This window comes from Streptomyces sp. NPDC057854 (genome assembly GCF_042797055.1).
Classification (GTDB): Bacteria; Actinomycetota; Actinomycetes; order Streptomycetales; family Streptomycetaceae; genus Streptomyces.
On record NZ_JBHVMF010000012.1, the window covers coordinates 54,943 to 231,085 of the forward strand.

At 74.1% G+C, this 176,143-nt stretch carries 161 protein-coding genes, 7 tRNA genes and 1 riboswitch (1 of these 169 cut by a window edge); of the genes, 115 read left to right on the plus strand and 53 right to left on the minus strand.

The genetic code is table 11. The features are described from left to right. Positions 1–311 carry the 3' portion of a TrmH family RNA methyltransferase gene (locus tag ACFVQZ_RS18760; protein WP_383623990.1) on the plus strand. The gene continues 508 nt to the left of window position 1, outside the view, so the window shows 311 of its 819 coding nt (coding positions 509–819); its start codon lies beyond the left edge, outside the window; it ends in the stop codon at positions 309–311. 12 nt (positions 312–323) lie between these two features. Here the strand turns inward: ACFVQZ_RS18760 and ACFVQZ_RS18765 are convergent, their stop codons facing one another. Further along, positions 324–1,517: a serine/threonine-protein kinase gene (locus ACFVQZ_RS18765; protein ID WP_383623993.1), complete on the minus strand. Its 1,194-nt coding sequence runs from the start codon at positions 1,515–1,517 to the stop codon at positions 324–326. Between the two features lie 519 nt (positions 1,518–2,036). Here ACFVQZ_RS18765 and ACFVQZ_RS18770 point away from each other — a divergent pair. From ACFVQZ_RS18770 to ACFVQZ_RS18780, 3 genes are all read left to right on the plus strand, one after another. Beyond that, positions 2,037–2,204 (plus strand): hypothetical protein, encoded by a 168-nt coding sequence (locus tag ACFVQZ_RS18770; protein WP_030493545.1) that lies wholly within the window; start codon positions 2,037–2,039, stop codon positions 2,202–2,204. A gap of 182 nt (positions 2,205–2,386) precedes the next feature. Continuing rightward, positions 2,387–3,406 carry a phosphotransferase family protein gene (locus ACFVQZ_RS18775; protein WP_383623996.1) on the plus strand — a complete coding sequence of 340 codons (1,020 nt, stop codon included), beginning with the start codon at positions 2,387–2,389 and terminating at the stop codon, positions 3,404–3,406. A 7-nt stretch (positions 3,407–3,413) separates the two neighbouring features. After that, a complete protein-coding gene (locus ACFVQZ_RS18780; RefSeq protein ID WP_036414114.1) occupies positions 3,414–3,701 on the plus strand; it encodes a zf-TFIIB domain-containing protein in 288 nt (95 codons plus the stop codon). 128 nt (positions 3,702–3,829) lie between these two features. On the opposite strand, the gene ACFVQZ_RS18785 is transcribed toward ACFVQZ_RS18780, so the two are convergent. The 5 genes from ACFVQZ_RS18785 to ACFVQZ_RS18805 all read right to left on the minus strand — a co-directional run bounded on the left by ACFVQZ_RS18785 (position 3,830) and on the right by ACFVQZ_RS18805 (position 4,297). After that, positions 3,830–3,901 (minus strand) — tRNA-Val (locus tag ACFVQZ_RS18785). Between the two features lie 29 nt (positions 3,902–3,930). Beyond that, positions 3,931–4,005, minus strand: a tRNA-Val gene (locus ACFVQZ_RS18790). Positions 4,006–4,038: 33 nt separating this feature from the next. Then, positions 4,039–4,110: transfer RNA gene (locus ACFVQZ_RS18795), tRNA-Val, on the minus strand. A gap of 1 nt (position 4,111) precedes the next feature. Beyond that, a tRNA-Cys gene (locus ACFVQZ_RS18800) sits at positions 4,112–4,185 on the minus strand. A 39-nt stretch (positions 4,186–4,224) separates the two neighbouring features. Further along, positions 4,225–4,297: transfer RNA gene (locus tag ACFVQZ_RS18805), tRNA-Gly, on the minus strand. Between the two features lie 278 nt (positions 4,298–4,575). Here ACFVQZ_RS18805 and ACFVQZ_RS18810 point away from each other — a divergent pair. From ACFVQZ_RS18810 to ACFVQZ_RS18820, 3 genes are read left to right on the plus strand one after another with little or no spacing between them, the layout of a single operon-like run. Continuing rightward, the gene (locus ACFVQZ_RS18810) at positions 4,576–5,658 is read left to right on the plus strand and encodes a chorismate-binding protein (protein ID WP_383623999.1); all 1,083 of its coding nucleotides are present in this window, start codon (positions 4,576–4,578) and stop codon (positions 5,656–5,658) included. Continuing rightward, positions 5,655–6,485 (plus strand): aminotransferase class IV, encoded by an 831-nt coding sequence (locus ACFVQZ_RS18815; RefSeq protein WP_383624002.1) that lies wholly within the window; start codon positions 5,655–5,657, stop codon positions 6,483–6,485. The genes ACFVQZ_RS18810 and ACFVQZ_RS18815 overlap by 4 nt, the downstream gene beginning before the upstream one ends. 43 nt (positions 6,486–6,528) lie before the next feature. Continuing rightward, positions 6,529–7,368 carry a GNAT family N-acetyltransferase gene (locus ACFVQZ_RS18820; protein ID WP_383624005.1) on the plus strand — a complete coding sequence of 280 codons (840 nt, stop codon included), beginning with the start codon at positions 6,529–6,531 and terminating at the stop codon, positions 7,366–7,368. 19 nt (positions 7,369–7,387) lie between these two features. Here ACFVQZ_RS18820 and ACFVQZ_RS18825 read toward each other — a convergent pair whose 3' ends face one another. Then, positions 7,388–7,903, minus strand: coding sequence for a DsbA family protein (locus ACFVQZ_RS18825; protein WP_030493551.1), 516 nt, complete (start codon positions 7,901–7,903; stop codon positions 7,388–7,390). A 190-nt stretch (positions 7,904–8,093) separates the two neighbouring features. On the opposite strand from ACFVQZ_RS18825, the gene ACFVQZ_RS18830 reads away from it, so the two are divergent. Further along, complete coding sequence (locus tag ACFVQZ_RS18830) at positions 8,094–8,525, plus strand: hypothetical protein (RefSeq protein WP_383624008.1); 432 nt, start codon at positions 8,094–8,096, stop codon at positions 8,523–8,525. A gap of 132 nt (positions 8,526–8,657) precedes the next feature. Beyond that, entirely contained in the window at positions 8,658–8,840 is a 183-nt protein-coding gene (locus ACFVQZ_RS18835; RefSeq protein WP_030493553.1) for a hypothetical protein, read from the plus strand. Positions 8,841–8,865: 25 nt separating this feature from the next. Here ACFVQZ_RS18835 and ACFVQZ_RS18840 read toward each other — a convergent pair whose 3' ends face one another. Beyond that, a complete protein-coding gene (locus ACFVQZ_RS18840) occupies positions 8,866–9,423 on the minus strand; it encodes a CGNR zinc finger domain-containing protein (protein ID WP_030493554.1) in 558 nt (185 codons plus the stop codon). Positions 9,424–9,625: 202 nt separating this feature from the next. Beyond that, complete coding sequence (locus ACFVQZ_RS18845; protein WP_030493555.1) at positions 9,626–10,039, minus strand: SsgA family sporulation/cell division regulator; 414 nt, start codon at positions 10,037–10,039, stop codon at positions 9,626–9,628. Positions 10,040–10,228: 189 nt separating this feature from the next. Here ACFVQZ_RS18845 and ACFVQZ_RS18850 point away from each other — a divergent pair, with 189 nt between their 5' ends. Both ACFVQZ_RS18850 and ACFVQZ_RS18855 read left to right on the plus strand, forming a co-directional pair. Continuing rightward, the gene (locus ACFVQZ_RS18850; protein WP_030493556.1) at positions 10,229–10,651 is read left to right on the plus strand and encodes a TIGR02611 family protein; all 423 of its coding nucleotides are present in this window, start codon (positions 10,229–10,231) and stop codon (positions 10,649–10,651) included. A 52-nt stretch (positions 10,652–10,703) separates the two neighbouring features. After that, a tRNA-Val gene (locus tag ACFVQZ_RS18855) sits at positions 10,704–10,778 on the plus strand. Between the two features lie 56 nt (positions 10,779–10,834). On the opposite strand, the gene ACFVQZ_RS18860 is transcribed toward ACFVQZ_RS18855, so the two are convergent. Further along, positions 10,835–13,219: an SCO7613 C-terminal domain-containing membrane protein gene (locus ACFVQZ_RS18860; RefSeq protein WP_383624014.1), complete on the minus strand. Its 2,385-nt coding sequence runs from the start codon at positions 13,217–13,219 to the stop codon at positions 10,835–10,837. An 80-nt stretch (positions 13,220–13,299) separates the two neighbouring features. Between ACFVQZ_RS18860 and ACFVQZ_RS18865 the strand changes: the two genes are divergently transcribed. Beyond that, a complete protein-coding gene (locus ACFVQZ_RS18865) occupies positions 13,300–13,746 on the plus strand; it encodes an SRPBCC family protein (protein ID WP_030493558.1) in 447 nt (148 codons plus the stop codon). A gap of 45 nt (positions 13,747–13,791) precedes the next feature. Next, positions 13,792–13,863 (plus strand) — tRNA-Val (locus tag ACFVQZ_RS18870). 56 nt (positions 13,864–13,919) lie between these two features. Here the strand turns inward: ACFVQZ_RS18870 and ACFVQZ_RS18875 are convergent. Next, positions 13,920–14,648, minus strand: coding sequence for a 3'-5' exonuclease (locus ACFVQZ_RS18875; protein ID WP_383624019.1), 729 nt, complete (start codon positions 14,646–14,648; stop codon positions 13,920–13,922). 121 nt (positions 14,649–14,769) lie between these two features. On the opposite strand from ACFVQZ_RS18875, the gene ACFVQZ_RS18880 reads away from it, so the two are divergent. From ACFVQZ_RS18880 to thrS, 3 genes are all read left to right on the plus strand, one after another. Beyond that, positions 14,770–15,336 carry a DUF4365 domain-containing protein gene (locus ACFVQZ_RS18880; protein WP_030493560.1) on the plus strand — a complete coding sequence of 189 codons (567 nt, stop codon included), beginning with the start codon at positions 14,770–14,772 and terminating at the stop codon, positions 15,334–15,336. Continuing rightward, the gene (locus ACFVQZ_RS18885; RefSeq protein ID WP_030493561.1) at positions 15,336–16,637 is read left to right on the plus strand and encodes a hypothetical protein; all 1,302 of its coding nucleotides are present in this window, start codon (positions 15,336–15,338) and stop codon (positions 16,635–16,637) included. Before ACFVQZ_RS18880 ends, ACFVQZ_RS18885 begins: the two co-directional genes overlap by 1 nt. 111 nt (positions 16,638–16,748) lie before the next feature. Then, complete coding sequence (gene thrS, locus ACFVQZ_RS18890) at positions 16,749–18,725, plus strand: threonine--tRNA ligase (protein WP_030493562.1); 1,977 nt, start codon at positions 16,749–16,751, stop codon at positions 18,723–18,725. Between the two features lie 56 nt (positions 18,726–18,781). Here thrS and ACFVQZ_RS18895 read toward each other — a convergent pair whose 3' ends face one another. Continuing rightward, a complete protein-coding gene (locus ACFVQZ_RS18895; RefSeq protein WP_051787617.1) occupies positions 18,782–19,504 on the minus strand; it encodes a potassium channel family protein in 723 nt (240 codons plus the stop codon). A 65-nt stretch (positions 19,505–19,569) separates the two neighbouring features. On the opposite strand from ACFVQZ_RS18895, the gene ACFVQZ_RS18900 reads away from it, so the two are divergent. After that, on the plus strand, positions 19,570–20,133 hold the full coding sequence (locus ACFVQZ_RS18900) for an HIT domain-containing protein (RefSeq protein ID WP_030493564.1): 564 nt from the start codon (positions 19,570–19,572) through the stop codon (positions 20,131–20,133). Positions 20,134–20,206: 73 nt separating this feature from the next. On the opposite strand, the gene ACFVQZ_RS18905 is transcribed toward ACFVQZ_RS18900, so the two are convergent. Beyond that, positions 20,207–21,865 carry a hypothetical protein gene (locus tag ACFVQZ_RS18905; protein WP_030493565.1) on the minus strand — a complete coding sequence of 553 codons (1,659 nt, stop codon included), beginning with the start codon at positions 21,863–21,865 and terminating at the stop codon, positions 20,207–20,209. Between the two features lie 175 nt (positions 21,866–22,040). After that, positions 22,041–24,248 carry an elongation factor G-like protein EF-G2 gene (locus tag ACFVQZ_RS18910; protein ID WP_030493566.1) on the minus strand — a complete coding sequence of 736 codons (2,208 nt, stop codon included), beginning with the start codon at positions 24,246–24,248 and terminating at the stop codon, positions 22,041–22,043. Between the two features lie 268 nt (positions 24,249–24,516). Here ACFVQZ_RS18910 and pgsA point away from each other — a divergent pair, with 268 nt between their 5' ends. The 16 genes from pgsA to ACFVQZ_RS18990 all read left to right on the plus strand — a co-directional run bounded on the left by pgsA (position 24,517) and on the right by ACFVQZ_RS18990 (position 40,270). Beyond that, a complete protein-coding gene (pgsA, locus tag ACFVQZ_RS18915) occupies positions 24,517–25,182 on the plus strand; it encodes a phosphatidylinositol phosphate synthase (RefSeq protein ID WP_030493567.1) in 666 nt (221 codons plus the stop codon). Further along, complete coding sequence (locus ACFVQZ_RS18920; protein ID WP_030493568.1) at positions 25,179–26,084, plus strand: phosphatidylinositol mannoside acyltransferase; 906 nt, start codon at positions 25,179–25,181, stop codon at positions 26,082–26,084. The genes pgsA and ACFVQZ_RS18920 overlap by 4 nt, the downstream gene beginning before the upstream one ends. Continuing rightward, positions 26,081–27,235: a glycosyltransferase family 4 protein gene (locus ACFVQZ_RS18925; protein ID WP_030493569.1), complete on the plus strand. Its 1,155-nt coding sequence runs from the start codon at positions 26,081–26,083 to the stop codon at positions 27,233–27,235. The genes ACFVQZ_RS18920 and ACFVQZ_RS18925 overlap by 4 nt, the downstream gene beginning before the upstream one ends. Positions 27,236–27,330: 95 nt before the next feature. Beyond that, complete coding sequence (locus tag ACFVQZ_RS18930; protein WP_383624029.1) at positions 27,331–27,966, plus strand: MBL fold metallo-hydrolase; 636 nt, start codon at positions 27,331–27,333, stop codon at positions 27,964–27,966. 11 nt (positions 27,967–27,977) lie between these two features. Beyond that, positions 27,978–28,520: a hypothetical protein gene (locus tag ACFVQZ_RS18935; RefSeq protein WP_383624032.1), complete on the plus strand. Its 543-nt coding sequence runs from the start codon at positions 27,978–27,980 to the stop codon at positions 28,518–28,520. Positions 28,521–28,578: 58 nt separating this feature from the next. After that, on the plus strand, positions 28,579–29,565 hold the full coding sequence (gene pdxS / locus ACFVQZ_RS18940) for a pyridoxal 5'-phosphate synthase lyase subunit PdxS (RefSeq protein ID WP_383624034.1): 987 nt from the start codon (positions 28,579–28,581) through the stop codon (positions 29,563–29,565). A gap of 5 nt (positions 29,566–29,570) precedes the next feature. After that, positions 29,571–30,161, plus strand: coding sequence for a pyridoxal 5'-phosphate synthase glutaminase subunit PdxT (gene pdxT / locus ACFVQZ_RS18945; RefSeq protein WP_030493573.1), 591 nt, complete (start codon positions 29,571–29,573; stop codon positions 30,159–30,161). Between the two features lie 63 nt (positions 30,162–30,224). Then, positions 30,225–30,977, plus strand: coding sequence for a YebC/PmpR family DNA-binding transcriptional regulator (locus ACFVQZ_RS18950; RefSeq protein ID WP_030493574.1), 753 nt, complete (start codon positions 30,225–30,227; stop codon positions 30,975–30,977). A gap of 111 nt (positions 30,978–31,088) precedes the next feature. Further along, positions 31,089–31,619 carry a crossover junction endodeoxyribonuclease RuvC gene (gene ruvC / locus ACFVQZ_RS18955; RefSeq protein ID WP_030493575.1) on the plus strand — a complete coding sequence of 177 codons (531 nt, stop codon included), beginning with the start codon at positions 31,089–31,091 and terminating at the stop codon, positions 31,617–31,619. Continuing rightward, a complete protein-coding gene (gene ruvA / locus ACFVQZ_RS18960; RefSeq protein WP_030493576.1) occupies positions 31,616–32,245 on the plus strand; it encodes a Holliday junction branch migration protein RuvA in 630 nt (209 codons plus the stop codon). The genes ruvC and ruvA overlap by 4 nt, the downstream gene beginning before the upstream one ends. Positions 32,246–32,283: 38 nt before the next feature. Then, positions 32,284–33,363, plus strand: a complete 1,080-nt coding sequence (gene ruvB, locus ACFVQZ_RS18965) for a Holliday junction branch migration DNA helicase RuvB (protein ID WP_346169540.1) — start codon at positions 32,284–32,286, stop codon at positions 33,361–33,363. A gap of 202 nt (positions 33,364–33,565) precedes the next feature. After that, positions 33,566–34,003 (plus strand): preprotein translocase subunit YajC, encoded by a 438-nt coding sequence (gene yajC, locus ACFVQZ_RS18970; protein ID WP_030493578.1) that lies wholly within the window; start codon positions 33,566–33,568, stop codon positions 34,001–34,003. 153 nt (positions 34,004–34,156) lie between these two features. Beyond that, complete coding sequence (gene secD / locus ACFVQZ_RS18975) at positions 34,157–35,950, plus strand: protein translocase subunit SecD (RefSeq protein ID WP_030493579.1); 1,794 nt, start codon at positions 34,157–34,159, stop codon at positions 35,948–35,950. 1 nt (position 35,951) lies between these two features. Next, positions 35,952–37,025, plus strand: coding sequence for a protein translocase subunit SecF (gene secF / locus ACFVQZ_RS18980; RefSeq protein WP_030493580.1), 1,074 nt, complete (start codon positions 35,952–35,954; stop codon positions 37,023–37,025). Beyond that, positions 37,022–37,573 carry an adenine phosphoribosyltransferase gene (locus tag ACFVQZ_RS18985; protein WP_030493581.1) on the plus strand — a complete coding sequence of 184 codons (552 nt, stop codon included), beginning with the start codon at positions 37,022–37,024 and terminating at the stop codon, positions 37,571–37,573. Before secF ends, ACFVQZ_RS18985 begins: the two co-directional genes overlap by 4 nt. A 246-nt stretch (positions 37,574–37,819) precedes the next feature. Beyond that, positions 37,820–40,270 (plus strand): bifunctional (p)ppGpp synthetase/guanosine-3',5'-bis(diphosphate) 3'-pyrophosphohydrolase, encoded by a 2,451-nt coding sequence (locus ACFVQZ_RS18990; RefSeq protein WP_030493582.1) that lies wholly within the window; start codon positions 37,820–37,822, stop codon positions 40,268–40,270. 63 nt (positions 40,271–40,333) lie between these two features. Here ACFVQZ_RS18990 and ACFVQZ_RS18995 read toward each other — a convergent pair whose 3' ends face one another. Together ACFVQZ_RS18995 and ACFVQZ_RS19000 are read right to left on the minus strand one after the other, a co-directional pair. Further along, entirely contained in the window at positions 40,334–41,563 is a 1,230-nt protein-coding gene (locus ACFVQZ_RS18995) for a DUF349 domain-containing protein (RefSeq protein WP_030493583.1), read from the minus strand. A gap of 226 nt (positions 41,564–41,789) precedes the next feature. After that, the gene (locus ACFVQZ_RS19000; RefSeq protein ID WP_383624043.1) at positions 41,790–42,542 is read right to left on the minus strand and encodes a peptidylprolyl isomerase; all 753 of its coding nucleotides are present in this window, start codon (positions 42,540–42,542) and stop codon (positions 41,790–41,792) included. Between the two features lie 154 nt (positions 42,543–42,696). Between ACFVQZ_RS19000 and ACFVQZ_RS19005 the strand changes: the two genes are divergently transcribed. From ACFVQZ_RS19005 to rpsD, 5 genes are all read left to right on the plus strand, one after another. After that, the gene (locus ACFVQZ_RS19005) at positions 42,697–43,407 is read left to right on the plus strand and encodes an MBL fold metallo-hydrolase (protein ID WP_383624046.1); all 711 of its coding nucleotides are present in this window, start codon (positions 42,697–42,699) and stop codon (positions 43,405–43,407) included. 10 nt (positions 43,408–43,417) lie between these two features. Next, positions 43,418–44,680, plus strand: a complete 1,263-nt coding sequence (gene hisS / locus ACFVQZ_RS19010) for a histidine--tRNA ligase (protein ID WP_383624049.1) — start codon at positions 43,418–43,420, stop codon at positions 44,678–44,680. Positions 44,681–44,842: 162 nt separating this feature from the next. Further along, positions 44,843–45,448 (plus strand): vitamin K epoxide reductase family protein, encoded by a 606-nt coding sequence (locus tag ACFVQZ_RS19015; RefSeq protein ID WP_383624052.1) that lies wholly within the window; start codon positions 44,843–44,845, stop codon positions 45,446–45,448. A gap of 46 nt (positions 45,449–45,494) precedes the next feature. Then, positions 45,495–46,847 (plus strand): replication-associated recombination protein A, encoded by a 1,353-nt coding sequence (locus tag ACFVQZ_RS19020; RefSeq protein ID WP_383624253.1) that lies wholly within the window; start codon positions 45,495–45,497, stop codon positions 46,845–46,847. Positions 46,848–47,199: 352 nt separating this feature from the next. After that, entirely contained in the window at positions 47,200–47,814 is a 615-nt protein-coding gene (gene rpsD / locus ACFVQZ_RS19025; RefSeq protein WP_030493589.1) for a 30S ribosomal protein S4, read from the plus strand. Between the two features lie 30 nt (positions 47,815–47,844). On the opposite strand, the gene ACFVQZ_RS19030 is transcribed toward rpsD, so the two are convergent. After that, positions 47,845–50,001: an ATP-binding protein gene (locus ACFVQZ_RS19030; protein ID WP_383624056.1), complete on the minus strand. Its 2,157-nt coding sequence runs from the start codon at positions 49,999–50,001 to the stop codon at positions 47,845–47,847. 168 nt (positions 50,002–50,169) lie between these two features. Here ACFVQZ_RS19030 and ACFVQZ_RS19035 point away from each other — a divergent pair, with 168 nt between their 5' ends. The 14 genes from ACFVQZ_RS19035 (at position 50,170) to nusB (ending at position 63,644) form a co-directional block, all read left to right on the plus strand. Further along, on the plus strand, positions 50,170–50,601 hold the full coding sequence (locus ACFVQZ_RS19035) for a DUF948 domain-containing protein (RefSeq protein ID WP_030493591.1): 432 nt from the start codon (positions 50,170–50,172) through the stop codon (positions 50,599–50,601). Positions 50,602–50,607: 6 nt separating this feature from the next. Continuing rightward, positions 50,608–50,967 carry a DUF6167 family protein gene (locus tag ACFVQZ_RS19040; protein WP_030493592.1) on the plus strand — a complete coding sequence of 120 codons (360 nt, stop codon included), beginning with the start codon at positions 50,608–50,610 and terminating at the stop codon, positions 50,965–50,967. Continuing rightward, positions 50,967–53,636: an alanine--tRNA ligase gene (gene alaS / locus ACFVQZ_RS19045; RefSeq protein ID WP_383624060.1), complete on the plus strand. Its 2,670-nt coding sequence runs from the start codon at positions 50,967–50,969 to the stop codon at positions 53,634–53,636. Before ACFVQZ_RS19040 ends, alaS begins: the two co-directional genes overlap by 1 nt. A 2-nt stretch (positions 53,637–53,638) precedes the next feature. Then, positions 53,639–54,103: a Holliday junction resolvase RuvX gene (gene ruvX, locus ACFVQZ_RS19050; RefSeq protein WP_030493594.1), complete on the plus strand. Its 465-nt coding sequence runs from the start codon at positions 53,639–53,641 to the stop codon at positions 54,101–54,103. A 101-nt stretch (positions 54,104–54,204) separates the two neighbouring features. After that, the gene (gene mltG, locus ACFVQZ_RS19055) at positions 54,205–55,971 is read left to right on the plus strand and encodes an endolytic transglycosylase MltG (RefSeq protein ID WP_383624063.1); all 1,767 of its coding nucleotides are present in this window, start codon (positions 54,205–54,207) and stop codon (positions 55,969–55,971) included. Beyond that, the gene (locus ACFVQZ_RS19060) at positions 55,952–56,794 is read left to right on the plus strand and encodes a shikimate dehydrogenase (RefSeq protein ID WP_383624066.1); all 843 of its coding nucleotides are present in this window, start codon (positions 55,952–55,954) and stop codon (positions 56,792–56,794) included. Before mltG ends, ACFVQZ_RS19060 begins: the two co-directional genes overlap by 20 nt. 188 nt (positions 56,795–56,982) lie before the next feature. After that, positions 56,983–58,167 carry a chorismate synthase gene (gene aroC / locus ACFVQZ_RS19065; protein ID WP_383624069.1) on the plus strand — a complete coding sequence of 395 codons (1,185 nt, stop codon included), beginning with the start codon at positions 56,983–56,985 and terminating at the stop codon, positions 58,165–58,167. Next, positions 58,164–58,682, plus strand: a complete 519-nt coding sequence (locus ACFVQZ_RS19070) for a shikimate kinase (protein ID WP_383624072.1) — start codon at positions 58,164–58,166, stop codon at positions 58,680–58,682. The genes aroC and ACFVQZ_RS19070 overlap by 4 nt, the downstream gene beginning before the upstream one ends. Continuing rightward, positions 58,679–59,776, plus strand: a complete 1,098-nt coding sequence (gene aroB, locus ACFVQZ_RS19075; protein WP_030493599.1) for a 3-dehydroquinate synthase — start codon at positions 58,679–58,681, stop codon at positions 59,774–59,776. Before ACFVQZ_RS19070 ends, aroB begins: the two co-directional genes overlap by 4 nt. After that, the gene (locus tag ACFVQZ_RS19080; protein ID WP_030493600.1) at positions 59,773–60,225 is read left to right on the plus strand and encodes a type II 3-dehydroquinate dehydratase; all 453 of its coding nucleotides are present in this window, start codon (positions 59,773–59,775) and stop codon (positions 60,223–60,225) included. The genes aroB and ACFVQZ_RS19080 overlap by 4 nt, the downstream gene beginning before the upstream one ends. Before the next feature lie 289 nt (positions 60,226–60,514). Continuing rightward, positions 60,515–61,399, plus strand: coding sequence for an AAA family ATPase (locus tag ACFVQZ_RS19085; RefSeq protein WP_383624077.1), 885 nt, complete (start codon positions 60,515–60,517; stop codon positions 61,397–61,399). Positions 61,400–61,474: 75 nt separating this feature from the next. After that, positions 61,475–62,587 (plus strand): M24 family metallopeptidase, encoded by a 1,113-nt coding sequence (locus ACFVQZ_RS19090; RefSeq protein WP_030493602.1) that lies wholly within the window; start codon positions 61,475–61,477, stop codon positions 62,585–62,587. Between the two features lie 50 nt (positions 62,588–62,637). Next, positions 62,638–63,204, plus strand: a complete 567-nt coding sequence (efp, locus tag ACFVQZ_RS19095) for an elongation factor P (protein WP_030493603.1) — start codon at positions 62,638–62,640, stop codon at positions 63,202–63,204. Positions 63,205–63,206: 2 nt separating this feature from the next. Next, positions 63,207–63,644: a transcription antitermination factor NusB gene (gene nusB, locus ACFVQZ_RS19100; RefSeq protein ID WP_030493604.1), complete on the plus strand. Its 438-nt coding sequence runs from the start codon at positions 63,207–63,209 to the stop codon at positions 63,642–63,644. A gap of 172 nt (positions 63,645–63,816) precedes the next feature. On the opposite strand, the gene bldD is transcribed toward nusB, so the two are convergent. Continuing rightward, positions 63,817–64,317 carry a transcriptional regulator BldD gene (gene bldD / locus ACFVQZ_RS19105; protein ID WP_015032294.1) on the minus strand — a complete coding sequence of 167 codons (501 nt, stop codon included), beginning with the start codon at positions 64,315–64,317 and terminating at the stop codon, positions 63,817–63,819. 256 nt (positions 64,318–64,573) lie between these two features. Between bldD and pyrR the strand changes: the two genes are divergently transcribed. The 13 genes from pyrR (at position 64,574) to metK (ending at position 78,892) form a co-directional block, all read left to right on the plus strand. Then, a complete protein-coding gene (gene pyrR, locus ACFVQZ_RS19110) occupies positions 64,574–65,137 on the plus strand; it encodes a bifunctional pyr operon transcriptional regulator/uracil phosphoribosyltransferase PyrR (RefSeq protein WP_030493605.1) in 564 nt (187 codons plus the stop codon). An 87-nt stretch (positions 65,138–65,224) separates the two neighbouring features. Beyond that, on the plus strand, positions 65,225–66,211 hold the full coding sequence (locus tag ACFVQZ_RS19115; RefSeq protein ID WP_383624082.1) for an aspartate carbamoyltransferase catalytic subunit: 987 nt from the start codon (positions 65,225–65,227) through the stop codon (positions 66,209–66,211). Positions 66,212–66,213: 2 nt separating this feature from the next. After that, a complete protein-coding gene (locus tag ACFVQZ_RS19120; RefSeq protein WP_030493607.1) occupies positions 66,214–67,500 on the plus strand; it encodes a dihydroorotase in 1,287 nt (428 codons plus the stop codon). Next, entirely contained in the window at positions 67,497–68,069 is a 573-nt protein-coding gene (locus tag ACFVQZ_RS19125) for a hypothetical protein (protein ID WP_030493608.1), read from the plus strand. Before ACFVQZ_RS19120 ends, ACFVQZ_RS19125 begins: the two co-directional genes overlap by 4 nt. Continuing rightward, positions 68,066–69,205 (plus strand): glutamine-hydrolyzing carbamoyl-phosphate synthase small subunit, encoded by a 1,140-nt coding sequence (carA, locus tag ACFVQZ_RS19130; protein WP_030493609.1) that lies wholly within the window; start codon positions 68,066–68,068, stop codon positions 69,203–69,205. The genes ACFVQZ_RS19125 and carA overlap by 4 nt, the downstream gene beginning before the upstream one ends. Beyond that, positions 69,198–72,506 (plus strand): carbamoyl-phosphate synthase large subunit, encoded by a 3,309-nt coding sequence (carB, locus tag ACFVQZ_RS19135; RefSeq protein WP_030493610.1) that lies wholly within the window; start codon positions 69,198–69,200, stop codon positions 72,504–72,506. Before carA ends, carB begins: the two co-directional genes overlap by 8 nt. A 55-nt stretch (positions 72,507–72,561) precedes the next feature. Next, entirely contained in the window at positions 72,562–73,674 is a 1,113-nt protein-coding gene (locus ACFVQZ_RS19140; RefSeq protein ID WP_030493611.1) for a quinone-dependent dihydroorotate dehydrogenase, read from the plus strand. Next, on the plus strand, positions 73,671–74,507 hold the full coding sequence (gene pyrF, locus ACFVQZ_RS19145; RefSeq protein WP_030493612.1) for an orotidine-5'-phosphate decarboxylase: 837 nt from the start codon (positions 73,671–73,673) through the stop codon (positions 74,505–74,507). Before ACFVQZ_RS19140 ends, pyrF begins: the two co-directional genes overlap by 4 nt. Before the next feature lie 305 nt (positions 74,508–74,812). Further along, complete coding sequence (locus ACFVQZ_RS19150; RefSeq protein WP_030493613.1) at positions 74,813–75,136, plus strand: integration host factor; 324 nt, start codon at positions 74,813–74,815, stop codon at positions 75,134–75,136. Positions 75,137–75,209: 73 nt separating this feature from the next. Beyond that, a complete protein-coding gene (gene gmk / locus ACFVQZ_RS19155; RefSeq protein WP_383624089.1) occupies positions 75,210–75,773 on the plus strand; it encodes a guanylate kinase in 564 nt (187 codons plus the stop codon). 28 nt (positions 75,774–75,801) lie between these two features. Next, positions 75,802–76,074: a DNA-directed RNA polymerase subunit omega gene (gene rpoZ, locus ACFVQZ_RS19160; protein ID WP_030493615.1), complete on the plus strand. Its 273-nt coding sequence runs from the start codon at positions 75,802–75,804 to the stop codon at positions 76,072–76,074. 116 nt (positions 76,075–76,190) lie between these two features. Beyond that, a complete protein-coding gene (gene coaBC / locus ACFVQZ_RS19165; protein WP_030493616.1) occupies positions 76,191–77,420 on the plus strand; it encodes a bifunctional phosphopantothenoylcysteine decarboxylase/phosphopantothenate--cysteine ligase CoaBC in 1,230 nt (409 codons plus the stop codon). Between the two features lie 263 nt (positions 77,421–77,683). Beyond that, on the plus strand, positions 77,684–78,892 hold the full coding sequence (metK, locus tag ACFVQZ_RS19170) for a methionine adenosyltransferase (RefSeq protein WP_030493617.1): 1,209 nt from the start codon (positions 77,684–77,686) through the stop codon (positions 78,890–78,892). Between the two features lie 55 nt (positions 78,893–78,947). Here metK and ACFVQZ_RS19175 read toward each other — a convergent pair whose 3' ends face one another. The 4 genes from ACFVQZ_RS19175 to ACFVQZ_RS19190 form a co-directional block, all read right to left on the minus strand. Further along, positions 78,948–80,036 (minus strand): hypothetical protein, encoded by a 1,089-nt coding sequence (locus tag ACFVQZ_RS19175; protein ID WP_383624094.1) that lies wholly within the window; start codon positions 80,034–80,036, stop codon positions 78,948–78,950. Between the two features lie 92 nt (positions 80,037–80,128). Then, positions 80,129–82,063: a hypothetical protein gene (locus ACFVQZ_RS19180; RefSeq protein ID WP_383624097.1), complete on the minus strand. Its 1,935-nt coding sequence runs from the start codon at positions 82,061–82,063 to the stop codon at positions 80,129–80,131. Further along, positions 82,060–82,812 carry a toll/interleukin-1 receptor domain-containing protein gene (locus ACFVQZ_RS19185; RefSeq protein ID WP_030493620.1) on the minus strand — a complete coding sequence of 251 codons (753 nt, stop codon included), beginning with the start codon at positions 82,810–82,812 and terminating at the stop codon, positions 82,060–82,062. Before ACFVQZ_RS19185 ends, ACFVQZ_RS19180 begins: the two co-directional genes overlap by 4 nt. Continuing rightward, positions 82,805–84,085 (minus strand): helix-turn-helix domain-containing protein, encoded by a 1,281-nt coding sequence (locus ACFVQZ_RS19190; RefSeq protein ID WP_383624100.1) that lies wholly within the window; start codon positions 84,083–84,085, stop codon positions 82,805–82,807. The genes ACFVQZ_RS19185 and ACFVQZ_RS19190 overlap by 8 nt, the downstream gene beginning before the upstream one ends. Positions 84,086–84,269: 184 nt before the next feature. On the opposite strand from ACFVQZ_RS19190, the gene ACFVQZ_RS19195 reads away from it, so the two are divergent. Beyond that, complete coding sequence (locus ACFVQZ_RS19195) at positions 84,270–86,408, plus strand: primosomal protein N' (protein WP_030493622.1); 2,139 nt, start codon at positions 84,270–84,272, stop codon at positions 86,406–86,408. An 88-nt stretch (positions 86,409–86,496) separates the two neighbouring features. Here ACFVQZ_RS19195 and ACFVQZ_RS19200 read toward each other — a convergent pair whose 3' ends face one another. Further along, a complete protein-coding gene (locus ACFVQZ_RS19200; RefSeq protein ID WP_030493623.1) occupies positions 86,497–87,012 on the minus strand; it encodes a hypothetical protein in 516 nt (171 codons plus the stop codon). 324 nt (positions 87,013–87,336) lie between these two features. Between ACFVQZ_RS19200 and fmt the strand changes: the two genes are divergently transcribed. The 8 genes from fmt (at position 87,337) to ACFVQZ_RS19240 (ending at position 94,436) form a co-directional block, all read left to right on the plus strand. Then, complete coding sequence (gene fmt, locus ACFVQZ_RS19205) at positions 87,337–88,269, plus strand: methionyl-tRNA formyltransferase (protein ID WP_383624105.1); 933 nt, start codon at positions 87,337–87,339, stop codon at positions 88,267–88,269. Next, the gene (locus ACFVQZ_RS19210; protein ID WP_030493625.1) at positions 88,266–88,604 is read left to right on the plus strand and encodes a hypothetical protein; all 339 of its coding nucleotides are present in this window, start codon (positions 88,266–88,268) and stop codon (positions 88,602–88,604) included. Before fmt ends, ACFVQZ_RS19210 begins: the two co-directional genes overlap by 4 nt. A gap of 58 nt (positions 88,605–88,662) precedes the next feature. Continuing rightward, entirely contained in the window at positions 88,663–90,075 is a 1,413-nt protein-coding gene (locus tag ACFVQZ_RS19215; protein ID WP_383624108.1) for an RsmB/NOP family class I SAM-dependent RNA methyltransferase, read from the plus strand. Between the two features lie 96 nt (positions 90,076–90,171). After that, positions 90,172–90,855: a ribulose-phosphate 3-epimerase gene (rpe, locus tag ACFVQZ_RS19220; protein WP_383624111.1), complete on the plus strand. Its 684-nt coding sequence runs from the start codon at positions 90,172–90,174 to the stop codon at positions 90,853–90,855. Between the two features lie 121 nt (positions 90,856–90,976). Next, positions 90,977–92,032 carry a sugar-binding domain-containing protein gene (locus ACFVQZ_RS19225; protein ID WP_081958952.1) on the plus strand — a complete coding sequence of 352 codons (1,056 nt, stop codon included), beginning with the start codon at positions 90,977–90,979 and terminating at the stop codon, positions 92,030–92,032. 94 nt (positions 92,033–92,126) lie between these two features. Next, on the plus strand, positions 92,127–92,573 hold the full coding sequence (locus ACFVQZ_RS19230; RefSeq protein ID WP_383624115.1) for a ribonuclease domain-containing protein: 447 nt from the start codon (positions 92,127–92,129) through the stop codon (positions 92,571–92,573). Next, complete coding sequence (locus tag ACFVQZ_RS19235) at positions 92,560–92,928, plus strand: barstar family protein (RefSeq protein ID WP_051787619.1); 369 nt, start codon at positions 92,560–92,562, stop codon at positions 92,926–92,928. Before ACFVQZ_RS19230 ends, ACFVQZ_RS19235 begins: the two co-directional genes overlap by 14 nt. 65 nt (positions 92,929–92,993) lie before the next feature. Next, the gene (locus ACFVQZ_RS19240; RefSeq protein WP_030493631.1) at positions 92,994–94,436 is read left to right on the plus strand and encodes a GuaB1 family IMP dehydrogenase-related protein; all 1,443 of its coding nucleotides are present in this window, start codon (positions 92,994–92,996) and stop codon (positions 94,434–94,436) included. Positions 94,437–94,495: 59 nt separating this feature from the next. On the opposite strand, the gene ACFVQZ_RS19245 is transcribed toward ACFVQZ_RS19240, so the two are convergent. Next, positions 94,496–95,476: a GDSL-type esterase/lipase family protein gene (locus ACFVQZ_RS19245; protein ID WP_383624120.1), complete on the minus strand. Its 981-nt coding sequence runs from the start codon at positions 95,474–95,476 to the stop codon at positions 94,496–94,498. A 363-nt stretch (positions 95,477–95,839) separates the two neighbouring features. On the opposite strand from ACFVQZ_RS19245, the gene ACFVQZ_RS19250 reads away from it, so the two are divergent. Both ACFVQZ_RS19250 and ACFVQZ_RS19255 read left to right on the plus strand, forming a co-directional pair. After that, a complete protein-coding gene (locus tag ACFVQZ_RS19250) occupies positions 95,840–97,306 on the plus strand; it encodes an amino acid permease (protein ID WP_030493633.1) in 1,467 nt (488 codons plus the stop codon). A gap of 10 nt (positions 97,307–97,316) precedes the next feature. Continuing rightward, positions 97,317–97,772, plus strand: coding sequence for an Lrp/AsnC family transcriptional regulator (locus ACFVQZ_RS19255; RefSeq protein ID WP_030493634.1), 456 nt, complete (start codon positions 97,317–97,319; stop codon positions 97,770–97,772). Between the two features lie 4 nt (positions 97,773–97,776). Here the strand turns inward: ACFVQZ_RS19255 and ACFVQZ_RS19260 are convergent, their stop codons facing one another. After that, complete coding sequence (locus ACFVQZ_RS19260; RefSeq protein WP_383624124.1) at positions 97,777–98,331, minus strand: Repetin; 555 nt, start codon at positions 98,329–98,331, stop codon at positions 97,777–97,779. A gap of 285 nt (positions 98,332–98,616) precedes the next feature. Between ACFVQZ_RS19260 and ACFVQZ_RS19265 the strand changes: the two genes are divergently transcribed. Both ACFVQZ_RS19265 and ACFVQZ_RS19270 read left to right on the plus strand, forming a co-directional pair. Then, positions 98,617–99,423 carry a carbon-nitrogen hydrolase family protein gene (locus tag ACFVQZ_RS19265; RefSeq protein ID WP_030493636.1) on the plus strand — a complete coding sequence of 269 codons (807 nt, stop codon included), beginning with the start codon at positions 98,617–98,619 and terminating at the stop codon, positions 99,421–99,423. Positions 99,424–99,475: 52 nt separating this feature from the next. Continuing rightward, a complete protein-coding gene (locus tag ACFVQZ_RS19270) occupies positions 99,476–101,176 on the plus strand; it encodes a flavin monoamine oxidase family protein (protein ID WP_383624128.1) in 1,701 nt (566 codons plus the stop codon). A 12-nt stretch (positions 101,177–101,188) separates the two neighbouring features. Here the strand turns inward: ACFVQZ_RS19270 and ACFVQZ_RS19275 are convergent, their stop codons facing one another. The 3 genes from ACFVQZ_RS19275 to ACFVQZ_RS19285 form a co-directional block, all read right to left on the minus strand. After that, positions 101,189–101,896 (minus strand): DUF5995 family protein, encoded by a 708-nt coding sequence (locus ACFVQZ_RS19275; protein WP_030493638.1) that lies wholly within the window; start codon positions 101,894–101,896, stop codon positions 101,189–101,191. A 73-nt stretch (positions 101,897–101,969) separates the two neighbouring features. Further along, positions 101,970–103,385: a solute carrier family 23 protein gene (locus tag ACFVQZ_RS19280; protein ID WP_030493639.1), complete on the minus strand. Its 1,416-nt coding sequence runs from the start codon at positions 103,383–103,385 to the stop codon at positions 101,970–101,972. A gap of 128 nt (positions 103,386–103,513) precedes the next feature. Next, positions 103,514–104,734 (minus strand): MFS transporter, encoded by a 1,221-nt coding sequence (locus ACFVQZ_RS19285; protein WP_030493640.1) that lies wholly within the window; start codon positions 104,732–104,734, stop codon positions 103,514–103,516. Between the two features lie 108 nt (positions 104,735–104,842). Here ACFVQZ_RS19285 and ACFVQZ_RS19290 point away from each other — a divergent pair, with 108 nt between their 5' ends. Further along, on the plus strand, positions 104,843–105,967 hold the full coding sequence (locus ACFVQZ_RS19290) for an ROK family transcriptional regulator (protein WP_383624133.1): 1,125 nt from the start codon (positions 104,843–104,845) through the stop codon (positions 105,965–105,967). A gap of 126 nt (positions 105,968–106,093) precedes the next feature. Here ACFVQZ_RS19290 and ACFVQZ_RS19295 read toward each other — a convergent pair whose 3' ends face one another. Continuing rightward, on the minus strand, positions 106,094–108,415 hold the full coding sequence (locus tag ACFVQZ_RS19295; RefSeq protein WP_383624136.1) for a chitinase C-terminal domain-containing protein: 2,322 nt from the start codon (positions 108,413–108,415) through the stop codon (positions 106,094–106,096). Between the two features lie 245 nt (positions 108,416–108,660). Further along, positions 108,661–108,790: riboswitch (FMN riboswitch) on the plus strand. Between the two features lie 176 nt (positions 108,791–108,966). On the opposite strand from ACFVQZ_RS19295, the gene ribD reads away from it, so the two are divergent. From ribD to ACFVQZ_RS19345, 10 genes are all read left to right on the plus strand, one after another. Next, positions 108,967–110,046 (plus strand): bifunctional diaminohydroxyphosphoribosylaminopyrimidine deaminase/5-amino-6-(5-phosphoribosylamino)uracil reductase RibD, encoded by a 1,080-nt coding sequence (ribD, locus tag ACFVQZ_RS19300; protein WP_383624139.1) that lies wholly within the window; start codon positions 108,967–108,969, stop codon positions 110,044–110,046. A gap of 2 nt (positions 110,047–110,048) precedes the next feature. Continuing rightward, complete coding sequence (locus ACFVQZ_RS19305; protein ID WP_383624141.1) at positions 110,049–110,657, plus strand: riboflavin synthase; 609 nt, start codon at positions 110,049–110,051, stop codon at positions 110,655–110,657. A gap of 44 nt (positions 110,658–110,701) precedes the next feature. Further along, the gene (locus tag ACFVQZ_RS19310) at positions 110,702–111,289 is read left to right on the plus strand and encodes a nicotinamide mononucleotide transporter family protein (protein ID WP_051787633.1); all 588 of its coding nucleotides are present in this window, start codon (positions 110,702–110,704) and stop codon (positions 111,287–111,289) included. Beyond that, positions 111,286–112,557, plus strand: coding sequence for a bifunctional 3,4-dihydroxy-2-butanone-4-phosphate synthase/GTP cyclohydrolase II (locus ACFVQZ_RS19315; RefSeq protein WP_030493646.1), 1,272 nt, complete (start codon positions 111,286–111,288; stop codon positions 112,555–112,557). The genes ACFVQZ_RS19310 and ACFVQZ_RS19315 overlap by 4 nt, the downstream gene beginning before the upstream one ends. Before the next feature lie 31 nt (positions 112,558–112,588). Further along, positions 112,589–113,074: a 6,7-dimethyl-8-ribityllumazine synthase gene (gene ribH, locus ACFVQZ_RS19320; protein WP_030493647.1), complete on the plus strand. Its 486-nt coding sequence runs from the start codon at positions 112,589–112,591 to the stop codon at positions 113,072–113,074. Between the two features lie 35 nt (positions 113,075–113,109). Continuing rightward, a complete protein-coding gene (locus ACFVQZ_RS19325; RefSeq protein WP_030493648.1) occupies positions 113,110–113,391 on the plus strand; it encodes a phosphoribosyl-ATP diphosphatase in 282 nt (93 codons plus the stop codon). Positions 113,392–113,441: 50 nt separating this feature from the next. Continuing rightward, complete coding sequence (hisG, locus tag ACFVQZ_RS19330; RefSeq protein ID WP_030493649.1) at positions 113,442–114,290, plus strand: ATP phosphoribosyltransferase; 849 nt, start codon at positions 113,442–113,444, stop codon at positions 114,288–114,290. A 37-nt stretch (positions 114,291–114,327) separates the two neighbouring features. Further along, positions 114,328–114,780: a PH domain-containing protein gene (locus ACFVQZ_RS19335; protein WP_383624146.1), complete on the plus strand. Its 453-nt coding sequence runs from the start codon at positions 114,328–114,330 to the stop codon at positions 114,778–114,780. Between the two features lie 307 nt (positions 114,781–115,087). Then, positions 115,088–116,425, plus strand: a complete 1,338-nt coding sequence (locus ACFVQZ_RS19340) for a hemolysin family protein (protein WP_030493651.1) — start codon at positions 115,088–115,090, stop codon at positions 116,423–116,425. Further along, positions 116,422–117,486, plus strand: a complete 1,065-nt coding sequence (locus tag ACFVQZ_RS19345; RefSeq protein ID WP_383624149.1) for a hemolysin family protein — start codon at positions 116,422–116,424, stop codon at positions 117,484–117,486. Before ACFVQZ_RS19340 ends, ACFVQZ_RS19345 begins: the two co-directional genes overlap by 4 nt. Before the next feature lie 15 nt (positions 117,487–117,501). Here the strand turns inward: ACFVQZ_RS19345 and ACFVQZ_RS19350 are convergent, their stop codons facing one another. Together ACFVQZ_RS19350 and ACFVQZ_RS19355 are read right to left on the minus strand one after the other, a co-directional pair. After that, positions 117,502–119,445: an AAA family ATPase gene (locus ACFVQZ_RS19350; protein ID WP_383624151.1), complete on the minus strand. Its 1,944-nt coding sequence runs from the start codon at positions 119,443–119,445 to the stop codon at positions 117,502–117,504. Positions 119,446–119,754: 309 nt separating this feature from the next. Beyond that, entirely contained in the window at positions 119,755–120,384 is a 630-nt protein-coding gene (locus tag ACFVQZ_RS19355; protein ID WP_383624154.1) for a uridine kinase, read from the minus strand. 181 nt (positions 120,385–120,565) lie between these two features. On the opposite strand from ACFVQZ_RS19355, the gene ACFVQZ_RS19360 reads away from it, so the two are divergent. Both ACFVQZ_RS19360 and ACFVQZ_RS19365 read left to right on the plus strand, forming a co-directional pair. Continuing rightward, positions 120,566–121,933, plus strand: coding sequence for a peptidase C39 family protein (locus ACFVQZ_RS19360; RefSeq protein ID WP_383624156.1), 1,368 nt, complete (start codon positions 120,566–120,568; stop codon positions 121,931–121,933). A 75-nt stretch (positions 121,934–122,008) separates the two neighbouring features. Continuing rightward, positions 122,009–122,164 (plus strand): SCO1431 family membrane protein, encoded by a 156-nt coding sequence (locus ACFVQZ_RS19365; protein WP_107645403.1) that lies wholly within the window; start codon positions 122,009–122,011, stop codon positions 122,162–122,164. Between the two features lie 12 nt (positions 122,165–122,176). Here ACFVQZ_RS19365 and ACFVQZ_RS19370 read toward each other — a convergent pair whose 3' ends face one another. Both ACFVQZ_RS19370 and ACFVQZ_RS19375 read right to left on the minus strand, forming a co-directional pair. After that, positions 122,177–122,437: a hypothetical protein gene (locus tag ACFVQZ_RS19370; protein ID WP_383624159.1), complete on the minus strand. Its 261-nt coding sequence runs from the start codon at positions 122,435–122,437 to the stop codon at positions 122,177–122,179. A gap of 288 nt (positions 122,438–122,725) precedes the next feature. After that, entirely contained in the window at positions 122,726–123,094 is a 369-nt protein-coding gene (locus ACFVQZ_RS19375) for a hypothetical protein (RefSeq protein WP_383624162.1), read from the minus strand. 223 nt (positions 123,095–123,317) lie between these two features. On the opposite strand from ACFVQZ_RS19375, the gene ACFVQZ_RS19380 reads away from it, so the two are divergent. The 4 genes from ACFVQZ_RS19380 to fxsA all read left to right on the plus strand — a co-directional run bounded on the left by ACFVQZ_RS19380 (position 123,318) and on the right by fxsA (position 127,310). Next, complete coding sequence (locus tag ACFVQZ_RS19380) at positions 123,318–123,758, plus strand: Lrp/AsnC family transcriptional regulator (RefSeq protein WP_030493658.1); 441 nt, start codon at positions 123,318–123,320, stop codon at positions 123,756–123,758. Positions 123,759–123,767: 9 nt separating this feature from the next. Next, positions 123,768–125,393, plus strand: a complete 1,626-nt coding sequence (locus tag ACFVQZ_RS19385; RefSeq protein WP_383624166.1) for an amidohydrolase — start codon at positions 123,768–123,770, stop codon at positions 125,391–125,393. Between the two features lie 447 nt (positions 125,394–125,840). After that, positions 125,841–126,617: a polyprenol monophosphomannose synthase gene (locus ACFVQZ_RS19390; RefSeq protein WP_030493660.1), complete on the plus strand. Its 777-nt coding sequence runs from the start codon at positions 125,841–125,843 to the stop codon at positions 126,615–126,617. Positions 126,618–126,713: 96 nt separating this feature from the next. Next, a complete protein-coding gene (gene fxsA / locus ACFVQZ_RS19395) occupies positions 126,714–127,310 on the plus strand; it encodes an FxsA family membrane protein (protein WP_383624171.1) in 597 nt (198 codons plus the stop codon). 87 nt (positions 127,311–127,397) lie between these two features. Here the strand turns inward: fxsA and ACFVQZ_RS19400 are convergent, their stop codons facing one another. From ACFVQZ_RS19400 to ACFVQZ_RS19415, 4 genes are all read right to left on the minus strand, one after another. Next, positions 127,398–127,772: an RNA polymerase-binding protein RbpA gene (locus ACFVQZ_RS19400; protein WP_026278069.1), complete on the minus strand. Its 375-nt coding sequence runs from the start codon at positions 127,770–127,772 to the stop codon at positions 127,398–127,400. Between the two features lie 255 nt (positions 127,773–128,027). Beyond that, positions 128,028–129,398, minus strand: a complete 1,371-nt coding sequence (locus ACFVQZ_RS19405; protein WP_383624174.1) for an MFS transporter — start codon at positions 129,396–129,398, stop codon at positions 128,028–128,030. Between the two features lie 48 nt (positions 129,399–129,446). Continuing rightward, a complete protein-coding gene (locus ACFVQZ_RS19410; protein WP_383624177.1) occupies positions 129,447–130,211 on the minus strand; it encodes a glycerophosphodiester phosphodiesterase in 765 nt (254 codons plus the stop codon). Next, complete coding sequence (locus ACFVQZ_RS19415) at positions 130,208–130,876, minus strand: YitT family protein (RefSeq protein WP_383624180.1); 669 nt, start codon at positions 130,874–130,876, stop codon at positions 130,208–130,210. The genes ACFVQZ_RS19410 and ACFVQZ_RS19415 overlap by 4 nt, the downstream gene beginning before the upstream one ends. Positions 130,877–131,012: 136 nt before the next feature. On the opposite strand from ACFVQZ_RS19415, the gene ACFVQZ_RS19420 reads away from it, so the two are divergent. Beyond that, positions 131,013–132,512 carry a PLP-dependent aminotransferase family protein gene (locus tag ACFVQZ_RS19420; protein WP_383624182.1) on the plus strand — a complete coding sequence of 500 codons (1,500 nt, stop codon included), beginning with the start codon at positions 131,013–131,015 and terminating at the stop codon, positions 132,510–132,512. Between the two features lie 79 nt (positions 132,513–132,591). Here ACFVQZ_RS19420 and ACFVQZ_RS19425 read toward each other — a convergent pair whose 3' ends face one another. Further along, positions 132,592–134,193: a membrane protein gene (locus ACFVQZ_RS19425; protein ID WP_030493666.1), complete on the minus strand. Its 1,602-nt coding sequence runs from the start codon at positions 134,191–134,193 to the stop codon at positions 132,592–132,594. Between the two features lie 37 nt (positions 134,194–134,230). Then, a complete protein-coding gene (locus ACFVQZ_RS19430; protein WP_030493667.1) occupies positions 134,231–134,425 on the minus strand; it encodes a hypothetical protein in 195 nt (64 codons plus the stop codon). Positions 134,426–134,785: 360 nt separating this feature from the next. Between ACFVQZ_RS19430 and ACFVQZ_RS19435 the strand changes: the two genes are divergently transcribed. The 5 genes from ACFVQZ_RS19435 (at position 134,786) to ACFVQZ_RS19455 (ending at position 140,594) form a co-directional block, all read left to right on the plus strand. After that, a complete protein-coding gene (locus tag ACFVQZ_RS19435; RefSeq protein ID WP_030493668.1) occupies positions 134,786–135,178 on the plus strand; it encodes an ankyrin repeat domain-containing protein in 393 nt (130 codons plus the stop codon). Between the two features lie 276 nt (positions 135,179–135,454). Continuing rightward, positions 135,455–136,954 carry a HEAT repeat domain-containing protein gene (locus tag ACFVQZ_RS19440; RefSeq protein ID WP_383624187.1) on the plus strand — a complete coding sequence of 500 codons (1,500 nt, stop codon included), beginning with the start codon at positions 135,455–135,457 and terminating at the stop codon, positions 136,952–136,954. Positions 136,955–137,260: 306 nt separating this feature from the next. Continuing rightward, entirely contained in the window at positions 137,261–138,382 is a 1,122-nt protein-coding gene (locus tag ACFVQZ_RS19445; RefSeq protein ID WP_383624190.1) for a glycosyltransferase family 4 protein, read from the plus strand. After that, positions 138,379–139,617 (plus strand): glycosyltransferase, encoded by a 1,239-nt coding sequence (locus ACFVQZ_RS19450; RefSeq protein ID WP_383624193.1) that lies wholly within the window; start codon positions 138,379–138,381, stop codon positions 139,615–139,617. Before ACFVQZ_RS19445 ends, ACFVQZ_RS19450 begins: the two co-directional genes overlap by 4 nt. Further along, entirely contained in the window at positions 139,614–140,594 is a 981-nt protein-coding gene (locus tag ACFVQZ_RS19455) for an SGNH/GDSL hydrolase family protein (protein WP_383624198.1), read from the plus strand. Before ACFVQZ_RS19450 ends, ACFVQZ_RS19455 begins: the two co-directional genes overlap by 4 nt. A 45-nt stretch (positions 140,595–140,639) precedes the next feature. On the opposite strand, the gene ACFVQZ_RS19460 is transcribed toward ACFVQZ_RS19455, so the two are convergent. From ACFVQZ_RS19460 to ACFVQZ_RS19480, 5 genes are all read right to left on the minus strand, one after another. Beyond that, a complete protein-coding gene (locus ACFVQZ_RS19460; protein ID WP_383624201.1) occupies positions 140,640–141,503 on the minus strand; it encodes a biotin-dependent carboxyltransferase family protein in 864 nt (287 codons plus the stop codon). Then, positions 141,500–142,144: an allophanate hydrolase subunit 1 gene (locus tag ACFVQZ_RS19465; protein WP_030493674.1), complete on the minus strand. Its 645-nt coding sequence runs from the start codon at positions 142,142–142,144 to the stop codon at positions 141,500–141,502. Before ACFVQZ_RS19465 ends, ACFVQZ_RS19460 begins: the two co-directional genes overlap by 4 nt. Next, positions 142,141–142,905: a 5-oxoprolinase subunit PxpA gene (locus tag ACFVQZ_RS19470; RefSeq protein WP_030493675.1), complete on the minus strand. Its 765-nt coding sequence runs from the start codon at positions 142,903–142,905 to the stop codon at positions 142,141–142,143. The genes ACFVQZ_RS19465 and ACFVQZ_RS19470 overlap by 4 nt, the downstream gene beginning before the upstream one ends. Positions 142,906–142,970: 65 nt before the next feature. After that, the gene (locus ACFVQZ_RS19475; RefSeq protein WP_030493676.1) at positions 142,971–143,798 is read right to left on the minus strand and encodes a putative hydro-lyase; all 828 of its coding nucleotides are present in this window, start codon (positions 143,796–143,798) and stop codon (positions 142,971–142,973) included. Next, positions 143,795–145,075 (minus strand): MFS transporter, encoded by a 1,281-nt coding sequence (locus tag ACFVQZ_RS19480; RefSeq protein ID WP_383624206.1) that lies wholly within the window; start codon positions 145,073–145,075, stop codon positions 143,795–143,797. The genes ACFVQZ_RS19475 and ACFVQZ_RS19480 overlap by 4 nt, the downstream gene beginning before the upstream one ends. A gap of 187 nt (positions 145,076–145,262) precedes the next feature. Between ACFVQZ_RS19480 and ACFVQZ_RS19485 the strand changes: the two genes are divergently transcribed. The 5 genes from ACFVQZ_RS19485 (at position 145,263) to ACFVQZ_RS19505 (ending at position 153,859) form a co-directional block, all read left to right on the plus strand. After that, positions 145,263–145,976 carry a GntR family transcriptional regulator gene (locus ACFVQZ_RS19485; RefSeq protein WP_030493678.1) on the plus strand — a complete coding sequence of 238 codons (714 nt, stop codon included), beginning with the start codon at positions 145,263–145,265 and terminating at the stop codon, positions 145,974–145,976. A 127-nt stretch (positions 145,977–146,103) separates the two neighbouring features. After that, positions 146,104–147,633, plus strand: coding sequence for a hypothetical protein (locus ACFVQZ_RS19490; RefSeq protein WP_030493679.1), 1,530 nt, complete (start codon positions 146,104–146,106; stop codon positions 147,631–147,633). After that, on the plus strand, positions 147,630–148,181 hold the full coding sequence (locus ACFVQZ_RS19495) for a hypothetical protein (protein ID WP_383624209.1): 552 nt from the start codon (positions 147,630–147,632) through the stop codon (positions 148,179–148,181). Before ACFVQZ_RS19490 ends, ACFVQZ_RS19495 begins: the two co-directional genes overlap by 4 nt. Next, the gene (locus ACFVQZ_RS19500; protein ID WP_030493681.1) at positions 148,178–149,095 is read left to right on the plus strand and encodes a hypothetical protein; all 918 of its coding nucleotides are present in this window, start codon (positions 148,178–148,180) and stop codon (positions 149,093–149,095) included. The genes ACFVQZ_RS19495 and ACFVQZ_RS19500 overlap by 4 nt, the downstream gene beginning before the upstream one ends. Before the next feature lie 84 nt (positions 149,096–149,179). After that, positions 149,180–153,859 carry a hypothetical protein gene (locus ACFVQZ_RS19505; RefSeq protein WP_030493682.1) on the plus strand — a complete coding sequence of 1,560 codons (4,680 nt, stop codon included), beginning with the start codon at positions 149,180–149,182 and terminating at the stop codon, positions 153,857–153,859. Between the two features lie 136 nt (positions 153,860–153,995). Here ACFVQZ_RS19505 and ACFVQZ_RS19510 read toward each other — a convergent pair whose 3' ends face one another. Then, positions 153,996–154,340, minus strand: coding sequence for a hypothetical protein (locus ACFVQZ_RS19510; RefSeq protein WP_383624213.1), 345 nt, complete (start codon positions 154,338–154,340; stop codon positions 153,996–153,998). Between the two features lie 511 nt (positions 154,341–154,851). Between ACFVQZ_RS19510 and ACFVQZ_RS19515 the strand changes: the two genes are divergently transcribed. Genes ACFVQZ_RS19515 through ACFVQZ_RS19530 form a run of 4 tightly spaced genes read left to right on the plus strand, consistent with a single transcriptional unit; the run spans position 154,852 to position 159,148 of the window. Then, the gene (locus ACFVQZ_RS19515) at positions 154,852–157,698 is read left to right on the plus strand and encodes a nitrate- and nitrite sensing domain-containing protein (RefSeq protein WP_383624216.1); all 2,847 of its coding nucleotides are present in this window, start codon (positions 154,852–154,854) and stop codon (positions 157,696–157,698) included. Then, the gene (locus tag ACFVQZ_RS19520; protein ID WP_030493685.1) at positions 157,695–158,138 is read left to right on the plus strand and encodes a roadblock/LC7 domain-containing protein; all 444 of its coding nucleotides are present in this window, start codon (positions 157,695–157,697) and stop codon (positions 158,136–158,138) included. The genes ACFVQZ_RS19515 and ACFVQZ_RS19520 overlap by 4 nt, the downstream gene beginning before the upstream one ends. Before the next feature lie 10 nt (positions 158,139–158,148). Next, positions 158,149–158,562, plus strand: a complete 414-nt coding sequence (locus tag ACFVQZ_RS19525) for a DUF742 domain-containing protein (protein ID WP_030493686.1) — start codon at positions 158,149–158,151, stop codon at positions 158,560–158,562. After that, positions 158,543–159,148 (plus strand): ATP/GTP-binding protein, encoded by a 606-nt coding sequence (locus ACFVQZ_RS19530; RefSeq protein ID WP_030493687.1) that lies wholly within the window; start codon positions 158,543–158,545, stop codon positions 159,146–159,148. Before ACFVQZ_RS19525 ends, ACFVQZ_RS19530 begins: the two co-directional genes overlap by 20 nt. 89 nt (positions 159,149–159,237) lie before the next feature. Here the strand turns inward: ACFVQZ_RS19530 and ACFVQZ_RS19535 are convergent, their stop codons facing one another. Beyond that, on the minus strand, positions 159,238–160,062 hold the full coding sequence (locus ACFVQZ_RS19535; protein ID WP_383624221.1) for a M15 family metallopeptidase: 825 nt from the start codon (positions 160,060–160,062) through the stop codon (positions 159,238–159,240). Between the two features lie 59 nt (positions 160,063–160,121). Between ACFVQZ_RS19535 and ACFVQZ_RS19540 the strand changes: the two genes are divergently transcribed. Then, complete coding sequence (locus ACFVQZ_RS19540; protein WP_030493689.1) at positions 160,122–160,640, plus strand: NUDIX domain-containing protein; 519 nt, start codon at positions 160,122–160,124, stop codon at positions 160,638–160,640. 3 nt (positions 160,641–160,643) lie between these two features. On the opposite strand, the gene ACFVQZ_RS19545 is transcribed toward ACFVQZ_RS19540, so the two are convergent. Beyond that, positions 160,644–161,429, minus strand: a complete 786-nt coding sequence (locus tag ACFVQZ_RS19545; protein ID WP_383624224.1) for a DUF4253 domain-containing protein — start codon at positions 161,427–161,429, stop codon at positions 160,644–160,646. Between the two features lie 68 nt (positions 161,430–161,497). After that, positions 161,498–163,846 (minus strand): glycoside hydrolase family 31 protein, encoded by a 2,349-nt coding sequence (locus ACFVQZ_RS19550; protein WP_383624227.1) that lies wholly within the window; start codon positions 163,844–163,846, stop codon positions 161,498–161,500. A gap of 213 nt (positions 163,847–164,059) precedes the next feature. Here ACFVQZ_RS19550 and ACFVQZ_RS19555 point away from each other — a divergent pair, with 213 nt between their 5' ends. After that, positions 164,060–166,039 (plus strand): acetoacetate--CoA ligase, encoded by a 1,980-nt coding sequence (locus ACFVQZ_RS19555; RefSeq protein WP_383624230.1) that lies wholly within the window; start codon positions 164,060–164,062, stop codon positions 166,037–166,039. Between the two features lie 49 nt (positions 166,040–166,088). Here ACFVQZ_RS19555 and ACFVQZ_RS19560 read toward each other — a convergent pair whose 3' ends face one another. Together ACFVQZ_RS19560 and ACFVQZ_RS19565 are read right to left on the minus strand one after the other, a co-directional pair. Further along, complete coding sequence (locus tag ACFVQZ_RS19560; protein WP_383624232.1) at positions 166,089–167,126, minus strand: CU044_5270 family protein; 1,038 nt, start codon at positions 167,124–167,126, stop codon at positions 166,089–166,091. Beyond that, positions 167,123–167,917: an RNA polymerase sigma factor gene (locus ACFVQZ_RS19565; protein WP_321192580.1), complete on the minus strand. Its 795-nt coding sequence runs from the start codon at positions 167,915–167,917 to the stop codon at positions 167,123–167,125. The genes ACFVQZ_RS19560 and ACFVQZ_RS19565 overlap by 4 nt, the downstream gene beginning before the upstream one ends. A 134-nt stretch (positions 167,918–168,051) precedes the next feature. Here ACFVQZ_RS19565 and ACFVQZ_RS19570 point away from each other — a divergent pair, with 134 nt between their 5' ends. Next, entirely contained in the window at positions 168,052–169,641 is a 1,590-nt protein-coding gene (locus ACFVQZ_RS19570; protein WP_383624236.1) for a serine protease, read from the plus strand. A gap of 107 nt (positions 169,642–169,748) precedes the next feature. On the opposite strand, the gene ACFVQZ_RS19575 is transcribed toward ACFVQZ_RS19570, so the two are convergent. Continuing rightward, positions 169,749–171,068, minus strand: coding sequence for a GntR family transcriptional regulator (locus ACFVQZ_RS19575; protein ID WP_383624239.1), 1,320 nt, complete (start codon positions 171,066–171,068; stop codon positions 169,749–169,751). A 47-nt stretch (positions 171,069–171,115) separates the two neighbouring features. Between ACFVQZ_RS19575 and ACFVQZ_RS19580 the strand changes: the two genes are divergently transcribed. Both ACFVQZ_RS19580 and ACFVQZ_RS19585 read left to right on the plus strand, forming a co-directional pair. Beyond that, positions 171,116–172,396 carry an MFS transporter gene (locus tag ACFVQZ_RS19580; protein WP_321192581.1) on the plus strand — a complete coding sequence of 427 codons (1,281 nt, stop codon included), beginning with the start codon at positions 171,116–171,118 and terminating at the stop codon, positions 172,394–172,396. Between the two features lie 36 nt (positions 172,397–172,432). Next, entirely contained in the window at positions 172,433–173,335 is a 903-nt protein-coding gene (locus tag ACFVQZ_RS19585) for a hypothetical protein (RefSeq protein ID WP_030493698.1), read from the plus strand. Between the two features lie 76 nt (positions 173,336–173,411). On the opposite strand, the gene ptsP is transcribed toward ACFVQZ_RS19585, so the two are convergent. After that, entirely contained in the window at positions 173,412–175,082 is a 1,671-nt protein-coding gene (gene ptsP / locus ACFVQZ_RS19590; protein ID WP_030493699.1) for a phosphoenolpyruvate--protein phosphotransferase, read from the minus strand. A gap of 80 nt (positions 175,083–175,162) precedes the next feature. After that, a complete protein-coding gene (locus ACFVQZ_RS19595; RefSeq protein WP_030493700.1) occupies positions 175,163–175,612 on the minus strand; it encodes a PTS glucose transporter subunit IIA in 450 nt (149 codons plus the stop codon). Between the last annotated feature and the right edge of the window lie 531 nt (positions 175,613–176,143).

A 176,143-nucleotide genomic window follows, 5' to 3' on the forward strand; every position in this document is an offset into this window, starting at 1 on the left:
TCTTCTCCGTCCCGTACGCCCGCCTGGACACCTGGCCGCGCGGTCTGGAGGCGGTACGGGAGGCGGGCTTCCGGCTCCTCGCCCTGACCCCGGCCGAGAAGGCCACCGCCATGGACGAGGCCGCCCCGCACCGCCTGGACCGGGTCGCGCTGATGCTCGGCGCGGAGGGCGACGGCCTGTCGACGCAGGCGCTGCGCGCCGCCGACGAGTGGGTCCGCATCCCGATGGCCCACGGCGTCGACTCGCTCAACGTGGGCGCGGCGGCGGCCGTCGCCTTCTACGCGGTGACGGCGGGCCGCCCCGAGGCGTAGGCCGCCTCCGGATCAGCCCTGGAGGGCCTGGGCGGCGGCGATGCCCAGGGCCACCAGCAGCGTCACCACCACGAAGACGACGAGCCGCTGGCGCAGCAGCCGCGGATTGGCCGGGCGGCGGCCGGTGGACGTCGTCCGGTTCCCCGGGCGGGTCCCGGGCCGCGACTGCGGGCCCCGCGAGCCGCCGCCGGTACGGGACGGCGCCGACGGGCGCGAGGACGGCGACGGCCGCGACGACGGGCCGGTCCCGCGCCCCCGGGCCGCGGCGCGCTCCGGCTCCCGGCCCCGGGTGTCCCGCTCCGTGTAGCGCTCGGTCGGCCGCAGCGTGCCGCGCTCCTCCGCCCCCCGCTCGCGCGGGGCCGGCGGCCGGGCGGCGGGCAGTCCCTGGGCCTCGCGGGCCGCGATCTCCTTGAGCCGCATCGACAGCTGGAGGGTGCTCGGCCGGTCCTCGGGGTCCTTCGCCAGACAGGCCCGGATCAGCGGCGCGAGCGCGTCCGGCACGCCCTGGAGCTGGGCCTCCTCGTGCACCACGCGGTAGAGCATGACCTCGGAACTGCCGTGCCCGAAGGGGGAGTCGCCCATGGAGGCGTACGCCAGGGTGGCGCCGAGCGAGAACACGTCCGTCGCCGGGGTGACGGCGGCGCCCCGCACCTGCTCGGGCGCGAGGAAGCCGGGGGAGCCGACCGCGGTGCCGACGTGGGTGAGGGTGCTGGCCCCGGTGGCCCAGGCGATCCCGAAGTCGATGATCCTCGGGCCCTTGGGGGAGAGGAGGATGTTCGACGGCTTCAGGTCCCGGTGCACGACCCCCGCCTCGTGGACGGCGACCAGGCCCTCGGAGAGCGCGGCCCCGATCGACGCCACGTCGGCGGCCCGCAGCGGACCCTCCTCGGCGACCCGGTCGTGCAGCGACGGGCCGGGCACGTACTGGGTGGCGAACCAGGGCCGTTCGGCCTCCAGGTCGGCGGCGACCAGCCGGGCGGTGCAGCCGCCCCGGATCCGCCGGGCCGCCGACACCTCGCGGGCGAACCGCGACCGGAACTCCTGGTCCTCGGCCAGGTCCGGCCGGATCACCTTCAGGGCCACCCGCTGACCGCGCCGGTCGGAGCCGAGGTACACGACCCCCATGCCTCCGGCGCCCAGCCTGCGGTGGAGCCGGAACGCCCCGACGATCCGCGGGTCCTCGCGCCGGAGCCGCATCATCGCCATGTCCGTCCCCTCGTCCGTTCGACGTGGCACAGCTTACGTAGTGCCGCCCCCGCGCGCTCATAGGCCGCGCCCTCCCCCCGGCATCGATTGTCAGTACTGAGGGGGACGAACACCCCGCCCCGCACCGAACCGACCCGTCAACACCCCTTCCCGCACACCTCACTTGACCGGCCCGTCCGGCAACTCCCGCCGCCCCGCCCGGCCCAGGCGGGCGGACCCCGCCCCCGCGCCCCGGCCGACGTGACCCATGTCACCCCCCACCGGCGGGCGGCGGCGGGAGGCGCGCCCCGTCAGGGAAGACCCCGACCCGCGCGCCCCTGTCTCCACCCAGGGGAGTACTCCGGGAGGAGCGGCGTCATCCTCCCGTAGGCCCGAAAGCCGGTACGCGGGCATGACGCCCCGGGCCCTTCCGCTCCCTAATGTGGAGGTCATGCGGTGGGCGCGACTCTCGTCCCCCGAGGAACACGCGCCCACCGCACCGAATCCGCACAGGATCAGCGAGACCGACAGGAGAGGACCATGGCCTTCACGGCACACCGGTCGACCACCCGCCCCGCGGGACGCCGTCACCCCCTGGTCGCCACCGCCATGGTCCTCCCGTTCGCGGCCCTGCTCGTGGTCGTCTTCGGCGGCTGGGAAGCGGTGGTCACACAGGCGTCGTCCGTGGGCGTGATGCTGGGGCGCTGAGCGGCGCCCCGGACCCGGGAGAGCGGCCCGGGTCGGGGACATCGGCCGACAGCCCCGTGGGGACGGGGGTGCGGCGGACGACAGCGCAGGGGCCGGTCGGCCGGGGAGCCGACCGGCCCCTCCGCGTGCCCCCGCCCGCGGGCCCCTGCCGCCGCGGTCCGCGGCCCGCGTAGGCTCGCCGGATGGACGATCTCGCAGCGAACGCGGCCGGGAGCCGCGGGCCCGCGCACCCCGGCGTCCCGGCGGCGCTCGCCGCGATCGCCCGCGAGGCGGTGCACGGCACGGGCGCCTGCGGGTGCGACGCGGCGGCGGTACGGGTGCTGGCCGACCGGGAGGACGGGACCGTCGTCCGGCACGGCGGCCTGGTCGCCAAGGCGCACGCCCCCGGGACCGGTGACGCCCCGCACGCGGCCCGGCTCGCCCTCGCCGCCCACCCGGACCTCGCCGGCGTCCTCCTGCCGCCGGTCCCGGGCCCCCGCCCGGCACCCGTCGCCGGACGCCCGGTGACGCTCTGGCCGTACGGGCCGCCGGTCGACCCCGCCGACCCCGACGCCGCGCCCTGGGAGGAGGCGGCCCGGCTCCTCGCCCTGCTGCACCGCACCCCGCCGCCGACCGGCCCGGCGGGACCGCCGCCCGCGATGCGCGCGCCCGAGAAGGCGGCGCTGGCCGTCCGCCGGATGCTCGACGCGGCCCCGGACCATCCGGCCGTCCCGACGGTCCTCGCGGCCTGGCGGACCGTCACGGAGAGCGGGACCGGTGGCACGCGCGCGTACCTGTGCCACGGCGACTTCCATCTCGGCCAGCTCGTCCGGGACTTGCGCGGCGACTGGCGGCTGATCGACGTCGACGACGCCGGACTCGGCGACCCCGCCTGGGACCTGGCCCGCCCCGCCGCCTGGTTCGCCGCCGGGCTGCTGCCGGCGGAGGTGTGGAGCCGGTTCCTCGGCGCGTACGAGGCGGCGGGCGGCCCGGCCGCCGGACCGGACCCGTGGGCGCGCCTCGACGGGCCGGCCCGGGCCCTGACGGTGCAGACCGCGGCCCTGGCGGTGGCCAAGTCCACGGCGGAGCACCGGGAGATCGACGAGGTCGAGGGCGTGATGATCGACACCTGCGCCAGGATCGCGGGCACCCGAACCGTCCCCGCGCCCGCCGCGTCCCCATACAGTGAGGTCATCATCCGAACGGCAACGGCAGGGAGTTGAGCCGAGCATGCAGTGTCCCAAGTGTCACGCGGCGATGCACACGTACAACCGCAACGGCGTCCAGATCGAGCAGTGCAGCGGCTGCCGCGGGATCTTCCTGGACTACGGCGAGCTGGAGGCCCTGACCCGCCTGGAGGCCCAGTGGCAGGCCGCCCCGCCGGCCCCGCCCGCCCCGCCGGCCGCGTACCCGGCCCAGCCCGCCCCGGCCGCTCCCGCGTGGGGTGCCCCGCACGGCGGCCACCACGGCGGTCACTACCGCCAGCGCGGCTTCGGCCGGATGCTCTTCTCCTCCTGAGCCTCCTGCGCCCCGCCCCGGCCCCGGATCCGCCCCGCGCGGATCCGGGGCCGGGGGCGTGTCGGGGCCGGCGCGCACGACGACGAAGCCCCCGGCCGCTCAAGGCGGCCGGGGGCTTCGTCGTTCTGTGCGCGATACTGGGATTGAACCAGTGACCTCTTCCGTGTCAGGGAAGCGCTCTCCCGCTGAGCTAATCGCGCGGGACGCACCCCGAGGGGTGCGGGAGATGTGGTGCGCGATACTGGGATTGAACCAGTGACCTCTTCCGTGTCAGGGAAGCGCTCTCCCGCTGAGCTAATCGCGCGGGGATCCGAAGATCCAGGACCCGGGGGTCCAGTGGACGATACTGGGATTGAACCAGTGACCTCTTCCGTGTCAGGGAAGCGCTCTCCCGCTGAGCTAATCGTCCTTGGAGGTGGAGACGGGATTTGAACCCGTGTAGACGGCTTTGCAGGCCGTTGCCTCGCCTCTCGGCCACTCCACCAGGAGTGATAACGGGGGTTCGGGAAGATCCCCCACATCGAGCGGACGACGAGATTCGAACTCGCGACCCTCACCTTGGCAAGGTGATGCTCTACCAACTGAGCCACGTCCGCTTGTCGTTTCCGGTCCGCTTGCGCGTCCCGGCGACGTGTTGAACTCTAGCGGATTCCCGGGCCAGTACAAAAACGCGTTTCCGCAGCGTGCTGACCTGCGGGCCCTTCCCGGTGCCGGGTCGGGCCTCCCGGAGGGTTCCGGCGGTGTTCACCCGCCGTGTCCCCGAGGTCGCGCGCAGCCCCCGCCGGCCGCGCCCCGGAGGTCGCGTACGGGCACCGCCCCGTCCTCCGCCCCCGCGCGCCCCCTGCGCCCGCGCGGACCGACCTAGACTCGATGCGTGTACGACCTTGCTCCCCTGGCCCGCTTCGGCGGCCTCGTCGCGACCGACCTCCGGGACGTCACCCATGACCCGGAGGCCCTGGACTCCGCCGGTTTCTGGGCCGTCTGCGCCGACTTCGAGGGCCGGCTCACCTGCGCCCGCTTCGGAGACGTCCGCAGGGCGCCGGTGCCCGCCGCCGTCCCCGGCGCCTGGTCCGGGCCCCGGCCCGGTGACTGGACGTCCTCGCTCGACCGCGCCGCGTACACCGCGGGCGTACGGAAGGTGCGCGAGCACATCGCGCGCGGCGAGGTCTACCAGGCGAACCTCTGCCGGGTGATGAGCGCGCCGCTGCCCGACCCGGCCGCCGCCGACGTCGACGCCCTCACCGCGCTGCTCGCGGCCGGTAACCCCGCGCCGTATGCGGGAACGATTCGCCTGCCCGCGCACGGCGTCGAGATCGCCACCGCCTCGCCCGAGCTGTATCTGCGGCGCGAGGGCGGCCGGGTCTCGTCCGGCCCGATCAAGGGCACCGGGCGGACCGCCGCCGACCTGCTGCCCAAGGACCACGCCGAGAACGTGATGATCGTGGACCTGGTCCGCAACGACCTCGGGCGCGTCTGCGAGACCGGCTCCGTCGCCGTTCCCGCCCTCTGCGAGATCGAGGAGCACCCGGGCCTGGTCCACCTCGTCTCCACCGTCAGCGGGGTGCTGCGCGAGCACGCGGGCTGGCCCGAACTGCTCGCCGCCACCTTCCCGCCCGGTTCCGTCACCGGCGCCCCCAAGTCCAGCGCCCTGCGGATCATCGAGGCCCTGGAGACCGCGCCGCGCGGCCCGTACTGCGGGGGCGTCGGCTGGGTCGACGCCGACAGCGGCCACGGCGAGCTGGCCGTCGGCATCCGCACGTTCTGGATCGACCGCCCGCTCGGCGTCCTCCGGTTCGGCACCGGTGCCGGGATCACCTGGGGCTCCGACCCCGAGCGGGAGTGGGAGGAGACCGAGCTGAAGGCCGCCCGGCTGGTCGCGATAGCGTCGGGCGCCTACGAGTCGGGCGCCCCGGACACCGATGTCACCGAGGCGAGCGGAAAGGCCATCTCTCGATGAAACTGTGGGTCAACGGCGGTCTGTACGACGAGCACACCGCCCGGGTCTCCGTGCTGGACCACGGTCTTACCGTCGGCGACGGCGTCTTCGAGACCGTCAAGGCCGAACGCGGCGAGACGTTCGCCCTCACCCTCCACCTGGAACGGCTCACCCGCTCCGCCCGCGGCCTCGGCCTGCCCGACCCGGACCTCGACGAGGTCCGCCGGGCGTGCGCCGCCGTCCTGGAGGCCAACCCGATGGAGCTCGGCCGGCTCCGCATCACGTACACCGGCGGGCTCTCCCCGCTCGGCTCGGAGCGCGGCGAGGCCGGCCCGGGCCTGGTCGTCGCCGTCGGCGAGACCTCCCGCCGCGCCGACACCACCGCCGTGGTCACCGTCCCCTGGACCCGCAACGAGCGCGGCGCCGTCACGGGCCTGAAGACCACCTCGTACGCGGAGAACGTCGTCGCCCTCGCCCGGGCGAAGGAGGCCGGCGCCACCGAGGCGATCTTCGGCAACACCGTCGGCATGCTCTGCGAGGGCACCGGCTCCAACGTCTTCGTGGTCCTCGACGGCCGGATCCACACCCCGCCGGTCTCCTCCGGCTGCCTCGCCGGCATCACGCGCGCGCTGGCCGTCGAGTGGACCGGCGCCGTCGAGACCGATCTGCCGCTCGACGTGCTGGAGACCGCCGACGAGGTCTTCCTCACCTCCACCCTGCGGGACGTCCAGGCCGTGCACCGGGTGGACGGACGCGAACTCGCCGGCGCCCCGGGGCCCGTCACCGCCAAGGCGATGCGGGTCTTCGAGGAGCGGGCCGCCGCGGACCGGGACCCGCGCCTCGGCTGAAACCGGATGACGGCGGGCCCGCCGGGTGGGTAGAACTCCAGGGATGACCACCACCCTGCGGCCGGCCGAGCCGCTCCAGCACTCCGCCGACGGCGGCCGTTCGCGCACCTACGACATCTGCGTGAACAGCCGCCGGGTCGGTTCCGTCCGTATCGCCACCGACCCCCACTTCGGGGCCGCTTCGGGCCGGATCCAGGGGCTCCGGGTCGACGAACCGGACCGGGGCCGGGGCCGGGGCACGGTGGCGGCCCTCGCCGCCGAGGAGGTGCTGCGCGGCTGGGGCTGCAAGGACGTCGGCATAACGGTCCCCGCCGACGCGGGCGCCGCCCTCGCGCTGGCCCGCGCCCTCGGCTACACCGAGATCAGCCGGAACATGCTGAAGGAACTGGCCGGCCCGCCGCCCGCGCCGCCGGCCGGGACCGAGACCCGCCCGATGACGGAGGAGGAGTTCACCGGGTGGGAGGCCGCCGCCCGGGAGAGCTTCGCCCGCAGCTGGATCGACCGCGGCGTCCCCGAGGACCAGGCCCGCGCCAAGGCGGAGGCCAGCCACCGCGAGCTGCTGCCCCAGGGGCTCGCCACCCCCGGCACCGCGATCCAGCTCGTCCTCGTCGACGGGCGGCCCGTGGGACACGTGTGGACCGGCGCGCGGGAGCTGGAGCCGGGCGTGAACGCCGTGTACGTGTACCGGGTCGAGGTCGACGAGGAGCGGCGCGGCCAGGGGTACGGCCGGACCCTGATGCTCCTCGCCGAACGCGCGGCGCTGGAGGCCGGGGAGACCCTGCTGGGACTGCACGTCTTCGCGGGCAACACCCCGGCGATCCGCCTGTACGAGTCGCTCGGCTACCGCACGACGACCGTCAACAGCACCAAGCCGCTGCTCTGAGCCGCCGCGCGGGCGGCGGTCAGCCCGCCAGCAGCCGGTCGGCGATCTCCTCGATCCGGGCCCGCAGGCCCTCCTGGCTCTTGCCGCCGTCCAGGCGCTCGCCGCCGATCACATAGGTCGGGGTGCCGGTGACCTTGAGGGCCTGGCCCTCGGCCTGGTCGGCGTCGACGGTGAGCAGGTGCCGGCCGTCGATCAGGGCGGTGTCGAACTCCTCGGCGTCCAGGCCGAGTCCGGCGGCGACCTCCAGGAGCACCGGCTCGCCGCGGTCGGCGAGGTCGGCGGTCCTGGCCAGCAGCGCCTCCGCGTACGCCCAGCCCCGCCCCTGGTCGGCCGCCTCCTCGGCGGCCTGGGCGGCGGCGTAGGCGTGCTTGTTCTTGGCCAGCGGGAAGTGGCGCAGCTGGACGTCGAGCCGGTCGCCGTACTTCGCGCGCAGCGCGTGGACGTCGTCGAGGGCCTGGAAGCAGTCCGGGCACTGGAGGTCGAACCACGCCTCCAGGACGACCGGGGCGGGGGACGGGGTGGTGGAGTCAGTCATGCCCCGCAGTCTTCCAGCCGGGCCGCCCGGGCCCCAACCGGCACCGGCGCGGGCCGGACCGGGACCTGAGGAGGAGATCCCCCGGGGGACGACCCGGAGATCTCCCTGAGACCGGACCGCGGGCATGGCCCCGGGGGCGGGGCGCGGTGCAGGATGGAAGGGACGTATCACCCGGGACCTGGAGGACCGCATGCTCGCCGAGACCATCTGCTCCGCGGTGTCCGCGGCGGGCCTGGGGATCGCCGCGATCACGGCGTACCGGAAGAAGTACCTGTCGGCGGCGCGGATCGCCGGGTGGGCGCTGGTGCCGCTCGGCCTCGTGATGACCGGGGCCGTCGAGTGGGCCTTCGACACCGTCTTCAGCCCGGTCGCCTGGGCCGGCTTCGGCGTGCTCGGCGCGGCCTGGCTGCTCCTGATGACGGTGCGGGGTGTGGAGCGGCGCCGGGGCGGCCGGAAGGCGGCGGGCGGGGGAGCGGAGCCCGCGGCCGTGGCGCCCGGGGCCTCGGCTCCGGCCCGGGGCAGGGACGCCCTGACGGGGCCCGCGGCGGGCCCGGCGGCCGGCGGGACGGGCGGCGACGACTTCAGCGACATCGAGGCGATTCTGAAGAAGCACGGAATCTGACCGCTTCTGGCCGTTGCCTGCCGGGCTGCGACCGGCCGGTGCGCCGGAGATCCACGGGAAGGGATGAACCGCCCCCCGCCGGGGCGGTTTCGGGTCTTCCGGGGGTGCGGGGTGCGCGATCATCCCCCCGAGATGCTGGATACCTCGCGGGGAGCCGCCCCCGCCGCCGCCGAGTCCCGCCCCGCCGCCGACCCTCCGGCCGACGAGCCGAGGGGCTGCCTCTTCGCGCTGTCGCAGCCGCCGCTGATGATCTTCCTGACGGTGATCGGCGCCCTGCTCCTGATGGCGGCCCTGCACGACCTCTACGTGCTGTGAGGCCCGGCCGCCGTCCGCGCGGCGGTCAGCCGGCGGCCTCCTTGCGGCGGGCCCGGTAGGCGGCCACGTGGAGCCGGTTGCCGCAGGTGCGGCTGTCGCAGTAGCGGCGGGACCGGTTCCGGGAGAGGTCGACGAAGGCCCGGCCGCAGTCCGGCGCCTCGCACCGCCGCAGCCGCTCCCGCTCGCCCGCGACCACGATGAAGGCGAGCGCCATCCCGCAGTCGGCGGCCAGGTGGTCGGCGACCGAGGCGCCCGGCGCGAAGTAGTGCACGTGCCAGTCGTAGCCGTCGTGGTCGGTGAGCTGCGGGGTGGTGCCCGCCGCGGCCACCAGCTGGTTGATCAGCGGGGCCGCGATCTTCGCGTCGGGGGCGGAGAAGACGGCGGCGAAGCGGTCGCGGACGCCCCGGACGGCCCGCAGGTCCTCCGCGGTCAGCTCGCCCACGTCGCTGATCCGGTGCTCGCGCACGAAGGCGCCCAGCGCGTCCAGGTCCGTGAGCGTGTCCTCGCGGTCGCCCTGCGCGGCGGTGTTCATCAGGTCGACGACGGTGTCGAGGGCGATACGGGTGTCGTGGGGGATGAGCACGCTACGCTCCCTGGCCGGCCGCGGGCGGGCGCCCGCGGATGGGAGACGACTCTAGCGCGCCCCGGAAAAGCGGGGGAAAGCGCGGGAACGCGCGACGGCGCCCCTCACCGCGCCGGCTGCGCGGTGGGGGGCGCCGGAGGTCGTGCCGGGGCGGCGGCCGTCTCCCCGAGTCAAGACGGCGCCGGACGTCACAGGGCCTGGCTCAGCTGTCGGCCAGGATGTGGGACAGCTCGGTGTCGAGGTCGAAGTGCCGGTGCTCGGTGCCGGGTGGCACCGCGGCGTCGGTCCGCTTGAGGAACGATTCCAGGGCCCGCGCGGGGGCCTCCAGCAGGGCCTCGCCCTCGGGCGAGCTCAGTGCGATGCAGACGACGCCCTGGCCGTGGCTACGGGACGGCCAGACCCGGACGTCGCCGGTGCCGGTGGGCCGGTGCAGCCCCTCGGCGAGAAGGTCGCGGGCGAAGACCCACTCGACCGTCTCCTCGGCTCCGGTGTGGAAGGTGGCGTGCACGGCGTACGGATCCGCCGTGTCATACCGCAGGCCCGCGGGTACAGGCAGTGAGGACTCACTCGACACAACGAGGCGCAGGTGCAGCTCGCAGCTCACCACGGTGTTCATAAGCGCCAGGGCCTTTCGCTCAGTGTGCGCTCGGGGATTCGCACGTCGGCGAAATCGACATGCCACCTCCGGTGCCGTTGTAAACCCCTCTGTCGGTTTTGTGAGTGTTCAGGTAGCTCGGACGGCCGAATGTAACTTTGGGTAATACCGCCATACCAGTGGGGCTGGTGTGTCGGGTAAATTGGCCCCATGAATGCGGAGAGTGACGAGCGCGCGCCCCAGCCCCCGAGCGACGGCGAAGCCGAACTGGGATCCCGGGCACCGGAGTTCATCAAGGCCCGCAAGGGCCTCCATCTGAGCTGGCAGGTCGGCGTCTTCATCGTCGGACTCGCCGTGATCGTGGCCGGCATCCTCATGCTGGTCTTCCCCGGGCCGGGCTGGCTCGTCATCTTCGCCGGCATGGCGATCTGGGCGACCGAGTTCGTCTGGGCGCAGATCGTCCTCCGCTGGACGAAGCGCAAGGTCACCGAGGCCGCCCAGCGCGCCCTCGACCCCAAGGTCCGGCGCCGCAACATCATCCTCACCGTCATCGGTGTGGTGATCATCGCGGCGCTGCTCGGCTGGTACCTCTGGAAGTTCGGCCTCGTCATGCCGTGGAAGATCGACTCCTGACCCGGGGTGGTTCGAAGCCCCGCTGACATGCGGTAATGTTGGCGGTGCGCCGGGGCGATTAGCTCAGCGGGAGAGCACTTCGTTCACACCGAAGGGGTCACTGGTTCGATCCCAGTATCGCCCACCACCCGGACCGAGGGCCCGGAGACGATCACCGTCTCCGGGCCCTCGGCGCGTCCGCGCTCACCGCATCCGGGACAGCCGCTCCCGCAGCCGTCGCGCCTCCCGCAGCCGCCGCTCGTACGTGGCGCCCACCGCGAGCAGCAGCAGCCCCGCCGCCGCCGGCGGCAGCCAGCGCGGCAGCGCGCCGACCAGCTGCACCACGTACGGCGCCAGCTCGTGCACCGCCACCAGCGCGAGCGCCGCCCCGCCGAGCAGCAGCGGCGCCCGCAGCCGGAACCGCGCCCCCAGCAGCGTCACCGCCAGCGCCCCCGTCCCCAGCAGCAGCGGACGCGCCCAGGACGGGTCCGACCACACCGCCACCACGCCGGGCACCAGCGTCACCGCGAGCCCCGGGCCGTACGCCGCCCACGACGAGGCCGCCGGGTCCCGGCGCCGCCGCAGGAAGCCCACCACGAGCGCCGGCACCGTCACCGGCAGCGTGTACGCCTCCGGCACCGTCACGCCCCACACCGCCAGCCGCACCCAGGCCGCCGCCAGGAGCAGCGCCCCCGCCGCCCACGAGCCCGCGCGCCGCCGCTCCGGCCGCAGCGCCGTCGCCGCCGCCACCAGACCGGCCAGGGCCAGCGCCAGGGCCAGCACCGCCGGCCGCCCCACCGTCAGCGCCAGTGCCACCGCGCCCACCGCCGCGCCCGTCGCCTCGGCCGCCGCCGACCGGAACCGCACCGCCACCGCCGCCGTGGCCGCCGGCACCACCAGCAGCACCAGCCCGGCCGCCGCAGGACCGAGTCCCGCCGCCGCGGCCCCGGCCCCCGCCAGACCCGCCGCCGCGAGCACCACCGCGCACCCCGCCGACTCCCGCACCGCCCCGGCCCCCAGCACCGCCGCCGCCGCGAACAGTCCGAGCAGCGCCCCCAGCACCCCGAAGGTCGCCGCCCGCGCGTCCAGCGCCGACAGCACCGCCGACGCCGCCGAGGCCGCCCCGGCCGCCAGCCCCGTCCAGGCGAACAGCACACGCGGCACCACCGGAGCGGCCGGCCCGGCACCCCAGACACCCGCCGGGGGCTCCGGCACCGGCACCGCGACCGGCTCCGGGAGACCCCGGGCCGGCGCCCCGGGCCGCACCGCGAGCGCCAGCGCCCCGGCCACCGCGACCAGCCGGACCGCCAGCCCCGCCGCGTACGGCAGGTCCCCCAGCACCGGCAGCGCCGTCAGCAGCGCCCAGCCGAGCACCACCGCGCCCCACCGGCCCCACAGCCGCCCGGTCGCCGCCGCCGCGCCCGCGCCGAGCAGCAGCACCAGCGCCGCCGTCGCCGGATACCCGGCCGGCACCGGCTCCGGATGCGCCCCCGACCAGATGCCCGCGCTCCGGTCCGCCGGGCCCAGCAGCCCGCCCAGCACCGGCGGCAGCGCCCACACCACCCCCAGCGCCGCCACGCCGCCCCCGGCGAGCCCGAACCCCGCCCGCACCGGCTCCGGGACCCGCACCGCCGCGACCGGGCGCCACAGCGCCGCCAGCGCCAGACCGCAGACCACGTACACCGGCACCGTCCAGTCCACCGGCAGCGCCGCCCGGACCGGCCCGCCTGCCGCCGCCACCAGGGCCACCCCGGCCACCGCCGCCAGCGCCCCGGCCGCCGGACGCGCCACCCGCACCGCGTACAGGCACAGCGCCGCGCACGCCACCAGCAGCGGAGCGCCCGACCACGGGTCCGTCACCGACAGCCAGCCGCCCGCCAGCAGCGCCCAGGACACCAGGACGCCCGCCGCGATCCGCGCCGCGAGCCCCACCGGACGCCCCGCGAGCAGCACGTCCGCCGCCGCCGTCAGCACCGCCGCCCACGCCACCGCCGCCGGACCCCCGCCGGCCGCCACCGCCCCCAGCGGCAGCGGAAGCTGCGCCGCGGCCACCGCCGCCGGCACCGGCAGCCGCAGCCCCCGCAGCGCCCCGCCGTACCCCGCCCACGCGCCCGCGAGGACCGCCGAGGCCACCGCCGCGTACGCCGTCCCGTCCGCGCCCGGCAGCGCGACCCGGTGCAGCGCGTACGCGTCCAGGACCATCAGCAGCAGACCCAGCGCCCCCACCGCCTCCGCCGTCGACGCCAGCCCCCGGCGCAGCAGCACCACCGGCGCGGCCAGCGCCGCCGACGTCACCGCCAGCAGCACCGCAGACCGCCCCGCGATCCCCATCGAGCCCCAGCTCACCAGCGTGAACGCCAGTGCCGCCACCGCCAGCAGGATCCCGCCCAGCGTCAGCAGCGCGTTCTGCGCCCCGCGCGGCGAGGTCTCCGCCCGCGCGGGGCCCGAGGACGGCGGCGCCGCGGGGGAGTGCAGCACGCCCAGCAGCCAGGCCCGCCGCGCCAGCAGCACCGACCGGCGCGCGTCCAGCCGGGCCAGCTCGTCGTCGACGAGCCGCAGCTCCTCCGCCGGAGGCAACTTCGTGTTCATGCCCGGAGTGTCGCGCCGCCTCCCCGGCCCCGGAATGGGCGCTGCTACTCAGATCCGCCCCGAGTACCCACACTGGACCCATGGACTGGTCCCGGTACCGCTTCCGCAGCGTCTGGCGGCTCGCCGCCCCGCCCGACCGCGTCTACGCCGTCCTCGCCCGCGCCGAGGAGTACCCCCGCTGGTGGCCCCAGGTCCGCGCCGTCGCCCCCCGCGACGGCACCTCCGGCACCGCCCGCTTCCGCTCCCTGCTCCCGTACGACCTCCGCGTCACCGTCCGCGCCGCGCGCCGGGACCCCGCCGCCCGCGTCCTGGAGGTCCGGCTCGGCGGCGACCTGGAGGGCTGGGCCCGCTGGACCCTCACCCCCGACGGCACCGGCACCCGCGCCCTGTACGAACAGGAGGTCGAGGTCCGCGCCCGGCTGCTGCGCCTCCTCGCCGTCCCCGGCCGCCCGCTCTTCCGCGCCAACCACGCCCTGATGATGCGCGGCGGCAGACGCGGCCTCGCCGGCCTCCTGCGCTCCGAATGAATTTGGAACCCGGCGCGGGAGCCCTGTATGGTTCAACCCGTTCCCGGGCGATTAGCTCAGCGGGAGAGCACTTCGTTCACACCGAAGGGGTCACTGGTTCGATCCCAGTATCGCCCACCGGGAGAGGCCGGTCCGTCACCACGACGGACCGGCCTCAGCCGTTTCCGGGACCCTCACGCCGCCTTGCGCAGCTCCGGCCGCAGCGGCCACGCCGGATCGACCAGCTCCGGCGTCCCCTGCCGGGTGAACCACGCCTGCAGCCCCCGCGCCTGCGCCGCGTGCCACACCGCCTGGAGGGTGTGCAGCTCCGCCGGCGACAACCGCTCCAGCCGGGACGCGAACCGCCGCCCGACCGCGCGCACCACCTCCAGCGCCGCCGTGGCGTCCGCCGCCGCGTCGTGCGCCCCCGCCAGCTCCACCTCGTAGTGCGCGCACAGGTCCGTCAGCGTCCGGCGGCCCTTGCGGTACCGGTCCAGATGCTTGTCCAGCACCCGCGGATCCAGCACGCACAGCGAGGTGTGCTCCAGATAGCGGCCCAGCGACGACGCCCGATGGCGCCTCAACTCCCGGTCCAGGATGGTGAGATCGAACGGCGCGTTCATCACCACCAGCGGTCGGCCCGCCGCGTTCTGCTCCGCCAGGGCGCGCCCCAGCTCCTCCATCACCGGCGACGGCCACCGGCCGTTCCGCTGGAGGTGATCGTCCGTCAGCCCGTGCACCGCCGTGGCGTCTTCCGGCACCGGAACACCCGGATTGACCAGCCAGCGCGTCACCCGGGGCCGCGCCCCGGCCGCGTCCTGGACGACGAGCGCGGCGGACACGATCCGGTCCCGCTCGACGTCCACTCCGGTGGTCTCCGTGTCGAAGGCGGCCAGGGGCCCTTCGTACCAGCTCGTCGTCATCCCCGAACTCCTCGCACCCGCGCGGCAGATGGCCAACCCCCTGCCCCGAACCGGTGATACCCGCCCCGTTTGCGGCGTACGCGGACCGGTCACAACAGGGGTGACGGGGAAGGACGTTCACATGGCGCTCGCCCAGCCCGAGTCGGGAGGGCTGCCGCCCCAGCGGGCGGCCCCGGCACGCGGCTCACTCGCCACCACCGCCTGCATGGAGACCCTCCAGGTGGGATACCTGCACGCCGTCGCCGCCGCGGCGGGCTGCTCGCTCGCGCAGCCCTTCCCGGACAACGGCGTCGACTGGCACGTGAGCCACGGCTCGCCCGGACACACCGTCGACGACGAGGTCACCATCAAGGTGCAGCTCAAGTGCACCTACCAGCTGCCGGCCCGACCCACGGGGAGCACCTTCCCCTTCACCCTCGACAACGACCACCTGGTCAAGCTCGCCCGGACCCCCGTGGCGGTGCACAAGATCCTGGTCGTGATGATCGTCCCGAGAGACCCGGAGGACTGGCTGCGCGCGAGCCACGACCGGCTCGACCTGCGGCACTGCTGCTACTGGATCAACCTGGCCGGGCACCCGGTCACCGGACGCCGCCGGACCACCGTGCGCGTCCCCACGGCGCGGATCTTCGACGACCGGGCGCTCTGCGAGATCATGACCCGGGTCGGCCGGGGAGGGAGACCCTGATGCACCGACCGATCGACGGACCCGGACACGGGGCGGGAGACGGGGCCGGGCGCGGCCCCGTCCCCGTACCGCCGCCCTACCGGTCCCACCCGCTGCCCGGCGCCGGACCCGCCGGCCCCGCCGGCCCCTGGACCGGCGACGGCGTGCCCGACCCCGGCCGGGTGGACCCGCGGGTCCTCGCCGCCCTCCTCGCCCGGCACGGCTGGCGGCGGCGCGGCGGCGCCGCGGGACGCTACGGCCGCTGGACCCCGCCCGGCGCCGGACCCGGCGGCGGCACCAGCCTCCTCGTCCCCGACAGCCTCGCCTTCCCCGACAGCGAGGAACTCATCGGCGAGGCCCTCACCGCCCTCGCCCGCAGCGCCACCCCCTCCGCCCGCGAGGTCCTCACCGGCCTCGCCGTCCCCAGCGACGAGGTCCGCTGGTGGCGCGACGGACCCGTCGGCCCCGCCGGCACCGTCCCCTGGCCCGTGCACGAGCAGCTGCGCTCCGCCGCCCGCAAGGTCCTCCTGGCCGGCGCCCTCGCCGTGCGCGGCCGGGCCGGCTACCACGGCTCCCGGCACCGCGCCGCGGCCCGGGCCGCCCTCGAACCCGTCGTCGTCGCCGCCGACCCCGCCGGACGCGCCCTCACCGCCTTCCTCCCGGTCCCGCCCGGCCGCCCCGTCGCCGTCCGGCTCTACCACGCCCTGCACGCCGCCCGGGAGGCCGTCGACTACCAGCGGGCCACCGGCGGCATGGACGCCTTCGACTCCGCCGTCGAGGCCGGCGTCAGCCGCGAGCTCACCGACGCGCTCGTCGCCCTCGTCCGCGGTACGGAAGGCGTCCGCGTCGCCCTCGCCTGGGCACCGGCCGCCGGCGTCCCGGACGGCTGCGCCGCCCGGCCCGAGCCCGTCGAGTTCTCGCCCGGCGACCTGCCCGCGCTGCGCGAGGCGAGCGCCCGCTACCTCACCGACGAGCCCTCCGTACCGGTCCGGATCACCGGCGCCGTCGTCCGGCTCCGCCGCTCCGGGCCGCGCGGCGAGGGCACGGTCAAGCTCCGGGTGCTCGGCGGCGCCGACGTCGGCCACGTCCGCGCCACCCTCGACGAGGAGGCGTACCGCACCGCCGGCCACGCCCACCTCGTCGGCCTGCCGATCCGGGTCGTCGGGCGCCTGGAGAGCCGCGGCGGCTTCCGGCGCCTCGCCGACGCCTCCGGGGTGGTCCCGGTGCAGGTGGACGAGGCGGAGCGGGACCGGCTGATGAAGTCGCTCCACGAGGACCTCGACTTCTTCGAGGAGGCGTGCGGGCCGGAGGAGCAGGGGTGAGCGGTCCCCGGCCGGGCCCGTAAGATCGAGGGGACGCGGCACCTCGTCTCTGCCGCGCGCCACCGACGCCGGCACCTCGTGTCTGCCGGCGCCCCGATGCATGGAGTACCCGTGTCCGAAGTCCGTGTGACCGTCCAGACCGCCTCAGGCCCCGAGGAGAGGACGGTGAGCGCGGGCACCACGGCCGGCGCGCTGTTCGCCGACGACCGCACCGTCATCGCCGCCCGCGTCGCCGGGGAGCTGAAGGACCTCTCGTACGAGCTCGCCGACGGCGACGTCGTCGAGGGCGTCGAGATCTCCTCCCCGGACGGCCTCGACATCCTGCGCCACTCGACCGCGCACGTCATGGCGCAGGCCGTGCAGGAGCTCTTCCCCGAGGCCAAGCTGGGCATCGGCCCGCCGGTCCGGGACGGCTTCTACTACGACTTCGACGTCGAGAAGCCGTTCACGCCCGAGGATCTCAAGGCCATCGAGAAGAAGATGCAGGAGATCCAGAAGCGCGGCCAGCGCTTCGCCCGCCGCGTCGTCACCGACGAGGCCGCCCGCGAGGAGCTCGCCGACGAGCCGTACAAGCTGGAGCTCATCGGCATCAAGGGCTCGGCCGGCTCCGAGGACGGCGCGAGCGTCGAAGTGGGCGGCGGCGAGCTGACCATCTACGACAACCTCGACGCCAAGACCGGCGAGCTGTGCTGGAAGGACCTCTGCCGGGGCCCGCACCTGCCGACCACCCGGAACATCCCGGCGTTCAAGCTGATGCGGAACGCCGCCGCCTACTGGCGCGGCAGCGAGAAGAACCCGATGCTCCAGCGCATCTACGGCACCGCCTGGCCGTCGAAGGACGAGCTGAAGGCCCACCTGGACTTCCTCGCCGAGGCCGAGAAGCGCGACCACCGCAAGCTGGGCAACGAGCTCGACCTCTTCTCCATCCCGGATGAGATCGGCTCCGGCCTCGCCGTCTTCCACCCCAAGGGCGGCATCATCCGCCGGGTCATGGAGGACTACTCGCGCAAGCGGCACGAGGAGGAGGGCTACGAGTTCGTCTACTCGCCGCACGCCACCAAGGGCAAGCTCTTCGAGAAGTCGGGCCACCTCGACTGGTACGCCGAGGGCATGTACCCCCCCATGCAGCTCGACGAGGGCGTGGACTACTACCTCAAGCCCATGAACTGCCCGATGCACAACCTGATCTTCGACGCGCGCGGGCGCTCCTACCGTGAGCTGCCGCTGCGCCTGTTCGAGTTCGGCACCGTGTACCGGTACGAGAAGTCCGGCGTCGTCCACGGTCTGACCCGGGCCCGCGGCTTCACCCAGGACGACGCGCACATCTACTGCACCCGCGAGCAGATGGCGGAGGAGCTCGACAAGACCCTCACCTTCGTCCTCAACCTCCTCCGCGACTACGGCCTGACCGACTTCTACCTGGAGCTGTCCACCAAGGACCCGGAGAAGTTCGTCGGCTCCGACGAGGTGTGGGAGGAGGCCACCGCGGTCCTCCAGCAGGTCGCCGAGAAGCAGGGCCTCCCGCTCACCCCCGACCCGGGCGGCGCCGCCTTCTACGGCCCGAAGATCTCCGTGCAGGCGCGGGACGCCATCGGCCGCACCTGGCAGATGTCGACCGTCCAGCTCGACTTCAACCTGCCGGAGCGCTTCGACCTGGAGTACACCGCCCCGGACGGCACCAAGCAGCGCCCGGTCATGATCCACCGCGCGCTGTTCGGTTCCATCGAGCGCTTCTTCGCGGTGCTCCTGGAGCACTACGCGGGCGCCATGCCGCCGTGGCTGGCCCCGGTCCAGGCGACCGGCATCCCGATCGGCGACGCGCACGTCGAGTACCTGCAGGAGTTCGCCGCCAAGGCGAAGAAGCAGGGGCTGCGCGTGGAGGTCGACTCCTCCTCGGACCGGATGCAGAAGAAGATCCGCAACGCGCAGAAGCAGAAGGTCCCCTTCATGATCATCGCGGGTGACGAGGACATGGCCGCCGGCGCCGTCTCCTTCCGCTACCGCGACGGTTCGCAGGAGAACGGCATCCCCGTCGACGAGGCCATCGCCAAGCTCGCCCGGGTCGTCGAGGAGCGCGTCCAGGTCTGACGGCCGGAGCGTTCCGACCCAGGCCCCCGGGGGACGCCTCGGGGGCCTGGCCCGTGCTACGGCCCCTCGTTCCCGGGCCTCTGGTTCCCCGGCCCCTGGCTTCCCGGCCTCTCGTTCCCCGGTCTCTCGTCCTCCCGGGTGAACGCCTGGATCAGCCACGACGAGAACGAACCCGTCACCGCCCCCAGCAGCGCCAGCCCGCACGCCATCAGACCGACCGCGACCGTGCGGCCGACCGGGGTCACCGGGCTCACGTCGCCGTAGCCCACCGTCGCCAGCGTGGCGCAGGCCCACCACATCGCGTCGCCGAAGGTGCGGATCGAGGCGCCGGGGGCGTCGGCCTCGTGGTGGTAGACGGTGAGCGCGGCGGCGAAGCCGAGCAGGGAGACCGAGACCCCGGCGTAGACCATCACCCGGGCGTACAGGCTGAGCCGCGGCCGGTCCCGGCGGCGCTGGACCCGGTCGTAGAGGGTCACCATCCGGACCGGGCGCAGCAGCGGCAGCAGCACGACGACCGTGTCGAGGAGGTGGGTGCGGACGAAGCGGAGGGGGCGCAGGCCGCTGAGCCGGAGCCGTACCGCGTAGTCGGCGACGAAGACCGCCCAGGCCCCGAGGATCGCCGCCAGGCACAGGTCGACGCCCAGCCGCGGCAGCTGGTCGCGGGCGAGGACCCGGACCGCGTACCCCGCGAGGTAGACGACCGAGGCGACGGCGAGCGGCGTCTCCATGCGGTGGTCCCAGCGTTCCTGGCGGGGCGGTTTCGGGGGCCTGTCGCTCATCGGATCAGGATCACCCGGGGCGGCTTTCCTCGCCCCGCCGACGCGATCCGAACGGGCGACGCCATATGCTGCACAGCATGACGACTGAGCCGGAGCAGCAGATCGGAGTGGGGGCGCCGGACGCGTTCCAGCGCCTGTGGACGCCTCACCGGATGGCGTACATCCAGGGCGAGAACAAGCCGACCGGGCCGGGCGCCGACGACGGCTGTCCGTTCTGCTCGATCCCGTCGAAGTCGGACGAGGACGGGCTGGTGATCGCCCGCGGCGCCGGCGTGTACGCGGTGCTGAACCTGTACCCGTACAACGGCGGGCACCTGATGGTCGTCCCGTACCGGCACGTCGCCGACTACACCGACCTGGACGCGGCGGAGACGGCCGAGCTCGGCGACTTCACCAAGCGGGCGATGATCGCGCTGCGCGCGGCGTCGGGGGCGCACGGCTTCAACATCGGCATGAACCAGGGCGCCGTGGCCGGTGCCGGGATCGCCGCGCACCTGCACCAGCACGTGGTGCCGCGCTGGGGCGGCGACACCAACTTCATGCCGGTCGTCGGGCACACCAAGATCCTGCCGCAGCTGCTCGCGGACACCCGGAAGATGCTGGCGGACGCCTGGCCGGCGACCGTCTGAGCGGGCTCTCCCGCCGTCCGTACGGCCCCGGGGCGCGCGCCCCGGGGCCGTCGGCGTCCCGCCGCGGAGGCGGTCAGGCGTCGTAGACGTCGGCCTTCTTCGGGCCGGGGTCCTGCACGTTCCCGCCGAGGACGAGCGCGCGGTTGGTGAAACGCTCGGTGTCGACGTTGTGCGCGTCGAGGAAGCGGATGGTCGCGGTGTGCACGGCGCGGAGCACGGGCGTGGCCATGCGGATGGCGTCGTCGGCCATGAACCGGTTCTTCCAGAGCGGGCCGGCCCAGACGTGCCGCAGGCCGAAGGGCTCCGGGAGGGTCATCTTGCCGCCGAGGAAGTCCAGGACCGGCGGGTACCAGGTGAGCGGGGCGCGGACCGCGAGCCGGACGATGTCGTCGGTGCCGAGCAGCGGCTGCGGGATCTCCTTCGTCTCCCAGAACCGGACGGTCTTGGAGACCTCCCTGGTCTTCGCCTTGGGCTTGGTGGTGAAGAGGCCGTGGACGGGGCCCAGCGCGTGGCCGGTCACCTCGATGCGCAGGGTGTGGTGGAGCGAGGTGACGGTGACCATCATGGTCAGCACCAGGTTCCCGTCCCAGAGGGTGAACTGGACGCCCAGGTAGTGGCGGTTGCCGGCGCCGAACTGCTGCTCGTTGCAGATGCGCTGTATCTCGTGCGGCTTGACCTGGAAGTGGACGATGTTGTCGCCCTCGGGGCGGGTGACCTCGTCGGCGCCCTCGCCGACGGGGGAGACGATCCAGTGCTTCACGGTCGGCTTGGGGAAGCCGGACTTCAGGGAGCCCCGCTCCAGCAGGGTGAGCTGGTCGTGGATCTTGCGGACCAGGTCCCAGGCGCGGAACTCGTGCATCTCCAGGCCGTCCACGGGGACCAGCTCCTCGGCGAGGGTCCAGCTGCCCCAGCGGGTGCCGAGGCCGAGGACGCCCTTGGAGCCGGCGTAGAAGACGACGTTGGACTGCTGCTCGGCGGAGAGCTTCTCCAGGTTGAGCCGCAGCTCCTCCGCCGACTTCTCGCCCGGGTCGGTGGGGACGGAGCCGGGGACGTGGGCGCCGACGCCGCCGCCGCTGAGCAGTCCGGTCCAGCGGTCGCGGAGGTCGACGGCGGTCCGCAGGCACACCCGGCTCGCGAGGTACCAGCCGGCGACCGGCGCGACCATCATCAGGCGCAGGTAGTTGGTCAGCAGCCCGTCCCACGGGAGCCGGAGGAGGATCAGGACGGCGACGATCCCGAAGGCCCACAACAGGACCGTGCCGATCGCGCTCGTCTTCTTGTTGTCGGAGCCCGCGGCGATGCGGCGCAGGTGGATGAGGCCGAGCCAGAGCAGCAGGCCGGGCAGGAAGAGGACGCCGCAGAAGAAGGTGATGAGGGTCAGCTTCACGTCGCGGCGGCGGCGGATGTGGGTGGCGGCCAGGCAGTGCTCGACGACCGGCTGCGGCTCGGCGCCGAACGACTGGATGAGGGCCTTGCGGCCGCCGCCGAGCATGCGGACCTGCACGGCGCGGGAGAACGCCTCGCCCAGGTCTGGGCGGAAGAGCTTCTCCCACTTCCCCTTCTTGAGCGTGGTCTTGTAGTGCTCGCTGTCGGCTTCCTGGATGGTCTCCAGGGGGCTGTCCCGGTACGCGGCGGACGCCAGCGCGTTCGTCGCCCCGGTCAGGCCGCTGCCGCCCTGGAGCGGGATCTGAGCCCCCGGTCCGAAACCGTCGATCGACACTTCCGCCCCCATCACCGCGAGTACCTGTGCGGGCTGTTCCCGACTGCCGCGCCCCGCACACCTTCCGAGCTGGGCACCACAGCGTAACCGGGCGGCGTGGTATGCGTCACCGCCTGTGGACAACCGCGACCGGAACCCGCCCGCCCGGTTCGGGCCGGGCGGGCGGAGCAACCGGACGCCGCGTCAACTAGGAGCGCTTTCCGGCCTGTTCGCGGAAGCGTTCGGCGATCTGGGTGGGCATCGGCTCGTGCCGGGCGTAGCTGCGGTCGAAACGGCCCGTGCCGTGCGAGACGGACCGCAGGTCGATCGCGTACCGGCCGATCTCGATCTCCGGGACCTCGGCCCGGACGACCGTGCGGCCCGGCCCGGCCTGGTCGGTGCCGACGACCCGGCCGCGCCGGCCGGACAGGTCGCTCATCACCGCGCCGACGTACTCGTCGGGGACGAGCACCCGCACCTCGGCGACCGGCTCCAGCAGGTGGACGGGGACGCCGGCGGCGGCCTCGCGCAGCGCGAGCGCGCCCGCCGTCTGGAAGGCCGCGTCGGAGGAGTCCACCGAGTGGGCCTTGCCGTCCTTGAGGGTGACCCGCACGTCGACCAGCGGGTGCCCGGCGGCGACCCCGCGCGCGGCCTGGGCGCGGACGCCCTTCTCGACGGAGCCGATGAACGGGCGGGGCACCGCGCCGCCCACCACCTCGTCCACGAACTCGATGCCGCTGCCCGGCGGGAGCGGTTCGACGTCGATCTCGCAGATGGCGAACTGCCCGTGCCCGCCGGACTGCTTCACGTGCCGGCCGCGGCCGGACGCGGGGGCGCCGAAGGTCTCCCGCAGCGGCACCCGGTACGGGACGGCGTCGACGCGCACCCCGTGCCGGCCGCGCAGCCGCTCCAGGACGACGTCCTGGTGGGCCTCGCCCAGGCACCACAGCACGACCTGGCCGGTGTCCTGGTTCTGCTCCAGGCGCAGCGTCGGGTCCTCGGCGACCAGCTTGGCCAGGCCCTGCGAGAGCCGGTCCTCGTCGGCCTTGCTGTGCGCCTCGACGGCGAGCGGCAGCAGCGGCTCGGGCATCGGCCACGGCTCGATCAGCAGCGGATCGTCCTTGGCGGAGAGGGTGTCGCCGGTCTCGGCGCGGCTCAGCCGTGCCACGCAGGCCAGGTCCCCGGCGACGCAGTGCGGCACCGGCCGCTGCTGCTTGCCGAAGGGGGAGGTGAGGGCGCCGACCCGTTCGTCGGCGTCGTGGTCCTCGTGGCCGCGTCCGGCGAGGCCGTGCCCGGAGACGTGGACGGTCTCGTCGGGCCGGAGCGTGCCCGAGAAGACCCGGACGAGCGAGAGCCGTCCCTGGTACGGGTCGGCGGCCGTCTTCACGACCTCGGCGACCAGCGGCCCGTCGGGGTCGCAGGCGAGCGGCGGCCGGGGCTCGCCGTCCGGGGTGGTGACGGCGGGCGGCTCGTGCTCCAGCGGCGAGGGGAAGCCGCGGGTGATCAGCTCCAGGAGTTCGACCGTGCCGAGGCCCTGGCCGCCGCTCGCCGCCGCGGGCGCGGCGGCGAGCACCGGGTGGAACCCGCCCCGGGCGACCGCCTTCTCCAGGTCGCCGACGAGGGTCCCCACGTCGACCTCCTCGCCGCCGAGGTAGCGGTCCATCAGGGTCTCGTCCTCGCTCTCGGCGATGATCCCCTCGATGAGCCGGGCCCGGGCCGCGGCGACGGCCTCCCGGTCGGCGTCGCCGGGCGGCAGCTCGCGCCGCTCGCCCGTGGCGTAGTCGAGGACCCGCTCCCCGAGCAGGTCGGCCAGACCGGTCACGGGCGCGTGCCCGTCCGGGCCCTCGGGGCCGTACACCGGCAGGTGGAGGGGGAGGACGGCGTCGGGGTCGTCGCCGCCGAAGAGCCCGGCGCAGACCGCGGTCAGCTCGTCGTAGCCGGTGCGGGCCGTGTCGAGGTGGGTGACGACGATGGCGCGCGGCATGCCGACGGCCGCGCACTCCTCCCAGACCATCCGGGTGGACGCGGCGACCGCGTCGGCCTCCTGCGCGGCCGAGACGACGAAGAGGGCCGCGTCCGCCGCGCGCAGACCGGCCCTCAGCTCCCCGACGAAGTCGGCGTACCCGGGGGTGTCGAGCAGATTGATCTTGTGGCCCTGCCAGCCGACCGGCACCAGCGACAGCTGGACGGAGCGGTGCTGCCGGTGCTCGATCTCGTCGTGGTCGGAGACGGTCGCCCCGTCCTCCACCCGCCCGGGTCTGACCAGCGCGCCGGCGGTCTGGGCGAGCGCCTCGACCAGCGTCGTCTTGCCCGAGCCGCTGTGGCCGACCAGCACCACGTTCCGTATGTCCGAGGGCCGGTCGGCCGTCGGTGCCCTGCCGGCGGCTCCGGCGGGGGAGTGCGCCTTGTCGCCCATGGTGGTCCTCCCGGCTGCGAGGCGGTGAGGGGGTGGGAGCGGGCGCGGGGGAGCGGCGTCGGGGCGCCGCCCCGGCGGGCCCGCGGATGCTCTCCTCCGAGCTTGGCACCGCCCCCGGGACGCGTCCATCCGTCGTACGGCCGTGGGCCCGCCGGGGTACGCCGACGCGGCGGGGCGGGTGCGCTCCCGTGCGGCGCCACGCGCGTGGCTACGATGGGTGAGCCGGTGGTCATGGGACCGCGCGGCCCGCCGAAACCTCGGGAAGGCCATGCTGAACAAGTACGCGCGTGCGTTTTTTACGCGTGTCCTCACACCGTTCGCCGCGTTTCTCCTCCGCCGGGGCGTCAGCCCCGACGCCGTGACGCTGATCGGCACGGCGGGAGTGGTCGCCGGCGCGCTGGTCTTCTTCCCCAGGGGCGAGTTCTTCTGGGGCACGATCGTGATCACGCTCTTCGTCTTCTCCGACCTCGTCGACGGCAACATGGCCCGCCAGGCCGGGATCTCCAGCCGCTGGGGCGCCTTCCTCGACTCGACCCTCGACCGGGTCGCCGACGGGGCGATCTTCGGCGGCTTCGCGCTCTGGTACGCGGGCCGCGGCGACGACAACGTGCTGTGCGCGGTGGCGATCTTCTGCCTGGCGAGCGGCCAGGTCGTCTCGTACACCAAGGCGCGAGGCGAATCGATTGGCCTGCCGGTCGCGGTGAACGGCCTGGTCGAGCGGGCCGAGCGGCTGGTGATCTCGCTGGTCGCCGCGGGCCTGGCCGGACTGCACGCCTTCGGGGTGCCGGGGATCGACGTGCTGCTGCCGATCGCGCTGTGGATCGTCGCCGCCGGCTCGGCGGTGACCCTGGGACAGCGGGTCGTGACGGTACGCAGGGAGGCCGCGGAGGCCGACGCCGCCGCGGCGGCAGGGGGAGGCGGGGCGACCACGTGAGCGCGGTGAAGGACCGGATCGCGGACGGGCTGTACGGGCTCGGCTGGGCGACCGTCAAGAAGCTCCCCGAGCCGGCCGCCAGGGCCCTCGGCCGGCGGATCGCCGACACCGTCTGGAAGCGGCGCGGCAAGGGCGTGCTGCGGCTGGAGGCCAACCTCGCGCGCGTGGTGCCGGACGCCACGCCCGAACGGCTCGCCGCGCTGTCGCGGGCCGGCATGCGCTCGTACATGCGCTACTGGATGGAGTCCTTCCGGCTGCCCACCTGGAGCCGCGAGCGGGCCGCGAACGGCTTCGCGCCCAAGGACGTCCACCACCTGAAGGACGCCCTCGCGTCCGGCCGGGGCGTCGTCCTCGCCCTGCCGCACATGGGGAACTGGGACCTGGCCGGCGTCTGGGTGACCCGCGCCCTCGGCGTGCCCTTCACCACCGTCGCCGAGCGGCTCAAGCCCGAGTCGCTGTACGACCGCTTCGTCGCCTACCGCGAGTCCCTCGGCATGGAGGTGCTGCCGCACACCGGCGGCGCCGCCTTCGGGACCCTCGCCCGGCGGCTGCGCGCCGGCGGCCTGGTCTGCCTGGTCGCCGACCGGGACCTGTCCTCCTCCGGCGTCGAGGTCTCCTTCTTCGGGGAGCCCACCCGGATGCCCGCGGGCCCCGCCATGCTCGCGCTCCAGACCGGCGCCCTGCTCCTGCCGGTCACCCTCTGGTACGACGGCTCCGACACCATGCAGGGCCAGGTGCACGCGCCGCTCGACGTGCCCGAGTCAGGCACCCGGGCCGAAAAGGCGTCCCGGATGACACAGGCCCTCGCGGATGTCTTCGCCGGGGCGATCGCGGACCACCCGGAGGACTGGCACATGCTCCAGCGCCTCTGGCTGGCCGACCTGGAGGAGCGCACACCGTGAAGATCGGGATCGTCTGCCCGTACTCCTGGGACGTACCGGGCGGCGTCCAGTTCCACATCCGCGACCTCGCCGAGCACCTGATCCGGCTCGGCCACGAGGTCTCCGTCCTCGCCCCCGCCGACGACGACACCCCGCTGCCCCCGTACGTCGTCTCCGCCGGCCGCGCGGTGCCCGTGTCGTACAACGGCTCGGTGGCCCGGCTCAGCTTCGGCTTCCTCTCCGCCGCCCGGGTCCGCCGCTGGCTGCACGACGGCACCTTCGACGTCGTCCACATCCACGAGCCGACCTCCCCGTCGCTGGGGCTGCTCACCTGCTGGGCGGCGCAGGGCCCGATCGTGGCCACCTTCCACACCTCGAACCCGCGCTCGCGGGCGATGATCGCCGCCTATCCGATCCTCCAGCCGGCGCTGGAGAAGATCAGCGCCCGGATCGCGGTCAGCGAGTACGCCCGCCGGACCCTGGTGGAGCACCTCGGCGGCGACGCCGTCGTCATCCCCAACGGCGTCGACGTCGGCTTCTTCGCCGGCGCGGAGCCAAAGGCCGAGTGGCAGGGCGGGACGCTGGGCTTCATCGGGCGGATCGACGAGCCCCGCAAGGGCCTGCCGGTCCTGATGAAGGCGCTGCCGCAGATCCTCGCCGAGCGGCCGGACACCCGGCTCCTGGTCGCCGGGCGCGGCGACGAGGAGGAGGCGGTGGCCTCGCTTCCGGCCGAGATGCGCTCCCGGGTGGAGTTCCTCGGCATGGTCAGCGACGAGGACAAGGCGCGGCTGCTGCGCAGCGTCGACGTGTACGTGGCGCCCAACACCGGCGGCGAGTCGTTCGGCATCATCCTCGTCGAGGCGCTGTCGGCCGGCGCGCCGGTCCTCGCGGCCGACCTGGACGCGTTCGCGCAGGTCCTCGACCAGGGCGCGGCGGGCGAGCTGTTCGCCAACGAGGACGCGGACGCCCTCGCGAAGGCGGCGGTCCGGCTGCTCGGCGACCCCGCGCGGCGCGCGGAACTGAGCGCGCGCGGCTCGGCGCACGTACGGCGCTTCGACTGGTCGACGGTCGGCGCGGACATCCTCGCGGTGTACGAGACGGTGACGGACGGGGCGGCGGCGGTCGACACGGACGAGCGGACGGGCGGCCTGCGGGCCCGGCTGGGGCTGTAGCGCTCCGCCGGGGCTGTAGCGCTCCGCGCTCTCCGTGCGTTCCGCCCCCGGCGGAACGGGCGCCCCGGGCGGGCGCCGGAGAGCACCCTGGGCGCATGATCGACGTCACGCGACTCGACCTCGGGTCCTTCACCCGCCCCGCCGAGGAGTACGGCGGCGTCCACGCGCGCGTGGAGCCCGCGCTCGCCTACCTGGTCCGCCCCCCCTCCGGCACCCTCCTCTTCGACACCGGCATGGGCGAGGGGTCGCCCGAGACCGACGCCCACTACCGGATCGTCCGCCGGCCCCTCACCGTCCCGCCCGCCGGCGTGGACCTCCTCGTCAACTGCCACCTGCACTTCGACCACATCGGCGGCAACCAGCGCTTCCCCGGCACCCCCGCCCTCGTCCAGCGCCGCGAACTCGCCGCCGCGCGGGCGGGCGACTACACGATCGACTCCCTGCTGCCCGGCGTCGCCTGGACGGAGATCGACGGCGAGCACGAGATCGCCCCGGGGCTGCGGATCGTGCCGACGCCCGGCCACGTCGACGGGCACCAGTCGCTCGTCCTCGACCACGGCGACCGGCTGACGGTCCTCGCGGGGCAGGCGTACGACCGCGCGGACGCGTTCGGGACGCCGTACCGGCCCTGGCTCGGCCGGCTCGCCGCACTCGCGGACGGCCGGCCGGTCCGTGTCCTGTTCGCCCACGACCACGCCCTTTGGGAAGGGGCGCTGCCCCCGCCCGGGTAGCCTGTGCGCCCGTGACCGAAACCCTGATCTGGACCGTCGTCGCGCTGATCCTCATCGGCGTCTACCTCAGCTGGACCGCCGGCCGGCTCGACCGGCTGCACACCCGCATCGACGCGGCGCGCGCCGCGCTCGACGCCCAGCTGCTCCGGCGGGCCTCGGTCGCCCAGGAACTGGCCACCTCCGGCGTCCTCGACCCGGCCGCCTCGATCGTCCTGTACGAGGCGGCGCACGCGGCCCGGCAGGCGGAGGAGGACCACCGGGAGGTCGCCGAGAGCGAGCTGAGCCAGGCGCTGCGGGCCGTCTTCGGCGAGCCCGAGCAGGTGGAGCTCGTACGCGAGGCGCCCGGCGGCGAGGCGGCGGCGGGGGAGCTGGCCGCCGCGGTCCGCCGGGTCCCGATGGCCCGCCGCTTCCACAACGACGCCGTCCGGGCCGCCCGCGCCCTGCGCCGGCACCGCAAGGTCCGCTGGTTCCGGCTCGCGGGCCACGCGCCCTTCCCGATGGCCTTCGAAATGGACGACGAACCGCCGGTGGCCCTGGCCGATCGCCCGTCCTGAGCCCGCCGCGGCCTCGGATTCCCGCCAAAAGGATCCACCGGCTGCACATTGGCCCTTGATGTGGACCGGTCGTGGCCTGTTTCCTCGCTCTAGTCGTCAACGCACCGTTGAACCCGTTGTCACGAGTGAGGTTTCCGTGTCCAGCTCCACCACCCCCCAGACCCCCGAGACCGGCACCGCCCGCGTGAAGCGCGGCATGGCCGAGCAGCTCAAGGGCGGCGTGATCATGGACGTGGTCAACGCCGAGCAGGCGAAGATCGCCGAGGACGCCGGCGCCGTGGCCGTCATGGCCCTGGAGCGCGTCCCCGCGGACATCCGCAAGGACGGCGGCGTGGCCCGCATGTCCGACCCGAACATGATCGAGGAGATCATCGGCGCGGTGTCCATCCCGGTGATGGCCAAGTCCCGCATCGGCCACTTCGTCGAGGCCCAGGTCCTCCAGTCCCTCGGCGTCGACTACATCGACGAGTCCGAGGTCCTCACCCCGGCCGACGAGATCAACCACTCCGACAAGTGGGCCTTCACCACCCCCTTCGTCTGCGGCGCCACCAACCTGGGCGAGGCCCTGCGCCGCATCGCCGAGGGCGCGGCGATGATCCGCTCCAAGGGCGAGGCCGGCACCGGCAACGTCGTCGAGGCCGTCCGCCACCTGCGCCAGATCAAGAACGAGATCGCCAAGCTGCGCGGCTACGACAACAACGAGCTCTTCGCCGCCGCCAAGGAGCTGCGCGCCCCGTACGAGCTCGTCAAGGAGGTGGCCGAGCTCGGCAAGCTCCCCGTGGTCCTGTTCTCCGCCGGTGGCGTCGCCACCCCCGCCGACGCCGCGCTGATGCGCCAGCTCGGCGCCGAGGGCGTCTTCGTCGGCTCCGGCATCTTCAAGTCGGGCGACCCGGCCAAGCGCGCCGCCGCCATCGTGAAGGCCACCACCTTCTACGACGACCCGAAGGTCATCGCGGACGCCTCCCGCAACCTCGGCGAGGCCATGGTCGGCATCAACTGCGACACCCTCCCCGAGTCCGAGCGCTACGCCAACCGGGGCTGGTAACACCGATGAGCACCACCCCCGTGATCGGCGTCCTGGCCCTCCAGGGCGACGTCCGGGAGCACCTGATCGCCCTGGCCGCGGCGGACGCCGTGGCCAGGCCGGTCCGGCGCCCCGAAGAACTCGCCGAGGTCGACGGCCTGGTCCTCCCCGGCGGCGAGTCCACCACCATCTCCAAGCTGGCCGTCCTCTTCGGCCTGATGGAGCCGGTCCGCGAGCGGATCGCCGCGGGCATGCCCGTCTACGGCACCTGCGCCGGCCTGATCATGCTCGCCGACAAGATCCTCGACCCGCGCTCGGGCCAGGAGACGTTCGGCGGCATCGACATGATCGTCCGCCGCAACGCCTTCGGCCGGCAGAACGAGTCCTTCGAGGCGGGCGTCACCGTCGCCGGCATCGCCACGCCCGTCGAGGGCGTCTTCATCCGCGCCCCCTGGGTGGAGTCCGTCGGCGCCGCGACCGAGGTGCTCGCCGAGCACGACGGCCACATCGTCGCCGTCCGGCAGGGCAACGCGCTCGCGACCTCGTTCCACCCGGAGCTCACCGGCGACCACCGGATCCACGGGCTCTTCGTCGACATGGTGCGCGGCGAGCGGTGAACGAGTCCCGGTAGGATCACTGGGGTTCGTTCAAGAAGTGGGTTACGCGAAGGAGACAGGCAGATGTCCGGCCACTCTAAATGGGCTACGACGAAGCACAAGAAGGCCGTGATCGACGCCAAGCGCGGCAAGCTCTTCGCGAAGCTGATCAAGAACATCGAGGTCGCGGCCCGTACCGGCGGCGCCGACCTGGACGGCAACCCGACGCTGTTCGACGCCGTGCAGAAGGCCAAGAAGTCGTCGGTCCCCAACAAGAACATCGACTCGGCGATCAAGCGCGGAGGCGGTCTCGAGGCCGGCGGCGTCGACTACGAGACGATCATGTACGAGGGCTACGGCCCGAACGGCGTCGCGGTGCTCATCGAGTGCCTCACCGACAACCGCAACCGCGCCGCCTCCGACGTGCGCGTCGCCATGACCCGCAACGGCGGCTCCATGGCCGACCCGGGCTCGGTGTCGTACCTGTTCAACCGCAAGGGCGTCGTGATCGTCCCCAAGGGCGAGCTGACCGAGGACGACGTCCTCGGCGCCGTCCTCGACGCCGGCGCCGAGGAGGTCAACGACCTCGGCGAGACCTTCGAGGTGCTCAGCGAGGCCACCGACCTGGTCGCGGTCCGCACCGCGCTCCAGGAGGCCGGCATCGACTACGACTCGGCCGACTCCAGCTTCGTCCCGACCATGCAGGTCGAGCTCGACGAGGAGGGCGCGCGCAAGATCTTCAAGCTGATCGACGCCCTGGAGGACAGCGACGACGTGCAGAACGTCTTCGCCAACTTCGACGTCAGCGACGAGGTCATGGCGAAGGTCGACGCCTGACGGCCGGCCTTCCGCACAGCGGGCCGACGGGGACACACCCCCGTCGGCCCGCTGCGTTGTCAGTGGCACCCGATAGCCTGCACGAATAGCCGATCGAACGGAGGGGGCGGCGTGCGCGTACTGGGGGTCGACCCGGGACTCACCCGCTGCGGTGTCGGGGTCGTCGAAGGCGTCGCCGGACGGCCGCTCACCATGCTCGGCGTCGGCGTCGTCCGCACCCCGTCCGACGCCGACATCGGCCACCGCCTCGTCGGCATCGAGCGCGGCATCGAGGAGTGGCTCGACCGCTACCGGCCCGAACTGGTCGCCGTCGAGCGGGTGTTCAGCCAGCACAACGTCCGTACGGTGATGGGCACCGCACAGGCCAGCGCCGTCGCCATGCTCTGCGCCTCCCGGCGCGGCATCCCCGTCGCCCTGCACACCCCCAGCGAGGTCAAGGCGGCCGTCACCGGCTCCGGCCGCGCCGACAAGGCCCAGGTCGGCGCCATGGTCACCCGGCTGCTCCGGCTCGCCGCCCCGCCCAAGCCGGCCGACGCCGCCGACGCCCTCGCCCTCGCCATCTGCCACATCTGGCGCGCCCCCGCGCAGAACCGCCTCCAGCAGGCCGTCGCCCTGCACGCCTCGAAAGGCCGCACGTCATGATCGCCTTCGTCAGCGGCCCGGTCGCCGCCGTCGCCCCCACCACCGCCGTCGTCGAGGTCGGCGGCGTCGGGATGGCCGTCCAGTGCACCCCCAACACCCTCGCGGGCCTCCGCGTCGGCGAGCACACCCGGCTCGCCACCTCCCTCGTCGTCCGGGAGGACTCCCTCACCCTGTACGGCTTCGCGGACGACGACGAGCGCCAGGTCTTCGAACTGCTCCAGACCGCCAGCGGCGTCGGACCCCGGCTCGCCCAGGCCATGCTCGGCGTCCACAGCCCCGACGCGCTGCGCCTCGCCGTCTCCACCGGCGACGAGAAGGCCCTCACCGCCGTCCCCGGCATCGGCAAGAAGGGCGCCCAGAAGCTGCTGCTGGAGCTGAAGGACAAGCTCGGCCAGCCCCTCGGCAGCAGCGGACTCGTCGGACAGCGCGCCGTCGCCGCCGCCCCCGCCCCCTGGACCGAGCAGCTCACCGCCGCCCTCGTCGGCCTCGGCTACGCGAGCCGCGAGGCGGAGGAAGCGGTCGCCGCCGTCACCCCGCAGGCCGAGGCCGCGCTCGCCGAGACCGGCTCCGCGCCCGTGCCCCAGCTGCTGCGCGCCGCCCTGCAGACGCTCAACCGCGCCCGCTGACCGCCCGCAGCCCCGCCCGTACGAAGGAAGACACCACCGTGAACTGGGACGACGAGACGGCATCCGCCCACGAGGAGCGGATCGTCGGCGCCGCCGCCGAGGGCGACGACCAGGCCGTCGAGGCCGCGCTCCGCCCCAAGGACCTCGGCGAGTTCATCGGCCAGGAGAAGGTCCGCCAGCAGCTCGACCTCGTCCTCAAGGCCGCCCGCCAGCGCGGCGCCACCGCCGACCACGTCCTGCTCTCGGGCGCCCCCGGCCTCGGCAAGACCACCCTGTCGATGATCATCGCCGCAGAGATGAACGCGCCGATCAGGATCACCTCCGGCCCCGCCATCCAGCACGCCGGCGACCTCGCCGCGATCCTCTCCTCCCTCCAGGAGGGCGAGATCCTCTTCCTCGACGAGATCCACCGCATGTCCCGGCCCGCCGAGGAGATGCTCTACATGGCGATGGAGGACTTCCGCGTCGACGTCATCGTCGGCAAGGGCCCCGGCGCCACCGCCATCCCCCTCGACCTGCCGCCCTTCACCCTGGTCGGCGCCACCACCCGGGCCGGACTGCTGCCGCCCCCGCTCCGCGACCGCTTCGGCTTCACCGCCCACATGGAGTTCTACGAGCCGCACGAGCTGGAGCGCGTCGTCACCCGCTCCGCCGGCCTCCTCGACGTGGAGATCGACCCCGCCGGCGCCGCCGAGATCGCCGGCCGCTCCCGCGGCACCCCCCGCATCGCCAACCGGCTGCTGCGCCGCGTCCGCGACTACGCCCAGGTCAGGGCCGACGGCGTGATCACCCGGGAGATCGCCGGCGCCGCCCTCGGCGTGTACGAGGTGGACAGCCGCGGCCTCGACCGCCTCGACCGGGCCGTCCTGGAAGCCCTGCTGAAGCTCTTCGGCGGCGGACCCGTCGGCCTCTCCACCCTCGCCGTCGCCGTGGGGGAGGAGCGCGAGACCGTCGAGGAGGTCGCCGAGCCCTTCCTCGTACGCGAGGGACTGCTGGCCCGCACCCCCCGCGGCCGGGTCGCCACCCCCGCCGCCTGGACCCACCTCGGACTGGTCCCGCCGCAGGCCGCGGGCCCGGCCGGGGCCGGACCGGGACAACAGGGGCTGTTCGGCTCCTGAGGTCGCTGTGACGGGTGGGTGACGGCGCGGAGTCTCGCCCGACCAGGAACCACGGTGCCATGCTGGGCGTTGTTCCATCGATGCGGACTCGCCTAGACTCCGCCGATGCCGCCCTTTCTGGTCGGCGTACCCACCCCCGAAGACCAGGCCGCGGGTTCTCCGTGACCGTGCGAAGGATTTCCGTCCCGTGAATAACATCGGCATGCTCCTCCCGTTCATCGTGCTCATCGGGGCGATGTTCCTGATGACCCGCTCTGCCAAGAAGAAGCAGCAGCAGGCGGCGGAGATGCGCAACCAGATGCAGCCCGGCACCGGCGTACGCACGATCGGGGGAATGTACGCCACCGTCAAGGAGATCCAGGACGAGACCGTCCTGCTCGAGGTCGCGCCCGGCGTCCACGCCGTCTACGCGAAGAACGCGATCGGCGCCGTCCTCGACGACGCCGAGTACAACCGGATCGTCCACGGCGACACCGACGAGGACGCCGCCGACGAGACCGGCACCGTCGTCCCGGACGACGCCTCCTCGCTGACCGACGCCGACGAGGCCCCCAAGGCCGACCTGACGAAGAAGGCGGACCCGGCCGAGGCCGAGGTCGAGAAGGACGGCAAGGCCGACGGCGAGACCGAGGCGAAGTAAGGGAAACGACGCCCCCGGCCCCGCGGCCCACGCCCACCGGCGTGGCCGCGGCCGGGAACGGTCCGACGTCTGCGGGGGAAGGCCCCACACACACTTCGTGGCCTCCGTGCGCCCCACCGGCGCCCGGACGGTTTGGACAGGGAGAAACGACAGGTGGCAGCACCGAAGAAGGGCCGAAGGCCGGCGGGGGGACAGAGCCGGCCGGGCCGCGCCCTGGCACTCATTCTGATCGCCATGGTCGCGCTCACCGGCGGCATGTTCTGGTCGGGGCACACCACCCCGCGCCTCGGCATCGACCTCGCCGGCGGCACGTCGATCACGCTCAAGGCCAAGGCGGAGCCCGGCCAGGAGTCCGCGGTCAACGAGACCAACATGAACACGGCGGTCGGCATCATCGAGCGCCGTGTCAACGGTCTCGGCGTCTCCGAGGCCGAGGTCCAGACGCAGGGCCGCGAGAACATCATCGTCAACATCCCCAAGGGGACGAACGAGAAGCAGGCCCGCGAGCAGGTCGGCACCACCGCCCAGCTGTACTTCCGGCCCGTGCTCACCGTCGCGGCCGCCGCTCCAGAGGCCGCGCCCACGGCGACCCCCTCCGGTTCGGCGACGCCGAAGCCCTCCGCCTCCGCCTCGGTGGGCGAGAAGAAGCCGGCCACGCCGACCGCCACCGCCTCCACCCAGGGCCGTGCCCTCTCCGAGGCCCTCAAGGCCCCGAACGCCACCGGCACGCCCACCCCCACCGGCTCCGCCTCCGGCACGCCGAAGACGAGCGCCACCCCGAAGGCGACCGGCACCCCGCAGCCGACCCCGTCCGCGGACGCCGCCACGGCCGCCCTCCAGCAGAAGTTCACCACCCTGAACTGCCTGGACCCCAAGCAGCGCACCGCCGCCGCGGCCGGCACCAAGCCCACCGACACCATCGTCGCCTGCGGCAAGAACGCGATCGGCCAGTGGGAGAAGTACATCCTCGGCCCCGCCGAGGTCGAGGGCCGTGACGTCGACGACGCCAAGGCCGCCATCGACCAGCAGACCGGCCAGTGGATCGTGGACATGGAGTTCACGGACGCCGGCTCGAAGAAGTTCCAGTCGATCACCAGCAAGCTGTCGCAGCAGGCCGAGCCGCAGAACCAGTTCGCGATCGTGCTCGACGGCGAGGTCGTCTCCGCGCCCCGCGTCCAGACCACGCTGAGCGCCAACGCGCAGATCTCCGGCAGCTTCAACCAGCAGTCCGCGCAGGACCTCGGCAACATCCTCGCCTACGGCGCCCTGCCGCTCTCCTTCGACACCCAGAGCGTCGACACCGTCACTGCCGCCCTCGGCGGCGAGCAGCTGGAGGCCGGTCTCATCGCCGGCGCCATCGGTCTCGGCCTGGTCATCGTCTACCTGGTGGTCTACTACCGCGGCCTGTCGTTCATCGCGATCCTCAGCCTCGGCGTCTCCGCCCTGCTCACCTACGTGATCATGGCGCTGCTCGGCCCGGCCATCGGCTTCGCGCTCAACCTGCCGGCCGTCTGCGGCGCCATCGTCGCCATCGGCATCACCGCCGACTCGTTCATCGTGTACTTCGAGCGCATCCGCGACGAGATCCGCGAGGGCCGCACCCTGCGCCCGGCCGTCGAGCGCGCCTGGCCGCGCGCCCGCCGCACCATCCTGGTCTCCGACTTCGTGTCGTTCCTGGCCGCCGCGGTGCTCTTCATCGTCACCGTCGGCAAGGTCCAGGGCTTCGCGTTCACGCTCGGCCTCACCACCCTGCTCGACGTCGTCGTGGTGTTCCTCTTCACCAAGCCGGTGATGACCCTGCTCGCCCGCACGAAGTTCTTCGGCAACGGCCACAAGCTGTCCGGCCTGGACCCGAAGAGCCTCGGCGCCAAGCCGCCGCTGCGCCGTGCCCGCCGTACCGCCCCCGCCGCCGGCGCCGCCGGCGCCGTCGAACCGAAGGAGGCGTGAGATGTCGAAGCTCGGCGATCTCGGCGCCCGGCTCCACCGCGGTGAGGTCGGCTACGACTTCATCGGCAACCGCAAGATCTGGTACGGCCTCTCCGTCCTGATCACCATCACGGCCATCGTCGCCCTGGCCGTCCGCGGCCTCAACATGGGCATCGAGTTCCAGGGCGGCGCCGTCTTCACCACCCCGAAGACCGACGTCACCGTCAGCCAGGCCACCGAGTACGCGGAGGAGGCGTCCGGTCACGACGCCATCGTCCAGCAGCTCGGCAACGGCTCGCTGCGCATCCAGGTCGGCGGCCTCGACACCGAGCAGTCCGACAAGGTCCGCACCCAGCTGGCCGAGGACCTGAACCTCCCCGAGGACAAGATCGCCGCCGAGCTGGTCGGCCCCAGCTGGGGCGAGCAGATCGCCAACAAGGCGTGGACCGGCCTCGGCGTCTTCATGATCCTCGTGGTGATCTACCTGGCGATCGCCTTCGAATGGAGAATGGCCGTCGCGGCACTGATCGCGCTGATCCACGACCTCACCATCACCGTCGGCATCTACTCGCTGGTCGGCTTCGAGGTCACGGTCGGCACGGTGATCGGTCTGCTGACCATCCTCGGCTACTCGCTGTACGACACCGTCGTCGTCTTCGACTCCCTCAAGGAGCAGACGAAGGACCTCACGAAGCAGACCCGCTTCACCTACAGCGAGATGGCCAACCGGTCGATCAACGGCACCCTGGTCCGCTCCATCAACACCACCGTCGTGGCGCTGCTGCCCGTCGCGGGCCTGCTCTTCATCGGCGGCGGTGTCCTCGGCGCCGGCATGCTCAACGACATCTCGCTGTCGCTCTTCGTGGGTCTGGCCGCCGGTGCCTACTCCTCGATCTTCATCGCCACCCCGCTCGTCGCCGACCTCAAGGAGCGCGAGCCGGCGATCAAGGCGCTGCGGAAGCGGGTGCTCGCCAAGCGCGCCTCCGGCTCCGCCCGCGCCGAGGACGGCCTCGACGACGGCACCGGCGCGGCCGAGACCGCGGTCGTCGGCCCCCGTGCGGCCCGCCGGGGCCGCGCCGAGGAGCCGCGCCGATGACGGCCGAGGCCCAGGACGTGACCGGCCTGCTGCTCAGCCGCATCCGCGACGTCCCCGACTACCCGAAGCCGGGCGTGCTGTTCAAGGACATCACGCCGCTGCTCGCGGACCCGGAGGCGTTCACGGCTCTCACCGACGCCCTCGCCGCCCTCTGCACCGCGCAGGGCGCGACCAAGATCGTCGGCCTGGAGGCCCGCGGCTTCATCCTCGCCGCGCCGGTCGCCGTCCGCGCGGGCCTGGGCTTCGTCCCGGTCCGCAAGGCCGGCAAGCTGCCCGGCGCCACGCTCCGGCAGGCGTACGAGCTGGAGTACGGCACCGCCGAGATCGAGGTGCACGCCGAGGACCTGGCCGCGGGCGACCGCGTCATGGTCATCGACGACGTCCTCGCCACCGGCGGCACCGCCGAGGCGTCCATCGAGCTGATCCGCCGCGCCGGCGCCGAGGTCGCGGGCGTCGCGGTCCTCATGGAGCTCGGTTTCCTCCCGGGCCGCGCCCGCCTGGAACCGGCCCTCCACGGCGCTCCGCTCACCGCGCTGATCACCGTCTGAGACGCGTCCGCGACGAATCCTCCGGATTCCGGCCAGGGGCGCCCCGGGAATTCCCGGGGCGCCCCTGTGTGTTTGTCCCGGTACGTCCCCGGAAGGGGCCGGAGAGGCGGTGCCGTGGGGCCCGTCCGCCACCCGGGCGCGTGAGCACGGCGCGTCATGGCTCGATACGATGGCCTTTCCGGGCCTGACCGGGGGACCCGGAACCTCCCCCAGACCCCGTCCGGGGGGACCCCAGAGGAGCGCTCTTTGCCAGACGAGGCCCAGTCACTCTCCGCCGCGCAGCCCGACCCCCAGGCCGACCAGGCCGCGCAGGGGACCGGCACGCCCCCGAACAAGCCTGCGGAGAACAGGCCGAAGCCTGCTGCGCCCGCTCCTCCGCCGGCCCCCGCGCCGACCCGCTCCGGCGGCTCCTCGAACCGGGTGCGGGCCCGCCTCGCCCGCCTCGGCGTGCAGCGCTCGTCGCCGTACAACCCGGTCCTCGAACCCCTGCTGCGGATCGTCCGCTCCAACGACCCGAAGATCGAAACGGCCACTTTGCGCCAGATCGAGCGGGCCTACCAGGTCGCCGAGCGCTGGCACCGCGGCCAGAAGCGCAAGAGCGGCGACCCGTACATCACCCACCCGCTCGCCGTCACCACGATCCTCGCCGAGCTCGGCATGGACCCGGCGACCCTGATGGCCGGCCTCCTCCACGACACCGTCGAGGACACCGAGTACGGCCTCGACACCCTCCGCAGGGACTTCGGCGACCAGGTCGCCCTCCTCGTCGACGGCGTCACCAAGCTCGACAAGGTCAAGTTCGGTGAGGCCGCGCAGGCCGAGACCGTCCGCAAGATGGTCGTCGCCATGGCCAAGGATCCGCGCGTCCTGGTCATCAAGCTCGCCGACCGCCTGCACAACATGCGCACCATGCGCTACCTCAAGCGGGAGAAGCAGGAGAAGAAGGCCCGCGAGACCCTGGAGATCTACGCCCCGCTGGCGCACCGGCTGGGCATGAACACCATCAAGTGGGAGCTGGAGGACCTCGCCTTCGCGATCCTCTACCCCAAGATGTACGACGAGATCGTCCGCCTCGTCGCCGAGCGCGCCCCCAAGCGCGACGAGTACCTGGCCATAGTGACCGACGAGGTCCAGGCCGACCTGCGCGCCGCCCGCATCAAGGCGACCGTCACCGGCCGCCCCAAGCACTACTACAGCGTCTACCAGAAGATGATCGTCCGCGGCCGGGACTTCGCGGAGATCTACGACCTGGTCGGCATCCGCGTCCTCGTGGACACCGTCCGCGACTGCTACGCGGCCCTCGGCACCGTCCACGCGCGATGGAACCCGGTCCCCGGCCGGTTCAAGGACTACATCGCGATGCCGAAGTTCAACATGTACCAGTCGCTGCACACGACGGTCATCGGACCCAACGGCAAGCCCGTCGAACTGCAGATCCGCACCTTCGACATGCACCGCCGCGCCGAGTACGGCATCGCCGCGCACTGGAAGTACAAGCAGGAGGCCGTCGCCGGCGCCTCCAAGATCCGCACCGACGTGCCCAAGGGCGGCGGCAAGGACGACCACCTCAACGACATGGCGTGGCTGCGCCAGCTGCTCGACTGGCAGAAGGAGACCGAGGACCCGGGCGAGTTCCTGGAGTCCCTCCGCTTCGACCTGTCCCGCAACGAGGTCTTCGTCTTCACCCCCAAGGGCGACGTCATCGCGCTGCCCGCCGGCGCCACCCCGGTCGACTTCTCGTACGCGGTCCACACCGAGGTCGGCCACCGAACCATAGGCGCGCGGGTGAACGGGCGGCTCGTGCCGCTCGAATCCACCCTCGACAACGGCGACCTGGTCGAGGTCTTCACCTCCAAGGCCGCCGGCGCCGGCCCGTCCCGCGACTGGCTCGGCTTCGTCAAGTCCCCGCGCGCCCGCAACAAGATCCGCGCCTGGTTCTCCAAGGAGCGCCGCGACGAGGCCATCGAGCAGGGCAAGGACGCCATCGCGCGGGCCATGCGCAAGCAGAACCTGCCGATCCAGCGGATCCTCACCGGCGACTCCCTCGTCACCCTCGCCCACGAGATGCGGTACAACGACATCTCCTCGCTGTACGCGGCGATCGGCGAGGGCCACGTCACCGCCCAGTCCATCGTGCAGAAGCTGGTGCAGGCACTCGGCGGCGAGGAGGCGGCCACCGAGGACATCGAGGAGGCGGCCCCGCCGACCCGCGGCCGCTCCAAGCGCCGCTCCAACGCCGACCCGGGCGTCGTCGTCAAGGGCGTCGAGGACGTGTGGGTCAAGCTGGCCCGCTGCTGCACCCCGGTCCCCGGCGACCCGATCATCGGCTTCGTCACCCGCGGCAGCGGCGTCTCCGTGCACCGCAGCGACTGCGTCAACGTCGAGTCGCTCTCCCGGGAACCCGAGCGGATCCTGGACGTCGAGTGGGCCCCCACCCAGTCCTCGGTCTTCCTGGTCGCCATCCAGGTCGAGGCCCTGGACCGCTCCCGGCTCCTCTCCGACGTCACCCGCGTCCTCTCGGACCAGCACGTCAACATCCTCTCGGCGGCCGTCCAGACCTCCCGCGACCGCGTCGCCACCTCCCGCTTCACCTTCGAGATGGGCGACCCCAAACACCTGGGCCACGTCCTCAAGGCGGTCCGCGGCGTGGAGGGCGTGTACGACGTGTACCGCGTGACGAGCGCGCGAAGGCCGTAGCCCTACGCACGAGAAGGGCCCCCGGCCGGTGCCGGGGGCCCTTCTCGTGGTCGTGCGGGCCGGTCAGCCGCCGAACTCCTGGAGGCCCTTCAGGGCCTGGTCCAGGAGGGCCTGGCGGCCTTCGAGCTCCTTGGTGAGCTTGTCGGCCTTGGCGTCGTTGCCGGCCGCGCGGGCGGCGTCGATCTGCTTGCGCAGCTTGTCGACGGCGTCCTGGAGCTGACCGGTCAGGCCCGCGGCACGCGCGCGCGCCTCCGGGTTGGTGCGGCGCCACTCGGCCTCCTCGGCCTCCTGGATCGCCCGCTCCACCGCCTGCATCCGGCCCTCCACCTTCGGACGGGCGTCGCGCGGCACGTGGCCGATGGCCTCCCAGCGCTCGTTGACGGCGCGGAAGGCGGCGCGGGCGGCCTTCAGGTCCGTCACCGGGAGCAGCTTCTCGGCCTCGGCCGCCAGCTCCTCCTTCAGCTTGAGGTTCTCGGTCTGCTCCGCGTCCCGCTCGGCGAAGACCCCGGAACGGGCGGCGAAGAAGACGTCCTGGGCGCCGCGGAATCGGTTCCACAGGTCGTCCTCGTGCTCGCGCTGGGCCCGGCCGGCGGCCTTCCAGTCGGCCATCAGCTCGCGGTAGCGGGCCGCGGTCGCACCCCAGTCGGTGGAGTTCTGCAGCGCCTCGGCCTCGGCTACCAGGCGCTCCTTGGTCTTCCGGGCCTCCTCGCGCTGCGCGTCGAGCTGGGCGAAGTGCGCCTTCCGGCGCTTGGAGAACGCCGAGCGGGCGTGCGAGAAGCGGTGCCACAGCTCGTCGTCGGACTTGCGGTCGAGCCGCGGCAGGCCCTTCCACGTGTCCACCAGGGACCGCAGCCGCTCGCCGGCCGCCCGCCACTGCTCGCTCTGCGCCAGCTCCTCGGCCTCGGTGACCAGCGCCTCCTTGGCGGCACGCGCCTCGTCGGCCTGCTTCGCCTTCTGCGCCCTGCGCTCCTCGCGGCGCGACTCCACCGTCTCCACGAGCTTGTCCAGGCGGGCCGAGAGCGCGGCCAGGTCGCCGACGACGTGGTGCTCGTCGACCTGGTGCCGGATGTGCTCGATCGCCGCCATGGCGTCCTTCGCCGAGAGGTCGGTGGTCTTCACCCGCTTCTCGAGGAGGCCGATCTCGACAACCAGGCCCTCGTACTTGCGCTCGAAGTAGGCCAGCGCCTCCTCGGGAGTGCCCGCCTGCCAGGATCCGACGACCTTCTCACCCTCGGCCGTCCGCACGTACACGGTGCCCGTCTCGTCGACACGGCCCCACGGGTCGCTGCTCACAGCGCCTCCTCACCATGATGCCCTCGACGGGTGGTGACCCCCGGGCATCGTCCACAGTTCCTGGGCGGGCCGCGCCCGCCTTCCGCCGCGCGGCCGAAGGATCGGACCGCGCCGCACTACGCCAATCTAGGCGAACGGCGGCCCGGCTGTCCGCACTCAGCGCGACCGAATTCCACGGTCACGCGCGTGCGGGCCGCCGGACCGCCGTCCTGCGGAGCGCGTCCCCTCACTTCTTGGAGACGGTCGCCTTCTCGATCGTGACCGGCTTCTTCGGGGCGCCGTCGCCCTGGCCGCCCTCGGCCCCGGCCGCACCGACCTTCTGGACCGCCGCGAGACCGGTCGCGTCGATCGTGCCGAAGGGGGTGTACTGCGGCGGCAGCTTCGAGTCCTTGTAGACGAGGAAGAACTGCGAGCCGCCGGTGCCGGGCTGCCCGGTGTTGGCCATGGCGACCGTGCCCGCCTTGTACGTGACCTTGCCGTCGGCGCCCGGCTTGCCGAGGGCGTCGAGGTTCTCGTCCGGGATGGTGTAGCCGGGGCCGCCCATGCCGGTGCCCTCCGGGTCGCCGCACTGGAGGACGAAGATCCCGGCGGTGGTGAGCCGGTGGCACTTGGTGCCGTCGAAGTACTTCTTGTCGGCGAGGTGCTTGAAGGAGTTCACCGTGCGCGGGGTCTTCGCCGCGTCCATGGTGATCGTGACGTCGCCCTCGTTGGTCTTCAGGGCGAAGTCGTACGTGCCCTCGGCCTCGATGCCCATCTTCGGCTCGCCGCTCGGGGCCTCCGCCTCGGTGTTCTTGGAGTCGCCCCCCAGGAACTGCACCGAGGCGTACACCGCGCCGCCGGCCGCGAGCACCACCGCGAGGGAGGCCGCGATCACCGTGTTGCGCCGCTTGGTCCTGCGCCGCGCCTCCGCCCGCCGCTGCTGCTGGCGCGCGTACTTGTCCCTGGCGAGCTGCCGCCGCCGCTGATCGCTGGTGACCACCGGGTCCGCTCCCTCTCGTTCGTGTGTTCCTGCCTTGGCCGGATGTGCCCGTACCGTATACGGGTTGGCTGTGGAATACGCACCGCCGGTAGGCTCTGATCTGCTGCATTCCGCGAGGCCGCAGCCCACTGCCGGACGACACAGAAGGACGATCGTGCTGATTGCCGGGTTCCCCGCCGGGGCCTGGGGCACCAACTGCTACGTGGTCGCCCCCGCCGCAGGCGAGGAGTGCGTCATCATCGACCCGGGCCACCAGGCCGCCCAGGGAGTCGAGGAGACGCTGAAGAAGCATCGGCTCAAGCCCGTCGCGGTGGTCCTCACCCATGGCCACATCGACCACGTCGCCTCCGTCGTCCCGGTCTGCGGCGCCCACGACGTGCCCGCGTGGATCCACCCCGCCGACCGGTACATGATGAGCGACCCGGAGAAGGCCCTCGGCCGCTCCATCGGCATGCCCCTCATGGGCGAGCTGACCGTGGGCGAACCCGGCGACGTGCGGGAGCTCACCGACGGGGCCGCGCTGAAGCTCGCGGGCCTGGACTTCACCGTCGCGCACGCCCCCGGCCATACCAAGGGGTCGGTGACCTTCCGGACGCCGGAGACCTCGGAGATCCCCTCCGTGTTCTTCTCCGGCGACCTGCTGTTCGCCGGCTCCATCGGACGCACCGACCTGCCCGGCGGTGACATGGACGAGATGCTCGCGTCGCTGACCCGCGTGGTCCTGCCGCTCGACAACTCGACCGTCGTCCTGTCCGGCCACGGTCCCCAGACGACCATCGGCCAGGAGCGCGCCACCAACCCGTATCTGCGGCAGGTGGCCTCCGGCCTCGGGAGCGACCCCCAGGCTCCCCGACGAGGAATGTGACAAGACTCCCGTGAGCACCTTTCAGGCCCCCAAGGGCACGTACGACCTGATCCCCCCGCGCTCCGCCGTCTTCCTGGCGGTTCGCGACGCGATCTCCACCCAGGCGAGGAACGCCGGCTACGGCTACGTCGAGACCCCCGGCTTCGAGGACGTGAACCTCTTCGCCCGCGGCGTCGGCGAGTCCACCGACATCGTCACCAAGGAGATGTACACCCTCACCACGAAGGGCGGCGACCAGCTCGCCCTCCGCCCCGAGGGCACCGCCTCCGTGCTGCGCGCCGCCCTCCAGGCCAACCTGCACAAGCAGGGCAACCTGCCGGTCAAGCTCTGGTACTCCGGCTCGTACTACCGCTACGAGCGGGCGCAGGCGGGCCGCTACCGCCACTTCTCGCAGGTCGGCGCCGAGGCGATCGGCGCCGAGGACCCCGCGCTCGACGCCGAGCTGATCATCCTCGCCGACCAGGCGTACCGCTCCCTCGGCCTGCGCCAGTACCGCATCCTGCTGAACTCGCTCGGCGACAAGGAGTGCCGCCCCGTCTACCGCGAGGCCCTGCAGACCTTCCTGCGCGGCCTCGACCTCGACGAGGAGACCCTGCGCCGCGCCGAGATCAACCCGCTGCGGGTCCTCGACGACAAGCGCGCCGACGTGCAGAAGCAGCTGGTCGACGCGCCGCTGCTGCGCGACTACCTGTGCGACGCCTGCAAGGCGTACCACGAGCAGGTCCGCGAGCTGATCACCGCCGCAGGCGTGGTCTTCGAGGACGACCCGAAGCTGGTCCGCGGCCTCGACTACTACACCCGGACCACCTTCGAGTTCGTCCACGACGGCCTCGGCTCGCAGTCCGCCGTGGGCGGCGGCGGCCGCTACGACGGCCTCTCCGAGATGATCGGCGGCCCCGCGCTGCCGTCCGTCGGCTGGGCCCTCGGCGTCGACCGGACCGTCCTCGCCCTGGAGGCCGAGGGCGTCGAGCTCGACCTGCCCGCCCCCACCAGCGTCTTCGCCGTCGCCCTCGGCGAGGAGGCGCGCCGCGTCCTCTTCGGCAAGGTCACCGAGCTGCGCCGGGCCGGCGTCGCCGCAGACTTCTCCTTCGGCGGCAAGGGCCTCAAGGGCTCGATGAAGGACGCCAACCGCTCCGGCGCCCGGATCGCCCTGGTCGCCGGCGAGCGGGACCTCGCCGAAGGTGTGGTCCAGGTCAAGGACATGCACTCCGGCGAGCAGCGCGCGGTCGCCCTGGACGAGGTCCTGGACGCCGTCCGCGGCCTGCTGGGCTGACGCCCCGCACCCGTCGAAGGGGCCCGGCCGCCGTGCGCGGCCGGGCCCCTTCGCCCTGTCGTCCCACCGCCCGTCCTTATGTCCCGCGAACGGCCGGGGGCGTACCCCTTGTTGCAGAATGGGCGGGGCCGCCAGGGCCCTGGACGACGGAGAAGGACGGGCATGACGAACGCCGGCACGGAGACGACGGGGACCATCGGAGCGAGCAAGGGCCTCGCCTGGCTCCTGGTGATCACCGGGGCGGCCGGACTGCTCGCCGCCTGGGTCATCACCCTCGACAAGTTCAAGCTCCTGGAGGACCCGAACTTCGTCCCCGGATGCAGCCTCAACCCCATCGTGTCCTGCGGGAACATCATGAAGAGCGAGCAGGCCTCGGTCTTCGGCTTCCCCAACCCGATGCTCGGCCTGGTCACCTACGCCATGGTGATCGCCATCGGCGTCGCCCTCCTCGCCGGCGCCCGCTACCGCCGCTGGTACTGGCTCGGCCTCAACGCCGGCACCCTCTTCGGCGTCGGCTTCTGCACCTGGCTCATGCAGCAGTCGCTGTACGAGATCAACTCGCTCTGCCTGTGGTGCTGCCTCGCCTGGGCCGCCACCATCGTCATGTTCTGGTACGTGACCTCGCACAACGTCCGCTCCGGGGTCGTCCCCGCACCCGCCGGGCTGCGCACCTTCTTCGCCGAGTTCACCTGGGTCCTGCCCGTCCTGCACCTCGGAATCATCGGCATGCTGATCCTGACCCGCTGGTGGGACTTCTGGACGAGCTGACCGCGCCCGCCCGGCCTGTCGGTGGCGTGTCCTAGGCTTCATGGACGTGGAGCCCGACCTCTTTACCGCAGCCGCCGAAGAACGCCAGGAGAAGGACCCGTCCAGCAGCCCGCTGGCGGTCCGGATGCGCCCCCGCACCCTCGACGAGGTGGTGGGCCAGAGGCACCTGCTCAAGCCCGGCTCGCCGCTGCGGCGGCTCGTCGGGGAGGGCACCGGCCCCGCCGGAGCCTCCTCGGTGATCCTCTGGGGCCCGCCGGGCATCGGCAAGACCACCCTCGCGTACGTGGTCTCCAAGGCCACCGACAAGCGCTTCGTCGAACTCTCCGCGATCACCGCCGGCGTCAAGGAGGTCCGGGCCGTCATCGACGGCGCCCGCCGCGCCTCCGGCGGCTACGGCAAGGAGACCGTCCTCTTCCTCGACGAGATCCACCGCTTCTCCAAGGCCCAGCAGGACTCGCTGCTGCCCGCCGTCGAGAACCGCTGGGTCACCCTCATCGCCGCCACCACCGAGAACCCGTACTTCTCGGTGATCTCCCCGCTCCTCTCCCGCTCCCTGCTCCTCACCCTGGAGCCGCTCACCGACGAGGACCTCAGCGGCCTCATGGACCGGGCCGTCACCGAGGAGCGCGGCCTCGGCGGCGCCGTCGACCTCCACGACGACGCCCGCGCCCATCTGCTGCGGATCGCCGGCGGCGACGCCCGGCGCGCCCTCACCGCCCTGGAAGCCGCCGCCGGCGGCGCCCTCGCCAAGGGCGAGCGGGAGATCACCCTCCAGACCGTCGAGGAGGCCGTCGACCGCGCCGCGGTGACGTACGACCGGGACGGCGACCAGCACTACGACGTCGCCAGCGCCCTCATCAAGTCCATCCGCGGCTCCGACGTCGACGCGGCCCTGCACTACCTGGCCCGCATGATCGAGGCGGGCGAGGACCCCCGCTTCATCGCCCGCCGGCTGATGATCTCCGCCAGCGAGGACATCGGCCTCGCCGACCCGCAGGCCCTGCCGCTCGCCGTCGCCGCCGCCCAGGCCGTCGCCATGATCGGCTTCCCCGAGGCCGCCCTCACCCTCAGCCACGCCACCATCGCCCTCGCCCTCGCCCCGAAGTCCAACGCGGCGACCAACGCGATCTTCGCCGCCCGCGAGGACGTGCGGAACGGCCTCGCCGGCCCCGTCCCGCCCCACCTGCGCGACGGCCACTACAAGGGCGCCGCCAAACTCGGCCACGCCCAGGGATACGTCTACCCGCACGACGTGCCCGGCGCGATCGCCGCCCAGCAGTACGCCCCCGACGCCCTCCACGGCAAGCGCTACTACGAGCCCACCCGCTACGGCGCCGAGGCCCGCTACGCGGACGTCGTGGAGAAGGTCCGCGAGCGCCTGAAGGGCGACGGCGGCTGACCAGCGCCCCCGGTCGGTGGCGCTCCGCGGAGCCGGTACACTGGTCCGGACAGCTGCGTCCCGTGTCCGGCCCCGGCCGGCGCCACCAGAGCGGGACGGTCAGCAGGAGACCCGGCCTCCGGGCCGGGTTTCCAGGAGCGTCGCGCACCTTCGCATGGTGTCGCGTGCCACCCACCACCCCCCGGGTTCCCGGGACCGGCGGTGGGTCGTTCGCGTGCTGCACGTACGTGCCCAGACCGGGAAGCGGCTGCCCGACAGGACCCTCACGGGCCCGGTGGGTTTTCCCGGCTGCGGATTGCGACCTCCGTAACCACTGGTGAAGCCGTATTCGTTCAGACAGAGAGGTTGGTTCATGGCGAACCAGGCCCGCCCCAAGGTCAAGAAGTCGCGTGCCCTCGGCATCGCGCTGACGCCGAAGGCCGTCAAGTACTTCGAGGCCCGTCCCTACCCGCCGGGCGAGCACGGCCGCGGCCGCAAGCAGAACTCGGACTACAAGGTCCGTCTGCTCGAGAAGCAGCGTCTGCGTGCCCAGTACGACATCAGCGAGCGCCAGATGGCGCGCGCCTACGACCGCGCCAAGAAGGCCGAGGGCAAGACGGGCGAGGCGCTGGTCGTCGAGCTCGAGCGCCGCCTCGACGCCCTGGTCCTGCGTTCGGGCATCGCCCGCACCATCTACCAGGCCCGTCAGATGGTCGTCCACGGCCACATCCAGGTCAACGGCGTCAAGGTCGACAAGCCGTCCTTCCGCGTCCGTCCCGACGACGTCGTGATGGTCCGCGAGAAGTCCCGCGCGAAGACCCTGTTCCAGGTCGCCCGCGAGGGTGGCTTCGCCCCCGACGGCGAGACCCCGCGCTACCTCCAGGTCAACCTGAAGGCCCTGGCCTTCCGCCTGGACCGCGAGCCGAACCGCAAGGAGATCCCGGTCATCTGCGACGAGCAGCTGGTCGTCGAGTACTACGCCCGCTGATCCAGCGGCCGTCGTACACCCCCGCGGTGTTCAGCCCGCCGCTTCCCCGCCCTTCCCGGTGGGGGAGCCGGCGGGCTTCCGCGTTCCCGGCACCACCGGCGGACGCGCGCTGCGGAACGGCCGCGGCGCCGCCTCCGGCCGCCCGTCCGTGACCGCGCCCGGCCGGGCGGCCACCGCCCGCTCCACCGTCTCGTCCAGCGACAGCCCCTGCCCCAGCCGGACTGCCTCCTCGTACCGCTCGGCGCCCAGCGCCTCCACCGCCCGCCCCGCGCACAGCGTCCGCGGCCCGTCGAACGCGCCCGACCCGAACGTCCGGATCCCCACCGCGTCCCACGCCGGCAGCGCCGCGCCCTGGAGCACCGCCGCCTCCAGCGGATCGCCCTCGCTCACCGTCACCAGCGCCAGCAGCTCCACCGCCAGCACCACCCCCACCAGGTCGCGGAAGAGGTGGTTGATCGTCAGGCACTCCACCAGCAGCTCCCGCGCCTCCGCCAGCGCGTCCCGGGTCCACGCCGAGTACGCCAGCACATAGAGCGCGTACGCCCGCGTCCAGCGCTCCCCGCGCTCCTCGCAGATCTCCCGCACCTCCCGGCAGACCGCCGCCGCCCCCTCCAGATCGCCCTGGAAGGCCCGCGCCATCGCCAGCTCCACCTGGCCCATCAGCACGTTGCTGTTCAGCTCGCCCAGCTCCCGGTACGCGCCGAGGGCCCGGCCCAGCAGCTCCTCGGCGCGCGGGAAGTCGTCCGAGAGCAGCGCCAGACACCCCAGCCGGTGCGTCGCGTACGCCTCCGCCAGGCGGTTCCGCGAGGCCCGCGCCCGCTCCCGGCAGCTGTGCAGCGCGGCCACCGCCGCCGTCGGGTCGCCCTGCAGCACCGCCACGTAGCCGAGCACCCACAGCGCCTTCAGCCGCGCCTCCTCGTGCCCGGAGTCGAGGGCCAGCGCCCGGTCCAGCCAGTGCCGCCCCTCCGACAGCCGCCCGCACCCCACCCAGGCGAACCAGAGCGTCCCGGCCAGGTGCTGCGCCAGGTGCGCGTCGTCCGGCGCCTCCAGGCACAGGTCGAGCGCGGCCCGCAGGTTCGGCAGCGCCGCCGCCGTCCGCGCCGCCACCTCCGCCTGCCGGGGACTGAACCACTCCAGCTCGCACCAGGTCGCCAGCCCCATGTACCAGTCGCGGTGGCGCCGCCGCATCCGGTCGGTGTCCCCGAGCGCCGCCAGCCACTCCGCCCCGTACGCCGCCACCGTGTCCAGCATCCGGTAGCCCGGCCCCGCCGCCGTGTCCTCCCGGAACACCAGCGACTGCGCCAGCAGACCGCCCAGCAGGTCGAGGATCCCCTCCTGCGGCAGGTCGGGGCCCCCGCACACGTACTCCACGGCCTCCAGGTCGAACGGGCCGGCGAAGACCGACAGCCGCGCCCACAGCAGCCGCTCCTCCGGCGTGCACAGCTCGTGGCTCCAGCCGATCGCGGTGCGCAGCGTCTGGTGGCGGGGGAGGACCCCGCGCCCGCCGTCGCCGAGCAGCCGGAAGCGGTCGTCGAGCCGGGCCAGCAGCTGCTCCACGGAGAGCAGCGGCAGCCGCCCCGCCGCCAGTTCGAGCGCGAGCGGGATGCCGTCGAGGCGCCGGCACAGCTCCCGTACCGCCGCGTCGTCCGCGACGGCGGGGGTCCCGGCCCGCGCGGCCCGCTCGGCGAGCAGCTCCAGCGCGTCGTCCTCGCCCATCGGCGCCAGCGTCAGCACCGCCTCGCCCGGGATCCGCAGCGGGCGGCGGCCGGTGGCCAGCACGGTCAGTCCGGGCGCGCCGGCGAGCAGGTCGTGGACGAGCGGGCCGCACGCGTCCACCAGGTGCTCGAAGCCGTCGAGGACGAGGAGCAGCCGGCGCTCGGCGAGGTGGTCGCGCAGCACCTCGCGCGGTCCGCGGCGGGTGTGGTCGGTCAGCCCGAGCGCCTCCACCAGGGCGTGCTCGACGAGCTCGGGGTCGCGCACGGGGGCGAGCGCCGCGAGTCGCACCTCGTCGCCGTAGCGTTTCTGCATCGCGGCGGCGCACGTCAGGGCCAGCCGGGTCTTGCCCACGCCGCCCACGCCGAGGACCGTGACGAGGCGGGATTCGGCGAGGAGCGCGGCCAGTTCGGCCCGCTCGGCGGCCCGGCCCACGAACCGGTTGAGCTCCGCCGGGAGATTGCTGCGTCGCATGGGACACGGAGCGTACTCATCCGCGCGCGCTCCGTACAATCCGATCGCGTCACTCCCGCCCCACGGGCGGTAAGGCGGTACGGCGTGACAGCCCGGGCGCGATAGGGTCGGGGGACGACTTTTCGCATGACCCGAACGACCGATGACGACAGCAGAGAGCGGTGCGCAGTGACCGGTGGAGAGGTTGCCGGGATCCTGGTGGCCGTGTTCTGGGCGATCCTCGTCTCCTTCCTCGCCGTGGTGCTGGCGAGGCTGGCGCAGACGCTCCGGGCGACCACCAGACTCGTGGCGGACGTGACCGAACAGGCCGTTCCCCTGCTCGCCGACGCGTCGGCGACCGTCCGCTCGGCGCAGACCCAGCTCGACCGGGTCGACGCCATCGCCTCGGACGTCCAGGAGGTCACCGCCAACGCCTCCGCGCTCTCGACGACCGTCGCCTCCACCTTCGGGGGCCCGCTCGTCAAGGTCGCCGCGTTCGGGTACGGGGTCCGCAAGGCGCTCGGCCGCGGCCGCGAGGAGGCGCCGCCCGCCGGCCGGCGCCGTACTGTGATCGTCGGCCGTACCGTGCCGGTCGCACGGCGCCGGAAGCAGAAGGGCTGAGCCGCGATGTTCCGCCGCACGTTCTGGTTCACGGCCGGCGCAGCCGCCGGCGTCTGGGCCACCACCAAGGTCAACCGCAAGATCCAGCAGCTGACCCCCGAGAGCCTCGCGGCCCAGGCCGCGAACAAGGCGATCGAGACGGGCCACCGGCTCAAGGACTTCGCCCTCGACGTGAGGGCGGGCATGGTCCAGCGCGAGGCGGAACTGGGCGAGGCCCTCGGCCTCGACGCCCCGCCTCCCGCGGACCGGGAGCTTCCGGAGCCCCGCCGCCGGGCCGCCCTCGGCCCGACCCCGCACAAGACCACGACCACGTTCTCGGCGCGTTCCCCGCGCACGATCTCGTACAACCGGAATGAGGACCACTGATGGAGTCGGCTGAAATCCGCCGCCGCTGGCTGAGCTTCTTCGAGGAGCGCGGGCACACCGTCGTCCCTTCGGCGTCGCTCATCGCGGACGACCCGACTCTGCTGCTCGTCCCCGCCGGCATGGTGCCGTTCAAGCCCTACTTCCTGGGTGAGGTCAAGCCGCCGTTCACCCGTGCCTCCAGCGTGCAGAAGTGCGTGCGCACGCCGGACATCGAGGAGGTCGGCAAGACCACCCGGCACGGCACGTTCTTCCAGATGTGCGGCAACTTCTCCTTCGGCGACTACTTCAAGGAAGGCGCCATCAAGCTCGCCTGGGAGCTGCTGACCACCCCGGTGGAGCACGGCGGCTACGGGCTGGAGCCGGAGAAGCTCTGGATCACGGTCTACGAGCAGGACGACGAGGCCGAGCGCATCTGGCGCGACGTCATCGGCGTCCCCGCCGAGCGCATCCAGCGCCTGGGCATGGGCCCGAACTTCTGGTCGATGGGCGTCCCCGGCCCGTGCGGCCCGTGCTCCGAGATCAACTACGACCGCGGCCCCGAGTTCGGCGTCGAGGGCGGCCCGGCCGTCAACGACGAGCGGTACGTCGAGATCTGGAACCTCGTCTTCATGCAGTACGAGCGCGGCGAGGGCTCCGGCAAGGAGGACTTCCCGATCCTGGGCGACCTCCCCGCCAAGAACATCGACACGGGCCTCGGCCTGGAGCGCCTGGCGATGATCCTCCAGGGCGTCCAGAACATGTACGAGACGGACACCCTCAAGGTCGTCATCGACAAGGCCACCGAGCTCACCGGCGTCGCCTACGGCAAGGCCCACGACAGCGACGTGTCGCTGCGCGTGGTCGCCGACCACATGCGCACCTCCGTGATGCTCATCGGCGACGGCGTCACCCCGGGCAACGAGGGCCGCGGCTACGTGCTCCGCCGCATCATGCGCCGCGCCGTCCGCAACATGCGCCTGCTCGGCGCCACCGGCCCGGTCGTCGGCGAGCTCGTCGACACGGTCATCCGGACGATGGGCGAGCAGTACCCGGAGCTGGAGACCGACCGCAAGCGGATCGAGACGGTCGCCCTCGCCGAGGAGGCCGCGTTCCTGAAGGCCCTCAAGGGCGGCACCAACATCCTCGACACCGCCGTCACCGAGACCAAGGCCGCCGGCGGCACGGTCCTCGCCGGCGAGAAGGCGTTCCTGCTCCACGACACCTGGGGCTTCCCGATCGACCTCACCCTGGAGATGGCCGCCGAGCAGGGCCTCTCCGTGGACGAGGCCGGCTTCCGCCGCCTGATGCAGGAGCAGCGGGAGCGTGCCAAGGCCGACGCCAAGGCCAAGAAGACCGGCCACGCCGACGTCTCCGCCTACCGCGAGATCGCCGACACCTCCGGCGCCACCCAGTTCACCGGTTACACCAACACCGAGGGCGAGTCCACGGTCGTCGGCCTGCTGGTGAACGGCGTCCCGTCGCCGGCCGCCTCCGAGGGCGACGAGATCGAGGTCGTCCTCGACCGCACCCCCTTCTACGCCGAGGGCGGTGGCCAGATCGCCGACCAGGGCCGCATCCGGCTGCACTCCGGCGCCGTCATCGAGGTCCGCGACGTGCAGCAGCCCGTCCCGGGCGTCTCGGTGCACAAGGGTTCGGTGCAGGTCGGCGAGGTGACCGTGGGCTCCACCGCCTACGCCACCATCGACGTGCGCCGCCGCCGGGCCATCGCCCGCGCCCACTCGGCCACCCACCTCACCCACCAGGCGCTGCGCGACGCCCTCGGCCCGACGGCCGCCCAGGCCGGTTCGGAGAACCAGCCGGGCCGCTTCCGCTTCGACTTCGGTTCGCCGAACGCCGTCCCCGGCACGGTCCTCATGGACGTCGAGCAGAAGATCAACGAGGTCCTCGCGCGCGAGCTGGAGGTGCACGCCGAGGTCATGCCGATCGACGAGGCCAAGCGCCAGGGCGCCATCGCCGAGTTCGGCGAGAAGTACGGCGAGCAGGTCCGCGTCGTCACCATCGGCGACTTCTCCAAGGAGCTGTGCGGCGGCACGCACGTGCACAACACCGCCCAGCTGGGTCTGGTGAAGCTGCTCGGCGAGTCGTCCATCGGCTCCGGCGTGCGCCGCATCGAGGCCCTGGTCGGCGTCGACGCCTACAACTTCCTCGCCAAGGAGCACACGGTCGTCGCCCAGCTCCAGGAGCTGGTCAAGGGCCGTCCGGAGGAGCTGCCGGAGAAGATCTCCTCCATGCTCGGCAAGCTGAAGGACGCCGAGAAGGAGATCGAGAAGTTCCGCGCGGAGAAGGTCCTCCAGGCCGCCGCCGGCCTGGTCGACTCCGCCAAGGACGTGCGGGGCGTCGCCCTGGTCACCGGCCAGGTCCCGGACGGCACCGGCGCCGACGACCTGCGCAAGCTGGTCCTCGACGTGCGCGGCCGGATCCCGTCCGACCGCCCGGCCGTCGTCGCCCTCTTCACCACGGCCAACGGCAAGCCGCTGACGGTCATCGCCACCAACGAGGCCGCCCGCGAGCGCGGCCTCAAGGCCGGCGAGCTGGTCCGCACCGCCGCCAAGACCCTCGGCGGCGGTGGCGGCGGCAAGCCGGACGTCGCCCAGGGCGGCGGCCAGAACCCGGAGGCCATCGGCGAGGCCATCGCCGCCGTCGAGCGCCTGGTCGTGGAAACCGCGTGACCATGCGCCGTGGACGACGGATCGCCGTCGACGTCGGGGACGCCCGGATCGGGGTCGCCTCGTGCGACCCCGACGGGGTCCTCGCCACGCCGGTGGAGACCGTGCCGGGGCGTGACGTCCCGGCCGCCCACCGGCGGCTCCGCCAGATCGTCGCGGAGTACGAGCCGATCGAGGTCGTCGTGGGCCTGCCCCGCTCGCTCAGCGGGCGGGAGGGCCCGGCCGCGGCCAAGGTCCGCGCCTTCGCGCGGGAGCTGGCGAAGGGGATCGCCCCGGTGCCGGTCCGGCTGGTGGACGAGCGGATGACCACCGTGACCGCGACGCAGGGGCTGCGGGCCTCCGGCGTGAAGTCCAAGAAGGGGCGGTCCGTCATCGACCAGGCCGCCGCTGTGATCATCCTTCAGAACGCTCTTGAGTCCGAACGGGTATCAGGTAATCCGCCCGGTGAGGGCGTCGAAGTGGTCATCTGATCGCGATACGGTAACGTTCCGCGCGATGCGGCGGTGTTCGAACAGCTGCCGCACTACGTAGAGGCGGATCGTCCGGAAGCCTCGCGGCTGTTTGGGGATCGATGACTGAGTATGGCCGGGGCCAGGGCTCCGAACCGTGGCACCCCACGGACCCGCTCTACGGGGACCAGGGGTGGGAAGGTCAGCAGCAGTACCAGCAGCCGCAGCAGGCCACGCCGTACGCGCAGGACGGCCAGGGGTACCAGGACCCGTACGCCCAGCAGGGCTACGGGACCGACCCGTACCAGCAGCAGGCCGCCTATCAGCAGCAGTACCCGCAGCAGGGATACGCCGACCCGCACGCACCGGTGTACGGCGACCAGGGCCAGGCGCAGGCGTACGAGCAGACCGGCTGGAACCAGGGGTACGACACGCCCGGGCAGCACGCACAGGCGTACGACGGGAACTGGGAGACCGGCCAGGCCGCCATGGCCTACAACGCGCCGCCCGCCGACCCGTACGGCGGCCAGCAGCCCGACTTCTACGGCACGCCCGAGGCGTACCCGCCGCCCCAGCCGCCCGGCCGCCGGCAGCAGCCCCCGGAGCCGGTCGTCGACTGGGAGCCCGAATCGGAGCCCGAGCCCGCGCGGCCGGAACCGGACGAGGCGGAGGAGTCGCACCCCTTCTTCAACGGTGACGACGAGGACGGCCACGAGGACGACGAACCGGCCGCCCGTCGCGGCCGGGGCGGCCGGGGCGGGCGCGGCGGCGACGACCGCGAGCGCGAGCGCCGCGGCAAGGAGAAGAAGCGCAAGGGCAAGAACGGCGTCGCCTGCCTGGTCGTCGCCGCGGTCCTCGTCGGCGGCGTCGGCGGCATCGGCTACTTCGGCTACCAGTTCTGGCAGGGCCAGTTCGGCGAGGCGCCCGACTACGCGGGCGGCGGCACGGGCGAGGTCCAGGTCGAGATCCCCAAGGGCGCGTTCGGCAACCAGATCGGCAACATCCTCAAAGAGGCCGGCGTCGTGAAGAGCGTCGACGCCTTCGTCGCGGCGCAGCAGAAGAACGCCAAGGGCCTCTCGATCCAGGCCGGCGCCTACACCCTCAAGAAGGAGATGTCGGCCGAGAGCGCGGTCGCGCTCATGCTGGACCCGGCGAGCCAGGCCAACCTGATCATCCCCGAGGGCAAGCGCAACGCCTGGGTGTACGAGCAGATCGACACCCGCCTCGGCCTCAAGCCCGGCACCACGAAGGAACTCGCCTTCGAGAAGGCCGACTCCCTCGGCCTGCCCGACTGGGCCAAGAACCACGACGACGTGAAGGACCCGCTGGAAGGATTCCTCTTCCCGGCGAGCTACCCCGTCGCCAAGGGCGGCAAGCCCGAGGACGCCCTCAAGAAGATGGTCACCCGCGCGAACGCGGAGTACGCGAAGCTGGACCTGGAGGGCCAGGCGAAGAAGCACGGCGTCGAGAACGCCTGGGAACTCGTGACGGTCGCGAGCCTGGTGCAGGCGGAGGGCAAGACGCACGACGACTTCCGCAAGATGGCGGAGGTCATCTACAACCGCCTCCAGCCGGACAACACCGAGACCAATCGGAAGCTTCAGTTCGACTCGGCCCTGAACTACCTGAAGGGCCAGTCCGAGATCAAGATCTCGGAGCAGGAGGCGAACAGCAACCAGGACCCGTACAACACGTACACCCAGGTCGGCCTCCCACCCGGTCCGATCGGCAACCCCGGCAACGAGGCGCTGGCCGCCATGCTCGATCCGACGAAGGACGGCTGGATGTACTTCGTGGCGACCGACGGCATGAGCAAGACCGAGTTCGCCAAGACGTACGCCGAGTTCGAGAAGCTGAAGGAAAAGTTCAATGCCAACACCGGTCAGTGACCCGGGCCGCCGCGCCGCCGTCCTCGGTTCGCCGATCGCGCACTCGCTCTCCCCGGTCCTGCACCGGGCCGCGTACGCGGAGCTGGGTCTGGACGACTGGTCCTACGACCGCTTCGAGATCGACGAGGCGGCGCTGCCCGGCTTCGTCGCGGAGCTCGACGGCTCGTGGGCCGGCCTGTCGCTGACCATGCCGCTCAAGCGGGCGATCATCCCGCTGCTCGACGAGATCAGCGGCACGGCGGCCGCGGTGGAGGCGGTCAACACGGTGGTCCTCCGCGAGGACGGCCGCCGGTTCGGCGACAACACCGACATCCCCGGCATGATCGCCGCCCTGCGCGAGCGGGGCGTCGAGAAGGTGGAGTCCGCGGCGATCCTCGGCGCGGGCGCCACCGCCTCCTCCGCGCTCGCCGCGCTGGCCCGCGTCTGCGCCGGACCGGTCACCGCGTACGTCCGCAGCGAGGCCCGGGCGGAGGAGATGCGCGGCTGGGGCGACCGGCTCGACGTGGACGTCCGCACCGCGGCCTGGGTCGACGCGGCGGAGGCGTTCGCCGCCCCGCTGGTCGTCGCCACGACCCCGGCCGGCACCACGGACGCCCTGGCCCAGGCGGTCCCCGACCGCCCCGGCACCCTCTTCGACGTCCTGTACGACCCCTGGCCGACGGCCCTCGCGGCGGCCTGGTCCGACCGCGGCGGCAAGGTCGTCGGCGGCCTGGACCTCCTCGTCCACCAGGCGGTCCTCCAGGTCGAACAGATGACGGGCGTCCCCAAGGCCCCGCTGGCCGCCATGCGCGCCGCCGGCGAGGCCGCCCTCGCCGCGCGCTGACCCCCCGCACGCCCGCGCCCGCCGCCGTGACCGCGCGCCCCGCCGTCCCGCACGGCGGGGCGCGCGTCCGATAGCTGGACCGGAGGCCGGGATCACGCCCCGGACATGGGAGGATCAGGGGTGGCGGGCCAGGGCCGCGCACCCGGCCGCGCCGTCGCAGTGCCCAGGCGCGAGCATGAGGAGCATCGTTGAGCAGGTTGCGTTGGCTGACCGCTGGGGAATCCCACGGACCCGCGCTGGTCGCGACGCTGGAGGGTCTTCCCGCCGGCGTCCCGGTCACCACTGAGCTGGTGGCGGACCACCTCGCGCGGCGGCGCCTCGGCTATGGGCGCGGCGCCCGGATGAAGTTCGAGCAGGACGAGGTCACCTTCCTCGGCGGCGTCCGGCACGGGCTGTCCCTCGGGTCGCCGATCGCGGTGATGGTCGGCAACACCGAGTGGCCCAAGTGGGAGAAGGTCATGTCGGCCGACCCGGTCGACCCCTCGGAGCTGAAGGAGACCGGCCGCAACGCGCCGCTCACCCGGCCCCGCCCCGGCCACGCCGACCTGGCCGGCATGCAGAAGTACGGCTTCGACGAGGCCCGGCCGATCCTGGAGCGCGCCAGCGCCCGCGAGACCGCCGCCCGCGTCGCCCTCGGCGCCGTCGCCCGGTCCTTCCTCAAGGAGGCCGCCGGCATCGAGATCGTCAGCCACGTCGTCGAGCTGGCCTCCGCCAAGGCCCCGTACGGCGTCTACCCGGTCCCCGGCGACGTCGAGAAGCTCGACGCCGACCCGGTCCGCTGCCTCGACGCCGACGCGTCGAAGGCGATGGTCGCGGAGATCGACCAGGCCCACAAGGACGGCGACACCCTCGGCGGCGTCGTCGAGGTCCTCGCGTACGGCGTGCCCGTCGGCCTCGGCTCCCACGTGCACTGGGACCGCCGACTCGACGCCCGGCTCGCCGCCGCGCTCATGGGCATCCAGGCCATCAAGGGCGTCGAGGTCGGCGACGGCTTCGACCTCGCCCGGGTGCCCGGCTCGCAGGCCCACGACGAGATCGTGAAGACCGACGACGGCATCAAGCGCACCTCCGGTCGCTCCGGCGGCACCGAGGGCGGTCTCACCACCGGCGAACTGCTGCGCGTCCGCGCCGCCATGAAGCCGATCGCGACCGTGCCGCGCGCGCTCGCCACCGTCGACGTCGCCACCGGCGAGGCCGCCTCCGCCCACCACCAGCGCTCCGACGTCTGCGCCGTCCCGGCCGCCGGCATCGTCGCCGAGGCCATGGTCGCCCTCGTCCTCGCCGACGCCGTCGTCGAGAAGTTCGGCGGCGACTCGGTCCCCGAGACCCGCCGCAACGTCCGGTCGTACCTCGACCACCTGCACATCCGGTGACCGGCGGCCCCCTGGTCGTCCTCGTGGGCCCGATGGGCTCCGGCAAGTCCACGGTGGGCGCGCTCCTGGCCGAACGGCTCGGCGCGCCCTACCGGGACACCGACGCCGACATCGTCGCCGCCGAGGGCCGCGAGATCTCCGACATCTTCGTCGAGGACGGCGAGGAGCACTTCCGCGCGCTGGAGAAGGCCGCCGTCGCCCGCGCGCTCGCCGAGCACGAGGGCGTCCTCGCCCTCGGCGGCGGCGCGATCCTCGACGCCGGCACCCGCGCGCTGCTGGCCGGACGGCCCGTCGCGTACCTCTCGATGGAGGTCGAGGAGGCCGTCCGGCGGGTCGGCCTCGGCGCGGCCCGGCCGCTGCTCGCGGTCAACCCGCGGCGGCAGTGGCGCGAGCTGATGGACGCCCGCCGCCCCCTGTACGAAGAAGTCGCGCGCGTCGTCGTCGCCACCGACACCCGCACCCCCGAAGAGGTCGCCGCCGCGGTCCTCGACGCACTGGAGTTGAAGGACGCATGACCACGGACCAGGAAGTCACCCGCATCCACGTCGGCGGGAGCGCCGGCACGGATCCGTACGAGGTGCTGGTCGGCCGGCAGCTGCTCGGCGAACTGCCCGGCCTCATCGGCGACAAGGCGAAGCGGGTCGCGGTCATCCACCCCGAGGCGCTCGCCGAGACCGGCGAGGCGCTGCGCGAGGACCTCGCCGGGCAGGGGTACGAGGCCGTCGCCATCCAGGTGCCGAACGCCGAGGAGGCGAAGACCGCCGAGGTCGCCGCGTACTGCTGGAAGGCGCTCGGCCAGACCGGCTTCACCCGCACCGACGTCATCGTCGGCGTGGGCGGCGGCGCCACCACCGACCTGGCCGGCTTCGTCGCCGCGACCTGGCTGCGGGGCGTCCGCTGGATCGCCGTGCCGACCACCGTCCTCGGCATGGTCGACGCGGCCGTCGGCGGCAAGACCGGCATCAACACCGCCGAGGGCAAGAACCTCGTCGGCGCCTTCCACCCGCCGGCCGGCGTCCTGTGCGACCTCGCCGCGCTGGAGTCGCTGCCCGTCCACGACTTCGTCAGCGGCCTCGCCGAGATCATCAAGGCCGGCTTCATCGCCGACCCGGTGATCCTCGACCTCGTCGAGGAGGACCCGCAGGCCGCCCGGACGCCCGCCGGCCCGCACACCGCCGAGCTGATCGTCCGCTCCATCCAGGTCAAGGCCGACGTCGTCTCCGGCGACCTCAAGGAGTCCGGCCGCCGCGAGATCCTGAACTACGGGCACACCCTCGCGCACGCCATCGAGAAGAACGAGCGGTACAAGTGGCGGCACGGCGCCGCCGTCTCCGTCGGCATGGTCTTCGCCGCCGAGCTGGGCCGGCTCGCCGGCCGCCTCGACGACGCCACCGCCGACCGGCACCGGTCCGTCCTGGAGTCCGTCGGCCTGCCGCTCACCTACCGCGGCGACCAGTGGCCCAAGCTGCTGGAGACGATGAAGGTCGACAAGAAGTCCCGCGGCGACCTGCTGCGCTTCATCGTCCTCGACGGCCTCGCCAAGCCCTCCGTCCTGGAGGGCCCGGACCCGTCCGTCCTCGTCGCCGCGTACGGGGAGATCTCCGCATGAGCGAACCGCGCCGCGTCCTGGTGCTGAACGGGCCGAACCTCGGCCGGCTGGGCTCGCGCGAGCCCGACATCTACGGCGCCACCTCCTACCAGGGGCTCGTCGCCTCCTGCCGGGAACTCGGCGCCGCACTCGGCTTCGCCGTCGAGGTCCGGGAGACCAACGACGAGGGCGAGATGATCCGCTGGCTGCACGAGGCGGCCGACGGACGGGTGCCGGTCGTCCTGAACCCGGGCGCCTTCACCCACTACTCGTACGGGATGCGGGACGCGGCGGCGCAGCGCACCGCCCCGCTGATCGAGGTCCACATCTCGAACCCGTACACCCGCGAGGAGTTCCGCCACACCTCGGTGGTGGCGGCCGTGGCGACCGGCACCGTCGCCGGCTTCGGCATCGGCTCCTACCGGCTCGCCCTGCGCGCCCTCGCCGAGGAACTCGCCGCGGAGAGCTGACGGCGGGGGCGACCGCCCGAGCGGCCGGCCCGGGGACGCGCGACGGCGACCCGGGCCGGACGGGTGTGCGCGGACCGGACCCGGGAAAGGGGTACGCGGAGACCGGGACGGCGCGCCTCACCCGCGGGCTCCCGGGGCCGGGCACGTTCGGCGGGGGCCGGGCGTTTCCCCGAGCGGGGGGACGGGGCGGTAACGTTTTGGCATCTCCGGCGACCGGAGGCGGGCCGACGGAGGCACCGCTCCGGGCGCCTCACCGACGCATCAGGCCGACGAGACGGAGTGGCACCGGATGCAGCACGCAGTGGGGGGACCGCTGCCACCGCCCGAGCGACCGGGCCGGGCGCCCGGCCAGGCGCCGGCCGGCGGACACGGTCCCGTGACCCCGCCCCCGCCCCAGCAGGCCGCGCCCTACCCGGGCCCGCCGCCGTCCGGCACGCCCGGCGGCCGGCTCGGCGTGCACCCGGCCGTGCAGCAGGGCCCGCCCCCGCCGCCCGCGCGGGGACCGGGCCGGGGCACCGCGCCCGCCCCCGCACCCGGCGGGATGTCCTCGCACGTCACCGGGGCCGTACCGCTGGCGCCGCCGGTGCCGTCGTACGAGCAGGGGCCCGGCACCGGGACCGCGACCCTCGCCGTCCTGCTGATCGGTCCGGCCGGCGCGGGCAAGACCACGGTCGCCCGGCACTGGGCGACCCGCCGGCCCGTCCCGACCGCGCACGTCAGCCTCGACGACGTCCGCGAATGGGTCTGCTCCGGCTTCGCCGACCCGCAGTCCGGATGGAACGAGCACTCCGAGGCGCAGTACCGGCTGGCCCGCCGCACCTGCGGCTTCGCGGCCCGCAACTTCCTCGCCAACGGCATCTCGTGCATCCTCGACGACGCCGTCTTCCCCGACCGCCCGGTCGTGGGCCTCGGCGGCTGGAAGCGGCACGTCGGCCCCGGCCTGCTCCCGGTGGTCCTGCTGCCGGGCCTGGAGGTCGTCCTGGAGCGCAACGCCCAGCGCTCCGGCAACCGGCGCCTCTCCGACGAGGAGGTCGCCGCGATCCACGGCCGGATGGCCGGCTGGTACGGCTCCGGGCTGCCGATCATCGACAACTCGGCGCTGGACGTGGAGGCCACCGCCCGGCTGCTGGACGAGGCCCTGGCCCGGGCGATATCCGCGCCGCCCGGCGGCTGACCCCCCGGCGCGGCCCCTCCCCGGTCGGACGCCGCCGACAGGCCGGGGCGGGGTCGCGCTCGTAGGCTCGAAGACATGTCACAGGTGTATGCGGACCGCCGGGTCAGACTGCGCGACCGGGTCGCGGCAGCGGGCAGCGCGGCGGCCCTGGTGTCCCGCCCCGCCAACGTCCGCTACCTCGCGGGCGGCGCCCCGCCGGGAGCCGTCCTGCTGGTCGGCCCCGAGCCCGGCGCCGACGTGCTGATCCGGCCCGCCCGCGGCGAGGGCGAGCCCGTCGACGGACGTCTCGACGAACAGCTCCGGCAGCAGCAGCTGCCGCTCGGCGGCGGCGACCCGGCGGTCGCCGCCGCCGAACTCGCCCGCCGCTCCGGCGCGGACGGGCTCGCCGTCGAGGAGCACCACCTGACGGTGGCCCGCCACCGCACCCTCGGCTCCGCCGCCCCCGGGCTCCGCCTCGCCGACCTCGCCTGCGCCGTCGAACAGCTGCGCGTCGTCAAGGACGAGGACGAGATCGGCTGTCTGCGGATCGCCGCCGAGATCGCCGACCAGGCCCTCGGCGAACTCCTGGAGTCCATCCTCGTCGGCCGCACCGAGCGCCACCTCGCCCTCGAACTGGAGCGGCGGCTGGTCGACCACGGCGCCGACGGTGCCGCCTTCCCCACTTCCGTCGCCACCGGCCCGCACTCCGGCCGGCGCGGCCACCGCCCCACCGACCGCCGGGTCGAGGAGGGCGACTTCCTGTCCGTCTGCCTCGGCGCGGACTACCGCGGCTACCGCTGCGAGATCGGCCGGACCTTCGTCATCGGCACCGCCCCCGCCGACTGGCAGATCGAGCTGTACGACCTGGTCTTCGCCGCTCAGCGGGCCGGCCGGGAGTCCCTGGTGCCGGGCGCCGAGTACCGTGACGTGGACCGCGCGGCCCGGCAGATCCTCGACGCCGGCGGCCACGCCGCGACCGCCGTACCCGTCACCGGGCACGGTGTGGGGCTCGAAATCGACGAGGACCCGCAGCTGTCCCCCTCGGCCATGGGTAAACTGGACGCTTGTGTGCCGGTCACCGTCGAACCGGGGGTCCACCTCCCGGGCCGGGGCGGAGTCCGGATCGATGACACGCTCGTCGTGCGCCAGGAGGCGGACGGCGGACCCGAGCTACTCACCATCACGACCAAGGAGCTGCTCGCGCTGTAAGGCGCGTACGCCTCCTCGGTCCCCACGTCAGTCCAGGAGATTCCGCAACCGTGGCTTCCACGAACGACCTCAAGAACGGCATGGTGCTCAAGCTCGAAGGCGGCCAGCTCTGGTCCGTCGTCGAGTTCCAGCACGTCAAGCCCGGCAAGGGCCCGGCCTTCGTGCGCACCAAGCTCAAGAACGTGCTGTCCGGCAAGGTCGTCGACAAGACCTTCAACGCCGGCGTGAAGGTGGAGACCGCGAACGTCGACAAGCGCGACATGCAGTTCTCCTACATGGACGGCGACTACTTCGTCTTCATGGACATGGACACGTACGACCAGCTGCACATCGACCGCAAGGTCGTCGGTGACGCCGCCAACTTCCTCGTCGAGGGCTTCACCGCGCTCGTCGCGCAGAACGAGGGCCAGGTCCTCTACGTCGAGCTGCCGGCCGCCGTCGAGCTCACCATCGCCGAGACCGAGCCGGGCGTCCAGGGCGACCGCTCCACCGGTGGCACCAAGCCCGCCACCCTGGAGACCGGCCACCAGATCCAGGTCCCGCTCTTCATCACCACCGGTGAGAAGATCAAGGTCGACACCCGTGACAGCAGCTACCTCGGCCGGGTGAACAGCTAACCGTGGCCGCCCGGAGCAAGGCCCGCAGGCGGGCCTTCCAGATCCTGTTCGAGGCCGACCAGCGCGGCACTTCGGTGCAGGAGGTCCTCGCGGACCAGATCCGGCTCCACCGCGCCGACGCGCAGCAGCCGCCGGTCGGTGACTTCACCATGCAGCTCGTCGAGGGGTACGCCCAGTACGTGACCCGGATCGACGAGCTCATCGCCACCTACGCGGTGGACTGGGACCTCGACCGGATGCCCGCCGCCGACCGGAACATCGTGCGCCTCGGCGCCTACGAGGTGATCTGGGAGGACGGCACGCCGGACGCCGTGGCGATCGACGAGGCCGTGCAGCTGGCCAAGGAGTTCTCCACGGACGACTCCCCGGCCTTCGTCAACGGCCTCCTCGGACGCTTCAAGGACCTGAAGCCCCGACTGCGCCGGGACGTGGACGCCTAGTCCGCACGGCGCGTCGAAGGGGCCCGCCGCACTCCGGTGCGACGGGCCCCTTCGCGTACCGCCATCCGGGTGAGTCCCCGGGAGCGGGCGTACGGAAAAGCCGCCGGGCCCGTGGCGTCGGAGGACGTCCACGGGCCCGGCGGCACGTTTCTGCAAGGGGTGCGAGGAGGGGTCAGTTCTCCTCGTGGGCGACCGCGCGGCGCGCGTCCGCGTCGAGCACGCCCCAGCTGATCAGCTGCTCGGTCAGGACCGAGGGGGACTGGTCGTAGATGACGGCCAGGGTGCGCAGGTCGTCCTGGCGGATCGACAGCACCTTGCCGTTGTAGTCGCCGCGCTGCGACTGGATCGTCGCCGCGTAGCGCTGGAGGGGGCCGGCCTTCTCCTGCGGGACGTGGGCCAGGCGCTCCAGGTCCAGGACCAGCTTCGGCGGGGGCTCGGCGGCGCCGCCGGGGGTCGTACCGGGCAGCAGCTCCTGCACCGGAACGCCGTAGAAGTCCGCCAGCTCGGCCAGGCGCTGCACGGTCACGGCACGGTCGCCGCGCTCGTACGAGCCGACCACGACCGCCTTCCAGCGGCCCTGGGACTTCTCCTCCACCCCGTGGAGGGACAGGCCCTGCTGGGTGCGGATCGCGCGGAGTTTGGCCCCGAGCTGCTTTGCGTATTCGCTGGACATAACGCTCCCGGACGCTGTGACGACATGCGGCTGCGCCGCGCGGCTGGTAACTCACTGTGAGGTTACGCAGCGTTACTCTTTCCCGTCAAGCCGAAAGGGGCCCGCCGCCCCCTCCCGGGGGACGGTCCGCCGCAGGTCGGAGCGGGGGAGGGGGAGGCCGCGAAAGGCCGTGCGAGCGTCCCTGCTAAAGTGGACGCCGTACATCCGACGTCCTTTAAAGACCGTCCCGTGAGGCGGAGAAGGAGGTCCTTTCTTCATGGACACGCACGCACACACCGATGCGGCGCGGCCCGTTCTCGAGGCCCCCGACATCGCCCGGGTCCTGACCCGGATCGCCCACGAGATCGTCGAGCGCGCCAAGGGCGCCGACGACGTGGTCCTGCTCGGCATTCCCACCCGCGGCGTCTACCTCGCCCGCCGGCTGGCCGAGAAGCTCGCGCAGATCACCGGCACCGAGGTCCCGGTCGGATCGCTCGACATCACCATGTACCGCGACGACCTCCGGATGAAGCCGGCGCGCGCCATCGGGCGCACCGACATTCCCGCGGACGGCGTCGACGGCCGCCTCGTCGTCCTCGTCGACGACGTCCTCTTCTCCGGCCGCACCATCCGTGCCGCCCTCGACGCCCTCGGCGACATCGGCCGCCCCCGCGCGGTCCAGCTCGCCGTCCTCGTCGACCGCGGCCACCGCGAGCTGCCGATCCGCGCCGACTACGTCGGCAAGAACCTCCCCACGTCGCTGCGGGAGACCGTCAAGGTCCAGCTCGCCGAGGAGGACGGTCGCGACACCGTGCTGCTCGGCGGCAAGTCCGCCTCCTAGCCGGACCGGCCGTCCCGCGGGGCCGCACCGCACCTCCGTGCGCCCCCGCATGCCCTCATGCCTCCCCACCCCGGAGAGAAACCCCCGATGATGCGTCACCTCATCTCGGCCGCCGACCTCACCCGCGACGACGCCGTCCTGATCCTCGACACCGCCGAGGAGATGGCCCGGGTGGCCGACCGGCCGATCAAGAAGCTGCCGGCCCTCCGCGGCCGGACCATCTGCAACCTCTTCTTCGAGGACTCCACCCGGACCCGGATCTCCTTCGAGGCCGCCGAGAAGCGCCTCTCCGCCGACGTCATCAACTTCGCGGCCAAGGGCTCCAGCGTCTCCAAGGGCGAGTCCCTGAAGGACACCGCCCAGACCCTGGAGGCGATGGGCGTCGACGCCGTCGTCATCCGGCACGGCGCCTCCGGCGCCCCCTTCCGCCTCGCCACCTCCGGCTGGATCGACGCCCCCGTCATCAACGCCGGCGACGGCACCCACCAGCACCCCACCCAGGCCCTGCTCGACGCCTTCACCATGCGCCGCCGCCTCGTCGGCCGCGACGCCGGACTCGGCCAGGACCTGACCGGCAAGCGGATCACGATCGTCGGCGACGTCCTGCACAGCCGGGTCGCCCGCTCCAACGTCGACCTCCTGCACACCCTCGGCGCCGAGGTCACCCTGGTGGCCCCGCCCACCCTCGTCCCCGTCGGCGTCGAGACCTGGCCCTGCGAGATCTCCTACGACCTCGACGCCGTGCTGCCGAAGTCCGACGCGGTCATGATGCTGCGGGTGCAGCGCGAGCGGATGAACGCCGCCTTCTTCCCGACCGAGCGCGAGTACTCCCGCCGCTACGGACTCGACGGCGACCGGATGGCGAAGATGCCCGAGCACGCCATCGTCATGCACCCCGGCCCCATGGTCCGCGGCATGGAGATCACCGCCGAGGTCGCCGACTCCGACCGCTGCACGGTCGTCGAGCAGGTCGCCAACGGCGTCTCCGTCCGGATGGCCGTCCTCTACCTGCTGCTCGGCGGCTCCGAGCCCGCCGTCGCCCCCGCCACCCCCCGTACCGAGGAGAGCAAGTAACGATGAGCAAGATCCTTATCCGCGGTGCGCAGGTGCTGGGCGGCGAGCCGCAGGACGTCCTGATCGACGGCGAGACGATCTCCGAGGTCGGCACCGGCCTGTCCGCCGAGGGCGCGACCGTGATCGAGGCCGCCGGCCAGATCCTCCTCCCCGGCCTCGTCGACCTCCACACCCACCTGCGCGAGCCCGGCCGCGAGGACTCCGAGACCGTCCTCACCGGCACCCGCGCCGCCGCCGCCGGCGGCTACACCGCCGTCTTCGCCATGGCCAACACCCACCCCGTCGCCGACACCGCCGGCGTCGTCGAGCAGGTCTACCGGCTCGGCAAGGAGGCCGGCTACTGCGACGTGCAGCCCATCGGCGCCGTCACCGTCGGCCTGGAGGGCAAGAAGCTCGCCGAGCTCGGCGCCATGCACGACTCCGCCGCCGGCGTCACCGTCTTCTCCGACGACGGCAAGTGCGTCGACGACGCCGTGATCATGCGCCGCGCCCTGGAGTACGTGAAGGCGTTCGGCGGCGTCGTCGCCCAGCACGCCCAGGAGCCCCGCCTCACCGAGGGCGCCCAGATGAACGAGGGCGTCGTCTCCGCCGAGCTCGGCCTGGGCGGCTGGCCCGCCGTCGCCGAGGAGTCGATCATCGCCCGCGACGTCCTCCTCGCCGAGCACGTCGGCTCCCGCGTCCACATCTGCCACCTCTCCACCGCCGGCTCCGTCGAGATCGTCCGCTGGGCCAAGTCCCGCGGCATCGACGTGACCGCCGAGGTCACCCCGCACCACCTCCTCCTCACGGACGAGCTGGTCCGCACGTACAACCCGGTCTACAAGGTCAACCCGCCGCTGCGCACCGAGAAGGACGTCCTCGCGCTCCGCGAGGCGCTGGCCGACGGGACGATCGACATCGTCGCCACCGACCACGCCCCGCACCCGCACGAGGACAAGGACTGCGAGTGGGCCGCCGCCGCCATGGGCATGGTCGGCCTGGAGACCGCGCTCTCCGTCGTCCAGCAGACGATGGTCGAGACCGGGCTCCTCGACTGGGCCGGCGTCGCCGACCGGATGTCCTTCGCCCCGGCCCGCATCGGCCGCGCCACCGGCCACGGACGACCCGTCTCGGCTGGTGAGCCCGCGAACCTGGTCCTGGTCGATCCGGCTTACCGTGGGACGGTGGACCCCGCGGACTTCGCCTCCCGCAGCCGCAACACCCCCTACGAGGGCCGTGAGCTGCCGGGTCGCGTCACCCACACCTTCCTGCGGGGCCGGGCAACGGTCATGGACGGGAAGTTGGCGTGACACACCACATCGCAAGCGCGGCCCTCGCCGCGGAGCAGAAGTCGGCCGAGGTGACCGACTGGGCCGGCCGCATCGGCTGGGTCGTCGGACTCCTGCTCTTCGTCGCCTTCGTCTACTGGCTCATGCGCCAGGGCTGGAAGTGGCGCGGCAGCCTCCAGTCGGACCTCCCCGCGCTCCCCGAGGTGCCGCGGGAGCCCGCCGAGGCGAAGCTGACGATGGAGGGCCGCTACCACGGCTCCACCACCGCGGGGCAGTGGCTCGACCGGATCGTCGCCCACGGCCTCGGCACCCGCAGCCGCGCCGAGCTCACGCTCACCGGCGCCGGGATCTCGGTCGTCCGCCCCGGGGCGAACGACTTCCTGATCCCCGCCGCCGCCCTGCGCGAGGCCCGCCTCGACAAGGGCATCGCCGGCAAGGTCCTCGCCGAGGGCGGGCTCCTGATCGTCACCTGGGAGCACGGCGGCACCCTCCTCGACTCGGGCTTCCGCTCCGACCGGGCCGCCGAGCACACCGCCTGGGTCGACACCCTCAACTCCATGATCAACACGACGGAAGGCATCGCACGATGACGACCTCCACCAGGGGAGCCCACGCTCCCGCCGTACTCGTCCTGGAGGACGGCCGCACCTTCCGCGGCCGCGCCTACGGGGCCGTGGGGGAGACCTTCGGCGAGGCCGTCTTCTCCACCGGCATGACCGGCTACCAGGAGACGCTGACCGACCCCTCGTACGACCGCCAGATCGTCGTCGCCACCGCCCCCCAGATCGGCAACACCGGCTGGAACGACGAGGACGACGAGTCCAGCCGCATCTGGGTCTCCGGCTACGTGGTCCGCGACCCCGCCCGCATCCCGTCGAACTGGCGCGCCCGCCGCAGCCTCGACGACGAGCTCGTCGCCCAGGGCGTCGTCGGCATCTCCGGCATCGACACCCGCGCCCTCACCCGCCACCTGCGCGAGCGCGGCTCCATGCGCGCCGGCGTCTTCTCCGGCGAGGCCCTGGCCCCCGAGGCCGAGCTGCTCGCCCGGGTCCAGGCCCAGCCGCACATGAAGGGCGCCAGCCTCTACGAGGAGGTCGCCACCAAGGAGCCGTACGTCGTCCCCGCGATCGGCGACAAGAAGTTCACCGTCGCCGCGATCGACCTCGGCATCAAGGGCATGACCCCGCACCGGATGGCCGAGCGCGGCATCGAGGTCCACGTGCTGCCCGCCACCGCCACCGCCGACGACGTGTACGCGGTGAACCCGGACGGCGTCTTCTTCTCCAACGGCCCGGGCGACCCGGCCACCGCCGACGGCCCGGTCGCGCTCATGACCGCCGTCCTGGAGCGGAAGACCCCGCTCTTCGGCATCTGCTTCGGCAACCAGATCCTCGGCCGCGCCCTCGGCTTCGGCACCTACAAGCTGAAGTACGGCCACCGCGGCATCAACCAGCCCGTCCAGGACCGGACCACCGGCAAGGTCGAGGTCACCGCGCACAACCACGGCTTCGCCGTCGACGCGCCCCTCGACAAGGTCTCGGAGACCCCCTTCGGCCGCGCCGAGGTCTCCCACGTCTGCCTGAACGACGACGTCGTGGAAGGCCTCCAGCTGCTCGACCAGCCGGCCTTCTCCGTCCAGTACCACCCCGAGGCGGCCGCCGGCCCGCACGACGCCGCGTACCTCTTCGACCGCTTCGTTTCTCTGATGGAGGCCGAGCGTGCCTAAGCGCACCGATATCCAGTCCGTCCTGGTCATCGGCTCCGGCCCGATCGTCATCGGCCAGGCCGCCGAGTTCGACTACTCCGGCACCCAGGCGTGCCGCGTCCTCAAGGCCGAGGGCCTGCGGGTCATCCTGGTCAACTCCAACCCGGCCACGATCATGACCGACCCGGAGATCGCCGACGCCACCTACGTCGAGCCGATCACCCCCGAGTTCGTCGAGAAGATCATCGCCAAGGAGCGCCCCGACGCCCTCCTGCCCACCCTCGGCGGCCAGACCGCGCTCAACACCGCGATCTCCATGCACGAGCAGGGCGTCCTGGAGAAGTACGGCGTCGAGCTCATCGGCGCCAACGTCGAGGCCATCCACAAGGGCGAGGACCGCGACCTCTTCAAGGGCGTCGTCGAGGCCGTCAAGGCCAAGATCGGGTACGGCGAGTCCGCCCGCTCGGTCATCTGCCACTCCATGGAGGACGTCCTCAAGGGCGTCGACACGCTCGGCGGCTACCCCGTCGTCGTCCGCCCCTCCTTCACCATGGGCGGCGCCGGCTCCGGCTTCGCCCACGACGAGGAGGAGCTGCGCCGCATCGCCGGCCAGGGCCTCACGCTCTCCCCGACCACCGAGGTGCTCCTGGAGGAGTCCATCCTCGGCTGGAAGGAGTACGAGCTGGAGCTGATGCGCGACAAGAACGACAACGTCGTGGTCGTCTGCTCCATCGAGAACTTCGACCCGATGGGCGTCCACACCGGCGACTCCATCACCGTCGCCCCGGCGATGACCCTCACCGACCGCGAGTACCAGCGGCTCCGCGACATCGGCATCGCGATCATCCGCGAGGTCGGCGTCGACACCGGCGGCTGCAACATCCAGTTCGCGGTCAACCCCGAGGACGGCCGGATCATCGTCATCGAGATGAACCCGCGCGTCTCCCGCTCCTCGGCGCTCGCCTCCAAGGCCACCGGCTTCCCGATCGCCAAGATCGCCGCCAAGCTGGCCGTCGGCTACACGCTCGACGAGATCCCGAACGACATCACCGAGAAGACGCCGGCCTCCTTCGAGCCGACCCTCGACTACGTCGTCGTGAAGGCCCCGCGCTTCGCCTTCGAGAAGTTCCCGTCCGCCGACTCCACGCTGACCACGACCATGAAGTCGGTCGGCGAGGCCATGGCCATCGGCCGGAACTTCCCCGAGGCCCTGCAGAAGGCCCTGCGCTCCCTGGAGAAGAAGGGCTCGCAGTTCGCCTTCACCGGCGAGCCCGGCGACAAGGCCGAACTCCTCCGCGAGGCGGTCCGCCCGACCGACGGCCGCATCAACACCGTGATGCAGGCGATCCGGGCCGGCGCCACCCCCGAGGAGGTCTTCGACGCCACGAAGATCGACCCGTGGTTCGTCGACCAGCTCTTCCTCATCAAGGAACTCGCCGACGAGCTCGCCGGCGCCGAGAAGCTGGAGCCGGAGCTGCTGGCCGAGGCCAAGCGCCACGGCTTCTCCGACGCCCAGATCGCCGAGATCCGCGGCCTGCGCGAGGACGTCGTCCGCGAGGTCCGGCACGCCCTCGGCGTCCGCCCGGTCTACAAGACCGTCGACACCTGCGCCGCCGAGTTCGCCGCCAAGACGCCGTACTTCTACTCCTCGTACGACGAGGAGACCGAGGTCGCGCCGCGCGAGAAGCCCGCCGTGATCATCCTCGGCTCCGGCCCGAACCGCATCGGCCAGGGCATCGAGTTCGACTACTCCTGCGTCCACGCCTCCTTCGCCCTCAGCGACGCCGGCTACGAGACCGTGATGGTCAACTGCAACCCGGAGACCGTCTCGACGGACTACGACACCTCCGACCGCCTGTACTTCGAGCCGCTGACGCTCGAGGACGTGCTGGAGATCGTCCACGCCGAGTCCCTCGCCGGCCCGATCGCCGGTGTGGTCGTCCAGCTCGGCGGCCAGACCCCGCTCGGCCTCTCCCAGGCCCTGAAGGACAACGGCGTGCCGGTCGTCGGCACCTCCCCGGAGGCCATCCACGCCGCCGAGGACCGCGGCGCCTTCGGCCGCGTCCTGGAGGAGGCCGGCCTGCCGGCCCCCAAGCACGGCACCGCCACCACCTTCGCCGGCGCGAAGAAGATCGCCGACGAGATCGGCTACCCGGTCCTGGTCCGCCCTTCGTACGTGCTCGGCGGCCGCGGCATGGAGATCGTCTACGACGAGACCCGGCTGGAGGCGTACATCGCCGAGTCCACCGAGATCAGCCCCACCCGGCCGGTCCTGGTCGACCGCTTCCTCGACGACGCCATCGAGATCGACGTCGACGCCCTCTACGACGGCGAGGAGCTGTACCTCGGCGGCGTCATGGAGCACATCGAGGAGGCCGGCATCCACTCCGGCGACTCGGCCTGCGCCCTGCCCCCGATCACCCTGGGCGGCTTCGACGTCAAGCGGCTGCGCGCCTCCACCGAGGCCATCGCCAAGGGCGTCGGCGTCCGCGGCCTGATCAACATCCAGTTCGCCATGGCCGGCGACATCCTCTACGTCCTGGAGGCCAACCCGCGCGCCTCCCGGACCGTGCCCTTCACCTCCAAGGCCACCGCCGTGCCGCTCGCCAAGGCCGCCGCCCGCATCTCGCTGGGCGCGACCATCGCCGAGCTGCGCGCCGAGGGCCTGCTGCCGAAGACCGGCGACGGCGGCACACTGCCGCTCGACGCGCCGATCTCCGTCAAGGAGGCCGTGATGCCGTGGTCGCGCTTCCGCGACGTGCACGGCCGCGGCGTGGACACCGTCCTCGGCCCGGAGATGCGCTCCACCGGCGAGGTCATGGGCATCGACGCCGTCTTCGGCACCGCCTACGCCAAGTCGCAGGCCGGCGCCTACGGCCCGCTGCCGACCAAGGGCCGCGCGTTCATCTCCGTCGCCAACCGCGACAAGCGCTCGATGATCTTCCCGGCCCGCGAGCTCATGGCCCACGGCTTCGAGCTCCTGGCCACCTCCGGCACCGCCGAGGTCCTCAAGCGCAACGGCATCAACGCCACCGTCGTGCGCAAGCTCAGCGAGGGCGAGGGCCCCGGCGGCGAGAAGACCATCGTCCAGCTCATCCACGACGGCCAGGTCGACCTGATCGTCAACACCCCGTACGGCACCGGCGGCCGCCTCGACGGCTACGAGATCCGTACGGCGGCGGTGGCCCGCGGCGTCCCGTGCCTCACCACGGTCCAGGCGCTGGCGGCGGCCGTGCAGGGCATCGACGCCCTCAACCACGGCGACGTCGGCGTCCGTTCCCTCCAGGAACACGCCGAACACCTGACCGCGGCCCGCGACTAGCAGCCACCGAGGGGGACACCGGAAACGGTGTCCCCCTCTTCATGAGGACACCACCATGTACCAGCTCTTCTTCCAGCTCGTCTTCCGGCGCATGGACCCCGAGAAGGCCCACCACCTCGCCTTCCGCTGGATCCGCCTCGCCGCCCGCACCCCGGTCCTGCGCACCTTCGTCGCCGCCTTCCTCGCCCCCCGCCACAAGGAGCTGCGCACCGAGGCCCTGGGCCTCCGCATGCACGGCCCCTTCGGCCTCGCGGCCGGCTTCGACAAGAACGCCGTCGCCATCGACGGCATGGCCATGCTCGGCTTCGACCACGTCGAGATCGGCACAGTCACCGGCGAGGCCCAGCCCGGCAACCCGAAGAAGCGGCTCTTCCGCCTCGTCCCCGACCGGGCCCTGATCAACCGCATGGGCTTCAACAACGAGGGCTCCGCCGCCGTCGCCGCCCGCCTCCGCGCGCGCGTGCCGGTTTTCAAGACCGTTGTCGGCGTCAACATCGGCAAGACCAAGGTCGTCCCCGAGGCCGAGGCCGCCGCCGACTACGTGAAGTCCACCGAGCGGCTCGCCGCCCACGCCGACTACCTCGTGGTCAACGTCTCCTCGCCGAACACCCCCGGCCTGCGCAACCTCCAGGCCACCGAGTCGCTGCGCCCGCTGCTCACCGCCGTCCGCGAGGCCGCCGACCGCACGGTCACCGACCGCCGGGTCCCGCTCCTGGTGAAGATCGCCCCCGACCTCGCCGACGAGGACGTGGACGCCGTCGCCGACCTCGCCGTCGAGCTGGGCCTGGACGGCATCATCGCCACCAACACCACCATCGCCCGTGAGGGCCTCGGCCTCACCTCCGCCCCGGCCCTCGTCCAGGAGACCGGCGGCCTCTCCGGCGCCCCGCTCAAGGAGCGCTCCCTGGAGGTCCTGCGCCGCCTGTACGCGCGCGTGGGCGACCGGATCGTCCTGGTGGGCGTCGGCGGCATCGAGAACGCCGAGGACGCCTGGCAGCGGATCCTCGCCGGTGCCACGCTGATCCAGGGCTACAGCGCCTTCATCTACGAGGGCCCCTGCTACGCCCGCGCCATCCACAAGGGCCTCGCCGCGCGCCTCGCGGCCTCCCCGTACGCCACGATCGCCGAAGCCGTCGGCGCCGACCACCGAAAGGCCGCCACCTCGTGACCCCCTCCTTCGGCACCCGCCTGCGCTCCGCCATGGACGAGCGCGGCCCGCTCTGCGTCGGCATCGACCCGCACGCGTCCCTGCTCGGCTCCTGGGGCCTCGCGGACGACATCGCGGGCCTGGAGCGCTTCACGTACACCGTGGTCGAGGCGCTGGCGGAGACCGTCGCCGTCTTCAAGCCGCAGGCCGCGTTCTTCGAGCGGTTCGGCTCGCGGGGCATCGCGGTCCTGGAGCGCGCCACCGCCGACCTGCGGGCCGCCGGCGGGCTGGTCGTCATGGACGCCAAGCGCGGCGACATCGGCTCCACGATGGCCGCCTACGCGGAGACGTTCCTGCGGAAGGACTCGCCGCTCTTCTCCGACGCCCTCACGGTCTCCCCGTACCTCGGCTACGGCTCGCTGAAGCCGGCCGTCGACCTGGCCCGCGAGTCCGGCGCCGGACTCTTCGTCCTCGCCCTGACCTCCAACCCGGAGGGCGCCGAGGTGCAGCGGGCCGTGCGCGAGGACGGCCGCACGATCGGCGCGACCATGCTCGCCCACCTCGCGGAGGAGAACGCGGGGGAGACCCCGATGGGCTCCTTCGGCGCGGTCGTCGGCGCCACCCTCGGCGACCTGTCCTCCTTCGACCTCGACATCAACGGGCCGCTGCTCGCCCCGGGCATCGGCGCCCAGGGCGCGACCCCGGCCGACCTCCCGGTCGTCTTCGGCGACGCGGTCCGCAACGTGGTGCCGAACGTGAGCCGGGGCGTGCTGCGCGCGGGACCGGACGCGTCCGCCCTGCGGGACGCGGCGCAGCGGTACGCGGACGAGATCCGGGCGGCCGTCGCCGGCTGACCGGTCTCCGCCACCGGTCCGGCATCCCCGCAGGTGGGAGCGGACGACGCCCCCGGACGGCCGACCGCGTCACCACTTGACGAAAACTTGGCAGAAATCCGGGTCGATATGCCTGAAAAGTCCTGGTCGGCAGAGGCTGACCAGGACTTTTCCGCTGTTCTCGCTGACTGGAGCGGCCATGCCCGCTAGTCTCCGGGGCAGGGAGACGTCCGACGGTCACGTCGTGGGACGTTGCTCCACTGGTGTGGGTCACCAGGTCCTCACCGGTCCGTATCCGACAGATCGACATCCGAGGTGACGTAGGCGTGGCTCTTCCGCCCCTTACCCCTGAACAGCGCGCAGCCGCGCTCGAAAAGGCCGCCGCGGCTCGCCGGGAGCGGGCCGAGGTCAAGAATCGACTCAAGCACTCCGGCGCCTCCCTGCACGAGGTCATCAAGCAGGGCCAGGAGAACGACGTCATCGGCAAGATGAAGGTCTCCGCCCTCCTGGAGTCCCTCCCGGGCGTCGGCAAGGTCCGCGCCAAGCAGATCATGGAGCGGCTCGGCATCTCCGAGAGCCGTCGCGTCCGGGGCCTCGGCTCCAACCAGATCGCCTCCCTGGAGCGCGAGTTCGGCGGCGCCGGCGCCTGATCCGGCGCCCCGGCCGGGGGCCGCGGCGGGACGGGCGTCCCGGGCACCCCGGCGATACTGGAATAATCGCTGCATGGCAGCAGAGGTACGTCCGCGGCTGACCGTGCTCTCCGGCCCCTCAGGGGTCGGCAAGAGCACGGTCGTCGCTCATATGCGCAAGGTCCACCCCGAGGTCTGGCTCTCGGTGTCGGCCACGACACGAAAGCCCCGCCCCGGCGAGAAGCACGGCGTCCAGTACTTCTTCGTCTCGGACGACGAGTTCGACAAGCTGATCGCCAACGGTGAGCTCCTCGAATGGGCCGAGTTCGCGGGCAACCGCTACGGCACCCCCCGCAGCGCGGTGGTCGAGCGCCTGGAGAAGGGGGAGCCCGTCCTCCTGGAGATCGAACTCCAGGGCGCCCGCCAGGTGAAGGAGTCGATGCCCGACTCCCGCCTGGTCTTCCTGGCCCCGCCGAGCTGGGAGGAGCTGGTCCGCCGGCTCACCGGCCGCGGCACCGAGTCGCCCGAGATCATCGAGCGCCGGCTGGCCGCCGCCAAGGTCGAGCTCGCCGCCGAGTCGGAGTTCGACACCACGCTCGTCAACACCTCCGTCGAGGACGTCGCGCGCGAGCTGCTAACGTTGATGCACGTAGTCTGATCTTTTATCCATCTTCGGAAGGTAGAGCGTGTCCTCTTCCATCACCGCGCCCGAGGGCATCATCAACCCGCCGATCGACGAGCTGCTCGAGGCCACGGACTCGAAGTACAGCCTCGTGATCTACGCGGCCAAGCGCGCGCGTCAGATCAACGCGTACTACTCGCAGCTCGGTGAGGGCCTGCTGGAGTACGTCGGTCCCCTCGTCGACACCCACGTCCACGAGAAGCCGCTCTCGATCGCCCTGCGCGAGATCAACGCGGGTCTGCTGACCTCCGAGGCCGTCGAGGGCCCCGTTCAGTAAGAGCGTTGCGTTCGTCACCACAGGCCCGGCGGGACTCCCGCCGGGCCTGTGGTGTCTCATGGACCCGTCCGCCGTCCGCCAGCCGAGCACGCGCAGCCGTGTGGGGAGAGACAACCGTGACCAAGCCGAAGGTCGTTCTGGGTGTGAGCGGCGGCATCGCCGCCTACAAGGCGTGCGAGCTGCTGCGCCGGTTCACCGAGTCGGGCCACGACGTCCGCGTCGTCCCCACCGAGTCCGCGCTCCACTTCGTCGGTGCCGCCACGTGGTCCGCGCTCTCCGGCAACCCCGTCTCCACCGAGGTCTGGGACACCGTCCACGAGGTCCCGCACGTCCGCATCGGGCAGGCCGCCGACCTCGTCGTCGTCGCCCCCGCCACCGCCGACATGCTCGCCAAGGCCGCCCACGGCCTCGCCGACGACCTCCTCACCAACACGCTGCTCACCGCCCGCTGTCCCGTCGTCTTCGCCCCCGCGATGCACACCGAGATGTGGGAGCACCCGGCCACCCAGGAGAACGTGGCGACGCTCCGCCGCCGCGGCGCCGTCGTGATCGAGCCCGCCGTCGGCCGCCTCACCGGCGTCGACACCGGCAAGGGCCGGCTGCCCGACCCCGGCGAGATCTTCGAGGTCTGCCGCCGTGTCCTGCACCGCCACCGTCAGGCCGGCGGCGCGACCGCCCCGGACCTCGCCGGACGCCACGTCGTGGTCTCCGCCGGCGGCACCCGCGAACCGCTCGACCCGGTCCGCTTCCTCGGCAACCGCTCCTCCGGCAAGCAGGGGTACGCCCTCGCCAAGGCCGCCGCCGCGCGCGGCGCCCGGGTCACCCTGGTCGCGGCCAACACCGGCCTGCCCGACCCGGCCGGCGTCGACGTCGTCCCCGTCGGCACCGCCCTCCAGCTCCGCGAGGCCGTCCTCAAGGCCGCCGCCGACGCCGACGCGGTCGTCATGGCCGCCGCCGTCGCCGACTTCCGCCCGGCCGCGTACGCCACCGGCAAGATCAAGAAGACGGACGACGGGGGAGCGCCGACCATCGAACTGGTCCGCAACCCCGACATCCTCGCCGAGCTCTCCGCCGACCGCGCCCTGCCCGGCCAGGTCGTCGTCGGCTTCGCCGCCGAGACCGACGACGTGCTCGCCAACGGCCGCGCCAAGCTCGCCCGCAAGGGCTGCGACCTCCTCGTCGTCAACGAGGTCGGCGAGCGCAAGACCTTCGGCTCGGAGGAGAACGAGGCCGTGGTCCTCGCCGCCGACGGCACCGAGACCCCGGTCCCGTACGGCCCGAAGGAAGCCCTCGCCGAGACGGTCTGGGACCTGGTCGTGCCCCGCCTCCGGGAACGCACGGCCTGAGCCCGCACCGGGCGGACGGGGCCGTGGGGGCGCGGGAAGGGGCGCGCGAAACGCCGCCGCGCGAGTGATCTGCGCCCCACCCCGGACCCCCGTCCGGCCCCTTACCTGGCTGGATCGGCCCGCCACCGGCCACCCAGCAGTCGAGACACCTGGTCCAAGGTCCGACCTGGCCCGATAGACTGTCCGTGGAACGTCGCGGGGCGCAGCCCCCTGCCGGTCCGCGAAGAGAGTAGCCAGCAGCCGCTGCAACCCCAGGGAGCGTTGTGTCCCGTCGTCTGTTCACCTCGGAGTCCGTCACCGAGGGGCACCCCGACAAGATCGCTGACCAGATCAGCGACACCATCCTCGACGCGCTGCTCCGGGAGGACCCCACCTCCCGCGTCGCCGTCGAGACGCTGATCACCACCGGCCTCGTGCACGTCGCCGGTGAGGTGACCACCAAGGCGTGGGCGGACATCCCCACCCTCGTCCGCAACAAGATCCTCGAGATCGGTTACGACTCCTCGAAGAAGGGCTTCGACGGCGCCTCCTGCGGCGTGTCGGTGTCCATCGGGTCGCAGTCCGCGGACATCGCGCAGGGCGTGGACACCGCCTACGAGCAGCGGGTCGAGGGCGACGAGGACGAGCTCGACAAGCAGGGCGCCGGCGACCAGGGCCTGATGTTCGGCTACGCGTCGGACGAGACCCCCGAGCTGATGCCGCTGCCGATCCACCTCGCGCACCGGCTCTCCCGCCGCCTCACCGAGGTCCGCAAGAACGGCACGATCCCGTACCTGCGCCCCGACGGCAAGACCCAGGTCACCATCGAGTACGACGGCGACAAGGCCGTCCGCCTCGACACGGTCGTCGTCTCCTCGCAGCACGCCTCGGACATCGACCTGGACTCGCTGCTCGCGCCCGACATCCGCGAATTCGTCGTCGAGCACGTCCTGAAGGAGCTCGTCGAGGACGGCATCAAGCTCGACACCGACGGCTACCGCCTGCTGGTCAACCCGACCGGCCGCTTCGAGATCGGCGGCCCGATGGGCGACGCCGGCCTCACCGGCCGCAAGATCATCATCGACACGTACGGCGGCATGGCCCGCCACGGCGGCGGCGCCTTCTCCGGCAAGGACCCGTCCAAGGTCGACCGCTCGGCCGCCTACGCCATGCGCTGGGTCGCCAAGAACGTCGTCGCCGCGGGCCTCGCCTCCCGCTGCGAGGTCCAGGTCGCGTACGCGATCGGCAAGGCCGAGCCGGTCGGCCTGTTCGTCGAGACCTTCGGCACGAACACCATCGAGACCGAGAAGATCGAGAACGCCATCGCCGAGGTCTTCGACCTCCGCCCGGCCGCGATCATCCGCGACCTCGACCTGCTCCGCCCGATCTACTCCCAGACCGCCGCCTACGGCCACTTCGGCCGCGAGCTGCCCGACTTCACCTGGGAGCGCACCGACCGCGTCGACGCCCTGAAGAAGGCTGCCGGCCTGTAAGGCGCTGCACGACGGGGAGGGCCCGGCACCCGGAGGGGTGCCGGGCCTTCTCGTGTCAGAGGCCGGGCGCGCCCACGTCTCCCGCGAGCAGGTCGCCGTCGGCGTTCCCGGCCGGGCCGGGCGGCTGCGGATCGCGGTGGCGGGCCTCCGCCTCGGCGGCGAGCCGGTCCAGCGCTTCGGCGCCGGACAGCCGCGCAGCCTGTGCGGCCTCCGCCACCCGGCGCAGGAGGAGCGGCCGTGCGGGGCCGTCGTCGAGCCCCAGCCCTTCGAGCGCCGCCAGGAAGCGGTCGGCGGCCATGCCGGCCGTCTCTGTCGTTTCGGCAGCCTCGGCCGTCTCGGTCTGCGGAGCCGGGGGCGTCACGTACGGCTGGAGCGGGAGGGGGACCGGCTCGTCGTTCGCGACGGACGTGAGCTGGGCGAGGAGACCGATGTCGGCCACGGCCTTGTCCACCCGGTCGTCGTTCCTGGCGAGCCACCACACCACCGCGCTGCCGGTCGAGGACAGCACGTCCTCGCCCAGATAGGCGCGCTTGCTCTGTTCCCATTTGCGCTCGTGCTCCCAGACGGCCTCGTCCTTGCGTACGGCGGCAAGCTTCTCCAGCCGCTCGCGGTCCGCATCCGACAAGGTCACCTGGACGTTCTCCGCCATCGCGAGCACCCGCCCGGTCGGATCCTGCTCCATCGTGCCGAGCACGCCCGCCAGCTGGTGCTGGACGAGACTGCCGCGGTGCGGCGGGTGCGCGGCGGTGATCGCGCGGGCGCGGGTGAGGACGGCGTCCACGGCCAGACCGGAGCCGCTGACGCACGGAGCCCCGTGCGCCACCTCGACCGGAATCCAGCGGACGAGAGCGCTGACGAGGAAGTCGTAGTCGGGGGACGCGCTCGGCAGGGCGATCTTCCGGACGACCTCCTCCCAGCGCTCGACCGGGCGGATGGGCCGGTCCGGCTCCAGGAGGTGTTCCCGGGGGATCACGGGTCGGCGTCTGCGGGAGACGAAGGACACCAGCCCCACGACGGCGGACAGGGCGAGTGCGGCAGCCGGCCAGCACCACCAGGGCCAGCCGGCGCACAGGCCGGTGATCACGATCAGCAGGCCGCCGATCAGCGTGAGAAAGACCGTCACGGTCTTGAGTCCGGAGCTCATGCGAGGTCCCCCTGGTGAAGCGGCACGACGACGTCGGGCCGGACGGCACGGAACATGGGAAAGGAAGACGGGAACAGGACGCGCGGGGGCGGTCAGCCCAGGCGCTCCGGGACCGGTACGACCCCCTGGACGGCGTCCACCAACCGCCGGACCTCGGAGGCACAGGGATGCCGGAGGGATGCCACGTACAGGCGGTCGAGGGCGTCCGGAAGGGGCGTCGCCGCCCGGACCAGCACGCCGAGCAGCAGCGGCCCGCGGTCGTCGCCGGGGCGGGCCGCCGCCAGCCACTCCTCCGCCGTCCCCAGCCACGTGTGCGGACCCGAGACGGCGATCAGGGCGTGCCAGGCGGTGGTGAGGGTGTCGCGGGTTCGCGCGTCGTCGAGAAGCGGCCCCGACCCCGTGCCCGCCTCCAGGAGCACGGGCGGGGCGACGGCGGCACGGAAGAGGCGCGCGTCCGCCGGGACGCTGTGCCGCGCCAGGCCGCGGGCGAGCCGGTCCAGCAGCTTGCGGTACAGACGGGCGTCCGTCCGGGCCAGCCGCACGAGCCGGTCGTCCGCGCCGGACGCCTGGCCACTGCCCCCGCGGGCCAGATGGTGCAGGCGTACCAGCGCCTGATCAGGGTGGCTCGTGGCGATCTCGTCGGCGGACACGGCGACGAGCACCCGCGCCGTCCACGCGTCCATACGGGTGTCCCGCGACCACTCATAGAGGTGCTTGCGGAACGCCCGGCCGGCCAACGGGTCGCTGAGCGCGTGCCCGAGCACCTGGACGGCGGCCTGCAGCAGCGGGGGTTCGTCCCGGCGGCTCCACATCCGGGCGACGTCGAGCAGCTGCCCCTGCTGCCCCAGCCGGAGCATCTGCTCGGCGAAGGCCGCCACGAGCTCGTCACGGTTCCGGTCGCTGAGTCCGGGAAGCCGGAGGAGGGCGTCGACCCAGCGCCGGAAGACGTCCCACAGGTCCGGGCGGTTGGTCCAGAAGTGATCGCGGACCGCCGGGGCGAGGCCGGGCCGGCGGAATTCCACGGACCCGTCCGGCCGGACCGTCACGTCGACGCGATCGAGCCGCTCGCTCAGATCGTCGTGCTCGAACACCGGACGGTCGTCGCGGGGGTGCGCGACGGCCGTCAGAAGCCGCTGGTGGGCGTGGTGAAGGACCTCGACCCGCGCGCCGGGCAGCATCGCGGCGGTCAGGAGCAGCGCCCGCTGTCCGCCGTCGGTCAGTTTCCGCACCTGCTCCGCGACCGCGTCGCCGGGACGGACCAGCCTTTCGAGTGCGGCGGACGACCATAGCTCGGGTTTCGCACCGGGGTCGGCGCGCCGGGCCTCGCCGATGAGCGGGGCGAGTTGGGCCACCTCGCTCAGCGCGGGGCGTCCGGCCAGGAAGGCGTGGACGGCCGGCGCCAGCTGCTCCGGGGCGAGGACGTCCGGCACCTCCTCCGCCCGCAGGGTGCGCATGAGGACACGCATGGCGTCAGGGCGTTCGATGGTGACGCGGTGAATCACGAGCTCGTCACCGACCGGCGCTCCGTGAGGAAGGATCACCACCAGGTACGCCCGGTGCTCCCGGACGCTCTCCAGCAGCACCGGGAGCTGACGCTGCAGCGTCGTCCAGACCGCGTGCGGCAGGTCGGAGAGGTCGAGCAGCAGCCGGTCGGCGTCGCCCACGTGGTCGCCCGACAGCGCGAAGCCCGCGCCGTCGTCCTCGGGGAGGAGACGACGGGCCGCGTGGGGGTCCGGAAGGTCCTTGAGGAGCATGCGCGCCGCGGTGTCGCGCCCGCTTCCCGGTGGAGCGTCGATCAGGACGGTTCGCTCGGCCCCCAGCGCGAGAGCCGCCGTGCGCATGCCGCGGGGCGGGACGAAGCGGTGCCCCAGCCACTCCAGGTGGGCGTGCGACAGAGGCGGTGAGACGGGGACGCGTACCGCCGAGCCCACGACCTGGTGGAAGTGAAGGTAGTTGTTCTGCGTGCCCGAACCGGAGTTGACCGGCCCGGACGGGTTCTGGACGCTCGTGAACGCCGCCTCGCTCATCGGCCGTCGGCCTCGTCCCTCTCCGTACGCCCGAAGCGGTGCGAGATGCCGCCGTGATTGTCCCCGGCGACATAGGCCGCCCCGGGGCCGGTGAGGTGCGGGCGGTGCGTGTGGGTCTGGTTGTTCTGCGTGCCGGACCCGGTGTTGACCGGGCCCGTCGGGTTGGTGACGACGGTGTCGATCCGGCCGATGTCCCGGCTCTGGATGCTGAAGCCGCTGTTGCCGCCTGCCAGCGCGTTCTGGGTGGTGTCCGTGCCGCGGACGTCTTCCGCGCCGGCCGCCTCGGCGTGCCGGTCGGCGAGGCGGGGGACCAGCTGGACGATGGCGTCCCCGATCGCCGCCGTCCCCTCGGCGTGGCTCTGCGAGTCGATCCGCAGTGAGTTCAGCTCGGCCAGCGGCTCCAGCTCCGGCGGCAGCGCCGCGGGAGAGAGCCGTTCCGTCCGGCGCCCGCGCAGGACGGGGATCACGTGGACGCCGCAGCGCCACGCCTCCAGGATCTCCACGCGCACCCAGTCGTCCTCCCGGCGCAGGCCGGGGTGGCCGGCCCAGTCGGGGCCCATCACCGCGAGCAGGACACTGCTGCGCCGCACCGCAGTGCGCAGAGCGGACGGAAAGCGCTCCCCGGGCCGGCCGGAGCGCCCCGAGTAAAAGACGGCGTCGTCGCCGAAGCGGGTCCGCAGGGCCTCGTCGAGCAGAGCGGCGATCTCGTTTCCGTCACCGGTGCGGTAATTGATGAAGATCTCAGCCACGCGATGCTTCCTCTCGTGCGGGGTCGGGCGGGAACGGGTCCTGCAGCGCCGCGGCGAACCTCGGGGCGAGGTCGCGGGCGTGCGCGTTGCGGGGGTGCCGGGCGAGGACCCGGGCGAGCCGGCGCAGATCGGTCCGGATGGTCGCCGAGGCCAGCGCCTCGCTCTCCGCCAGCAGCGGGACGGCGAGGGCGCACGCGTGATCCACCTCGCCCGCGACCGCGTGGGCGAGGGCCCGGCGGACTCCGTAGCGGACGCGGGTGCGGGTCGCCCGTGCCGGGATCCGTGCCACCTCCCGGTCGAGGACCTCGGCGGCCTGCCGCGGCAGACCGAGGTCGAGCAGACACCAGCCGGTCGTCATGGCCGTGGGGTCGGAGAGGTGGGTGGTGCCGATGACCGGAAGGGCGCCCGCGCCGCCGTCCGCCGCCGCCCGGCCGAGGAGCGTCCTCGCCCGGTCCAGGGCGCGCAGACACGCGTCCCGGTCGCCGCTCAGGGCGTGCCCCTGGGCCTCGCGCTGCGCGGCGAGCCCTCTGATGCGGGCCGGTAATCGTCCGGCCTGGGCGCCCTGGACGACGTCGACGGTGGTGTGGGCGTCCCCCGCGTAGAAGGCCAGCAGCCCCCGGCGGACGAGCGCGTACGCCTCCAGATGAGGATCGCCGCCGGCCGCCGCCAGACGCACGGCGTGATCCGTCCAGGCCAGCGCGGCGTGCTCGTCGCCGCTCTCCTGGGCCATCCAGCCGGTGTACTCCGCGAACCGCGAGGCGAGCACGTACAGCTCCCGCGCCGAGCGGGCTCCCGCGCCTTCGGCGAGTGCGGGAAGGGCCCGGGTCTGCGCCTCCAGGGCGGGCAGGACGGCGGCCGAGGGCGCCGTCTGGCCCAGCGTCCGGAACTGGTCGAACAACGCGCGCACCCCGTCCACCAGCGGGCCGCCCACTCCGTCGGCGGCCCGCTCCACGGCCTGCGCCCCCGAGGCGGCCCCGGCAGGCGGCACACCGAGGGCGAGCGCCGAGACGGCCGCGGTGGCCATGACGCGCCGCCGGCCGAGCAGAGCCGGCGCCCCGCCGGGCGGGGGCGCCAGCGCGGCCAGCGCACCGCCGGCGCCGAGCGCCGCGTCGCACAGCCGGGCCAGCTCGGCGGTCGGACGCTGGGCACCCGTCTCCACCTTGCTCAACTGGCCCTTGCTGTAGTGCACGCGCGCGGACAGACCGTCCAGCGTCATCCCGGCCGCCAGCCGCCTGCGGCGCAGCTCCGGGCCGAACTTCGACAACGTCCCCACCTCGTGCCCCCTCGTGATCGATCCGCTGCCAGCCTGGGGCCGCCGCCGGAGCGGCAACAAGGCGGTGCCCGCTGTTTCACGTTTCCATCGGCGCGGGGGAGAGTGACAGAGCGCCGATTCGGCCACGGGTGTGGCCGACCATGGACATCGGGCACTGTCGGTGGCGTCTGGTAGGTATGGGGCTGTGAGCAGCGAGAAGGGGAAGGGCGGGGGCGGCGAGGGGGTGGAGCAGCTTGCGCTGATCCGGGAGACCGTGCGGAAGGCGAAGGTGCCGAAGGCCAAGCCGCGGACGTGGCGGGGGGCCGCGCTCGCGAAGGAGCTGCCGGTCGCGCGGGTGGTGGTGAACAAGGGGGCGCTGCACCTCGACCAGTTCTTCGACTACGCGGTGCCGGAGGAGCTCGACGAGGTCGCCCGGCCCGGGGTGCGGGTGCGGGTGCGGTTCGGGGCCGGTTCGGGGCAGGTGCGGGGCGGGCGGCGCGAGGGCGGGCGGCTGATCGACGGGTTCCTCGTCGAGCGGCGGGCCGTCTCCGACTACTCCGGGCCGCTGGCCGCGCTCGCCGACGTGGTGTCGCCCGAGCCGGTGCTCGGGCCCGAGCTGCTGGGCCTCGCGCGGGCGGTCGCCGACCGGTACGCGGGGAGCCTCGCCGACGTGCTCCAGCTCGCCGTGCCGCCGCGCAGCGCCGCCGCCGAGCGGCGGTCCTCGCCCGCGCCGCTGCCGCCGCCCGCGCCGCCCGCGCCGGGCACCTGGGGGCGGTACGAGCAGGGGGCGGCGTTCCTGGAGTCGCTGGCGCGCGGCGGGACGCCGCGGGCGGTCTGGACGGCGCTGCCGGGGCCGCACTGGGCCGAGGAGATCGCCCGCGCGGTCGCCGCCACGCTCGCCTCCGGGCGCGGCGCCCTCGTCGTCGTGCCCGACGGGCGGGCCGTCGGACGGGTCGACGCGGCGCTGACCGGCGTCCTGGGGGAGGGGCGGCACGCCGTGCTCACCGCCGAGGCCGGGCCCGAGAAGCGGTACGGGCAGTGGCTCGCCGTGCGGCGCGGCTCCGCGCGCGCGGTCGTCGGCACCCGCGCCGCCATGTTCGCGCCCGTCCGCGACCTGGGCCTCGTCGTCATCTGGGACGACGGCGACGGCAGCCACAGCGACCCGCACGCCCCGCAGCCGCACGCCCGCGAGGTGCTGCTGCTGCGCGCCGCCCACGACCGGTGCGCGTTCCTCCTCGGCTCCACCGGCTGCACCGTCGAGGCCGCGCAGCTCGTCGAGTCCGGCTGGGCCCGGCCGCTCGCCGCCGGCCGCGACCAGGTCCGCAGGGCCGCGCCCCTGGTCCGTACCGTCGGCGACGACCTCCTCGCCCGCGACGAGGCCGCGCGCGCCGCCCGGCTGCCGTCGCTCGCCTGGGAGACGCTGCGGGACGGGTTGCGCACCGGCCCCGTCCTCGTCCAGGTGCCCCGCCGGGGGTACGTGCCCCGGCTCGCCTGCCAGCAGTGCCGGACGCCCGCCCGCTGCCGCCACTGCGCCGGGCCGCTGGAGGCGCCCGAGCAGCGCGAGCTGCACTGCGCGTGGTGCGGGCGCGAGGCCCCGGAGTGGCACTGCGAGGCGTGCGGCTCCACCCGGCTGCGCGCCCAGGTCGTCGGCGCCCGGCGGACCGCGGAGGAGCTGGGCCGGGTCTTCCCCGCCGTGCCGGTCCGCACCTCCGGCCGCGACCACGTCCTCGACCGGGTCCCGGACCGTCCCGCGCTGGTCGTCTCCACCCCCGGCGCCGAACCGGTCGCCGACGGCGGCTACGCGGCGGCGCTGCTGCTCGACGGCTGGGCGCTGCTCGGCCGCCCCGACCTGCGGGCCGGCGAGGAGGCGCTGCGCCGCTGGCTGGACGCGGCCTCGCTGGTGCGCGGGCAGGAGGAGGGCGGCACCGTGGTGGTCGTCGCCGAACCGACGCTCCGGCCCGTGCAGGCGCTGGTCCGCTGGGACCCGGTCGGGCACGCCCAGCGGGAGCTGGCCGAGCGCGCCGAGCTGGGCTTCCCGCCGGTCTCCCGGATGGCCGCGGTCAGCGGGCCGCCCGAGGCGGTCGAGACGTTCCTGGCGGCGGCGGCGCTGCCGATGGACGCGGAGATCCTGGGGCCGGTGCCGCTGCCGGTGGTCCGCCCCGGGGCCGCCCGCCGGCCCGGTGACCCGCCGCCGGGCGAGCAGTGGGACCGCGCCCTGGTCCGGGTCCCGCCCGGCAGCGGCGCGGCCCTGGCGCAGGCCCTCAAGCACGCCCGGGCGAGCCGCCAGGCGCGCGGCACCGGCGACACCGTCCGGGTCAGGGTGGACCCGCCGGACATCGGCTGACGCGCCCGCCCGGCGCCCCCCCCGGGTACGACGACGGCCGCCGCCCCCTTCGGCCAGGGGGTGGCGGCCGGTCGTCGGCTCCGCGAGGTCAGCCGTTGCGCGGGCTGGGGAAGGCGGGCGAGCGGGGCTCGTCGCGGAGGGTGGCGCTCCCCGAGGTGGGCTGCGGCGGCATCGAACGGGCGGCCGGCACGGTCGGCAGCGTCCGGGTCGCGCCCGGTTCGGGGCCGCGCTCCGGCTCCGCGACGGGCTGCTGGGGCGCCCGGCGGGCCCCGTAACGGCGGTGGACGGCCTGCTTGGTGACGCCCAGCGCGGAGCCCACGGCGTCCCAGGAGAAGCCGAGGGAGCGGTCGAACTCGACGGCGGCGGTCACCAGGGTCTCGACGCTGTCGCGGAGCTCCTGGGCGAGCCGGACGGTGGGGGCGGGCGCGCGGCCGTAGACGACGAAGCCCGTGGACGGGCCGGAGCGGCGAGGGCGGTAGACATTGCCCAGCTGGGCCGTGAGCGTGCGCAGTGCGTCCACCTGCCGCCGGACCCGCTCGATGTCCCGCACCAACAGGTGCAGACTCGCCCGGGCTTGGGCGTCGTGGGTTGCGTGGTCGGCCATGTGAAAGCCTCTCGAACCGGCGATGGAGGGCGGGCCGCGGGGGGACGGCCCGATTCGGTCAATCTCTCTTGACCAACGCGCCACCGGGAGTTGGGTCACGCTGCGGGGGCGTACACGCATATGCGCGGGGCGCTCGTCGCCGCGTACGCCCCCTCACGCCCCGGGCCCGCCGACGCCAGGCGTTGGGGCCCCGCGGGCCTCTCGGGGAACTGCCGCCCGGACCGCCGCCGGGACCGCCGGCCGCACTCCGGGCCGGGGCGGGAGGCAGGTCCTAGACTGGTGCGTCGCTCGTAACGTCCCCGGACAGACAGGCAGTCGCCATCCATGAAGCTCGTGTTCGCCGGTACCCCCGAGGTCGCCGTCCCCGCCCTGGACGCCCTGCTCGCCTCCGGGCGCCACGAGGTCGCCGCCGTGGTCACCCGGCCGGACGCCCCGGCCGGGCGCGGGCGGCGGCTCGTGGCCAGTCCGGTCGCGCAGCGGGCCGAGGAGGAGGGCATCGAGATCCTGCGGCCGTCCCACCCGCGCGACGAGGACTTCCTCTCCCGGCTGCGCGAGATCGCCCCCGACTGCTGCCCGGTCGTCGCGTACGGCGCGCTGCTGCCGCAGAAGGCCCTCGACATCCCCGCGCACGGCTGGGTCAACCTGCACTTCTCGCTGCTGCCGGCCTGGCGCGGCGCGGCCCCCGTCCAGCACGCGCTGATGGCGGGCGACGAGGTGACCGGGGCGAGCACCTTCCAGATCGAGAGGGGCCTCGACTCCGGTCCGGTCTACGGCGTGGTCACCGAGGAGATCCGCCCCACCGACACCAGCGGCGACCTGCTCACCCGGCTCGCCTTCGCGGGCGCCGGACTGCTCGCGGCCACCATGGACGGCATCGAGGACGGCACGCTCAAGGCCGTGCCGCAGCCCGCCGAGGGCATCAGCCTCGCCCCCAAGATCGAGGTCGAGGACGCCCACGTCGACTTCGCCGCCCCCGCCCTCCGCGTCGACCGGGTGATCCGCGGCTGCACCCCGGCCCCCGGCGCCTGGACCGTCTTCCGCGGCGAGCGCCTGAAGCTGATCCAGGCCGCGCCCGTCCCCGACCGCGCCGGCCTCGCGCCCGGCGAGCTCGCGGCCGGCAAGAACAACGTGTACGCCGGCACCGGCTCGTACGCCGTCGAACTCCTCTGGGTCCAGCCCCAGGGCAAGAAGCCGATGAAGGCCGCCGACTGGGCCCGCGGCGTTCGCATCGCGCCGGGGGAGCGGCTGGGCGCGTGACCCTGCCGTCCCTCCCCGAGGGGTCGTGGTGGGACTGGGAGGTGCGCCGGTTCGACGGCAGCCGGCTCACCCTGGTCGCCGGGTACGACCTGACCTACCACCACGGGCTGGAGGTCGAGCTCACCGACACCCTCTACGTGCGATGCCCGACGGCCTTCACGGACCCCGTCTTCCGCGAGCCCACGCCCGCGGAACGGGCCGAGGCGGTCCGGATCACCGGCGGTCCGCCGGCCGTTCTCCTCGCCTTCGAGGCGGACGGGGGCGGCACCGGACCGGTGTCCTGCCTGATCGCCGCGGGCGGCTGCGCGGTGCGGCAGGGGCGTTTTCCCCGGTAGCGGCGGGCGGACGTAGGCTGGGAGGGTTCGACCCCTCATTTCGTCACGCGGAGCACCTTTGAGCGAGCAGGCACGTCGCCGTCCCCCCAAGCCCCACCGCCGGCCCAAGAAGGACCCGGTGCGGATGCTCGCCTTCGAGGTGCTGCGGGCGGTCGACGAGCGGGACGCGTACGCCAACCTCGTGCTGCCGCCGCTGCTGCGCAAGGCGCGCGAGAAGGACGGCTTCGAGGCCCGGGACGCGGCGCTCGCCACCGAGCTGGTCTACGGGACGCTGCGCCGGCAGGGCACGTACGACGCGATCATTGCGGCCTGCGTCGACCGGCCGCTGCGCGAGGTCGACCCGCCGGTGCTGGACGTCCTGTCGCTCGGCGCGCACCAGCTGCTCGGGACGCGGATCCCGCCGCACGCCGCCGTCTCCGCGACCGTCGAGCTGGCCCGGGTGGTGCTGGGCGAGGGGCGGGCGAAGTTCGTCAACGCCGTGCTGCGGAAGATCACGCGGCAGGACCTGGACGCCTGGCTGGCCGAGGTCGCCCCGCCGTACGAGCAGGACGCCGAGGACCACCTCGCGGTCGTGCACTCCCACCCCCGCTGGGTGGTCTCCGCGCTGTGGGACGCGCTCGGCGGCGGCCGGGCCGGCATCGAGGCGCTGCTGGAGGCCGACAACGCGCGTCCCGAGGTGACGCTGGTCGCCCGGCCCGGCCGGTCCACGGTCGAGGAGCTGGCCGGGGCCGCCGAGACCGAGCCGGGCCGCTGGTCCCCGTACGCCCTGCGGCTCACCGAGGGCGGCGAGCCCGGCGCCCTCGAAGCCGTAAGGGAGGGCCGGGCCGGCGTGCAGGACGAGGGCAGCCAGCTCGTCGCCCTCGCCCTGGCGAACGCGCCGCTCGACGGCCCCGACACCCGCTGGCTCGACGGCTGCGCCGGCCCCGGCGGCAAGGCCGCGCTGCTCGGCGCGCTCGCCGCCGAGCGCGGCGCCGCCCTGCTCGCCTCCGAGAAGCAGCCGCACCGCGCCCGGCTGGTCGAGCGCGCGCTGGCCGGCAACCCCGGTCCGTACCAGGTCATCGCCGCCGACGGCACCCGCCCGCCGTGGCGCGAGGGCTCCTTCGACCGCGTCCTGGTCGACGTGCCCTGCTCCGGGCTCGGCGCGCTGCGCCGCCGCCCCGAGGCCCGCTGGCGCCGCCGCCCGGAGGACCTCGACGGCTTCGGCCCGCTCCAGCGCGGCCTGCTCACCGAGGCGCTGAAGGCGGTCCGGGTCGGCGGGGTCGTCGGGTACGCGACCTGCTCGCCGCACCTCGCCGAGACCCGGGTCGTCGTCGACGACGTCCTCAAGCGGCTCGGCGGCGGCGAGCTGATCGACGCCCGCCCGTACTTCCCCGGCGTCGACGCGCTCGGCGACGGCCCCGACGTCCAGCTGTGGCCGCATCTGCACGGCACGGACGCCATGTACCTGGCGCTGATCCGCCGGACCGCCTGACGGTTTCCGCTGGTCCGTACCAGTACGTCCGGTGCCGGAACGACCGCGCACCGGACCGCGGCTCAGAAGTCCCCGAGAACGTGGCAGGCTTGGCACATGGCGCAGATCAATCCCAGCATCCTCTCCGCAGACTTCGCCCGCCTCGCGGACGAGGCCCAGGCCGTCGACGGCGCCGACTGGCTGCACGTCGACGTCATGGACAACCACTTCGTGCCCAACCTGACGCTGGGCGTGCCGATCGTCGAGTCGCTGAGCCGGGCGACCCGCACCCCCCTCGACTGCCACCTGATGATCGAGGACCCGGACCGCTGGGCGCCGCAGTACGTGGAGGCCGGCGCGGGCTCCGTCACCTTCCACGTGGAGGCCGCCGCCGCGCCGGTCCGGCTCGCCCGCGAGATCCGCGCCAAGGGCGCCCGGGCCTCGATGGCGCTCAAGCCGGCCACCCCCATCGAGCCCTTCGAGGACCTGCTCCCCGAGCTCGACATGCTGCTCATCATGACCGTCGAGCCCGGCTTCGGCGGCCAGGCGTTCCTCGACATCATGCTGCCGAAGATCCGCCGCACCCGGGAGCTCATCGCCAAGCACGGTCTCGAACTGTGGCTCCAGGTCGACGGTGGCGTCTCCGAGGCGACCATCGAGCGCTGCGCCGAGGCCGGCGCCGACGTCTTCGTGGCCGGCTCGGCGGTCTACGGGGCGGCCGACCCGGCCGCCGCGGTGGCCGCGCTGCGGGCCAGGGCGGACGCCGCCACGGCCGGTGCCGCCTGGGCATGTGGCCACTGAGCCTCCGGCCGGTGAACGCGGTCCGACGGGCCGCCGACAGGACTGATCAAGGCCCGCCGTTTCTGACAGGATGAACAGCGGGTCCAGAGTGTGAACGAACACGGACCGTGGACAGCGGTGCGTGAACAGCAGTGAGGAGATCGCGGTGGCGGGAATGTCGGCGGGACGGTCAGCCCTGCGGATGGGCCCCGCGGAGCTGGTGCAGGCGGCGGCCATGGCCCGCCGCTTCTACCTGGAGGGGAAGTCCAAGATCCAGATCGCCGAGGAGTTCGGCGTGAGCCGCTTCAAGGTGGCCCGGGTCCTGGAGACCGCTCTGGAGCGGGATCTCGTACGCATCGAGATCCGGGTACCGGCCGAGCTGGACGCCGAACGCTCCGACGCGCTGCGCGCCCGCTACGGGCTCCGCCACGCCGTCGTCGTCGAGTCCCCGGCCGAGGACGACGAGTCGCCCGACCCGGAGAACCTGGGCGAGGTCGCCGCCGACCTGCTCGGCGAGCTCGTCACCGAGGGCGACGTCCTCGGCCTGGCCTGGGGCCGCTCGACCATCCACATGGCCGCCGCGCTCGACCGGCTGCCCCCGTGCACGGTCGTCCAGCTCACCGGCGTGTACGACGCCGGGACCGCCGAGCGCGGCTCGGTCGAGGCGGTCCGGCGCGCCGCCCAGGTCTCCGGCGGCGAGGCCCACCCCATCTACGCGCCCATGCTGCTGCCCGACCCGGCGACGGCCGCCGCGCTGCGCAGCCAGACCGGCATCGCCCGGGCCTTCGAGTACTTCGACAAGGTCACCGTGGCCTGCGTCTCCATCGGCTCCTGGGAGCCGGGCATCTCCACCGTCCACGACATGCTCTCCGAGGAGGAGCGCGCCCACTACGCCTCCCTGGGCGTGGCCGCCGAGATGTCCGCGCACCTCTTCGACGCCGAGGGCCGCCGGGTCGGGCGCGACCTCGGCGAGCGGTGCATCACCGTCGAGGCGGACCGGCTGCGCCGGATCCCCGAGGTCGTGGCCATCGCGGGCGGCCAGCGCAAGGCGGCGGCGATCGGCGCGGTGCTCCGCTCCGGTCTCGTCACCAGTCTGGTCACCGACCGGTCGGCCGCCGACCACCTGCTCACCGAGTTCAGCCCGGGCCCGCGCCCGGCGCTCGACCGCACGGACCCGGACACCGGCGCCGGCCGCTGACGGCGGCCGCGCGGGCCGGGGGAGCCGCGGGCGTCCTCCGGCCGTGCGGGCGCGTCCCCGGGCGGAGCCGTGCGGGCGGTGACAGCATCGGCACATGATCGCTCGCTGCGTCCGGTTCGGGCTCGCGCTCCTGGCCGGACTCTCGCTGCTCCTCACCGGCTGCTCCACCGGGACGGGCACGCCTACCGCCACCGCCGCCCCGTCCCGTACCACCGCCGCCCCGGCCGCCCCCTCGGCCCGGGGCGTCTCCGGTCTGCCCGTCGTCCGCGAGGCCGAACTGCCGCCCGAGGCCCGGCACACCCTCGCACTGATCCGGGCCGGCGGACCCTTCCCGTACGCCAGGGACGGCGCCGTCTTCGGGAACTTCGAGCGGATCCTGCCCCGCCGGGAACGCGGCTACTACCACGAGTACACCGTCCGCACCCCCGGCGAACGCGACCGCGGCGCCCGCCGCATCGTGACCGGCCAGGAGGGGGAGAGGTACTACACGGACGACCACTACGCGAGCTTCCGGGAGGTGGTCGCGGATGACCCTCGATGACGCCGTCGTCCTCGACCTGCACGGGGTCACCGACAAGACGGCCTTCATGAACCGCTGCGTCCGGACCCTCCCGCTGCCCGTCTGGTTCGGGCGCAACTGGGACGCCCTCGCCGACCGCCTCGCGGACATGCGCGAACCCATGGCGATCGTGGTGACCGGCTGGCAGGCTTACGCCGAGGCGGAACCCGACGACTGGGCCGTCGCGCAGGAGGTCTTCTCCGCGGCGGCCCGCACCAGCCGTGAGGGCCTCGCCGTCCTCCTCGCCCTCGGGGGTTGGGAGGATCGCACGAACCGCACCGCGCCAGCCTCGGACGATCCGCCCGGGGCGTCCCGCGCCCCCGGCGTGGGAGAATGAACTACGTGCTTTTTCCCCTGGCTGAAATGCCTAGGGGCCGATCCGAACGACTGGGATGTCAGCACGTGCGTTTCCTCAATGACGTCAAGCCGCCGTACGACCTCACCTACGACGATGTGTTCATGGTGCCGAGCCGGTCGGCCGTCGGCTCCCGTCAGGCCGTGGACCTCTCCTCGCCCGACGGCACCGGTACGACGATCCCGCTGGTCGTCGCCAACATGACCGCGATCGCCGGCCGGCGCATGGCCGAGACCGTCGCCCGCCGCGGCGGCCTCGTCGTCATCCCCCAGGACATCCCGATCGAGGTCGTCACCGAGGTCATCTCCTGGGTCAAGGGCCGCCACCTGGTCCTCGACACCCCGATCGTGCTGGAGCCGCACCAGACCGTCGCCGACGCCCTCGCCCTGCTGCCCAAGCGGGCGCACGAGGCCGGCGTCGTCGTCGACGAGCACCGCCGCCCCGTCGGCGTCGTCACCGACGCCGACCTCACCGGCGTCGACCGCTTCACCCAGCTCGCCGAGGTCATGTCCAAGGACCTCCTGCTGCTGGACGCGGACATCGACCCCCGCGAGGCGTTCAACACCCTGGACGGCGCCAACCGCCGCTACGCCCCCGCGGTCGACGCGGACGGCAAGCTGGCCGGCATCCTCACCCGCAAGGGCGCCCTGCGCGCCACCCTGTACACCCCGGCCGTCGACGCGAACGGCAAGCTGCGGATCGCCGCCGCCGTCGGCATCAACGGCGACGTGGCCGGCAAGGCCAAGCAGCTCCTCGACGCGGGCGTCGACACCCTCGTCATCGACACCGCCCACGGGCACCAGGAGTCGATGATCAGCGCGATCCGCACCGTCCGGGCGCTCGACCCGCAGGTCCCGATCGTCGCCGGCAACATCGTCGCCGCCGAGGGCGTCAGGGACCTCATCGAGGCCGGCGCCGACATCATCAAGGTCGGCGTGGGCCCCGGCGCCATGTGCACCACCCGCATGATGACCGGCGTCGGCCGCCCGCAGTTCTCGGCCGTGATGGAGTGCGCCGCCGAGGCGAAGAAGTACGGCAAGCACGTCTGGGCCGACGGCGGTGTCCGGCACCCGCGCGACGTCGCCATGGCGCTCGCCGCCGGCGCGTCCAACGTGATGATCGGCTCCTGGTTCGCCGGCACGTACGAGTCCCCCGGCGACCTCCAGCACGACGCCCAGGGCCGCGCCTACAAGGAGTCCTTCGGCATGGCGTCCGCCCGTGCCGTCAAGAACCGCACCAGCGACGAGTCCGCCTACGACCGCGCCCGCAAGGCGCTGTTCGAGGAGGGCATCTCCACCTCGCGGATGTTCCTCGACCCGACCCGCCCGGGCGTCGAGGACCTGATCGACTCGATCATCGCCGGTGTCCGCTCCTCCTGCACCTACGCCGGTGCGGGCTCGCTCGCCGAGTTCGAGGAGAAGGCCGTCGTCGGCATCCAGTCCGCCGCCGGCTACGCGGAGGGCAAGCCGCTGCACGCCAGCTGGAGCTGACCCCCCCCGGCTCCGCCCCGCCCGATCGTGAACCCGCGCCCGGCCTCCCGGGCGCGGGTTCACGCGTACCGGCGGAGCGCCCCGGCGACCGCCTCCGCCAGCCGGGCGTGGCCCGCGTCGTCGGGGTGGAGGCCGTCCGCCAGGTGCTCCGGGCCGAGCAGCGGGCGGCCCGGGAGCAGCGCCAGGCGCGGATCGTCCGCCGCCAGGTCGCGGACCGCCCGCTCCATCGCCCTGCGCAGCTCCGTGAGCGTCGCGCCCACCGCGTTGCGGGTGTGCTCGGCGGCCGGGCGCAGGACCGGCGAGACGACGAGCAGCGGGGTACGGGGGTGCCCGCGGCGGATCACGGCCACATAGGCCCGTACGGTCGCGTACAGCCACTCCGGGGTCGCGGGGGCCCGGTCCCAGCAGTTGGTGCCGAACGCGAGGGTCAGCAGCTCGCCCGGGAGCCGTGCCAGGTGCTCCGCGAGGACCAGTTCGCCGCGGGCCCCGCCCGCGTACCCGAGGTTCACCGGATCGACGCCCAGCGTGCGGCCGGCGGCGGCGGGCCAGGCGTGCGCGGGCCGGGTGGCCCACCAGCCCTCCGTGATCGAGTCGCCCTGGACCAGCCAGCGGGGCCGCCGCGGGGCGGGGGAGAGGGCGCCGCCGACGCCCCGCAGGGCCCGCACGACGGGCGCCTGGGCCTCCGGCAGGTGGACCGTGAACTCCCCGCCGCCGGGCGGCAGCCGGAGCCGTACCTCGCCCCGTGCCGCCGGCTTCGCGAAGACCTCGCCGACGCACCGCCCGCCGCTCCAGAGCGCGAACGCGTGCCGCAGCGACCGGAGTTCGTCCCCGTCCGCCGGCACGGCCGCCCGGTAGCGCAGGTCCACCGCCGTCGTGCCCGGCTCCGCCCGGAACTCCACCCGGACCCCGATCGGCAGCGCCGCCCGCTCCGCGACGTCCCAGGGCAGCCGCGCCCGGTCGGCGGGGTCGGCCCGGACCGGCCGGTCGCCGTCCCGCCACGCCGTCCCGCGCAGGAAGGGCTCGGGATCCAGCCAGCTCACACGGCACCTCCGTCTCGCGCGCGCCCTCCGGTCGGCCGCGTGCAGGGTGGTCCACCGGGGGCCCGGAGTCAAGGGACGCGGCACACCCTCCGTCCTGTCCCCGATGTGTCGATTCATGCGGAGGCGTGCAATGTTTCCCCGTCCGAGCCCGAAGTGCGCAATGATCATCCATCGTTGCGCAACAACACTGCGTTACAAGTGCGAAGCTGCTGCCTTAGGCTCATGCCTCGTACCAGGAGTGGCGGGGACCGCCTGCTCGGCGGACTTCCTGCCCCCGTGGGCTGCCTCGGCGTGCCCGCGCGTCCGGCACGGGTCCGTCGCCGTCCCCGTCGAACCGACAGGCAGCGATAAGGAGCCCCCGCAGTGCTGGACCACGGCGCAGCCCCACCGGTCGAGTCCCCGACCGGCCGCAAGACCCCGTTCCTGACCGCCCTCACCCGCCGCAAGCCGGTGGAACGCCTGGTCGCGGAGGGTGGGCAGGGTGAGGGCGGCAGTCTTCGCCGTTCGCTCTCGATGTGGCAGCTGACCATGATCAGCATCGGTGCCACGCTCGGCACCGGCATCTTCGTCGTCCTCGGCGAGGCCGTGCCGGAGGCCGGCCCCGCGGTGACGCTCGCCTTCGTCTTCGCCGGCCTCACCGCGCTCTTCTCGGCGCTCTCGTACGCCGAGCTGGCCGGCACCATCCCGGTCGCGGGCTCCTCCTACTCGTATGCGTACGCAACGATGGGCGAGCTGGTCGCCTGGGTGTGCGGCTGGTGCCTGATGCTGGAGTACGGCGTCTCGGTCGCCGCCGTGGCCGTCGGCTGGGGCGACTACCTGAACGAGCTGCTCGACGGCACGCTCGGCGTCACCCTCCCCGCCGCGCTCAGCGCGCCGCCCGGTGACGGCGGCGTCTTCAACCTGCCGGCGCTGATCGTCGTCGTCCTCGCGATGGTCTTCCTGCTCGGCGGCGCCAAGGAGTCGGCCCGCGCCAACACGATCATGGTCGTGGTGAAGATCGCCGCCCTGGTGCTCTTCTGCGCCGTCGGCTTCCTGGGCTTCCAGTCCGGCAACTACGCCGACTTCATGCCGCTCGGCCTGAGCAGCGTCGGCGCCGCCGGAGCCGTGCTCTTCTTCTCGTACATCGGCTTCGACGCCGCCTCCACGGCCGGCGAGGAGGCGAAGAACCCCACGCGCGACCTGCCCCGGGCGATCATGCTCTCGCTCGTCATCGTCACCGCGCTGTACGTCCTCGTCGCGGCCGTCGCCGTCGGCGCCTGGGACTGGAAGAAGTTCGAGGGCACCGACGCCACCCTCGCCGCGATCATGAACGACGTCACCGGACAGAGCTTCTGGGGCACCCTGCTCGCCGCCGGCGCCGTGATCTCCATCGCCAGCGTGGTCCTCACCGTCCTCTACGGCCAGACCCGCATCCTCTTCGCGATGTCCCGCGACGGCCTCGTGCCCAAGGTCTTCGGCAAGGTCGACGCCCGCACCGGCACCCCGCGCACCAACACCCTCATCGTCTCGCTGCTCTGCGGCGGCCTCGCGGCCGTCGTCCCGCTCGGCGAGCTGGTCAACGCCACCAGCATCGGCACGCTCTTCGCCTTCGCGCTGGTCAACATCGCGGTCGTGGTGCTCCGCTTCACCCGCCCCGACATGGAGCGCTCCTTCAAGGTGCCCTTCGGCCCGGTCTTCGCCGTCCTCGGCTTCCTCTGCTGCGGATACAGCATGTACAGCCTCGACCTGATCACCTGGGTGTACTTCGGTGGCTGGATGGCCGCGGGCCTCGTGTTCTACTTCCTGTACGGCATGCGCCGCTCCCGACTGGCCACCGACGCAGAGAAGTGACCCACCCGTAGTGCGACTCAACGACCTCGACGAACGCATCGTCCACGCCCTCGCGGAAGACGCCCGCCGCAGCTACGCCGACATCGGCTCGCTCGTCGGTCTCTCCGCCCCCGCCGTGAAACGGCGCGTGGACCGGCTCCGGGCCGAGGGCGCGATCACCGGTTTCACCGTACGGGTGGACCCGGCCGCGCTCGGCTGGGAGACGGAGGGCTTCGTCGAGATCTACTGCCGCCACAACACCTCGCCGGACGACATCCGGCGGGGTCTGGAGCGGTACCCGGAGGTGGTGTCCGCGTCGACCGTCACCGGCGACGCGGACGCCCTCGTCCAGGTCTTCGCCTCCGACATGCGCCACTTCGAGCGCGTGCTGGAGCGGATCGCGGGCGAGCCCTTCGTGGAGCGCACCAAGTCGGTGCTGGTGCTGTCGCCGCTGCTGCGGCGCTTCTCCTCGGGCTCGCCCGCCTGAGGCGCTACCCGGCCATGCCGTCGTAGACCCACGGCAGCACCCGGAAGTCCCCGCCGCCCCGCACGACCTTCTCGTGCGGGGCGGCGGCGTTGCAGGGCGGCACCTCGTCGGTCTGCGGGGCGGACGCCAGCCAGCTGTAGCCCAGCCGGTCCCGCTTCCCGTCGTCGTACACCGACACCCCCACCCGCCGGTTCGCCAGGCCCGGCACGTTCGTCTCCTCGACGATCCCGGTGACGGTCGCCACCGGGCCGCCGGTGGCGAGGCAGTCGACCCGTACGGACGCGGTGAACTCCCGCTCCCCCAGCGAGTGGCGGTACCGGAAGGTGCCGGTGGCGGCCCTCGGGTCGTCGCGGTCCGCCCAGGCCAGGTGCGCGTCGAAGGCGAAGTGGACCTTCTCGCCGGTGGCCGGGGCGCGGTCCAGCCAGGCCGCTCCGGTCAGCGCGGCCGCCTCGCGCGGCGCGCCGCCGTCCCGGGCGGGGGCGGCACCGGCGGCGCCCGCGGTCCCGGCCGCGAGCAGCAGGGCGACGGCGACGGCGGCGGTCTTCGTAGGGCGGTTCATGGCGGTCCTTCCGGCAGGTCGATCGGACGCGCCCCACTCTTCCGCCCGGGCCCCGGCCGGTCGTCGCGCCGGCGGACGATCCGGGGGTACGCCGCCGGTCGGGGAGCGCGTACGACCCCGGACCGATCTCCACGCAACGAATCGCCACTCCGGTCGCACATCGTGCAACGGTTCGACGGTCGGTCCGCAACGGTCCCGTCTTGTCCGGGCCGAGCCCGGAACCGTACCGTTTTGGACGTCTCCCGGAGACGCCCCTCCCTCCCCTCCGCCCCCACGAGGACCACCATGCCCGCGTTGCGCACCGCCCTGCTCCAGAGCTCCGGACAGCTCGGTGACGTGACCGCGAACCTGCGGATCCTCGACGAGGCCGCCGGCCGGGCCGCCGCCGCGGGGGCCGGCCTGCTGCTCGCCCCCGAGCTCTTCCTCACCGGCTACGCCATCGGCGCCGACATCGCCCGCCTGGCCGAGCCGTCCGACGGCCCGTCGGCCCGCGCGGTCGCGGAGATCGCCGCCCGCCACGGCCTCGCCGTCGGCTACGGCTACCCCGAGCGGGACACCGAGCGGCACGGCGTGATCTACAACGCCGCCGCGCTCTTCGGCGCCGACGGCGCCCCCCTCGCGCACTACCGGAAGACCCACCTCTTCGGCGACTTCGAGCTGAAGTGGTTCACCCCGGGCGACGAGCCCCTGGTGCAGGCCCGGATCGGCGACCTCACCGTCGGGCTGATGATCTGCTACGACGTCGAGTTCCCGGAGAACGTCCGGGCGCAGGCGCTGGCCGGCACGGACCTCCTCCTCGTGCCGACCGCGCTGATGCACCCCGCTGAGATCGTCCCGCTCTCCGTGGTGCCGGTGCGCGCCTTCGAGAACCAGCTCTACGTCGCGTACGCCAACCGCGCCGGCACCGAGGGCGACTTCGAGTTCGTCGGCCTCTCGGCGCTCGCCGGCCCCGACGGCACCGCCCGGGCCCGCGCGGGCCGCGGCGAGGAGTTGGTGATCGGCGACGTCGACCCCGGCTTCCTGGCGGCCTCCCGCGCGGAGAACCCGTACCTCCGCGACCGCAGGCCGGGCCTGTACGGCTCCCTCGTCTGAGCCGCCCCCACCGCCTCTCCCACCCGTTTTCCGTGCAAGGAGTCCGTACCCCATGACGTCCACCGTGCCCAACGCCGTCGAGCACGCCGACGAGCAGCAGCCGCCGATCACCATGTTCGGCCCGGACTTCCCGTACGCCTACGACGACTTCCTGGCCCACCCGGCCGGCCTCGGCCAGATACCCGCGACCGAGCACGGCACCGAGGTCGCGGTCGTCGGCGGCGGCCTGTCGGGCATCATCGCCGCGTACGAGCTGATGAAGATGGGCCTCAAGCCCGTCGTCTACGAGGCCGACCAGATCGGCGGCCGGCTCCGCACGGTCGGTTTCGAGGGCCCGGAGACCGAGGGGCTGACGGCGGAGATGGGCGCCATGCGCTTCCCGCCCTCCTCCACCGCCCTCCAGCACTACATCGACCTGGTCGGGCTGACCACCCGCCCCTTCCCGAACCCGCTGGCCGAGGCCACCCCCTCGACCGTCGTGGACCTCAAGGGCGAGTCCCACTACGCGGAGAGCATCGACGACCTGCCGCAGGTCTACCGCGACGTCGCCGCCGCCTGGAACAAGTGCCTGGACGAGGGCGCCGACTTCTCCGGCATGAACCGCGCCATGCGCGAGCGGGACGTCCCGCGCATCCGCGAGATCTGGGCGAAGCTGGTCGAGAAGCTCGACAACCAGACCTTCTACGGCTTCCTCTGCGAGTCCGAGGCGTTCAAGTCCTTCCGGCACCGCGAGATCTTCGGCCAGGTCGGCTTCGGCACCGGCGGCTGGGACACCGACTTCCCCAACTCCATCCTGGAGATCCTGCGGGTCGTCTACACCGAGGCCGACGACCACCACCGCGGCATCGTCGGCGGCTCCCAGCAGCTGCCGCTGCGCCTGTGGGAGCGCGAGCCGGAGAAGATCGTCCACTGGGCGCAGGGCACCTCGCTGGCCTCGCTGCACGAGGGCGGGCAGCCGAAGCCGGCCGTCACCCGGCTGAACCGCACGGCGGGCAACCGGATCACCGTCACGGACGCCTCCGGCGACATCCGCACCTACCCGGCGGCGATCTTCACCGCCCAGTCGTGGATGCTGCTGTCCAAGATCGCCTGTGACGACTCGCTCTTCCCGATCGACCACTGGACGGCGATCGAGCGGACCCACTACATGGAGTCCTCGAAGCTGTTCGTGCCCGTCGACCGGCCGTTCTGGCTGGACAAGGACGAGGAGACCGGCCGGGACGTCATGTCGATGACGCTGACCGACCGGATGACCCGCGGCACGTACCTCCTGGACGACGGCCCGGACAAGCCGGCCGTCATCTGCCTCTCGTACACGTGGTGCGACGACAGCCTGAAGTGGCTGCCGCTGTCCGCGAACGAGCGGATGGAGGTCATGCTGAAGTCGCTCGGCGAGATCTACCCGAAGGTCGACATCCGGAAGCACATCATCGGCAACCCGGTGACGGTCTCCTGGGAGAACGAGCCCTACTTCATGGGCGCCTTCAAGGCCAACCTGCCGGGCCACTACCGCTACCAGCGGCGCCTGTTCACCCACTTCATGCAGGACCGCCTGCCCGAGGACAAGCGCGGCATCTTCCTCGCCGGCGACGACATCTCGTGGACGGCCGGCTGGGCCGAGGGCGCGGTGCAGACGGCGCTCAACGCGGTGTGGGGCGTGATGCACCACTTCGGCGGCGCGACCGACGCCACCAACCCGGGCCCGGGCGACGTGTACGACGAGATCGCCCCGGTCGAGCTGCCGGAGGACTGATCCCCGGGGCTGCTACGGCCTGGCCAGGGGCGTGAGCAGCATCCGCCCCACCAGGCCCACCGAGCGGTCCAGCCGCTCGGTGAACTCGCCCGCGAGCCCGGGCAGCGCCCGCAGCTGCCACAGCGAGCGGGCGGCCAGCCAGGCCCCGTCGCGGGCCCGGTCCAGGCTCCAGCAACCGAGCAGGTGCGTCAGCGGGTCCGCGATCTCCAGGAGGTCCGGGCCCGGCATCAGTTCCTCGCGGATCCGCTCCTCCAGGAGGACGAGGACATCGCCGACCCGGTCGAACTCGTCCTCCAGGTCGGCGGGGGCGCACTCCAGGGTGTGGCAGGCGTCGACGACGGCGAGCGCCAGGTCGTGCCCGATGTGGGCGTTGATCCCGGCGAGCGCGAACTGGAGCGGCGTCACGCCGGGGTGGCGGCGGTAGTGGAAGAGGGGCCGCCAGCACGCCGGGCCGGGAACACCGGAGGCGTGGGCGTCGACGGCGGCGAGGTACCGCTCGGCGAAGCGCACGTCCAGGGTGGCCGCCGCCCGCCGGTCCCCGAAGGCGCCCGCCTCGATGGCGTGGCCGATCTCCTCGGTGACGGTCAGGTACACGCGGTTGAAGACGGCGACGCCGTCCGAGGGGTGCCAGGCCGCCCGCAGCGACCGCATCCGGTCCACGACGGGGTCGACCGCCACGAACTGCCCGATCCGTTCGTCCGTCCACTGGGTCTGCGCCATGGGGGCAGACTTCCAGCCGCCGGGCCCGGGAGGGAGTCTCCGGGGCCCGGCTTCGCCGGAACGGGCGAATACCTCAGCTCTTCGCCGCGTCGCCGGGCTCCGTGCCGTAGTCCTTCTCGTACGAGCTCGTCCCCGAGTCGAGCAGCGGCTCCTCCGCGGGCGCGGCCTTGAGGTGCGCCGGGGCGAAGGCGCGCAGCACGTGGTAGCCGGTGATGACGACGATGGTGCCGAGCGCGATGCCGCCGAGCTCGAAGGTGTCGGTGAAGGTCAGCTTCACGCCGCCGACGCCGATGATGATGCCGGCGGCGGCCGGGACCAGGTTGAGCGGGTTGCGCAGGTCGACCTTGGCGTTGATCCAGATCTGGGCGCCGAGCAGGCCGATCATGCCGTAGAGGATGACGGTGATGCCGCCGAGGACGCCGCCGGGGATGGCGGCGACGACCGCGCCGAACTTGGGGCAGAGGCCGAAGAGCAGCGCGAAGCCGGCGGCGGCCCAGTAGGCGGCCGTGGAGTAGACGCGGGTGGCGGCCATGACGCCGATGTTCTCGGAGTAGGTGGTGTTCGGCGGGCCGCCCAGGGCGGTCGACAGCATGGACGCGGCGCCGTCGGCGGCGATCGCGGTGCCCAGCTTGCCGTCGAGGTCGTCGCCGGTCATCTCGCCGACGGCCTTCACGTGGCCGGCGTTCTCGGCGATCAGGGCGATGACGACGGGCAGCGCGACGAGGATCGCGGACCACTCGAAGCTGGGGCCGTGGAAGGACGGCAGGCCGATCCAGTCGGCCTTGCCGACGCCGGACAGGTCGAGCCGCCAGTGGTCGGTGACCTCGCCGCCCGGGGACATCGAGTGGATCTTCCCGAAGACCAGGTCGGACACCCAGGAGAGCACGTAGCCGAAGACCAGGCCGAGGAAGATCGCGATCCGGGACCAGAAGCCGCGCAGGCACACCACGGCGAGACCGGTGAAGAGCATGACCAGCAGGGCCGTCCACTGGTCCTGCGGCCAGTACGTGGAGGCGGTCACCGGCGCCAGGTTGAAGCCGATCAGCATGACGACGGCGCCGGTCACCACCGGCGGCATCGCCGCGTGGATGATCCGGGCACCGAAGCGGTGCACCGCGAGACCGGCGAGGAAGAGCACCGCGCCGACGACGAGGACGGCGCCGGTGACGGTGGCGCTGCTGCCGCCGGAGGCGCGGATCGCGGCGGCCACGCCGACGAAGGACAGCGAGCAGCCGAGGTACGAGGGGACCGTGCCGCGCGTCGCCAGCAGGAAGATGACCGTGGCGACGCCCGACATCATGATCGCGAGGTTCGGGTCCAGGCCCATGAGCACCGGCGCGACGAAGCTGGCACCGAACATCGCGACCACGTGCTGGGCGCCGAGTCCGGCGGTACGGGGCCAGGAGAGCCGCTCGTCGGGGCGGACGACGGCCCCGGGGGCGGGCGTTCTCCCGTCCCCGTGCAGGGTCCAGCGCACGCCGAGGTTCATGAGGTCGCTCCCGTTCTCCGGTGCCGGCGGCCGTGGCGGGCCGTCGTGTCAGGGCCGTAAAAGATCAGCCATATGGTATGCGCCGGGACCGGCCGGGGGAGGGGTGCGGCGGAGCCGCCGGTACGGGCTCAGCCGACCGGGCCCGCGCTCTTCGCGGCGTCCGTGCCCGCCGGGGCCGCCGACGCCGCGCGCGGCGCGGCCCGCAGCACGCCCGCGCCCAGCACCAGGCCGAAGGACAGCGCGGTGACCAGGCCGAACGAGAAGACCAGCGAGGTGGCGTCGGCGATGCCGCCGATCGCGGACGGGGCGATCAGACCGGAGGTGTACGTGATGGTGGCGACGCCCGCGATGGCCTGGCTCGGGTTCGGTCCGCTGCGCGCGGCGGCGGCGAAGGCGAGCGGGACGACGACGGCGACCCCGAGGCCGAGCAGTCCGAATCCGGCCATCGCGGCGGCGGCGTTCGGGGCGAGGACGACCAGGACGCCGCCGAGGGTGGCGGCGGCGCCGCCGACCCGTACCGTGCGGACCGCGCCGAAGCGGTCCACGACCCGGTCGCCGACCAGCCGGGCCAGGGCCATGGTGAGGGCGAAGGCGGTGGTGGAGGCGGCGGCGAGACCGGCCGAGCCGCCCAGTTCGTCGCGCAGGTAGACGGCGGACCAGTCGAGGCTGGCGCCCTCGGCGAAGACCGCGCAGAAGCCGATGGCGCCGATCACCAGCGCGGACCTCGGCGGCAGCGCGAAGCGCGGCGGGGCCTCTTCCTCCTCGGCGGGCGCCGGGTCGAGGACGCCCTGGCAGAGGGCGAGGCCGGCGGCGGTGAGGACGAGCGCGGCGATCAGGTGGTGCAGGCGGGCGTCGCCGCCGAGGTGGGCGGCGAGGGTGCCGGCCGCCGAGCCGAGCAGCGCGCCCACGCTCCACATGCCGTGCAGGCCGGACATGATCGAGCGGCCGAGCCGGTTCTCGGTCTCGACGCCGAGCGCGTTCATCGCCACGTCGGACATGCCCGCCGTGGCGCCGTACACGAAGAGCGCGGCGCACAGGCCCCAGATGTTCGGGGCGAGCGAGGGGAGGGTGAGCGACAGGGTCCACAGCGCGAGCAGGCCGCGCAGCGCGGTCCGGGCGCCGAGGCGGTGGCTGATCCGGCCGGCCAGCGGCATCGCGACCGAGGCACCCAGGGCGGGGAAGGCGAGCGCCAGGCCCAGCTGGCCGGCGCTGACCCCGGCGTGCTCCTGGATCCAGGGGATGCGGGTGGCGAAGCTGCCGGTGACGGCACCGTGGACGCAGAAGACGGCCGCGACGGCGAAACGGGCCCGCCGGAGCCGTTCGGAGCTGAGGACGGTGTCCGCCGCCATGGGTCCCTCCCGGAGTCGCGTGGTGTGCCCGTAAACTATCAGGAACCCTGCCTGATAAATAGTGGTCCGGAGAGAAGACGGCGGGGAGGCGTCTGAGAGGATCCCCGCATGGCCGCATCCCCGAGCACCGCCCGGGCCCTCAACGACCGGCTCGCCCTGCGCCTGCTCCAGGACGAGGGACCGCTGACGGCAGCCCAGCTCAAGACCCTGACCGGGCTCTCCCGGCCCACCGTCGCCGACCTCGTCGAGCGGCTCAGCGGCTCGGGCCTGGTGCACGTCGTCGGCGAGGCCGGCGCCGAACGCCGCGGCCCCAACGCCAAGTTGTACGGACTCGTCGCCGACCGCGCCCACCTCGCCGCGCTCGACGTGCGTATGCGCTCGGTCTCCGTCACCGTCACCGACCTGCTCGGCACCCCGCTCGCCGAGGCGGCGGCCCCGGTCGGCGAGGACACCGGCACCGGCCCCGCCGTCGAGAAGGCGGTCGCCCTCCTGGAGCGCACCGCCCGGGAGGCCGGCGTCCAGCGGCTGCACACCGTCGCCGTCGGCGCCCCCGGCCTCATCGACCCGGCCACCGGCGAACTCCGCGACTCCACCGGACTGCCCGCCTGGCACCGCCGGCTCGTCGGCGTGCTCCAGGAACGGCTCCCCGCGCATGTGCTCGTCGAGAACGAGACCAACCTCGCCGCCGTCGCCGAGCTGCGCGAGGGCGCGGCCCGGGGGCGCGAGGACTTCGTGCTGCTCTGGCTCGGCCAGGGGGTGGGCGCCGCCGTCGTCCTCGGCGGCCGGGTGCGCCGCGGGGCCTCCGGCGGCGCCGGCGAGATCGGCTTCCTGCCGGTGCCCGGCACCTCCGGCCTGCCCTCGGCGCACGACTGCGCCGGCGGCTTCCACGAGCTGGTGAACACCGCCGCCCTCGACGCGCTCGCCGCCGGGCACGGCCTCGACCCGGCCGGCGCCCTCGCCTCCGGGCACCCGGCCTTCCTCGACGCCTGCGCCCGCCGGCTCGCCGTCGGCGCGGCGGCCGTCGCCTCCGTCCTCGACCCCGGCTGCGTGGTCCTCGCCGGCGAGACCGGCCACCAGGGCGGCCCGGAGCTCGCCGCCCGCGTCGAGGCCGAGCTGGCCGGGCTCTCCCCGCTGCGCACCGAGGTCCGGGCCACCACCCTCGGCGACACGGCCGTCCTGCGCGGGGCGCTGCTGCGGGCCCGGGACGCGGCGCAGGACGCGCTGTTCCCGTAGGGGGGCGTGGCCGGGAACGCGACCGCGCCGCGCCCCGGACAGGGGGGCGCGGCGCGGAGCGGGCGGCCCGGCGGCGGCCAAGGGCCGGAGGACCGCCGCCGGGGGTCTTTCAGGAGGCGGGGTGGGTCAGCAGGCGCCCAGGTCCTTCCAGACGCCCCACTCGCCGGTCGTGCCCGGCTCCTGGTTCTGGGTCCACCACTGGGCCTTCCACTTGTGGCCCTTGTGGGAGACCTCGTTGCCCGCGTTGTAGACCGTGCCGGCCACGTACGCCGGGGCGGTGCAGCCGGTGGGCGGCGTCGTCGGCGGCGTGGTGGGCGGGGTGGTGCCGGTGCCCGGCTCCACGACCGTCGTGCCGCGCGCCAGGTCGCCGGCGAGGGCGTAGGTGGTGCCGTTGATGTTCACCGTCCAGTTGGAGGGGGTGGACACCGGCAGGTAGTAGTTGAACGAGAGGTCGATCGTGGCGCCCGGGGCGAGCGACTGCCAGGCCGGGAGCTTCAGGGAGACCCGGTGGAAGTCGCCCTTCAGGCCGCCCACGTTGGAGCCCGTGTGGTCGCTGCTGATGACCTTGGTGCCGAAGCCGGACTGGTCGGAGGCGTTGGCCGGGGCCGAGGTGCCGTAGTCGAACTGGAACTCGGTACCGCCGGGCAGCGTGGTGTTCGTCCGGTTGGTGATCTTCACCTTGGGCGTGATCGGGTAGTTCGAGTCGCCGAGCTTGAACTCGGTGAAGGCGGTCTCGATGTTCACGGCCTGGGTCGGCAGCGCCTTGTTGGACTTCTTGGCGCCGTACGGGGTGGCGGCCTTGAACTTGTCGTACATCAGCGAGGTGAGCGTGGAGCCCATCTCGTACTGGCCCTTGGTGGCGTTCCAGGCGTAGTCGCCGGCCATCTCCCAGACCATGGTGCCGCCGATGCCGCGGTCGACCACGTAGTCGGCCTTGGCGGCCACGGACTGCTCGTCCTCGGTGGAGAGGAAGACCTTCTTCTCGGCGTTCCACAGCCACGGCGCGACCAGGGTCGAGTCGTACTTGCGGGCGTAGGTGCCGGTCAGGGTGGTGTTCGCGGGGAAGCCGTACTTCGTGACGTAGTCGCCGACGATCCCCTTCTCCAGGTTCTTGGCGTGCCACATCGGGTTGGAGCCGGCGGGCGACTCCTTGCCCGCGGTGTCCTTGTCGTGCCACAGGTTGTCGATGCCGGTGGCGCCGTCGCCGCACTTGGTCAGGCCGGCGCCGGCCGGGCAGGTGGCCGCGGTGGCCTTGCCCCAGAGGCCGTCGGTGCCGCCCTGCACGTTCTTGTGGCCGCGGGTGTAGTAGGGCAGGCCGATGTTGATGCGGCCGGCCGGCATGGAGCCGCGGAAGTAGTGGTAGGCCCAGTCGGTGTTGAGGTAGCCGATGTTGCCGTACTGGGCGGAGCCGTAGACGTTGGCGGCGGCGAGCTCGCCGTCCTTGCCGTCGTCGAAGAGCGAGGCGTTCGGGCCGACGTACTCGTTCCAGGCGCCGTGCAGGTCGTACGACATGATGTTGACGTAGTCCAGGTACTTCTGGACCTGGAAGGTCTCCATGCCGCGCAGCAGGTAGCCGGAGGACGGGGCGGCGACGGTCAGCAGGTAGTGCCTGCCGTCGGCGGCGCCGGCCGCGTCGAGCTTCTCGCGCAGGGTCTTCATGAGGGCCGCGTAGCCCTGGACCAGGCCGGCGCGGCGCGCGTTGGCGAAGGTCCAGTCGAGCGGGTTGCCCGCGTCCTTCATGGTGGTCGGGTACTCGTAGTCGATGTCGACGCCGTTGAACCCGTACTTCCGGATGAAGTCGACCGCCGAGGTGGCGAAGGTGTCGATGCCGGCCTGGTTGACCGAGCCGTCGGCGTTGGTGGCCATCGAGTAGAAGCCGCCGGAGTTCACCCGGTCGCCGTTGTCGGCGAAGTAGCCGCCGGTCTCCGCCCAGCCGCCGACCGAGATCAGCGTCTTGACGTCGGGGTGCTGCTTCTTGAACTTGTTCAGCAGGTTGAAGTGGCCCTTGTAGGGGAGGGCCGGGTCCATCTCGGCGCCGGCCACGCCGGGCCAGGTCATGCCGGTGGCGGCGTTGTTCGGGCCGTCCGTGCCGACCGAGAGCTTGTTGTCGCCGCCGATGTGGCCGAAGGCGTAGTTGATGTGGGTGATCTTGTCCCACGGGATGTTGTTGGCGAGGTACGCGGGCTCGCCGTTCTTGCCGGTGCGCCAGCCCGTGAAGTAGCCGATGACGCGGCGCTGGTGGTCGGCGCCCATCTTCTCGCGGCCCTCGGTGTCGTAGACCGAGCAGTAGGGGACGTCGACGCCGGGCGTCTTGTACAGGCCGTCGGGGCGACAGGACTCGTTGTCGGCGGCGTACGAGACGCCGCCCGCGAGCGAGCTGAGCAGCAGGCCGGCGACGGCGGCGCCGGACGCGAGCAGCGACGCTCTCTTGGTCGTGGGGGACAGCACGATCAGGTCCTCCTCGGGGAGGGAGAAGAAACACGCAACGAACAAGGGGGTGGTACGTGTTGGGCCCGGGGCGTGCGCACACCGGCGGGCCGTTCCGCGGAGGTGACACGGACCTTAAGAGGACTAGACCAGTGCGTCAATAGGTCTGGACCAAAGAGGAATTCCGTGGGAGCGTGTGAGTCATCGCACAGGGCGCGCACGCATGGGCGTCGACAGGGCGTGGCACACTGGCCCTGTATCAGCAGCAGCGCACTCCGGGGTCGGTGTAATTCCGAACCGGCGGTATAGTCCGCGACCCGTCCGCAGCCAGCGGCCGGTTGACCAGGTGAGATTCCTGGACCGACGGTGAAAGTCCGGATGGGAGGCAGTGCGCGGCGGGCGACCCCTGACCGGGGTGTGCCGGCCGTACGTCCGCTGGTCGCCGCGGTTCCCCGCCGGCGCACCCGCGGTCCTCCGGCCGTACCGGCACACCCTGCGCGCAGCCGTCGTACCCGCTCTCTGTCGACATCGACAGGCCCCGGAGTCCGTGCCCGAAGAGGCAGGAGGACCCGGTGGCCCCGCAGGCCGACATCACCGCCATGCGTCAGGCGATCACGCTCGCCGCCCGCGGACTCGGCTCCACCAGCCCCAACCCCGTCGTCGGCTGCGTCCTCACCGACGCCACCGGCCACGTCGTCGGCGAAGGCTGGCACCAGCGCGCCGGAGGCCCCCACGCCGAGGTCCACGCCCTGCGCGCGGCCGGCGACCGCGCCCGCGGCGCCACCGCGTACGTCACCCTCGAACCCTGCAACCACACCGGCCGCACCGGCCCCTGCGCCCAGGCCCTGATCGACGCCGGCGTCACCCGCGTCGTCTACGCCGTCGCCGACCCGAACCCGCAGGCCACCGGCGGTGCCGACACCCTCCGCGCGGCCGGCGTCACCGTCGAGCGGGGCCTCCTGGAGACCGAGGCCGAGGCCGGCAACCTCGCCTGGCTCACCGCCGTCCGCACCGGCCGCCCCTTCGTCCGCTGGAAGTACGCCGCCACCCTCGACGGCCGCGTCGCCGCCGCCGACGGCACCTCCCGCTGGATCAGCTCCGCCGCCTCCCGCGCCGACGTCCACCGGCTGCGCGCCGAGGCCGACGCCGTCGTCGTCGGCGGCGGGACGCTCCGCACCGACGACCCCCACCTCGCCGTCCGCGGCGTCGAGGGCGCCGTCCAGCCGCTGCGGGTCGCCCTCGACACCCGCGCCGAGCTGCTGCCCACCGCCCGGATCCTCGACGACGCAGCCCCCACCCTGCTGGTCGTCGGCGAGGACGCCGACACCCGCCACCTGCCCGGCGTCGACCTGCTCCGGCTGCCGCTGCACGACGGCCGCGTCGGCGTGCCCGAGCTGCTCGCCGCGCTGTACGCGCGCGGCGTCCGCTCCGTCCTCCTCGAAGGCGGCCCCACCCTCGCGGGCGCCTTCCTCGCCGCGGGCGCCGTCGACCAGGTCGTCGGCTACCTCGCCCCCGTCCTCCTCGGCGCCGGCCCGCAGGCCCTCGCCGACGCCGGAATCACCACCCTCACCGAGGCGTTGCGGCTCGACATCACCGAGACCACGCCGATCGGACCCGACCTCCGCATCACCGCCACCCCCAAGGGAGCCTGACCGTGTTCACCGGAATCGTCGAAGAACTGGGCGAGGTCGTCGCCGTCGAGCGGCTGGAGGACGCCTCCCGCTTCCGGCTGCGCGGCCCCCTGGTCACGGAAGGCGCCCAGCACGGCGACTCCATCGCCGTCAACGGTGTCTGTCTCACGGTCGTCGAGCACGGCGACGGCGAGTTCACCGCCGACGTCATGGCCGAGACCCTGGAGCGGTCCAGCCTCGGCGTCCTGGAGCCCGGCTCCCGGGTCAACCTGGAGCGCCCCATGGCCGTCGGCGGCCGGCTCGGCGGACACATCGTCCAGGGCCACGTGGACGGCACCGGCACCGTCCTGGAGCGCACCCCGTCCGAGCACTGGGAGCTGGTCAAGGTCGGGCTGCCCGCCCCGCTCGCCCGCTACGTCGTCGAGAAGGGCTCCATCACCGTCGACGGCGTCAGCCTCACCGTCGTCGGCGTCGGCGACGACTGGTTCACCGTCAGCCTCATCCCCACCACCCTCGCCCTGACCACGCTCGGCCTCAAGCAGCCCGGCGCCCCGGTCAACCTCGAAGTGGACGTCATCGCCAAGTACGTCGAGCGGCTGCTCGGCAAGGACGGACAGGAGAACGTCAAGTGAACTGGCTCAACTCCGAGGCGTTCACCGTCCTCGACCAGCACATCATGTGGTCCGACATGATCGGCAACACCATCGGCCTCATCGCCCTGGCCCTCGGCTGGCGCCGCTCCATCCTCACCTGGCCCGCCCAGCTCCTCTCCGGCCTGATCCTCGTCGGCGCCTACGCCTCCGCCCACCTCGCCGGCGGCGTCGGCAAGCAGCTCCTCGTCATCGGCGTCGCCGCCTGGGGCTGGTGGCAGTGGAACCGCGGCAGGCAGCAGGCCCAGGACGGGTCCATCGCCGTCCGCTTCGCCACCTGGAAGGAGCGCGGCCTCCTCGCGGGCGGCGCCGTCCTCGGCACCCTCGCCGTCGGCGGGCTCTTCACCCTCTACCCGTCGCTCTCCTGGAGCCCGTGGGCCGACGCGTACATCTTCGTCGGCACCCTCGTCGCCATGATCGCCCAGGCCCGCGGCCTGGTCGAGTTCTGGTTCGCCTGGCTGCTCGTCGACCTCGTCGGCGTCCCGCTCGCCTTCAGCAGCGGCCTCGCCTTCTCCGGCCTGGTCTACGTCGTCTACTTCGCCCTGGTCCTGTGGGGCATGCGCGACTGGTGGCTCCGGTCCCGCACCCCCGCCCTGGAAGGAGCCCCCGCATGAACGCCTGGGACCCGGACGAGACCCTCGTCCTCGACCCCGTCGAGCAGGCGATCCGCGACATCGCCGCCGGCCGCCCCGTGGTCGTCGTCGACGACGAGGACCGCGAGAACGAGGGCGACCTCGTCATCGCCGCCGAGAAGGCCACCCCCGAGGTCGTCGCCTTCATGATGACCGAGTGCCGCGGCCTCATCTGCGCCCCCATGGAGCACGCCGAACTGGAGCGGCTCCGCCTCCCGCAGATGGTCGAGCACAACACCGAGTCGATGCGCACGGCCTTCACCGTCTCCGTCGACGCGGGCCCCGAGCACGGCGTCACCACCGGCATCTCCGCCGCCGACCGCGCCACCACCCTCCGGATGCTCGCGAGCGGCCGGCACGAGCCGTCCGACTTCGTCCGCCCCGGCCACATCTTCCCGCTCCGCGCCCGCGAGGGCGGCGTCCTCGCCCGCCCCGGCCACACCGAGGCCGCCGTCGACCTCGCCCGGCTCGCCGGACTCCGCCCGGCCGGCGCGATCGTCGAGATCGCCGGCGAGGACGGCGTGATGCTCCGGCTCCCCGAACTCGTACCCTTCGCCCGCAAGCACGGCCTGACGATCATCTCCATCGAGGACCTGATCGCCTACCGCCGCTCCGCCGAACCCACCGTCCGCCGCGAGGCCGAGGTCCGGCTCCCCACCGCCCACGGCGACTTCACCGCCTACGGCTACCGCTCCACCGTCGACGGCGTCGAGCACGTCGCCCTCGTCCACGGCGAGATCGGCGACGGCCAGTCCGTCCTCGTCCGGGTCCACTCCGAATGCCTCACCGGCGACGTCTTCCACTCGCTGCGCTGCGACTGCGGCCCCCAGCTCCAGGCGTCGATGGACCGCATCCAGGAGGCCGGCCGCGGCGTCGTCGTCTACCTCCGCGGCCACGAGGGGCGCGGCATCGGCCTGCTCTCCAAGCTGCGCGCGTACGAGCTCCAGGAGCGCGGCCGCGACACCCTCGACGCCAACCTCGAACTCGGCCTGCCCGCCGACGCCCGCGACTACGCGGCCGGCGCGCAGATCCTCGCCGACCTCGGCGTCCGCAGCCTCCGCCTGATGACCAACAACCCCGACAAGATCGACGCCCTCACCCGCCACGGCCTCGCCGTCGAGGGCCGCGAACCGATGCCCGTCACCGCCGGCGAGCACAACCTCGGCTACCTGCGCACCAAGCGCGACCGGATGGGCCACGACCTGCCCTGGCTGGACGGCTCCCCGGCCCCCACCTGCGGCAACCAGTAACCACACCCCCGTACGACCTGCAAGGAGAACCATGAGCGGCAAGGGCGCACCCGTCCTCAGCGTGAAGAACTGCGGCGACCTGCGGGTCGCGGTCGTCGCGGCCCAGTGGCACGAGAAGATCATGGACGGCCTGGTGGACGGCGCCCTGCGCGCCCTGGCCGAACTCGGCATCGACGAGCCCACCCTGCTCCGCGTCCCCGGCAGCTTCGAACTCCCCGTCGTGGCCAAGGTCCTCGCCGGGCGCGGCTACGATGCCGTCGTGGCGCTCGGCGTCGTCATCCGCGGCGGAACGCCGCACTTCGAGTACGTGTGCCAGGGCGTCACCCAGGGCCTCACCCAGGTCGCGGTCGACACCGGCGTACCCGTCGGATTCGGCGTCCTCACCGTCGACACCGAGGAGCAGGCGCTCGACCGGGCCGGCCTCGAAGGCTCCTCCGAGGACAAGGGCCACGAGGCGGTCACCGCCGCCGTCGCCACCGCCACCACGCTGCGCACCGTCAGCGAACCCTGGCGCTGAGGAGCGGACCCCCACCCCGTACTCTTAGGACCATCATGGCGAACGAAACCCGGAAGAGCTTCGAAGAGCTCTTCGACGAGCTGAAGCTCAAGGCCGAGACCGGCGACCCCGCCACCTCCCGCACCGCGGAACTGGTCGGCAAGGGCGTCCATGCCATCGGCAAGAAGGTCGTCGAGGAGGCCGCCGAGGTCTGGATGGCCGCCGAGTACGAGGGCAAGGAAGCCGCCGCCGAGGAGATCTCGCAGCTGCTGTACCACGTCCAGGTGATGATGGTCGCCCGCGGGATCTCCCTCGACGACGTCTACGCCCACCTCTGAGCACCCCCACCCCCCGCTCCCACCACTCCCAGGCAAAGGAAGCCCACCCCATGCTGCGCATCGCCGTCCCCAACAAGGGTTCCCTCTCCGGACCTGCGTCGGCCATGCTCCATGAGGCCGGCTACCGCCAGCGCAAGGAGTCCAAGGAGCTGGTGGTCATCGACCCCGAGAACGAGGTCGAGTTCTTCTACCTGCGGCCGAAGGACATCGCGATCTACGTGGCGTCCGGCAAGCTGGACATCGGCATCACCGGCCGTGACCTGCTGCTGGACTCCGGTGCCAGCGCCGAGGAGATCCTGGCCCTGAACTTCGGCCGCTCCACCTTCCGCTACGCCACCCGCCCGGGCACCGCCAAGGGCCCCGAGGACTTCGGCGGCATGACGATCGCCACCTCCTACGAGGGCATCGTCGCCAAGCACCTCGCCGACCAGGGCATCGACGCCTCCGTCGTCCACCTGGACGGCGCCGTCGAGACCGCGATCCAGCTCGGCGTCGCCGAGATCATCGCCGACGTCGTCGAGACCGGCACCAGCCTGCGCAACGCCGGCCTGGAGGTCATCGGCGAGCCGATCCTCCGGTCCGAGGCGGTCGTCGTCCGCCGACACGGCGCCGACACCGACCACCCGCAGGTCCAGCAGTTCCTGCGCCGCCTCCAGGGCGTCCTGGTGGCCCGCAGCTACGTGATGATGGACTACGACTGCCGCGCCGAGCACCTGGAGCAGGCCGTCGCCCTCACCCCGGGCCTGGAGTCGCCGACCATCTCCCCGCTGCACAACGAGGGCTGGGTCGCCGTCCGCGCGATGGTCCCCGCCAAGGACGCGCAGCGGATCATGGACGACCTGTACGAGATCGGCGCCCGCGCGATCCTCACCACCGCGATCCACGCCTGCCGTCTCTGACCCCCTGCCGCACCGTTCCAGGCACCGAGGTACCCCCATGTCCGAGCAGCCCACGCCCGCCCTCCCGGTCACCTTCCGGCCGGGCCGCACCCGCGCCGTCCTGCTGACCGTGGGGATCGCCATGTTCGCGGCGATCACCGCCGTGGCGCTGATGCTGGAACGGCTCGGACCGGGGGAGCGGGCCAGCTTCGTCTTCACCGCCGCGCTCTTCCTCGGCGTGCTGGTGCTGCTGAGCCGCCCCAAGGTCGTCGCCGACGACGAGGGCGTCACGGTCGTCAACATCACCCGCACCCGGCGCCTCGCCTGGGCGGAGATCCTCCGCGTCAACCTCCGTCCCGGCGACCCCTGGGTCTTCCTGGACCTCAGCGACGGCACCAGCCTGCCCGCCCTCGGCATCCAGCCCGGGATCGCCAAGGAAGCCGCCATCCGCGACGCCCGCGCCCTGCGCGCCCTCGCCGACTCCCACGGCACCGGCACCGAGACGGCCTGACCCCCCGCGCCGGGACCGGCCCCGCGCGCCGGGGGCGCCCCCGGCTCCGCGTCCGGGACGACCCCCGCACGGGCGTCAGGGGAGACCCCCGTCCGTCCCCCATCCGGGGCGTCCCCCCTGCCACGGGGGGCGTTCGCGTGACTACTCTTGAGGCGGTGGCGCCCGGTGCGCCACCGCCTCGCGTCGTACCGGAACGCCCCCGCCGGCGGCCGGGCGAGGCCACCCTTCGACCCGAGGAGTGACTCCCTCCGGCAATGGACGGATCGTCCGGTAGTACCCGCGCCGCCCTCTCCCCCGAGGCGGCGGCATGATCGTCTCCCTGCTGCTCCTGCTGGCAGCCTTCCTCCTGATCCTCGCCAACGGCTTCTTCGTCGCCGCCGAGTTCGGTCTCGTGACCGTCGAGCGCGCGGAGGCCGAGCGGGCCGCGGCCGCCGGCGACCGGCGCGCCCGCACCGTCGTCTCGGCGCTGCGCGAGCTGTCCTTCCAGCTCTCCGGCACCCAGCTCGGCATCACCCTTACCTCGCTCGTCGTCGGCATGCTCGCCGAGCCCGCGCTCGCCGGACTGCTCGCCCCGCCGCTGACCGCCCTCGGGCTCCCCGCGGGCGCCGCCTCCGGCGTCGCCGTGGTGACCGGCATGCTGCTCGCCTCGGCGGTGCAGATGGTCGTCGGCGAACTCGTCCCCAAGAACTGGGCGGTCTCCCGGCCGCTCCAGGTCGCCCGCTTCGTCGCCGCCCCGCAGCGCCGCTTCTCGGCCGTGTTCCGGCCGGTGATCGCCCTGCTCAACCGGGTGGCGAACGGACTCGTCCGCGCCTTCGGCGTCGAGCCCACCGACGAGCTGGACTCGGTCCGCACCCCCGGCGAGCTGGAATCGCTCGCCCGGCACTCGGCCCGGGCCGGCGCCCTCGAACAGGACACCGCCGACCTCTTCGTACGGACCCTGTCCCTCGCCGGCCTCACCGCAGAGCAGGTCATGACCCCGCGCGTGAAGGTCAGCGCCCTCCAGTGGGACGCCACCGCCGCCGACGTCCTCAACCTGACCCGTGCCACCGGCCTCTCGCGCTTCCCCGTCTACCGGGACCGCATCGACGAGGTCGTCGGCATGGTCCACCTCAAGGACGCGCTCGCCGTCGCCCCCGACGCCCGCCCGCGCACCTCCGTCGGCCGGATCGCCGTCCCGCCGCTGCTGGTCCCCGAGACGCTGCCCGTGCAGGCTCTCCTGGAGCGGCTGCGCCGCGAGCAGCCGATCGCCGTCGTCGTCGACGAGTACGGCGGCACGGCCGGCGTGGTCACCCTGGAGGACATCGTCGAGGAGCTCGTCGGCGAGGTCCGCGACGAGCACGACACCGCGGCCGACGCCCGCCCCGAGCTGGCCGCCGCACCCGCCGAGGACGGCCGCCCCGCCTGGGAGGCCGACGGCTCCTGCCGGGTCCACACCCTGCGCCGGATAGGTCTCGACGTGCCGGACGGCCCGTACGAGACCGTCGCCGGGCTCGTCGCCGACCTCCTCGGCCGGATCCCCGCCCCCGGCGACCGGGCCGAACTGCCCGGCTGGCGGCTCTCGGTCCGCCGCGTCGACCGGTTCCGGGCCGAACGGGTCCGGATCGTGCGCACCGCCCCGGTGCCGATGGCGGAGGCGGTCCGGTGAGCAGCACCCTGCAACTCCTCCTCGCCGTCCTCCTCGTCCTGGCCAACGGCTTCTTCGTCGGCGCCGAGTTCGCGCTCGTCTCCGTCCGCCGCAGCCAGATCGAGCCGCTCGGCGGCGCCCGCGCCGCCCAGGTGCTGTACGGCCTGGAGAACCTGCCGCGGATGATGGCCGCCGCGCAGTTCGGCATCACCGTCTGCTCGCTCACGCTGGGCGCGGTCGCCGAACCGACCGTCGCCCACCTCCTGGAGCCGGCCTTCCACGCCGCCGGCGTCCCCGCCGGCCTGATCCACCCGCTCGGCTACGTGATCGCCCTCGCCGCGGTCGTCTTCCTCCACCTCGTCATCGGCGAGATGGTCCCGAAGAACCTCGCGATGGCCGCGCCCGAACGGACCGCCCTCTGGCTCGCCCCGGCCCTGGTGGGCTTCGCCCGGCTCTGCCGGCCCGTGACGACAGCCCTGGGCGCCTGCTCGCGGCTGGTGCTGCGGGCCTTCCGGGTCGAGCCCAAGGACGAGATCGAGGCCGTCTTCACCAGCGCCCAGCTCGGCCGCCTCGTCGAGGACGCCGGGCAGGCCGGGCTCCTCGACCCGGCCGCGCAGGAGCGCCTGGAGGACGCCCTGGAGCTGGGCAGCCGCCCGGTCACCGACGTCCTCATCCCCGCGGCCTCGCTGGTCACCGTCCCGCCGTCGGTCACCCCCCGCCAGATCGAGGAGCTGACCGTGCGCACCGGCTACTCGCGCTTCCCGGTCCGCGCCGAAGGCCGGCGCCCGGGCGTCTTCCTGGGCTTCGTGCACGTGAAGGACGTCCTGGACCTGGAGGAGCGGGAGCGGGCGGTGCCGCACCAGCTGTGGCGCCCGATGGCGACGCTCCGGGCCGAGCTGCCGCTCGACGACGCCCTCACCGTGATGCGCAGGGCGGCGACCCACCTGGCGCAGGTCGCGGACGCCTCCGGGCGGATCCTCGGCCTGGTGGCCCTGGAGGACGTCCTGGAGATGCTGGTGGGCGAGGTCCGCGACCCCGCGCACCGGCTGACGCCCGCCCCGGCGCCGGCGCCGGCGCGCTAGGAAGCGCCGCCCGGGTCAGAACGGGGGTTCCTGCTGGGGGCCGCGGTCCGCCGGACCGCGGCCCGACAGCACCTCCCCGTACGCCTGCATCAGGTCGGCGAGCCGCAGCGTGGCCAGGTCCTCGCGGGTCAGCGTGCCGGAGTAGCCGGAGAGCCGCAGGTCGCGGTAGGCGCAGGACTTCTCGTACAGGGTGCGCAGGAAACGCCCGTTGCCCAGTTCGTCGATCCAGCCCTGCTCGACCACGTGGGCGTTGATCGAGCGCAGCTCCTCCAGCGCCTCCTCGTCCCAGCCGTCGCCGTTCGCCGCGGCCAGCACCTCGCCGATCGCGGTCAGTTCGGCCGGCCGGTACGACGGGAAGTCGACCCGGGTGGTGAAGCGGGAGGACAGCCCGGGGTTGGCGGCGAGCAGCCGGTCCATGCCCTCCGGGTAGCCGGCGAGGATCACGACGAGGTGGTCGCGGTTGTCCTCGGCCCGCTTCAGCAGCACCTGGAGGGCTTCGTCGCCGTAGGCGTCGCCCTTGCTGTAGCCCGAGTTGGAGAGCGCGTACGCCTCGTCGACGAACAGCACCCCGCCGACCGCGGAGTCGATCAGCTCGTTCGCCTTCACCGCCGTCTGGCCCAGGAACTCGCCGACGAGGTCGGCCCGTTGGGCTTCGACCAGGTGGTCGCCGCCGAGCAGGCCGAGCGCGTAGAAGACCCGCCCCAGGATCCGGGCCACCGTCGTCTTCCCGGTGCCGGACGGCCCGGAGAAGACGAAGTGCCGCTTCGGCGGCTGCACCGGCAGCCCCTGCCCGGCCCGCAGCCGGGCCATCTCCAGCTGCGCCGAGAGCGCCTTGACCTGCCGCTTCACCGGATCGAGCCCGACCATGCCCTCCAGTTCGGCCAGGGCCTCGGCGAGCAGCACCGGGTCGGTGGGTCCGGCCGGGAAGCGCGGCGGCCCGGCCTGGGCGGGCACCGGCGAGCTGTGCCGTACGACCTCCGGCGGCGCGGCCGGCACGGGGTCGGGGGAGCGGCGCGGCCCGTCGCCGCCGGAAGCGCCCGGAACGCCCGGAGCCCCCGGAGTGCCCGGGGCCCCGATCTCGGGCTCCGTCCCGGCGGCGGTGTCCGTGCCGTCCTGGCCGGGGCCGGCACCCGCCGTGCCCAGGACGACGGCGGCGAGACCGGCCTGGTCGTCCATGCCGTCGAGCCCGTCGAAGCCGTCGTACTCGGCGATGGCGGCGAGCCGGGCGGCGGTGTCCATGAACGCCGGGTCGACGCGGTGCACCGCCCGGTAGAGGGGCAGCGCGGCGGCGCTGCGGCCGGTGCCCTCGTGCGCCCGGGCCAGCCAGTAGCGCAGCTCCTTCCGCTGCGGCTGCTCGCTGCGGCAGCGCATCAGGGCCGCCGAGAGCAGCGGCTCGGCCTGCCCGTACATCTCCAGCCGGACCCGGGCCATGCCGCCGAAGAGACCCGCCTCGATGCCGAGCAGCGGGTCGTCGACGAGCGGTTCGGTGTGCCGGACCAGCTGCTCCCAGTCCTTGACCAGATAGGCGCGGCAGGCGTGCAGGAACCGGACCTGGGGGTCGGTGTCGACCGGCGGCAGTTCGGCGAGGGCGCGGTCCAGTTCCGGCACGTGCCGCCCGTCGAGCCAGTGGGAGGCGTGCGCGAGCAGCAGGTCGCGCGGGCTTTCGAGCACCGGCTGCACCCACCAGCCCAGCCAGTACCAGGAGTTGAGGGTGCGTCGGTGCCGGGTGCGCTGTTCGCCGAAGCGCTCGCGGTTGCGGTACATGCGCAGCAGCGCGGCCGTCGTGTCGACCCGGAGCGCGTGCAGCCCCAGCCAGGCGTCCGCCATGCCGGGATCGATCCGGACGGCCGCCCGGAACTCCTCCTCGGCCTGCGGGTAGGCGCCCATCGTGTAGGCGTCCACTCCGCGCAGCCAGGCGAGTTCGGCGGGGGCCTGCGCGCCCTGCGTGCCGATGTCCATCGGGTCCCCCACAACCGTCGGCGTATGGACGGGATTTGACCGCACCTGCGGGCATCGTACCTGCGCAGGGGTGGTGCGCTTAAGGAGAAGCGCAAGATCCGGAAGCGGTGACCCTGGGTGAGCGCGGGGCCGGGACGCGGGTCCAGAGGGGCCGCGGAAGGGCAGAACGAAGCCCCCGATCACGGGGGAACAACCGGGGGCTTCGTGTCTGCGGCGGCTGTCGAAAAGCCGCACATTGAGAACGTAAGACCTGCACGCCCCCGGGGTCAAGCGCCCTCGGGGGACTTGCGGAAGCGGAGTTCCACAGGCTCAGTCCATCGCCATCACGCCGTCACGGTGGGTGATGGCGGGGGTCGGGGTCGTCGTCACAGCGGGCCCGGGAAGCCAGTCGTACCCCTCGGTCCGCTCCCGTACCAGCGTGTCGGCGAAGGGCCGCGACGGGTCTTCGGCGAAATGGCGAGTCTCCGCCACCACCCAGCCGTCCCAGAACGCGGCCTGTTCCGGCCCGTCCCGGCGCCGGCCCCGCTCCCAGGAGGCTCCGGCGGGCCGCTCCATCCACAGCAGCCACGCCAGGTGGGGGCGCAGCTCCCGCCGCCCGGCTCCCACGCCCTCCACCAGCACCACCGGCGCCGGCGGCAGCGCGCGGGCGGGGCCGAAGCGCCGGAGATTCCAGTCGTACGGGTGATAGCGCGCGGTCGTGCCGCGCGACAGCGGCTCCAGGACCTGCTCGCGGAGCCGGCCGGTCCAGGAAAACAGCTCCTCGTGGGTGGCGAGGTCGTCGAGGCGCAGCACGGGGGCGCCGCCGAGCGCGGCGGCGAGCCGGCCGGCGAGGGTGGACTTGCCGGAGCCCGCGTGGCCGTCGACCGCGACCAGCCGGACGGGTCCGAGCGAGGGCGGCAGCCGGCGCAGCGCGCGGGCCGCGCGGTCGAGGTCGTCCATGCCGCCCAGGGTAGGTCAGGGGTGCCCGTCCAGGTCAGGGCGGTGTCGCCGTCAGTGGTCCATACCCATGACGGGGGAGGCGACGCGGGCCGAAGTGCTGGCGGACGTCCGGCCGAGCCGGGATAGTGGGCCCGCGCAGCCCGCCCGATCGCCGTTCCGTCCTCGACTGGGGGTCCTCGCCATGCCCGGATCAGCCTCACGCCGGACCGTCCTCGCCGCGGCGCTCGCGGCCGCCGCCGGCACGGCCGCGGCCGGAGCCGCACCCGCCTCGGCCTCCGAACCCGGCGGTACGGAGGAGGGGGCCGGCCCGTCGGCCTCCGCGACCGTCGCCAACCGCTTCTGGTCGACGTACACCGACTGGCGGTCCGGGGACGCCGAGGGCACCCGGGCCGTCGCCGGGTACCGCCCGGGCCTGGTCCTGGACGCCCCCGTGGGCCGTACCGACTACACCGACCCGCACACCGGCCGCACCTCCGCCTGGGAGTACGCCCGCTGGACCTCGCCCGCGCACACCCCGGCGGTGCCCGCGACCGAGGTGATCGCCTCCTGGAATGCCCGCACGCCGGCCGGCACCTGGCTGCAGGTGGAGCTCTCCGGCACGTACGGGGACGGGACCGGGACGCCGTGGTTCGTGATGGGCCGCTGGGCCTCGGGCGACGGCGACATCAAGCGCACCTCGGTCGACGACCAGACGGACGGCCGGAGCACCGTCTGGACGGACACCTTCGCGGTGGACGATCCGGCGAGCGGCATCCGGCTCGTCGCGTACCGCCTCCGGCTGACCCTCTACCGCCGTCCGGGCACGTCGCTCACGCCCACGGTGTGGCGGGTCGGCGCGATGGCGTCGGACGTCCCGGACCGGTTCACGGTCCCGGCCTCCGTGCCCGGCCTCGCCCGCGAACTGGCGGTGCCCCGCTACTCGCAGAACACCCACATCGGCCAGTACCCCGAATACGACAACGGCGGCGAGGCGTGGTGCAGTCCGACCTCCTCGCAGATGATCGTCGAGTACTGGGGCCGCGGCCCGTCCGCCGACGACCTGGCCTGGGTGAATCCGGACTTCGCCGACCCGCAGGTCTGCCACGCGGCCCGCTTCACCTACGACCACCAGTACTCCGGCTGCGGGAACTGGCCCTTCAACGCCGCCTACGCGGCCTCGTACCCCGACCTGAACGCGGTGGTGACCCGGCTCCGCTCGCTCACCGACCTGGAGACCCTGATCTGGGCCGGCATCCCGGCCATCACCTCCCAGTCCTTCCGCGCGGAGGAGCTGACCGGCGCCGGGTACGGCACCTCCGGCCACCTCATGACGGTGATCGGCTTCACCGCCGACGGCGACGTGATCGCCAACGACCCGGCCTCTCCGACCAACGAGGCCGTTCGCCGGGTCTACCGGCGCCGCGAGTGGGAGAACGTCTGGCTGCGGACGAAGCGGTACAACGCGAGCGGGAAAGTGGTGTCGGGCACAGGAGGGGTCTGCTACCTGTACTTCCCCGACCGGCCGACTCCCGCGCAGCGCAAGGCACTTGGGGCCGTCGGGGTGCTCTGAGCGGGCCCCGGGGCGGGCGGGGGTGTGAGGGACGTCTCTGGCCGGGTGCCGGGCGCGTGCCTCATCGTGGTGGCCATGAGCGCCACCACCACCTCCGCCGGCCGTCTCCTCACGCGCACCCGCACGGGCGGCCCCCAGGACGACCGCGGTCCCGAGCTGCTGGAGCACGTCCTCGGCTGGACCCTCGTCGTCCTTCTCGCCGTCCTCGTCACCCGCGCGGGTCTCATGTGACCCGGCGGGCGGTCAGCGTCCCCGCACCGGCGCGACCAGGGTGCCGCTGACCCGCACGGTCCGGTCGGCCCAGACGGGCCCCGCGGCGAGCCGGGCCCACTCGGCGTCCCGGTGCCCGGGCACCGTCCGCCCCTGGCTGGCCCAGAGCGCGTGCAGCGCCTGGTAGATCGGCGGGTCTGGGTGGACCTGCACGGGCACCGGCGCGGGCAGCGGAGCCGGTACGGGAGCGGGCGCCGCGACCAGCGTGGGCACCGGCGCGGCGGGCGCCGGCACGGCCGCCGGAGCGGGGGTGTCCCCGGGCGCCGGCGGAGGGCCGTCGGGGGCCGGGGCGGGCGCGGCCGTCCCGCCCGGAATCCGGTGCGGAACCGATTCTTCACCGCGCGGTTCGGTCTGCCGATGCCGACCGACTCCGCTGGATGGGGAGTACAGCGTGGTCATGCCCGGACCAACGCACCCCGCCCCCGCCGGGTCACCGCCGGACGGATTCGGGCGCCAGTTCGCCCCTTACCCGGCGCCCGGCGGTCGCGCGCCGGCGCGCGACCGCCAACCCCGGACCGGGACTCAGGCCGCGCGGCGCAGCTGCGCCGCGCGGATCGGCCGCGAGCCCGGGCCGCCGATGTGCGAGAACGGCTGCGTCCGCCAGTCCAGACCCTGCGGCAGCGTCAGCAGCAGCGCGGTGTCCTGCTCCTGGACGCCCGCCTCCTCGTCGGCGGAGTCGGCCTCGGCGGCGGGCCGTCCGGTGCCCGGGCAGACCGTGAGCGTGAAGGGGTTCCAGGGGGACGGGCACAGCGCGTGCTCGGGCAGCGCGTCCTCGTCCGCCAGCAGGGCGATCGGCTGATCGCACTCCGGGCAGATCACCCGGAACATCTCGAACGTGTCGTACGCGTCGAACTCATCGGACGTGTCGACGGAATCAACGGGCTCCAGCATGGAGAACTCCCCCTCGGACAGGTCGGCCGGTACTGTGCGGCCGGGACCACAGCAAGCCCTTCCCATGCGGGCGTCCGCATAACCGTGCGCGGGCCGCCGAGCACCGGCCAGGCCTGTGGCGTTCGTCACATGCCGGTCGCAGGTGCCCCGCGGCGGCCGATAGCGGTGCATACGGCCCGCACCCGGCTGGGCCCGGGACCCTTCGGCGCAATAGGGTCGGCGCATGGAGGAGCTGGATCGTCAGATCGTGGAGTTGCTCGTCAAGGACGGGCGCATGAGCTACACCGACCTGGGCAAGGCCACCGGCCTGTCCACGTCGGCCGTGCATCAGCGCGTCCGCCGGCTGGAGCAGCGCGGTGTCATCCGGGGCTATGCCGCCGTCGTCGACCCCGAGGCGGTGGGTCTGCCGCTGACGGCCTTCATCTCGGTCAAACCCTTCGACCCCAGCGCCCCCGACGACACCCCCGACCGGCTCGCCGACATCCCCGAGATCGAGGCGTGCCACAGCGTCGCCGGTGACGAGAACTACATCCTCAAGGTCCGTGTGGCCACACCGCTGGAGCTGGAGCACCTGCTCAGCCGCATCCGCTCCCAGGCGCACGTCTCCAGCCGCACCACCGTCGTCCTGTCCACCCCGTACGAAGCCAGGCCGCCGCGCATTTAGCCTGGTCGCATGAGCGACACCCTGAACTCCGGCGCACACCGCACCGTGCTCCTGCGCGGTGGAGAAGTCCACAGCCCCGCCGATCCCTTCGCCACCGCCATGGTGGTGGAGCGCGGCCACATCGCCTGGGTGGGCGAGGAGGGCGCCGCCGACGCCTTCGCCGCCGGCGTGGACGAGGTGATCGACCTGGAGGGCGCGCTCGTCACCCCGGCCTTCGTGGACGCCCACGTCCACACCACGGCCACCGGCTTCGCCCTCACCGGCCTGGACCTCTCCTCCGCCGCCTCGCTCGCCGAGGCGGCGGAGCTGGTCCGCGCCCACGCCGCCGCCCGCCCCGAGGACCGCATCCTCATCGGGCACGGCTGGGACGCCTCCCGCTGGCCCGAGCGGCGCGCCCCGCGCCGGGACGAGCTCGACGCGCTGACCGGCGGCCGTCCCCTCTACCTCACCCGGATCGACGTCCACTCGGCCGTCGTCACCACCGCCCTGCTCGACCTGGTCCCCGGCGTCCGCGGCCTCGACGGCTTCCACGACGGCGAGCCGCTGACCGGCGACGCCCACCACGCGGTCCGCGCCGCCGCCTTCGGGGCCGTCTCCGCCCGCCAGCGCACCGAGGCCCAGCGCGCGGCCCGGGCGCACGCCGCGTCCCTCGGCATCGGCACCCTCCACGAGTGCGGCGGGCCGCGGATTTCCTCCGAGGACGACTTCACCGGTCTGATGGACCTCGCCCGCAGCGAGCCCGGCCCCCGCGTGGTCGGCTACTGGGCCGACCTCGACATCGAGCGGGCCCGCGCGCTCGGCGCCCTCGGCGCGGCCGGCGACCTCTTCGCCGACGGCTCCCTCGGCTCGCACACCGCCTGCCTCCACGAGCCGTACGCGGACGCGGCCGGCCGCACCGGCGCCGCCCACCTGGACGCCGCCACGGTCGCCGCCCACGTCGTCGCCTGCACCGAGGCGGGCCTCCAGGCCGGTTTCCACGCCATCGGCGACGCCGCCGTCAGTGCCGTCGTGGACGGCTTCCGGGCCGCCGCCGACAAGCTCGGCCTGGCCCGGATCCGGGCCGCCCGGCACCGGGTGGAGCACGCCGAGATGCTCACCCCCGAGACGGTCGCCGCCTTCGCCGAGCTCGGCCTCACCGCCTCCGTCCAGCCCGCCTTCGACGCCCTCTGGGGCGGCGACGAGGGCATGTACGCCGAGCGCCTGGGCGCCGAGCGGGCCCGCACCCTCAACCCGTACGCGGCCCTGCTCCGGGCCGGCGTGCCGCTCGCCTTCGGCTCGGACAGCCCGGTCACCCCGCTCGACCCGTGGGGGACCGTCCGGGCCGCCGCCTTCCACCGCACCCCCGAGCACCGGGTCTCGGTCCGGGCCGCCTTCACCGCCCACACGCGCGGTGGCTGGCGCGCGGTCGGCCGGGACGACGCCGGCGTCCTCGTCCCCGGCGCCCCCGCCGACTACGCGGTCTGGCGGACCGGCGAGCTGGTCGTCCAGGCCCCCGACGACCGGGTGGCCCGCTGGTCCACCGACCCCCGCTCAGGGACGCCCGGTCTGCCTGATCTGTCCCCCGGGGTCGAGCTCCCCGTCTGCCTGCGGACCGTGGTGCACGGGCAGACGGTGTTCGTACGGCCGAACGAGTGATGTGCGGTTGACGGCCGCCCGGGTGTACGCACCACGGGTTCGCCCCCGACCTGCGGATCTTCCCCTCCGGCCTGCGGTTTCTCGGTAACTCCGCAGGTCAAACGGGTGTTGACAGCCGACCGTCCCGGCCCGGTAGGTTCTCCCGCGTCCACCACAGGACGTCCGACCGGACCACGCCTCCCCGCCGATGCCGACCGCCGCCCGCGCCTCGGCCGCGAGGGAAGGTTTCACCGGCGGAAGGTGCGACCCGGGTGGGGCCCGGACGTTCAGTAGACAACGGCCTTCGGCCGATCCGCAGCCAGCGGGTCCCGGGTCGGACCGAAGGACGCCGGGCCCCGCACCGCACCCCGCCCGGTCCGGCGTCGCACGTCTCACACCCCGCAGGACCAGACCACGCCGGAGACCTCGCTAAGGTGGGGGCCTGTGTCTGTATCCGAAGGGGCAGTAGTGAACGACGGTGGCGTGAGGCGTTACGGCCCGCTCGGCAAGGCTTTGGTGATCATTCCGACCTACAACGAGGCGGACAACATCAGGCCGATCGTCGCGCGCGTACGGGAAGCCGTGCCCGAGGCGCACATCCTCGTCGCCGACGACAACAGCCCCGACGGCACCGGCAAGTTCGCCGACGAGCTCGCGGCCGACGACGACCACGTCCACGTCCTGCACCGCAAGGGCAAGGAAGGGCTCGGCGCCGCCTACCTGGCCGGCTTCCGCTGGGGCATCGACCACGGCTTCGACGTGCTGGTCGAGATGGACGCCGACGGCTCCCACCAGCCCGAGGAACTGCCCCGGCTGCTCACCGCCCTGAAGGGCGCCGACCTCGTCCTCGGCTCCCGCTGGGTGCCGGGCGGCCGGATCGTGAACTGGCCGAAGTCCCGCGAGTTCATCTCCCGCGGCGGCAGCCTCTACTCCCGCGTCATGCTCGACGTCCCGATCCGCGACGTCACCGGCGGCTACCGCGCCTTCCGCAAGGAGACCCTGGAGGGCCTGGGCCTGGAGAACGTGGCCTCGGCCGGCTACTGCTTCCAGGTCGACCTCGCCCGCCGGGCCGTCGCCGCCGGCTTCCACGTCGTCGAGGTCCCCATCACCTTCGTCGAGCGCGAGATCGGCGACTCCAAGATGAGCCGCGACATCCTCGTCGAGGCGCTGTGGCGGGTCACCGGCTGGGGCCTCACCGCCCGCGCCGAGAAGGTCGCCAAGCTGGTCGGCCGCAAGCGCGGCTGACGCCCGCCCCGCACCACCCGGCCCGGACCGCGCCCGCGGTCCGGGCTGATCCTTTCCTTACGACGTTCCTGCGGCGCGCCAGGCACACTGGACCGCATGACGACCGGCGCACCGCCCCCTCACGCACCCAAGCGCTCCCGCGCGCGCACCTTCCTGCCCCTCGGCCTCGCCGCCTGGCTGGTCCTGGAGATCTGGCTGCTCACCGTCGTGGCGGACGTGGCCGGCGGACTGACCGTGCTGCTGCTCCTCGTCGGCGGCGCCGTTCTCGGCGCCACCGTCGTCAAGCGGGCCGGCCGGCGGGCCTTCGCCCATCTGAACTCCACCTTCCAGCAGGCCCAGGCCGCCGCGCAGAGCGGCACGGTCCCGGCCGAGGCCGACCGGAAGGGCGCCGAGGACCGCAACGGCTTCCTGATGCTGGGCGGCCTGCTGCTCATGATCCCCGGCCTGCTCTCCGACGCCGCCGGTCTGCTGCTGCTCGTGCCCCCGGTCCGCGCCGCCCTCGGGCGCGCCGCGGAGCGGGCCGTCGAGCGCCGGATGGCCGCCGCACCTCCCGGAAGCTTCCAGGACGCCTTCCAGCAGGCTCGCATGCACCGGCCGGACGGAAAGGTGGTCCAGGGTGAGGTGGTCCGCGACGACGCGCCCCAGGGCCCGTACCGCCCCGGTGACGGGCAGCGCCCGCCGCTGACCCCCTGACCGGGGGTGTACGGCACGGGAACGCCGAGGGGCCCGGTACACGGATCGTGTACCGGGCCCCTCGGCGTAGCTCTGCCGTGGCGTCCGTCAGGCGGACTTGCGGCTGTCGCGCGGATGCACCGCGATGTTCATGGCGCCGGAGCGCAGGACGGCCAGCCTTTCGGCGAGGACCTCCTCCAGCTCCTCGCGGGTGCGCCGCTCCATGAGCATGTCCCAGTGCGTACGCGCCGGCTTGCCCTTCTTCTCCTCGGGTCCGTCGCCGTCCACCAGAAGCGCCTGGCTTCCGCAGACCTTGCATTCCCACTCCGGCGGAATCTCCGCCTCCACCGAGAAGGGCATCTCAAAACGATGGCCCTTCTCGCATGCGTACTCCACGGCCTGGCGCGGGGCCAGATCGATGCCGCGGTCGGTCTCGTAGCTGGTCACCACGAGGCGCGTGCCGCGAAGAGCTCGCTCACTCATGAATCGTGCCTCCCGGGCTTGTCGCCCACAGGACAGGTGTCGCTGTCGTCGTCATCCGGTCAACGTCCGGTCGGCGATAAAGATTCCCGTTCCGGGTCATGCGTCGCCCGTCGTGCCGCCCCTTGTTGTACCCACCAGTGCCCGTTTTGTCACATCCGGCGGCAGATGTGACACGGCGTCTTCACCAAAGCAGCACGCAGTAACGGTCCGCCTGGCAGGCCAAACGCGTACACTACCGGCCTTTCACTTCCGCGTCTAAATTCGCTCGGGTACGACATTGCCCGCCTCGTGCGCGGCGTCCCGTACGGGGACCCTGGCGAGCAGCGCGAAACCGGCCACGAAGAAGATCACGAGAGAGATGATGGCAGCTCGGTAGCTGTCCGTCAGCTGGTACACGAGGCCGAACATCAGCGGCCCCAGCCAGCTCAGCCCGCGGTCGCTCAGCTCGTACGCCGAGAAGTACTCCGCCTCCTTCCCCTCCGGCACCAGATGCGAGAACAACGAGCGGGACAGCGCCTGGGTGCCGCCCATCACCAGCCCGATCGCCGCCGCCAGGCAGTAGAAGAAGACCGGCGCCCCGGCCGGCAGCAGATACCCGGCCGCGAGGATCACCGTCCACACCACCAGCGCGCCCAGGATGGTCCGCTTGGCGCCGTACGACCGGGCGAACCGGGCCATCAGCAGCGCGCCCGCCACCGCGAGCACCTGCACCAGCAGCACCGCCGTGATCAGCGTGGTCTTCTCCAGGCCCAGCTCCTCCTCGCCGAAGATCGCCGCCTGCGAGATCACCGTCTGCACCCCGTCGTTGTAGACCAGGTAGGCGAGCAGGAACGCCAGCGTCAGCGGGTGCCGGCGCATGTCCCGGATCGTCGACCGCAGCTGCCGCCAGCCCGCGCCCACCGCCCCCTCGCCCGCCGGCCGGCCGGCGGCGGGCGGCAGCCGCCGGTCCCGCAGCCGCTTCAGCGGGATGAGCGCGAAGGCGCCCCACCACAGCCCCGCCGACGCCAGACAGATCCGGACCGCCTCGCCCTCCTCCAGCCCGAAGGACGCGTGGGCGGAGTACAGCACCAGGTTGAGCACCAGGACCAGCGCGCCCGACGTGTAGCCGAACGCCCAGCCGCGCGAGGACACCTCGTCGCGCTCCTCCGGGCCGGCGATCTGCGGCAGGTAGGCGTTGTAGAGCATCATCGCGACGGCGAAGGACGCGTTCGCCACGATCAGCAGGAAGGTGCCCAGCAGGTACCGGGTCCCCTCCAGGAAGAACATGCCGGTCGTCGCGCCCGCCCCGAGGTACGCCGCCGCCGCGAGCAGCGGCTTCTTGCGGCCCCAGCGGTCCGCCGCCGCGCTCACCAGCGGCATCGCGACGATCGCCACCACCAGCGACGCCGAGACGGCGTACGGGAAGAGCGAACCCGGCGCCACGGGTATGCCCAGCGGGTGCACCCGGCCGTCCGCGCCGGCGGCGTTCTCCGCCACCGTCTTCAGGTACGGCCCCAGGAACACGGTGACGACGCTGGTCGAGTAGACCGAGCAGGCGAAGTCGTAGAAGTACCAGCCGCGCTGCTCCCGCTTCCGCCCGGCGGGATCGGTGATGGGCCCCTCAGGACCGGTCGTCTCGGCGGTCACGGCCGCACGCCCCCTCGCTCGTCCCCGTCGCCGGGCCGCCCCGCGGCCTCAGGCCCATGCCCCACGGGCCACCAGAACCTCGCGCAGCGTCTCCAGATGATCGGTCATGATGCCATCCACCCCCAGGTCCAGGAGAGAGTCCATGCGCTCCGGATCGTTCACGGTCCACACGTGCACCTGGAGCCCGCGCGCGTGGGCCGCCCGGACGAACCGGCGGTCCACCACCCGGATCCCGCCCTGCGTCTCCGGCACCTGCGCGGCGACCGCGCCGGCCCGCAGCGGGGCGGGCAGTCCGAAGGACCGCATCCGCAGCGCCGCCACTCCGGTCACCCCGTACGAGGTCGCCAGCCGGGGTCCGGCCAGCCGCTGCGCCCGGGCCACCCGGGCCTCGGTGAACGAGCCGACCAGGACCCGGTCCCAGGCGTCGGCGCGGGCGATCAGGTCCACCAGCGGGGCGAGCGCCGACTCGGCCTTGAGGTCCACGTTCCAGCGGGCCTCGGGGAACTCGTGCAGCAGGTCCTCGAAGAGCGGCAGCGGCTCCTTGCCGGCGACCCGGGCCTCCCGCACCGCCGCCCACGGCAGGTCGCGGATCAGACCGGTGGCGTCCGTCACCCGGTCCAGGGTCGCGTCGTGGAAGGCGACGAGAATCCCGTCCGCGGTGGTGTGCACGTCGGTCTCGAAGTAGCGGTAGCCCGCCGCGGCGGCCCGGCGGAAGGCGGCCGCGGTGTTCTCCAGGCCGTCCGCCGTGCCGCCCCGGTGGGCGAAGGGCAGCGGGTGCGGGTGGTCGAGGTAGGGGTGGCGTAGGCGAGTCACCGCCGCAGTATGGCGCCTTCCGGTGACTCCGCGGCGACCCCGGTGCCGACGGGGTCCGACTCCGGGACGGCGAAGAGGCGCAGGAAGAACTGGGCCAGCGGCCCGATCGACAGCGCGTACAGCACCGTGCCCACCCCGACCGAGCCGCCGAGCAGGAAGCCGGTCGCGACGACCGCGATCTCGATCAGGGTCCGGGTCAGCCGGATCGACCGGCCGGTCAGCCGGTGCAGCCCGGTCATCAGGCCGTCGCGCGGGCCCGGGCCGAAGCGGGCCGCGATGTACAGCCCGGTCGCCACGCCGTTCAGCACGATGCCCAGCGCCAGCAGCAGGATCCGGACCGGCAGGCCGTCGCCGTCCGGGAGCAGCGCCAGCGTGGCGTCCATCGCGAGACCGATCACGAACACGTTCGACACCGTGCCCAGGCCCGGCCGCTGCCGGATCGGTATCCACAGCAGCAGCACGACCGCGCCGACGACGATCGACACCACGCCGATGGTCAGCCCCGTCCGCTCGGCCAGGCCCTGGTGGAGCACGCCCCACGGCTCCAGGCCGAGCCCCGCCCGGACCAGCAGCGCCGAGCTGATCCCGTACAGGGCCAGGCCCGCGTAGAGCTGGACGAGCCGGCGGGTCAGGTGCCGGCCGCGCGCGCCGGAGGCGATGGACATGTGCGTGCCCCCCAGGGGTGGTGGTGACGGGTGGGAATCGCGGCCCGGTGTGGTGACGGTGGACCGACTCGTGCCACTCTGTGGCGGGAGAACGGATGCCAACCATGGCCAATTCGATGAAGGTGGACTGATTTCCATGGCTCAGTGGACTTCGGCCGTCGGGGCCGCGCAGCTCGCGCGGCAGCTCCAGGCCCAGTCGCCCCGCCCCGCCGGCCCCGGCGGGCGGAAGCCGCCCGCCTACCGCGCCCTCGCCGACGGCATCCGCCTGCTCGTCCTGGAGGGCCGGGTGCCGGTCGCCGCCCGGCTGCCCGCCGAGCGCGAACTGGCCCTCGCCCTCACCGTCAGCCGCACCACCGTCGCCGCCGCCTACGAGGCACTGCGCACCGAGGGCTTCCTGGAGTCCCGGCGCGGCGCCGGCAGCTGGACCGCGGTCCCGGCCGGCAACCCGCTGCCGGCGCGCGGCCTCGAACCGCTGCCCCCGGAGACCCTCGGCTCCCTCATCGACCTCGGCTGCGCCGCCCTGCCCGCCCCCGAGCCGTGGCTGACCCGCGGCGTCCAGGGCGCCCTGGAGGAGCTGCCGCCGTACGCGCACACCCACGGCGACTACCCGGCGGGCCTGCCCGCGCTGCGCGCCATGCTCGCCGAGCGCTACACCGCCCGCGGCATCCCGACCATGCCCGAGCAGATCATGGTCACCACCGGCGCCATGGGCGCCATCGACGCGATCTGCCACCTCTTCGCCGGGCGCGGCGAGCGGATCGCCGTCGAGTCGCCCTCGTACGCCAACATCCTCCAGCTCATGCGCGAGGCCGGCGCCCGGCTGGTGCCCGTCGCCATGTCCGAGGGGCTGGGCAGCTGGGACCTCGGCCGCTGGCGTCAGGTGCTGCGCGACGCCGCGCCCCGGCTCGCCTACGTGGTCGCCGACTTCCACAACCCGACCGGCGCCCTCGCCGACGAGGACCAGCGGCGGCGGCTCGTGGAGGCGGCCCGCGCGGCCGGCACCGTCCTCGTGGTCGACGAGACGATGACCGAGCTCCACCTCGACGACGACGTGGAGATGCCGCGGCCGGTCTGCGCCTTCGACCCCGCCGGCTCCACGGTCCTGACCGTCGGCTCGGCCAGCAAGGCGTTCTGGGCCGGGATGCGGATCGGCTGGGTCCGCGCCGCGCCCGACGTCATCCGCTCCCTGGTCGCCGCCCGCGCCTACGCCGACCTGGGCACGCCCGTCCTGGAACAGCTCGGCGTCAACTGGCTGATGCGCACCGGCGGCTGGGAGGAGGCCGTGGCGCTGCGCCGGGCGCAGGCGCGGGAGAACCGGGACGCGCTCGTCGCCGCGGTCCGCCGGGAGCTGCCGGAGTGGGAGTTCGAGGTGCCGCGGGGCGGGCTGACGCTCTGGGTGCGCACCGGCGGGCTCTCCGGGTCGCGGCTGGCCGAGGCGGGCGAGCGGGTCGGGGTCCGGGTGCCGTCCGGTCCGCGGTTCGGCGTCGACGGCGCCTTCGAGGGGTACGTCCGGCTGCCGTTCACCGTCGGCGGGCCGGTCGCCGACGAGGCCGCGGTCCGGCTGGCGGCGGCGGCCCGGCTGGTGGAGTCGGGGGCCGGCGGGGGAGTGGAGCCGCCCCGCACGTTCGTGGCCTGAGGCCGGGCCCGGGGACGCCGGAGGCCGGTACGGACCTCCGGGGTCCGTACCGGCCTCCGCCGTGCGCGCGGGTGCGCCGTCAGCCCTCCGCCGGGACCGGGGCGTGCCGGGGGAAGGGGCTGGGCGTCGGCTCGGCCGCGGCCTCCGGGACCTTCTCCAGGGCCACCGTGACGGCCGCCCGCCGCTCCGGCAGCAGGTCGAGGACGGCCTGCCGGTCGGCGTCGCCGACGGCGTCGTCGTACGGGTCGGGGGTGGCCGGCACCTGGAGCCGGAGGACCGGCCCGGTGCCGAGGCGGGCGTAGCCGCGGCCCGGCGGGACCTGCGGGGTCGGGGTGGTGTGCGGCTCGGCGCCGAGGACGGCGGCGATCTGCTCGGGGGCGGCGGGGCCGAGGACCACGCGGGCGCGGGTGTGCGCGCGTACCCCCTCGTGCAGCCCGTCGGCGGTGTCGAACTGCTCGGCCACCACCACGGTCACCTGGGCCGCGCGGCCGTGCCGGAGCGGCACCTGGAGCAGTTCCTGGGGGTCGGGGCGGCCCTCGGCGGCGGCCAGGTGACCCAGGACGGCGGGGCGGTCGAGGAGGATCCACAGCGGACGGCGGGTGTCGGCGGGGGCGGGGTGGCCGGCCTGCCGGGCGCGGTTGGCGGAGATCAGCCGGCGCTCGGTCTCGTGGGCGGCCCACTCCAGGCTGTCGAGGGCGCCGGTCAGCTCGCTCTCCACGCCGAGGACGCCGTCGCGGCCGACCAGGCAGGCGTACTCGCCGGCTCCGGCGCCGTCCACGACGAGGACGTCGCCGTGGGCGAGGGCCTGGAGCGCGAGGGAGCGCAGCAGGGTGGTGGTGCCGCTGCCGGGCTGGCCGACGGCGAGCAGGTGGGGCTCGGTCGAGCGGGGTCCGGTGCGCCAGACGACGGCCGGCGCGTCCTCGGAGCCGTCCGACGAGACGACCGGCACGGTCCGCTGCACGGCGTCGGCGTCGGTGAAGCCGAGCACGGTCTCGCCCGGGGCGGTGACGAACCGCTGGGCGGCGATGGTGGTGGGGAGGGCGTCCAGCACCCGCATGACGAGCCGGTTGCCCTCCTCGTCCCAGTCGAAGCGGTACTCGCGGCCGCGCCCCGACTTGGCCCGCAGCAGCTGCTCGACGCGGGCGCGGGAGGCGGCCTCGCCGTCGGGGAAGTACGGCGGGTAGGAGATCGCGAGCCGGGCGGGGCGGCCGTCCTCGTCGAAGGCGTGGTCGCCGAAGGCCCGGCTCCAGTCGCCGCCGTGGGCGAAGAGCGGGTCGGGGTCCTCCGGGACGGAGAAGTACGGCACCAGGGCCTCGTACAGGCCCTTCAGCCGGGCGATCTCCGTCTCGTCGGGTCCGGTCCTGACGACCGGTTTCTCACGCCCCTTCCACGCGGCGGCACCCATGAGCGCGACGAGCGCGAGCAGCGGCCCGTACGGCATCAGGGCGACGACCAGGACGCAGGCCGCGACCAGGAACAGCGTGGGACCGCGCCGCTCCTTGGGGGTCGCGGCCCACTTGGCGCGCGCGGACGCGGCCAGCTTCCGCAGACCACGGGAGACCGTGATCAGGGGATGGAGCACGTCGGTGGCGCTGTCGGCGGCCGACCGCGCGATCTCTCGGCTGCGCGCGAGCTGCACGCTGCCGCTGCTCAGAATGCGGGGGAGTGGTCGCCGGGCCACGTCGTACTCCTGGAGTCGTGGAAGGGGATGAGAGGCGTCAGAACTTGATTCCGCCCAGCAGGCCGGCCAGGCTCTGGCCGCCCGCGGTGATGCTCGGTGCGATGGCGGTGCCCGCCAGGTAGAAGCCGAAGAGCGCGCAGACGAGGGCGTGCGACGCCTTGAGGCCGTCCTTCTTGAAGAACAGGAAGCAGATGATGCCGAGCAGGACCACGCCTGAGATGGACAGGATCATTGGTTCTTCTCCTGGTTGAGGGGACAGTCACGAAGAGTCCTTCCAGGTTCACGGCAAGTATCTATGTGACTAAAGGTGCATTCGGGTGAATGCCAGGCGTTTTCACTTGACCGGCGGACGGGGGATGCCGTCCCGGGTGGCGAAACCGCCGAAGTGGGGTATGGGGCACCGGGAGGCGCCGGTCACGGGCGGTGGACGCCGTGATCCTTGCCTCGGCCGGACGCGGCCATGTCACCGCCCGGGCAGTACCCTGTCGATTCACTCGTACGGCCGCGCTTGCCGTGCGCAGGTCAAGGGCAGGCGGTACCGGGCGGCCCGCGCGCGGGACCCACACGGAGCACGGAAGGCGGTTGTGAAGAGATGAGCGAGACCCCGGACCCCGAGGTCGTCGAGCTGGCGTCGAAGGTCTTCGACCTGGCGCGCACCGGCGACGCCGCGGCCCTCGCCGCCTACGTCGACGCGGGCGTCCCCGCGAACCTCACCAACGACCGGGGCGACTCCCTCGTCATGCTCGCCGCCTACCACGGCCACGCCGCCGCCGTCGCCGCCCTCCTGGAGCGCGGCGCCGACCCCGACCGCGCCAACGACCGCGGCCAGACCCCGCTCGCCGGCGCCGTCTTCAAGGGCGAGGACGCCGTGATCCGCGCCCTGCTCGCCGGCGGCGCGAATCCGGAGTCCGGCACTCCGTCCGCCGTGGACACCGCCCGCATGTTCGGCAAGGCCGAGCTCCTGGAGCTCTTCGCCGGACGGTGAACGACGGCTTAACCCCAGGTGGGAGCGGTGTCGTAAATGTGGTCGCGGCGGTGGAAACGGTCGGTCATCATGACGACAAGCCCGGCCGTACGGCCGGGCCACGGACGAGAGGCAGAGGAAGATGAGCAGCGCAGACAAGCGGCGTACGACGACGGACGGCCCGACATGTTGTCCCGCGGCCTACTAGGGCGGCCACCCCGCGGACGGGCAGAGCGCCCGGCCCGGCCCACCCCGGTCCACCCCGTCGTGTCGACAGCTTGATGTGAGGCGTCTTCCATGTTCGAACCAGCCATAGCGCCGAGCGGCACCCTGCTCGGCCTCCTGCAGAGGGGCCGCGGCGACGGCACCCTGCACGCCCTCGCCGCCCCACGCGCGGAGGCCCTCGCGGCCCTCGACCGCTGCGTGCTCGCCGACCCCCGCCACGACTGGCGGGTCGAGAACCGCTCCCTGTACTACGCCCGGCTCTACCTCGACCTCCACGGAGGTCTGGAGGCCATCGAGGCGCACCTCTTCGCGCCCGAGGACCACCTGGACACCGACGAGCACCGCACCGGGCTCGCCCTCGCCGTCCTCGGCCACCTCGCCTCCTACGGCCGCCACGACGCCCTGCTCCTGCTGCGGCGCTACGCGGCCACCGGCGCCAACTGGACCTGGGCCCTCGACGAGCTCGCGCTCCGCGACGACGACGCCGGACTGCGCGCCCTCGCCGAGCCCGTCCTCGCCCGCTTCCCCCGCGACGAGGCCGGCGACGCCGCGCTCGCCGGCACCGTCCGCGACGCCTTCGAGCCCCGCCCCTGGCGGCTGTGGGCCGAGGACCAGCGCGACGCCGTCGGCGCCCGCGTCCGCGCCGCCCAGGAGGCCGGCTCCTTCGACCGCTGGCAGCGGCAGCTGCGCCCCGCCGGGCCCCGGCCCGGCTGGAGCGTCCGCGCCGTCCTCGACTGGGCCCAGGAGGGGTACGAGCGCGGCGCCGACCTCGCCGGCCCCGCCGCCCGCTGCCTGGCCGCCGTCGCCGGGCCCGAGGACCGCCCCGAGCTGCTGGCCGCCGGCCGCGCCGGCGCCCCCGGCGCACGGGCCGCCGTCCTGCACCACCTGGCCGCCCTCCGGGACCCCGCCGTCCTCGGCCTCGTCGAGGCCGCCGCCGACGCCGTCCACCCGCTCGACGCGGCCGCCGCCGCCGAGGCCGCCGGACAGGGCGCCCCGTACGGCGACGTCCCCGGGGCCGTCGACCGCGACGCCCTGTACGTCGCCCGCGCCGCCGTCACCGCCTACCTCCGCATGTGCGGCGAGGACGCGGTCGCCCGCGCCCGCGCCTGGGTCCGGCGCACCGACCCGCTCGGCACCGCCGCCGGTGAACTCCTCGCCGCGCGGGGCGACGAGCGGGACGCCCCGCTCGTCCTCGGCGCGCTGCGCAGTGCCATCCGCGCCGCCGGGCCCGACGCGCCCGCCCTCGGCGCCCTCGTCGACGGCGCGGGCCGCCTCGGCATCGCCTGCGCGGCCCCCGTGCTGCGCCACGTCTACCGGGAGACGGCCTCCTCCCAGCTGCGCGGACGCACCGCCCGCGCCCTCGCGGCCACCGACCCCCGCTTCGCCAGCGGCTTCGCCGTCGAGTGCCTCTGGGACTGCGAGGAGACCACGCGCGAGATCGCCGCGCAGCACGCCGAGACGGCCGACGCGCGCGTGGCCGAGCGATTGCGCCGCCTCGCCGCGGACCCGGCGGAGGAGGCCGAGGTCCAGACGGCGGCCGGCAACCGCATCGGGCCCGACCTCCAGGTCTGACCCGGCCCCTCACCGCCCCCGCCCGGGGCGGCGCGGCCTGCGGCGGCACCCCGCCGACGTGGCCCCGCCCCGGGACCGGACGGACGTGTTCCGCTGTTCCTGCGTTCCGCGGTTCCTGTGCTCCCCGGCTTCCGTGCTCCCTGGCACGCTCGCCGGGGAGCACGCGCGCGTGGGGCGGCCCGTCGCCGCGCGGGCCGGGTGGTCCGGGTGGTCTCGGCCGGCCGGGCGGGAAAAGCTCACGGGACGTTCCCCCGGCGTCCAGATTCACGTCGGCGGGGCCACGTCGGGCGGGACGAGAACACCCGTATGCGTGTCGTCATCGTCACCGAATCCTTTCCCCCCGACATCAACGGTGTGGCGCATTGCGCCCTGCAGACCGCGCGCCACCTCGTCCGCCGGGGCCACCAGCCCCTCGTGATCGCCCCGGCCGTCCCCGACCCCGCCGCCGACGCCGACGCGCCGTGCCCCGTCGTCCGCGTCCCCTCGCTGCCGCTGCCCGGCTACGCCCAGGTCCGGGTCGCCCTCCCCAGCCGCCGCGTCGCCGCCGCCATCTCCGCCCACCGCGCCGACCTGGTCCACCTCGCCGGGCCCTTCGTCCTCGGCGTCCGCGCCATGGCCGCCGCCACCCGCCTCCGGGTGCCCACCGTCGCCGTCTACCAGACGGACCTCGCCGGTTACGCCCGCACCTACGTCGGCGCCGGCGAGGCCACCGCCTGGCGCCGGCTCCGCGCCGTCCACGGCGCCGCCGACCGCACCCTCGCTCCGTCCCGGGCCGCCCGCCGCGACCTGGAGGACCACGGCATCGCGCGCGTACGCCTCTGGGGCCGGGGCGTCAACACCACCCGCTTCCACCCCGGCCACCGGGACCCGGAGCTGCGCCGCGCCCTCGCCCCGGACGGCGCGCTCCTCGTCGGGTACGTGGGCCGGCTCGCCCCGGAGAAGCGCGTGGACCTGCTCGCCGCCGCGGACGGCCTGCCGGGCGTGCGGCTCGTGGTGGTCGGGGACGGCCCCAGCGAGGCCGCCCTCCGCGCACGCCTTCCGGGCGCCGCCTTCCTCGGCCGCCGTACCGGCCACGACCTCGCGCGGGTCTTCGCCTCGCTCGACGTCTTCGCCCACACCGGCCCGTACGAGACCTTCTGCCAGACCGTCCAGGAGGCCATGGCCAGCGGCCTCCCGGTGATCGCCCCGGCCGCCGGCGGCCCCCTCGACCTCGTCGACCACCGCCGCACCGGCCTCCTGGTCCCCGCCGAGGACCCCCTCGCCCTCCGCGAGGCCGTCACCTCCCTCGCCGGCGCCCCCGGCCTGCGCGCCGCCTACGGCAGGGCCGGCCGCGCCGCCGTCGAGGGCCGCACCTGGGAAGCCCTCGGCGACGAGCTGATCGGCCACTACCTGGAGGTCCTGCGCGAGCGGACGGCGGTGGCGGCGTGACCGGGACGGCGCCCGGCCGGCGCGGCGGCGGCGCCACGCGCGCGTACCGCGCCTCGTACGGCCGCGAGGGGCTGCGGATCGTCCGGCTGGCGAACTTCGTCACCCCCACCTCCGGCGGCCTGCGGACGGCTCTCGACCGGCTCGGGCGCGGCTACCGCGCGGCCGGCCACGACCCCGTTCTGATCGTCCCCGGTGCGATCGCCGCCGACGAACCGGCCGAACAGGGCCGGATCGTCACCCTGCCCGGGCCCGAGCTGCCCGGCACCGGCGGCTACCGCGTCCTCACCGACCGGCGCCGGGTCGCCGACCTCCTGGACCGGCTCGCCCCCGACCGGATCGAGGTCTCGGACCGCACCACCCTGCGCTGGACCGGCGAATGGGCCCGCCGCGCCCGCGTCCCCTCGGTGATGGTCTCCCACGAGACCGCCGACGGCGTCCTGCGCACCTGGGGCGTCCCCGCCGGCCTCGCCGCCCGCGCGGCCGACCGGCTCAACCGCCGCACCGCGTGGGCCTACGGCCGGATCGTCTGCACCACGGCGTGGGCGGAGGAGGAGTTCGTCCGCGTCGGCGCGCGCAATGTCGTACGGGCTCCGCTCGGTGTCGACCTGGAACGCTGCCGGCCCGGCCGCCGGGATCCCGCCGTACGGGCCCGGTACGCGGAGGGCGCCGCGGTCCTGCTGGTGCTGTGCTCCCGCCTCTCCGTGGAGAAGCGGCCCGGCACGGCCCTGGACGCGCTCGCCGGGCTGCTGGACGCCGGCGTGCCGGCCCGGCTGGTCGTCGCGGGCGACGGGCCGCTGCGGCCCGGCCTGGAGCGGCGGGCCCGGGAGCGGGGGCTCCCGGTCCGGTTCCTCGGGCACGTCGCCGACCGGGAGGAGCTGGCCGACCTCCAGGCGGCCGCCGACCTGTGCCTGGCCCCCGGACCCGCCGAGACCTTCGGGCTCTCCGCCCTGGAGGCCCTGGCCTGCGGCACCCCGGCCGTCGTCAGCGCCTCCTCGGCCCTCCCGGAGGTCGTCGGCACGGCCGGCGCCGCGGCCGCCGACGCCCCGGCGGCGTTCGCGGACGCCGCCCTCGGGCTGCTCGCCCTGCCCGAGGCCGCCCGCAGGGCCGCCGCACGCGCGCGTGCCGAGCGCTTCTCCTGGGAGCGCTCGGTGACCGCCTTCCTCCACGCCCACGAGGCGGCCACGGCGACGGCCACCGCCGCGGAGGCGCCCCGGCCGCAGGAGGTCGGCGGATGAGCGGGGCCACGACGAGCCGCGTCCCGGCCCAGGGCGGCCCCGGGGCGGGGCGGTCGGCGGCGGCGCCGGAGGCACCCGGGACGGCGGCGGTCCCGGCTGCCCTGAAGGCCCCCGCACCCCCCGCCGCCCGCCCTGCGGCCGGGCCGCTGCGGTTCGTGGCGCTCGGGGACTCGTTCAGCGAGGGCGTCGGGGACCGGGCCGGCGGGGCGTGGCGCGGCTGGGCGGCGCTGCTCGCGGACGGGCTCGCCGGGCCCGGGCAGCGCCTGGAGTTCGTGAACCTCGCCGTCAGCGGCGCGCTCAGCGCGGACGTCGCCGCGCACCAGGCCCCCCGCGCGGTCGCCCTCCGGCCGCATCTCGCGTCCGTCGTCGTCGGCGTCAACGACACCCTGCGGCACGGCTTCGACATAGGGCTGTTCGCCCGCCGCCTGGACCGGGTGCTGACCGCGCTCGACGCGGCCGGAGCCGTACTCCTGACGGCCTGTCTGCCCGACCCCGGGCGGATGCTCGGCCTGCCGGGGCCGCTGGCCCGGCCGCTCGCCCGGCGTCGGCGGTCCGTGAACGCGGTCGTGCACGCGCTGTCCGCCCGGCACGACGCCGTCCACCTCCACCTGGCCGACCCGGCCTGGACCGCCGACCGGCGGCTGTGGAGCGCCGACCGGCTCCACCCTGGCGAACGCGGCCACCGGGCCGTCGCCGGCGCCTTCCACCGGCTGCTCGCGGAGCGCGGCCTGGCCCTCGGGCCCGCGCCGTCCCCGGACGCCTCCGAGCCGCCGCCCACCCGCGCCGAGACCGCCCGGTGGCTCGCGACCGCCGGCACCGGCTGGGTGCTGCGCCGCAGCCGGGACCTGCTGCCCCAGCTGCTGCTCCTCGCCGCGGAGGAGCTGCTGCACCGGACGGACCCGGTCGGCGCCGGGCCGCTCGACGCGCGCGCGGAGACCGCCCTCGCGGAGGCCCTCGCGGCGACAACGGGGGCATGACAGGGCGCCGGGAGTCCTGGATCGACCGGGGCGGGCACCGCGCGGTCACCCGGCCGTGACGAAGCGGACCGGCGTGCCCGGCGTGGCCTGCGCCGCCGCCCCCAGGTCCGTCTCCCGCACCACCGCCACCACCGGGTAGCCGCCGGTCGTCGGGTGGTCGGCGAGGAAGACCACCGGGCACCCGTCCGGGGGCACCTGCACGGCCCCCAGGACCATGCCCTCGCTGGGCAGCTCCCCGGCCCTGGCGCGCTCCAGGGCGGGACCGTCGAGCCGCAGCCCGATCCGGTTGCTCGCCGGGGAGACCCGGTACGCGCGCGTGGTGAGCAGGCGGAGCGCGCGCCGGGTGAACCAGTCGTCGCGCGGCCCGAACCGGACCCGCAGGACGAGCTCGTCCGGCGGACCCGGCCAGGGCGGGGCGTCGACCGCCCCCGGTGCGCGCGTGGCCGCCCCGAGCGGCAGCACCGCGCCCGCCGTCAGCGGCTCCGGGCCCAGCCCGGACAGCAGGTCGGTGGAGCGGCTGCCGAGCACCGGGTCGACGGCGATCCCGCCGCCGATCGCCACGTACGAGCGGAGCCCGCGCACGGCCGCGCCGACCTCCAGGAGCGCGCCGGCCGGGACCCGCGCGGCGGTGCCCCAGGGCAGCGGACGGCCGTCGGCCCGGACCGCGCAAGGAGCGCCGCCCACCGTCACGGTCACCGCGTTCCGGGGGCGCAGGGCGCAGCCGTCGACCGTGGTCTCCAGGACGGCGGCGTCCTCGTCGTTGCCGACCAGCCGGTTCGCGAGCCGGGCGGCGGCGGGGTCCAGGGCGCCGGAGCGGGGCACGCCCAGGTGCGCGTACCCGGTCCTGCCGAGGTCCTGCACGGTGGTGAGGGCACCGGGCCGCACGACGGTGACGGCACGGGCGTTCACCGGCCGCCCTCCGTCCCGGGGACGGAGCCCGGCACGGGCGTGAACCGCACGCGCGTGCCCGGCGAGAACAGCGCCGCCGGCTCCCGCCCGGGATCCCACAGGACCACGTCCGTCGTCCCGATCAGGTGCCAGCCGCCCGGCGAGGAGCGCGGATAGACGCCCGTGTACGGCCCCGCCAGCGCCACCGCGCCCGCCGGGACCGCCGTCCGGGGGGTCGCCCGGCGCGGGACCTCGTAGCGGGCGTCGAGCCCCGTCAGATAGCCGAACCCGGGGGCGAAGCCGCAGAACGCGACCCGGAACTCGGCCGAGGAGTGGATGCGTACCGCCTCACCGGGCGTCACCCCCCACAGAGCCGCCACCTCCGCCAGGTCCGGCCCGTCGTACCGGACCGGGACCTCCACGGCCTCGCCCACGCGCGCGGGCGACGGCCGGAGCTCCCACCCCGGCAGCTCGGCCGCGAGCCGCGCCGGCTCGGCCAGCCCGTCGAGCAGCACCGTCCGCGCCGCCGGCACGATCTCCCGTACGCCGGGCAGCGCGCCCTCCGCGCGGCGGCGCAGCAGCTCCGCGTGGAACGCCTCGGCCTGCGCGCCGTCGGCCAGTTCGACCAGGAGGGCGCGCTCGCCGGCCCGCAGCACCCTCACGCGAAGGCCTCCACCGTGACGCCGGCGGCCTCGAGACCGGCCCGGACGCGCCGGGCCAGCTCCACCGCGCCCGGGGTGTCGCCGTGCAGGCAGAGCGAACGCGCCCGGACGGCCACCGGCGTGCCGCAGTGCGCGGTCACCGTGCCCGTCCGGACCATGGCCACGGACCGCTCGACCACCGTGTCCGGGTCGTGCACGACGGCTCCCTCCTGCCCCCGTGGCAGCAGGGAGCCGTCGGCCCGGTAGGCGCGGTCGCCGAATGCCTCGGCGACCACCGGGAGTCCGGCCCGCCCGGCCGCCTCGTGCAGCCGCGAGCCCGGCAGCCCGAGCACCGGCAGCACGCCGCCCGCGAGCAGCACCCCGTCGACGACCGCCGCGGCCTGCTCCGCGTCCCGCACCACCCGGTTGTAGAGCGCCCCGTGCGGCTTCACGTACGCCACCCGGGAGCCGGCCGCGCGGGCGAACACCTCCAGCGCGCCGATCTGGTACGCCACCTCGGCGGCCAGCTCCGCCGCGGGCACGTCCATGGCGCGCCGCCCGAAGCCGGCCAGGTCCCGGTAGGAGACCTGGGCCCCGATCCGTACCCCGAGCTCGGCGGCGCGCTCGCACACCCGCCGCATGGTGACCGCGTCGCCGGCGTGGAAGCCGCAGGCCACGTTGGCGCTGGTGACGACGGACAGCAGCCCCTCGTCGTCGGTCAGCGTCCAGCGGCCGAAGCCCTCGCCGAGATCGGCGTTCAGGTCGATCGAGACCCCGCTCATGGTGGTGCCGTTCCTTTCCCAGGTGCTGTCGTGCGGTGGTGCTGTCGTGCGGTGGTACGCGCGTCTCAGACGGCGATCCGATACTCCTCGTCGCGGACGTCGGTGACGAACATCCGCCCCGGCGCGTGGGTGATCGCGAACGGCGGCCGGGAGGCCATGACGGCCGCCTGCGGGGTGACCCCGCAGGCCCAGAAGACCGGCACGTCCCCCGGCTCCGCGACCACCGGGTCCCCGAAGTCCGGCCGGTCCAGGTCACGGATCCCGAGCGCCGCCGGGTCGCCGGCGTGCACCGGCGCCCCGTGGACGGCCGGCAGTTGCCCGCTGATCCGCCGCGCCACCGGGACGAGCCGCGCGGGCACCGGGCGCATCGACACCACCATCGGCCCGTGCAGCCGCCCCGCGGGACGGCACGCCCGGTCCGTGACGTACATCGACACGTTCCGGCCCTGCTCGACGTGGCGCAGCGGCACGCCCGCCGCGGCGAGCGCCCCCTCGAAGGTGAAGCTGCACCCGATCAGGAACGCGACCAGGTCGTCCCGCCAGTAGGGCGTGGCGTCCGCCGGCTCCGCCACCAGGCGCCCGTCCTCCCAGACGCGGTAGGCGGGGATGTCGGTGCGCAGGTCGGCGCCGGGCGCGAGCGCGGTCGTCCAGGAACCGGCGTCGGTGACGTCGAGGACCGGGCACGGCCGCGGATTGCGGGTGCAGAACAGGAGCACGTCGTACGCCCAGTCGGCGGGGACCGCGATCAGATTGGCCTGGGCGTGCCCCGGCGCCCAGCCGGCCGTCGGGCCCGCCGTCCCGGCTCGCGCACGCGCGCGTGCCTCCCGGGGGCCGGGGACGGAGTCCGCCCGGAGGCCGGTGCCGTTCGTCGGGGTGCCGTTCGTCGGGGTCATCCGAGTTCCTTTCCGCGTGTCTCCGGCAGACCGAGCAGCGCCACCACGGCCAGTCCGTACCCCACCGCGCCGAAGACCAGCGCGCCGCCGACGCCCCAGCTCTCGGAGAGGAAGCCGACCAGGGTGGGGAAGACCGCGCCGACGGCGCGCCCGGTGTTGTACGTGAGTCCCTGGCCGGTGCCGCGGACCGGCGTCGGGTACAGCTCGGCGAGGAAGGAGCCGAAGCCGCTGAAGATGGCCGACATGCAGAAGCCCAGCGGGAAACCGAGCACCAGGAGGAGGGTGTTCGCGCCCGCCGGGATCTGGGTGTACGCGATCACCGACACCGCCGACAGGACGGCGAAGAGCGCGATGTTCCGCTTCCGGCCGATCCGGTCCGTCAGGTGCCCGCCCATCAGATAGCCGGTGAAGGCACCGGAGATGAGCAGCGCCAGATAGCCGCCGGTGCCGACCACGGTGAGCCCGCGCTCGGTCTTCAGGAAGGTCGGCACCCAGGTCGCCAGCGTGTAGTAGCCGCCCTGCACGCCCGTGGAGAGCAGGGTCGCGAAGAGCGTGACGCGCAGCAGCCCGGGCCGGAACACGGCCCGCAGCGAACCCCGTTCGGCGCTCGCCACGCGCGCGGCGGCAGCCTCCGGGGCGTCCTCCACGTTCCGCCGGACCCACAGCACGAGCAGGGCCGGCAGCGCGCCGGTCCAGAACAGGATCCGCCAGGCCAGGTCCGCGTCGAAGAACTGGAACACCAGCGTGTACACCAGCACCGCCAGGGCCCAGCCTGCCGCCCACGCGGACTGCACGGCGCCGAGCGTCCGGCCGCGGTGCCGGGCGGAGGCGTACTCGGCCACCAGGATCGCCCCGACGGCCCACTCGCCGCCGAAACCGAGGCCCTGGAGCGCCCGGAAGACCAGCAGCGTCTCGTAGTCGGTCGCGAAGCCGCACAGCACGGTGAAGAGCGCGTACGTGATCACGGTGATCATCAGCGCCTTGACACGTCCCACGCGGTCGGCCAGTACGCCGGCCAGCGCGCCGCCCACGGCCGAGACCACCAGGGTCACCGTGGTGAGCAGCCCGGTCTGGCCCTTGTCCAGGCTGAAGTAGGCGGCGATCGCCACCATCGACAGCGGCAGGGTGAAGAAGTCGTAGGAGTCCAGGGCGTATCCGCCGAACGCGCCGCCGAAGGCGCGCCGTCCGCGCGGTCCGAGGGCGCGCAGCCAGCCGAACGGGCCGGCCGCGTCGGTCCGGTCGTCCGGGGAGTGCTGCCGGGTCTGTGCCGTGCTCATCTGCACCTCGCAGTGGGGGAGGCGTGCCGGAGAGACGTACGAGAGGCCGTGCGGGGACGTGCGGTGGCGCCAAGGTAGGGGATTGTTCAACGATTCCACAAGGGGGCTGTTGTCCCGGATCCGTTTCTGCGGTTGACTCGGCGGCCGGACGACGAAGGGGGCGCACGCCCCGAACGGAAGGGGGACCGTGGACGCGAGCGGCACCGGGACGACCGGGGGACTGGCGGACGACCGCGCGCTGCTCGGGCGCACCAGCACGGCGGAGCGGGTCGCGGACATCCTGCGCACCCGGATCGCCGAGGGCTTCTTCCCGCCCGGCACCCGGCTCTCCGAGGAGAGCATCGGCGGCGCCCTCGGGGTGTCCCGCAACACCCTGCGCGAGGCGTTCCGGCTGCTCACGCACGAACGGCTGCTCGTCCACGAGCTCAACCGCGGGGTCTTCGTCCGGGTCCTCGCCGTCGACGACGTCGAGGACATCTACCGCACCCGCCGGCTCGTCGAGTGCGCCGTCGTGCGCGGCCTCGGCCACCCGCCCTTCCCGGTGGCCGGCCTCGCCGCCGCCGTCGCCGAGGGAGAGGCCGCCGCCCGGGACGGCGACTGGCGCCGGGTCTCCACCGCCAACATCCACTTCCACCGCGAACTCGTCGCCCTCGCCGGCAGCGCCCGCACCGACGAGCTCATGCGCGGCGTCCTCGCCGAACTCCGGCTCGCCTTCCACGTGGTGGACGACCCGAAGGCCCTCCACGAGCCCTACCTCGCCCGCAACAAGGAGATCCTGGACGCCCTCCGGGCGGGGGAGCGGGCCGCCGCCGAACGCCTCCTGACCCGCTACCTCGACGACTCGATCGAACGCGTCGCCGCCGCCTACGCCCGGGCCGTGGACGAACCGGCGGCCGAGTAGCGGCAGGCGGCGGTCCGCCGGCGGAGGCCCGGCGGGGGGGCGCGAGGGTACCGCCCCCGGCCGGGGCGGGGCGGTGGTTTCTGCGCCGTTTCGACCCATGTCAGTGCGAGGACCTACTCTGTGCACCGTGACTTCGCCTGCCTCGACGGACCTCGCTCCGCCCCAGCTCAGCGCGGGGCCGCGCCCCGCGCAGGGGCCGGCCGCCGACGAAGGGCTCGCGCGGCGCCTGCGCGCGCTCGCGTGCACCGCGCCGCTGCACGACCTCGACGCGCGCAAGGCCAACCTCGCCGGCGAGTACACGGTCTACGCGATGGCCGAGGTCGCCCTCGCCGCCATCGACCTCGTCACGCTCCACATGGACTTCGACACCGGCGCCGACCACGACCAGGTCGTCGCCCGGCTGCTGCCCCGCGTCGCCGCCCAGGCGCCCGAGCGCCCGGCCGCCGAGCACGAGCGCGTGGCCCGCTGGGTCCTGGAGAACCTGATCAACGTCGGCAGCGTCGACCGCGGCTTCCGTGCCGTCTACGGCACCTTCGGCACCGACGGCGTGTACGTCCGCCGCGACTACGACTTCAAACTCATCGAGGAAGTCCCCGGCTACGGCGGCACCGTCTGCCTCCGGACCACCGACGAGGCCGTCAACGTGCTCGTCGGCGCCCTCGACACCGACGTCACCAGCGCCCAGATCGCCGCCGAGGTGAAGCTGGAGGTCCTCATCAGCCGGGGCCGCCTCGCCGACGCCCAGCTCGCCGCCGAACAGGCCCGTTACCGGACCGTGCAGTACGCCGAGACCCTCCGCAGGACCCTGGAGGCCACCCGGCGGAACGTGCGCGCGGTGGACTGGCTCCACAGCGTCCCCGACATGATCGCCGAGGCGCTCGACCACGTCGCCGACCGCTACCGCCACGAGAACGCGATCCTCACCAACATCCGCAAGGCCCGCGACGAGGCCGAGGAGCCCGAGCACAAGCGCCGCGCCGCCGAGCTGGTCGACATCGTCAAGGACTGCATCCGCCGCCACACCCAGCTCCAGTCCCGGCTCCTGGAGGCCGGCCCGCTGTTCCGCGCGGAGCAGGACCGGCAGGCGTTCGCCGCCCCCACCCGGTACACCGGCCTCGACCTGTACGGGCAGCTCGTCGCGCCCGTGCTGCCGCTCCCCGTCGAGCGGGCCACCCGCGTCACCGACGCCTTCTTCGCGCGCGGCACCGGCCTGCGCACCCCCGCCTCGGTCCGCCTCGGCGACCTCGTGGACCTGCTGCTCACCCCGCCGGTCGAGCGCGAGCACCTCGGCGCGGAGATGCCCGAGCCGGACCTGATCGCCACGCCCGACGACTCCCGCTTCAGCGAGCGGCAGCTCGCGGACGCGCTCGCCCTGCTCGACCTGGAGCACGACGCCCCGCGCCGGCTCTCCGGCCTGCTCGCCGAGGCCCGCGCCACCGGCGGCGAGGACCTCGCCTACCTGGTGGCCCTGCTGGCCGTCCACGCGGCCAGCCCGCCGGTCGGCACGGCCTACCGGCAGGGCGAGGAGCGGCTGCTCTTCGCCGTCGACGACGGCACCCCGCTGGACGACCCCGGCTTCGGCGGCGCCGACCTCATCGTCGGTACGGCGCTGCTCGACGCCGCCGGCATGGCCGCCGACCGTACGGAGGCGACGTGACGTACGTCTCCGACGCCACCTCGACGGCCCCCGGCCCCGCCCAGGGCCCCGCCGCGCGCCGCGCGATGCGCGCGTGGCTCCCCGACCCGGAGGCCGTACTCCACCTGGCCCCCGCACCGGCCCCGCCGCCCGAGCCCGAGCCGACCGTCGAAGCCGCCGAGCCCGCGCCGGCCACCCAGCCGGGCCCCGGCCCCGGCAGCGCCACCACCCCCGCGCCCGCCGCCCCCGGCCCCCGTCTCCTCGCGCCCTTCGTGGACTCGCCCGCCGCCGGGGCCGCCGCCGAACCGGCCGCGTGGGCGCGGCCCGGCGACGGGCCCCGCCTCGGGGCCGTCCCGCTGCCCGAGGCGCCCCGGGCGGCCGGGCGCCGCCGCGCGCTGCCCTCGGTCCGCGCCGTACGTCTCGGGGGCGCGCCGCAGGAGCCGGCGCCCGCGCCGGGCGAGGCGCCCGCGCCGCCCGCCGCCGTCACCCCCGTGCCGCTGCCCCTGCCCCGGGCCGCCGGCACCGCAGCCGTACCGAACGAGAGCCGCACCGAGGAGCCCCAGCCGTGAGCGACGTCCAGCACACCGAGTACGACGGGCACCCGGACGCGTGGAGCGAGCAGGAGTCCCCCCGGCCCCCGGCCGCCGCCCCCGCCTCCGGCGGCGTCACGCCGGCCGACGCCGCCGACGCCGCGCGGCTCGTCTCCTTCGGCCTCCAGCCGAAGCTGCTGCCCGCCCGCGACGCCGAGTACGCCGAACTGCTGCGCCGCTACCAGGAGGACCCGGCCTTCGCGCGGCTCGCCGACGCCGTCGCGACCGGCCTCGGCCTGATCGTCCTGGAGGTCTCCCCGCGCGCGGGGATGGCCGTCACCGCCGGCGAGGACTCCGTCTTCGCCGTCCGCATGGGCGACTACGCCCGCCGCGCCAACACCGACTCCGCCGACCGCTTCCTGCACGGCCTCGCGCACCTCGCCGTCGCCGCGATGGCCTTCCCGCGCCCCGAGGACCTCGCCGACGACGCGTACATCGGCCGGCTCACCGTCAACGGCGTCGACTCCTTCGTCCGCCAGGCGTGCCTCCGGCTGGAGCAGCGCGCCGAGGAGCAGGGCGAGAACACCGACCCGGCCTCCGACGCCCCGGGCCTGGAGGCCGCCTGGCGCGTCTACGCGCGCCGCAGCACCACCGGCGCCACGAAGGACGCCCGCCGTCTCGCGGGCTCCACCACCGGCATCGTCGCCAAGGCCGTCGCCTTCCTCACCGACTCCGGCTTCCTCCAGCGGACCGGCGACGAGAACGGCGGCTCGTACCGCACCACCGCCCGCTACCAGCTCCAGGTCCGCGACATGGCCGGCTCCGCCGCCCTGGCCGAACTCCTCGACCTCGGCATCGTCCCCGTCAGCGACGGCACCGCCACCCTCGTCCCGCCGCCCGAGGGCGACGACCTGCACCTCGCCGCCGACGCCGGCCTGCCCTTCCACGCGTAACCCCACGACCTCCCGCGTCCCCCGGGCCGCCGCGATCCCGCCCCACCGAACTTCCCGAGCACGAGAGCACGAGAGTCCCTCGCCATGTACGAGCTGTCCCGGGTCCGCCTCTACTCCATCGGCCCCGCCGGCGCCCGCTACGCCGACACCGTCCTGGACCTGCGCGGCGTCGGCGCCCCCGTGCCGAACCCCGCCCCCACCCAGGCGGAGTTCTTCGAGGAGGAGCCCGTCGGCCCGCCGCGCCGCCCCGCACCCGCGGGCGTGCTCTTCTTGGAGAACGGCGGCGGCAAGTCCGTCCTCCTCAAGCTCATCTTCTCGGTGATGCTCCCGGGCCACCGCAACACCCTCGGCGGCGCCAGCTCCGGCGTGCTCCGCAAGTTCCTGCTCGCCGACGACTGCGGCCACGTCGCCCTGGAGTGGCAGCACACCCTCACCGGCGAACTCGTCGTCGTCGGCAAGGTCAGCGAGTGGCGCGGCCGGCAGGTCTCCAACGACCCGCGGAAGTTCGCCGAGGCGTGGTACTCCTTCCGCCCCGGCCCCGGCCTCAGCCTGGACAGCCTCCCGGTCGCCGAGGCGACCTCCGTCCGCCCCGCCGCCGAGGGCGCCTCCGGCGCCACCGGCCGCCGCCGCACCATGAAGGGCTTCCGCGACGCCCTCACCGACGCCGGGAAGGCGTACCCGCACCTCGACGTGGTGTGGGAGGAGATCCACGACCGCTGGAACGAGCACCTGGGCGAGCTCGGCCTCGACCCCGAACTCTTCCGTTACCAGCGCGAGATGAACGCCGATGAGGGCGAGGCCGCCGGCCTCTTCGCGGTCAAGAAGGACTCCGACTTCACCGACCTCCTCCTCCGCGCGGTCACCGACACCCGCGACACCGACGGCCTCGCCGACCTCGTCGGCGGCTTCGGCAACAAGCTCGGCCGCCGCGCCGAACTCACCGCAGAACGCGACTTCACCGCCGGCTCCGTCGACCTCCTGGGCCGCATCGTGGACGCCGCCGGAACCCGCGCCCACGCGCGCGAGGTGCACGCCGCCGCCGAGCGCCGCACCCGCACCCTCGCCCGCCGGCTCTCCGGCCGCGCCGCCGCCGAGCGGGCCCGCGCCGCCGAACTGGCCCAGCAGGTCACCGCCGCCGGCCACGCCGTGTCCGAGGCCGAGACGGCCCGCGAGCGCAGCGCCCTCATCGCCGCCGAACTCGCCTACCGGCACGCCTCCCTGGCGCTCGCCGCCGCCGAGAAGGGCGCCGCCGCGCAGCGCCGCGAACTCATCGAGGCCCGCACCCTGCACTCCGCCTGGCAGGCCGCCGAGTCGGTGCTCCGCCACCGCGCCGCGAGCGACCGCTCCGCGCGCGTGGCCGCCGCCATCCGCGAGGCCGAGCGCGACGCCGCCCCGGCCCTCGCCGCCCGCGCCAAGGCCGCCGCCGACCTCGTCCGGGCCCTCGCCGCCGCCGCCGAGGAGGGCGAGCGGCACGCCGCCGAGGAGGAGGAACGGTCCACCGCCCTCCAGGAGGCGAGCGAGACCGCCCACCGGGACGCCACCGCCGCCGCCACCGAGGCCCAGCGGGCCCGCAGCGAGGCCGGGCACCTGCGCCAGCGCCTCGCCGAGGTCGAGCAGGAGACCGCCGAGGCCGTCCGGGCCGGCTGGCTTGACGACTCCGCCCCCGACGCCGACCCGGCCCGCGCCGCCCTCGCCGCCGCCGACGCCGAGAAGACGACCGTCGCCGCCTGGGACGCCGCCCGCGAACTCGCCCGCACCGCGAGCGACCGCGCCCGCGAGGCCGCCGCCGCCGAGTCCCGCGCCGAACTCGCCGCCGCCCGCGCCGCCGACGCCGCCGAGGCCGCCGGCAACGCCTACGACGCCGAGCGCCGCGCCGCCGAGGCCCTGGCCGCCGAGGAACGCCTCGCCGAACTCCTCGGCCTGCCCGGCGCCGGATCCCCGCTGCCCGGCCAGCGCGCCGCCGGCACCGGCGACGACACCCCCGACACCGCCGCCACGCCCGACCGGACCGACGGGGAGTCCGATGCCCAGGCACCGCTCTCCGTCACCGACTTCGACCGCTACGCCGAGGAACTGCGCCGCCTCCTCGACGGCGCCGTCTCCGCCGCCGAACGCCAGCTCTTCGACCTGCGCACCGCCGCCGCCGACGACTCCCGCATCCTCGGCGCCCTCGGCGACGGCGGCCTGCTGCCGCCCGGCCCGGACGTCCTCGCCACCGTCGAGTTCCTCGGCGAGCACGGCATCCCCGCCCTCCCCGGCTGGCGCTACCTCGCCCAGTCCGTCGACCCCGCCGACCACGCGCGCGTGCTCGCCGCCCGCCCCGAACTCGTCGACGGCGTCGTCATCACCGACCCCGTCTCGTACGGGCGCGCCCGCGAGGCCCTGGCCTCCGCCGCCCTGCTGCCCCGCTCCGCCGTCGCCGTCGGCACCGCCGCCGCCCTCCTCGCCCCCGTACCGCCGCAGGACGGCGGCGACACCGGCGTCTTCCTCGTGCCGCCGAACCCGGCCATGCACGACGAGCACGCCGCCGACGAGGAGCGGCAGGCGCTGCGCGCCCGGGCCGCCGCCCGCGACGAGGAGATCCGCGCCCTCGCCGCCCGGCTCGCCGGCGACCGCGCCCTCGCCGCCCGGATCGGCGCCTGGCGCGCCGACTGCCCGCCCGGCATGCTCGCCGAGCTCGCCGCCGTCGCCGCCACCGCCCGCGAGACCGCCGAGACCGCCGCCCGCGCCCTCGACGAGGCCCGCGCCGCGCGCGCCGAGGCCGAGGAGGCCGCCGCCGAGGCCCTGGCGGTCCGCGACGAGCGCCAGGAGGCCGCCCAGCGCGCCCGCCGGGTCGCCGACGCCCTCGCCGGTCTCGCCTTCCGGCTCCGCGAGCGCTCCGCCTGGCAGGCGAAGCTCCGCGAACTCGCCGACGACGCCGCCGAGGCCGAGGCCCGCGCCCAGACCTGCCTGGAACGCGCGCGTGCCGCCGACGAGGACCGCCGGGCCGCCCAGCGCGCCGCCGACGACGCCCACCGCACCGCCCGCGCGCTGCGCGCCGAGCGCGCCGAGATCGCCGGCGCCCCCGAACAGCTGCCGGAGCAGGACCCCGACGCGCCCCGCGCCGCGCTGCCCACCCTCCGCGAGGCGTACCGGGCCGCCTCCCAGGTGTACGAGAAGGTCGGCGTCGGCGCGGACCTGCGCGCCGAGCAGGCCCGCGCCGAGAGCGACGAGTCCGCGGCCCTCGCCGAGCTGGACCGGCTGACCAACAAGGTCCGCACCCGCGCCGAACAGCTCCTGGAGTCCACCGACGGCGCCGACGGCCCGTCCCGGCAGGCCGCCGCCGCCCGCGCCGAGTCCCTGGTGCAGATGCTGGAGACCCGCGCCTCCGAGGCGAGCGAGAAGCTCGGCCGGCTCCGCGGCGAGTCCGAGCGGCTGGCCCCCGAGGACGGCGAGGCCCACACCGAGCTGCCGGAGGAGCTGGTCCCGGCCGACGCCGACCAGGCGCAGGCCCTGCTGCGTACCGCGACCGCCGAACTCGCCGCCCGCAGCGACGCCCTGGAGGCGGCCCGCGCCGCCCACGCCGGGCTGCTGCGCGACCACCGCGCCGCCGAGGACGCGGCCGGCGGCTTCGACGAGACCGCCGCGCTCCTCCGCGACCTGCTGCGCGACCACGCGGAGGAGGAGCAGGAGGAGCAGGAGCCGTACCCGGGCACCCTGGTGGAGGCCAGGACGACGGCCGGCGAGGCCCGCCGGGCGCTGCGCGCCTGCACCGCCGAACTGTCCGCCGCCGACGCGTCGGTGCGCGAGGCGAGCGACATCCTCGTCCGGCACGCCAACGCGACCCGCTACGAGCAGGTCCGCACCCCGGCCCGGCTCCAGATCCGCGAACTGCCCGCCTCCGCGCTGCCCGAGCACGCGGCGAAGTGGGCGGAGGCGTTCGCGCCCCGCCTGCGGGTCCTCACCGACGAGCTGGCCCAGCTGGAGCGCAACCGCGACTCGATCGTGGACCGGCTGCGCGGCCTGGTGGAGAGCTCCCTCGCCACCCTCCGCTCCGCCCAGCGGCTCTCCCGCCTCCCGGACGGCCTGGGCGAGTGGTCCGGCCAGGAGTTCCTGCGGATCCGCTTCGAGGAGCCGGACCAGGCGACCCTCACCGAGCGGCTCGGCGAGGTGGTCGACGAGGCGACCCGCGCCGCCGTGAAGAAGAACTCCGACCTGCGCCGCGACGGCATGTCGCTGCTGCTGCGCGGGGTGCAGGCGGCGCTCGAACCCAAGGGCGTCGCGGTCGAGATCCTGAAGCCGGACGCGGTGCTGCGCGCCGAGCGGGTGCCGGTCGGGCAGATGGGCGACGTGTTCTCCGGCGGCCAGCTGCTCACCGCGGCGATCGCGCTGTACTGCACGATGGCGGCGCTGCGCTCCAACGACCGGGGCCGGGACAAGCACCGGCACGCCGGCACGCTGTTCCTCGACAACCCGATCGGCCGGGCCAACGCCACGTACCTGCTGGAGCTCCAGCGGGCGGTGTCGGACGCGCTCGGCGTCCAGCTGCTGTACACCACGGGCCTGTTCGACACCACGGCGCTCGCCGAGTTCCCGCTGGTGATCCGGCTGCGCAACGACGCCGACCTGCGGGCCGGCCTGAAGTACATCAGCGTCGAGGAGCACCTGCGGCCGGGGCTGCCGCAGCCGTCGGGGGAGGGCGAGACGATCCACGGCGAGATCACGGCGACCCGCATGTTCCGCCGCCACCAGGACGAGGAGCCGAGCCTGGCACCCGCGCCGTAGCCACGGCGACCCCGCCACCCGCACCGTGGACACGGCGCCCCCGGCACCCGCGCCGTAGACACGACGAAGGCCCGGACCCCGCAAGGGCCCGGGCCTTCCGCCAGTCCGGGTTCTCCCGGTCGTCGGAGGCGCGCCGTCAGGCGACCCGCTCCTCCGCGACCCGCTCCCGGCGCGCCCCGTAGGCGCTGCTGCTCGGCTCGGAGACCACGCCGTTGCGCTGCCGCCACACCTGGCGGGTGATCCAGATGTCCAGCACGCTCCAGGTGGCCACGACCGTCGCGGCGACCGCCGCGATCGTCATCGGCACGGCCAGCCACGAGCCGGTGACCGAGGTGAGGAAGGCGACGACGGCGAGGATGATCGTCACCGAGGTGAACATCACCGCCCGCACCGCCGCGTTCCGCACCGGGTCCGGCATCCTCCGCAGTCCCCGCGTGTCCTCCACCCACAACGGACGCGCGGTCCGCGTCTCGTCATCCATGTCCTGTCACTCCCCAACCGCACGACGTTCCCAGGGATGGCTGCCCGGTTCCGGTGATTCCACACGGCGCGCGGCGCGGCCGGCCGGGCCGCGCTCGGTCCGGACACGGTCCGTGCCCGGCCCGTGTCCGGACCGAGCGATTCCCCGTACTTCATGACGCTCTGGACAGGGAAAAGGTTTCCCCACCGCACCGCACCGCACCGCACCGCACAACGCGACCGGAACGAACGATTCCAGCCATTGCGCCCACGACGGAAACCCGACGGGAAATCGCGCACCCTTGCGTGTCCTGCGCCACAGTGGCCGATGCGAACTTCTGGAATACCAGGACATCTCATGATCAACGCTCACTCGACAGGCTGAAAATCGCCCAGACACACCTTCGAGATGGTCGCGATGCAGTAGTAGGCTCGCGCCGCCGTTTGTTGAAACCGAAGGTTGACGCGCCGTGTTGACGCGGCGACGCCGTTCGAGGGACCTCCGTGCCGCGGAGACCGTACTGGGGGAGGCCATGCGCTTTCGCGGGAAGTCCATCCGCCGGAAGATCGTGGCGCTGCTCCTCGTACCGCTCGTCTCCCTCACCGGCCTCTGGGGCTTCGCCACCGTCCTCACCGGACGCGAGGCGGACCAGCTCCTCGACGTCGGCTACATCGTCGACAAGGTCGGCTACCCCATCGAGGACACCGCCCGCGTCCTCCAGCTCGAACGCCGCCAGTCCCTCGTCTACCTCGCCGACCCCCGCGGCTCCGAGGCGCTCGCCCAGCTCCGCGAGGCCCGCCTCGCCACCGACCGGCAGATGGACCGCATCCGCGCCAACGCCGAGGACCCCGGCGTCCGCGAGGAGATGCGCCCGGTCACCACCCAGAAGCTCAACTCGCTCCTCGCCGCCTTCGAGGAGATCACCTCCCTGCGCCGCTCGATCGAGAAGCGCAGCATCGGCCGCCTCCAGGCGCTGGAGTTCTACAACCGCCTCGTCGACCCCTGCTACAGCTTCCTCGTCACCCTTCACGCGCTGGAGAACGTCGAGATGGACAAGCAGGGCCGCGCCCTCGTCGGCATCACCCGCGCCCGCGAACTCCTCTCCCGCGAGGACGCCCTGGTCCTCTCCGCGCTCGTCGCCGACCGCGTCACCGCCCAGGAGGTCCGCGCCGTCTCCGACCTCGTCGCCGTCCGCAAGCAGACGTACGAGGTCAACCTCGAACTCCTCCCCGCCGCCGAACGGCAGCGCTTCGAGCAGTACTGGCGCAGCCCCGAGACCGCGGCCCTGCGCGCCGCCGAGGAGGCGTTCGTCACCGAGGGCCCGACCGAGCGCCCCCGCTCCGCGACCCCGGCCCACTGGCAGGACGAGGCCAGCCCCGTCCTCGACGAGCTGGCCCGCGAGAACACCGCCGCCGGCGACCGCTACCAGGACCGCGTCCAGCCCGCCGCGTACAGCGTCCTGCTCAAGGCGGGCGTCGCCGGCGTCCTCGGCTTCCTCGCGCTGCTCGCCTCCGTCGGCATCTCGGTCCGCGTCGGCCGGTCCCTCGTCCGCGACCTGCGCCGCCTCCAGAAGGAGTCCCAGGAGGTCTCCGGCGTCCGCCTGCCCAGCGTCATGCGCCGCCTCGCCGCCGGCGAGCACGTCGACGTCGAGACCGAGGTCCCGCACCTGAAGTACGGCGAGGACGAGGTCGGCCAGGTCGGCCAGGCCCTCAACACCCTCCAGCGCGCCGCCGTCGAGGCCGCCGTCAAGCAGGCCGAGCTGCGCCGCGGCGTCTCCGAGGTCTTCGTCAACCTCGCCCGCCGCAACCAGGTCCTGCTCCACCGCCAGCTCACCCTGCTCGACACCATGGAGCGGCGCACCGAGGACACCGACGAACTCGCGGACCTCTTCCGCCTCGACCACCTCACCACCCGCATGCGCCGCCACGCCGAGGGCCTGGTGATCCTCTCCGGCGCCGCCCCGTCCCGCCAGTGGCGCAAGCCCGTGCAGCTCATGGACGTGGTCCGGGCCGCCGTCGCCGAGGTCGAGGACTACGAGCGCGTCGAGGTCCGCCGGCTGCCCCGGCTCGGCGTCGCCGGCCCCGCCGTCGCCGACCTCACCCACCTCATCGCCGAACTCCTCGAGAACGCCACCGTGTTCTCGCCCCCGCACACCGCCGTCCAGGTCCTCGGCGAGCGGGTCGCCAACGGCTTCACCCTGGAGATCCACGACCGCGGCCTCGGCATGAGCCCCGACGTCCTGCTCGACGCCAACCTGCGGCTCGCCGAGACCCCCGAGTTCGAGCTCTCCGACACCGACCGCCTCGGCCTCTTCGTGGTCAGCCGGCTCGCCCAGCGCCAGAACGTCCGCGTCTCGCTCCAGACCTCCCCGTACGGCGGCACCACCGCCGTCGTCTTCATCCCGGCCGCGCTGCTCACCGACGCCCCCGAGACGCAGGGCGCGGGCTTCCGCCTGGACCGCGCCTCCGCCGACCCGCGCACCGCCGGCGGCGACCCGCACCACGCCTCCGGCGGATCCCGTACGACCTCCGGGGCGGTGGCCGGCGTGCTCGGCGACGCCCCGCTCCCACGGCGCCGCCCGGCACTCGCGCGCGTGCCCGACCTGGCGGACGAGACGGGCCCGGACGGCGGCCCCGCCGCACCGCAGGGCCGCCCGCTGGACGGACCGGTCGAACTGGAGCCGCCGTTCGACCCCGAGGACGTCGAGACCCTCCTCGACCGCTCCGCCGACCTCCTCGACGAGGACAGCGAGCGCGGCGGGCTCTTCCGCCCGCAGCGCCGCCGCACCGGCCTCGTCCCCGCCGGCGAGCAGCACCAGCAGGCCCCCGACCAGGCCGAGGACTGCCGGGCCGGCGACGACCCGGCGGGCGAGGACGGCACGCGGGACCCGCTGCCGCTGCCGCGCCGCCACCAGCCGACCCTGGTCGTCGACCGCGGACGCCGGCTCGACGAGCCCGGCCGTGCCCACCCCGCCCCCGGACCGGACCGCCGCACGGCGCCCCGCCCGACCGGACCCACCCTCGTCCCCGTGCGCCCGGAGGGCACCGAGACCCGCCCGGCGCCGGCCCCGGGCGCACCGCCGGCGGGCGGGCCCGCCCCGGCCCCCACGCTCGACGGGCTGCCGCGCCGGGTCCGGCAGGCCAGCCTCGTCCCGCAGCTCCGCGAGACCGGGCAGCCGGCCGACGCCCCGGCCGGTGACCGCGCCGGAGACCGCCCCGCCGAGCGGCCCGCCGCCGACGACGCCTTCGAGCGGGACGCCGAGGAGGTGCGGGCCCGCATGGCCGCCATGCAGCGCGGCTGGCAGCGCGGCCGCCGGGACGGCACCGCCCAGGACGACACCACAGCACACGGAACGACACCCGAGGGGGACGGTCGATGACCGCACCGAACGCCGCAGCAAGCACCAGCAGCTCCGTCCAGGGCAACGGCGAGCTGAACTGGCTCCTCGACGAGCTGGTCCAGCGCGTCGCCGCCATCCGCAAGGCCCTGGTGCTGTCCAGCGACGGCCTGCCCACCGGCGCGTCGAAGGACCTCAGCCGCGAGGACGGCGAGCACCTGGCCGCCGTGGCCTCCGGCTTCCACAGCCTCGCCAAGGGCGTCGGCCGCCACTTCGAGGCGGGCCGCGTCCGGCAGACCGTGGTCGAACTGGAGGACGCCTTCCTCTTCGTGACCGCCGCCGGCGACGGCAGCTGCCTGGCCGTCCTCGCCGACGCGGACTCCGACGTCGGCCAGGTCGCCTACGAGATGACCCTCATGGTCAAGCGGGTCGGCACCCACCTCGGCACGGCCCCCCGGACCGGTCTGTCCACGGGAGGGTGAGCCGCCCCGCATGAGCGACGCAGCCGAGCGCGGCCGGCCGACGGCCGCACCCCACCACTGGTACGACGACGAGGCGGGACCGGTCGTCCGTCCGTACGCGATGACCCGCGGCCGGACGAGCGCCGCCGGCCGCCACCGGCTCGACCTCATCGCCGTGGTGGTCCCCGAACCCGCCGCCGACGACCCCGGCCGCGACCAGTCGCTCTCCCCGGAACACGTGGAGATCGTCGAGCGCTGCTCCGAACAGCCCCAGTCGATCGCCGAGCTCGCCGCCGGACTCGACCTCCCCGTCGGGGTGGTCCGGGTCCTGGTCGGCGACCTCGTCGACGAGGAACTCGTCCACGTGACCCGCCCCGTTCCGCCGGCCCAGCTGCCGGACGTGAGCATCCTCCGCGAGGTGATCAATGGCCTTCGGGCGCTCTAGCCGCAGGAAGCCCGCCGTCGAGCCGGTGACCCTGAAGATCCTGGTCGCGGGAGGCTTCGGGGTCGGCAAGACGACCCTGGTCGGCGCCGTCAGCGAGATCCGGCCGCTGCGGACCGAGGAGGTCCTGACCGAGGCCGGCCGGCCTGTCGACGACCTGCACGGCGTCGAGTCCAAGACGACCACCACGGTCGCCATGGACTTCGGCCGGATCACGCTCCGCGAGGACCTGGTCCTGTACCTGTTCGGCACCCCCGGACAGGACCGCTTCTGGTTCCTGTGGGACGAGCTGGCCCAGGGCGCGCTCGGCGCCGTCGTGCTCGCCGACACCCGCCGCCTGGAGGACAGCTTCGCCGCCATCGACTACTTCGAGCGGCGCGGCATCCCCTTCACGGTGGCCGTCAACTGCTTCGAGGGCGCCCGCCGCTACCCCACGGAGACCGTCCGGGCGGCGCTCGACCTCGACCCCGAGGTCGAACTGGTGATGTGCGACGCCCGCGACCGCGAGTCGGTCAAGAACGTCCTCGTCGCCGTCGTCGAGCACGCCCTCGTCCTCGCCGACCGGAACCCCGCCCCCGTCGCGACCTGAGCCGGAGGCGCCGGGGCCGCCACGCGCACGCGTACCGGCCCCGGCACCCCCGCGCCCGCCCTCGGCGGTTCCCCGGGACGGGCACGGCGTCAGTGCCCGGCCACCGACCGGCGTGCCACCGGGAAGTCGAAGAACGTCGAGGGGAACGGCTCCGGACGGAACGTGAAGTGCCACCACTCCTCCGGAAGGTTCACGAACCCCTCCGCCTCCAGCACCCCCTTCAGCAGCTGCCGGTTCGCCCGCTGCGCCCCCGTGATCCGCGGGTCCTCGGTGTGCGACAGCGTGTCGAAGCAGTCGTACCCGGTCCCCATGTCGACCGAGCTGTCCGGGAACCGCTCCCCGTACGGCGCGGTGCACGACGTCAGCTCCTCGCCCGGCACGTACGGGCGCGTGGGCGCCGCCGGCAGCCGCACGACCGTCAGGTCCACCGTCGAACCCCGGCTGTGCCCGGACTTCTCCGCGATGTACCCGTCCGCGAACAGCCGCTCCTTCGCCACCCGCGGATAGAACTCCGCCTTCATCCGCTCGTCCGCCAGGTCCTCCGCCCAGCGCACGAAGTGGTCCACCGCCCGCTGCGGCCGGTAGCAGTCGTACACCTTCAGCGAGTAGCCCCGCGCCAGCAGCCGCGTCTGCGCCCGGCGCAGCGCCTCCGCCGCCGGCCGGGTCAGCAGGCACAGCGGCTGCCGGTAGCCGTCGACCGGCTCGCCCACGAAGTTGTGGGCGGTGGTGTACCGCATCTCCTGGAGGATCGTCCGGTCCACCGCGTCCAGCGCCACGAACTCCCGGGGAGCCTTCGGCTCCGGCACGGCGACGGCGGGGGAGACGGCGGGCGGGACGGCGGAACCGGCGACCGCGAGCAGCGCGGCGGCACCCGTCACGGCGAGGGCACGGAAGACAGAGGCGAGTCCAGTCATGCGCACCGGGTCTACCAGTTCCGCCCCCGCCGGGAAAGCCCCTCGCGTACGGTCCCCCCGTGACCGACACCGAACCCGTCCCGCACTCCCACTGCTCGGCCTGCGGCGCCCGCTACCCGTCCGGCACCACCGGCTGGCCCCGCACCTGCCCCGCGTGCGCCACCACCGCCTACCGCAACCCCCTCCCGGTGGCCGTCGCCCTGCTCCCCGTCACGGGCCCCGAGGGCACCGGCCTGCTCGCCGTCACCCGTGCCATCCACCCCGGCCACGGCGGCACCGCCCTCCCCGGCGGCTTCGTCGACCACGGCGAGGACTGGCGCACCGCCGTCGTCCGCGAACTGCGCGAGGAGACCGGCGTGACGGCCGACCCGGACGCCGTCCGGCTCGCCGACGTCCTCGGCTCCGCCGACCACCTGCTGGTCTTCGGGCTCCTCCCGCCCGTCGCCGCCGACGCCCTCCCCGCCTTCACCCCGACCCCGGAGACCTCCGCCCGGCTCGTCGTCCCGGAACCGCGCACCCTGGTCTTCCCCCTCCACACCGAGGCCGTGCGGAAGTGGTTCGCGGGCGCGTACGGCTGACGCTCAGTCCCACCAGAAGGTCCACACGTCCGCCCCCACCAGGTGCTCCGCGTACGCCGCGAGGTCCTGCACCGACCCCTGCCACACGTTGTCCGGGCAGAAGGCGAAGTGCTCGGCGGCGATCGGCAGCGCCTCCTCCAGGGTGGCCGGGGGAGCGGCGACGGACAGCCGCAGGGTGGCGAACCCGACCGCGAACACCCGCGCCCCGAAGCGCCGCTCCCAGTCGGCGACGACCGCGGCGATCTCCGCCGTCTCCGCGTGGTTGACCGGCCCCGACCAGCCCGCGGCGGCGAGCGCCTCCGCCCCCGACGCGGCCTCGACCAGCCCCAGGCGCGCCTCCCCGCCGAAGGACAGGAACACGTCCGCGTGCTCCGCCGCGAGCCCGTCGGGGTCCTCCGCGGGCGTCCGCCCCGGCGCCAGACCCGGCCAGACCAGGCCGTACGGGGCGGTGACGCCGACGTCGTCACCGCCGTCGTCATCGTCGTCCGAGACGCAGTCGTCCCACCAGCGGGCCAGGACCGCCGCCGGCTCGTGGTCGGCGGGCCGGGACGTCCCGGCGAACAGCTCCCCCGACCCCCACGGCCGGAAGTCCGCCCCGTCGCCCAGCGGTTCGAGCAGCAGCGGCCACAGCCCCGTCCGCGGGTGCGCGGCCCGTATCCGCCCCCACACCCCGAACGGCGCGGGCCCGTCGCTCAGCCACAACGACGGCGCCCCGCCGTCCCCTTCGACCGTCACCACACGCCCGGCGGGCAGCCGGACGTCCTCACCCCGCAGGCTTTCCAGATCCATGCCCCGGATGCTAGGCGAGGGGTCCGACAACGCCTCCGTCGTCACTTCCGCCCCTCACGCCCGCCCTCTCACACCCCCCGCACCCGCACCGGCAGCCCCGGCTCCACCGGCCCCTCCTCCGTCACCCGCTCCACCACCACCCGGCCGTCCACGAGCCGCGACTGGTAGCGCTCGATCTCCGCCGGCTCCCAGCCGTCGCCGGTGTCCCGCACCACGAGCCCCCCGCCCGTCCGGCCCGCCGCCGGCGCCCACACCTCCAGCTCCAGGCCCCCGTCCCTGCCGCGCACCGGCAGCACCGCGCCCGCCCGGGCCAGCACCGGCACGCGCGCGAGGGGCGCGTCCAGCAGCACCTGACCGGGGCCCTCGTACGCCGCGCCGGTCGCCGTGTCGTACCACCGGCCGCGCGGCAGCCGCACCGCCCGCCGGTCCTGCCCCCGGTGCAGCACCGGCGCCACCAGCAGCGCGTCGCCCAGCAGGAAGGCGTCGTCGCACTCCCGCAGCGCCCGGTCCTCCGGCGTCGCCCACCAGACGGGCCGCGCGTACGGCGCCCCGGTCAGCCGCGCGAGCCGCGCCAGGGTCACGAAGTACGGGTGCAGCCGCTCCCGTTCGGCCAGCGCCACGCGCGCGTGCTCCAGCACCTCCGGCCCGAACTCCCACGGCTCGCGCCGTCCCGCGTCCAGCGCCGCGTGCGTCCGGAACAGCGGCAGCCAGGCACCCAGCTGGAACCAGCGCAGGTACAGCTCCGGCGTCGGGCTGCCGTCGAAACCGCCCACGTCCGGCCCCGAGTACGGCACCCCGCACAGCCCCAGGCCCAGGACCAGCGCGAGCGAGGCCCGCAGCCCCGGCCAGCCGGTCGTCACGTCGCCGGACCAGGTGCCCCCGTACCGCTGCATCCCCGCCCAGCCCGAGCGCGAGAACAGGAACGGGCGCTCCCCGGGCCGCAGCCGCCTCAGCCCCTCGTACCCGGCGCGGGCCATGAGGAGCCCGTACACGTTGTGCGCCTCCCGGTGGTCGCCGCCCCGCCCGTCCAGGTGGTGCCGGGCCGACCGCGGGAGCGTCGGGTCGCCGAACGCCGCGAACGACACCGGCTCGTTCATGTCGTGCCACACCCCGGCGAAGCCCTGCCGCAGCCGCTCCTCGTACAGCCCGCCCCACCACTCCCGCACCGCCGGGTCCGTGAAGTCGGGGAAGGCGCACTCCCCGGGCCACACCAGCCCCCGCACCTCCTCGCCCCGCGCGTCCCGTACGAACGCCCCGGCCGCCCGCCCCTCCTCGTACAGCACGCTCCCCGGCTCGGCCGCGACCGCCGGGTCCACGATCGACACCAGCCGCACGCCCTGCCCGCGCAGCTCCTCCGCCAGCCCCGGCAGATCGGGGAACCGCTCCCGGTCCACCGTGAACACCCGGTGTCCGTCGAGGTGGTCGATGTCCAGGTGCACCGCCGACAGCGGCAGCCCCCGCTCGCGGTACCCGGCCACCACCCGCCGCACCTCCGCCGCGCTCCCGAACCCCCAGCGCGCGTGCTGCGGCCCCAGCGCCCACGCGGGCGGCAGCGCCGGCGCCCCCGTCAGCGCGGCCCAGTGGTGCAGCACGCGCGCGGGGGTCCCGACGACCACCCAGCAGCGCAGCGGCCCGCCCTCCATCCGCACCTCGCTGGTCCCGGGCCGGTCGTGCCCCGACCCGGCCCCCTCCTCGCCCTCCGCGAGGGTCACCCGCCCGTCCCAGGAGTTGTCGTGGAACGCCAGGTGCGTCCCCGCGTCCGCGACCACGAACTGCACCGGCATCGTCAGGTACAGCGGATCGTCCTCCGGCCCGAACCGCCCCTTCGGGTCCGTGTTCCACAGCCGGTACGTGCCGTTCCGCAGCCGCGGCCCCGACGCCCGCCCGCCCAGACCGAAGAACCGCGCGTCCGCCGGCACCTCCGCCCGCTGCGCCCACCGCGCCGGACCCCCGCCCACCGGCTCCCACCAGCGCGGCGGCAGGTCGCGCCGCAGCATCACACCGCCCGGCGTGCGGATCTCCACCGCCCCGTGCCGCGACACCGCCACCGTCACCCGCTCCGACACGATCCGCCAGCCGCCGTCCGTGTCCGGCTCCAGCACCGCCCGCGGGTCCGGCTCGGGCGCCGCGCCCGCCAGCGCGTACGACGGCTCCGGACCGGCCCCGTCCCACCCCCAGAACACCGTGCCGCCCACCGACACGCACACCCGCAGCGACGACCGCGCGAACCGGACGAGCCCCCCGCCCGGCAGCGGCTCCGCCCCCTCCGCGGGACCCGGCACCCGGGCCCGCTCCGCCCCCCGGGGCGGCAGCGCCGCGGCGTCCGCCCGCCGCTGCCGCCACGCCGCCCGTACCGTCCTGAGCCCCTGCACCGAACCGAACACCCTCACCGAACGCACCCGTCCACGACCGTCCATGCGGCTCACCCTGCCACCCACGAGCGGCGTCTCGAGCCGCGTTCAACTGCCGTTCACCCGTGGTGGGAGCACATGTTCAACCGGCCGACCACCGGCGGGCGGCCCTGGTGCGAACGCCGCTCCCATGGCATCGTCCTGTCAGCCGCGTCACGCGCACACCCCCGCACGTGCGCGCGACACACGCCGACCCGCGTACAGCCAGGGAGCCACCCGATGACAACTGCGCCGACCGAGCCGACCGAGCCGCTCTGGCAGCCGGACGAGGAGCGCATCGCCCACGCCGCCGTCACCCGCTTCCAGGCGTGGGCCGCCGAGCGCCACGGCGCCCCCGCCGACGGCGGATACCCGGCGCTGCACCGCTGGTCCGTCGAGGAGCTGGAGACCTTCTGGCAGGCCGTCGCCGAGTGGTTCGACGTCCGTTTCGCCACCCCCTACGCGCGCGTGCTCGGCGACCGCTCCATGCCGGGCGCCGAATGGTTCCCCGGGGCCACCCTCAACTACGCCGAGCACGCCCTGCGCGCCGCCGCCGACCGCCCCGGCGCCACGGCCCTCCTCCACGTCGACGAGACCCACGAGCCGGCCCCGATCACCTGGGCCGAACTCCGCCGCCAGGTCGGCTCGCTCGCCGCCGAGCTCCGCGCCCTCGGTGTCCGCCCCGGCGACCGCGTCAGCGGCTACCTCCCGAACGTCCCGCAGGCCGTCGTCGCCCTGCTGGCCACCGCCGCCGTCGGCGGCGTCTGGACCTCCTGCGCCCCGGACTTCGGCGCCCGCTCCGTCCTCGACCGCTTCCAGCAGGTCGAGCCGGTCGTCCTCTTCACCGTCGACGGCTACCGCTACGGCGGCAAGGAGCACGACCGCCGCGACACCGTCGCCGAGCTGCGCGCCGAACTCCCCACGCTCCGCGCGGTCGTCCACATCCCGCTGCTCGGCACCCCCGCCCCCGAGGGCGCCCTCGACTGGGCCGGCCTGGTCGCCGCCGACGTGGAACCGGTCTTCGAGCAGGTGCCGTTCGACCACCCCCTGTGGGTCCTGTACTCCTCCGGCACCACCGGCCTGCCGAAGGCGATCGTCCAGTCCCAGGGCGGCATCCTGGTCGAGCACCTCAAGCAGCTCGGCCTGCACTGCGACCTCGGCCCCGACGACGTCTTCTTCTGGTACACCTCCACCGGCTGGATGATGTGGAACTTCCTCGTCTCCGGCCTCCTCACCGGCACCACCGTCGTCCTGTACGACGGCAGCCCCGGCTACCCGGACACCGGCGCCCAGTGGCGCGTCGCCGAACGCACCGGCGCCACCCTGTACGGCACCTCCGCCGCCTACGTGATGGCCTGCGCGAAGGCCGGCGTCCACCCCGGCCGCGACTTCGACCTGTCCGCCGTGAAGTGCGTCGCCACCACCGGCTCCCCGCTGCCGCCCGACGGCTTCCGCTGGCTCCACGACGAGGTCCGCGAGGACCTGTGGATCGCCAGCGTCAGCGGCGGCACCGACGTCTGCTCCTGCTTTGCCGGAGCGGTCCCCACCCTCCCGGTGCACATCGGCGAGCTCCAGGCCGCCGGCCTCGGCACCGACCTCCAGGCGTGGGACCCGTCCGGCAAGCCCGTCACCGGCGAGGTCGGCGAACTCGTCGTCACCAACCCCATGCCGTCCATGCCGATCCACTTCTGGAACGACCCCGACGGCAGCCGCTACCGCGACAGCTACTTCGAGATGTTCCCCGGCGTGTGGCGGCACGGCGACTGGATCACGATCACCGACCGCGGCTCGGTCGTCATCCACGGCCGCTCCGACTCCACCCTGAACCGCCAGGGCGTCCGGATGGGCAGCGCCGACATCTACGAGGCCGTGGAACGGCTCCCCGAGATCCGCGAATCGCTCGTCATCGGCCTGGAGGAGCCGGACGGCGGCTACTGGATGCCGCTCTTCGTGCACCTCGCCGAGGGCGCCACGCTGGACGACGACCTGATCGCCCGGATCCGGACCACGATCCGCACCGAACTCTCGCCGCGGCACGTCCCCGACGAGATCATCGAGGTCCCGGGCGTCCCGCACACCCTCACCGGCAAGCGCATCGAGGTGCCCGTCAAGCGGCTCCTCCAGGGCACCCCCCTGGAGAAGGCCGTCAACGCCGGCTCCGTCGACGACCTCGGCCTGCTGCGCTTCTACGAGTCCCTGGCCGCCGCCCGCCGCGGCTGACACGGCAAAGGGGCGCCCCACGCGGGGCGCCCCTTCACCACGGACCTGCTCAGCCGGGCAGCTGCCCGGCCCGCGCCACCGCCGCCTTGGTGAGCACCGCGGTCCCGCTCAGCACCGTCCCGGCGGGCCCGGCGTCCGAGCCCGCGACGGCCACGGTCCGCTCGCCGAGGAAGGCCGAGGTGGACCGGTCGAAGACCCACTCGGTCCGCTCCCCGCCGGCGGTACGGGCCACGGCCACGCCCTCCCGGCCCGACGCGTCCCGCGCCGACGGCACCACCTCGACGCCCGGGATCCGCGCCGCCGCCTCGTACAGCGCGGCCGTCACCTCCGGCGGCGCCCAGGTCTCGGCCAGCAGCGTCCCGATCGCGCCGAACGCCCGCTGGTCCGCGTCCCCGCCGCCGGTACGCGTCTGCTCCCGCACCAGCCGCAGCAGGGCGCCGGGGTCGGTCGGCAGCCCCGCCACGAAGGCGTGCGTGGGCGCGGTCACCGACGGCTCCGAGGGCTCCAGCAGCGTCCGCCGCGGCTCGGCGCCGGGACCCTCCAGCTCGTACACGGGAAGGCGCGGCGACAGCTCCTGGTCGGCCGACCCCGCCTCCCGTACGAGCCCGGGCCGGCTGCCGTCCGCCGACAGCCACACCTGCCGCCGGTGCGCGGGCTCCACGACGGCGGCCCCGCCCGAGGCGGGCCGCCCGGCCCGGGACACCAGGCTCTCCACGTACACGAACTCCTCCGGCCGCGCGTCCGGCGCCGGCGCGGAGGCGGCGGCGAGCGCGGCCCGCGCCAGCACCGCGGAGGCGCCCTCGGCCCGCACCGCCGGGCGCGGCTCGCGCGGCTCCGGCGGAGCGGCCACCAGCACCGCGCCGGCCGCGATGCCGCACACCACGGCGGGCACGGCGAACCGCACGGCCTTCCGCGTCCACCACACCGCCGGCCGCGCGGGCCGCGCCGCCGCCATCACGGTCCGCCGCAGCTCCCGCTCCCGCTCGGGCGCGAACTCCGGTACGGCGGGCGGGGGCAGCAGCTCGGTCAGCTCGGTGAGCAGCGGGTCCTGGGAGCGGGGTCGGGGTCGGGGATCGATGTCGTTCATGCCGGCTTCTCCGGGGAGGTTCGGGGGACGAGGACGGTACGGCCCGCACGCGCGGGCACGGAAGCGCGGGACGCGTGGCCGGGCGGGAGGCCCGGGGACGGGTCGTGCGCGGGGTGACCGGGGGCGCCGGGCGCGGGCCCCGGGGGAGCGGCGGCCGGGCCGTCCGGAAGACCGGCCGTCAGGGGATCGGCCGCAGGGGCGGGGTCCGGACGTCCGGAGGCCCCGCGGCCGTCCCGCCGGCCGCGCCCGCGCCGCCCGGAGCGCAGCTCCGCCTCCGCGAGCGTCCGCAGCCGCTCCCGGGCCCGGGAGAGCCGGGACCGCACGGTGCCGACGGGGATGCCCAGCGCCTCGCCTGCGGTCGCGTAGTCGAGGCCGGCCCACACGACGAGTCCGAAGACCTCCCGTTCACGGCGCCGGAGCCGGCCGAGGGCCACCCGCGCGGCCCGGAGCCGTTCCTCGTCGGCGAGCCGCGAGGCCACCGCGTCGCTGAAGTCCGGCAGCACCCCGGTGTCGGGCATCCGCGCCAGCGCCGCATCACGCCGCCGCGCCTCCCGCGCGGCCCCGCGCAGCACGTTGGTCGCGATCCCGAGCAGCCACGGCCGCAGGCTCCCGCCCTCCGCGTGGACCTTGCCCCGGCAGCGCCATGCCTCCAGGAAGGTCGCGGACACGGCGTCCTCGGCGGCGGCGCGGTCGCCGCACATGCGGTACGCGTACTGGAACAGCACGCGTGCGTGCGCGTCGTACGCCTCGCCGAGCGCCGAGGGGTCCCCGGCCCGGAAACGTTCTCTCATCTCTGGTTCCACACCGGGTACTGGCCGCCGGTTCGCCCGGGTTCCCGTGACCCGCGCCACACCACCCGCCCGCACCGGCCTCCGCTGTGGCGCAGGTCACCGGAACTCCACCCGCCCGGGGGCCAGTTCCCTGCATGAACGAAACGACGACGACCGGATCCCGGATCCGGCCCGCCTTCCGCGCCCTCGCGCTCGCCACCGCCCTCACCGCGACGGCCTTCACCGTCCCGCCGCTCGCGCTGGCCGCCACCGCCCAGGACGAGACGGTCACCCTGACCATCCGCCACGTGAACCGCGACGGTGCCGCGGCGTCCGCGTACGCGACCCACGTGGCGGGCATCTCGGGGCCCGGCCAGGACGTCGAGGAGAACGTCCACGACCCCTCCGGCACCGTCACGCTCCGCCTGCCCAAGGGCCGCTACCTGCTCGACTCGGAGGTGTACCCCCTCCGGAAGGGCGCCGGCACCGACTGGCTGGTCCAGCCCCGCCTCGACCTCGACCACGACACGACCGTCACCGTCGACGCCCGCACCACGTCCCCGGTCGACGCCCGCCCGCCGGAGGCCGGCGCCGAACCCCGGCACGCCATGTCCTTCGTCGAGGTCCGCCACGAGGGCCGCACCCGCTCCACGAACCTCATGTCCTCGGCCGCCGGCCTGCGCGTGGCCCACCTCGGCCCCGACGCCGAACCCGGCTCCGTGACCGCCACCTTCGACGGCTACTGGATCGGCGAGAAGGCCGACTACGCCCTCGGCTACCGCTTCACCTCCGGCCGCTCCCTCACCGGCTTCGTCCGCCGGCCCGCCCCCGGCGACCTCGCCACCCTGAAGGCCCGCGCGGCCGACCGCGAGGGCGCCGGCGGCTTCGGCTCCGCCGCGATCCAGCCGTCCGACGGCACCACCGTCAGCCTCACAACCGAGCTCGCCCGCTCCGGCACCGCCACCTTCCACGTCACCCCCGAACGCGGCACCTGGGACCTCTCGTACACCACCCCGGGCACCCCCGACGCGCCGCCCAACCTGTACCAGGCGCCGGAACTCCCGGCCCGCGCGGGCGAGACCCGGACGCACACCTTCGACAACGCCGTCCTCGGCCCGGCGCTCGACGAGACGTCCGGCGCGCGGCCCGCGGGCGTCCGGGACGGCGACCGGCTCGCCTTCGACGTGCCGCTGCTCGCCGACGGCGACGGCCACATCCCCTCCGACCCGGTCTACCGCTCCGCCGCCACCACCCTGCACCGGGACGGCGTCCTCGTCGGCACCCACTGGGGCGCGCCGGGCCGCGCCTCCTTCACGGCGGCCGAGGCCGACCGGGCCCGCTACCGGCTCACCGCCACCGCCACGCACGGCACCGGCACGCACGCGGGGCGCACCACCGCCGTCTGGAGCTTCGACTCCGCCGCGACCACGTCCCCGACCGCGCTCCCGCTGAGCGTGGTCCGCTTCGCCCCGCCGCTCGCCCTCGACGGCACCGCTCCCGCGGGGGCGGAGCTGCGCGTCCCGGTCACGGTCCAGGGCCCCGCCGCCGGCGAGGGCCTGCGGTCGCTCCGTGTCCGGGTCTCCGTCGACGGCGGCGCCACCTGGACCGACGCCCCCGTCACCGGCGGCGCGGTCACGGTCCGCAACCCGGCCCCGGGCGGCACCGTCTCGTTCCGCGCCGCGCTCACCGACACCGAGGGCAACACCCTCGACCAGACCCTCGGCCACGCCTACCGCACCCGCTGAGCCGTACCCGCTGACCCGTACCCGCTTGTTCCGCTGTTCCGCGCACGCGCGCGCGTGGGCCCGTCGCCCGGCCGTTCCCCGGCCCGGGCGACGGGCCCATCCGTCCCTCACCCCCCGTACGTCGCCTGCGCGTCCCCCAGCACCCGCGCGAAGTCCGCCGCCAGCCGCTCGGCCGCGTCGGGCAGCAGCACCGAGGCGGTGATCCGTACGGCGGGGGGAGCGGCGATCCGGAACCGCGCGCCCGCCGCCACCCACCAGCTGTGCGTCCGCAGCCCGTTGACCACCGCGGACTCGTCCCGCACCGGCACCCACACGTTGAGCCCCGCGTCCCCGGTCGCGCGGATGCCCCGCGCGCCGAGCGCGTCGACCAGCGCGCCCCGCCGCTCGGCGTAGGCGGCCTCGCCGCGCGCCACGAGCCGCGCCACCTCCGGGTCGGAGAACAGCCGGACGACGGTCTCCTGGAGCACGTGGCTGACCCAGCCCGAGGTCATCAGCATCCGCCCGTCGTGCCGGGCCAGCGTCACCTCGTCCCCCGTCAGCCCGGCCCACCGCAGGTCCACGCCGAGCCGCTTCGACACCGTGCGCACCTGTGCCCAGCGGGCCGGCCGCAGCGCGCCCAGCGTCGGGCCCGGGGGAGCGTCCAGCTCGGCGAGGTAGTCGTCCTCGATCACCAGGACGTCCGGGAACTCCCGCAGCAGCGCGCCGAGTTCGTCCCGCCGCTCCGGGGTGAGCGAGGCCCCCGTGGGGCACTGTGCGCGCGGGCTGAGGACGACCGCCCGCACCCCGGCCCGCAGCGCCGCCCGCAGCCCGTCCGGTGTGATCCCGGCGCCGTCCACGGCGACCGGCACCGTCCGCAGCCCGAGCGCGGGCACCAGGTCCAGCAGGTGGTGGAAGCCGGGGTCCTCGACGGCGACGGCGTCGCCGGGCCGCAGCTCCACCGAGAGGAGCCGGGCGATGCAGTCGAGCGCGCCGTGCGCGAAGGTCACCCGCTCCGCCGGCACTCCGTCCCGCCGGAACCACGCCCGGGTCAGCTCCTCCAGGGCGGCGAGCCGGGGCGCGGCCCGGTGGGAGCCGTAGACCGGCCGTACGCCGCCGGGCGGGTGGAGCACCGGCAGGAACGCGGGGTCGGGGAGTCCGCTCGCGAGGTCGGTCAGGCCCTCGGGCATGCGCGGAGGCCGCCGGGACGCCTCCGAGGGCGCCTCCGCCACGACCGTGCCGCCCCGGCCGCGGGTCACCACGAGCCCACGCGCGCGGAGTTCCTTGTAGGCGGTCGCCACGGTGCCGGGACTGACCCCCAGGTCCTCGGCCAGCCTGCGTACGGGAGGCAGCGCGTCGCCCGGAGCGAGCTCGCCCTCGGTCACGCCGCGCTCGACGGACGCGGCGATGCCCTTGGCCGTCGTCCCCTGGATCGAATATTGTGTTGCCACGTACGGAACTATGTATCAATACATAACTCGCGTCAAGGGGGAACCGCGTGAGCCGCCCGAAGCCGTGGCACCGCACCGCACTCGACCGCATACCCGGAGGCCGCGACGGCCGCCGCATGCTCGTCGTCAGCATCGTCGACAAGACCGGCACCGGCCTCTGGGCCGGCTGCACCGCCCTCTACTTCACCTACGTCTCCGGCCTGAGCCTCGCCCAGGTCGGCCTTCTCATGACGGTCGCCGGCGGCGTCGGCATCGCCGGAGCCCCGCTCGCCGGACTCCTCGCCGACCGCTACCCCCTCGTCCGCGTCATCGTCGCCGCCCAGCTCATGCGCGGCGCCACGCTCATCGCCCTCCTCACCACCGACCACTTCCTCCTCCTCACCCTCTACTCCGCCCTCGGCGCCCTCCCCGACCGCGCCGGCAGCGTCCTCATCAAGCTCTACGCCGCCCGCCAGGCAGGCACCGAACGCGTCCGCTACCAGGCCATCCAGCGCACCACCGTCAACATCGGCTGGTCCATCGGCGGCCTCGGCGCCGCCGCCGCCCTCGCCACCGGCTCCACCCAGGCGTACACCTACCTGCTCGCCGGCAACGTCCTGTCCTACCTCGCCATCGCCGTCCTCACCCTGCGCTGCGCCGAACCCCCCGCCGCCTCCCGCGTCGCCGCCACCGGCGACGACACCCCCCGCCCCACCCCCGGCAGCCCCTGGCGCGACCGCACCTTCCTCGGCTACACCGCCACCGACGCGGCCCTCTACCTCGACGACACGATCCTCCAGGTCGCCGTCCCCCTCTGGATCGTCCACGCCACCGACGCCCCCGCCGGCCTCGCCCCGCTCCTCCTCGTCCTCAACACCGTCCTCGTCGTCCTCTTCCAGGTCCCGCTCGCCCGCTTCGGCGCCACCACCCGCGCCGCCCGCCGCCTCCTCGTTCCCCTCGCCGGCCTCTTCGTCATCGGCACCACCGCCCTCGCCGCCTCCGCCGCCGGCGGACGCACCCTCGCCGTCGCCGCCCTCGTCGTCGCCGTCACCGCCCTCACCTTCGCCGAGATCCTCCACGCCACCTCCTCGTGGGAACTCTCCGTCGCCCTCGCCCCCGCCGAGGCCCAGGGCGCCTACCTCGGCGTCCACGGCCTCGCCCAGTCCACCCAGCGCTTCGCCGGCCCCCTTCTCGTCACCGGGGTCATGACCGCAGGCCCCCTCGCCTGGCCCCTCCTCGGCCTCGCCCTCGTCGCCGCCGGAGCCGCCCAGCACCGCCTCATCCGCGACCGCGTCGCCTCCACCCCGCCGTCACTGTCAGTGGCGACGGTTACGGTGAGTGAGCACTGATCGACGTGCCCGGCACACCACACCCGAGGGGGACCCATGACGACGACCACCACCCGCACGACCCGCCTCCGCCGCGCGCTCCGCCGCGAGATCCCCAGCACCGTCGGACTCCTCGCCGACGCCCAGGACTTCGCGGCCATGCGCCGCTACCGCACCTTCGCCTTCGACGACCACACCACCTACCTCAAGGAGGTCGAAGCCCTCCTCAAAACCCTCGCCCGCCAAGGCACCCACACCACCGTCGCCCTCTTCGACCCCGACGAATACGCCTCCTACTGCGCCGAGACCGGCCTCGACCCCGACCACCCCACCAGCCGCTGCCGCTTCACCGACCACCTGGCCACCACCGGCGCCCGCGTCACCTACACCGGACAACCCCTCACCGAACTCCTTCCCGCACTCGTCGACACCGCCGTCCGCCGCGCCACCTGGGAGTACGCCACCACCGTCCTCGCCACCGCGGGGGACTGCCCCGACTGCGGCCAGGACCGCGGCCGCGACGCCTTCGACCGCGCCACCCGCCTCCTCCTCAGCCTCCTCGACGGCGCCGGCCCCGGCACCCACCACCTCGTCTGCAGCGTCCCCGCCGCCGACGACCACCTGCTCGCCGTCCTCCACAGCGCCCGCGACGAGCACGGCACCAACCACCACGACCCCACCGCGGCCACCGAGTTCGCCGCCGTCCTCGCCGCCGGCCTGGCCCTCGCCGCACCGGGCGGACTCGTCCTGCGCGCCACCCGCCCCGGCCACCCCGACCGCCTCCACGGCTGGCGCCTCGCCGACGGCACCCTCAGCCCCCTCACCGAGGCCGAGGTCTTCGCCGCCTACTGCACCGACGCCCGCACCGGCGAACCCCTTCCCCCCGAGCACGGCGTCGACCACCGCGCCGGCTTCCCCGTCACCCCCGGCCCCCACGAGCACCGCCCCGGCGCCTGCTGACCCCGGACACGCCGAAGGGGCTCCCCGCCACCAGGTGACGGGAAGCCCCTCCGGACCACGCCCTACGACTCCGGGCTCACTCCCCGGACAGCACCGCCTGCGCGGCCAGCCGCGCCTCGTGCGCCGTGTCCGCGGCACGCGCCGCGGCAGCCGCCCGCTCGCACTGCGCGAGCGTGTACTTCGCCAGCGTCGCCCGCACGTACGGGATCGACGCCGCACCCATGGAGAGGGAGGTGACGCCCAGACCCGTCAGCACACACGCGAGCAGCGGATCCGAAGCGGCCTCGCCACAGACACCACAGCTCTTGCCCTCGGCCTTGGCCGCCTCGGCGGACAGCGCCACCAGGTCGAGCAGCGCCGGCTGCCACGGATCCTGCAGCCGCGACACCGCACCCACCTGACGGTCGGCGGCGAAGGTGTACTGCGCCAGGTCGTTGGTGCCCAGCGACAGGAACTCGACCTCCTGCAGGATCGAGCGCGCCCGGAGCGCGGCGGACGGAATCTCCACCATGGCCCCGAACTTCGCCTGCAGCCCCGCCTCGCGGCACGCGTCGGCGAACGCCTTCGCGTCCGTCCGGTCGGCCACCATCGGCGCCATGACCTCCAGGTACACCGGAAGCCCCGCCGCGGCCTTGGCCAGCGCGGTCAGCTGCGTCCGCAGCACCTCCGGGTGGTCGAGCAGCGACCGCAGACCGCGCACGCCCAGCGCCGGGTTCGGCTCGTCCGCCGGCGTCAGGAAGTCCAGCGGCTTGTCGGCACCGGCGTCGAGCACCCGCACGACCACCCGGCCCTCCGGGAACGCCTCCAGCACCTGCCGGTACGCCTCGATCTGCTTCTCCTCCGACGGCGCCTTCTTGCTGTCGTCCAGGAAGAGGAACTCCGTACGGAACAGACCGACGCCCTCGGCGCCCGCCTCCACCGCGGCCGGCACGTCGGCGGGACCGCCGACGTTCGCGAGCAGCGGCACCTTGTGCCCGTCCGAGGTGGCACCCGGACCGCTGGACGCCGACAGCGCCGCCTTCCGCTCCTCGGCCGCCCGGGTCAGCGCCGCCTTCTTCTCCTCGCTCGGGTTCACGAAGATCTCGCCGGTGGAACCGTCCACCGCGATCTCGGTGCCCTCGGCCAGCTCACCGGCGCCGGGCAGCGCCACGACGGCCGGCACGCCCAGGGCGCGCGCGAGGATGGCGCTGTGACTGGTCGGCCCGCCCTCCTCGGTCACGAACCCGAGCACCAGACCCGGGTCGAGCAGCGCGGTGTCGGCCGGCGCCAGGTCCCGCGCGATGAGCACGTACGGCTCGTCGCTGTCCGGAACACCCGGCATCGGCACGCCCAGCAGCCGGGCGACGATGCGGTTCCGCACGTCGTCCAGGTCGGCGACCCGGCCCGCCATGTACTCGCCGGCACCCGCGAGCAGCTCGCGGTAGTGCGAGAAGGCGTCGTAGATACCGCGCTCGGCCGAGCTGCCGACCGCGATCCTGCGGTCGACGTCGGCGATCAGCTCCGGGTCCTGGGCGATCATCGCCTGGGCCTCCAGCACCGCCTGGGCCTCGCCGCCGGCCAGATTGCCGCGCGCGATCAGGTCCGCGGCCACGGCCTCCACCGCCTGGCGGGCGCGCCCCTGTTCGCGCTCCGCGTCCTCGGCGGGAATCTGCTTGGCGGGCGGCTCCAGGACCGCCGTGCCCATGTGCCGCACCTGGCCGATCGCCACACCGTGGCTGACCCCGACGCCTCGCAGCGTTGTCTCCATCTCACCCGTCTCCGATAGAGCGGCGGCCGGTGCCGCCGCGTTGAATGTCGTACTCGCGGCCGTCTGGCGACGGACCGGCCTCAGCTCCAGCCGAAGAGCTGGTCGCCGGCCTTCACGTCGCCGTCCTCACGGACGTCGGAGAGCGAGTCGGCCGTGGCCTCGAGGGCGACGACGGGACAGATGGGGGACTTGCCGGCGGCCTCCACGGCGGCCGGGTTCCACCGCACGACGGCCTGGCCGCGGGTCACGGTGTCGCCCTTGTTCACGAGCAGCTCGAAGCCCTCGCCGTTGAGCTGCACGGTGTCGATGCCCAGGTGCGTCAGCACACCGTGCCCCTCGCCGTCCACGACGACGAAGGCGTGCGGGTGCATGGAGACGATGACCCCGTCGACGGGCGAGACCGCCTCGGAGGGCTCGCGTACGGGATCGATGGCGGTGCCGGGCCCGACCATGGCACCGGAGAAGACCGGGTCGGGGACATTGGCGAGACCGATGGCGCGTCCAGCGAGTGGCGACGTCACGGTTGACATGGGAAGCCTCCCAGGGGCGGAGATCGTGTGGCGCCGCCACACCTGTCCTGGGCGGCGCGTACTAGTTCAGAAGCGTAAGTCATAAGAAGTCCCGGTTCCGCACGAGACGTACCACTTGGCGGACCTAGGGACTACCGGAAACGATTTGCCTCCACTGACGGTGGGATGTACTGTCGTACTCCTGCCTGACCCCAACGCGGCCTTGAGTCGTGGGTCGGCAGCACCATCAAGCCAGATCCTAGCCCCAGTGGTCTACACCTCTGCCTGCCCCGGTTCCCGCCGGCGAGCGCGGGGGGTGGTCAGGGAGCCGGAGAAAGCCTGGTAATGTTTGACCCCGCCGGAAGGCCCCGAGAAAAACAATTCGGGACCGGAAAGCACCGAGGAAATCGGATCGGAAAGATCTGATAGAGTCGGAAACGAAGGAAGCGCCCGGAGAGCCTGGAAACAGGAACGAAGGAAGCGTCCGCACCTTGAGAACTCAACAGCGTGCCAAAAATCAACGCCAGATTAGTTGATACCCCGTCCAGCCGG

Excerpts from the sequence above, each read along its gene's own strand:
- ACFVQZ_RS19565 (WP_321192580.1), bottom strand. The coding sequence starts at position 167,917 with ATGAGAGAACGTTTCCGGGCCGGGGACCCCTCGGCGCTCGGCGAGGCG.
- carA (WP_030493609.1), top strand. The coding sequence starts at position 68,066 with ATGACGACCTCCACCAGGGGAGCCCACGCTCCCGCCGTACTCGTCCTG.
- ACFVQZ_RS19060 (WP_383624066.1), top strand. The coding sequence starts at position 55,952 with ATGCCAACACCGGTCAGTGACCCGGGCCGCCGCGCCGCCGTCCTCGGT.
- pdxT (WP_030493573.1), top strand. The coding sequence starts at position 29,571 with ATGAGCACCACCCCCGTGATCGGCGTCCTGGCCCTCCAGGGCGACGTC.
- gmk (WP_383624089.1), top strand. The coding sequence starts at position 75,210 with ATGGCAGCAGAGGTACGTCCGCGGCTGACCGTGCTCTCCGGCCCCTCA.
- ACFVQZ_RS19535 (WP_383624221.1), bottom strand. The coding sequence starts at position 160,062 with ATGACTGGACTCGCCTCTGTCTTCCGTGCCCTCGCCGTGACGGGTGCC.
- ACFVQZ_RS19570 (WP_383624236.1), top strand. The coding sequence starts at position 168,052 with ATGAACGAAACGACGACGACCGGATCCCGGATCCGGCCCGCCTTCCGC.
- ACFVQZ_RS19275 (WP_030493638.1), bottom strand. The coding sequence starts at position 101,896 with ATGGCGCAGACCCAGTGGACGGACGAACGGATCGGGCAGTTCGTGGCG.
- ACFVQZ_RS19595 (WP_030493700.1), bottom strand. The coding sequence starts at position 175,612 with ATGTCAACCGTGACGTCGCCACTCGCTGGACGCGCCATCGGTCTCGCC.
- ACFVQZ_RS18885 (WP_030493561.1), top strand. The coding sequence starts at position 15,336 with ATGCACCGACCGATCGACGGACCCGGACACGGGGCGGGAGACGGGGCC.
- ACFVQZ_RS19480 (WP_383624206.1), bottom strand. The coding sequence starts at position 145,075 with ATGAGCACGGCACAGACCCGGCAGCACTCCCCGGACGACCGGACCGAC.
- bldD (WP_015032294.1), bottom strand. The coding sequence starts at position 64,317 with ATGTCCAGCGAATACGCAAAGCAGCTCGGGGCCAAACTCCGCGCGATC.
- ACFVQZ_RS18835 (WP_030493553.1), top strand. The coding sequence starts at position 8,658 with ATGCTGGATACCTCGCGGGGAGCCGCCCCCGCCGCCGCCGAGTCCCGC.
- ACFVQZ_RS19260 (WP_383624124.1), bottom strand. The coding sequence starts at position 98,331 with ATGAACCGCCCTACGAAGACCGCCGCCGTCGCCGTCGCCCTGCTGCTC.
- ACFVQZ_RS19430 (WP_030493667.1), bottom strand. The coding sequence starts at position 134,425 with ATGATCCTGTCCATCTCAGGCGTGGTCCTGCTCGGCATCATCTGCTTC.
- ACFVQZ_RS19115 (WP_383624082.1), top strand. The coding sequence starts at position 65,225 with ATGATGCGTCACCTCATCTCGGCCGCCGACCTCACCCGCGACGACGCC.
- mltG (WP_383624063.1), top strand. The coding sequence starts at position 54,205 with ATGACTGAGTATGGCCGGGGCCAGGGCTCCGAACCGTGGCACCCCACG.
- ACFVQZ_RS19175 (WP_383624094.1), bottom strand. The coding sequence starts at position 80,036 with ATGAGCTCCGGACTCAAGACCGTGACGGTCTTTCTCACGCTGATCGGC.
- pdxS (WP_383624034.1), top strand. The coding sequence starts at position 28,579 with ATGTGGACCGGTCGTGGCCTGTTTCCTCGCTCTAGTCGTCAACGCACC.
- ACFVQZ_RS19585 (WP_030493698.1), top strand. The coding sequence starts at position 172,433 with ATGACGACGACCACCACCCGCACGACCCGCCTCCGCCGCGCGCTCCGC.
- ptsP (WP_030493699.1), bottom strand. The coding sequence starts at position 175,082 with ATGGAGACAACGCTGCGAGGCGTCGGGGTCAGCCACGGTGTGGCGATC.
- ACFVQZ_RS19235 (WP_051787619.1), top strand. The coding sequence starts at position 92,560 with ATGACCCTCGATGACGCCGTCGTCCTCGACCTGCACGGGGTCACCGAC.
- ACFVQZ_RS19555 (WP_383624230.1), top strand. The coding sequence starts at position 164,060 with ATGACAACTGCGCCGACCGAGCCGACCGAGCCGCTCTGGCAGCCGGAC.
- ACFVQZ_RS18775 (WP_383623996.1), top strand. The coding sequence starts at position 2,387 with ATGGACGATCTCGCAGCGAACGCGGCCGGGAGCCGCGGGCCCGCGCAC.
- ACFVQZ_RS18780 (WP_036414114.1), top strand. The coding sequence starts at position 3,414 with ATGCAGTGTCCCAAGTGTCACGCGGCGATGCACACGTACAACCGCAAC.
- ACFVQZ_RS18825 (WP_030493551.1), bottom strand. The coding sequence starts at position 7,903 with ATGACTGACTCCACCACCCCGTCCCCCGCCCCGGTCGTCCTGGAGGCG.
- ACFVQZ_RS18905 (WP_030493565.1), bottom strand. The coding sequence starts at position 21,865 with ATGGGGGCGGAAGTGTCGATCGACGGTTTCGGACCGGGGGCTCAGATC.
- ACFVQZ_RS19315 (WP_030493646.1), top strand. The coding sequence starts at position 111,286 with ATGAACGCCTGGGACCCGGACGAGACCCTCGTCCTCGACCCCGTCGAG.
- ACFVQZ_RS19265 (WP_030493636.1), top strand. The coding sequence starts at position 98,617 with ATGCCCGCGTTGCGCACCGCCCTGCTCCAGAGCTCCGGACAGCTCGGT.
- ACFVQZ_RS19515 (WP_383624216.1), top strand. The coding sequence starts at position 154,852 with ATGCGCTTTCGCGGGAAGTCCATCCGCCGGAAGATCGTGGCGCTGCTC.
- ACFVQZ_RS18930 (WP_383624029.1), top strand. The coding sequence starts at position 27,331 with ATGATCGACGTCACGCGACTCGACCTCGGGTCCTTCACCCGCCCCGCC.
- ACFVQZ_RS18880 (WP_030493560.1), top strand. The coding sequence starts at position 14,770 with ATGGCGCTCGCCCAGCCCGAGTCGGGAGGGCTGCCGCCCCAGCGGGCG.
- yajC (WP_030493578.1), top strand. The coding sequence starts at position 33,566 with ATGCTCCTCCCGTTCATCGTGCTCATCGGGGCGATGTTCCTGATGACC.
- ACFVQZ_RS18765 (WP_383623993.1), bottom strand. The coding sequence starts at position 1,517 with ATGGCGATGATGCGGCTCCGGCGCGAGGACCCGCGGATCGTCGGGGCG.
- ACFVQZ_RS19510 (WP_383624213.1), bottom strand. The coding sequence starts at position 154,340 with ATGGATGACGAGACGCGGACCGCGCGTCCGTTGTGGGTGGAGGACACG.
- ACFVQZ_RS19440 (WP_383624187.1), top strand. The coding sequence starts at position 135,455 with ATGTTCGAACCAGCCATAGCGCCGAGCGGCACCCTGCTCGGCCTCCTG.
- ACFVQZ_RS19230 (WP_383624115.1), top strand. The coding sequence starts at position 92,127 with ATGATCGCTCGCTGCGTCCGGTTCGGGCTCGCGCTCCTGGCCGGACTC.
- ACFVQZ_RS19545 (WP_383624224.1), bottom strand. The coding sequence starts at position 161,429 with ATGGATCTGGAAAGCCTGCGGGGTGAGGACGTCCGGCTGCCCGCCGGG.
- aroB (WP_030493599.1), top strand. The coding sequence starts at position 58,679 with ATGACCACGGACCAGGAAGTCACCCGCATCCACGTCGGCGGGAGCGCC.
- ACFVQZ_RS19090 (WP_030493602.1), top strand. The coding sequence starts at position 61,475 with ATGTCACAGGTGTATGCGGACCGCCGGGTCAGACTGCGCGACCGGGTC.
- ACFVQZ_RS19505 (WP_030493682.1), top strand. The coding sequence starts at position 149,180 with ATGTACGAGCTGTCCCGGGTCCGCCTCTACTCCATCGGCCCCGCCGGC.
- pgsA (WP_030493567.1), top strand. The coding sequence starts at position 24,517 with ATGCTGAACAAGTACGCGCGTGCGTTTTTTACGCGTGTCCTCACACCG.
- ACFVQZ_RS19415 (WP_383624180.1), bottom strand. The coding sequence starts at position 130,876 with ATGTCCATCGCCTCCGGCGCGCGCGGCCGGCACCTGACCCGCCGGCTC.
- ACFVQZ_RS19455 (WP_383624198.1), top strand. The coding sequence starts at position 139,614 with ATGAGCGGGGCCACGACGAGCCGCGTCCCGGCCCAGGGCGGCCCCGGG.
- ACFVQZ_RS19380 (WP_030493658.1), top strand. The coding sequence starts at position 123,318 with ATGGAGGAGCTGGATCGTCAGATCGTGGAGTTGCTCGTCAAGGACGGG.
- secF (WP_030493580.1), top strand. The coding sequence starts at position 35,952 with ATGTCGAAGCTCGGCGATCTCGGCGCCCGGCTCCACCGCGGTGAGGTC.
- ACFVQZ_RS19030 (WP_383624056.1), bottom strand. The coding sequence starts at position 50,001 with ATGCGACGCAGCAATCTCCCGGCGGAGCTCAACCGGTTCGTGGGCCGG.
- ACFVQZ_RS18860 (WP_383624014.1), bottom strand. The coding sequence starts at position 13,219 with ATGAACACGAAGTTGCCTCCGGCGGAGGAGCTGCGGCTCGTCGACGAC.
- ACFVQZ_RS19200 (WP_030493623.1), bottom strand. The coding sequence starts at position 87,012 with ATGGCCGACCACGCAACCCACGACGCCCAAGCCCGGGCGAGTCTGCAC.
- ACFVQZ_RS19015 (WP_383624052.1), top strand. The coding sequence starts at position 44,843 with ATGACGAACGCCGGCACGGAGACGACGGGGACCATCGGAGCGAGCAAG.
- ACFVQZ_RS19525 (WP_030493686.1), top strand. The coding sequence starts at position 158,149 with ATGAGCGACGCAGCCGAGCGCGGCCGGCCGACGGCCGCACCCCACCAC.
- ACFVQZ_RS18830 (WP_383624008.1), top strand. The coding sequence starts at position 8,094 with ATGCTCGCCGAGACCATCTGCTCCGCGGTGTCCGCGGCGGGCCTGGGG.
- ACFVQZ_RS19290 (WP_383624133.1), top strand. The coding sequence starts at position 104,843 with ATGGCCGCATCCCCGAGCACCGCCCGGGCCCTCAACGACCGGCTCGCC.
- ACFVQZ_RS18770 (WP_030493545.1), top strand. The coding sequence starts at position 2,037 with ATGGCCTTCACGGCACACCGGTCGACCACCCGCCCCGCGGGACGCCGT.
- ACFVQZ_RS19530 (WP_030493687.1), top strand. The coding sequence starts at position 158,543 with ATGGCCTTCGGGCGCTCTAGCCGCAGGAAGCCCGCCGTCGAGCCGGTG.
- ACFVQZ_RS19270 (WP_383624128.1), top strand. The coding sequence starts at position 99,476 with ATGACGTCCACCGTGCCCAACGCCGTCGAGCACGCCGACGAGCAGCAG.
- ACFVQZ_RS19120 (WP_030493607.1), top strand. The coding sequence starts at position 66,214 with ATGAGCAAGATCCTTATCCGCGGTGCGCAGGTGCTGGGCGGCGAGCCG.
- fxsA (WP_383624171.1), top strand. The coding sequence starts at position 126,714 with ATGACGACCGGCGCACCGCCCCCTCACGCACCCAAGCGCTCCCGCGCG.
- ribH (WP_030493647.1), top strand. The coding sequence starts at position 112,589 with ATGAGCGGCAAGGGCGCACCCGTCCTCAGCGTGAAGAACTGCGGCGAC.
- ACFVQZ_RS18815 (WP_383624002.1), top strand. The coding sequence starts at position 5,655 with ATGAAACTGTGGGTCAACGGCGGTCTGTACGACGAGCACACCGCCCGG.
- ACFVQZ_RS19340 (WP_030493651.1), top strand. The coding sequence starts at position 115,088 with ATGATCGTCTCCCTGCTGCTCCTGCTGGCAGCCTTCCTCCTGATCCTC.
- rpsD (WP_030493589.1), top strand. The coding sequence starts at position 47,200 with ATGGCGAACCAGGCCCGCCCCAAGGTCAAGAAGTCGCGTGCCCTCGGC.
- ACFVQZ_RS19470 (WP_030493675.1), bottom strand. The coding sequence starts at position 142,905 with ATGAGCGGGGTCTCGATCGACCTGAACGCCGATCTCGGCGAGGGCTTC.
- ACFVQZ_RS18910 (WP_030493566.1), bottom strand. The coding sequence starts at position 24,248 with ATGGGCGACAAGGCGCACTCCCCCGCCGGAGCCGCCGGCAGGGCACCG.
- rpe (WP_383624111.1), top strand. The coding sequence starts at position 90,172 with ATGGCGCAGATCAATCCCAGCATCCTCTCCGCAGACTTCGCCCGCCTC.
- ACFVQZ_RS19435 (WP_030493668.1), top strand. The coding sequence starts at position 134,786 with ATGAGCGAGACCCCGGACCCCGAGGTCGTCGAGCTGGCGTCGAAGGTC.
- ACFVQZ_RS19350 (WP_383624151.1), bottom strand. The coding sequence starts at position 119,445 with ATGGACATCGGCACGCAGGGCGCGCAGGCCCCCGCCGAACTCGCCTGG.
- ACFVQZ_RS18820 (WP_383624005.1), top strand. The coding sequence starts at position 6,529 with ATGACCACCACCCTGCGGCCGGCCGAGCCGCTCCAGCACTCCGCCGAC.
- ACFVQZ_RS19475 (WP_030493676.1), bottom strand. The coding sequence starts at position 143,798 with ATGACCCCGACGAACGGCACCCCGACGAACGGCACCGGCCTCCGGGCG.
- ACFVQZ_RS19355 (WP_383624154.1), bottom strand. The coding sequence starts at position 120,384 with ATGGACGACCTCGACCGCGCGGCCCGCGCGCTGCGCCGGCTGCCGCCC.
- ACFVQZ_RS18845 (WP_030493555.1), bottom strand. The coding sequence starts at position 10,039 with ATGAACACCGTGGTGAGCTGCGAGCTGCACCTGCGCCTCGTTGTGTCG.
- ACFVQZ_RS19085 (WP_383624077.1), top strand. The coding sequence starts at position 60,515 with ATGCAGCACGCAGTGGGGGGACCGCTGCCACCGCCCGAGCGACCGGGC.
- ACFVQZ_RS19080 (WP_030493600.1), top strand. The coding sequence starts at position 59,773 with ATGAGCGAACCGCGCCGCGTCCTGGTGCTGAACGGGCCGAACCTCGGC.
- ACFVQZ_RS19140 (WP_030493611.1), top strand. The coding sequence starts at position 72,562 with ATGTACCAGCTCTTCTTCCAGCTCGTCTTCCGGCGCATGGACCCCGAG.
- ACFVQZ_RS19375 (WP_383624162.1), bottom strand. The coding sequence starts at position 123,094 with ATGCTGGAGCCCGTTGATTCCGTCGACACGTCCGATGAGTTCGACGCG.
- ACFVQZ_RS18895 (WP_051787617.1), bottom strand. The coding sequence starts at position 19,504 with ATGAGCGACAGGCCCCCGAAACCGCCCCGCCAGGAACGCTGGGACCAC.
- ACFVQZ_RS19040 (WP_030493592.1), top strand. The coding sequence starts at position 50,608 with ATGTTCCGCCGCACGTTCTGGTTCACGGCCGGCGCAGCCGCCGGCGTC.
- ACFVQZ_RS19180 (WP_383624097.1), bottom strand. The coding sequence starts at position 82,063 with ATGAGCGAGGCGGCGTTCACGAGCGTCCAGAACCCGTCCGGGCCGGTC.
- hisG (WP_030493649.1), top strand. The coding sequence starts at position 113,442 with ATGCTGCGCATCGCCGTCCCCAACAAGGGTTCCCTCTCCGGACCTGCG.
- fmt (WP_383624105.1), top strand. The coding sequence starts at position 87,337 with ATGAAGCTCGTGTTCGCCGGTACCCCCGAGGTCGCCGTCCCCGCCCTG.
- ACFVQZ_RS19560 (WP_383624232.1), bottom strand. The coding sequence starts at position 167,126 with ATGAACGACATCGATCCCCGACCCCGACCCCGCTCCCAGGACCCGCTG.
- ACFVQZ_RS18875 (WP_383624019.1), bottom strand. The coding sequence starts at position 14,648 with ATGACGACGAGCTGGTACGAAGGGCCCCTGGCCGCCTTCGACACGGAG.
- pyrR (WP_030493605.1), top strand. The coding sequence starts at position 64,574 with ATGGACACGCACGCACACACCGATGCGGCGCGGCCCGTTCTCGAGGCC.
- ruvX (WP_030493594.1), top strand. The coding sequence starts at position 53,639 with ATGCGCCGTGGACGACGGATCGCCGTCGACGTCGGGGACGCCCGGATC.
- ACFVQZ_RS18850 (WP_030493556.1), top strand. The coding sequence starts at position 10,229 with ATGAATGCGGAGAGTGACGAGCGCGCGCCCCAGCCCCCGAGCGACGGC.
- ACFVQZ_RS19280 (WP_030493639.1), bottom strand. The coding sequence starts at position 103,385 with ATGAACCTCGGCGTGCGCTGGACCCTGCACGGGGACGGGAGAACGCCC.
- alaS (WP_383624060.1), top strand. The coding sequence starts at position 50,967 with ATGGAGTCGGCTGAAATCCGCCGCCGCTGGCTGAGCTTCTTCGAGGAG.
- ACFVQZ_RS19360 (WP_383624156.1), top strand. The coding sequence starts at position 120,566 with ATGCCCGGATCAGCCTCACGCCGGACCGTCCTCGCCGCGGCGCTCGCG.
- ACFVQZ_RS18900 (WP_030493564.1), top strand. The coding sequence starts at position 19,570 with ATGCTGCACAGCATGACGACTGAGCCGGAGCAGCAGATCGGAGTGGGG.
- ACFVQZ_RS19520 (WP_030493685.1), top strand. The coding sequence starts at position 157,695 with ATGACCGCACCGAACGCCGCAGCAAGCACCAGCAGCTCCGTCCAGGGC.
- ACFVQZ_RS19325 (WP_030493648.1), top strand. The coding sequence starts at position 113,110 with ATGGCGAACGAAACCCGGAAGAGCTTCGAAGAGCTCTTCGACGAGCTG.
- ACFVQZ_RS18950 (WP_030493574.1), top strand. The coding sequence starts at position 30,225 with ATGTCCGGCCACTCTAAATGGGCTACGACGAAGCACAAGAAGGCCGTG.
- ACFVQZ_RS19420 (WP_383624182.1), top strand. The coding sequence starts at position 131,013 with ATGGCTCAGTGGACTTCGGCCGTCGGGGCCGCGCAGCTCGCGCGGCAG.
- ACFVQZ_RS19385 (WP_383624166.1), top strand. The coding sequence starts at position 123,768 with ATGAGCGACACCCTGAACTCCGGCGCACACCGCACCGTGCTCCTGCGC.
- ACFVQZ_RS18865 (WP_030493558.1), top strand. The coding sequence starts at position 13,300 with ATGGACTGGTCCCGGTACCGCTTCCGCAGCGTCTGGCGGCTCGCCGCC.
- ACFVQZ_RS19365 (WP_107645403.1), top strand. The coding sequence starts at position 122,009 with ATGAGCGCCACCACCACCTCCGCCGGCCGTCTCCTCACGCGCACCCGC.
- ACFVQZ_RS19285 (WP_030493640.1), bottom strand. The coding sequence starts at position 104,734 with ATGGCGGCGGACACCGTCCTCAGCTCCGAACGGCTCCGGCGGGCCCGT.
- ACFVQZ_RS19550 (WP_383624227.1), bottom strand. The coding sequence starts at position 163,846 with ATGGACGGTCGTGGACGGGTGCGTTCGGTGAGGGTGTTCGGTTCGGTG.
- ACFVQZ_RS18985 (WP_030493581.1), top strand. The coding sequence starts at position 37,022 with ATGACGGCCGAGGCCCAGGACGTGACCGGCCTGCTGCTCAGCCGCATC.
- ACFVQZ_RS19445 (WP_383624190.1), top strand. The coding sequence starts at position 137,261 with ATGCGTGTCGTCATCGTCACCGAATCCTTTCCCCCCGACATCAACGGT.
- ACFVQZ_RS19400 (WP_026278069.1), bottom strand. The coding sequence starts at position 127,772 with ATGAGTGAGCGAGCTCTTCGCGGCACGCGCCTCGTGGTGACCAGCTAC.
- ACFVQZ_RS19310 (WP_051787633.1), top strand. The coding sequence starts at position 110,702 with ATGTGGTCCGACATGATCGGCAACACCATCGGCCTCATCGCCCTGGCC.
- ACFVQZ_RS19335 (WP_383624146.1), top strand. The coding sequence starts at position 114,328 with ATGTCCGAGCAGCCCACGCCCGCCCTCCCGGTCACCTTCCGGCCGGGC.
- ruvA (WP_030493576.1), top strand. The coding sequence starts at position 31,616 with ATGATCGCCTTCGTCAGCGGCCCGGTCGCCGCCGTCGCCCCCACCACC.